Source organism: Paenibacillus sp. J31P13 (assembly GCF_056269295.1).
Genome location: NZ_JBWDNR010000002.1, coordinates 1 through 230,686, shown reverse-complemented (window position 1 = coordinate 230,686; position 230,686 = coordinate 1). Strand labels below are relative to the sequence as shown.

Genomic DNA, 230,686 nt, shown 5'->3' with positions numbered 1-230,686 from the left:
CGTTCATGGTTGTTTCATCAAACGGGAAATCACTATCCATCATTAGAATCGATGCCGCTGTTCGTTCTAATCTGTCATCATGCAGCGTTGCAATAAATCGGCTGGCATCGGGATCATAGCCCTGTGCATAATAAGCGTATAAATAAGCAGCAAGCGCTGCGTGATCCTCTACATTAAACGCATCACCGAGTCGTTCATGAACCGCTTGCGCAACTTCACTGTCGCGCATCATTACGTTCAACAGCCTGCGTTCTGCATAGGTATATGCAGGTCTAAGCGTTGGTGGTCCAGACGAACGGGGCTTTTCATTCCTACCATTATTCCACGAATTGTCGTTATTATCCCCTTGAGGCTTCTTTTTTTGCAGCTCTACCCGCAACTGATGGCAGTCCTGTTTCAAGGAATCAAGCGAGATTTCGAACTCTCGGGACAATTCTTTTAAGTAGACTTCGCGTTCTGTTGAAGAATCAACCTCAGCAACAATTTGTACGGCTTCCAGCAGATAATTCTTTCTGCCTTCTTCTTTTAGCAGTATATGGTTTTTCCTTGAATATATAAGCTTAAATTTTGTAACTGATACAGGCTGATCCATCGTTTCCCGTAAAAAGGCTTCAGGTCCATATTCGCTAATATAATCATCGGGATCTTTTCCCTTGGGAAGCATAGCTACTGCTACTTTCAGCCCCGCTCCTTCTAGCATCGGAATGGATTTGAAAGCCGCAGCTTGTCCGGCATCATCCCCATCATAGCAAATGATGACCTCCTCAGCTTGCCGCCTAAGAATACCGCAATGTTCATCCGTCAATGCTGTTCCCATCGTTGCTACACCGTTTTTAACGCCTGCGCTCCATGATTTGATGACGTCCATGTAGCCTTCAAACAATACAACTTGCTTGCTCTTGCGGATAGCTGGCCGCGCATAATGCAAGTTATAAAGTGTTCTGCTTTTCGTAAATAACATGGTTTCTGATGTGTTCAAGTATTTCGGCTGTCCTTCGCCTATAATGCGACCCGCAAACGCGGTAGCTTTGCCGTCTCTATCCCATATCGGAAACATGATGCGATTACGAAACCGATCCACATACCCGCTCCCGTCCGATTTTGCCGAAAGTAATCCGCCTTTTTCCATTAACTCCAAATCAAAGCCTCGATTCGTTAAAAATCGAGCTAGCAAATCCCACTCTTCAGGAGCATATCCGAGCATAAAATGATCGATCAGCTTATCGCTCATACCGCGCTCACGCAAATATTGCTTCGCTGCTTGCCCCTGCTTCGTATTGCTAAGCACATGATGATAAAGCTTAACCGTCAATTCATGCGCTTCGATAATTTTGGTTCGGTCTGCATTCTCAGGAGTTGATCGGTTCCCATCAGGCGATGCCCAAGTAATGGGAATGCTCGCATCCTCGGCAAGTACTCGTACGGCTTCCGGAAAAGAATAGCCTTCCATTTCCTCAACAAACCGTATAACATTGCCGCCTTTACCGCAGCCATAGCAATGGTAAATTTGGAGTTCCGGCGTAACTGTGAACGAGGGTGTCTTCTCCGAGTGGAACGGACATAGCCCCTTCATATATTTGCCGTGCTTCGTGAGATGAACATATTTCCCGACCGTCTCTACGATGTCATGATGCTTGCGAACGGCATCAATAACCTCTTCAGGTATTTTATTACCGCTTGTCATCGTTCATCACCTTCATCCTAGTAACACGTAAATAATATTCGCTATACGTCATGGTTCTCCTGCTCAATTCGCAAAACTTTTGTCAACTTTTGTTGAAAACGATCACGATCCTCGTTGTTCATCGCTTTTGGACCCCTCGTTTTGCCTCCACTTCGGCGTCTCTTGGCAAGCTCATGTCTTCGTTCCATCAAATAATCGATGTTCTCATCCGAGTACTGCTCTCCCCTAGGGGACAATACGATTGCTCCTTTGCCTATTGCAATGCATGCAAGTCCAAAATCCTGCGTAACGACAATATCCCCTCGTACAATATGGTTTACGATATACAAATCAACGGATTGATTGCTGCGATCCACCTGTACGATATCAACACCCTCTTGCGGTTCAAGTCTATGGTCATGAGAAGCTACCATCAGTACTTTTACCGAAAAACGTCTCGCCGTCTCGCCTATCTCTGTTTTCACCGGGCATGCATCTGCATCGACAACAATGGTTGGTTGCTTTAACCGAATAATAATCACCGCTCGAATTCAATTTCTAATCCTGTACTATTATATACGGCAAAACAATAAAAAATCCTGCATTATGCCCTTAAGGTAATCGCACATATTCCATAATTAAGCTAGCTGTTTCTTCCACAGCTCGATGAGACACATCAATGACAACACATCCCAGCTGCTTCATAATGGTATCGGCATAAACAAGCTCTTTCTCTATACGATCCGGCGTAGCATAAGATGCATTATTAGGCAAGCCCAATGCTTTTAATCTTTCCTTACGGATTGTATTTAAGTACGGCATGCCGATCGTTAGTCCAATTATGTTCCGCTTTGGAATTTTAAACAATTCTGCCGGCGGCTTAAGCTCTGGAACTAACGGTACATTCGCAACTTTGAATTTTTGATGCGCAAGGTACATAGATAATGGTGTTTTTGAAGTACGCGATACGCCGACCAGCACGATATCCGCTTTCGTTACGCCTGAAGTATCCCTTGCATCATCATATTTAACCGCAAATTCAACGGCTTCAACCTTTCGGAAGTAATCCGCATCCAAAACGTGATTTAGACCAGGCTCTTCACGAGATTTCCGTCCTGTGCGCATTTCCAACGTTTCTATAAAAGAACCTAAGAGATCAATCGCGACAACGCCGGAGGTTTCAGCTAGCTTCTTCATACTGTCACGTAAATGCGGGATAACCAGTGTATACAAGACAATAGCATCTGCTCCCTTAGCTTGCAGCGCAATGCGCTGCAAGCTTGCTTCGTCCGTTACAAAGGGTGCTCTGCGAATTTCAGCATTAATGGGATGAAACTGTGCTATTGCTGCGCGTACAACAAGTTCTCCCGTATCCCCCGCAGCATCTGAAACGACATAAACGATTACTTCTGGATTGGTATTAGGCATGCTTCATCATCCTTCTGACGTTTAATTTGTAAGAAGAGGGGCGAACATACTCATTTTGTAAATTACCATACAAGTTTCGAGAAATCCGCTACGACAGCAAGATCCTCAGCTATAGATGCTAGTGTAGAAAGTCGGTTTGCTCTTACTGCCTCATCTGGCGCCATAACCATCACATTCTCAAAATACGCATGAATATACGGTTTCAATGACGAAATGGTTTCCACAGCCTTAGCCATATCCCCGCTTTCGACTGCTGCTGTAAACGTTGGATGCAGCTGCACCCATTGCTCATAAAGATCTCTTTCCACTTGCTCAGCGAACAGGGAAGGATCAACCAAAGTCGAAGCAGCTTTGGATCCTAGATTGCTTACACGGTTGAACTGCTCCACAGTGAGCTTGAATTCAGCGCGGTCAGCACCTGCTGCAAGCGCTTGAACGACGGAAGCCCGTTCAATTGTAGAACGCAGATCAGCAAAACCCGATACCATTACTGCATCAACGACGTCATAACGAACGCCTTGCTCAGAAAGCACATTTTTCACTCGAAGCGCGAAGAAATCAGACAAATCATTGCGAATATCTTCAGCATTCCGCTTCAATCCGCGGCTCTCATGAACGGATAACGCAGCATCATACAGATCATTCAGCGAAAGCTTCAAGCCGTGCGCCAAAATAATTTGGACAATTCCTGCTGCTTGTCTGCGCAATGCATATGGATCCTGTGAACCCGTTGGGATGATTCCGATAGAAAAACAGCCAACGATTGTATCTATTTTATCCGCCAAGCTAACGATAGCACCCGTAATTTCGGATGGAGCAAGGTCACCGGCAAAACGCGGTTGATAATGCTCATTAATGGCTTTCGCCACCGACTTCCGCTCTCCTGCTTTGTTTGCATAATCTTCACCCATGATGCCTTGCAGCTCAGGGAATTCATAAACCATTTGCGAGACGAGATCAAATTTGCAAATATCAGCGGAACGACTGATATCTTGCGCCGTTTGCTCGTCAAGAACCAAATGTTTGCTTAACAAATCTGCCGTTGCTCTAATCCGTCTAACCTTATCACCAACGGACCCAAGCTCTTCGTGATAAACGATATTTTCAAGCTTGGATAACGCATGATCAATCGTCAGCTTATGATCTTCCGCATAGAAGAATTTCGCATCTGAAAGTCTAGCACGAAGTACTTTCTCATTGCCTTTTGCAACAAGCTCAATGGATTTTTTATCTCCGTTACGTACGGTAACAAAGAAAGGCTGTAGCTGGCCTTCACCGTTAAATACAGGGAAATAACGCTGATGCTCACGCATGGAAGTAATAAGCACCTCTTGCGGTATATTAAGGAATTCCGGATCAAAGCCGCCAAATAAAACACTCGGGTACTCAACCAAGAAAAGAACCTCTTCAAGAAGATCTTCTTTAATTGCAATTTCCCAGCCTTTTTCCTTAGCTAGACCATCTATTCCATTCACAATAAGCTGCTCCCGCTCGCTTACATCAACAATGACATTCTGTTCGCGAAGGCGCTCAACGTATTGCTTCGGTTCAAGAATCGTTGCTTCATTGCCGAGAAAACGATGTCCACGAGATACATTGCCTGTTTTCACATCTGTGATCTCGAAAGGAATAACATCCTGACCAAACAACGCTACGAGCCAACGAATAGGTCTTACGAAACGAAGCTCATAACTGCCCCAACGCATGTTTTTCGGAAACGACATGGAAGTAATTAAAGTAAGCAAGCCTTCTGGAAGTACGGCAGCAGTATCAGCGCCAATGCTGCTTTTATTCGCATAGACATACTCTACGCCAGCAAGTTCTTGGAAATAAAGCTCTTCAGGGGCAACGCCTTGACTGCGTGCAAAACCTAGTGCAGCTTTGCTCCAGTTTCCTTCAGCATCCTGTGCAATTTTGCGTGAAGGACCTTTTGCTTCCTCATTCATGTCGGATTGCTTCTCTTCTACATCATTAATTAACACCGCGATACGTCTAGGTGTCGCATATACGTGAACGTCGCCATGCCCAATACGTGAATCAGACAGCCATTTTACAGTTTTATCCTTTAGTTGGTTCATTGCGCCGCGCACGAAGCGAGCTGGCACTTCCTCTAGACCGATCTCAAGCAATAAATCTCTAGTCATGCTGCTCCACTCCTTTCTTCAATAACGGGAATCCAAGGCGTTCTCTTTCCTCGTAATACGTCGATGCGCAAGCACGAGCCAAGTTTCTCACTCTTGTAATATAGCCGGTTCTTTCCGTTACGCTAATTGCACCGCGCGCATCCAGCAAGTTAAAAGTATGTGAGCATTTCAAAACGTAATCGTAAGCCGGGAATACAAGATGATGCTCCATCGTTTTATTCGCTTCTTCTTCATACATATTGAACAATTGAAACAGCATCGCTGTATCCGAAGTCTCGAATGTATATTTGGAATGTTCGAATTCTGGCTGTTTAAAGACGTCGCCATAGCTTACGCCCTCAACCCATTCTAGATCGAACACATTTTCTTTTTGTTGAATGTAAGAAGCAAGCCGCTCCATACCGTATGTGATTTCGACAGCAACAGGATTAGCATCAATACCGCCAACCTGTTGGAAATACGTAAATTGCGTAATTTCCATTCCATCCAGCCATACTTCCCAGCCTAGTCCCCATGCGCCGAGCGTCGGAGACTCCCAGTTATCCTCTACAAAGCGGATATCATGCTCATTCGCATCGATACCTAACTGCTTAAGGCTTTCCAGGTAAAGCTCTTGAATGTTGTCAGGAGATGGTTTCAAAATAACTTGGAACTGATGATGCTGATACAAGCGGTTTGGGTTTTCACCATAACGACCGTCTGCTGGACGACGGGAAGGCTCAACATAAGCTACATTCCAAGGCTCTGGTCCAATTGAACGCAGGAATGTCATTGGGTTCATTGTACCTGCACCCTTCTCCACATCATAAGGCTGGACGAGAATACATCCTTGTTCCGCCCAGAAGTGCTGCAGTGTCAAAATCATTTTTTGAAAATTCATAACAGACCCACTCCTTCTTCCTCTGTTTGATATCCGATTTCGGACAATTTTCCGATCAGCAAAGGCGTTGACATGCAAAAAACTCCCGTCTCTACGCCTGCTTCCAGACGTAGGGACGAGAGTTATAATCCCGCGGTTCCACCCTACTTGGTTCACTCCTTACGAGTAAACCCTCTTAGTTCGATACGACTCCGGAGTGCCCTTTCATCATGGCTGTCGGTCCAGGCTTCCACTTCTCCCGGCTCGCTAATACCGTCAACTCACATGATTACTTTCTCCATCACTGCCCAATATTCATAATATCCTATTGTATCCTTGTTTATAATCATTGTCAACTTGGAGACAGGACAAAAAAAGATTATACCATTGCATTAGTGACTGTGAATTTCTTCCAATGTTTTCTTCTTGTTCGCCTCTTTGCCGATAATATCCTTCATACCTGCATTTCCCATAAACAAAACGCAAACTAACGCAAGTCCTGCAGGCACAATAGACCAAAGAAACGTAACAGATACAGATTCGGATAGCGCTGTAACAACTTTATCCATTACTTCTGGCGGGATTTCAGCACGCTTCTCGGGTGAGAGCAGCTCACGCGCATTTTCAGTCATAAGGCCGCCGCCTTCACTGCCAGCAAAAGCTTCATTCATTCCACTTGTGAAATGATTTCTTTGAATGATACCAAAAATCGTAATACCTACCGTCATGCCCAGCGAGCGAATAAAGGACATAGTCGACGTAGCGCTGCCCCGCTGCCTTGCATCAAAGCCATGAATCGAAGACATTCCAAGAACAGAGAAGGAGAAACCGATTCCGAAGCCTGTAAAGAACATATAGACGGACAGCATAAATCTTGTCGTATCCGGAGTAATCGTTGACAACAGCACGATGCCTGTAATAAAGATAATCGCAGATACCGTCATTATGCTTCGATATGACATTTTGTTAGCTAATATCCCGCCTACTTGTGCAGCAATAACGGAACCAAGCGTCATTGGCAGCAAGGTTAACCCCGCATTAATTGCCGTTCCGCCAAATACCCCTTGCACAAACATCGGAATATAGAGTGCTGCGGTAATAAACGCTGCACCATAAAATAATCCGGCACCTGTACTTGATGCAAACAGACGTTGTTTAAACATTTTGAATGAAATAATCGGTTCTTCTGCTTTCGTCTCGACGAACAGGAAAACGATCAGTAACACAGCAAATAAAGAGAATAATCCAATGATTTGCGTTGAATCCCATGGGTACTCCGCACCCCCAAGCTCAAGCGCAAACATGAGACAAACTATCGACCCTACAAGAGTAGCAGCGCCAAGCCAGTCGATTTTCTGCTTGGAATGAGATAAAGATTCTTTGTAAAAAATAACGATAAAAGCCAGAGCAATAAGTCCAAAAGGAATATTGATGTAAAAAATCCAACGCCAGTTAATGTATTCCGTTATGTATGCTCCGGCAAGCGGACCAAACAAGCTGGAAGTACCGAATACGGCTCCGAAGAGGCCACCCATTTTCCCGCGTTTTTCCGCTGGAAAGATATCAAATACGATGGCAAAAGCAATCGGCATCATAGCACCGCCGCCAATCCCTTGTATTGCGCGGTATATCGTAAGCTGCGTGATGGATTCAGCAGTACCGCAAAGGATAGAGCCAATTAGAAATAATGAAATGCCTAGTATGAAAAATCTCTTTCTTCCATACATATCAGACAATTTTCCGAATATCGGCATACCAGCCATTTCAGTGACAAGATATGCAGACGTTACCCAGACATATTTGTCCAAGCCGCCAAGGTCGGACACAATGGTAGCCATTGCAGTTGAAACGATTGTGTTATCAATCGCTGCAACCAAGATGCCAAGCAATAACCCGACTACAACGAACCCCAGTCTATTTTGCTGCGCAGACATAATGTTAAATCCCTCCAGTTTGCTATACTTCCTCAATAACATTCTATAGCATAAAGCAATAATGTGATTGCTGTAATCCTTCAAAAGAAGGAGCTATATATCCGCCTTAAGGATGAGGGAATTACAATATTTACAAGAGCTTTTCCAGCTGATCCAAAAAGTTGCGAGACTTCAGCTGCAATCCCAAATGTGTATCCATGAGTCTGCGCATGCATAGCTTAAGCTCCTCTTTCGTTTCTGGTTTCACCTGTATGCTCCCTAATCTCCTCATATCCGTTCTTCGAAAGATTTTAAGCAGCTTATATGCCCCATCTCCGAGCAAAATAGCGCTTGGATCTCTGCCAGCACAATTCGTGCATAGAATGCCTCCAGCATGAGGTGACAGCCTAAATGGCCCCACTCTATTTGCACAGCTAACACATTCATCAAGCTCAGGCGCATAACCCGATAAATCCAGAATCCTCATTTCATACAAATGGATGACGATTTGAGCATCCTTACCTTCATTCAACGCAGTAAAGCATGCTTTGAGCTGCTCGAAATGGAAGCTTGTCGATTCATCATCTTGAAGTGAGCGGTCAGTAAGCTCCGCTGCGTAGGAAGCATAAGCTGCTAAATCCAATTTCTCACGCAAAATATGGTGAGATTCAATAATCTCACCATAATTAAGCGTACCGAGTCCGCTGCTGCGAAAATAGACAAACTCTCCATATGTAAACGGCTGGGCAAGTGATGAATGCTTGCTTTTAATTTTTTTAGCGCCTCGAATGAGTACACCGGCCTTGCCGTTTGTTTTTGTAAGAAGGGTCACAATTTTATTGCCTTCCCCATAGTCCATACTGCGAATTACAATTCCTTCGACACGATGTAGCATACAGATAACTCTCCCCTAAAAGCAGAAACGGAGCCGGCCGTCCCATGGCGGCGCAGCATCCGTTTGCAATAAAACGACTATTCGTTTATTAGAACCGTTTCTTGCTCTATTCCGATACGTTAGATAGATAGTTAGCTCGTTAGATCTTCCAATCCAACCGCAGCAAGCTCCTCGGTTGCATCTTCTAGCGTATCACTTTGTCCTTCTGCTCCAACTTGATTCATTTCCTTGTAAAGCATGAAAGATTCGACATCCCCGGTCATCGTAAAATACTTCCACGAAAAATCTCGCATTCGTATTCATCCCTTTCGCTCCCTGAAATGCTGCTCCAGACGCTAATAGGATGCGATAAACGGGTATATACTATCCTTAACAATTTCCGTCAATTATGCTTAATCATGTCTATATCCAAGATCCTTCAGCACGCGCTCTTGGTTGCGCCAGTCTTTCTTCACTTTAACCCATAGTTCTAGGAAGATGCGTGAGCCAAGCAATGCTTCAATATCTTTGCGCGCTTGCTTGCCAACCTCTTTAAGCAGGTCGCCTTTTTTCCCAATAATAATCCCCTTCTGGGAATCACGCTCTACAAAAATAACAGCGCCAATATAGACAACTCCGTTTTCCTTCACTCGCATATCCTCAATCGTAACGGCGATAGAATGTGGAATTTCCTCACGAGTCATATGCAAAATTTTCTCGCGAATAAGCTCCGAGCACACAAATTGCTCCGGGTGATCCGTAATTTGATCTGCTGGATAATATTGCGGACCTTCCGGCAAATAACGGGAAAGTTGATCCATCAACGTCTCTACATTATTTCCTTTAAGTGCGGAGATCGGAATAATCTCTGCAAAATCATGCAGCTCATTGTATTGTGTAATCATAGGCAGAAGCTGTTCCGGTTCCACCTTGTCAATTTTGTTCATAACAAGGAAAACAGGTGTTTTCACTTTTTTGAGTTGCTCAATAATAAATCGGTCTCCACCGCCAAGCCCCTCAGAAGCATCAATCAGAAACAACGCTGCTTCAACCTCGCGAAGCGCGCTTTCCGCCGTTTGCATCATGTAATTGCCAAGCTTTGATTGCGGCTTATGAATACCTGGTGTATCTAGAAATACGATTTGCAGTTCATCCGTTGTGTATACGCCATGAATTTTGTTCCGTGTCGTTTGCGGTTTATCTGACATAATCGCAATCTTCTGACCGATCAAATGGTTCATGAGTGTTGATTTGCCGACATTCGGTCTGCCAATAATGGCTACGAAGCCGGAACGGAATTTTTTGCTGTCTCGATCATTTGTTGTTGTACGACTCATATGTTTATTTAACGCTCCCTATTATCTAATGATGCCGGTGTAAAGGCTCCCGGCAATATGCCTGATACGGTTGAAATGGTCCACTGTCCATTTAAGTTGCCCATAATGACTGGCATATCGGGAGCACATAATTCCACTAAAACTTGACGACAAACACCGCAAGGCGTAATTGGTCCCTCGGTATCGCCAATAACTGCTATCGCTTGAAACTGACCTGGCCTCTTGCCATCAGCAATCGCCCGAAATAGAGCGGTGCGTTCCGCGCAATTGGTTGGGCCATAAGCCGCATTTTCTACGTTGCAGCCAAAATGGACATGTCCTTCATCATCAAGCAAAGCCGCGCCAACTTGAAAATTTGAATAAGGGACATAAGCCTTCTTCATCGCTTCCTGCGCATCATTCAGCAGTTTCGTATATGTGTCCGATAAACCTTCATAGTGCATATCTTTTCCTCCATATTGTCTTAGTCTACACCACATTGGATTTAAAACAAACGCCAAAGAGGCGGGCCGATTATGAGCAGACCAATAATTGCTGCAATTATAGCAGCAATTAATACTGCGCCAGCAGCCGCATCTTTGGCAATTTTGGCGATTGGATGAAACTCAGGGCTGGCAAGATCAACGACTTGCTCAAGGGCTGTATTGAGCATCTCAGCGCTCATAACAACTGCCATTGTAAGAAGGATAATTGACCATTCCAGCGGAGTAAGCGATACAACGTACCCTAGAATACAAACTGCAATTGCTGCAAAAACATGAAAACGCATATGGTTTTGTGTGCGTAGAGCAAACAGGATGCCCGACCAAGCAAATCCAAAACTGCGAATAAAAGCTTTCATTAACGGGTCAAACCAGCTTGCTGCAAAATAGCTTCCTGCTTAGCCGTCATTTCGGCTTCAGCAGCATCATCCTCATGATCATAACCGATTAAATGCAAAAATCCATGTACGAACAGGAAGCCCATCTCGCGTTCCAATGAGTGTCCATATTCTTCACTTTGCGCTTTAGCCGTTTCAACGGAAATAATAATATCACCCAGCATGCCAGAGATAGGATCTGACTCATCCTCGCTCTCAACCTCAAAAATGATATCAAGCTCTTCCGTACCGTCCTCTTGCATGGCAAATGAAAGCACATCTGTTGGCCGGTCAATACCGCGATAGTCTAGATTTAACTGATGAATGTCTTTGTCATTCGTAAAAGTGAGTGAAACTTCACCTTCCGTAATGCCTTCTGCCTCCGCAGCTAAACCTAGCAGCTGTTCCAGCTTAGCAATCCAAGCATCTGGAATTTCCAGAACCTCTTGTTCGTTGCTCCAATCTAAACGTAAGCTCATCATTAACGCTCCTTTGTTTTCACATCATCCGGATATTCAATTCTAGAATGGAATATTCCGATTACACTTTCCTTAAGGGAATGTGCAATTCTATCAAGTTCCTTCATCGTCAAATCGCATTCATTGAATTGATTGTCATCGAGCCTGCTTTTGATGATTTTGTGAATCATCGCTTCAACCTGCTCTACTGTAGGATTATGCAAACTGCGAACAGCCGCCTCCACACAGTCAGATATACCGACAACAGCAGCCTCCTTCGACTGTGCCTTCGGTCCAGGATAACGGAAATCATCCTCTGTGAATGTAGGCTTCAAGCCTTGTTCCTCAACCTGCTTGATTGCTTTGTAGTAAAAAAACTTCAGTGAAGTCGTTCCGTGATGCTGCTCAGCGATATCGCGGATCGGCTTCGGAATATTATGCCCCTTGAGCATGTCCACACCATCTCTGGCATGTGCGACAATGATCGATTTACTTAGCTTTGGATCAATCGAATCATGAGGGTTTTCAATATTTGTTTGATTTTCAATAAAATAATTTGGCCGCTTTGTTTTACCTATATCATGATAAAACGATCCGACACGGCAAAGCAGACCATCCGCACCAATTGCCTCAGCAGCCGCTTCTGACAAATTACCGACCATCACGCTGTGATGATAAGTACCTGGCGTTTCAGTGAGCAGCTTGCGCAGCAGGGGATGATTCGGATTAGAGAGCTCAACGAGCTTAAGCGCAGATAGAATTCCGAATGTAATTTCAAAAAACGGCATTAAGCCAATGACCAGCACTGCGGTTACGAGCCCGCTGCCAAATGCAAATGCAACGGAATAAATAAATGAAACGCGCTCGAGCTGCTCTGACAGCAACAAAATAGTAATAACCGATAAGGAGCCAAACAAGCTGACCATAATGCCAGCCTTCAAAATCGTCGATCTTTGGCTAGCGCGATGAATCGAGAAGATTGCTGCGAAAGAAACGACGATGATGACGAAGCCATATTGAAAGTCAAAAAGCTGATGCTGTCCGGTATTTAATATAATACTGCCCATAATCGCAAATAAAATCGAGCTGATCATAGCCAAATGCATATCTAGCAGCAGTGTTATTAGCATCGTTCCTAAAGCGGCAGGCGCTAAATAACCGGCATAAGGAGCAGCGTCCGTCTGCGTCAATGAAATAATCTGAATCGTTATAATGTTGATTAGAAAAATCAACCATAACATAAGCAATGATGCGTTGTTGTATTTGGGCTTTACGCCATTGATACTGCCCGATTGATGCAAATAAGCATAGAGCACTACAATAAACATGACCGATAAAAATAGCAAGCCCAGCTGCGGCCAGTAATTTTTCTTATCCTGGAGCAGTGATGAATCAACAAGCAGCTTGTACAAATCAGGTGTTATGGTTTGACCGCGCTTGACAATAAGATCGCCTTCTTTAATGACAACAGCTGGCGTATTTTGCTTCGCCAGCACCTTTGCCTCCTCAGTAGCCGCCTTGTCCATAAACTTATTTGGCATAATGGCGAATCTAGCCAGCTCCTGCACTATTTCTCTGCTCGCACGACTAGTGAGGGTGCTTGCGTTAACGAGCTCAGCAACCTGTGTTCGCGCTGTTTCCGCCTCACGAAGCTGCTCAATAGTCAGTTTACGCACAATATCCCGAGCTACACCGCGCATCTCAGATAGTGTATCAGAAGTCATATTAGGCATTTTGTAAAAGGTCTCTTCTGGAATCGTATACTGCTGTTCCTTCGCAATAATCGACATTTCTTCCAGCAATGTATCCGAATAGGTTCCCTTGCCTTGGTATGCTTTAATAATACTATCTATGTAAGCAGAATACCGTCCCGGTATTTCGTTACGATAAATATCAATTTTATTCTGAAGCGTAACCTGATCATCTAAATTCAATTGCTCGATGCGTGCAAATATTTGATCAATCAACAATTCGGTGTGGAGAGGAACAATGGAATACATGACATCAATTTTGTTAGCAGCTTCCTCTTCCGCTTGACGCGTTGACTTCTCATCCTTTATTAAGAAGGGCGCCTTAATATCCTTCTCACTAACTGTGCCCTCGTGAATATCATAGGTTTCTGGAACGAGATGAGGAGACAAGCTGAAGTAGAATAACAGCACAAACATAAACATCAGCACCCAGCGAACGGCTGCACTCTGCTTCCAACCCGTCATTTTAGACGGTCGCAAGTTCCCTTCCTTACCGGTCTGGTTTTGGTTCATGCAGCAGACATTCCTCTCTAGGCTTTGTTTTCAGCATCCCAGTTATAAGCCACAATAATTTTTTGAACAAGTGAATGACGAACGACATCCTGCTCAGAGAAAAAGATTATTCCAATTTCCTCTATATCCCTTAAAATGCGCTGTGCTTCGATCAACCCAGAGTTCTTGCCCCTTGGCAAATCAATTTGCGTAACGTCACCCGTTATAACCATCTTTGAACCGAAGCCAAGACGCGTCAAAAACATTTTCATTTGCTCTGGCGTCGTATTCTGTGCTTCATCTAAAATAATGAATGCATCGTCAAGGGTTCGTCCACGCATATAAGCAAGCGGCGCAATTTCGATCATCCCGCGCTCCATCGCTTTTACCGTTTGTTCTGGACCCAAAACATCATGCAAGGCATCATACAAAGGACGTAAATATGGATCTACCTTCTCCTGCAAATCACCTGGCAGAAAACCGAGGTTTTCTCCAGCTTCTACTGCGGGCCTAGTTAGTACAATTCGCTTGACCTTGCCTTCCTTCAACGCAGCGACAGCGAGAACGACTGCTAGATACGTTTTTCCCGTACCTGCTGGACCTATTCCAAATACGATATCAAGCTTACGGATCGTCTTCACATAATGGCGCTGCCCAATCGTTTTCACACGAATCGGCTTACCTCTAAAGGTTGTTGTTATTTGTTTCGTAAACAAGTCTAGCAGCTCTTCTGCCTGCATGGAACGCGCCAGCTCAAAAGCATATGCAACATCCCTCTCCGAAGGCGTATAGCCCCCGCGTACGAGCTGCAACAGCACATTATAAAGCTGTTCTAATGATTCTACTTCATCTACGGGACCAGAAATAACAATCTCAGCTTCCCTTGATGTAACCGATCCTTCAATTTGCGACTGTATTAAGCGCAAATAATTGTCCTGCGGTCCGAATACTGCCAGACCTTCTGCTGCATTGCCAAGCGTTATTTTTACTACTTTCGTTTCAATTTGCAACAATCCTCAATCTCCCTGCATCTGGACTAGTGGCATTTCCTTAACGATAGATTGCTCGACTACAAATAGAACTTTCATATAAACTTTACCATTGTCCGCCTTTTCATGCAAAACAATTTCATCACGAATGACTGCATCGCTTCCTGCTTTAAGAATAACATCCGCCTTTGCCTGAAGGATGCCAATGCTCTTCGCTTCCTCAGCTGTAAGCGTACGTTGCTCCAACTGCATTTCCATAACCGTTTCTTTCATTCTGCCGATCGGAAGCGACCAATTCCGCCATGCCGCTTTCTCTTCATGTTGAATGGTTTCCGAATTTTCAAATGGATTATCTCCATAACCGCTCACTTGAAGCGCTCTTGATCCTAATACCATGAACCATTTTGTTTTCTTCTCCCCTGTATATACCTTTACCTGCTGTTCCATTGGAGAAGCGATATCAAAAACATACCATACGAGTCCTCTTACTTTCCCTTTTGCAACAATTGTGCGTGAATTTTCATCTCCGCCAATCGTACCTGAAATTAAGGTCTGACCCTTCTTGACCTTCGTATTCTTCTTAACAACTGGCCTGCCCGCATCAGCAATAATCTCCGTAACGACAGCATCCTCCGACGCTACCAAATGACGAGGATTTTCAAGCGCGACACCTTCGGGAACGGTCGATTCAACCACCTGAATAATAACCTTTGTCCCCTTCTTCTCTACGCCAACCCAGGTTGAGCCTGGAAGCTTCCGAACGAGTCGCTTAGACATCACATCGGTATCGGCAAGCTTGAAGGACCACTGCATTGGGAACAGACCCTCTTCTTTGGCTGCTAACCGTATTTGATCCTCCGTTAGCTTAACATTGCCTTGAACATCGATCGTCCAAACTAAGGATGACAGCATAAATATGAGAGCGAAAAATAAAACAATCCCACCAGCAAACAGCTTTCTGCGCTCTGCCTTTACCAGCCAAAAAGGCAAGCCTTTACGCTTGATAACATGAACGCGACAGCCTGTCTCTTTTAAATACGCACGAAGTCGAAAAAAGTCGCTTACCGACAATTCAAATTGAAGCAAGCCTCCGCTTGTCCATCGAATGGAAGACAGCTGGAGCCCTCCAGCAAGCGCTCGGTTGACAAGTTGCTCAGGTTGTCCGCCGCGAATATGAACAGTCACCATACCCTTTAACCAGTTTGCTCCTTTGTTGCTCATTTCTGTTCCCCTCCCACTAATCAGTTCACTTGCCGCACCTTACACAACGTCTATTTCAGGGTATCAACTCAATGTTAGTGATTTGACCCTCAATAAATACTTCTTCCGTCCATATGGTGCGAATAACCAGCGAGCTGCCCGTTACTTCGAGCTGTCCCTTACTTAGAGCAAGTCTTAGACGCTCGCTAGAGAAATGAACAACACCCCGGTGATTTTCAATATATAACTGACGATCACCTATCATCGTCAAACGCGGTAAATCATACACAACGTCATGCGGCATATCCAATAGCTCGGCTGTCACTTTACGAAATTTTCTTTTTATACGACGCATGGACGTGAGTGCCTCCTTCAGGTTTTCATAGAAACCTCTTTTCATAAGCTTTATCTTTAAATTTACGCAGCAATGCGAAAATAAGGCAGATTTATTGTACTGTTCCAAAATATGCGGGTAGCTCTTTAAATATGAGATTAAACTGAATGATGATAAGCCATAGCTAGTGAAAAACAATAAAAAAACCGCCGAAGCATATGCTTCGGCGGTTCTATTTTTATTTTCGATAAGGTTTTTTTGCACGCGGCGGACCTAATATTTCAGCCCATAACACAGCTTTCCGAATATCATCCCCTTGCAGGGCAGTTGCAAGGGCGCTCCGCTTCTTTGAGACGCCCTCTAATGGATTCTCCGCCTTCGGCCTGCTAACAGATGCTCTTTGCATGGAACGATCCTGAGCAGCTGCCTGAGGCTCTGGGGAAGCATATTCTCTAACTGCTTGAGACAACTGGGGACTAGATTGTTGATGCTCCTCTTTGGGTGCGGACTGATAGACCTGCTGTCCATCCCATCGTTCCGGCAATGTCTGATCCTCTGTATGGCTTGACTGCGGCACTCCCTCACGTGGATTGCTTCCTCCACCAAAGCTTGGCATTTGTCCCGGTTTCTTCTTCGAGCCTGCCTTACCGAACAAAGAAGCCAAAGCTCCGAAGACAATAACCAGAATAAATATATTATTCATCAAAAAATCAATAATTTTCGTCATACTGCATTCACCTCCAAGGCGCGGATACGCCTAACGTATTCAGCCAAATGACTGATTGCATTAGCGACCGTCTTTGTGATCAGACGAACTATCCGGCTTGCTAATGGAGCTGCGCATATCCGTATCTGCTTCAATATTTTTCAAGTTCAAATAATCCATTACACCTAGCTTGCCATTGCGAAGCGCTTCTGCCATCGCAAGCGGAACTTGTGATTGCGATTCAACAACCCGTGCTTCCATTTCTACAACCTTCGCTTTCATCTCCTGCTCATGAGCAACGGCCATCGCACGACGTTCTTCCGCTTTCGCTTGAGCAATTTTCTTATCAGCTTCCGCTTGCTCTGTTTGCAAATGCGCACCGATGTTTTTACCTACATCAACGTCCGCGATATCAATCGATAGGATTTCAAATGCAGTTCCTGCATCAAGGCCTTTGCCAAGCACCGTACGAGAAATCATATCTGGGTTCTCAAGGACATCCTTGTGTGAGCCAGCCGAACCGACCGTCGTAACGATACCTTCACCAACACGAGCAATAATCGTTTCTTCACCAGCACCACCGACTAGACGCTCGATGTTAGCACGAACGGTTACACGTGCTTTTACTTTTACTTCGATACCGTCTTTGGCAACTGCCGCAACGATAGGTGTTTCAATAACACGAGGATTTACGCTCATTTGAACTGCCTGGAGAACATCACGGCCAGCCAAGTCGATTGCAGCCGCACGTTCAAATATAAGCGGAATGTTAGCACGCTGAGCAGCGATTAGTGCATTAACGACACGGTCAACATTACCGCCAGCCAAGAAATGGCTCTCAAGCTGATTAATGTTCAAACCAAGACCAGCTTTTGTCGCTTTAATGAGCGGATTAACAATACGGCTAGGAACGACTCGACGCAAACGCATCGCGACAAGCGTTATAATCCCTACTCTAACACCCGATGCATATGCGGAAATCCACAGCATGATCGGAAAAAAGCTAAGAAATACGGACAAAACGATAATGACCAATACGGCTAAGATTAAGATAGATACTATTGGATCCATTAGACAAACCTCCATGTTTTTAGTGTCTGAGCTATTTTACTACTTCTTTCACGACGACCCAAGTTCCTTCTGCTTTAACAACGATTACTGTTCGTTTTGTATCAACGAACTCACCAGAAGTAACAACATCTATGCGGTTTTCTCCGATTTGGATAGTTCCAGCTGGTCTAAGCGGTGTAATCGTGACACCTTCAAGCCCTATCAGTGAAACCTTCACATCTGCTGATAGATAGCCTTCCTCTGTCGTCAGTTTGTCACGCAGAATAAACTTGTTCCAAACTCCTTTTGTTTTGTTCATTCTTGCGAATAACACAATGATTACAATGGCTACTACAAGGGCAACCATGATTGAAATAAAAGCAGTCATTGGATCGGAAGCAGCGATAACTACAGCTGTTATTAAGGACCCGCCTCCTAGGATACCCAGTATACCGAAGCTAGGAACGAACACCTCAATTATCAGCAACGATAAACCGACCACAAACAGAACGACTGACTCCATTCCAGCAAATCCTGCCACATAGTGCCCAAAGAAATATAGACCAAAGGATAAGATACCCACAATACCAGGAGCACCAAAACCTGGAACAATCATTTCAATGACAACACCCGCGATGCCCAAAATGAGAAGTATGGTCATCACTACCGGATTAACAAGCCATCTTGCCACATTTTCAGCAAGCGACGGAGCTACATCTACTTGTGTACGTCCGTCAAGACCGAGCCATTTCACAACTTCATCAACAGAGTTTGCCGTATGCTCGGAATAACCTAACTTTTCTGCTTCACTCGCTGATAGTGTCAGGATCTCGCCCTTTTGCTTGTCTCTGCCAATCTTATCCTTCAAATCCAATACCACGTTCGTATCGACCATAGCTGCTGCAATCTGATCATCACGACCGTTTAAACTAGCCGATTCCATCATTTTCTTGACCCAGAAAGATATCGTCTTTGGATTCTCAATTAAATCACCAGATCCATTTACGACAGCTGCAGCTCCTATCGCACTCCCTGGCTGCATGACAATGTTATCGGCATTAAGCGCAATGTATGTGCCTGCAGAAACGGCTTTTCCTTCCACAAAAGCAGTTGTTGGTATTTTGTTTTCTACCAGCATCTCGCCAATTTCTTCTGCATTGACGACCTTGCCGCCAAACGTATTGACAACCAAAATAATATGTTCGGCTTCAGCAGCCTCTGCCTCTTTAAAAGCTCTTTCCAAAAATGATTGCAGTCCCGACTCTACAGATTGTTTAACCGGTATGACATACACGGCAGGACCCATATCCGTTGCTGCTTTAGCAGGTTCGACAGGTCCGCCGAATACGCCTGCAAGCGTAACCAGCATTAATGCTATGAGCAGTAATAACGGAGTGGCAGACATTTTTCTTCGCCATCGGTTCATGTGCAAGAGCCTCCTCCTTTTTTTATGTATTGTTCCTATTACGTTCAATTATTAAAAATGTTTCATAATTGTTCACATTATTATAACAAACTTCATAATATGAACAAAAAAACACCCCCACATAGGGGGTGTTTTGTGAGTCCGAATGTTTAGTTAGTTTAGAAGTTGCTGAACGAACTGATTTACTAGTTTACCGTCAGCGCGTCCCTTCGTTTTAGGCAAAAGGGCACTCATAACTTTTCCCATATCGGCTTTAGAAGAAGCACCGAGTTCATGGATGGTCTGCGTTACTATCTCTTGAATCTCTTCTTCAGTCAGCTGTTCGGGGAGGTATTGACTAATAATTTCAATTTCGACCTCAAGACCTGCTACTAAATCATCACGGCCGGCTTTTTTAAATTCTTGGAGGGAATCTTTACGTTGTTTGACTTCACGACTCAATATGTCAACCACTTCGTTGTCGTCCAAAGGACGCTTGAGATCGATTTCCAAGTTTTTCACTGACGCGCGCATCATACGAATAACGGATAGTTTAAACTTGTCCTGATTCTTCATGGCTTGCTTCATATCGTCGATCAATCTTTCGCTCAGGTTCATTATGGAAGGATCCTCCTAAAACTTTCTCTTGCGCGCAGCCTCAGACTTCTTCTTGCGCTTTACACTTGGCTTTTCATAATGCTTGCGTTTTTTCACCTCAGCTAGAACACCATCTTTAGCGATGGAACGTTTAAAGCGGCGAAGCGCAGCATCAATAGTTTCGTTTTTGCGAACTTTAGTTTCAGACACCAGTTTTCCCTCCCTCCGAAACAGACCGTCCAGAGCTAATACACGGTTTATCAAATTTCATTATAAGTCAAACTAATTCCCAGTGTCAACTTTGGATCTCTCCTAATAACGGAGAAAGTTTTGTCCCGCCCAATAAATGGAGATGCAGATGATAAACAACTTGACCACCGTCAGCATTTACATTGTTTACTAGGCGATATCCCGACTCTGCAATGCCTTGCTCCTTGGCAATTTGCCGAGCTACAGCGAACATTTCCGCGATAAGCGGCCCATCTTCATCCGTGACTTCATTCATCGTTGGGATATACTTTTTCGGTATGATCAATATATGTACAGGCGCAGCTGGTTGAATATCGTGGAAAGCAAGAATTCTGTCATTCTCAAAAACTTTTTTTGAGGGCAAGCTTCCGTCAATGATTTTAGAAAAAATAGTGTCCATAAGGTTCACCCCCTTATTCTAACTCGTTCCTCTATCATAACGAAAAAATGGAGGCAAGTCCAATTCACAAACGCCGGAAAATGGGGTATGCCCCTTTTAATGCCGACGTTTACACCTTTTCAAAAAAACGGAAGCAGAGAGATTCCCACCAAAGCTGCAATCGGGATTACCTGACGAATAAAACGTCCGCGAGGATAGTTCGGGTAGCGATAAATCGGATAACCCAGGGGCGGATAGGGAGGAAACGACCGATTATCCCATTCATTTGAACCGCAAGGTACCGCTAGATATAGCCCCTCATCATCCATATACTCTATAAAACCATCACAGCACCAGCCATCATGAGTATGGGCCAATACATAACGACTCATGTTCGCTTGACACCAATCTTTGAGCCCCTGCAGATCTGCTAATTTATGCTCCGTTCCGTGTTCCATCGACTCAACCTCCTGTTAATTCATCTTATGCGAAGTTAGGCGTTTGGCTACTGAAACACGAATGGACTAACGATGTAGAATGAAACAAAGTATGAAAACTATTTCTGAACGGATTCAGATTGCGTACTCATCTCTTGTTGTACTCTCTCAACTAATTGCGTCCAATCCAGGCCGCTCGACAAGCGGATGAGAGCGACTCGGTTATCACCTATATTGGAGTTGAAGCTGCTCATAATATTAGAAAAAGATTCAAGAGATTTTTTTAATTCCAGCAAATAAGATTTATCCCCATCATTTAAAGAACCATCATAGTTCCCTATCGTTTGCAGCGCTGCTCCAACCTCTTCTACATAAGCTTTAGCCTTTGCGGCTCCCTCATTTGAATGACCGTTAATTTCCTCAGCCATTAGAGAGAGCTCTGCGAACGCTTGACCCTTTTGCGCTGTTCCGCCTGTAAGGAACTTCTCCTCAAGACGCTGCTCCCCGCTGCTGCTTGCAAGCAAAGCATCCAAATGTGGAATCAGTTGTTCAAAATATGCCTTCGATTCCGCTACAGCTGCAAAAATCTTTTTGCCTGTCTCATATTTCTTATCCTGCTTATCCTGCAAATAATGCGAGTATAAGAAGACGTTACCGATTAAGCTAAACACGAGTAAGATAAGTGTTATGGGCAGCCCGATTGATCGTTTGCCCGCTTGTTGCTTCTCCAACTTCCCAACCTCCTTCTATGTCTGTCTGGCTCTTCGAAGCTGTACGGATTGCGCGCCATCAAAAAAGAAAACATGGCACTCGTTAACTTTTCGTCCAATTACAGATTCAATAGCCTCAGCATAAAGCTCTAGCTGAAAGCGATGACGCTCTGCTGTTTCTTCCCATTGCTTCATATGGATGCGATCTGTTTTGTAGTCAAGAAGCACAACGCCCTCTATATCTTCAAATAAACAGTCAATCACACCTTGAATAAGAATTGGCTCTCCTGCAAGCGATTCATCCGCTCCCGGATAAACACGGCTAGCTGGAAACATACAACTGAACGGAACTTCTCTTCGCACCCAAGAGGATCGCAATAAGCGTCTTCCAAGCTCGCTTTCAAAAAATTGCGCTACAGCCGGAATATTGATGGCCTCAGACTGTTTTCTCGTTAGCATCCGTTTCTCAATCATGCTCTCAAGCGTTTGCTGCAAATGGAGCATATCTGTCGGCTCGGATAATGACACATGCTGCATAAGCAAGTGATTGACCGAACCCTTCTCAGCAGCGGTCAACGAGACCTCTTCCATAAATGCTGGCCGTCTCAACTTAAATGTCGAGCCTCCAGCTGTAAATGAGGTCTGTTCTGCGTTATTGCCTTTATGCTCCTTTGGCTGATCCTCCATATAGAAAGTATCCTCTGGCGCCTCGACATGCAGTCTTTTCATTTCCGTTACAGATGTTTTTGCAGCAAGACTAGCAGCAGCTAGATGCGGATACTGCCACTCCAGCCTCGCACGCAAGCCCTCATCTGCTTCTGTATCCTCGATCAGAGATAGGGAGGTTACCGCCTGCAAACGATCTTCCATGTCGGCACCTAACAAATTTTCCTCTTCAATCGAAGCAGCTGCTTCTGTACCGTATAAGGAGGCTGACACGATTCCAGCATTCCACTGAGGTGCATTCTCGTCCATTTCCGCCTTCTGCTCGGCAAGCTGCCTAGCTGCCAACGGTCCAAGCCAATCTATAAACGATCGAGCTGCTGCCACACGAAAATCAGGCATCCGTCCATTTGCATCAACGGAAGACAACCATTTCTTTAGCTTTGCTTCAGCATCCGAGACCGTTGCAACGAGAAACATCTTTTCTTTAGGACGAGTAAGAGCCACGTACAAAATACGCATTTCTTCAGCCAGCATTTCCATTCTCATCGCGCGACGGATTGCCAGATAGGGCAGCGTAGGATAGCTTACCCGAAGAGTTGGATCCACAAAGCGCGGTCCAAAACCAAGCTGCTTATGCTTTAAGAAGGCACTGCGGATATCCTGTTGGTTGAACAATTTACCCATTCCTGCAACAAATACGACTGGAAACTCTAGCCCTTTGCTTTTGTGAATGGACATTATTCTGACTACATCTTCTTGCTCACCCAGTGCTCTTGCTGTTCCTAAGTCACCGCCGCTGTCTCGCATACGCTCGATAAATCTGAGAAAACGGAATAATCCACGGAATGATGTGGCTTCATATTGCCTTGCCCGGTCATGCAGAGCGCGCAAGTTAGCTTGCCGCTGCGTACCGCCAGCCAGGCCGCCGACAAAATCGTAATAGCCTGTCTCCCGATAAATCTCCCAAAGCAAATTAGCGAGCGAACCTTGCCTTGCTTCCTCTCGCCAACGATCGAGACTATCTAAGAAGAGCGACAGCTTACGTCGCGACTCCTCTTCCAAATATAAATCACCTGCGGCATGAAGCACCGCATCGTAATAAGTTGCTTTGGCAGATAAAATTCGAATTCTCGCCAATTCCTCAGCATTAAGTCCAAACAAAGGCGATCTTAAAGCTGCAGCAAGCGGAATATCCTGATAAGGATTATCGATGACGCGAAGCAAAGAAAGAATCGTCTCAACCTCAGTCGCATCAAAATAACCGCTGCTAAGCTCCGCGTAAGCTGGAATGCCGTTCAACTGCAGCTCTTCTATGATGAAAGGAGCCCATTGCTGTGTCGCGCGCAGCAAAATAACAACATCACGCCACTGCAGAGGGCGTTCCTCGCCTTTTTTGCCGTCATAGACCTGATAGCCCGTATCGATCATCAATCGCAGCTGCTGCGCAATCCAACGAGCTTCAAGCTGCGCTGTTTTCAGCTCCGAGATCGACTCCGCTTCAACGCCTCCATTATCAGTACCCTCAGTCTCATCCGATTGCTCTGAACTTTCTATTCCTTCTTCATCACTCTCGTCATCATCCGCCTTGTTTAGAACAGCGAATTGCACTTTAAATTGATCCCATTCTCTCGGCTGGGGATAGCTTGCGCCGCACACAAGCTCAGCTCGCTCGTCATAGTCCATTTCAGCTACATTCTCACGCATGATCGCACGGAAGACCGCATTGACCCCGTCAACGACCTCTGAGCGGCTGCGGAAATTGCGGGCAAGATCAATGCGCAGACCTTTTGAAGCATCCTTCTCGTTAGCAATGTTCTTATCATATCGAGAAACATAAGATTTATATTTTTGCAAAAAGAGCTTCGGCTCAGCTAAACGGAATCCGTATATACTTTGCTTCACGTCACCGACCATGAATCGATTTCCTCTGCCCGGTCTAGCAATCAGTGAAACGATTGCTTCCTGAACCATATTGGTATCCTGATATTCATCGAGCAGAATTTCATCGAATTGCTGCTGATATTCCACCGCTGCAATGGAAGGCATAAGATTGTCTGATGTAGATAACGGATCTCTCAATATGCGCAAGCAATAATGCTCTAAATCCCCGAAATCCAGCAAACCCTTCGCTCTTTTTGCCCCTTCATAATTTTGACCGAATTCAATAACGAGCTCTGCCAGCGCGCGCATAAGCGGGGCAAGCTCCTTCAGCTCGTCCAAAAACTGCTCCGCGCTGCGGCCAAACAGCTCATCAACTAACGTAGTTATAAGCTTTTTAGCGCCATCCCGCAATTCCTTGGCTTGCTCCTGAAGCGACTTATCATACTCATCGCCTCTCATTGCTTTCAGTTTCCCGAACGCTACTTCCTGAAACGGTCCCATCCATTGCTCCCAAGGCATGCTATGAATCATATCGGTAAGATCATTGATAAGTGATAAATCATCCTCAAAGGTTGCCGCGTAGGGTGCTGGCCCTGCTGGCTGACGTGTAAGCTCCAGCGCTTGATGCAGAAGCGATGCCGCTCCCTCAAGTGCAAGGCCAATATCCCCTTTCAGGCTAATGACCCACTCGCTGGCTTGCAGCTCCTCAGCGTCAGCAACGTTAAAGGCTTCAGCAGTTTGCCGCAGCCATTTCTCCGGCCAAGGATGACTTTGAGAAAAATCATACAATTGCTGTACGAGTCGATAAAGGGGCTCATCACCGCGCTCACCGCCATATCGGTCCGCTAATCGCAGAAATGCGCCTTCATCGCCCGCTCCTTCATATTTTTGTTCAAACAACTGATTCAGCACATCAAGTCTCATGAGCTCGCTTTCTGTCTCATTCGCAATTCGAAAGCCGGGATCCAATCCGATAATCGGATAATACCGTCTAATCACATCAAGGCAGAAGGAGTGAAGAGTTGTTATCGAAGCACGATTCATTAGTGCGAGCTGACGTCGCAAATGCTCAGAGTCTGGCTGGCGTTCCAGCTCCTTCTCAAGCGCAACTCGTATTCGATCCTTCATCTCCGCAGCCGCAGCCTTCGTGAAGGTAGCAACAAGCAATCGATCCACATCGGTATTCGCTGAGATTTTACGAATGATACGCTCAACAAGAACCGCTGTCTTACCTGATCCTGCGGCTGCCGCAACGAGAATGTCAGAGCCGCTGGAGACAACAGCATCCCACTGATCATCTGTCCAGATGCTATTCTCTGGTTTCGGCATATCCTTTGCCGTTTGCATCATCCGTTACTCCCCCTCTAGCTGTTGCCATATGTCTTCTTTTGCAGGCTTGGTCAGCTTCCTATATTCATTGCCCTCAAATAACGTATCGAATTGGCAGACCGCTTTGTAATCGCAATATTGGCATGGTGTTTTCGTTCCGGCACGGTAAGGCTCGATGCTCACTTCCCCTGCTTGTATGGCACTGCCTATCATCCCCATTTTATTTCTCACATAATGCCGAAGGACACCCCACTGCGCATCCGTTACGACGGAGGAGCTGCTATAAAAGCTTCCATCACGCTTCAACGCTACAGGAAGTAGCTCAGAATAGCCGGAATCCAGCTCATCATCCATCAGTCTCACCGTCTCTGCATCAGCAGTAACGAGACCTCGCATTTTGAACCGTTTCAGCAATTTCCCATTGACCTCCGACGGACTAATCCCGTTCGAGAGTGCAAGCAGCGGGTTATGAACATGGAAATACAATACACCCGATGGTGTCGCAGGTTGACCAAGCCAACCAGAAGCATGCGTAACGAGAACATCCAAATACGTCAGCATCTGAAGAGAGAGTCCATAAGCAACCTCCTCCAATCGAAGCTGGGTTGCACTTGATTTGTAATCAAGCACCCTCAGAAGCAAGCCGCCTTCTGTTTCTGCTGCATCCACTCGGTCAATCCTTCCGATAATCTCCATTTCCCCACCATTATCAAGAGGAATCCGAAGCGCTGGCAGTGTGCCGTCAGGCCCAAAATCCACCTCAGTGCCTACAGGGTGAAATTGTGCTCTTCTGGCATGCTCTCCCAGCATAATAGCTGCTTGTCCTACAATTTCCTTCAGCTTGCGTGCAATATATTGAAACCGGCTGCTGCTAAGCAAAATTTGCGATTGCAGTTTCGGTGCAAGCTCGTCCACCGTTTTGGCTGCTGCAGCCTTTAATTCGGATTCCGACGCCGTCCCCCAGCGCTGCCCGTATCCATTCGCCAATTTGCTAAGCGCAGCATGAAACAACTGGCCAACATCCGGAGCATCAAGACGGTACATCTTGCGCTCACGAAGCTTTAAGCCGTGTATCGCAAAATGCTGAAAAGGACAAGAAACAAAACGTTCCATACGAGATACGCTGACCTGAAGGCGTGTACCATACAATTCTCTTGCCGTCTCTTTGGTCAGAACGTATTCCTGATTAACATAAGTTAAGGAGCCAGTCAGAAGCTGGAGCTTGTGCTGCCATTCCGGCCGAACTGCAAACCAGTTGTACATATCCCACCAAAATGGAGCTATCTCTGCGCCTTGACGCCATTTCCGTATTGCGGCTATCAAATAAGACAAGGTTCTCTGCGGCTGCGATACGAACATTTTTTGTTCCGATACCCTCATACTCGGAGATGGCTCCGCAGCAATGCTGTGTATAGGAATGCCCGGAAACAGCTGGCGTACATGACGAACAATCTCAGATGGAAGCAAGCTTTTCCCCTCTTCATCTGCTTGTGCCCAGCTCAGCCACAAATGGCGGCTTGGCGTCGTCAACGCGTTATAAATCATAAAACGTTCATCCAGCAAGCGTCGGCGCACGCTAGGTGCCATTGCTAATCCATCCTCAGCAAGCTGTTCTCGCTCAGGCTCCGTAAGAATACCGTCTTCCTTCACACGCATAGGCATTACACCATCATTTGCACCAAGAACATAACAAACCTTCACATTGCCCGAACGCGTACGATCCATGCTTCCAATAAGCACTTGATCGAGCGCAGGCGGATAGGAGGCAAGCTTCAAGCTATCGAGCCCTGCTTCAACCATACCCGCGAATAATTCTGGCGATACTTCTTCCTTGCCGGCAAGCTCCACCAATTGATCGAGAAGCTGCATAACACTGTCCCAAAGCTGGCGATGATTTCTTGCTCGCTGTGTTCTGCCAGCCTCATGGTCTCGCATACTCCACAGTTCCAATCGATCCGCTGCATCTGACTGATCCAGCAAACGATACAGAGCCTCACACATAGCTTGAACATTTGCGGCGCGCTTCAATGCTTCACCGAAGCTTTGAAGCTTAGGCACCACAGCATCTCTTGCCGCCATGACAATATCGAACTCTCTCTGTGCCTTGTCGCTAATCTTCGTTTCCATTTCCGTATCATCATCAAGCGATACAGGAACTAGTGGATGCCACGGTCGCTTATCCAGCCACTTCCAGCCATCAATTCCTGCTGCAAGTGCGAAATTCTCAAGCATATCAAACCATTCCCTCGGTAGACTCTCATCAAGCGGGAATAGCATCTCTGTTTTCACACAGCGAAACACCGCATCATACCGCCAACCAAACAATACCGTTTCCATCGCAGAACGAATAAATTCAACGAGCGGATGATGAACCGCTTTCTCCTTCTGATCGACAAAGAATGGAATACCGTAATCTGCGAATACGAGAGCAATGTAATCTGTATATCCTTCCGCATTGCGAACCATAACGGCTACATCGCGCCAACGAAGATTTTGGGACTGCGCACGGTGAATAATATCGCGAGCAACGGCCTCAACCTCTGCTCGCCGATTAACGGCGGCATGCAGCGATATCCCGCAGCGGTCATGATCACGATTCTGTATAGATCCATCATTTAGCAGCAATGGAACACGCTCACCATAGTGCTTCTCCAAATGGGCAAGCATGGGACTCTGTTGAAAGCGGATAGATGGCTGATCCTCCAGTATCAACGGGGATAGAACCTCCACATCATGCGCAGTCGCCAGCTCCATCAGCTTGTTATAGGTTTCGGCCGTTGGATGAAATAAATCCAACTCATGCGGCAATTCCCCTGTCTCGTAAACACGATTCAAAGTAAGGCATACCGTAATCTGAGCCGATGATTTCATTAATGCACCAAGCGCCTCATATTCCGTTGGCGTAAAGCCGTAAAACCCATCTACCCAAATTTGAGAGCCTGCCATCGTGTCAGCATGAGCGAAGCCCTCTTGCAAATAACGCAAATAATCCTCGGCGTCCACATATAAGCCCGCGAGTTCCTGTTCCATTCCACTATAAATGAGCTGCAGATCATGCAGCTTGCGCTTTAATAATGAAGACTGGTCGGAATTCTCCGCTGCCGCTATTCCTTTATCCTGCAGCAGCGAAGCATCCACACCGTATCTTTTCCATTCTGTTATAAGTTCAGCTAATCTATCAATAAACCCAGGCTGCTCAGCACCGCTTTGGAAAAGCTCTAGCTGCCCGCCTAACCGATGAACGATTTTGTAAAGCAGCATATGCTTACCTGTGTCACCAATAGGAATAAGGGCTGTTCCGCCCGTCTCCTGCATCACCCGGAAAGCAAGTCTTCGAAAACTAAGCGCCTGCGCCCGGATAGTGCCATTTAAGTCTCCGTTTTGAAGGAGCGCATATTCCGTTTGGAATGTAGCTTGCTCCGGAACGAGCATAATAAGCGGCGGCCCATCTGGTTCCTTCCGGAGTTGTTCTCTAATTTCATTCAAGCAATAAGACGTTTTACCAGTTCCTGAGCGGCCAATGACAAAGCGAAGCGACATCTGCAACTCTCCCGTCCCTGCGATATAATCGTTACTTGCTTCTCACTTCAAAAATCGCAAATTTCAAATAGTGTCCTTCATTTACGCCAAGCAGCTGCGGGTGATCTTTTCCAGCCGCGCGCCACTCCACTAAACGAAGCATCTTGCCGGCATCCATTGCTGCATCTTGAATAGTCTCCAAAAATAAATCAGGCTTCATATGATAAGAACAGCTTGCCGTGACCAAATATCCGCCCTCGTTCACAAGCTTCAGTCCTTGTAAATTGATATCCTTATAACCGCGAATGGCACCGGGTACTGCGCCTTTCGTTTTTGCAAATGCAGGGGGATCAAGAATAACGACATCCCAAGTGCGTCCCGCAGAGCTCTCCATCTTCTTGGAAGTATCTACACCGCCTTGACCGCGCTGTTTACGCTCATCCAGCCCTTTCACTTGAGCACGTAAAAACTCGAATGCATCAGCAACTACAAACTCAACGCGATCGGTAAAGCCATTTCGCTCTACATTGCGTTTTGCCGTTTCAATCGCATGCTCCGATACGTCAAGGCAAGTTACTCTCTTCGCACCATGCTTGCAGGCATTCAGTGTGAAACTGCCGGTATGAGCAAAGCATTCCAGAACGGAAGCGCCATCCCAGTAAGGGAAAGTAACGATTTTACCATTAGAATTGACAGGAACATGCGTAGCGTCCGCTGCAAACGCTCCAGCAGGGATATCGGTTCCCACTTTATCCGTGTTTACCAATCGAATTCCGCTGCGCTCTCCCCAACCAGTCATCAGTGGTGCAATCGCAGCCCGATTTTCACGTTGATCAAAGAAATAGCCTGTTTTCTGACCTTCAACGATATCGACCTCTAGCTTCAGGCCGTTCTCCTCGATTTCGATAATGGTAGGACAGTCACCGTAAAGAACACCAGTGCGTTCCTCCAAGCCCTCCAGCAAACGCACGCCTACATCACTGCGTTCGTATATCCCTTTTGGCCCAAATACTTCAATCAATGCTCCGATTAAATCATCGCGTCTCTTATCCATACCAAGCGTTAGCAATTGCAATACGAGCACATCTTTGAAACGGTCGACGACAAGGCCTGGCAGGAAGTCAGCTTCACCATACACCAGCCTGCAATCCTGATCCGCTACAAACCGGCCGCGATGCTCCTTGCATTGACGAAGGCGGTCAAGGAAGAAATCCTTATCCATCTCTTCAATAGGCTGATAAGACACAATACGCACCGTAATTTGAGATTTTGGATTCCAATAACCCGTTGCCAAATATCGACCTTGATGATTAACGACATCTACCAGATCACCTGGTGCCGCTTCTCCCTCTAAACGATCGATCTCTGTAGCGTAAACCCAAGGATGACCTTGCTCCACCCTTTTCTTTCTTGCTTTTTGAAGAAATATTTTTGAATTGCTCATGCTTCTCTTCCCCTCATTGAATAGCTTGTCATGCTTGTCTAATTACAAGCATATATATATTGAATTAACGTACCTCTTAAAAAAGAAGAAGGAGACCGTTTCATGATACATTCGATTATCATTCCTATGCTGCTTGGTTTTGCTGTGTTTATGTGCGGAATGAAGCTGATGGAGCTATCTCTGCACCGTCTTGCCGGTCCATATTTGACCGGTATATTGGAGCGATCCACTGCGACACCCATGCATGGACTAGCTATAGGCACAGTGACGACCGCTTTTCTTCAAAGCAGCACGGCTGTAACCGTCATTGCCATTGGGATGGTTAACGCAGGTCTACTTACTTTCCCGCGAACATTAGGCATTATTTTGGGTACAAATATAGGAACTTGTATAACAACCGAGCTAATCGGTCTAAATTTAAATAAGCTGGCTGTTCCTCTATTGCTCTTTTCCATCCTCATATGGCTGTTCACTGCGTTGGTGGGAGAATTGCGCGTTATTCCTACTTTACGAACAATCAGCTGGCTAGATCCGCTTCGCTCGACTGCCGTGGTGCTATGCGGCTTCGCATTGCTTCTGACAGGAATGACGATCATGCAGGGAGTCGGCCCCGCTGTGCAGGAAAGCGAGATGTTCAGATGGTTTCTTGCAAAAGCGAATGACAGCCTTTGGTGGGGACTAGCAGCAGGTGCTGTTCTTACAGCAGCTGTACATAGCAGTGCAGCTGTCATTGGCATCATTATGGGATTTGTATCCATTGGCGCAATGCCGATTGAATTAGCTATTGCTGTCGTTCTAGGCGCTAACATTGGCACCTGCGCAACCGCTTTACTAGCTTCTATTGGCGGTACAAAGGCTGGTCAATACGTTGCCATCTCACATGTCGTGCTTAACGCTGGCGGCGCGCTGCTCTTTATGCCCTTCATCTCGGAACTAAATGTCGTTTCCGAATGGATATCCTCTTCTGCTGCCGGACAAATCGCACATACACAAACCATTTTCAATGTCCTCAGTTCATTGATTGCGCTGCCGTTCTGTTATTTAAAAGTATTTCGCAGACTTGATACAGCAATTTAACCTTAGTCCATTTTCACGCCTAGCTGCTGAAGTGCTCCTGCCAAAATACGATGATTATTCTCATAACCAGATTGCTTTTGCAACTTCCATGCTTCATGCGGCTCAAACCAATCCACACCGCGAATCTCTTCGACCTGAGCTTGCAGGGAGCCGCCGATTGCCTCTACCAAGTAGTAATGAACTTCTTTATCTACTTTACCGAGCTTGTTATGCTCATATTGATATTTAATTTGGTCGATCGGTGAAATAATAACGCCTTCAAGACCCGTTTCCTCTACAATTTCTCGCAAAGCCGTTTGCTCAATCGTTTCTCCGGCTTCCATCTTCCCTTTCGGCAGCGAAACTTTTCCATAGCGATCCTGAATAAGCTGAATTTGCAGCTTTCCTTCGATCCGACGATAGACGACGCCTCCAGCTGAAATTTCCTTCATGTTAGGCTCCCTCCTTGCCACATTTAATGATTAGTATATGCAACAAAGGATTCCTCCATCTTTTCCATAACAGGAATTGATAAGCAAAGGAATCCTCCGCATTCGTTATGCTAGATAGCTTTTGTAGCCTGTACAACCTGCTCATCAAGCACGCGAACAAGCTTTGCACGACATTCGTTGACGCCGGCTTCCGTAATTTTGACTCTGCATAATTTTCCAATCAATGCTTCTGTTCCGTCAAAAACGACTTGAATATAGTTGTCGGTATACCCCATAACAAGACCTGTCCCTGGAGCACCTTTATAATCACGCTCAGGAATGACATCCAGCACTTGTCCAACAAATTTCTCCGCGTATGCAAGCTGCATTTTCTCAGACAAGTCAATTAGTTTATGGACCCGCTCGTTTTTAACTTCTTCGTCTACCTGCTCATCCATCCGAGCTGCCGGTGTTCCTGTCCGTTTCGAATAAGGGAACACATGCATTTCTGCAAACTTCAGATCCTCCATAAAGCGGAAGCCGTTCTCAAACATTTCTTCCGTTTCTCCTGGGAAGCCAACAATAACATCCGTCGTAATGGCAACACCAGGCATAGCTTCATGCAATCTCTTAATTTTTGCTGCGAACTCTGCTGTCGTATATTTACGACGCATCCGTTTCAAAACAGAATCCTCGCCTGCTTGCAATGGGATATGAAGATGACGACACATTTTACTCGAACGATTCAGCACGTCGATCATCGCATCATCGATTTGACTTGCTTCGATGGAGCTAATCCGAATCCGCTCAAGTCCTTCTATTTTGTCCAAATCCCACAATAAGCTTGTCAGATTATAGTTTTCCATGTCGTCGCCATAGCCGCCAGTATGAATACCGGTCAATACGACTTCCTTATAGCCGGAAGCGACCAATTGCTTGGCTTGCTCCAATACACTTTCCGCTGCACGACTGCGGGAAAGCCCGCGAGACCAAGGAATAATACAGAATGTACAGAAGTTGTTGCAGCCCTCTTGAATTTTCAAGAAAGCGCGAGTCCGTTCTGAGAAATCAGGGACATCAAGCTCTTCAAAATCACGCGTTTTCATAATGTTGCGCACGGCGTTAACCGGTTTGCGATCCTCTTGAATCTGATTGACAAAAGTCATAATTTTCTCACGATCCTGCGTGCCGATTACAAGATCGACACCTTCGATCGCCATAATCTCAGCAGGGGATGTTTGCGCATAACAACCTGTAACTGCAATGACAGCATCCGGATTGCGGCGCACAGCGCGTCTAATAATTTGACGGCTTTTTTTGTCTCCTGTATTGGTTACCGTACATGTGTTAATTAAGTAAATATCGGCAGTCGATTCGAAATCAACCTGCTCGTACCCTTCGTTTTTGAACAACTGCCAAATCGCTTCCGTATCATAGAAGTTTACTTTGCAGCCTAGTGTATAAAATGCGACCGTTGGCATAGTGGTCACGCTCCTCCCATTTCACCTGATTCATATAGTAAGCAGGTTAATCCTACAATTCCCGCTGTTTCCGTTCGTAATATTCGTTTTCCTAAACCGACCAATACAGCGCCGGCAGCTTCCGCGTCAGACGCTTCACGCTCGGTAAAGCCGCCCTCTGATCCTACGATAAGCAAGATTTTTGGCGAAGTTACATGACCTGTATGTTCACGCCATTCGCTTACAGCAGTGCGAATGCCCCTGCCGTGAGCTGCGTGGCCCTCACGCTCATAGCAAAACAGAACCAAATCATATGCACTTGCTGCTTTCATAAGCTCACGCCAGCTATGCAGAGACTGTATCATTGGGATACGATTGCGATGAGCCTGCTCTGCCGCTTCCTTTGCGATTTTGCTCCAGCGGTCTATACGCTTTGCTTCCTTCTTGCCATCATATTGTACAATCATTCGTTCGGATTGAAATGGGATAAACGCGTAAGCGCCAATCTCCGTTCCTTTCTGAATAACGAGTTCCATCTTATCGCCTTTTGGCAAGCTCTGTGCAATGGTAACAGACCATTTCGACTCGCTATCCATCGGCAACATTTCAACAATATCTGCTGTTATACAAGCAGCTTCCGCTTCTCGAACAGCTACAAGCGCTGTTCGTTCTCCGCCGTCACTGACAATAAATTTATCACCTGGCTTCGTACGCATTACCCGGAGCGCATGATGCGCATCCTCGCCCAACAAGCGGATGTCGGAGTCGCCAAACTGCTCCGCCGCTATAAAGTATCGTTGCATTGTCGTTATTCAACCACCCTTAAACAAATTCCATCCTTCATATTACCACGTTTCAAGTCGAAAAATCTATGAAAAACGATTGCCAGCAATCCTTTAATCCATTGAAAAGTGTCCTTAAAAGCTCATAAAAACGCAAGTTTTTGCTTACGTGAAGAGTTTATAAGCCGTCAATAATGTATTATTCGTCAAGACACCAATCAATGAAAACAAAGGATCTAACGTCACTTCACGCAGTGGCGGAATAAATACAATTAACAAAAATATAATCATTCCCCATTGTACATTCTGATCCATTTTGTACCGGATCTTAAGCGGCATGAGGTTCGAAATAATACGATATCCGTCAAGCGGCGGCAAAGGAATGAGATTAAATAAGAACAAAAGGAAGTTATACATAATAAAATAAGAGAAAAATCTTTGTAAGGCAGCCGTTACTCCAATTGATCCTGCTTCCAGCAATCCTGAAATATCCAGTCCCACATAAATGAACACGCCGATGATACCAAGCAACAGGTTGCTTAAGGGACCAACAGCAGTGACAATAATGCCCATTAACCTTGGGTTTTTAAATTTACTCTGATTGACAGGCACAGGTTTTGCCCACCCAAAGCCTGCTATTAGAATAAGCAGCATACCGAGAATATCTAGATGTACTCGAGGATTAAGCGTCACACGGCCTAAATTATAGGCCGTATCATCTCCAAATTTATGAGCGCTGTAAGCATGAGCAAACTCATGAACAGTGAATGAAATAACTAAAGCTAATACAATAAATGGCAAATCCTCTAAAGGAAACCTCAAAAAGTTTTCCATTAACCCACCTTCGGCTTCCTCGCTACGAATGCAATCCATTCCTCATCGCGGCGTTTTTCGATTATTTCGAACCCTGACTGGATTAAACCTTCTTCGACTTGTGTTTCTTTGTTTTTGTAAACGCCAGAAGCGATATAAATACCATTCGGTTTCAGTGCTGCATAGACATCATCAACGAACATCAAAATAACTTCTGCCAATATATTTGCCACTACAAGATCAACTGGAACCGTTACCTTAAGCGCAGCTGTTCCCGCGTCTCCATCATTAGCTGAAGTCTCTTCATTAATGACGCCTAGAAGGTCGCTCAGTCTAACTTCTACCTGCTCGGAGAGGCCGTTAAGCGCTACATTTTCAGTCGCGCTCGATACGGCTACCGGATCTAAATCCAGTGCAAGCACGCTCTTCACACCTAAGAGACAAGCACCAATCGCTAAAATACCTGAGCCTGTACCAACATCAATCATTTCTTCCCCGCCTGTTACGACGGACTCCAGCGTCTGTAAGCACAATGAAGTTGTCGGGTGCGTGCCTGTTCCGAAGGCCATGCCTGGATCAAGCTCAATGATTTTCTCTTCTGGAGCAGCTTCGTATTCTTCCCAAGTTGGCTTAATCGTTAATGTATCCGATACGCGTATTGGTTTAAAATACTGCTTCCAAGCTGTCGCCCAATCATCGTCATCAACAAGCGCAGCGGAATACTCAACCTGACCTGGGTCAATATCAAATTCCCGTAGTTGTTCAATTCGCGGCTTCAATGCTGCGATCATTTCATCTGCATTCATATCATCTGAAAAATATCCCTTTATAACAGCGATGCCTTCCGGTATATCATTAAAAGCAATTTCATACCACTCGCCATAAGGGTTATCCCGTTTTCTATTCGTCGTGCCTGACTCTTCAATGGATACGCCGCCAGCTCCTAATTCATGCAAAAAATTAGAAATCATCTCTTGAGCTTCTTCGGTAGTCGTAATCGTTAATTCATTCCATTTCATATGTATGATCCTCCAATGACTAGCTTAAACCGCTGTCACCGTCTTCTGACGGAAATTTTAAAAAACCTAACATCTATTGTACACCAGACTAGCACCTTTACACAAAAAAAAGGAGTCTGCAAGCTATAATACCTGCAGACTCCTTTTATTAGTTTACCGTTGTGCTTGTATTGCCACCAATTTGACGGATCAAATGCAAGGCTCGATCTGCAACAGCTTCATCTACAGTAGCTGTCAGCAAGCCGCTTTCCAGCAGACCGCTCACTTCAAAGGCGCGCAGTGCCTGCAGCTTATGCCAAGCCTCTTGAGCTGCTCCTTCACCATCAAACATAGCTTGTATTTCAATCTGACTCATAACTGATCCTCCTAAATAGCAAAGCAAACGTCCTTCAATCGAAATGATTATTCCTGTTCGTTGCGTTGATCTGCAGCTGCAGCACGCTCTGCGGCCACTTGATCCGCTTCGTCTGCAAGCTCTTCAGAAAACTCTACATCTTCATTAACCCCTACAGGCAATTCAGCGAAATTCGTTTTTTCTAAATTAACTTTATTAGATTTGTTAGGCATATTATTCCCCTCCAGTTGTGTTTTAAAGCATGGTTTACGTACTGGAATAGAATGTGTTGCTCTACCGAGTTCTATACATGGCTTCTAAAAACAAACAAAAAAAAAAGACGTGCCGGGTTATTCACCGCGGAACGCCTTTTTCATTTTATCAAATATAGATTCATGATGTTCTGCTTCATTTGTCACATTGCCTCTAGAGCCGCCGAACTGACGAAGCAGATCCTTCTGTTCATCCGTTAAGCCTGTTGGCGTAACAATGGTTACTTTCACATGCTGGTCGCCTTGACCATAACCGCGCAGCTTCGGAACACCTTTGCCTTTAATTCTAAAATAAGTGCCTGTTTGAGTTCCTGCCGGCACCTTCAACTTAATTTTCTCAGTCAATGTTGGGATTTCAATCTCATCGCCAAGCGCCGCCTGTACAAAAGTAAGCGGAACCTCACAATAAATATCATCGCCTTCACGTTCAAAGAACTCATGGGATTTCACACGGATAACAATATAGAGATCGCCCGCAGGTCCTCCGCGAAGTCCGCCTTCACCTTCGCCTGACATCCGAATTTGTGCGCCATCATCCACGCCCGCAGGGATTCGAACCGTAATTTTACGTTGACGCTTCACTTTTCCAGCGCCATGACAGGTTCCGCATTTATCCTTAATGACACGTCCGGTACCGCTGCAGTTCGTACAAGCACGACGGTTAACCATACGGCCAAATGGCGTATTTTGAACTACCTCTTGTTGACCGCTGCCTTTACATACCGAACAGGTCTCTGGCTTAGTTCCCGGTTTAGCGCCGTCACCATGACAAGTGTCGCATGTTTCTGTACGAGGAATTGTAATTTCGGTTTCCTTGCCAAATACAGCTTCCTTAAACTCAACGGTCATCGTGTATTGCAAATCATTGCCGCGTTGCGGTGCGTTAGGATCGCGACGACCGCCTCCGCCACCACCAAAGAACATATCAAAAATATCGCCAAACCCGCCGCCAAAGTCTTGACCGCCGCCTCCGCCCATGCCTTGGTTAGGATCAACATGTCCGAACCGGTCATAAGTAGAGCGCTTGCCGTCATCACTAAGGACGTCATAGGCTTCTTTTACTTCTTTGAATTTCTTCTCCGCGTCGTCAGCCTTGTTGACGTCGGGATGATATTGGCGAGCTAGCTGACGGTAAGATTTCTTAATCTCGTCCGCCGACGCTTCCTTGCCAACACCTAGTATTTCATAATAATCACGTTTGTTTGCCACCTGTTCTCACCTCCGCTATATCATATCATATGATTTCAAGTGCATTCGCGCGCAAAAGGAGGTCAAAGCCAGGTAGCGCCTGTCTTTGACCTCTCGCTCGCTACACTTTATTTATTATCGTCAACCACTTCGTAATCAGCATCGACTACATTGTCTTTACCTTTTGCATTAGCAGCGTCTTGCTCAGCGCCGCCTTCTGCTCCTTGAGCCGCTTGCTCATAAAGCTTAACAGAAAGCTGTTGAACGATTTCTGTAAGCTCTTCAGCAGCTGCATTAATTTGCTCTAGATCGTCAGTTGCAAGAGCTGCAACCACTTTTTCTTTCGCAGCAGTTGCTTTTTCGATTTCAGAAGCGTCTACTTTATCGCCAAGATCCTTGATCGTTTTGTCAACGGAGTAAACCAGTTGGTCTGCACTGTTTTTCGCTTCAACAAGATCACGACGTTTGCGATCTTCCTCAGCGTTCAACTCAGCATCTTTCATCATTTGTTCAACTTCTTCATCGCTTAGGCCGCTTGAAGATGTGATTGTGATTTTTTGGCTCTTGCCTGTTCCTTTATCAAGGGCAGATACGTTAACGATACCATTGGCATCGATATCGAAAGTAACCTCGATTTGCGGTACGCCGCGCGGTGCAAGAGGAATATCGTTCAAAGTAAAGCGACCAAGTGTTTTGTTGCCTGCCGCCATGGAACGCTCACCTTGAAGGACGTGAATTTCAACGCCTGGTTGATTGTCCGCATAAGTGGAGTACACTTGCGATTTACTTGTAGGAATCGTTGTATTGCGGTCGATCATTTTTGTAAATACGCCGCCTGCTGTTTCAATACCAAGGGACAATGGAGTTACGTCAAGCAATACAACGTCTTTAACTTCGCCAGTCAATACGCCTGCTTGAACCGCTGCTCCAAGAGCTACAACCTCATCCGGGTTAACGCCTTTATGCGGATCTTTACCGATCAATTTTTTAACTGCTTCTTGAACGGCTGGAATACGAGTCGATCCACCAACTAGAACAACTTTATCAATATCATTAGGAGTCATTCCTGCGTCGCTAAGCGCTTGACGTGTCGGTTTAAGCGTGCGCTCAACCAGTTCAGCAGAAAGTTCTTCAAATTTCGCACGAGTAAGGCTAAGCTCCAAATGCTGAGGAACGCCGTCAACCATAGTGATAAACGGAAGTGAAATAGCAGAAGTTAATGTACCAGAAAGTTCTTTTTTCGCTTTCTCAGCAGCATCCTTCAAACGTTGAACAGCAGATTTATCTTTGGATAGATCAATGCCTTGCTCTTTCTTGAACTCAGCAACAAGGTGGTCGATTACGACTTGGTCAAAATCATCGCCGCCCAATTTGTTGTCGCCGCTTGTTGCTTTAACTTCGAAGAAGCCATCGCCTAGCTCAAGAATGGAAACGTCAAATGTACCGCCACCAAGGTCATAAACAAGGATCGTTTGATCTTCTGTTTTTTCTAGGCCGTATGCAAGTGCAGCAGCAGTCGGCTCATTGACGATACGAAGTACTTCTAGACCAGCAATTTTACCAGCATCTTTAGTTGCTTGACGCTGACTGTCATTGAAGTAAGCAGGAACAGTGATAACCGCTTGTGTTACCGTTTGACCTAAGTATGCTTCAGCATCGGATTTCAATTTTTGCAAAATGATTGCAGAAATTTCTTCCGGTGTATAATCTTTATCGTCAATTTTTTCTTTGTGGCTTGAACCAATATGACGTTTAATGGAGCTGATCGTACGATCAGGGTTTGTGATCGCTTGACGTTTTGCCGTTTCACCAACAACACGCTCTCCGTCTTTCTTAAAACCTACTACTGAAGGCGTTGTACGGTTGCCCTCTGGGTTTGGAATGACTACGGCTTCGCCGCCTTCCATTACTGCTACGCAAGAGTTTGTTGTACCAAGGTCAATACCAATTACTTTACTCATCGCTTAGTTCCTCCTAATATTTTATCGGTTTGTTTGCTTTTTTCATCTTGTTCATAAAATGATGACAGTAAGACTAGCTGCTCACTTTAACCATTGCGGGACGCAGAACTCTATCTTTCAAGATATAGCCCTTTTGTACTTCCTCGACAATAATGCCTTCATCATGCTCATCGGATTCCACTTGCATAATCGCTTGGTGGAATTCAGGATTAAACGGCTCGCCAACGACGTTCATCGCCTTCAAACCTTCTGATTCCAATGTTGATTCCAATTGACGGAAAATCATATCAACGCCTTTTGCAAGCGAATCGAAATCACCGTTAACGGATGCTGCAGCTACAGCTCTCTCAAAATTATCTACCACCGGAAGCAGTTGGTTAATCAATTTCATTGACGCATACTGTCCGAGTTCTTCTTTTTCTTTCATCGTACGGCGACGGAAGTTATCAAAATCCGCTTGTGCACGCAAGTAACGCTGATTATTTTCTTCAGCAAGTTTCTCAAGCTCCGTATAACGCGAATCTTGCTCAATAACCTCTTCCACTGATTCTTCCGTAGCCTGCTCTGATTGCTGGGCAGAAACTACTTCTTCAGCAGCCTCAGTCGCATCATTATGTTGCTCCTTCGTACTCATGCAATCACCTCCTCAACATACTATTTATACCAGCGTCCCAAGAGAACTGCCATGTCCTTGGACATTAAATCCAATAGACTAATGACTTTACCGTACTCCATCCTTGTCGGACCCAAAATACCAATCGTTCCAAGCGATTGTCCATCAACAGCATAAGTTGCTGTTATTAGGCTGCAATCACTTATTGCTTTGTTGTTATTTTCTGTTCCGATACGTACTTGTATACCCGATGACAGTCCGGTAAACATTTTCATTATAGCGGGTGTTTCATCAAGTAAATCCAAAATTGTTTTTACTTTGTCTACATCTTTAAATTCAGGCTGCGTTAACATATTTGTTGCGCCGCCTAGGTAAATGCGTTGTTCATCCTCATTTTGCAATGCATGATCAAGTACATCAAGCAGCTGCTCATAATGATCAACATGTCGTTCAAGCTCTTGCCCAACCTCAGCGTAAAGCTTCGATCGCAGACGAACTAACGGAACGCCAACCAGCTTTGCATTCAAAATATTAACGACCTTTTCCATATCATCCATTTTGACATCCGGCGGGATGGAAATCGTTCGATTCTCAACATGTCCGGTATTGGTCACTATAATAGCGACTGCCGTTGTTTGATCAAGCGGCACGAGGCCAAAATGTTTAAGTGATGTGCTTAACGTTTCAGGTCCAAGCAAAATGGACGTGTAATTCGTTAAGTTGGAAAGAATCATAGCCGTTTGCTGAATGACTTGTTCCATGTGGTTCATCTTGTCCGTAACGAACGAGCGAACCGTATCAATGTCGTTCTTATCCACTTCGTTAAGCTTTACTAAATGGTCAACATAATAACGGTAACCCTTCGTCGATGGGATACGTCCTGCTGATGTATGAGGCTGTTCAAGAAAGCCAAGCTCCTCTAAGTCAGCCATTTCATTACGAATGGTAGCTGGACTAAAGCCTACATCGCCGCGCTTCGAAATACTTCGTGAACCGACCGGTTCAGCCGAGCGAATATAATCATCCACTATTGCGTGCAATATCATCCGTTGTCGTTCCGTTAGCATTCGAATTCCCCCTACTAGGATTGTATATACCGATCATTACGTTTGCCTTCGTTAGCACTCAACAGGATCGAGTGCTAATCATTAATACAAAAATACCAAACCAGCTTGTCGATTGTCAAGTCGGTTTGGCATTTTTACTATACCTATTTCATAATTGAGGCGGAGTTTTCGACAGTTGCCACAATTTTTTCATACTTTTATCTTAGCAAACAGCTAATTTAGTCCAACATTTTCAATACGGCAATTTCATCACAAGCAAGCTGCTTAGGACAATTGACGCAATCCTTCCATACCTTTTCAGGAAAAATTTCTTTGTCTACTACCTTAAAACCATTTTTCTCGAAAAAGGATACCGCATAGGTCAATGCCATTATTTTCGGAATCTTCTGCTCGCGAGCTTGCTCAATAAGAGCGTCAACAAGCTTGCTTCCGATTCCTAGTCCTTTATAGCCTTCAGTCATTCCGAGCGATCTAATCTCAACTAGTTCCGAACCCAGCCTTGTTAAGGAGCCGCATCCGACTACCTCATCCCCGATTTCAGCTACGACAAAGGAGTCTATCATATATTGGAGAGCTTCGCGAGTGCGAGGCAGCATAATACCCTTTTCGGCATATCCTTTGATTAATTGAAACAACATCTCCACGTCTTGAGATGTTGCTTTCCTACATTTAACCTCAACTGCCTGCATATGCGTTTTCGCCTCCACTCGAGCTTGTTGTCATTTGGTATGTATAAATATACAACAAACCGAATAGTTTCTCAATAGTATATTTGCCGCTTTATTTAAGAAAAGCACCAAATACTTCATTACCGAGGAGAACACCCTTGTCAGTGAGCCGATAGATGAGATCATTTTCAGTCTTTTGAGCTTCCAACAACCCATCGTTAAGCAATTTATTGATCACATCACCAAATTTACCTTCCAGCGTTTCTCCTGGGAATTGTTCAGAGAATCGTGAAGCAGGCACGCCATCCAGCAGACGAAGTCCAACCATCATCAAATCCTCCATTGCCTCATCCTTGGATACCTCGAACGTCTCTAGTCGAGGGAGCTTTTCATCAGCAGCTTGGATATAAGGTGTAATGCCCTTCAAATTAACGTGACGCTGACGATTGACGTAACCATGCGCGCCAGCACCTAAGCCGTAATAAGGCTCATTGCGCCAATAAGTAGAATTATGGCGACTTTCAAAGCCTGGCTTCGCAAAGTTGCTAATCTCATAGTGGGCATAGCCGTTTTCCTTCAACATATCCATCAAGAGAATAAACATATTGAATTCCTCTTCTTCTGGAGGCAGCGGCAGCTCATTGCGTTCATACAGCTTATGGAACAGTGTATTCTCTTCTACCTTCAAGCTGTAAATCGAGTAATGAGGCAACCCTAGTTTCATTGCGCGATTGACGCTGTCAGCCAAAAGCTCTACCGTTTGACCAGGTAAACCAAACATCAAATCAATAGACAAATTAGTAAAACCAACAGCGCGTGCGTTCTCTATACTTCTATAGACGTCATCTACATTGTGAATGCGTCCGATTCTCTCGAGCAGACCATTATCAAAGGATTGTACGCCAAAGCTGATTCGATTTACACCGCCTGCTTTCATTGCTGCAAGCTTATCTATATCGACCGTTCCCGGGTTAGCTTCCATTGTAAATTCTACATTAGGCGCAAGGGGGAAATATTTTTGAACAGACGTTAAGAATCGTTCCATCTGCGGCGGTGTCAGAACGGTAGGTGTTCCTCCGCCAACAAACACGGTATCTATTTGCTGAGGCGGCCATTCCTGAACCGTCCGCTGCATTTCCAGCTCAAGGGCATCCAAATATTGATCAACAGGCTGTCCCTTTAAGACATAGGAGGTGAAGTCACAATAATGGCACTTATTTGTGCAAAACGGAATGTGTATATATAAAGCGCGCGGTGATTGCGTAACATTCATTCTTGTCTTCCTCCTTAAATAGAAAAAAGGGAGAGCAGCGCCCTCCCTCATCCTCGTACGGTTTAATCTTCGCCGATTTTGAGCACCGCCATGAACGCTTCCTGCGGTACCTCTACACTACCTACTTGCTTCATACGTTTCTTACCTTCTTTTTGCTTCTCAAGCAGCTTCCGCTTCCGGCTGATATCGCCCCCGTAGCACTTAGCAAGAACGTTTTTACGCATTGCTTTTACCGTTTCACGGGAAATGACCTTGTTGCCGATTGATGCTTGAATCGGCACCTCAAACATTTGACGCGGAATAAGCTCTTTCAGCTTCTCACAAATGACCTTGCCGCGTTGATAAGCACGTTCACGATGAACGATGACGGACAATGCATCCACCTGCTCATTGTTGAGCATGATGTCCATTTTGACCAAATTAGATCTGCGATAGCCGCTTACCTCATAGTCGAAGGAAGCATAGCCCTTTGTGCTTGATTTCAATTGATCAAAGAAATCGTAAACGATTTCTGATAGTGGCACTTGATACGTAATCGTTACGCGATTCGTGTCTAGATATTCCATATTCACAAATTCGCCGCGTTTGCCTTGACATAGCTCCATAATCGTTCCTACATATTCATTAGGAACAATAATTGCCGCTTTAACAAATGGCTCCTCAACATAATCAAGCTTACCAGCCTCTGGATAGTTTGACGGGTTGTCGATCTCTATCGTTTCACCATCGGTTAGTGTAACTTTATAAATAACACTTGGCGCTGTTGTAATAAGCGGAATATTAAATTCTCGCTCTATACGCTCTTGAATGATTTCCATATGGAGCAGGCCTAGAAATCCGCAGCGGAAGCCAAAGCCGAGCGCTGTTGAAGATTCCGGCTCATATTTAAGGGAAGCATCATTCAATTCCAGCTTCTCAAGCGCTTCGCGCAAATCATTATAATCCTGTGTTTCAATTGGGTACAATCCACAATAAACCATCGGATTTATTTGACGATAGCCTGGAAGACGCTCTGGAGCCGGTCTCTTCGCTTCGGTAACCGTATCACCGACACGCGTATCCTTAACATTCTTAATACCTGCAACGATGAAACCTACATCGCCGACCGCAAGCTCCTTAACGATTGACATTCTCGGCATAAAGGCTCCAACCTCAATAACCTCGAATTCGGCCCCCGTTGCCATGAAGCGTATTTTCTTCCCAGCAGAGATACTGCCGTCCACGACTCGAACATAAACGATAACGCCTTTGTATGGGTCATAGTGAGAATCGAAAATAAGCGCTTTAAGCGGCTGATCCGGATCACCTGTTGGCGAAGGCATTTTGGAAACCACTTGCTCCAAAATTTCTTTTATCCCGATGCCGGCTTTAGCCGAAGCGAGCACAGCATCACTTGCATCAAGTCCAATAACATCTTCGATTTCCTGCTTCACCCGTTCAGGCTCAGCACTCGGCAAATCAATTTTATTAATAACCGGTACGATTTCAAGATTGTTATCCAGTGCCAAGTATACGTTAGCTAGCGTCTGTGCTTCGATACCTTGAGCAGCATCCACAACGAGCAGCGCGCCTTCACATGCCGCTAGGCTGCGTGACACCTCGTATGTAAAATCGACATGTCCAGGTGTATCAATAAGATTCAGTATATACTCCACGCCATCATCTGCTTGATAAGCTAAACGAACCGCTTGCAGCTTGATGGTAATGCCACGTTCGCGCTCCAAATCCATTTTATCAAGCACCTGCTCTTGCATCTCGCGAGATGTCAAAGCGCCGGTATACTCAAGGATTCGGTCAGCTAGCGTAGACTTTCCATGGTCAATATGCGCGATAATGGAAAAATTCCTAATTCTCTTTTGCCGGTCACGTACGTCAGTCATGCCTAACCCCCACAATTTCCAATAATGCTAATCATTCCTCCTATTATATCAGTTAAGGGGTTGACCAGCAATGTCCTTTATCACTTGATCAAACCGTCGAACAGGGAAACGACCAATCGGATACCCTCACTCGACATATTTTGGAGCAATCCAGAGGTTGAATCAGCGATTCGATTGACAGTAGGCTGCTCAGCTTCAAGCGCAATACCGGGCAAGCGATCATTGACATCAGTAGATCCTTCATCACCAGTCATTGTCATCTGCTTCAGTTCAGCCAGCTCTCTTTCCAGCTTTGCAATTTTTTGCTGCTGCTCTTTAAGATGTTCCTTGACCGTATTAGCTGCCGGCTTAGTACTTACCTCCTCTACATAGGGATCAGGATCGTCTAATGGCCCGTAAACCCGTTCAATGCCAGACGAGGACATCTCAATGCCATACATGACGACAATAGCCAGCACGCCTCCTAGAACCATCCACTTAAATGGGTTTCGTCTCATTCCGATACCATCTCCTTTTTCTAAAAATAACTTTGCTTATTTGCTAGTCTTTCCTTTGGATGCTGACACCTTCTCATCTGCCCAATAAATATCAGAGATAACCTCTGCAAGGACATCTGCTGTACGGTATGATTCCGCTAGCGTATTGTCCACTCCGCCTACTTCAACAAGAACGCTGTCCGCAGCAAGAGATTGATTATATTCCGCATTACCTGATGCCGCTGTTTTGCCCCATATTCCGCGTGAGATGCCCGGGTACTTTTTCTCAAGAGCATTATGAATCTTTGTTGCGAACGCTTCATTCTCTTCCCAGTTCGGATTTTTGTGACCGATAATAAAATAAACCTGCGCATAGCTTTTCCCATCAATATCAACAGTCGTATACTTTCGTTTTTGTGAATCACGATGCAGATCAAAGAAAAACTTTAAATCCTTGTTGCTCGCTATTGCCTCTTTCACAGTCTTCTTTGAATATTTATAGGATAACTCCCAACCATAATCTTTAATCGCAGTGGGATAGTCCGTATTGGAATGCTGCGTACCGATCCCCTTTTCTTCCAGCTTTTGCGCCAAGCGTTTGCCAACAAGCGTTATATTTTTTGTCTTGGAGTTCGGATCCTTGGTCTTATCAGTAAGCTCGGGGTACCAAGATTCTCTGTTATGCGAATGATAAATGAAAGCAACTTTGGCACCATTCGTTGTTGGTTTGTCAGTCGTACCTAGGTTGCCTGTGTTGCCGCCATTTCCTTCTCCATTATTTCCTGGCTCCGTAGGCTCATCAGATGGCGGTACATTTGGCGTGGCTTCATCCGTCTGCTCTGTACCCAAATCCGTATGCAGCCCCTCTAATGGATCATAAGGAATAGGTGCGTTGTCCTCCGGTCCTACCGCTATATCTGTCCCAATGCCCTGGCGAATGAGGAAAGCATCGTTGAGACTCATGCCAGGCAGCTCGCCAGCCAACAAGCTTTTAGGATCGTTTGGGTTAATATCGGTTAATGCTCGCATAAGCAAAGCACTTATTTGTTTGGTATTAAAAGAGTCCGTTTCTATACTGCTTTGAAAGGAAGGCATCTCCATTTCTAGCATATCCCCAAAAAAACCATTGGATACCGCAGCTGCGAATCCTTTCATTGAATTAATTGGCGAGGCTGTCGTTTGTTGTTGAGCCATTCCCGCAACACCTAGCAATACGAAAAATACCATGGAGCAAAAGGATAAAAGAGCAAACGTCTTGCCTGTAACTAGCAATTTTCTCAAACGCTCGCTTTCTCTTCCTAAATCCAAAAGTAAAATCCTTCGTTTCATCGGTTATACCTCCGCTTCTCTGTGCCTGTGGCTGAGTTACTATTAAATTATGAGAGTAAGAGAAATGATAGAACCGATCATACTGAAAGATTCCAATTTAATAGATTTCATAGAAAAGAGAGAGTTGATATTTTACTGAAAAATACAGAAAAAACCATCTCCTTTTTTATAAAGAGACGGTTCTTTCTGGAATCATTAATGGGTATAAGCAGCAACATTGCTTGAATCAACAGCGTCATGAAGCGATGCATTAAGCCCGCTGGCAATGATATTGGCAATGTCCTCGATAAACTCATCGATTTCCTTCGGTGTCACAAGTAAATCATGACCTAGAGGGCTCAGCACTTCCTTGACAAGCTGAAGACGTTCGTTTTCTTCCATCCCGCTGATTAATCCAAGTATTTGATTCGTATTTCCACTTTGCTTGTTAAAATGACTGCTCATCATCTCTAGCGTATTATTGACAATTGTCGAGGCATACACAACCGTCGGCACCCCGATAGCTATGACTGGAATGCCTAATATTTCTTTTGTCAGTCCTTTTCGTTTGTTGCCAATACCTGAACCAGGATGAATACCCGTGTCAGCAATTTGAATCGTCGTATTAACCCGCTCCACCGCTCTTGATGCGAGTGCATCAATCGCGATAACCAAATCAGGCTTCGTTTTCTCCACGATTCCATGAACAATTTCACTGGATTCAATGCCTGTTATGCCAAGCACTCCGGGGGCAACCGCACTCACTGGGCGATAACCAGGGGCAACCTGATCGGGCATAAGCTCAAAATAATGGCGTGTTACCATCACATTTTCTACGACGATGGGACCAAGCGCATCGGGTGTCACATTCCAGTTTCCTAAGCCTACGATAAGCACCCGTGCCGTTTTGTTAATGGATAGTCGTTCTAGAAAAGCTTCAAAATGCTTTGCAAACTGTGTGGCAACACGGTCCTGTAATCCCGTATCTCCATTTCGCAAACCCGGTACTTCAATCGTGACGTATCGGCCTTGCATTTTCCCTATTGCCTGAGAGCCTTGCTCATTTTGAACGTGGAGCTGAGTGATTGTAATTCCGTCATCCTCACTTGTCTCCGATTGTATGCCAGGAATAGGGCCGCCTCTAGGTGCCTCAGCCATTTCTTTAGCTTCAAGCGCCAAATCGGTTCTAACATTGTATTTCTGTAAATCAAGATCCTTCTGCACTGGTTATTCTCCCTTCACAGATGTTCTGACGTTATTGTTTGCATACCGCACTATTTCATACTCATGGATTTATAAATGCACTAAACGAATGGTCAGGGAATCTACCTCCTCACGCTATTGCTTTTTGGGGATGAGCATGATAATATATTTTAAGTTGTGTTATCTAGATATTTTAGAAATATGGACCGTTGTAAACAGTTTAGGAGGTGAATTCCATGCCAAACATTAAATCCGCGATTAAACGCGTTAAAACAAACGAAAAGCGTCGTGCTTTGAATGCTTCACAAAAATCCGCACTTCGTTCGGCCGTAAAATCTGCTGACCAAGCTATCTCTGGCACTGATGTAGAAGCTGCTAAAGCAGCTCTTGTCGCTGCAACGAAATCTTTGGATAAAGCAGCAACTAAAGGCCTGATTCATAAAAATGCGGCTTCCCGCAAAAAATCTCGTCTTGCTAAAAAGCTAAACGCCCTTTCGGCACAAGCTTAATAAGCATAGAAAAAGGCTTCACTGCTCCTAACCGGGCAGTGAAGCCTTTTTTTATTCCCATTTATACATAAAAAAAACCTTGGCAAAGGAGCAGGCGCTAGGCGCCTTTCTCCAAACCAAGGGAAAGCAAATACAACTCTAATCCAAGAGACTTCTCAATTGCTCCTGTTTTCATTTGGTAATCCAGCTCTGCGAGTGATGCCAGCAGACTCCCCAGTCTTGCGACTCCAAACTTCCGACTCTTCTCTGCTGCAAGTTTCACGGCATATGGATGCAGCCCAAGCTGTCCCGCCATCTGCTGAGGTGAATATTGATGCTGCTCCAACTCCTTAATTTGCAGCATAATACGAAGCTGCCTTGCGATTAATGCTGCTATCTTAATGGGCTCCTCACGTCGAATAAGCAGTTCCCTATACAGTCGAATCGCCTTGTCGATTCGAAGCTCGGCAATTGCATCGACTAGCGCGAAGACATCCTCCTCAACAGTTGCAGACGTAAGCATAGCCGTTGTCTCAGCATCAATGGTACCACCATCACCTGCGTGAAGGCATAGCTTGTCCACCTCTTGAGCCAGCTGCTGCATATTTGCTCCTGTACGTGAGATCAGCAGCTCAACAGCATCACTGGTCAACGTTCGGTTCTGCTCAGCAGCGCGTTTGATCATCCATTGCTTAAGCTGAGCTGTATCAAGCTCCGGAAATGCAACCAATGCATTTCTTTCCTTAAGCGCTTTGACAATTTTACGACGCTCATCAAGCTTTTCCGCATGAACAGCGAAAACGATAATAGATGACTCTGACGGATACTCCATATATTTCAACAGCTTCTCCGGATGATGCTCAATCTTTCCGCCTTCCTTGCCTCCAGCTGCAAAAACAGATGCATCACGCACTAAAATAAGCTTTCGCTCCACAAAGAAAGGCAAGGTTTCTGCCTCCAACACCGCTTCGTCCATTGAAGTCTCCGCTGTATCAAATTTAACCATTCCAAGCTCGCGCTCATCGGCTGTAAACATTGCTTCGCTTAGCATATTAATGAAATGCTGAAGCCGGTAACGGTCTTTACCGTACAACACATAAATAGGTTGAAATTTCCCACCCTTTATTTCCTTTAGAGCTTCTTTTACATCCATTCCTTCACCTCATTACTACTATTATACGGCAACAAAGGGATGAGCCGTTAGGTTCATCCCTTTGCCGAACATCTATATAAACATTCACAGGCAGGTCCATGGTACCGCCCTGTGGATGGTCATACGACGTTGAGACTTCATCGCAGACACTCTTATAGCTAAAGTATACGTCAAAGCGGATGAATGTGTGCATATTGCTGCAAATTAATATTCGGCCTTACTATCCTCGCCGCTCACCACATCAAATACATACTTCTCAATCGCGCCTTTTCCTGCCTGTACCTCATAAGATAGCTGTGCGCTGTCTTCCGACCAGACCAAGTTTGCAGTCTTTCCGTTTTTTCGATCCGTTTCAAACACTAATGTTTCATCGGAGGAACTGTAAATTTTGATGGTATAGCCTATAGCTTGAGCAAAATATTGATTGTTTGGCGAATAGACGGAAGACACGACAGACAGAGAATTATTTTTTCCTGGTACTGGTTTTTCTTCCTCTTCACTCATTGCATTTCCATTCAAGCCCATCGAATCAATTTGTTCATCTTCCTGGCTGCTATCATCTTTTTTCACTTCATTGGATATATCCACAGGTCCAGTTGCAGGTGTATCCCTCTCTAAGCTTTTTGGATTGAGTGCAGGTAATTCAGGATTTTTCAATGCATAATCATCCACGTTCATCGGAGATGTGCCGTTAGCCGCGGCATCATTCATCCCTAATGATTCTGCCATCGCTTTTGAAGTGGACTCTACCTTTCTTCCAACCTCGCTGTTGAACGCAGACATATCTGCTGTTTCATGGGCTTTATTGCTCGCGCCGAAAAATTCATTACCCGAACCTGGCGGATAGATAAGAAGGAAAAATCCTGCGACAATTCCTGCTGCGATTACACCGCCCATAACTCTCATGGAAGGAAAGCGACGATCACGCTTGACTCGGCGCGGTAAAATCTCAGAAGCCTCTTCTTCCTCTATGCTGGAGGGCGAAGGCGTTTCGGCTGCTGCTTCATATTGTCCAAATAAATCGATTCGCTCAAGCTCTGGCATAATGGCATCCACTAAGCTGTAGCTCGGCATCACTTTTGGTAAACTGGTTAATTCGGCGGATAACAGCTTTAACCGCTCGAACATTGCTGCACAGTCCGGACACTGTCTAGTATGATTCATCAAGACAACACTCTCGCTTTCATCGAGATCGTTGTCTAGCTGCCTTTGCATTAATTCCATCACCTCATGACAATTCATCCCCGGACACCACCTTTCTGATAATCATGGAGTAACGTTTGCAGCTGTTGCCTAGCTCTGAATAGATAGGATTTCACGGTGTTAAGCGGTAAATCAAGTGAATCGGCAATTTCGTTGTACGAGAAATCTTGTAAATACCGAAGGACGACAACAGCACGATGATGTTCGGGCAGCTTATCGATTGCGGAACGAATATCTTGAACAGCATAAGCGGACATCACCTCGTCCTCCACGTTTTGCTTCTCATGGAAAACCATGTCATGCTCATCTATCGAGACGGTCGGTTTATTTCTCCGAAACTTGTCAATGCAAATATTCGTTACAATACGTTGAATCCACGTCTTAAACTGAGCTTTCTCTTCGTACGAGCCTATTTTCGTATAGATGCGTATGAGCGCTTCCTGAGCCGCATCAAGTGCATCTTGTTCGTTATTTAATATATAGTAGGCTGTCCGATAAACATGCGTTTCAATCTCTCGCAATAGAGTGATTAAAGCATCGCGATCTCCCGACTGGGCGGCTCTTATAAGGCCCGGCTCCACCACGAAGGATCCCCCTCTCTTGCAACCATTCTGACGAAGTGGTTACGATAAATGTTGCAGATATTTTGATAAATGAACGTAAATATTTATAGATTATATTTAGATTGGATAATGATGGTTTTAAGAAGAGTTAAAGAAGTTCTTAAGTTTGTCTTAAGATTGATTAAAAATAGGCTTAAATATCAGCTTTACGCCTTACTAAAGGCTATGATTTCTAGCAATAATTACAATAGCTGTATGATTGTACGCGCACAGGTTCAGTTGGTTGCAGTGTTATTTTCATATAAGTAAAAAAGACTCTTCCCGAATAAAAAAATCACTTGAGCATTAATACTCACTCCACATTAAAGAATACCAAATTTCTAGCACCTCGTATATAGAGATCATTCCCTCTAGAATATGACAGCTGAGCCGAGTTCCATGACCAACCTATTGCTATTTTCATCCTATAAAACTTAAAAGAGGAACCCCACAGTGACATGAGATTCCTCTACTAAGTACAACTATGATCTATGTACGAAAATAGGGATGCTATTAACAAGTTCCCACTCATTTTGTTTTGTGAACGAATACCCCTTCCCTCGTCACCGAAAAACGAACCTCTCCGTCTTGGTCCGTCCGCCATAGTTTCGTTTTTGCGTTCGCTAGTCGAGATAAAGCATCTGGATGAGGATGTCCATAGCCATTGCTTGCGCCTACAGATACTACCGCGCTAAGCGGATGCCAATATTGCAGCCACTCCTCGCCTGTGGAAAACCGGCTTCCATGATGTGCAATTTTCATAACCGAAATGGCACTAGTGGGGAGGATGTCTCTTCGCCGTTTTTCATTTCGTACGATAGAGCCTTCCGTTGTCGCATTAATATCACCCGAGAAGAGAAAGTTTGAACCATACAACTGAACATTCATGACGATGCTGCTTTCGTTCTGCTCCTCCATGAAAACAGCTCCTTCCGTCCCTTCCCCAAGCGGCCATAACACCTCAAGCTCCGTCGCTTCATCCATCCGAACCTTCATCCCTGCTTTCACTGCATACATAGGAATCTGAAGACGTATTGCCTCTGTCAATAGATTCTTTACATCATCTGATTCTTTTACCGTCCCATTCCACCAGATGCTTCTTATCGGAATGGTCTCCATAACCGCCTGCAGACCACGAATATGATCGCTATCCAGATGGGAAATCACGAGCAGATCGATTTCCCGTACCCCTCGCTTCATTAGTAAGGGCACTAGTACCTTTCGTCCGACTTCAAAGGGATCGCTGCGTATTTTCCACTCCTCGCCTGGCTTCAGATAAGACATCGTCCCTCCCCCATCAATTAAAATATGTTTGCCTCGAGGGGTTCTAATGTGGATGGCGTCGCCTTGACCCACATCGATAAAACTAACCGAAGCCCTTCGATCTAATAGATCAGGCTTGTATGCATAAATGAGCATAAAAACGACAATCAAAATAAGTATGAACAGGATGTAACTTCTCCGCCTACTATGTTCAGTAGCTGCTAAGCCATTTCCAAAGCCAATCCCTAAGGGAACGGTCTCCTCCGCTATTGCAAGAGCCTCTGCACGCCATGCGTTTTTTTCTTCCGACCATTTGCGCAGCGTGTAGAAAATCACTCCTAGAAGACCAAGCAATGCGGCTACCCACCAGAGCGGCGGTGTTGCCCATATCGTTCGAAGCGAATCTGCCTGTGCCAGCCATTCTACACATGCAAATGTCCAATCATTTAAATAATGTGAAACATAGGCGAGCAGCTTGCCTCCCCCCTCCCAAGGAACTGCAATGATTAATGCCATTGCGCCAATAGGCAGCACTACAAAGCTGATGAATGGAACGAGTATGAAATTAGCGATCAAAGACAGCGCATGGAATTGATTGAAATAATAGATGGTAAGAGGAAAAGATACCAGCTGCGCGACGATCGTAACAGCCGCTAAATCAAGGAGTGCCTTGCCCCTTCGCCACTGAGGCATTGCGCTGCGGAGCGGTGAGACACCTAAAATTAAACCGATCGTGACGATGAAGCTTAGCTGGAAGCTGACATTTTCAAGATAAAACGGATCAACCATCAGCATCAGCACGGCTGCAGCGGCTAATAAATGCAGCCCATCCTTAAGCTTGCCCATGCGAGCGGCTAACAGCCCAAGTACCGCCATGAGACCTGCGCGAATGACGGAAGGCGAAGCGCCGGATAAAAGGACGTACATCGGAACGGCAAGCATAAGGGTCAGCAATATTCGTTCGCGGGTCATCCGCATGAAACGAAGAAGGCCGCCAAGCACATACATAAAGACTGCAACGTGTAAGCCTGATATCGCCAATATATGCGTTAAGCCTAGCCGCGAAAATTGCTGGAACTGCTCGGGATCGAGATCCTCGCTCATGCCGAGGACGAGTCCCTTCATGTACCCGGACTGAGTGGACGGGTACAGCGCATCCATCCGCGCGCCAAGCCAAGCGCGCGCGTGATCGACGCGGCCGAGCAAAGCGGCCGCGGTCCACTGTGGGCTCGGCGCCGGGGAGACGGCGTCGGTGCCCTTCACTTTGAGCAGCCAGTGGATTCTCTGGCTGCTTAGATAGCGGCGGTAATCGAAGCCGCCGCTATTGGATGCGCTGGCCGGCCGCGTTAGCTCGCCGGTCAGGCGTACAACATCGCCGCGCTGCCAAGCCGCGGCGACAAGCTGCTCCGGCTGCTGCAGGAGCCGGACATGCACAATAAATCGCTCCCGGATATCCCGCATCGCGCCCTCCCCCTCCACGCGAACGCTATTCGCCTCCACGCGAAACATAACGCGGTCGCCGTCAATCTCGACCGCTGACACAATCGTGCCCACCGCTTCGGCCGCATACGCTGCTCGCGGTCCATCCGCCTCAGCGGCGGCTAGCAGCGCCGGCAGCGCAGTCACATTGCGGGCATCCGCCCACATCCGCTCTCCTGCGGCAAGGACTACTGCCAGAAGACAAGCGGCCGCTAATTGCCATGACGCCTGCCTGCTAATTACAGCGGCAAGCGCCAGCAGCGCAGCGGCTCCACCTGCCAACCATATGCCGCTGCTGCTCAGACCTGCAGCCGCAGCGCTTCCAAAAACCCAGCAAACTGCGAACCAAATCAAAGGCCGCCTGTTCATCAACTTCCCCCGATCCCAGCGGCAACTGCTTTCGTTGCCTCATCCTATCTTTCATTCATTCATCAAAACATTCATGTCTCAAAACAAAAAAAGGAACCTCCGACCAGCATCTTGCGATGCAGTCAGAGGTTCCTCCTCCAGCTTTCTTCTATTATGAATAGGTTAAGAAGTAACAACCATATGCGCCTGAGCAGGCGGTTCGAAATGATCCAAGCAACGGAAAATGATGCCCTTTTGCGTCATTAGGTTCACAACCTTCTCGCTATCCTTGGGATAGCTGCGATGGTACACAATTTCTTGAACGCCGCTATTAGCCAGCATGTTGGCACAGGTCCAGCAGGGCTGGTCGGTTACATATACGGTAGACCCTTCGCGATCGGCGCGGTCGGTGAACAGCAGTAGATTTTGCTCCGCATGTATCGTTCGAATACAGCGTTGCTTCTTTAACGGCTGCTCCTTTCCGTCAATCAGCTTCATCTCAATCTCCTCTGAGATCATGCAGCCTGCTTCCAGACAGTCCTGCACACCCATTGGAGCACCATTATATGCAGTTCCAAGCAGTTTCTTGCCTTGGACAAGAACGGCTCCTACATGTCTGCGTGGGCAACGCGAGCGCGTTGAAACCATGTATGCGATATCCATGAAATACGTGTCCCAGTCTTTGCGAACGGCATCCGTTGTTTCTATATTCATTTCTATAACGTCCTTTCTCATCTTGCATCTGTTGTTCTAGCTGTTGTCCTTGCTAACTTACAATGTGAAAGATTAGATCGATTGGCTGGCTGCAATAGCTTGCTCAAGATCTGCCAAAATATCTTCAATACCTTCTGTACCGATAGACAAACGAATCATACCTGGAGATACGCCAGCACCCGCTTGCTGTTCAGCAGACAACTGCAAATGCGTTGTGCTTGCCGGGTGGATAATGAGGGACTTGGAATCGCCGACATTCGCCAAATGGGAGAACAGTTCAACTGAATTAATAACTTTCTTACCGGCTTCAACGCCGCCTTTGATACCGAAAGTCATGATTGCGCCTTTGCCCTTCGGCAAATATTTTTGAGCAAGCTCATAAGTAGGATGGCTAGGCAGTCCCGGATAATTAACCCATTCTACTGCATCATGACCTTCCAAAAACTCAGCAACTTTCTGTGCATTAGAGCTGTGACGTTCCATACGAAGATGAAGTGTTTCCAGACCTTGCAGGAGCAAGAAGGAGTTAAATGGCGACAATGCTGCACCCATATCACGCAACAATTGTACACGTGCTTTGATAATATAAGCAACTGGACCCACTGCATCCGTATAAACGACACCGTTGTAGCTTGGATCCGGCTCAGTCAAGCCTGGGAATTTGCCGCTTGCCTTCCAGTCGAATTTACCACCGTCGACGATTACGCCGCCAATGGAGGTACCATGACCGCCAATGAACTTCGTTGCAGAGTGTACAACGATATCTGCGCCATGTTCGATCGGACGGCAGAGGTACGGGCTTGGGAACGTATTGTCTACGATAAACGGAATGCCGTTCTCATGAGCAATCGCTGCAACAGCAGCAATATCAATTACGTCGCCCTTTGGATTGCCGATTGTTTCCGCATAAAGAGCTTTTGTATTTTCATTGATTGCAGCGCGGAAATTTTCAGGATCAGAAGGATCTACGAAACGCACCTTAATGCCAAGCTTCGCAAATGTCATGGAGAAAAGATTGTAAGTGCCTCCATATAAGCTGGTAGCCGATACAATTTCATCTCCAGCTCCTGCAATGTTGAGAATCGAATATGTAATAGCGGATTGACCAGAAGCAACTGCCAGAGCAGCTGGTGCTCCTTCTAATTCTGCTACACGCTTCTCAAAAACATCCGATGTCGGGTTCATAATTCGGGAATAAATATTACCGAACTCTTGCAGTGAAAATAAGTTCGCTGCATGGTCTGTATCTTTGAATCCGTATGATGTCGTTTGGTAGATAGGCACCGCGCGCGACAGCGTAGTCGGATCGATTTGTTGACCTCCGTGGACGGATAGTGTGTCAAGAGAGAGCTTGCGTTGTTCTGACATTTTCTCGACTCCTTTAAGAAAAGTATAATAGTAAAACTAGCATGATCTGCGAAATCTATTAAAATAGTCCGCTTCTTTCCATTCTCTCACAATTATGGACGAGCTACAATGCTATCTTCAATACCTGACAGCACTTTTTTACCAATTCCCTTGACTCGCAGCAAATCTTCAATGGAAGAGAATTTACCTTTAGCTTCTCGCTCGTTTATGATAGCTTGCGCTTTAGCTGGCCCAATTCCTTTGAGCGCAAGCAGCTCTGCTGCTGTAGCGCGATTAATATCGATTTTACCATCCATAGCTGCGGCTTCATTAGACTTCACTTCTCCAACAGCTTCAATTGTTTCTTCTATTAAAGTATTATCCTCTGTATTGGAACTAGTCTGAGACTGTGGTTCAGCATCATATAATAATGGTACGGAAGATTCCTTATTTGTTGCGATTTCATTTCCTTTTTCCTTATTAGCGGTTTTGAAGCCCCCATTATCCATTGCTGCCAAAGCCTCTTCTACCGATTCATTCAGTGGTACCCAGCTATCTCCAGCAGCCCTCTTCGGTTCAAAAAGAGAAGCAGTTAGCAGAATGACAGCTGCCAGAATACATATAACGGCCAGCAAAGCATGTTTTTGAGATATTCTATTCGACAATTTCATAAAGTGATCCCGCTCCTTCTCATCGCATCATTTACTTGGTAATAAGTGACATATAGAACATGCCGTAGTGAATATGGTAAGAGAGCATACGAAATGCATATCCGTATCTTATCTTCAATTTAATAACGCAAACCTTTTTTCATTTCTAAAAAGAAGTCGTTTTTTGCTTACGACATTGGTTTTGCAATCGCAAAGCCTATAGGAGGGTTCAGCATGAATGTCGGATTTATCGGGACGGGCACTATGGGAAGCCTGCTCATCGAAGCCTTTATTGCATCTGGTGCACTTTCACCAACTCAAATTGCTATTAGTAACCGCACTTTTGCAAAAGCGCAAGCTTTAGCCGACCGTTATTCCGGCATCCGAGCCGAATTTACGAACGCCGAAGCTGCCAAAGATTGTGATATTATTTTTCTTTGCATAAAACCTTTGGAATTCAAGCGTGCAGTTGACGATTTGAAGCCTATCATTCGTCCTAATCAAATAGTCGTTTCAATCACTAGTCCTGTACTCATCTCTCATTTAGAAGGCGAATTAAATTGTAAAATAGCAAAGGTTATTCCCAGTATTACGAATTATGTATGGAGCGGAGCCTCACTTTGCATCTACGGCAAAAAGATGCAAGAAGAGGATAAAATTCAACTTGAAGCCTTGCTCTCTCATATAAGTGAACCGCTGCAGATCAATGAAAGCTTCACGCGAATTGTATCTGATCTATCGAGCTGCGGTCCTGCTTTTATTTCCTTTTTACTGGAGCAATTTATTGAAGCTGCAGTTGAAGAAACAGGTATCGGGCGTGAAGAAGCGACTCGTGTTGCCAGTGCCATGCTGCTTGGAACCGGTTTGCTGCTTACGGAAGGCGGGCTTACGCCGGCACAGGTTCAAGCGCGTGTTGCTGTTCCGGGCGGGATCACCGCTGAGGCATTACAACTCCTCCGAAGTCAAACAAATGGTGTTTTCAATCAGCTTATTCAAACAACCCATTCCAAATTTAATGAAGACTTATCGAAGATTTCCATCGCATTTATAGGCGAAGAGGTGAACGGACAATAGCTGTTCTTCAGCTAAAGTCCGCTCACCTCTTCGGTTTGCATTTATTTAATTAGTTAATTCGCAACGATGTTGACAAGCTTGCCTTTTACAGCAATTACTTTACGGATCGTTTTACCAGCGATTAACTCTTGTACTTTCTCAAGCTCCTTCGCTAAGCTCTCCATTTCAGCTACGTCCATATCAGCTGCGATGGCAACACGGTCCGCGATTTTACCATTAACCTGTACAACAATTTCAACTTCTTGGTCCACAGTCCAAGCTTCCTCAAACGATGGGAAAGCAGCGTATGAAAGTGAATCTGTGCGACCTAGCTTTTCCCAAAGCTCTTCGGCTATATGAGGCGCAATTGGTGAAATCAATTGTACGAATTGCTCCATTGCCGCTTGTGGCAACACATCTGTTTTGTATGCCTCATTGACGAAAATCATCAACTGACTAATAACAGTATTGAAGCGCAAGCCTTCATAGTCCTCTGTAATCTTCTTGATCGAACGATGCCATGTGCGTTTGAATGCATCACTCGTATCGCCATCACTAATTTTCGCATTCAAGCTGCCATCCTCATTAACGAACAGACGCCATACACGGCTTAGGAAGCGATATGTGCCTTCTACGCCGTTAGTGTTCCAAGGCTTAGTTGCTTCCAGTGGACCCATAAACATTTCATACATCCGAAGAGTATCTGCACCAAATTCGTTGACGATGTCATCCGGATTGATGACGTTGCCGCGAGACTTGGACATCTTCTCGTTATTATTGCCAAGTATCATACCTTGGTTTACCAATTTATGGAACGGCTCTTTGGTATCTACTACACCGATATCATAAAGCACCTTATGCCAGAAGCGAGCATAGAGCAAGTGAAGAACAGCATGCTCTGCGCCACCGATATACAAATCAACCGGCAACCATTCCTTTTGTTTCTCTGGCGAGCAAAGCTCTTTGTCATTCTTCGGATCGATGAAGCGCAGATAGTACCAGCAGCTTCCTGCCCATTGCGGCATTGTATTCGTCTCGCGACGTGCCTTCATGCCTGTTTCTGGATCAATGGTGTTAACCCATTCCGTTACGTTCGCAAGAGGAGATTCGCCAGTTCCAGAAGGCGTTATCGCATCTACATCCGGTAATAGCAACGGAAGCTGATCCACAGGAACGGTCTTCATCGTGCCATCCTCCAAATGAAGAATTGGAATCGGCTCACCCCAGTAGCGTTGACGGCTGAACAACCAATCGCGCAGGCGATAAGTAATCTTTCCTTTACCTTTGCCTGAATCATCCAAGTGTTGAATCATTTTTGCAATTGCTTCTTCATTTGTCAGACCATCTAGGAATTCAGAATTGACATGCGGGCCATCGCCAGCATAGGCTTCCTTCGAAATATCCCCGCCTTGCACGACTTCTACGATAGGAAGGTCGAATTGCTTAGCAAACTCCCAGTCACGAGCATCATGACCTGGTACCGCCATAATAGCGCCTGTTCCGTAGCCAGCAAGAACGTAATCTGCTATCCAGATCGGTGTTTTCGCGCCATTTACAGGATTAATGGCGTAAGCTCCAGTGAACACACCTGATTTATCTTTGGCGAGATCTGTACGCTCCAGGTCGCTTTTCCGTGCTGCTGCTTCCTGATAAGCCACAACAGCTGCTTTTTGCTCCGCTGTAACAATTTTTGCAACAAGCTCATGCTCAGGTGCTAATACGCAGTATGTCGCACCAAATAGCGTATCTGGACGTGTTGTAAAAACAACCAGTGCTGCATCATGTCCGTCAATATCAAAGGTTACTTCCGCACCTTTAGATTTACCGATCCAATTGCGCTGCATATCCTTAATGCTCTCGGACCAATCCAGCTCTTCCAAATCCTCTAACAAACGCTCTGCGTATTCCGTAATTCTCAGAATCCACTGACGCATAGGCTTGCGAACAACCGGATGATTTCCACGTTCGCTCAGACCATTAATAACTTCCTCATTCGCAAGCACAGTACCCAGTGCTGGACACCAGTTAACGGAAACCTCAGCAGAATAAGCAAGTCCTCTATTATACAATTGAATAAAAATCCATTGTGTCCATTTGTAGTATTCCGGATCTGTCGTGCTGATCTCACGATCCCAGTCATACGAGAAGCCCAGTGATTTGATTTGTCTGCGGAAATTATCGATATTCTTGAATGTGATGTCACGCGGATGCTGCCCTGTATCCAGTGCATGCTGCTCCGCCGGCAAACCGAAAGCATCCCAACCCATTGGATGAAGCACATTGTAGCCCTTCATTCGTTTGTAACGGGATACGATATCTGTAGCTGTATAGCCTTCCGGATGTCCTACATGAAGACCTGCTCCAGATGGATATGGGAACATATCTAACGCATAAAATTTAGGTTTATCTGCGTCCTCTGTCGTTTGAAAGGTTTTGTTCTTATCCCAATATTGCTGCCATTTCGGCTCGACAACAAGCGGATTATAGCCTTGTGTTTGCTGTTCTTGACTCATCTGTAATTGTCCCCCTAAAAATAATCTCATACTGTATTAAAAACATAAAACCTCTCGCCCCTAGCGATAATCGCTAGGGACGAGAGGTTGTTCTCCCGTGGTACCACCCTAGTTAGCGTCAGGCATGCTTTGCCTATTCGCTCACTTGTCGCCTTTATCGCAGGCCAAACGGTACGATTGTATATCGATGACAAGCATCGATACATATGCCGCACAGCTCCAAGGTGAGCTTCATTTCGCTGCAGGTCCGGCTTGCACCATAAGTCACCGGCTCTCTTTGCCTCACACACGAAATTACTGTTCCTCTTCAACGCTCCATATGTATAAAACATTACTTCGATTATAAGGATCAGGGAGTTCGGTGTCAAGAGAACCGTATGTTCACGCTTGTACTCTGTACCAATATTCATATTGCTGGACATAGCCTATTTTATCGTAAAGTCGATTAGCTGGGGCATTATCTTTTACTACTAGTAAATAGCCTTGCTTCGCACCATTGTTCTTCCCCCAATGCAAAATATGCGATATGAGCTGTGTCCCAAAGCCAAGGTTCCGTTTCTCTGGATCCGTAACGATATCATATAAGCCGATCCAGCCATCCTCGATGACGGCTAAGCCGCATGCAACAGGTATTCCATTTTGATGCAAAATGGCAAAGCAGCGCTGAAACGGCGACCTTTGCTCCAGCATTTTCCGGGTAACCTCTCTCTGATTATCCGAAAGCCGATTAAACATCGTAACGACATCCAACCATGTTTCTGACAATTCCTCTTCAAACCAAATGTCAGCATCTGACGGTATTTGCAATTGGTCCAGATGCATCATTTTAACAAGTGTACGATCGACTTGCTCATACCCTCGCGAAGCAAGCTCTTCGTCCAGCGTTGCCGGTTGAATGAAAGGCGTTATTTTAAAAACCGTACGATTCCCTTGTCCCTCATACCACTGTTCACATTTCAATAGCTTTTCCTCAAGCTCTAAGGTGTTTCCATAAATTGCCTGAATAGAATTAGAACGTTTCGTATAACCCTCATTAAACCGAAGCAGCCACCCATCATAGACGAGCGTTTGCAGTGCCGGCCAACCGTTCAAGCTCATTTCCTCGATTCGAAAATGAAGACGATTCGCAATCTGCCCCTTATGATGCTGGTCATGCCAAATAAAATCCTTCAAATATTGCGCTGTTGAAAATGGATTCCCGTCTCCATCTGTATACATGGCTTCATATTGCTCATCTGTTAATCCAGCTATTGCGTCTAGTATATGTTTGCGACTTCTTACAGCTCCGCTTGTCAATTCCTCTATGGAAGTTTGCTTCCCGTATGTCTTGGCTCTCTCATTAAATTCGTCATAATCCAAATGCTTAACCGTAAGCGGTTTGCCCGTTCCTAGTTTAGCAATCGCTTCTTCATAGAAATAGTCATCCCACTGCAAAATATGTGAGACTACCTCGCGAAAGGACCACTTCCCTGGAGCAATTTTCTGATTCCAAATCTTCTCATCGTATTTGCTCAAATCGGTAACAAATGATAGCCAGTGCCCAAACTCCTCTAACAGCTGCGCTTTTTCGGTATTCATATGTAGGCACTCTCCCTTGAATATGATGGTGGAAAAAATAATTATTTCCAATATCATACAGTACAACTAGAGCTGGATCTAGATTTTTTTATGTTTATTGTTCCTGACTGTCAAAAGATGACTTTGTGTGAGCACAACATGATCTGAATAAAGAAGCTAAAGGTATTGTATAAACATGAATTGATCGATGGCGTTTATAAAGATAATCTGCTATATCGAATATCACTGGATGAATTTTCTGTATTAGACGCTTTATAGAATAACGCATTTCTTCCTTTTGGGATTAAATTTTGATTAGGTTAGATATGTTAAATAAGTGGTTGAGGAATAGGAGGAGGGAATGCGGTGGATAAGACTAGAAATATGGAGCAGACAGGTTGTATGTGATCAAAGGAGTCCAAATCGCTGCAGCTGCTCCATCTGATTCTCTTTCAGCAAGATTTCCCGCTGCATTAGGCCCAGCAGATCAAAATGAGGATACTCTGACCTTGCATGAATATAGCGGGGATTAAGCCCATGCCGAACACACCAACGTGACAATTTATCCATATCGGCACAACCAACCTTCGTTACCGTTCGCATATCTGGGAATCGAGGGTCTAGCCAATAATGCGTGAGAAAAGCAATTTCCCCGCTTGCGACTGCCTCCTTCCACTTCACCATCTCCGATCTTTTTATGCCGAATGCCATACCATCACTCCTTAAAAGATTTGTTACACAAAACTTACTCCGCAAGCATCAACTTTAATTTGTGTAACAAATCTTACTTCGTAAGCATCCGCTTAGATTTGTTACACAAAACTTACTCCGCAAGCATCAACTTTAATTTGTATAACAAATCTTACTTCGTAAGCATCCGCTTAAGATTTGTTACACAAAACTTACTCCGCAAGCATCAACTTTAATTTGTGTAACAAATCTTACTTCGTAAGCCTACCCAATAATATTTTTAACGCGACCAACTTGACCATCAGCTAATCTTACTTTTATCCCATGGGGATGCTTGGGTGAATTCGTCAAAATATCCTTTACAACACCGCGTGTAAGCTTGCCTGTTCGTTGATCCTGCTTCAATACAATATCTACCTCTAACCCTGATTTAATCGCTGACCGCTCTGTACCACTCATCTTTTATCATTCCTCTGCTGCTCTAATGTTGTTTTTTAGCATAGCATATGCAAAGTAAAGATGCACATTATAAGGACAACTGTTATACTTAACATCAAACGATGTAAACGAAATGAGGAAATGGATTAATGTCTACCGCATTTAGCGCTCTGGGTATAACACCCAAGTTAAGCGAATTGCTTCATCAAGATGGAATTATCGAACCGACACCGGTTCAAAAGCAAGCCATACCTTTGCTTCTTAATGGGCAGGATGTCATTGCACAAGCACAAACAGGTACAGGCAAAACCATTGCTTTTGCTTTGCCTATCCTGCAAAGAATTAATGTTGAGAAAGAGCAAACGCAAGCCTTGATCTTAACACCGACAAGGGAGCTTGCTATTCAAATAACGAGCGAGCTTAAAAAGCTTGTCTCAGCTGTTGGCGCTACCGTATTGGCTGCATATGGCGGACAAGACGTAGAAGCGCAAATTCGCAAGCTTCAACGCTCGCCCCATATTATCGTCGCAACACCTGGACGACTTATTGACCATATGAAACGTGAAACCGTTAACCTCGGCAAGCTGCAAATGCTTGTGCTTGATGAGGCTGATCAAATGCTTCACATGGGTTTCTTGCCAGATGTTGAAAGCATTATCACGCAAACGCCAAGAGCGCGTCAAACGATGCTGTTCTCTGCAACAATGCCTGATGCTATCCGTAAATTAGCAGGAGAATATATGAAAACACCTGCTGATATTCGCGTGCGCAGCACAAACGTAACGCTTGATAGCATTACTCAAATTGTGTATGAGACGACAGATAGAAGCAAGCAGCAATTGCTTGTTCAATTGCTGGAGCGTCATCAGCCTTACCTCGCTGTTATTTTTTGCCGGACAAAGGTTCGCGCTAAAAAATTGAACAAAGAGCTGCAGGAGCTTGGCATTCAATCCGATGAGCTTCACGGTGATTTAACGCAGGCAAAGCGCGAGCAGGTCATGAAGCGTTTTAGAGACGCTCGTCTTCAAGTTCTAATTGCAACAGATGTAGCCGCACGCGGTCTCGATGTCGAAGGTGTTACTCATGTATACAACTACGATGTACCGCAGGATGGTGAGCTTTATATCCACCGTATCGGAAGAACGGGTCGCGCTGGTCAAGAAGGCGCAGCTATTACACTAGCTACTCCTTATGATAAAAACCATCTCCTTCTCATTGAGCAAAGCATAAATGCAAGACTGGTACGTCGTTCTATCGATAGTGAAGGCGTGGAAACTTCCGTGCGCTCTCAGCCAGGTGAACGAGTTGAAAGACCTCGCGGCGCTTCGGGCAGAAGCAGCAGCGCTCGCAGCGGCAGTGGTAAACCACAGTCAGGCGGCGGTCGTCGTGGGGCTCGTGAACAAAACAGTCAGCAGGATCGCAAGCCAGGAGGCCGTAGAGGCCAACGTGAAACCGTTCGTCCCGCTACAGGCAGAAGAAGCGAGCGTACGACTGAATCGGCTGGACAATCCACTGAAAACAGAGGCGAAACCACGGGCTGGAATGCACGTCGAGGTGAACGCTTCGACAACAACAGTGCTGGCAGCGGCGAGCGCTCTGGCAATCGAAGCGGCGGAGGCCGCAGTGGAGATCGTTCTAATAACCGCAGCAGTTCAGGACGCGGCGGAGAACGATCTGATAATCGCGGTAGTGAACGTTCAGCTGGACGAGCTAGTTTCGGCAGTCCACGTGGTGACGAGCATGTTGCAGGACGCGGAACAGCTTCTGTTGACAGTCCTTGGACTGCAGCACGTGGCAAAGCCGATATTGCAGGAAGAGTTGATCCCCGTGGTGCTGTTCGCGGCAAAGCCCAATCTGGCGGACGCGGCGGACAACGCGGCAATTCATCAGCTGGCGGTCGCAATCAATCACAATCCGGTGGACGCAGCTTCGGCGGCAGCTCCTCAAGCAAGCCTCGCGGCGGCGGACGCAGCCGCTAAACCAAACATTCAAAGGCACACGCTCTCTCGCGTGTGCCTTTTTTTATGCATGATACTCTTCGTTCATCTCCCGTCTCCCATAATCGCCAAGCCAACTAGCAATAATCCCGCCCATTTTTGAATAACCAAGACAAATGTCCATCCGCTCCCGGGCTAATTGCATACTATACGGTATACTGAACTATGGGATAACGCACAATTATCGATTCTCCCGAGCTCGGAATTCCATCATATAAGGAGGAATTAGCATGTCCGGTGTACATGGAGGTTTTTCGTCGGTAGGCGTAATTTTGGTCTTGTTCATTCTTCTGGTCATTATCTCCAGATCAGTTTTGGTCTAAAGATATACGTATAGCCAGAATAAAAAAACCGCCGGAGAAGTAACCTCCGGCGGTTTTCATGATTATACCCTATACCCAAGCATACTCGCGAATCGCATGTGCAACGCCGTCTTCACTGTTGGAACGGGCTACCGCTTTTGCTGCTTGTTTCACAGCATCCGGCGAATTGCCCATGGCAATGCCCATTCCTGCGAATTGAAGCATAGAAATATCATTATAATAATTCCCGATTGCTAGAATACGGCTCGGATCAATTTCACGAATGAGAGCCAGCTGCTGCAAAGCCTTTCCTTTGTTCGCCTCTGCATGGTTTACATCAATAAAGAAATCACCGCTGCGAATCGACTTTAGAAGCGGAGGCCAGCCCTCCCACTCTGCTTGTACATCATCCATCTTTTCTTTGCTGCCAAAAACCGTAAATTTAACCAAGCCCTGCGGCAGCCCTTGCTGGAAATCCCAAATTTCAGGTTTAGCATGAAAGCGATTATACATAGCCTCTGCCTCAGGAGTTACACTCTCCACCATCATATCAAATGCTGTATTCAAATCGAAATGAATACCGTGCTCCCGACAGTAATTTATAAAGGTCAACAGCTGGTCTGGAACCATATCAAACTGATGAACCACCGATTTGTCATCTGCATTAACGGTTGCTGCACCATTATGTGTAATGACGGTTCCTCCTAGTCCAAGCTCCTCTAATATTGGAATCGCGCCTGATGGGCCCCGTCCTGTACATAAGACAATTTGTGCGCCGTAGTCGGCAGCCTCTCGTACAGTATCCCGAATTTCCTTCGTCAGTACATGATCATCCGTCAATAAAGTACCATCGACATCCAAAGCAATCAAGTCATATTTTAAACTCATACTCTCACTCCTGTCTCCATTTCTGTATCTATATCTATTTTCTATTCTACACTGCAGCAGTAAGAAACTAGTTAAAAAAAAGGATTAGCCACGCTTATGCATACGAAGACTTTCTATTTCATCTTCCGTAAGCTCTCTGTATGAGCCTTCCGGTAAAGCTTCATCCAGTTTTAGCGGTCCCATTGTTACCCTTTTCAAGTATACGACCTTTTTATCGACTGCTTCAAACATCCTTTTCACCTGGTGAAATTTACCTTCCATAATCGTGAGCGAGATTGAAGAAAATATCTCATTCTCCCGCTGCTCTCTGTTCAATATCTGCAGTTCAGCTGGCATCGTGATATAGCCGTCTTCAAGCGTCACGCCTGCAGTAAACAGTTGCTTATCTTCTTCTCCTACATCACCTTGTACGATCGCTTCATACGTTTTGGCAACATGCTTTTTAGGAGAAAGCAGCTCATGAGCAAGCTGTCCATCATTCGTTAGCAGCAGTAATCCAACTGTATCTTTGTCTAGCCGCCCCACAGGGAAGGGCTCCCTTAGTCTGTCTTCCGCTTCCAACAAATCGATAACCGTACGCTCGCGACTATCCTCTGTTGCAGAGATGACGCCTTGCGGCTTATTCAACATGAAATAGACAACATCTCGATATTGGACTGGAATGCCGTCAAAAGCGACTCCACCCTGATCCGAATCTACGATGATTCCACTATCTTTAATCACTTTACCTTCTACCGTAACTCTGCCAAGCTTAACCGCTCTCTTGATCTCGCTGCGTGTGCCAAGTCCCATATGGGCCAGCAGCTTATCCACCCTTATTCGTTTGCCCATTTTACATCCATCTCCATCCTGCTGGCAATTCATTTTTGATCATGCCTTGCGAGTATTTCCCCCATCCGATTGGAAACCCATCCGCGCATACAAGAACATAACCTTTATGAGGCACACCGTTTCTGGTCAAAATTTCTTCTTCCTCAGCAAAAATTGTTTCTCCTTTTAAAAAACGAAGCGTTTGCGGATCATCGGATGACCAATTGACGGAGCGAACAGCTTCCTCCCGAGTTAATCCCATTGCCAGCGGATGCGAGGGCTCAATTCGTCCCCTTTTTGCCTCACCAACATACCAGCCTGCTCTTACAACACGCAAGCCGTCAAGAGGAGGCAGTTCTGCAGGTTGAATATAGATCCGTGAGCCATAGGCCACTACACGTCCAAACCAATCCATTTCTTCAACTGCAAATTGCTTGGACTGCTCTCTCCATAAATCGATTGGATTAGCTTCCTCTTCTACAGTGCGAGCAGCAGCCATTCGTTCTGCAGCTTCTCTCTTGCTGGAAATACGCTCCACGCCTGCGTTTTGCCATTCTTTTTTTGTTTGACGCTTCGCTTCACGCCGCTGGTCACGATGATCTGGTTGCTTGTCAGCATGCTTCCCAGCATTTCGCGATTCACGTTTCGAGCCTCCGCCTGTCATTGCGATCGAAGCCTTGCTTGACGCCGCAGTACTGCTGCTTACACGCAAGACTTCAGTCTCGGAACGGCCTTCCCCAGCTTGCTGGTCACGTTCACCATCGCGTCGCAGCACAGCTACATAATGTCCTTCTCCTTCAATGTGATGAGGCCAGAGCCTAGCTGTTCCTTCTATGCTCTGAAGCCGGTCACTCGCAAGCTGTCCATTATCTCTAACTAAGTCCGCTCTACCCGCCTGCCAACCATAATTATGCGGAATCGCCTGAATATGAAAATCTTGATTATCCGCCAAAAATGCAGCGATTTGTTCCTCGTTCTCCTCAGGTGAGAAGGTGCATGTTGAATAGACCAGTATACCGCCAGGCGCAAGCATGCTAGCAGAATGACGCAATATATCACGCTGCATAACGGAACAGCGTTCAACGGAATGCTTCTCCCATTCTGCGATCATAGATTCATCCTTGCGGAACATCCCTTCTCCAGAGCATGGCGCATCGACAAGTATACGATCGAAAAATTGTGCGAAAACAGGAGCAAGCCTTACCGGCTCCTCATTCAAGACCACCGCGTTGCGCACACCTGCAAGCTCTATATTTTTTGCCAATGCCTTAGTTCGCTCTTTGGCGTTATCATTTGTAACCAGCAGACCTCTCCCTTGCAGTTTTCCTGCTATTTGAGTGGATTTACCGCCAGGCGCAGCGCATAAGTCAAGGACACGATGACCCGGCTGGATATCCATAAGTTCAACGGGCGTCATAGCACTTGGCTCCTGAATATAATAAAGACCGGCATGGTAATGTGGATGTTTCCCCGGTCTCTCGCCCTCTTTGTAATACAGCCCATCCTGAGACCATGCAATAGGACGCACATTAGGGCTCATTTCAGAAAGCTGCTTCCAAGCTTCAACGGTTAGCTTTAAGCGATTGATTCTAAGTCCATAAACGCGCGGAGCATCATAGGATGACATAAAATTGTCATATTCATCTCCAAGCAGTTTTTCCATTTTTTCCGTGAAAAGTCGTGGTAAATTGCCGATCATACCGCTTCCTCCTGCCAATTATTATCACTCTAGCTGCTCTTACATACTCATGCTACTTTGTTATATAATATATTAAAGTAAGGACATGCCGTCTTACTTGCGGTATGCCAACTAAAAACTTGTTTCGGAGGTAGCCAAATTTTATGAAAAAGAAAAAGAAAACCAAAATGATTTACGTATACATCTCAATCGTTGTTATTCTCTTTGGATTTATTTTTGTTCTAAACAATAGCGGTAAGGTTAATGCGTTGTATGACAAGCCTGTCTCTCAATTAAACCCGGAAACAAGAAAGCTTCTCGATAATCCTAACTATCAGAATATCATATTACCAGCTGATTTGGACAAGAAGGTTGCTGACAAAGAAGATTTCTTCGTTTATTTATTTGCATCTGACTGCACGCATTGCCAGTATACAACACCGAAATTAATGCCGCTTGTTGATGAGCTTGGCATCGATCTGCCGCAATTCAATTTAAGAGAATTCCCTACTTATTTCAATAAATACAATGTTGAGTATACACCAACACTCGCTTACTTCGAAAATGGTGTTGAGATTGATCGCATTGAAGGCGGTCTCGCTGAAGAGGGAACCGAAGGCTATTCCATTGATGATTTTAAAGCCTTTTTCAACAAACACACGGGAGCTGAAACCAAGTGATGGAGCGTGAGCGTCTAGCTGCAGAGAAAGCTGCCGAAGAACGAACAAGCTCTCGTATTCGCGGCTTTGTATATGCAATGCTTCTTGCATTTGCATTCATTACTCTACTTACAGCATGTGGGCTCTCCAACGATGATAAAGAAGGAGCTCAGCATATGCATGGCTCTGAAACATGGGAGGCTACCGCTTCCTATGATGCGATGCCGACCTTTCTTTCCGATTATACGCCTCACACAACCGAGCTTTACAAGGAGGTCCATGATCACATGGATCTCATGAGCGGCATTAACTGCTATTGCGGCTGTATGGATGGATCAGCAGTCGAGACGCCGCATGACTCGCTGCTGCGCTGTTATGTAGCTGAGCATCCCGCAGACAAAGAGAGTGTCACCTGGACAAATCATAGTACGAGCTGCGGCATTTGCAAGAAAGAGATGGAGGAAGTCATTTCTTTAAACAAGCAAGGCAAGTCGCCTGATGAAATACGTGAAATCATAGACACAAAGTTTAAACCTAAAAAATCCAGCAGCTAGTACGGTTAATAGCTGCTCATGCTACAAATTAAGAGGGTGTCCCGGCAGTGTATCTTACGCTGCCGGGACACCCTCTTCTATTTTTTATTAGCTTGATTGACTATAAATCAATTCTGATTGTTTTTCTTCGCTTTTCCGATAGCAGCTTGAATATCAAGCGACAATTGATTCAGTCCATAATAATCTTCTTTCTCGAAAAGCTCGTTGAATTTCATTTGAAATTGAGCTGCTTCACGAACCCGAAGAAAATAGTAGAGATCCTGAATCCCTTTCAGCGCATTGGAAACGACATTGGATTGTTCTTCGAATTCCGTCTGCGCATCTAGAATTTCTTTGCGGATGCTTGTCATTTCTGTATCAAGCTGAGAAGCTGCTTCTGCCGCTTTTTTCAAGCGTTCACGCACATCCTCAGGCAAGCTCTCTTTAAATTTATAATTTAGAGAATGCTCAATCGTAGCCCAGAAGTTCATAGCTAACGTGCGAATTTGTATTTCGGCGAGGACAATTTTGTAACCCAGCGCAGTCTGAACGGGATACTCTACAATCATATGATAGCTGCGATAGCCGCTGTCCTTGAAGTTTGTAATGTAATCCTTCTCGTATACAAGTGTCAGATCCCTGCGGCTTCGAATCAAGCCTGCAACACGGTGAATATCATCAACAAACTGACACATTATGCGAATACCCGCAATATCCTCAATTCCTGTTTCTAACTGATCAGACGGAACGTTTAGTCGTTTAGCCTTCTCTAAAATGCTTGATATTCGCTTCACCCGGCCGGTGACAAATTCAATCGGCGCATAGGCTTCCCTTATTTTCAATTCTACTCTCATCGTCTTAAATTTCACTTTAAGCTCTTCAACCGCTTGTTCATATGGCTGCAAAAAAAGATTCCAGTCTCTACCGTCCATCCGGCCTCCTCCTGTTCTTAACGATGATCTGCCCCTACTGCTTCTGCAATATTGCGGTAACCATCCCTATGTAAGCATTCCTTCAGACCGTTCGTCAGCTCTCGAAGTACGCCAGGCCCTTTATAAATAAGCGCTGTATAAATCTCAATTAATGATGCTCCCGCGCGGATTTTATCGTATGCATCCTGAGCCGTAAAGATACCGCCTGAGCCGATAATGGGCAGCTGTCCATCCGTCTGGCGATAAATAGCCCGAATGACCTCAGTAGAGCGATGAAGAAGCGGCTTACCGCTCATTCCCCCCGCTTCCTTAGCATTCTCATGAGAGAGGCCTTCCCGCGATAAGGTCGTATTTGTAGCAATAATACCTGAAACGCCGCTTTCCATAATCGCTGCTACTGTAAGCTCTAGCTGCTCATTCGTCATATCCGGAGCTATTTTTACGAGAACAGGCTTCGCTTTCTCGGCTTTTTTGGATGCTTGAGCATTTATTTCATTTTTCACAGCGCTTAGCAGTTTTTTAAGCTCATCACCATGCTGCAGATCACGTAAATCAGGTGTGTTAGGAGAGCTAATATTGACGACAAAGAAATCACCGTATGTATACAAATCCTGAATACATTTCTGATAGTCTTCATGCGCCAATTCATTAGGCGTCAATTTATTCTTGCCGATATTCACAGCGATCGGAATCCGGCTGTCTTTGCGCTTCGCTAAACGTTCCGCCATTGCCCCCGTGCCGTCATTATTAAAGCCCATTCGATTAATGAGCGCTTCATCAGAAGGGAGACGAAACAATCTCGGCTGGTCATTTCCTAGCTGCCCCTTCGGCGTTACGGTGCCTACTTCTGCAAATCCGAAGCCAATATTACGGAAGCCGTCCGCTACCTTGCCGTTTTTATCCAATCCTGCCGCGAGTCCAATTGGATGAGAGAAATGAAGACCAAATAGATCAGTTGCAAGCTCCGGCGACTCCGCTACGCCATACATTGCATGCATGATACCATTCATTCCAGGAACCTTGCTCCCTGTCTCCAAACCATCTAAAACAAGATGATGCGCTTTTTCAGGATCCATCCGAAAAAAAATAGGCTTTAAAATTGAAGAATAAAGCAACTTACCCACTCCGTTCTGAAATCTATGTTCTATACTGTCATTTTAACTTTTTTGAAACAAAAAGAAAAGAGCTTGCACAGGAGGTGCAAGCATCCATTATATTGCGGCTTGTCTAGAAAACGATTACAATGAAGTCATATTATCTATTACTATGAAACAGAGAGGTTGATTGTCAATGGGTTCAGCAAAAAGAAAACCGGCAACGATGAAAGTAAAACCAAAGGAAGAAGTTAATAAAAAAGCATTGATCTGGGTTGGTGCCATCGTTGGGATCGTTGTTATCGCAGTCGCTGTTCTTCTAGTTGTCTCCTAATAATTAATGAATGTTTATGATAACCATTTATAAATCTTTGCGGGATTGGTTTCATTCTGCCGCGGAATCAGCTCGAAGCGTTCTGCTGATTGCAGTGTTTTGGATGGAAGCGTCCCGTTTTTTATTTTCACAACAGTACCCATAGGCACCATATCATAAAGCTCCTCTACATCCGCTTTGCTCATACGAACACATCCAAGTGATTCATCCTTGCCAATGCTGTTTGGTTCGTCGGTACCATGAATGGCGTACAGCGTATTTGAAAGCGTCATGCCTCTGCTGCCAAATATTCCATCATCTCTCCCATTAGGGTTTTTCACCTTCTCGCTAATGTAGAAGCTTCCCTCTGGCGTTTCGTCCCCTCCAAGCCCCACTTTATAGCTGCGAACGATTATATCACCTTGAATGACAGCGAGACTATGTGTGGCTTTATCCACAACAATCTCCAGGGGCTGATTCCATTGCTTGTCCAGTATTCCGTTCGTACCTACAATTAGAGATGTTGTCTGTGCTTTGGAGGTTTCATTCGAATCGACTCCCTTATCAATAATCACGCTATCAGAACCCGCCTTTACACTTTCAGGCGCTCCCTTCTTCTTCAGCTTAGACAAGATGTCATAAAACATGGTCCTCATCCCATCCCTCTCCCCTGCCAACACATTATTAGGGTAAGGACGAATGAGATCATCCAGCTTCTCCGGCCATTTTTTATATTTGCGTTCATAATGATGAATCGCACTAGCTAGCGTCCAATGCGTCTCCTGCTGATTTCTCCATTTTTCGTATAATTCCGTTATGACCGATGAGTCTGATGGCTCACAGGAGCATGTCTCTCGATCAAGCATGCTAACTTGCAGCTTATTTCTTGGGTTGCCTTTATTCACACTCATCAAAAATCTGGTTTTTCCCGTCCACTTGCGCCAACCTGTTTCTTCCTCCAGCCGCGCCGTAATTGTCGTTTGCGGCAGCTGATCTCCAGCTGTCAGCATACTGCTCCAAGCGTTTCCTATAGGATTAAGCTCTTTCTTTTTAACATAGACCACACCCACAGAAGGAACAACGTCCTCAACTGCTGGTAATGGCTGTGCCGCTTCCTCTTTCTGAATGGCGGAGTTAGCTGGTATTAGCAATGCAAGGAAGAGCAGCAAAAAACCCAATAATGCGGCTCGTCGAGCCAGCTTTTTCTTTTTTTGCTTTCTGTCCCACTCCTTAAGCAATTGAAGCTGATTTTCCGAAAGCGGATGACTCTCATGCTCAAATGCATCATATACATCACCTGCTTGAATAAAGCAATAATTGGCTTTCCCTTCTTTGCCTGCAAGTAAATATTGCTTCCCCAGCAAATACCACCCCATCCCGTTCTCAGGATGCTGCTTTACAAATTGCTTTAAATAGAACATATCCTCAGGAGAGTCCATGCCTCATCCTCCCAACATTAGGTATAATCACTATATCGGCAGGAAGAGTTTATCTTTGTAATCAACTCCATTAATCTTATTAATCAAACAAAAAAAAAGCTCCTATCCACTGTCTCATCAGTGAATAGGAGCTTTGTCATAATTGCTATAAAAAATTAATAGTTAAATGGCACGTCAGCAATTTTAATGGAATCAGTAGGACAGCCGTCAGCTGCATCCTGCAAGTCATCATATAGATCTTCTGGAATTTCAGTATTTCCTGTATTTCCGTCTGCTTTATAAATAACTTCTGCTATGCCCTCATCGTCATAATCATAAATATCAGGTGCAGTAGCTCCGCAAGCTCCACAAGCGATGCACGTATCTTTTTCAACCCAAGTAAACTTACCCATGGAAATTCCCTCCTATAATAAATGTACCGTATAATCTCTTTCTCTACAGTCAAGCTTCACTCATCAATATATAACAAACTATCGTCCTTTTGCAAGGATGTACCACGAATTCGTTTATTCCTAATCAAGGTAGATGGGTCGTCACCCAGCATGCCTGCTGTTAATACTGCATCCTCGCCAAATTTATCCCTGAGCTTATCCATCGCCTTCGTCAAAGCTTCCTTGCGCGGCTGCTGCTCGTAGCTGAATAAGTCCAATTGCAGCGCTGAATCCTCAAGAAGAGTTAGATTTTGCAGCGTTACGCCAAGCAGTCGAATGCCCTCTCCGTTCCTCCAATGCTTGTCGTAAAGCTTACAAGCCTCCCTATAGATATCTTCAGTTGTTTGGGTCGCCGCGTCCATTGTATGAGATCGGGTGATCGTCGACATATCCGGTTTTCTGATCGTTATTTGCACCGTTGTGGCAACCAACTTTTGTCTTCGAAGCCGCCTTGCCGTTTGATCGGATAAATTAAGGAGTACTCGGTAAACATCCTCGCGAGCTGAAATGTCATTAGGCAGTGTTGTCGTATGCCCAATTGATTTGCTTTGCTCCCGATTGGGATTAACTTCCCCGTGATCAATACCGTGAGCAGCAGATTTCATCCAAGAGCCGACAACGCCAAAATGCTTGTTCAGCATCCTTTCATCTGTCGCTGCCAATTGACCAATCGTTCGGATATTCAACTTCTCCAGCTTATCCGCGGTTTTCTTCCCAATACCGAATAGCGTATCGCAAGATTTATCCCACAGAACATGCTTCACATCACGAATCCGAAGCACAGTAAGCCCATTTGGCTTCTTCATATCGGATGCCATCTTGGCGAGCAGCTTATTCGGCGCTAATCCGATGGAGCATGGCAATGACCATTCCGTTTGAATGCGACGCTGCAGTGTTTCTGCTATTTCAAGCGGTGATCCAAACATTTTCGAGCCTGTAATGTCCATATAGCACTCATCAATTGAAACTGCCTCTACAAGCGGAGTGAATTGCTTCGCCACAGACATAAAGCCATGAGAGTATTTGCGGTATAAATTAAAGTCAGGCTTTATCAAAATTAGGTCTGGGCAAAGCTTAAGCGCTTGCCGAACCGTCATCCCTGTCTTAATTCCTTTTTGTCTTGCTGGATAAGAGCATGTAACAAGGATGCCCTTACGCTGTTCTACACTGCCCGACACCGCAGTCGGCCTCCCCTTATACTTCTCAGGTTCCTCAGCTTCATGCACGGAGCAGTAGAAGGCATTCATATCCAAATGGATAATGACTCGGCCTTTGGCCGGATAATGCTCGTTGACATTCGACATCATTGTTGCTGCACCGCCTATTCCAGAACAATAAGCTTATTAATGGTCAATCACCATCAGCATACAATTCCAGTAGGGTCAAGTCAACGAACAGATATAATTACAGGACAAAAATTACAGCAACCACTCTACTTTCATTACAACAAGTGTTATAATATTAAATTATGATTTGAAAAGGCTATGAGTGAAGGAGGCGTCTCCATTATGACAAATAATATTTCAATCTTTGACACGACGCTGCGTGATGGTACACAAGGCGAAGGGATCAGCCTGTCAGCAGATGACAAATTGAAAATTGCCCAGAAGCTCGACACGTTGGGCGTTCACTATATTGAAGGCGGCAATCCGGGAAGCAATAGCAAGGATATTGAATTTTTCCAAAGGATAAAAGCATTCAATTTGAACGCGAAAATTACTGCTTTCGGAAGCACTCGGCGCAAAAACAGCTTAGCTGAGCAGGACGCGAGTCTCGTTCGCATTGCTGAATCAGGTGTTCCTGCGGCTACGCTCGTAGGAAAATCATGGGACTTCCATGTACATACCGCACTTCAAACGACTTTAGAAGAAAACTTATCCATGATTTATGATTCCGTTGCATTCCTGAAGCAAAACGGGATGGAAGCTTTGTTCGACGCTGAGCATTTCTTCGACGGCTACAAAAACAATCCCGAATACGCTCTTTCTGTCTTGAAGAAAGCACAAGACGCTGGTGCTAATTGGCTCGTGCTTTGCGATACGAATGGCGGCACGCTGCCAGGTGAAATTCATGATATTGTAACTCGCGTCAAGCAGGAACTAACCACTCCTATCGGTATTCACACTCATAATGATTGTGAGCTTGCTGTTGCTAATGCGTTAGCTGCTATTAATGCAGGGGCGCGTCAAGTGCAAGGAACGATCAATGGCTACGGAGAACGCTGCGGTAACGCTAATCTTTGTTCCATCATTCCTAATCTACAGCTCAAAATGAATTATGATGTATTGCCGGAAGAAAAACTTCGCAGCTTAACAGGTACCGCGCGCTACGTAAGCGAAATTGCCAATGTCCATATGCCGGTTGGCAATGCATATGTTGGTAACGCCGCTTTCGCGCATAAAGGCGGAATTCACGTCTCGGCTATTATGAAGGATTCTAAGACATACGAGCATATACAGCCAGAGCTTGTTGGCAATAAGCAGCGTATTCTTGTTTCTGAGCTGGCTGGACAAAGTAATATCATTTCCAAGGCGAAGGAATTGGGACTTGATGTTACAACGAACAATGAGAAAACAAAGTCCATAATGGATCAAATCAAAGAGCTGGAGCATCAAGGCTATCAATTCGAAGGCGCTGACGCCTCGCTAGAGTTGCTCCTTCGTGAAGCATTTGGCGATGAATCGGAAGAAGCTTTCCGAGTTGAATCCTTCAAAATGCATGTTGAGAAAAAGAACGGCCAGATGATATCAGAGGCCATCGTAAAAATAAACGTCGGCGGACAACAGGTGTATACCGTTTCCGAAGGCAATGGACCCGTTAACGCGCTCGATAACGCGCTGCGCAAGTCACTGGTGCAGTTCTATCCGAAGATCGAACAAATCCATCTATCAGATTATAAAGTCCGTGTAATCGACGAGAATGGCGCCACAGCAGGCAAGGTGCGCGTCCTCATCGAATCAACGAGCCTTGATAGTACATGGAGTACGGTTGGCGTTTCAAGCAACGTTATTGAAGCAAGCTGGGAAGCGTTGGTAGATAGTATTCGTTACGCACTTCTGGGCATGGACAAAATCGATAACGGACATGTAGATTCTGCTGATCGAATCGGACTTGTAAATCTGTAACCAAACAAAAAAGGACCGTTCTCACATGGCTTACATGCGAGGACGGTCCTTTTTGGGTTCATTTTCAATATCATCCACCTGCTACATCCATTTTGCTAATAAACGTTCCCACTCTTCATAAGTAATAACGCCATTAATCCGTTCCCTAATAACACCTTCGCTGTCAATGAGAAACGTCGTTGGAAAGGTATCGACTTTGTACTGCTTCGTAACATCGCCTACTCTATCCATTAATATTGGAAAAGTAAATTCATACTCAGCCACAAATTCACGCGCTGAGCGTTCCTTATCATATTTCGTTGCATTCACACCATACATCTGAATCTTATCTCCGTAAGCTTCACTCAGACGCTGCAAATCAGGCGCCTCCAGCTCACAAGGTCCGCACCAGGATGCCCAGAAGTTAACAAAGGTCAGCTTCTCTTGCTTCCCGCCCACTTGATAGGAACCCTCATTCATCCCTGGCAATTTAAACACGGTTGCTTCAAAACCAGCCTTTGGTTTAAAACCTTCGGCAGGAGCCGCGATTGTTGCTGCATCCGGATCATTTTTCATATATTGGAACACAGCTAAACCGGCAAACAAAAATGCAATGGTGAAAAGTGTAACTATGCGTTTCATGGGGTACCTTCCTTCTCGAGCATTTTCTTCCTTAATTCTCAAGCTTTATCGTATCATGCGTCGTATACAAGCTCAATACGCAGGACACATTAGCCATAAAAACGTCACCTAATATCATTATTCTTGGTCAATAAAGCCGCTTCCATACTTTGATTTAAGATTGTTGAACTTATTTGGCGAAGGTCCGTTATAATTAGGATTAGTATTTTATACAAGCAGGGAGACGTTTCAATGGAAGATCATGAAATCAAAGGCATCATAACGAAAGAGGCATATGAGCAGCTTATTAAACTTAGCGAGGAAGCATTACCGAATGAAGTTTGCGGCATCGTAGCCAGCAGTGCAATCTTTGAACAAATGGATATAACAAAAGACGCCAAGCAAACACCGGTTATAGATACGGTAATACCTATTGCAAATAACCATATAAATCCGACTCACTCTTTTTCCTTTGACCCCGTAGAATGGACGGCTGTTTATTATGAAATGCAAAAAAACCGACAATCACTTGTCGGTCTGTTCCACTCCCATCCACGGTCTGCAGCCATCCCGTCATCTAGTGACATAGAAGGCTTCTTACCAGCTTCCCAGCTATCTTATTGGATTATCTCATTAGAAAACGCTGATACGCCTCATATACAGCCCTACCGCCTCACACAAGGCGCGTTCATTTCTATGCCCTTAGTGTTTGCTTAAGTAAGCATATAAATCGCCTAGGGTAAAGATATTGCGCTCCAATATCCGTACCAAGTAATTTTGCCAAAGCTTGGCCGTCATAATAGAATCTTGAAGAGCATGATGCCTTTCTGTAATTGGAATACAGCAGCTCTCCAGCAAGTCATCCAAATTATAGCTATCCCGTTTTGGCTCCAGCCACTTTGCCACCATCATCGTATCAAGTACACGATGATTTAAATTAACCTTCGAAGTACGCCATAGAGCGGCATTAAGAAATTGCTTATCGTGACCAGATGCATGCGCGATAAGCAATCGCCTTCCCACAAACTCCATGAAGTCATGCAGTACCTGCATTAGATCCGGCGCATCTTGAACCATGTCGTTCGTTATCCCAGTTAATTCAACGATGGCTCTTGGAATCCTGCGCTTTGGGTTAACGAGACTGTAAAAGCTTTTACTCTCATCAAGCTCCCCGCCGCGGATTAGAACAGCCCCAAAAGATATAATTTCGTCTCCATTCATCGGATAAAAGCCCGTCGTCTCCAGATCAAACACGACAATCTCAAGTTCATTTAGCGGGGTATCCAGCATGGATTGCTTACGCTGCTCTTTGTTGACATTTCGAATAAACGCCATTTGCTGCGCATTGGGCGAGCCTAGCATAGAAGCGATGGCGGGTGTAAATCCTCCCATTTTGTAAAGATTCCACATTCGACCAACGCCATTTTGTTCCTTCATACATATACCACCGCCTTACGTCAGCCTGCCCATCGTTTGCTTGAATACTGCTTTTTGCAGCTTCTTGCCTAGACGCAGACTATTCTTAAGTTCATCGGTCATTTCCTTCGTCAGCTTTTCACTCGACAGCTTTCCGTTGCCTACATAATAACCTTGTTCGATCGACTCCGTTGTCATTAAACGTAGTCTTATAAATAATCTAAAGGCTTGTAAATAAATAGCTCCATCACTTTCAGTAAGCTTACCAGCCTCGATTAGTTTATTGATTCTATCCAAAGTTGACGTCTCACGAATGCCAAATTGGATAGATAATAGTCTAATCGAATTGACCATTGGAATATAAGCGCCATATTTGATATCTAGACTGCCCGCATCAAGGCCATACTGCTCCTTCAATAATTGACCGAAGATGCCTAGCAGCATTTTGTGACGCATCGTATTTTCAAGCATTCTCTTTAAAATAATAGGATGATTCAGCATATCCGTAAAGAATAAGTCCTTCAGCGCATCATGCAATCGAGCTTCTCCATACACATAACGGCAATCCGCAATGATGAGCAAATAGCGAACGGCTTCCCATGCCGGCTCCTCAAACCATTCATCAAGGCGCTGGCTCCATTCTGATAAGGAAAGACACCATTCTGGATTGCTGCTCAGTACATTCCCTTCACAAGGAGGATAGCCAGCCTTCTGTAATGACACAACAATAAGTGAGGACAGCTCTCTGAAATATAGTTTTACTTTCTCTGAATCAGTCACAGGATTCTCGTAGATCACTCCGCTGTCTTGATCGCTGGTTAATGTCTGCTCCTTACGCCCTCCGCTGCCGAACAATAAATATGCGTAAGGCACGGGGGGAGAACCCTTCCCCACCCGTGCCATTTCCGCTTCTGCGAGGATAATCGAACGCCTTATAATCGCGTCGTGCACCTCATTCAATTCTTCGTTAAATTGTTCGACCGGTCGCGTAGGGAGATGAGTTTTCAACTGATCCTGTACTTGATCCCGCAAGCTTCGCAGCATATCAGCATGATCAGCTGAGCCAATCTGCTTCAGCAGTTGCAAGCGCATCGGATCACTCATGCCACGCCTCTCCCCTCGATCAGCAAATCATGATTGCTCCTGTTATCCTTGAATGTTTGAGCTAGGTTTTTTCATTTGCTCAGGATAACCATAAGCGCCATGCTCACTTAGGTCAAGACCTACAATTTCTTGCTCTTCTGTCACTCGGAAGCCCATGATGAGTTTCATTACACCTAGCACTAGGAATGATGCCGCTAGTACGAATGCACCTACAACGACTACCGATTCAAATTGTACCCAGAGTTGTTTCCAGCTGCCTGTGTCGATCAAACCGCCTGTACCTACTCCTACTTTATCAGCTAGCAATTGCGTTGCAAAGATACCATTTGCTAGTGTACCCCAAATACCAGCAGCGCCGTGAACGGACAATGCATAGATGGGATCATCAACTTTGATTTTTTCGAAGAATTTTACACTGAAGAATACGAGAACACCGGCTACAAGGCCGATTACTACTGCTGCCCAAGGATCAACGAATGCGCATGAAGCTGTGATTGCTACAAGACCTGCAAGCGTACCATTAAGCATTGCTGTAATATCCGCTTTACCTGTAACTGCCCAAGAAATGAGAAGCGCTGCAACGCCGCCTGCGCCTGCTCCAAGCATCGTGTTAAAAGCTACAAATCCGAAGAATCCATCGCCGATTGCAACTGTACTACCTGCATTAAATCCGAACCAACCTACCCATAATAGCAATACGGAAAGAGCTGTGAAAACTTGGTTATGTCCTAAAATTTCATTTGCTGAACCATCTTTGTTAAATTTACCGATACGCGGTTTAAGTAATACTGTTGCTGCAAATGCTGCAAGCGCGCCTGTTAAGTGAACAACCGTGGAACCTGCAAAGTCTTGTGCTCCATCTGCAGCAAGCCAGCCGCCGCCCCAAATCCAGTGAGCAACCGTTGGGTAAATAATAGCTACAAAGAATAACGTGAATACGATGTATGAGGAAAGCTTAGCTCTTTCTGCGAAACCGCCCCAAGCGATGGAAAGGGATACAGCAGCAAATGCTAATTGGAATAAGAAGAATACTGTGCTAGGAAAGCTATCACCTTCAACTGCACTAATGGATGGATTGAAGAAGAAATCACCCCAACCAATTACTGCATTAATGGAACTATCACCGCCGAATGCAATGCCGTAACCAAATGCCCAATAAATAAGTGCTGCTAAACCAGTAGTGAAAATTGTTTTACCTGCAACATGACCGGCGTTTTTCATTCGAGTAGATCCTGCTTCGAGTAATATGAAACCACCTTGCATGAGTAGGACAAGTATAAAAGATAGCATAACCCAAAGTGAGTTGAGACCCATGTTTAGTGTTGCAGCTGAAGGATCTTCAGCGAACGCCGCTACTGGGAAGAGCAAAGTGAAAATCCCTAAAGCTAACATCGTTTTCTTAATCATTACGACCACTCCCTAAGTGTTATGTTTCCTTACATGCTAGGAAAGACTTAATGTCATTATAGTCAGAAGTGCTCATTTTGACAATACGTTTTTAACTATTTTCTAAAAAAAATCTAACATTCGGCATGTAATCTGACACGAACGTTAAGAATTTAGTGAAATCAACCCTCAAAACCACTTGTAACGGTAGCTATTCTTCGCATTTTCAATCTTTCGGGACATAAAACGGTCTCTAGTTACATAGTCATGTAACACGTTTGACTGTATGGTTACTTTCCTATTATCATAGGTACATAGAAACAAAAGAATTAACCAGAGGATGGTGCTCGTAAAATCTCCTTCTATAGAAGATAATGAACGAGGAAAGAATGGAGGGACTAATTATGTACCGTATCGGGGAGTTATCCAAGCTTGCAAAGATCAGCGCAAGAACCATTGATTATTACACTTCAATAGGTTTAATCAAGCCCGCTGAACGCTCAGCCAAAAACTATCGCATTTACGATGATGAAACTTTGCAGCGTCTTGAACGTATTGAAGAGATGAAAAAAGATAAATATACGTTGGATGAGATCAAAGCTTCTCTTCATAGCTGGAGCAAAATCACACCAGAAGAGCAGGTTTCACGCAAGTTGAATGATTTACAGGTTCACTTGACTCAGTTAGAGCGAGAGGTCAAAGAACTAGAACCTGTAATCAATAAGCTGAAACCGCGTCAAGCCAATCACTTGTACACACGCTTGATGCCTCAAACAGCAGCATGCATTGAAGCAATCATGCTCCTTATCAATAAAAGCTCTCTTATGTAACGATCTCATTACAAGAATATAATGGAGGAATTACTATGATATTTATTTACATTCTCATCGTTTTGGCTTTCATCTTAACGATTTGGGCACAATTCCGAGTCAAAGGCACGTTTAAGAAATGGACCAAAGTACAGGCGAACAGCGGACTTACCGGTTACGAGGCAGCTCGTCGCATGCTTGACTCCAACGGACTGCAGCATATTCCAATCGAACCTGTTGCCGGCACCTTAACAGACCATTATGACCCTATCCATAGTGTTGTACGCTTGTCAGAGCCGGTATAATACGAAAATTCAATTTCAGCTATATCCGTTGCCTGTCATGAGGTTGGTCATGCTATCCAGCACGCAGAGCACTACCCAATGCTCGTGCTTCGTCATCGCATCTTCCCATTGGTCAACTTTGCATCAGGCGTTGCACCGTTTCTATTCATTGCCGGTATTCTATTCTCGTATTTAAACTTAATCGGCCTTGGTATTATCTTCTTCTCGGTGGCAGTAGCGTTTCAGGTCATTACGCTTCCAGTTGAGTTTAATGCCAGCAACCGAGCTCGAGATATTATGGTCTCAGAAGGCTTCATTACGAATAATGAAGAGCGCGGCGTAGCAAAGGTTCTAAATGCCGCAGCACTAACTTATGTCGCTGCTGCCCTACTCTCCTTGCTAGAACTAATCAGGTACATTATGATCTTTGTCGGCGGAAGCAGAAACGAATAGCAAGTTAAGTCGCTAACAAAAAAAACAGGAGCTGCTCCACTTGGTCTTCATACGGCCAAGTGAAAGCAGCTCCTATTTATTTTAAGCTATTTGGTTCGATCCTTAAAAAAGTTAATTAAGAAACCATGAAAAACCTTCGCTACCAACGGCAGTTTTTCATTATTACGTCTAATAAGACCAATTGTACGCGTAACTTGCGGTTCGGTAACCCTAACCTTAGTCGGTTGCAGCGGTCCTGTATAGTGCAGAGCCATCTCCGGGAGCAGACTTACACCCATACCCGCCGCAACTAATCCACGAATGGTATCTGTCTCTTGTCCCTCAAAACCGATTTTCGGAGTAAATCCTGCCTCCTGACAGGCATCCCATACAATTGGCCGCAACGAGTAGCCTTCACTGAATAAGACGAAGGTCTCTTCAGCCAACTCACGCAGTTCGATTGAATCTTGATCAGACAAAGGATGACCTGGCGGCAAGATCGCATACAGCTCTTCCGAGAGCAGCACTTCACCGCAAACAAATTCATGCCCCTTAGGAAAAGGAGAGATAAACGCTAGATCTATATCCCCTTTGCTCAGGTCACGAATAAGGGAAGGATACATACCCTGTTTAAACCGGAATCGTACATTAGGATGCAGCTTCCGAAAAGCTGCTACGACCTGCGGAATTAATGAAGTACCTAAACTATGCGGAAATCCAAGTCTGATTTCACCCTTCTCAGGATCTAAAAATTCATGGATTTCGACAACTGCACGATCCAAATCAGCCAGAATGACTTCAGCGCGCTTTAAGAACAATTGGCCAACTGGAGTCAGCTGCAGATTCCGACCCTTTTGAACAAACAATTTCACATTTAGTTCTTCCTCAAGCTGGTGAATCTGCCGACTTACAGCTGATTGCGCAACATGCAATTCCTCTGCTGCTTGAGTCACATGCTCTTTTCTAGCCACTTGCACAAAATACTGAAGCTGACGAAGTTCCATACCGGTTATATTCTCTCCCGTGTACACATATTGTAAGTTTCTTTACTAGTGTCGCTGTTTCCACGCTTTTGCACGATCAAACAATTTATATAATAGAAAACCAGCTATAGCCCCTCCTGCATGAGCCCAAAGATCAACTCTCGGCACAAGCACGGAATAAATTACACCAAATATCAAAATGGTATAAACCGTTTTTCGTGATCCATCATCTAGCTGCGCTTTCCTGAATAAAGAAATGAATAAAAAAGCACCATAGATACCGTAAATCGCTCCCGAGGCACCAACCCCAACATGCCCTTGCGTGCTGCCATCTATACTATGCACAAAAGCACTCAATCCATTTCCGGCAATTCCGCATAGGAAATAAAATCCAACATAACGTAACGACCCTAACAGCCTCTCTAATGGCGGTGCAAAAACGAGTAGAGCAAACATATTATAAAGCAGATGCTCAAGCCCAGAATGCATGAAAATGGACGTTACATAACGCCATGGCTGCAACATACCATACGGATCAGCAGTCGGATGGGTTACAAATGCCCCAAAATCGATTGCATGGTATGCATTATTCGCATCCCCAGTCCAAGCAACAATAATAAAATAAGCAATATTCAAAGCAATAACAGCAGACGTAACCGGATAAAGCTTTAAGTAAGAACGAAAACTCTCATAACGTAAAAAAATCATCCATTCATCAACCCCTTTTCTCTCCAACAATTGGACAATGTCGTTTCAATACGATTATAATAAAACTGGTATTGAGCATTCCATAATGAGGAGGAAATTACACATGACACAAGAACGTACTGGTGCTGCCACATTCAAAGGCAACCCGATCACATTAGTTGGACCAGAATTAAAGATTGGTGACCAAGCTCCTGATTTCACATTGAACAAGTCGCTTGTAGAAACGGTATCCCTTAAAGACTACTCCGGTAAAGTTAAATTAATCAGTGTAGTACCTTCTATCGACACAGGTGTATGCGATGCGCAAACACGTCGTTTCAACGAAGCTGCCGGATCACTTGGCGACAATGTTGTTATTCTAACCGTAAGCGTTGACCTTCCATTCGCACAAGCTCGCTGGTGCGGTGCTGCAGGTATCGACAAAGTTGTATTGCTCTCTGACTATAAAGCACATAGCTTTGGTGATTCATACGGTGTATACATCAAAGAGTTAGGCCTTAATCAACGTTCAATCTTCGTACTTGATGCTAACGACAAGGTACAATATGTGGAGTATTTGCCTGAAATGACAGAGCACCCGAACTACGAGTCAGCAATCAATGCGGCAAAAGCGCTTATTTAATTGTTAGGTTAAACATCGTAGACTGCAAACAAAGCGAGTGAAGGACAATCCTTCCTCGCTTTGTTTATGTTTACTTTATGATACTTTAAAAGCAGCAAGCTTCTTATCAAGTGTACGATACAAATCCAAAATGACTCTGTAATTAGACCCTAGATCCCCTAAAGAACCGCGAGATGCGGAATAAATATCAACCGCCGATTGCATGGGATTCACACCAATGACGGAAATTGTAATGTCCATCGTTCTTCCAAATGCCGTACGTTTCTCAAGTACAATCTCACCAACCGACTGAACCTCATGCAGCACCTTATAACCTTGCATCTTCTTAAGAGTCGAGATTACTTCTTCCCAAGCCTTATCTTTCGACAACTTATAGAAATGAGATTTGAGCATTGGATCCTTAGCTTTGTCACCAGTCTGTTCATGACTGCGCAGTAGCCCGATCAAGGTCCGCTTCAACAACAACAATCTCCCCCTCCGGCATCTATGTACATTACTCTCTATGATACCATGATTTGTCCTATGAAAAAAGAGCTATCACCGGATTTCACCAGCAAACGCTCTTTGATTTTAAAAATGGTACCCGCCTATGCCGTCCGACTCACATGTTTCTGAACCCGCTTACGCAGGTGGGTGACCGCAGAATCGTTTTTGAGATCCCCTTTCGGGGGCATGTCAGCCACGTTTCGATTTAGGTCTCCCGTGAAACAGCCATTGGTTCAAAACAGCGTAAAGCCGTAACGAGCATCGCAGGAGGTATTGCTATTATAGACCTAACAAAAGCAAAAGTAAATGTTAAGAGATGGCTATTTGCTGGAGCCGTTAGAATCGTCCTTCACTAGGTCAATTCGATCAAGCTCAGCAGCCGTCTCTGCATCTTCTTCCTCCGCTAACCTTGCCTTCTCAGCTTGATCCTGAAGCTTCTGATAGATCAGATAAAAGTTCCAGAATGAAAGGTAAGCGATGATGCTGCCCATGAAAAATGGAATGAGAAACGTAAATTTAGTACTGAAATAAATGACTGCCCCACTCATGATCGCGGTTGAGAACGAACGGAATGGCTTACCAATCGTAATGAGCACTGCATTTTTCAGCAATTGAAACGTTTTCATATGGTAATGAACCAGCATCGAGAAAAAATTAAACAGCGATACGATAAGCAACAAGAGGAACGCGATGAAAATATAAGATAGCAGATTCAGTTGTTCACGATAAACGATAAAGTCAACAACCATAATGACAAGCAGTAATGTATAGATAATACCGCCTAGCATACTTTGCTTATAGTTTTCCTTGTAACCGCGAAAATATGTTTTAAACAACGCGACATCGGTTTCTCCCATTACCCATTTACGTGCAACAGCAAACATAGCTGCTGTAGCAGGAAATAGTGTAAATGGCGCAACAACTGCCATTGCAATCAGCATGGAATATACTTGACTGACATCGGTCGAAAGGAGTATTCCCCACGCGAAGAAAAGAAATGGAATTGAACAGATTAACCATAAAATATTAATAGCCGATAATCGCATAATCCACTCAGATATTCGGTAAAACCCACCCATCAGCCCTCTTGGTTCCATCGGTTCTGCCTCCAGAAAAGTAAGATATATGTACCTCTTCAGGCTTGTACTGTTTATCTACTTAGTATTATTAGTATATCTGTGTCGTAATAATAGAAGTGAAAAACGAAACACCATAACAATAAAAAACCGAGAAAAGTACGGATGCCCGCAAGGCATCACGGACTTCCTCGGTTTTTTTATCATTAATTAGTTGTTTACGTAGCCGTCAGAGCTGCTTTTTGGACGACGATTTTCAGGACGTCCTTCGCTGCTTCTTTTGCTTCCGTAACCACCAGTGCTGTTGCTTCCGTAGCCACCACGTGAGCTGCTGCTGCTGCTCGAGCTGCTGCTTCCGCTGCTGCGTCTGTCATCGCGTCCGCGATAACCTCCGCCGCCGCTTCCGCCAGTGCTGCTGCGATTGCCGCCGTATGAAGATGAGCCGCCGCTGCGGTTAAATGGACGTCCGCTTGAACGAATGTCAGGCTTACGTTTTTTAGCGCGAAGCGGATCTTCTGGTGTCAATTCGATTTCAACGTTTTTCTTCTCGCCAGTTAGCAATTTGATTGCTGCGGAAAGCAAGTGAACGGAATCGTATTGCTCAAGCAATTGAATGGAGATAGCTTTGTATTCCGAGAACTCATCATTTTGAACAACTTCGAGCAAACGCTCTGCTGTTACGCGTTGTTTGCCTTCGATAGCCTCAGCAATGCTTGGAAGCGGTTTGCGATTCATCTTTTGGCGAGTGATTTTCTCGATGAAGTGCAGGTGATCCGTTTCACGTGGAGTTACGAATGACCAAGCTGTACCTTCTTTACCTGCGCGGCCAGTACGACCGATACGGTGAACATAGCTCTCAGGATCTTGCGGAAGGTCAAAGTTGATTACGTGCGTTACGCCCGAAACATCTAGTCCACGTGCAGCAACGTCAGTTGCTACTAGAACATCAATGCTGCCGTCACGGAATTTACGCATTACGCTGTCACGTTGGTTCTGTGACAAGTCACCATGCAAACCGTCAGCTGTGTAACCGCGTTTTTGAAGGGCTTCACTAAGCTCATCAACCCGGCGTTTTGTACGACCGAAGATGATAGCTAGCTCTGGCGATTCCATATCAAGCAATCTGCTTAGCGCTTCGAACTTTTGACGCTCGTGCACTTCGATGTAAGATTGCTCGATTAGCGGAGCTGTAATTTGTTTTGGAATAACCGAAACATGCTCTGGATTTTTCAGAAATTGCTGTGCAAGCTTCTGAATGTTAGCCGGCATTGTAGCGGAGAACAGCATAGTGTGGCGCTCGTCCGGTACTTGTTTCAAAATGGATTGGATATCCTCCATGAAGCCCATGTCAAGCATTTCATCTGCTTCATCCAAAATAACGGTTTGTACATCTTCAAGACGAATAGTCTTGCGGTTAATGTGGTCGAGCAAACGACCTGGTGTACCGATAATAATTTGTGGTTTCTTCTTCAATGCGCGAATTTGACGGCCAATTTCTTGTCCACCGTAAATTGGCAATGAGCGAAGACCTTTGTATCGAGTTAACTTCCCGATCTCGTCAGCCACTTGAATAGCGAGTTCACGGGTTGGCGTCATTATTAATGCGACAATGCGTTCCTCGCTTGTCGGAATTTTGTTAATGAGCGGAATTCCGAATGCCGCTGTCTTTCCTGTACCCGTTTGTGCTTGGCCAATAAGATCTCTGCCTGCCATAGCAATGGGGATCGCTTTGTCTTGAATCGGGGTAGATTCCTCGAATCCAAGTTCGGTAATTGCTTGTAACACTTTTGGTTCCAAGCCAAATTCAGCAAATGTTTTCAAACTTTTCTCAAACTCCTTTTATCTGCAGCCTACTTAAGAATATCTAAATCATTATAGCACAGAAACATTCATGAATACCAGCAAAGCTATTATAGCCATACTAAGTGGGTTAAATTACAGAAAAAATTACCTTGAATGTTTAGGAGCGATTATTTTGAGCACGCATGCCATGCGTTATCTGTTAACGGTACCGATTATGACCGCAGGTTCCTTTCTAATAGCTCTTGGATTCAATCTATTTCTTATCCCTCATCAGCTGTTAAGCGGCGGATTATCAGGGGTTTCTATGATGATTGGTTATATTACAGGTGGAAATATCGCCTGGCTTTATTTTATTTTAAACTTCCCCGTATTGATTTGGGGTTGGTTTATTCTAGGACGCCGATTCATTTATTGGAGCTTGTTTACTGTTGTTGTATCAACAGTCCTCCTACAGGTTATTCCAGTGATGAAAATTGTAGATGACATTATGCTAGGCGCAGTCTTTGGGGGAGTTATTATTGGTTTCGGTGCAGGTTTGACCTTGCGATATGGCGGTTCATCCGGCGGCTTTGATATCATCGCTTCTATTGTAACGAGAAGACATGATTTACCGATAGGCATGATTATTTTCTTATTAAATGGTGCTGTCATCGCTGTTTTGGTTTTATTTACGAAAAATTGGGATTTGGCACTGTATTCTCTGATATCCATCTTTTCTGCCGGCAAAGTAGTAGATCTCATCCATGTGCGGCATATTAAGCTTACAGCATTTATCGTAACAACCAAGACGGAAGAACTGCTTGCCAAGCTGCTCAGTCACCCGCGCGGCATTACGATAATAAAAACACGCGGCGCTTTTTCATCCACCGATCGCGATATGCTTATGACTGTTCGTACTAAATACGAAATCTCAGATCTGAACAAAACCATTACCGCCATTGATCCAAAAGCTTTCATTAATATTGTCGAAACAGTCGGTGTGATCGGTGACTTCTCCAAGCCAAAGGAATAAGTCATCTACGCATATATGGATTTTACGCAGTATCCCTATGTTTTTTAAAATGATCCTGATATACTATTTGTATCCCGTAGCTTTGGTTTCTTGCCATATGATTTCCCCTGAACATTAGATATGAAAGGGTGATGCTCAATGGATATGGAAACGGTCAAATTGTCTCGAATTGTAGAGAAGCTTGCCCCTGAGCTTAGTCCCTTTCTCACTGAACGCGAATTGGACATCAGCATTGTATTGCGTGACGGACTCGCCTTACTAGAGCCTGCTGACGCAATGGAGATTGTGCAGCACAGTATTTGCAATCAGCAGAGAGATGCTTTGTTACAATGACAATGCGGGACACACCGATTATTTATGCGCCAGTCGAGATCAAATCGACTGGCTTTTTGTTTTTTATTTTAAAAAAAGAGGTGACCACAGCATCTAACTGTTTTATAATCTGAAAAGACATAGCAAACAGGGAGAGAGCATATGGATATTATCTTTTCAGCCTTACTGCTGCTTTACGGCTTGCTTACTGGTGAAGGTGAAAGCAGTTCGGCTGCCAAGCAGCTTACCGCTGCTTACATTAATTCGGCCGCCGGTCATACCATAATAAAAACGGATTCGGACCTTGTCTGGGGTGCTGACAATGGACAAACGGCCGTGTCCGATGTAAAAAAAGATCCGCAGCCTGACACTCCTGCGATTAAAGGCATTTATGTGACAGCACACAGCGCTGGCGGTGCGAGAATGGAATCTTTATTAAAGCTTTTAGATGACACCTCACTTAATAGCATGGTCATTGATATTAAAGACGATAACGGGTACATAACTTATCCATCGAAGACACCTGAATTACTAGAGCTGGGAGCCACCAAAAAATTCATACCCGATATCTCTGAGCTAATGAGTACACTTAAGACACATAGCATTTATCCCATCGCTCGAATAGTTGTTTTTAAGGACACCGTGCTTGCACGCAAAAAGCCAGAGCTTTCATTCCTTCATCAGGATGGCACCATATGGAAAAACGGACGTGGTGAAAGCTTCGTCAATCCTTACCGAAAAGAAGTATGGGATTACAATGTCGCTGTAGCAAAAGAAGCTGCAAAGGTTGGTTTTAAAGAGATTCAATTTGATTACGTAAGATTTCCAGAAGGCTTTGAGAACAAAGCTGCCTCATTGACCTTTAACAAATCGGATCAAAGCCGCGTAGATACCGTTACTGGATTTGTTAAATATGCACGCGAGCAGCTTGAGCCGCTTGGTGTGAGGGTTTCAGTCGATATTTTCGGATACGCAGCTTCTGTACCCACTGCTGAAGGGATCGGACAGGATTTCGTCAAAATATCAAATGATTCTCATGTCATATCACCTATGATCTACCCAAGTCATTACAGTACTGGCTGGTTTAAACAGAAGGATCCCGATAAGAGCCCGTATGAAACGATTAAAGGTGCAATGATCGATACCCATAAGAAGCTTGACGGCACCGGTGAGCTTAAGCCGATTATTCGTCCATGGATTCAGGATTTTACAGCGAGCTGGCTTGGCAAGGGGCATTATGTGAAATATGGCAAGGCTGAGGTCGAGGCTCAAATTAAGGCATTAAAAGAAAATGGCATCAATGAGTTTCTATTATGGAACGCAGGGAATAAATATACACCAAATGTGAACTATGATTAAAAGTTATAAAAAAAGGTCAATCGACGGTAGCGGCGATTGACCTTTTTTATGCTTATTATATTAAAATTATTGAATTATTGAGACAAACGAAGCGCAAGGTCATACATATTCATATCAAATGCTTTCTTCGTATTCACAACGATTTCAATATCAGTCGTTACCAATTCACCTTGAATGACGCCGCATGCTTTACCGGAATCGCCTTCCATAAGCTTTCTTACAGCAAAATCACCAAGACGGCTTGCCAAAATACGGTCAATTGCTGTCGGCGTACCTCCACGCTGAATATGACCTAGCACCGTCACGCGAGGCTCTATGCCGCTGTTAGCCGTAATTTGCTTCGCAACATCTTCCCCTTTGCCCGCACCCTCAGCAACAACGATAATACTGTGACGCTTGCCTTTGGCAAAATTCGTTTTCATACGCTCGGCAACTTCAGTAAGCTCGAAAGGAACCTCTGGCACTAGAATCGTTTCTGCGCCGCTTGCAAGACCCGCATGAAGAGCAATATCGCCGCAATGACGTCCCATAACCTCTACGATTGAAGAACGCTCATGCGAAGACATAGTATCACGAATTTTGTTAATAGCATCTACTACAATGCTAACCGCTGTATCGAAACCGATTGTAATATCCGTAAATGGAATATCATTATCGATTGTTCCAGGAAGAGTCATTGTCTTGATTCCGAGCTTGCTCAGCTTATTCGCACCTTGATAAGAGCCGTCGCCGCCAATAACAACAAGACCATCGATGCCTCTGGAGCGAAGCACTTCCGCACCACGTTGTTGGCCTTCTAACGTTGTAAATTCTTTGCATCTTGCTGTTTGCAAAATCGTACCGCCGCGCTGAATAATATCGCCTACGCTCCGCAGATCCATTTGACGCAAATCATCGTTAAGAAGACCTTGAAAACCGCGTTGTACACCATACACATCTAATCCATAAAATAAAGCGCTTCTTACAACAGCCCGAACGGCTGCGTTCATTCCTTGCGAATCTCCTCCGCTTGTCATTACTGCAATTGATTTGACTGCAGACATGGTCATTCCTCCACATTGTTTAATTTATAGTTAAGCTTGTTGTTTCCGAATCCAGATACTGTTTATGAGAAAAAACAGGCGCGTCAGCGGGCTGTTCTTCATAAGCTTTCTCGAAACATCTCGTACCTCCGCCTGGTGACGGACCTTCGGGTCTGACAAATAGAGAGCTAACAGCCCTTCAATAATCAAACGATGGAATCGCGAAGCAGGCAACTGCTTCACATCTTCCCGCGCCCGGTTCACAATGGTGTCCAAGCGCTCAACAAGCAGACTGTCATTAGCGTAATAATTGCAAAAGTTCAAATCTCCACCAGCACGATCCTCTTCTTGATCAATTAAATAATCAAGCAAAATATGTAAACCGCAAACATGCGGAAAATAAATATTTTTGATCGCCTCTGCATCAACGCTGGAGAGGTTCTCCTCGCTCGCTGCCAGAAATAGCATAAACACACCTAGTGTTGAGCCGGTAGCAGCAGCAAACTCATTCCATTGCAGAGCAGGATAAGCTTCCCGATGAAGCTCCCACCAAGTTAACAGCAGCGGCTCACGCAAATCTTTGTGAACATGCTTGTACACTTGTAAATCACCATATAAGCCTATCAGTTCCAATACATAAGGCTTTACCGATTCATAAGAAGAGAGCTTTGCCGTTTGAAGCTGACATATCCGAACAAGATGATGCAAGTAACCCCCATCGTCCTTCTCTGCACGCAATGCATAATAATCCTGAAGCTCCGCTTCGGGATTGACGGCATCCAGCATAGACTGATGCAATAAACGAAAGTCATCGGGATTCAGCGAGGTGCTTCGATCGCATAAATTATCCAAATAATCACTAATGGTCTGAAGCGCTACAATAAGTGGAATGAGTACATGCTTCTGCTCTAAATTAGCAGTTGCATATACGCTTCCGCCTTGACAATGAAATTTTTTGTTATCCATACTATCTAGCGCTTGTGTTCTTAGCTCAGCATCAGGTATTTCCAGTGCTAAGCGTCGAAGCTGATCCAGCTCTCGCTCGACCTCGGGAAGGACATATTTATATACACGATGCATGAGCTTTAGCGGGCCTTGAGGCACACGCTTGCCTGATAAGGTCGTTAATCTCACGACTCGCCCTCCTCAAAACATGTTCATGAATGTTGGCGCAATTCCAACTGCTGATCCATGCGGTACCAAATGTGTAAATCATTAATTGTACTCGCATATTCGGCAATATCATAGTTTAATATACAGGATTGCTCAAAGCTATCCTCTTCAAACAGCTGAGCTTGCTTTATATTAATAAGCACCTCTAACTCCATGATGCGGTCTGGAATTGTCCCGCGTATAAGCTCCCATTCTTCCACGATCGCAAGCTGCTCGGACGACTCATACTGCTCCCATTCCATTTCCAATACTGGAAGATGGATCCGAAGCCGCTCATTCCAATCAAAACGATAGAATCCCATACTAACCCTCCACCTCTAAATGTACCATTTCAGCACACAATAATCCAGCTTGAAATCGCATTGGAGTAGATTCTAATCCATGCTATACTGTTAAACGTGTGTTTACTGAGAGAGATGGAGTGACCTTTCAATTATGGATATTTCAGATTCCCAATCAATAGAACGCTCTGCATCAGCGCGAAAAGAGACACGTGCACTGCGGATTTACAGCTTCTCCGCTTACTCTACTGCTGCAATGGTTGTCTCCTTTATACCGCTTTATTTTCTTGATAGGGGCTTCTCTGAACAACAAATCGGCATCATCTATTCAACAGGGCCTTTTATTTCAATTTTTGCCAACCTCATTCTTGGACTGGCAAGCGATAAATTCAGAACGATAAAAAAACTGCTCATGCTGCTGTTATTCGGTCAACTCGTCATGATCTCATTGCTCATCCCAACTGAAAGCTTTGCTCTAGTATGTCTCGTCATGATGGGCTTTTATTTTTTTCAAACACCAATCAATCCTTTAAGTGACAGCTTGCTGTTATTATCTACCCCCTATACCGGAACACCTTATGCACTTATTCGTATTTTCGGCTCGCTAGGCTTTGCAATAACGGCATATACCTTTGGACTTATACTTAAGCATATCGGCTCACAGTGGACGCTTCCGCTTGCGCTTTGCACGATAGCCATAACGCTATGCCTAACTACTCGCATCAGAGATTATCAAGGCAGCGCGCGTAAAATTGATTTTTCCGGCTTCTTTAAGCTTCTTCGCCAGCGGGATGTTCTCATTTTCTTTATCATCATACTTACCATTTCCATCCCTCACCGGATGTACGAAGGGTTCCTTGCTGTGACCATGCGACATATGGGGGCAAGTGATTCTCTTGTTGGGCTTGCGTGGCTCGTATCCGCTTTGAGTGAGATTCCGATCTTGTTCCTTCTAGGCAAATACGGACATAAATTCAAAGAGCTGCCGCTCCTTATGATTGCTTCCGTTATGTATGCAATCAGACTTTGGCTGTTAAGCTTCATTCAAGACCCAATCTGGGTTATTGCCACCCAAGCGATGCATAGCATTTCATTCGGCATCTACTTCTCTACTGCACTTCGTTACCTGTCACAGCTCATTCCCCCACAATATCGCGCGTCTGGACAAGCCGTTTATGCTGTCATCTGGACAGGCGTTGCGGGCGTCATCAGCGGCTTGTTTGGCGGGTATATCTATGAGCATTTTGGAAGAGCGGCCTTCTTCAATATGGGTGCAATATTCGCATTAGTAGCTGCGGCAGGCTTCCTCTCCAGACATTTGCTAAGCCGTAACGATAGATAAGTAGGCAAAAACAACAAATAGAGCTGCTTCGAGGACGTGTCTGATACAGATACACGTTCGAGGCAGCCCTATTTTATGAATAGATTCAGGAACTACTCATTAATTTCGAAATTAGAATATACATCCTGAACATCATCGTTATCTTCAAAAGCATCCATCATTTTAAGCAGCTTTTCCGCATTCTCGCCTTCTACCTTAACGATATTTTGCGGCAACCAACGCACGCTTGCATTGACGAAAGTAAATCCTTCTTGCTCTAATGCGTTTTTAACTTGTTCAAACTCATGAGGGTGCGTCAATATTTCAAAGCTGTCTTCGTTCACAACGACATCTTCAGCTCCAGCTTCCAATGCAATCATAAGCATGGAGTCTTCATCAGTCTCATGGGCTTCGCGATCAACAACAAGCAGTCCCTTGTGATCGAACATATAGCCTACACAGCCGCTCTCTCCCATGTTTCCGCCGCGTTTGTTGAAAGCAGAACGAACATCAGCAGCTGTACGGTTGCGATTATCCGTCAAGCATTTAACCATAATAGCTACACCGCCGGGGCCATAGCCTTCGTACATGATATCGTCATACTCAACGCCTTCTCCAGCGCCAGCTGCTTTTTTAATAGCCCGCTCAATGTTGTCATTAGGCATTTGCTCCGCTTTTGCATTCGCAATTGCAGTCTTCAAACCGAAGTTTGCATCGGGGTTAGGTCCACCCCTGCGCGCTTGAACGTAAATATCACGTCCCAGCTTTACGAACTTGTTATTTTTAGCCTGATCGGCCTTACCTTTACGGTCTTTGAACAATTTAAATTTCATTATGCTCGCTCCCCTGACAAAGTTTCCATGCAATAGTTTATCACCGCAAGCAGGACATGGTCAATAAAATCAAGGGTTGCTCGCCGCTTCATTTGGGAGTATTCATAACAGAAAGAGGGCCTCCCATAGCGGGAAGCCCTCCATTCCATCATTCACATATGGTCCTATAGTTTATTGACGTTAGCCGCTTGAGCTCCGCGGTTACCCTCAGTAATGTCGAATTCGACCGCTTGACCCTCATCCAATGATTTAAAACCTTCGCCTTCAATTGCTGAGAAATGAACAAATACGTCTTCTCCGCCTTCTGTTTGGATAAAGCCGTAGCCTTTCTCCGCGTTAAACCATTTAACTGTTCCTTTCAATTGAACAACCTCCTAAATATGTCCGCCGTTTTGAAACGACGAGTAGCATCATTATATCGATGTCAAAATAAAAAAGCAATTAAAGTGAAATCTGTAAAAAATGATCAGATCCAGGGATGAACGGCAGCTTAGAAGCGGTTAATTGTGGAACTCCACCATTTGCTATGATCGTCTCCATTAACTCTTCAAGCTGCGGATACGGCTCCCAACTAAGTGATATAAGTGGGTAAATGAGAATCTTTCCACCTGGCTTACAAATACGCATCAGTTCTAAAACTGAATTTATATGAAATTCATAGCCGAATTGATTGGCATATAAGAACATAAAATGACTGCATAGCACAAGAGAAAATTCATTATCTTGGAAGGGAAGCTCCGGTAATCGCCCATCTATATATGGGCTAGTCCCTGCTTTCATGCTTGCAGATACATGGTTTGAAAATCGTTTGAGGGATTCCTGACGGCCTGACATATGATTATCTAAAGACCCATAATAACTCCAATCAAATCGCTCCTTAAGCGATTCTAATTTGGCAGTCGACGAAATGATTTCCTCAGCAGCATGGGGCACCCATTCCTCAACCTCTAATCCGTATCGCGGATCAATGGCTAAGGCAACATATCCCCTGTCATTCGCTTCTGCCGTAAAAGAGGAACCTCCAGCCGCTACATCAAGAATCATGCCGCGTGTAAGATCCGCTTCCTGCAGATCGAACATAGCAACATATTCCTCATAGCTTCTACATGTCATAGCGACACCAATCTGTTCATAAATCTGTTTACTCATTCCTACACTCTCCTCGTCTCAGCTCATTCAATCTCATCTCATCTAGGCTCGTTCCATCTGCTTATTACGCTTCGTATTGATTACAGCCTCCATAATGGCTATGATGATAAGGATACCATAATAATTAAATTTGCAAAAGGTGGAAAAAATTCTATGTTTAAGAAACACCAAATTTACAAGACCGACAAATATAATATGTTGACGGTTGAAGTTCAAGGCAAGACACTTATCGCTAGAGAGATCTCCGATCAATGGGGTGAGGATACTCATACGTTCATTAGCCGCCCTGAAATGATGCATTGGGCTAAGAACCGCTTTCGTGAATCCGAATTTGTTGGACGCGAAGAAGAATTAGAAGCGATCATGAGCGCTTTAAAGGAAGTTTAATTGTTATCGAGCAGGACAATTCTGCCTGCTCGACGAACATATCTTTACGTATTATTTTTTAGGAGGCTTTTCCAAAGGATGGATACTACCGCTACTGTTGTTTTTATTATTGCAGCCTTCGCAATGGGAGCACTCGTTATTTTCAAAAAAGATAGCATGCCGCCAAACTTGCGCCGCGGTCTTGCGATGGCTTCCATCTTGCTTATTGCTTTTGCCTTTTTTCTTATCGTTTATTCGTTTTTTACAATGGGCACCGCCTAGCGTTCCAATCCTTGCATATTCCATATGATCTCTGGACATAGTAACCAAAAACTGTGTCTTGAGGTGATAAACGGATGAAATGGCTAGCCTTGCTGCTTGTATTAAGCCTAGTGCCGGGATCTGCCTCATCCATAGATGAGGCAGCCAATAACCCGCATGCTACACCAACCTTATCCATACCAAGGAGGAATTCGATGAGTAACCTACCAAAGCGTTCAGAATCCGCACTGGAGAGCCGCTGGAATCTTGAGGATCTATTCAAAAACCAAGCCGCATGGGACAAGGAATTTCAGGAAGCAAAGGCATTAATAAAAAAAGTTGCTGCGTTTCAAGGCAAGCTTGGAGATGTAAAACAGCTTAAAGCTTGTTTCGAGCTTGAGGATGAGCTTTCCTTGCACGTGGAACGACTGTATGTATATGCAAACATGAAGCATCACGAGGACACAGCAGAGCCTTCCTTCCAATCGCTATCAGATAAATCCAAAAAGATTAGTGTAGAAACAGGTGAAGCACTATCCTTCATTACACCTGAAGTTCTCAGCCTATCAGATGAAGCATTAGATGCAATCATAGCTGATGAATCGGTCGCAAAATACCGCCATACGCTAGAAGAAATGCGCCGTCAGAAGGCACATATTCTATCTAAAAATGAAGAAGCACTGCTGGCTCAAGTCGGCAATATCAGCTCGGCCCCTGGCACGATCTTCAGCATGCTCAACAATGCCGATCTTAAATTCCCAAAAATCAAAAACGAAGACGGCGAGGAAGTCGAGCTTACTCACGGCCGTTACATACAATTTCTTGAGAGTAAAAATCGCGATGTTCGCCGTGAAGCCTTCAAAGCGATGTACGATACGTACGGCAAGCTGAAAAACACGCTTGCAACAACATTCAATGCAAATGTAACAAAAAATATTTTTTATGCCAAAGCTCGTAAGTTTGATACAGCTCTGGATATGTCCCTATACAGCGATAACATCCCTCAGGAAGTGTATACGAACCTGATTGATACCATCCATAAGAACATTCCGCTCATGCACAGATACATGGCGCTTCGCAAAAAGATGCTTGGTCTTGATGAGCTTCATATGTATGATTTATTCGCTCCGCTTATTGACGAGTTCAAAATGGACATTACGTATGAGGAAGCGAAAAAAACAGTCAATGAAAGTCTCAAGCCGCTGGGTGAGGACTATTTAAAAGTACTTAACGAGGGCTTTAACAACGGCTGGATTGATGTGTATGAGAATGAAGGCAAACGCAGCGGCGCTTACAGCTGGGGAGCTTACGGCACACATCCTTATGTGCTGCTGAACCATAATGACAATTTGAACAGCATGTTCACTTTGACCCATGAAATGGGCCACGCGCTCCATTCCTATTATTCGGATACGAATCAGCCTTATCGTGATGCCCAATATACGATTTTCCTAGCTGAGGTCGCTTCAACGTTGAACGAGGCGCTTTTGATGGATTACATGCTTGATAAAACAAAAGATCCGAAGGAAAAAATGTATTTGCTCACGTATTACGCTGATCAGTTCCGTACAACGGTATTCCGTCAGACGATGTTCGCAGAGTTTGAGAAAATCGTACATGAGCGCGCCGAGCAAGGAGATTCACTGACTCCGCAGGAGCTTAGCAAAATCTACTATGATCTGAACGTCTTGTACTTCGGAGATGGTATGGTTATCGACAAAGACATCGAAATGGAGTGGGCTCGCATTCCCCATTTCTACAACAGCTTCTATGTTTACAAATACGCAACTGGATTCTCGGCAGCTACAAGCTTCTCCAAGCAAATATTGGAGGAAGGCCAGCCTGCAGTTGATCGCTATCTCGGCTTCCTGAAGAGCGGCGGCAGCGACTTCTCCATTAACATTTTGAAGAAAGCCGGCGTTGATATGTCCTCACCTGAGCCAATCGAGCAAGCGATGAGCGTGTTCGAAGATCTGATTGGTCAAATGGAGCAATTAACGAAGTAAATGGCGTAATGTGAGGCAATTATGCAGAGCGGAGCTTTTGCGAAATGCATGCGTTGCGAAGTAAAAAGCGACTGCTAAATGCTATGCAATTGCGTAGTGTGAAACGATTAGGTTAGGACCGTCAAGGAAACTTGGCGGTCTTTTTTTTATGCGCTATTATAGCAGATCCGACCACCAAGCTTTTTCTTCATAAACGTAAAGCCCATCATGCTCGCCTATTATGTTCATTTCTTCCTTCTCATCGGCAGGTAGTCGATTGACATACCAAGCAGATTCGACGCAGTATTTCTTTCCAGTAAGACTTGAAAGAAAAGCGCTGTATTCGTCTCCTCCTTCTGTTTCCTTCAGCAGTTCTTCCGGAATACCGGTAACTGCCACTACTGCGAGTAAAGCTCGTTTTCCTATCATGAAGAGATTCTCCTTTGAATGTGTTTCTTGGTTGTTTGGGTGTAGATACGTGAATGAATATTAGTCTAATGCTGTGTAAATGTAAGTTTACTTGCATATCCATAGGAGGCGGTTAGTACAATACCGCCCCTATGACGAGGGCAAGCGCGCCGCCGAGAAGCGACGACAGGAGATTCACCCTGTCGTTGTTCAACCAGGCGTAGCCGCGTATATGCTCCGCCGCGCTGCCGCAATGCGCGGCGCGCTCGGTATCGCTGCCGCATACCCGGCAGCGATACATGGCCTGGCCGGTTGCGCCGAGCAAAGAGTCGGCGAAGGCACCGACCAGGCCGGCGGCAGCCGCTGCGGCGATGTATGCCGCCGCTGCGGCTCCGCCGCCAGGCGTACCCGCAGCAGCATCAGCATGCTGCGGGGCCGCCAGCAGCAGCGCGGCAACGGCACCGATGAACGCGGCGCCTGTCAGCGCTGCTGCACTGCCGAGCGGCGTGACTCCGCCGCTCGTGCCTGCACTCACCCGCCTGCCGCTCGTAACCATTCGCGGCGCGGTCTTGCTGAGGGCACCGATCTCGGTGGCCCAAGTGTCTGCGTTAACAGATGCCATGACACCGATGTATGCGAACAGCCAGCCCTCATGGGGCCACAGTGCATGGGCGGCGCACAACACTAAACCCACACCGCCATTTGCCCAGACTTGACCGGCATCACGCCGTCCGGTCTTCTCATACTTGGCTTCGGCTGCAGCCTTAGCCCGATGCTTGCGCTTCCACTTCGACAACAATGTAGAAGATACAAAAAAAGCAATCAGCAAACCGAACCAAACAGGCTCACCGAGCGTCACGAAGCCTGTCCCCATAATTACCGCAGACAAAGCCCCTGACAGGGACAAAGACCGAACACGATAAGCTGCCCAAGCAATAAGGCCGCTGCCGAGTAAACCGGCAAGCAGCCTTATCCACCATTCCTCAAAAATTCCCACCATACAACGAGCAACCTCCTGCATGTGAAACATTTTCAATTTAATCTTATTTTGATTAAGCATCTGCCTAATTACTAGTACCTATTCGCAACAACCTCTTAACAGCATTATGCGCGTTGAAGCATTGCCTCATGCCAGCGGTCAGGATAATTTGTACATATCATAATTTCATTGTCCAGCGCGGCGACCTTGCGAATCGTCTTCGTATCATTGATCGTCCATGCCATGATTTGTATGCCAGCTTCCTTCAGCATCGCTATTCGATCCTTATTTAGTCTCGCATATCCGATAGATAGAAAGGTTGAGCCGAGCTCATTAAGCTCTTTGGGAAGAGAATTGCGCCAACTATCTATAATAAGGCCTGTTTGAATTTCATTGGAGAGCTTTCTCATCCGATGCAGTGTGCCTTCATGGAAGGAAGTAATAACGACCTCGCCTACTGCGTCGTAAGCTTGCAAAAGCTCGAATACCTTCTCTTCAATCATCGGGTATCGAATGCCATCATTCTTCAGCTCGATATTTAGCTTGCAATGACCAATCGATTCCCTCAAAACCTGTTCAAGCGTTGGGATCGTTTCTCCCTGATATTTTTGCGAGAACCAATTGCCTGCATCAAGCGCAGTAAGCTCTGCTGCTGTCTTATCTTTTACGTTGCCTTTGCCATTTGTCGTTCTACGCAGTGTGTAATCATGAATGACGACAGGAACGTTATCCTTTGACAGCTGAACATCAAGTTCAATCCATTTTATATCACGATCAGCAATCGCTAATCGAAATGCCGCCATCGTATTCTCAGGAGCTTGGCTTGACCAGCCACGATGTGCTGCGCATTCATTTCTCATTTCCGTATTCCTCCTCTCAGAAGGCCTCCGTTACTCCGGAATAAACTTGCCTTCATCATTTAGCTTCACGCCAAAAGAAATGGACGTCAAGCGAGCTAGGAGCGCCTTCGCCTTATCACCTTCCAATGGCGTTGGCTGGGCATTAACCGTAAACATAGGATGAAAAGTCATTTCACAATCACCGCTTTTTGTGCAGACTGCGTCAAGCACACCGGTCTCTCCCGCTGTTTCCTTTGGATTCGCGCTAAAAATAAAGTTTCCTAAACTGTATGCAATGTATTTGCCTTTATATACATCAAACCCTTGAAGGACATGCGGATGGCTGCCTATGACCAAATCTGCCCCAGCATCAATATACTGTCTTCCAAAATCCTTTTGATACTGAACCGGTTGATCGACACGCTCTTTGCCCCAGTGGACCATAACAACGACGATATCCGCATCCTTTTTTGCATTCTCAATAGCGGCAACCGCGCGGCGAGTATCATAGGTCTCTGCAACGCCAGCTACATTCTTATCCGCTTTCCATTCTACTTTCGGCACTACTTTGCTTAGTCCGATATAGGCAACCTTAATACCTCGAACCTCTTTAATTACGGGAGCAAAAGCTTCCGTATCGTTATTACCGGCTCCCATATGTGAAATACCCGTATCATCCAAATATTTCATCGTGTCCAACAAGCCTTCTACACCTTGATCAAGTGTATGATTGTTAGCCAAGCTCACAACATCGAAGCCTGCATCTCGCATCGCTGGCAGCATATCTGGCGAGCCTTTGAACACATAATCCTTGCCCTCTGCCGGAACTCCGCGATTCGTAACAGGCATTTCCAAATTACCAGCCGTAATGTCCGAATCGCTTAGATATAACAATGATTTTTGATATAAAAAATCAAAACCTTCACGCTGCATCACTGCATTAACATATTCACCGACCAGCAAATCGCCAACAAAGGAGAGCGTAATTTTATCATCCTCATCAGCTTCAACAACAGGCTGCTCATTAGATGTTTCCTCATCCTTTGGCGGAACAGCTTCATTGCTGCCCTCAACCTCATTGTCGCCGCTTAAATTCTCATCAGTTCCTGTTTGCTCATCCTTCGGATTAGGTGGAGAGCTTGGCTGTACTGCCTCTGTTTGCTCCTTCTTGTCCAGTCCGCTGCGATCTAGCAAATCTTGAAATCTATCAGAATTGGTTGCGAAAAACCATATACCCACTACTATTATAATAACCCCAAGCAGCGTAAAATTAACCACAACAAGCCGTTTAGCCCTTTGTTTACGCTTTAGATTGTCCCTCTGACGGGACTCGGACCGCGATACCTGCATGGAAGATGGCTCCTCTTTAATAGAATAAAGACTCTCCCATTATAGCAATTTTTAACTCACTTGGGGTGAAAGTTGTGAAGCTTTATTTTAAAATAGCCGCTGCTGCTTCCTTGCCTTGTCGAATACAATCGGGCAGACCCACACCATCAAACGCTGCTCCTGTAATCCATACACCCGGAAGCTCCTGCTCTAGTCTTGCACGAAGGCGTTTGACATTCTCTAAATGACCGACAGGATATTGCGGCATAGAGCGGTATAATCTTGTTATCTCTGTGAAAATTGGTTCGGCTTTGATGCCCATCGATTCCTCTATATCTCTGCGAACCACTTTAATAAGCTCGGCGTCTGGAAGCTTAACGCTCTCCTCCGCACCCGATCGTCCAACATAGCATCGAAGCAGTACCTTATCATCAGGGCTTGTGTGAAGCCATTTCGTTGATGTCCACGTGCATGCTGTAATATGCATGCCTTCTGAATGCGGCACAAGAAAACCAGAGCCATCGAATTGGAGTCCAAAAGTGGCTTTATCAAATGCCAATACAACATTGGCTACAGATACGTAGTTAATGGCTCTTAGCTCCTGACATTTGGTTAGCGGCTCAAGCAAATCAGCTGCATTATATGCAGGTGCTGTCATCACGATGCGATCAGCCTGCAGCCGTTCGCCGTCCTCCAGAACCACTTCATAACGACCCGTTGACTCCTCGTTTGAATTCGTCTTCTGAATTTCCGTTACCTTCGTGCCAAGACGTCTTTGCACACCGCTTAAAGCTTCATCAAGCGCATTTACAATGGTAGAAAGTCCACCCTTGAATGTTAGGAAGGTGCCTCCCTTAGCTGCGGCTGGAAGCGGCGCAGAAGCACTGGCCTTGCGATTGTGCTGCATACCGCGAATAAGGCTGCCATGTTTGCGTTCCGATGCTGCAAATTGGGGGAATGTTGCTTGCAGACTTAGTTTTTTCAAATCACCCGCATAGATACCAGCAAGGAGCGGTTCCGCAATACGCCGCATCACTTGATTGCCTACACGGCGCTCAAGGAATCCGCCAAGCGATTCATCCCCAACTTCTTTGCGAGCCGGCAATACCAAATCCATTGCTGCGCGCAGCTTTCCACCCCATGACAGTAAGCCTGTCTTCATAAAAGGTCCTAGTTCAGTTGGTACACCCAGCACTAAGCCTGGAGGCATCGGGTGCAGCTTCCGTTCATGCATAATGTATGTCTTTTTTGCTTCCGGATTCGTGCTTGTCAGCTCATTCTCCAGCCCAAGCTCCTTAGCCAAATCCATAATGGCGAGTTTGCGCGCCAAAAAAGAATCCGGCCCTTTCTCGATGACAAATCCGTCACGCTGCAGCGTATTTATTTTTCCGCCCAAGGCAGGAGCACCATCTACGATAGTGATTTCAATCTCCTTGCCTAAACGCTCCGCTTCCCGCTGCAAATAAAAAGCGGAGCTCAGTCCGCTGATCCCTCCGCCAATAATGACAATTCGATCAGGGTTTCCGATTCTCCGCATCTCATTCATCCTTCTTTCCTTAGCTGTTCAAAGCCTCAATAACCGACTCAGCCAATGTTTCCATATATAATGGATCACGATTAAGCATCGCAATTCTGTCTATTGTAATATCAAGCTCTTTCGATGCCGCTTGTGCTTCTATATCCAGATCATATAACACTTCTAAATGATCGGATACAAAGCCAACCGGTGCAACGAGAATGGCTTTTACACCTTCTTCAGCTAGAACAGGAAGCGTTTCAAGAATATCCGGTCCAAGCCATGGATCTCTTGTGCGACCTGCGCTTTGCCATGTAAACTGCCAATCCTTCACGTTAGCGGCCTTGGCAACTGCTTCAGATGTTTCAAGGAGCTGTTGCTCGTAAGGATCGCCAACTTCACGGATTTTCACCGGCAAACTATGTGCGCTGAAGAGTACTTTCACGTTCTCTTCTCCGCCAGTCGTTTCTACTAGTCTGCGCAAGCCGTCCTCTACTCGTTCAGTAAGCGCCTTAAGCAACTTCGGATGCAGGTGATATTGCTTCACGAATTCCATTTCAATCCCAAGCTCTGATGCTTTCTCTTGTGCACGCTTAATATAGCTCCCAACACTCATCGTTGAAAAATGCGGGGCCAACACGATACCGACAGCTTTCTTAATGCCGTCCTTCGCCATCAGCTCCACACCATCTTCAATGTAGGGCTTTGCATGCTTTAAACCTTGATAGCAAGTAAATTTTCCAGGAGCAAGCTGCTCCAGCTTATCCTGCAAGCCTGCAACTTGTCCGTTCGTATTTTCTCTTAATGGAAACACTCCGCCAACGATAGCCTCATAACGTCCTTTAAGCTCTGCAAGCAGTTCAGGAGTTGGAGCGTTGCCGCGGCGAATATGCGTGTAGTAAGCTTCCACATCATCCATTGATTGGGGTGTTCCATAGGACATTACAAGTACGCCGATTTGCTCTGCTTTATGCTCAGACATGACTTGCCTCCTTCTTGATTTTCGCCGCAATGGCTGTCTCGGAATAGGAATGAACAAACGCTGTAAGCTGAGCCAGCTTCTCTAACGATGCTTCAGGGAATAAGCCATGTCCAAGATTGAAAATAAAGCCAGATTCTTGAATGCCGCTATCAATAATTTCTTTGGCATAGGATTCGATTACGCTAATCGGAGCAGTAAGAATGGTAGGATCTAGATTCCCTTGTACGGCAAAGCCATTATCCAGTCTACGTCTGCCCTCAGCAATAGATACGCGCCAATCCAGTCCAATTACATTTGCTTTCACATCATGCAGTTCTGGCAGCAATTCACCTGAACTCACACCCGGGAAATAAATTTTTGGCTGCTGCAAATCCGATAGTTCTGTAAAAATCCGCTCAATCGTCGGAAGTACAAACTTTCGGAAATCAGCTGGAGCGAGTGCACCAACCCAGCTGTCAAACAGCTGAAAGGCTTTTCCGCCCGCTTCTATGTGCGCACGTACATATGTAATGACCATATCGCCTAGCTTACGCATAAGCTCATGCCACATCTCAGGTTCGCTATACATCATTTCTTTTGTCCGCAAGTAATTTTTCGAAGGTCTTCCTTCTATTAAATAGCTTGCAATCGTAAATGGGGCTCCTGCAAAGGTAATAAGAGGAACCTCAAGCTCACGATCCAAAATACGAATCGTTTCTAGAACATGTCCCAAATCTCCCTCAACATCGATCGGCTTTAGACGTTCAATGTCCGCTGCTGAGCGTATAGGGTTCGCAATTACGGGACCAATGTTGGCTACAATATCGAAATCAATACCGATTGATGCAACTGGATTCATAATGTCTGAATACAGGATTGCTGCATCAACGCCGAGCTTATTAACAGGCATCATCGTTACCTCTGCTGCCAGCTCTGGCTGCTTGCATATTTCAAGTAGTGAATATTTTTCTTTTATTTTACGATAATCAGGATCATAACGTCCTGCCTGCCGCATGTACCATACAGGTACCCGATCTACTTCTTCCTTCTGGCATGCCCGTATGAAACGGTCGTTATAAGACATTCCCGTTCCCCATTTCTATGTATTTTGCTATGCTTTCATTATGCCCTTTTTCCTCTGCCCTAACAACCTGCGCTAATGTATTTCCTATGACAATAGTATGACAAAAGCGTGCCTGTTGCATGAAAGATGTGTGAATTTCGGCTAAAAAAAGATAACTTCTTCATTAGAGTCGCAATGAACTCCATGAAAAAAGTTATCTATTTCGATGCTGCTTAGCGTATTTTTGCATTACTTGAACGTTTCGGCATACTGCGGAAGAATATAAGATTCAATTTTCATATGCAAAGAAAGTAGGGGCTTGTCCTTGCTCATAGCTGGAAATTCCTGAAATAAGTTAGGATAGTCCTTATTTATTGCCTCGCTAGTAAGCTCCGTCATCGTCCACGTTTTCAAAGCATACAGTCGCTCGTATTTATGTAAATTATCAATGTAGAGCAATAAGTTTTCCAAATGACCTACAACCTGTACCTCAAAATTAGTCTTCACCGTTTCGGCAGTTGTGTCACTGCCTTGAGCAGCTTCCTGCTCACTGCCAGATGCCTGCTTCACATAAGCTAGAGGCGCTTGCGAATAGTAAGAAATATCGGATAAAAAAATAAGATTATCCGAATCCAATCTACTCACTGGCACACGCACTAGCAATTTTTCTATTTGCTCATCCGAAATTTTTTCATTGGTATACTGGCTTTGAACATTTTCCAGAGAAATGTTTTTTTCGGTCAGCGTATCTCTCGCCTGCTTCAACGTATCATGCTGGGGCAATAAATAGATAAATAGGACCGCTGCATTTATTACGATCAAACCTGCGATAGCTGCAATAAAGATCAATTGAAATCGACTAAGTGACTGTTTCCATACATTGAGGTCTTTCAGCTTCAATTCCATCATTACTGAGCTCCTTTTTCTTGGGATAGCTCAATGTCCAGCAATAGCTTATATACTTCTTTTCTAACCTTTTTTATCTCAATTTCGTCGTCATTCGTGGAAGGTACCGATTCAGAAGTCTCTTGATCATCTACCTTTTTGTAATAGGAGGTCACCTTAACCTCTTTTAGCTCGTCAGCATTCTCCAACTTCTTCAAATAAGTAATAATTTCGGTTGCTTCCTTAAAATCCAATTCCATTTTTAACTTCGTTTCTTCCTGAGCATCAATACTGACAATTTTGGTCGTTTTAGGCAAATAACCAATGATGACTTTCAAATACGGCTTCCACTCCTGACGGGAATTTTGAAGCTGATCAATCATTTGTTCCGCTTGCTTATACCCTTCCACCTTGATCTTTAGATCACCATTAGCTGTAATCTCCCTGATCTGTTGATCCAGTCTTATAACTTCCTGCTCCGCTTCCTTCGCCTTAGCAGACCAAGACATGTAATAAAACATTTGCGCGCCAAGCAATAATATGGTTATTACTAGCATCAGAGGCATAAGCTTAGGGTTTTGAGAGCTGGTATTTTTCTTAGGAGGCAATAAATTAATAGATTTCATTACTCCTTCCCCCTTAATGCCAAACCAAGCGGTACCGCATAAGTTGGAACATGCCAGCCTGCATCGACATTTTCAACGCTCAACAAATCCCAATGATAGGTTATCACTTGTGGATTCAAGCTTTCATCCATCAATGCCGCCAGCTTATCCAACTGTGGAATATCACCTGAGAGCAGAATGGACTGGAAGGACTTATCGCCTTTATTTAATGTGTAATAATAGAAATTCATTAACCGTTCAAGCTCACCAATCAAATCCTGCGCAGCGTTTTGGAAGGTCTGTTCAGGACTCGAAAAATTATCCAGCCATTCATTTTTTTCTGAACGGTCCTCGTTGACCCAAGATTTAAAGGAAACCTCGACATTTCGGGTTATTTTAAAGCTGCCTTCCTCCACTATCGTTATTTCGCTATTTAGCTCATTAACATTCACGATCAAATTGATACCGTCAGACACGAGAGGGCTCCACTCGATCAATCGCAGCAAAGAGAATGGCTTTATTTCAATGCTGCATGGTACGAGCTTTAACGCCTCAAAAATATCAACATAGTCCTGTAAAATGTTCATCGGCGCAGCGACAACGAGCACATCACATAGATTATCCTCTTGTTCTGGTCCAACTGCTGCAACTCTCGGCTGCTTCGGCAGCTTAATAAAGTCATAGTAAGGGTTATCAAAAGCAAGACTTAAATTATTTTTCATCTCAAATTGCACAAGCTTTTTGAGCTCCAGATGTACGAGATCTGGAAGCTTAAAGCTCCTTACCATTACCGTCTGGCTTGGAATAGCGAAGTGTACATATTTTGAATTGAATTTATTGCTTTCGAGAAGTGCTTTTATGAGTTCTTGCAGTTTATCCTTATCTTTAATTTTGCCATCCTCAACAATATCTTGAGGCAAGGGCGCTGAGCCATAGTTCAATACACGAACGCCTAATTTCCCTTTTTGTTGTACCTCACAGATCTTTACAGAACTGTCGGTAATCTCAATGCCCAGCGTCTGATGGCTGCTCGATAGTTTACGCAGTATGGATTGTCTCACTGGAATCCCCCTTAAGGCTGTGCATGGTGTCCCGTTTATTTGATACAAATACGTTCTTGATTGGTACCGTTAACTAAACCTGTTACATAGTGACCCTTAGCATACTCATCATTAAATTTTGTTGTTCCTCCAACATAAAAGCCCTTCATTTGATTGTTCGTCCAGGTTTTATTCATATCCTGAAGTGTCGCGTCTTTAAATACCAAAAGCATATTGCCGATATCAAGACTACCTTTGAGCGTCCAATCATTAAACTTCAAATTCGACTTCGTTATCAGATTCTCTCCTATCTTTATAACAGTTCCCTCTTTTACTGTGTTTTGGAATCCAATATCCCCTTTAGCAACGAGTGAGCCACCTACACTAAAGGTTTTCTCGAGTGTGCTCCCAACAATAAAATTGCCTTCTGTGACCAGATTGCCTAGCACATTAAAATCATAAACTGTATTTTTCAAGGAAAAATCCCCCTTAACGAGAATAGAACCCTGAACTAGGAAATCTTTATTTATGGTACTGTGGAAAGTAAGACTTTTATTTACAATGACGTCTTCTCCCACTTGAAATCCGTATACGGTATTCCAGAAATCAAGCTGTCCATTCACCTTTAAGGTGCCGCCAACTGAAAACAACCCACGAACTCCGTCGACATGCTCAGCAACAGGATTATAAAAGAGCATATTGCCTTGAACGGCAACACTTTTTTTTATGTCAAAGCTAGTTACGCCGTTTGTTGCAATAATATTTCCTTTAACGACTATTCCTCCGTTGACCTGCCATATCGATATAGGGTAGTTGATATATATATTTCCATTTACAATCAGATCGCCTTTGACAACCAGTTTCTTAAGTGTATTGCTAAACGTTAAATTTCCTCCGACAATCAAATCACCTTCAACGACTATCGTATCAATTGTCCCGCCGCTGCCGAGGGTTACATTGCCTTTAACAAGTACATTTTTATTGAAGCTTATACTCTTCGCGTTTTTTACCTCTCTAACAATCAAATTGCCGCCCACGCGAACATCGCCCTTAAACAGCATCTGTGCGTTGACGATATCCTTGAATTCAAGATCACCCGTTGCAACAAGAGAATTGCCACTCAGATCAGCCTCTATGACCGTATCCTTTGTTATTTCGGTAGTAGGAGATCCGCTAATATTAACTTTTCCGGGATGGTTTATCGCTGCACCTGATTCCCATTTGGATAATTCACTAGTTGTTGTAACGTTACTGTCAAGATCAGCAACCTGCTGGAATCGGTTATCAGTGAAGACATTTTGGAAAGCATCCCTTATTGCAGATGAAGCATGATTTAAATAGTAATCCGCTGTACTGCCAAACCAGCCTTGAAACTGCGTATCATCAAATGCATTCAAGAAATGCTCTGGCGGCAAAGGCTCTCCCGTTGCAGGGGAATAGTAGCAGGCAGCAAATAATTTATTATTTTCCTTTGCTGTCGTATTTTTGAGCAGCACCTTTTGACCTACTGTCGGGACTGGCGGTGTCGTTGTTGGTACCGGTGTTGGAGATGGTGTTGGCGTTGATACTGGCCCTGGTGTGGATGGGGGTATATATAGCGTCTCCAAATTGTATCTCACTTTGCTTGTCCTAACCTGATTGCCAATCCCCGCATCAGATTCGAAGGTGACTGCAATAGGTTTATTAGCACTGTTCGTTACTAACTTTACATCTACATCAAGCTGAGGCATATTGTTAACTTGTAAAATCAACCCATTGATGACCTCAGCTGTATTGCGAGATTCATCTTCTTTTTTCATATCCTCGTACAGTCTAGCAAAAATAGTCATGCCCGAATGAGCTTCTGTGAATGATTTTTCAGCATTCGCATTTGTTTTGGCTTGCAGAAGACCAATATTTGTACTCATGGCTAATGGGACTAAAACGAAGGAAATCATAATAATGAATCCAAAAACGAGCATCAAGGTGCCGCCTTTTTCTGATCCAAAACATTTAATCATTGCCATTTCCTCCCTTGTCATATTATTCTATGAATAAATCAATGCGACTATTTTCCTATAAAGGGGTGCCATATGCGAAATCAAAAGGGATTAACATTGGTCGAGGTTATGGGCTCAATTGTTTTGCTGGGTATCGCAGTTCTTGTTATTACATACGTCCTGCAGCAATCGACCATAGATACGAAATCCAATGAAAAGACGGATCAATCGGTTGTCATTACGAGAAATCTCATGGAGGAAATAAAGAGCAAGCTGAAGTCAAATCAAGCGGAAACAACCGTTCAAGGACAAGCTGTTTCTCTTGCAAACTTGCGGAATCTATCATCTGTTACTATCTACTACCCTAGCAATACTGACCGCCGTTATGAGCTTAAAGCCCAAGCTTATGATGCATCACTAGGTACCATACCTGTAGCAACAGCCACTCCTTATAATTTGGATAATGTCTTCAGGCGAATAATCGTTATCTGTAAAGATTTAACGACATCTAAGCAATTTGAACTAGAAGCTTATGTAGAATACAAATAGTTAGAGACGAGGTGAGAAGATGTACCGATTCGCAAAAAATGAAAAAGGTCTTACGCTCGTAGAAGTAACGGGAGTGCTCGTACTAACAGTCGTTATATTGGGATTTTTGATTTATTTGCTAAATTACTCGAGTACAAGCCTTAAGCAAGTATCAGCGCGTGAAACGACACTTCAGGAATCACGTGAAATTATGAGTCAGGTTGTCAAAATGGTTCGCAAGGGCTATATTCCATCCCCTTTAACAAGCAGCTCCAGCAATTTGCGTCTCATAAACGGTGAAGAAACAGTAGATTATATCTACGACAGCTCAGCCAAATCACTGACCGTAACCACCACGCCAACGGGAACAACACGGCCCACTTCCACCTTCACACTCTCTAACCATGTTGAAAGTATTTTGTTCGTAGCACTTGATGGCCGGATTGAAGTTAAGCTGGAAATGAATCTGCCGAACAAACAAACACAAGAAACATCGACGATCGTCTACACGACCCAACGTAATAATTAAAAAGATAATAAAGATAAGTACCATTGAATGAGGCCGTTCCCCCAGTAATAAGCCGCTAACGCTCCTAAGGCTATATAGGGGCCGAACGGTATCGTTTTGCCCTTTGCATGTACCCCAGTCACCATCATTGCGATTCCCCCGATTAATCCAAATAAACTGGCGAGAAACAGACTGAGCAAGGTGAGTTTAATACCTAAAATCAAGCCAATGAATACATAAAGCTTGATATCTCCTCCACCCATAGTCTCCTTCTTTAGTACCAAACTGCCGATCAAACCAATGACCAGCAATGCACCGCTGCCTGCTAGCGCGGCAATAACGTAATTTAACATCGGAAGCGGATGCACAAGTATACGGATTAATAATGCCCCGAACACACCAACGAGCACCACTTTATTTGGAATAATCATATCGGTCAGGTCTGTTTGTACGATGATGGTGAGGATAGAAATAAAAAATAATAGAGCGAGAAGTTCGAGTTGCCAGCCTAAGTAATAGGCTGAATAGGCGAATAAAAGTGCAGTTATGAAATCACCTGCTAGATAACGCCAAACAATTGATTGGCTTCTAGTTGAGGGTTTAAACTTCGAGATTAGAATATTTAACAACGGAAGGACTGCATAGGGCTTAGGCTTCTCTTTAGCATAAAGGTCGTAAGTAGGTGGATAAGTCGATAGCAGACGATTATCCCAACGTATGGCGACAGCGTTGAATAGACCACTAAGAAGCAGCCCAAATAAAGCGAATGCAATTATGCCTGCCACTGTCATATCATCCCGTCCTTGCTAGAGAAATTTATAGAAAGGCAACCCTGGTGGGGTTGCCTTTCTATAATATAATTACCACAATTATGTTTAAGTTGTTTTTTCAATAGTAACTTTCCAAACATCACCTGTCTTTACTGCTTTTATTGTTCTTACCCCGCCTTTATTAAATTTTGGAGCTACATCAAGGTATCCAGAAGTCACCAAATCTGTAATAGCAAGATCAGATCCTTTTGATGTAGTATCTCCTTCATTATCAATTAAGTAACGAAGTGCAGCCTCTTGAATCATTTGCTCACTTGCCGTGTCTGCTTTAGTTTTAGACTTATCAATTGTATTCCCAATAGCCGGAATAGCAATAGCCGCAATAATCCCCACAATAACTAGAACTGCAAGCAACTCGATAAGTGTTAGACCTTTTTGATTCCGTTTCAATGCCATTAACATAAACATTCTCCTCTCAATTTTGAAAAAATATTTGTAAACCATAAAACCAAATTCAGCAATACGATAAAGCTGCTCTGAGCAAGGGGTACATCTATGCTCAGAGGGTTTTCTCCTATACTTTCATCTGCCTGCTTGCTTCAAATCTCAAACTCTACTAATCCTGCATTACGGCTTACAAATAGCTTTGCATCATTTTAAAGGTCGGCATCATAACAGCCATTACGATGACGCCTACGACACCTGTCAGCAACACAATCATGAGCGGCTCCAAAAGCGCTTTTAAACGATCTGCCATTTGATCCACATCTGCCTCATAGAAATCCGCGACCTTGTCCAACATGCTCTCAGTGGCGCCTGAACGTTCCCCGATGGCAAGCATCTGCACGACCATTGGCGGGAATAGCTTGGATTGCTTGAGCGGTTCGGACATCGTTTCCCCACTTAACACTTTTTCTCGTATATCAGAGATCACCTTGCCAATCGCTTCATTGCCTACTACATTGGAAACGATGGTCAAGCCCTGCATAAGTGGGATTGCTGCTGCAATAAGGGAACTGAATGTCCGTGAAAAGCGAGCAATTGCTTGCTTATGCCACAAGGTTCCAAATACCGGTATCTTTAGCAAAAGATAATCCACTCGCTGTCTCCCTACTTGCGTCCGACGAGCTAGTTTCCATAATAGAGAAGGCACGAACAACAATGCGATGACTACATACCAGTAGCTTTGTGTGAATTCGCTCACTGCCATAACGATTCGAGTTGGGAGCGGCAGCTCGATGCCCATTCCTTCAAAGCTAAGCGCATACTGAGGGATAACGAATATCATCATAAAAATAACAACAACTACCATCATGACGAGCATAACGGTTGGATACACCATTGCTGATTTTACCTTTTCCCTCGTATTGCGTTCCTTTTCGAAAAAGACCGCAAGACGCTCAAGCATCAAATCCAGATTACCTGCCGCTTCACCGGCTTGAACCATGCTTACGAAGACTGGCGTGAACACCGTCGGATAGGCAGAAACTGAGTCAGAAAACTGCTTGCCCGCTCTCATCTCTTCAGCGATCGCAATCAACAGCTTGGATAACGTTTTGCTAGCTGTCTGCTCGCTTAATATTTGAATCGACTCCACCAAGCTGACACCAGCACGATACATCGTCGCCAGCTGTCTGCAAAAAACCGTAAACTGATCCATTTTGACTCGCGGACCGCCGAAAGAGATGTCTTTGTATAACGTTGTCTCATTGGTATTTAATATTTCAGTAACCCATAAGCCCTTATCGCTCAGTGTCTCACGAGCTCTCTGCATATTATTGGCTTCTAAAATCCCTATGGACTTCTTTCCGCTAGATGTAACCGCCTTGTAACGAAATTTCGGCATCGTACCACCTCCCTAACACTGACATGGCTTACCTTAAAGTTCACCGTAGCCGAAAAGCATTTCTCGCGCGTCTTCTACCGTAACCATCCCTTGCTGAACTAGATCACGCAAAGCAAATTCCATCGTCTGCATCCCTTGAGCGCGGCCTGTCTGCATGACCGAACGTATCTGATAAACCTTTTCTGTACGAATCAGATTGGCAACAGCAGGAGAATTTACTAGCACCTCGAACGAAGCTGTTCTTCCTTTGCCGCTTGCTTTCGGCAGCAATCGCTGCGCAATGACACCGATTAATACAGCTGCAAGCTGGATTCGAATCTGTGCTTGCATCGCAGGCGGGAATACATCAATGATTCGGTCAATCGTTTGCGGTGCATCTGCTGTATGCAAAGTTCCGAATACGAGATGTCCCGTTTCTGCGGCGCTGATTGCCGTACTAATCGTCTCCAAATCTCGCATTTCTCCTACCAGCACAATATCCGGGTCCTGCCGAAGCGCTGCCCTCAATCCATTCGAGAACGAAGGTGTATCCAGTCCAATCTCACGTTGATTAACCATTGATTTCTTATGATCATAAATAAACTCGATAGGGTCTTCCAGCGTAATAATATGAGCATTTTCTGTTTGATTCAAATGCTCGATAATCGATGCTAGTGTCGTTGATTTACCGCTGCCGGTAGGTCCTGTGACTAGAAGGAGCCCATGCGGTTTTTTGGCAAAATCCGTCGCGATTCGCGGCAAGCGCAGCTCTTCCATCGACGGTATTCGGCTTGGTACGATTCGTATAGCGAGACCAATGCTTCCCCGCTGCTTATAGGCATTTATTCGAAATCTTGCAAGACCAGCAATGCCGTAAGAAAAGTCAACGTCACCATTTAGCTGCAGCGTCTCAAATCTCTCATCTGTCATCAGTTGTTTTGCCAGCTCCATTGTGTCAATCGGCTTCAGCAGGGTATCATTAACGGGCACTAATTCTCCATGAATACGAAAAATGACAGGTGAATTAACGGTTATATGAATATCTGATGCTAGTTTTGAATGAGCCAAATAAAGCAATTCCTCCGCTTGCATGATAAAGCACCCTTCCTGTCAACCTTCTGCCTCTTACTCTCCCTGTCCAAGTACACGGAACACCTCAGTTACTGTTGTATCTCCCTTAACCGCCTTGCTGAGTCCATCAACTAAAATAGGAATCATGCCCATCTTAAGCGCGTACTCATAATATTCATTGTCAGAACGCTTCGAAATGATCATGGATCGAAGCTCATTATCTACAAGCAGTACCTCATGAATCGCCAATCGTCCCTTGTAGCCTGTTCGACCGCATTCCCCGCATCCAGCACCTTTGAATAATTGTTCCGTATGTATACCATGACTGGATATCAGTTCTAACTCGTTTTCTGTTGGAATATAAGGCTGTTTGCAGTGCTTGCAGATTCGTCTAACAAGACGCTGCGCAACGATACAATTCACCGCAGACGAAATGAGAAACGGCTCTACGCCCATATCAATTAATCGCGTGATGGAATTTACAGCATTATTCGTATGAAGTGTGCTTAGAACAAGATGACCTGTCATAGCAGCTCGCACCGATATTTCGGCCGTCTCCGTATCACGAATTTCTCCGAGCATCACGATGTTCGGATCTTGTCGCAAAATAGCCCTCAAGCCTCTCGCAAACGTTAGTCCAGTAAGCGGGTTAACTTGAACTTGGTTTACCCCTTCAAGCTGAAACTCAACGGGATCCTCCACAGTAATAATGTTCACGTCTTCTCGGTTAAGATGTGCAAGTGCAGAATAGAGTGTCGTTGATTTACCACTGCCTGTTGGGCCCGTAATGAGCACAACCCCATTAGCCATTTCGATGCTTTTGCGAAACGTGATTTCATTTCGCTCTGATAAAGCTAACTTCGAAATATCCGCAAGAGAATTGCCAAGGTCCAAAACGCGGATTACTACCTTCTCACCATGAATGGTTGGCAAAGTTGATACACGGATGTCTACCTTACGGTAATCAATGTCGAGCTCAACCCGTCCATCCTGTGGAAGTCTTCGTTCAGCAACATTTAAATTGGCCATAATCTTGATTCGAGCTACAATAATGCCGTGCATATTTGGAGGAAGCGTTCTTTCCGTTCGCATGACGCCATCCACACGATACCGAATGCGGAAGCTGTCGGCCTGCGGATCCAAATGAATATCGCTCGCGCCTAGTTGAACGGCTTGTACAATAACTTGGTTTACGGTTTTGACGACAGGCGAATCCTCATTCTGAATAGCATGTTCCTCGTCGATGTCCTTCATTTGCAGATTCTGGCTAATTTGCTCAATCGTATCTTGTAATCCGTAAAAGCGGCTTATCGAACGAACAAGCTCGTCCTTTGAAGCAATGACGGGTTCTACTCTTAATCCGGTTGCGATTTGAATTTCGTCTATAGCGAAGTAATCCATGGGGTCAGCCATGGCTAATACCAGCTTATTGCCGTCCATTCGAAGCGGCAAAACACAATGCTGATCAGCCAGCTTTTGAGAGATGAGTTGAATGATTTTCGGGTCAATTTTCTGACGATATATTTGTACATGTGGAATACCGATCTGAAATTCCAATGCCTCAATAAATTGTTGCTGTGTGATATAGCCTTTGGAGACCAACACATCGCCGAGCCTCATCTTTAATTCCCGTTGCTGCTCTAACGCTAGTTGCAGTTGCTCCAGGGTAATTACACCAGACTCTACCAGCAAATCACCTATACGCTTGCGAGCACCTGACATAATTTGTCACCAACCATCAATAGATTTGCTTTTGGTACTAGAATAATTAGTGAATCTATGAAACTTGCTTTAATTAAAGCAATTATTGGAAGTTGTGTCAATGACTTTTGAACTAATTTTTATATTTTGGAATAAGTATATGTAACTATATATCGGTTCATTTGTCCCTATTTTCAAAAACCATCCTCTAATCTAACTATTTTTGAAAAAAAGGCTTTGTCGTTCTGTTTAAAAAACTTGTCGTTTGTTGTATTTCCTCCTAATCACTTCTCCTTGAATACGGGTCTGCAAGAAATGAAAAGGAATAATGTGCTATACTTTGGCTATGGAACAGTGGAAAAAAAATCTGATTGTATTGTGGTTCGGACAGTTTCTTGTTATGGCTGGAATGACAATGATCATTCCATTCTTGTCACTTTATTTGCAGTTTGATTTAGGATTAAGCGATCCGCATGAGATCGGACTTTGGGCGGGCTTTATTTTTGCCGGAAACTTCATTACCTCATTTATATTCCAACCCATTTGGGGTAAACTGGCAGACCGTTACGGTCGGAAAATGATGCTGCTGCGCTCAGGCTTCGGTATGTCGATTGTTATGGTCCTCATGGGCTTCGCTACTAATCCTTGGCATTTGCTGCTGCTTCGTATGCTGAATGGTACGATTTCCGGCTTCAATCCCGCCTCTATCGCACTAATTTCAGCAACAACGCCTAAGAATCGTATAGGGTTCGCAATGGGAACCGTACAGTCCGGCGGTATTGCCGGAACAATTCTTGGTCCGCTTATTGGGGGGCTGCTTGCCGATACGATCGGTTTTAGGCCGATCTTCTATTTGACTGGAGGCTTCTTATTTGCTGCTTCCATGCTTGCCTTATTTGTCGTTAAGGAACCGTTCGATCGTATGAAAGCCGCTGCTAGGGAGCATGTTTCTGTCATCTCTGGCTTTCGCCAGTTGAGTCATATTCCTCAGCTGCTCGCTCTATTTACGGTCACATTCCTCATCCAATTCGCGATGATGAGTCCGATGACGCAAATTCCGCTGTTTGTACAGCAATTGCATGGCACCACCGCCAATCTGGCTTTTTTCGCTGGATTCGTAGGATCAGTAACCGGTCTCTCCAACCTTGTCGCCTCACCTTTGCTCGGCAGGTTAAGTGATCGAGTCGGGGCAGAACGAGTACTTGGCGTCTCGTTAATTGGCGCTTCGCTCGCTTTCATCCCGCAGGCTCTTGCCACCACTGTCTGGCAGCTGCTCATCGCGCGCTTTTTTCTTGGCATCTTTCTCGGCGGTCTTATTCCGGCGGTCAACGCATTGATCCGTCAATACACGCCCGATGGCATGGAAAGCCGCGCATACAGCTTCAATACCAGCACGCTTAGCCTTGGCAACATGATCGGCCCGATTACCGGCGGTGCATTATCCGGCTGGATCGGTCTTCAAGGACTGTTCGTCCTATCTGCCGTTATGCTCTTCGCCAACGCCATATGGGTATGGCAAACGCTGCTGCGAAAGCGGCCAAACAAACAAAAAGGACGTACGGGAGAATAAACTTCTCCCGCATGTCCTTTTCTTTTTTAGTTACCTCTTTTGGTACCTATTCTGCTAACCGTTCCGCTATATCTTCTGTTATCTCTCTGCTATATCTTCTGTTATCTCACTTGTTATCTCATCTGTTATCTCTTTAAATACCTCTTCCAATGTCTCTCCTGTTGCTTTTCAGTTACCATATCCAATATCTATTCTGATTCTTTCAGTTACCTCTTCCGATGTTTCTTCTGTTATCCGCTCTACTGTATTTTCTGCTATCTCTTCAAATCACTCTCCGGAAATTTCTTCTGTTGTCTCTTCTATTGCTTTTCAGTTACCTCACCCGATGTTTCTTCTGTTATCCGTTCTACTGTATCTTCTATTGCACCTTCTTTAGCCTCTTGTGCTGTCTCTTGTGCTGTCTTTTATGTTGTCTCTTGTGTTGTCTCTTGTGTCGTCTTTTGTGTTGTCTTTTGTGTTGTCTTCTGTGTTGTCTCTTGTGTTGTCTTTTGTGTTGTCTTTTGTGTTGTCTTTTGTGTTGTCTTTTGTGTTGTCTCTTGTGTTGTCTTTTGTGTTGTCTTTTGTGTTGTCTTTTGTGTTGTCTCTTGTGTTGTCTCTTGTGTTGCTTTTCAGTTACCACTTCCGCTGTTTCTTCAGTATCCGTTCTACTGTATCTTCTATTGCATCTTCTTTTGCCTCTTTTTTTCTTTTCGATTTATTGATTATCAATTTAATGTTATTTAATTTATTGTGAGAACACGGGTTAGTTTCAATAAATAATACTATTCAGAAGAATGATGAGTTTTGATTTAAGATAAGATCAACATTTGAAACTAAATGCCCTTTCCATCACTCTAAAACTAGAGTGACTAGTGGATAATTTCAAAAAATGAAGCTAAGATCTACATTAGTTAATAATCTGAAGAGTTAATTTCAATTTATGAAACTAACTCTTCAAGAGCACAAAAAACAGATTGCTTAAACAACCGATCTATGTTATTTTATTTCCAATTAACAGAAAACTCGGACGCAAAGCATGCGCCACTCAATGCAGGAACTCTTCCTGCTTGAGCGGCGCTTTTTTCATTTTCAACAACTTGGAGGGATATTATTTGAATGAAATATTATTTAAAGATTCTTATACACGTTGGCTATCCGGACACATTGGAAGACGCAAGGGAGAAGCGCATCGAAGACTAAAAGAGGGACATGGTCATGCCGAACAAATGATGCTCCGACATATTTGGTGGCCATCCTTCGGACACTTTCAGCATTTGCATCCAGAATACGAAATACAGGACTTTAACGAGGGATATCGTTATTTGGATTTTGCATATATTCGTTCACATGTAAAAATCGCAATTGAAGTTGATGGGTATGGTACGCATTTGCGAAATATTTCGCGCAAACAATTTTGTGACCAGTGGATTCGTCAAATGCATTTGACAAATGATAATTGGATTGTAATCCGTATAGGATATGATGACATTGAGCAACGTCCTCGACTATGGCAACAACTCCTCCAACAGATGATGGGGAGATTATTTGGTAATACCGGTTCGTTTGACGATTTGCACGTCTATGAACGTGAAATAATGCGTCTAGCCTCACGATTGGAACGCCCGTTTAAGCTCGCTGATATCAAAACAAGTTTGAATTGCTGTCACAATACAGCAAGACAGCATATTCGTAACCTTGAGAAAAATGAATGGATTAAGTCTGTAAAAGGAGGGGCTGTTCGCACTCACTCTTGGGGCTTAGAAGCATCAAAGCGTTCCTTTATCCATTAGGCAGCTCTGGAGCACGAAAGTGTATTTTTTAATTTCATATTCTGATACTAACTTACAAAACAAGCAGCTTAAATCAACTTTAATTTCAATAAATGAAATTAACAAAAGAAACTAACCCATTATTTAGCCAATACGATGCTCATTATTTCAATTTTTGAAACTAAGCTCTTAAATGATGGCAAATCCACCTTATTAGCTTCAAAATATAATACTAAAGCTGTTTAACATCAAATATGATTGAATTTTAATAATAGGTTACTTTCAATGGTTACTTGCAATAATCAAAATCCAGCATATTTCATGTATTAGTTACCTAAAAACCGCGAGTTACCTGTAGTCCGATGAGTTCATCTAGTTTCTATATAAGTTTCTGTAGTCAACCGAGATCATCTAGTTTCTAGGATCATTAAGTTACTTTTACTCTGCTTATAGCTCCAGTATCATGGCTAGTGATTGGTTGGAGTTTATTAGTTTAGCTTGTTGAGTAAGATGCTTTCAGCGGACTACAGTTACTTTTACCCTGCTTATATAGCCCCAATGTCATCGCTAGTGATTGAATGAAGATTATAAGATTAGCTTGTGGAGTAACTTATTTCGAAACAATATATTTTCAGCGGACTGCAGGTAGCTGTTTGTTAAATAAAAAAAGTTCATGGCAATCAATCTTAATCAAACCTCACCCTATTCAACGCAAAAAAAAAGCCGCTCCTCAACAATCAACTACCCTGTTGACTGATTGTTTAGAAGCGGCTTTCAGACTGTCATTTTATTTAACGATTGCGATGGCAAGTCCATCATAGCCCGGCAGCACCGTGCTCATCAGGCGATCATCCGAAGCGATTGTTTCATTAAAGGAACGCACGGCGCGAACGGACGGACCAGCCTTCGCTGGATCTGTCGTTCTCCCCCGCAGCAAAATATTATCGCCTACAATAATTGCTCCTGGCTCAGCAAGCTCGATTGCATGCTCCAAATAAACGGGATAACCTTCCTTATCAGCATCGATGAAGAAAAAGTCGAATTTACGTCCCGTCTCCTTGAGCTCCGCCATGCTTTGCCTTGCATCTCCAACCATATACTCTACCTTGTCACCAAGTCCAGCAGCATCCATATGAACCTGTGCTAGATCCGCATACTTCTGCAGCAGCTCAAGTGAAAGCAAGCTTCCACCAGCTTTTAAGCCGCGTGCCAAGCATATTCCGCTATATCCGCCAAGCGCCCCGATTTCCATTATCTGCTTTGCGCCAGTCATCGTCACGAGCATTGTAAGAAGTCTGCCATAGCCGTCAGCTACCGAAATATCAGGCATCCCATTGGCTGCTATTCCCTCTTTTGTATGCTCAAGATCGGTATCTTTTCCATAAAGTGAATCCACATATTGTTCATCCGTCAACATTTTTCTACTCTCTCCAATTATACAGTTTGTAAAAACAACCTAGTTTGTCCTATACTTGATTGTATGTTTTTGTTCGTAAGGATACAAGTTACTGATTCCAATACGGCGTTTCTAAGTCGTAAAGTATAAATGAAAAGAGAGTGTAACATGGAAAAATTACAGCTAATCGCAACTGCTCCTATGGGGCTTGAGGCGGTTGTCGCACGTGAGCTGAAAGATTTGGGCTATTCGGATTTGCAGGTAGAGAACGGTCGTGTAAATTTTACAGGCGGTCCTATCGATATTTGCCGGACCAACCTCTGGCTGCGCACAGCGGGTAGAGTTCTTATCAAAATGGGAGAATTCCCAGCTACTACATTTGAAGAGTTATTTGAAGGCACGAAGGCGCTGGACTGGCCGACATGGATTCCGAACGACGGAGAGTTCCCTGTTAATGGCCGCTCGCAAAAATCACAACTAACCAGCGTCCCTGCTTGTCAAAGCATCGTGAAGAAAGCTGTTGTTGATAAAATGACCCAGCGCTACGGCACAGAATGGTTTCCAGAGAACGGCGGACGGTACGTTATCGAAGTAACGCTAATGAATGACCGCGCTATGCTAACACTGGATACAACAGGCGATGGCTTGCATAAACGCGGATATCGCAAAGTAGCAACGGAAGCGCCAATTCGTGAAACGATGGCAGCCGCACTTATTCAGCTTAGCCGCTGGCGTCCGGAAAGACCGCTCTATGATCCATTTTGCGGATCAGGAACGATATTAATTGAAGCAGCGATGATTGCATGGAATATTGCACCAGGACTTCGCCGAAGCTTTAATAGTGAGGGCTGGCCGCTTATTCCAAATGAACTGTGGGATGAAGCGCGTGACGAGGCTTTCGATCTTGTGAAGGATGATATTCCCTTACAAATCGCAGGCTCGGATATTGATCCCGGCGCTATCGAAATTGCAGAAGCAGCTATCAAAAAAGCCGGCTTCGGCAAAGACATTAAGCTGTCGGTTCAACCTGTTGCAAAAGTAAAGCTACAAGGTGATTACGGCGTCATTATTACGAATCCCCCTTATGGTGAACGTCTTGGGGATGACGTACAAGCGGAAGCTGCACTGCGTCAATTCGGATTAACCGCACTTCACTATCCAACATGGTCTTACTTTGCGATCAGTCCGACAACAACGATTGAAACCTATTTTGGCAAACCAGCAGATAAGAAACGCAAACTATTTAATGGACGTATTGAATGTAATTACTTCCAATTTTTCGGCCCGCTTCCTCCACGTGGGGATCGGAGCTAAGTAAGAAAGAAGGACCTTTTTATTATGCTATCCCATCCAAATACACGGATACGGCGCATTATGAGTACGATTTTGTTATGGTTGGAGCGTTACAAGGCAATTGATTTGGTTTTGTTCATCCTTGTGATGCTCCTCAAGCTATATCTATTTTCCAAGTTTCTGAATGTACTTAACATGCCTATGAACGCTATCGACGCTATGATAGAAGTGGGCTCGCTATTGCTCATTAGCTTTTGGACAATTTGGCTGCCTGCGCGAGGTCGGATTATTTCTCTGATCGTTTTAAATGTGATCGTATCTTTTGTGCTCTATGCCGATCTCATTTATTTTCGGTACTTTCAGGATTTAATTTCTGTACCCGTGCTTCTTCAGATCAGTCAAGTCGAATCATTAGGCGGAAGTATCGAGACGCTGCTCCATCTTAAAGACATTGTCTTCTTTATTGATTGGCTTCTTATTATTCCGTTTGCATTCTATGTCATTTGGCGTGGACGCGGTGATTTAAGAGATGCTAACTCCTATCGGAGACGTACTGCCTTTTGGAAAAAAGCAACTGCTCGAATCATTTTAAGTGTCGTTATATTCTCCGTTGGGTCAACGCTCGTATTCGCAAATGTGAATCATGCTAATCGTACTTGGGCGTTAGGTGTTTTTGTCGGCAACTGGTGGAATGTATCCATCTATAATGTTACAGGAGCGCTTGGGTTTCATGGTTATGACGTTTATCGTTATGCGAAGCAGCACTGGCTTGATGCCGAGACTGTTACCGCTGAGCAAAAGTCAGATGCCAAAGAATGGATGAATGAACGAGGCGACAAAAGAAAAGCGCTGGAGCAGGATGCCCTGTTCGGTGCCTATAAGGGAAGCAACGTTCTCATGATTCAGCTTGAAGCTTTCCAAAGCTTTGTTATTCATCAATCTATTGGCGGACAGGAAATAACGCCGAATTTTAATAAGCTTACGAAGGAAAGCGCGTATTTCAGCTCATTTTCTCATCAAACCGCCCAAGGAAGAACATCCGATGCTGATTTTGCAGCCAGCTGCTCCATGCAGCCTGTTGCGAATGGCTCCGTCTTCGTCCAATATGCGCCTAATGAATTCGATTGCATGTCGAATACGCTGAAAAAAAATGATTATTCCACATCTGTCTTCCACGCCTATGAGGGCGGCTTTTGGAATCGAAATATTATGTATAAAAATATGGAATTTGATAACTTTTACAGCTTGAAGCATTTTACGATGGATGAAAAAATCGGCTGGGCAGTTAGCGACAAATCCTTTTTCCGACAGTCGCTGGATGTGATCTCTGAGCAGAAGCAGCCCTTCTACTCTTTCTTGATTACGCTATCCAGTCATCATCCTTATACAATGCCGGAAAGCGAGCAGACCCTTAATGTCGGTGAGCTAGATGGTACGCTTATGGGCGATTACCTGCAAGCTATACATTATGTTGACGCTGCTCTTGGTGAGCTAGTTGACCGAATGAAAGCCGAAGGATTATGGGATAACACCATCCTAGTCGCTTATGGCGATCACGATAATTCGATCAAGGATTGGTCGTTGTTCGAGACGTTTTTTGACAAGCCATTAAATGAACTCGAGCGAGCTCTTATTTTGAAGCAAGTGCCTTTACTCGTTCATCTTCCAAAAGATGAGCATGCGGGAACCTATACTAATGTTGGCGGACAGCTCGATGTTACACCAACCGTCATGCATTTGCTGGGCATTTCCACAGCCGATCAGTATTTGCTTGGCATGCCGCTGCTAACCGAACAGAAACAAGAGGGCAAGATGGTCGTGCTTAGGAACGGCGCCTGGACAGACGGCACCGTCTACTACATGCCTTCCAGTGACGGCATTGCCGAAAACGGGAAGTGCTGGAATATTGCAGCGAATGAGCTCGGCGATATGAATGCCTGCATGGGTGCGGTCGAAGATGCACGCACCGAGCTTAATATGTCTGATCAAATCGTGATGAATGATTTGATCGCTGTCTTTAGAGAGCAGGAGGCAACGGAAGCTCGCGTCGATGCAACAGAAAACGATAAGTTCGCAGCAATTAGCGGTGAGTAACTGCTTATAGTACTGCCGTGATGAAATGTGAAATACAACCTCAACTCATGAGACTGCCTGTTTATAGGCAGTCTTTTTTCCCATAGGAGCAACAACTTGGGTCGACAGGGGTCAACTGCCATTTCTGAACGCTGGGGCATTAAAAAGGGATGCACCCCCAATCACAGGGGTGCATCCCTTGCATTAACTATTTCCCGTGCTGTGCTAACCAATCAAGCACTTCATCAATGTTCTTAACGGGAACGATATTTAGGTCAGGAGCCCCGCTTCTAGCCGCTTGTTCTAATTCAGCCGGTACGAAAAACACATCGGCATCTGTTCGACTTATTGCATAAGCCTTCTGCTTAATGCCCCCAATGAGCCCAATAGAACCATCTTCTTCAATGGTTCCAGTACCAGCTACCTTCACGCCATGTGTAACTCCGCCTGGTGTCAGCTGGTCTATGTAAGCAAGCGTAAGCATAGCTCCATGTGAAGGACCGCCTATATGAGCCATATAGTAGCTATAAGCGATGCTGCGTGGTATATCCATATGAACATCCGTTTGAATGGAGATGCCGAATATAGCGCGTTCTGGCGCGTCTGATGACGCCGCCGTCTTGATCTCGATCTCCTTCTCAGCACCGCTGCGACTTAAAGTGAGGTTGACCACCTGACCCGGCTTAACCGATTGGTCCATGTAGGCCATCATATCGCCGATCGAACGAATCGTATGTCCATCCATCTTCTCAATAAGATCTCCAGCCTCAAGCTTCTTATCTGCTGGACTATCTTTCACAATAGCCACTACCCTCACGCCGTTAGGCGTTATACCTTCCCCAATTCCAGCCTTCTGCATGGCTAAGGCGGCAGCAACACTATTAGCGTCTGTTTTCATTTGAACGACCTGAGTATAGGTCTCAGTAAGCGGAGGCTGATTCTCCGGTATCTTCTCGAAGGAGTAAAGCGCATGAGGAAACAGCTTGGCATACAGCCAATCAGCCGTTACCGCCGGTCGATCAAATACAAGCACACCGTTTACCATTCCTCCGCTTTGACCTCCCTCAACATGTGCGTAACGATTCAAATTCATCGTCATCCCGGGATACAGCACCTGATAGCCAGTGGGACACAGAAAAACCAATAACAATATGACAGATACAGCCAAAAGGGACCCGCTTTTCCACGGTAAACGACTAAGTCGTCTTCCTCCTCTGGCGGTATGCATTAAACCTCCATCCGCTCTTATTTGTATGCGGACTAGGATTTCACTAAGGAGCATATCAACGAATAAAAGCGGAATCGCTGCCACGCAAATAATCAGCAGAAGCATAAGCTTCTGTGGTGCAAACAGTATCAACCCTGCTCCAATCAGCCCTAGTACGACTATAAGCAATCGAATAAACTGCAGCAGCACATGCATGAACCCTCGCTTGCCCCAATGTATAATGATACCAACTACAGCACCGACAGCGAAGCTTAACGGAACAAGTGCTACGCCGTAAAATAAACGATCAATCATTTCTATCCATTGCATACCACCCGCGGTACGCAGCGGAGCCGGCAGCCAAATGAGTTCCGCCGCAATCAAGCAAATCAAAGAGATAGCTAGTCCAGTTATATAGTATCGTGCAGGCTTCAACATCTGTTCTTCCTCCTAGGCATGGTTACGGTGTTGCAGCATCAGGTGCGGGACAAAAGAAAGACCCCACGATCAAATCGCTGGGCCTTTATTTCATTTGTAAATATTGTCCTTGCTCCGTTTCAATGCCCCTATCTCTCAGCTCGCCTCTTTCAATATCGTGAATCCGTTCCAGCCATTGCGATGGAAGTTGATTCATGCGGCGAGCGCGATCCAGTAGCCCAGCATATTGTCCACAATTATCATAGCCGCCTAGCTTACGAACGACTTCAATATATTCGACGACAAGCGCTCTTGCATCCGATGTATGGTAGCCGTAATCCGCAACAAGCGCTTCAACAATTCCACGCTCATATAAGCTTAGCCTGATCCCTGTTTTTACTTTCATGATATATCCACCTGCTTCCTGAATAGATATGGTAGCCAACAAGCTTTACATGTGATTCCCATTGTTCTGAGCAGAAAACAACCTGATTCCCAAGACGAAGAGAATCCAGCTTCCGACCTTTGCGCGATACGGTGATCTGTTCATAAAACCATTGCTCATCTTTATTTAATTGTACCCCTTTATGTACGATTTTTCCAGTGTCATTGTCCGCCATCGGACCTATGATGATATCTGGATGCGCCTTACAAGGATCATTTCCTTTCGTGGCCGCCTTGCGATGGGCATATATAAATGCCGCCCATGCTGGTGAATCCGATAGAAACAGCAAGGGCTCCACATGCTCGGGAACAGATGTCATCTCAATGACAAGAACACAAGGACGACCTCCGTCCCAAGACTCCTTCGCTGCCTTATGTGACCATTTCCGCGCCTGTGCAATAGATATCGTCGTATAAAAGCCCTCGCCAAAATCTTTGCCTGGCCGCCAATATGGTGAGTTCAGCAGCTTTTGCTCAAATGATCCCACGGTGTCGCTAGTTGTGCCATGATAAAGCAGCTGCGGCGTCGTAATATCCAAACAATCTCTCCCTCTTTTCTTAAACGAAAACCCAACGAGCAGTTTAGTCGTTGGGTCTAGTTGTGATTTATCGTATGGAAGTAGTCAATTCGATCATTTTTTTACAAAAGGAAGAGCCTTCTCAATCGCTTCTTCTTCAGTTGCCGCTTTTATATAACGGCCGTTAACGAAAACGAAGGCATAGCGGGCACATGGCCCGCAATAGGATTTACACCCAACCTTTATTTCTGCACCAGGCACTAGCGTTTGCAGCCTGGAGACAGTCGTCTTCATTTTCATATGCTTGCATTTATCACATACTCTTATATCATTTGCCATCATTCATCGTCCTATTCCAGCATGCTAGTCAAGAAGCTTAGTGATCGCCGTGGTTACCTTTTGTTGGATTTGTTACAGCGAAACCTTCTTCAGGCACATAAAAATAATCAATGCGGACACCGTCTAGAAGCTCATTGTCCTTCTCCAAAATCACGTCGATGCCTTTGTCCGTTTTTACAACAACGTCCTTGTCAGTAGGCTCGTCCACTCCCATTCCATAATGAGCGTGATCGCCATGGGAATGAGTAATATAGACACGTAATAATTTACCTTTATTTTCCTCTTTGTCCAGCTCTACTTGGATCATTTTTGCAGCATTTTTTGAAATTTTGCAATTCATCGTTTTCCAGCTCCTCTTAATTGTATGCCAAAGGCTACTATCATGATTTTATAATTATATTATACTTGCTCTCCATTCTACGGGCAAACCACTGAGCGAGCAGCATCGTAACCCCAATATCATCAATAGGGAGAAACGGGATTGGCAGCACATCTGGCAAAACCCAATAGAGTATTACAGGCACTAAAAAAAGCAGCTTATCAAACAGTGAAATCTTCTTCGATCTAAGAAGTTGAAAAATACGGGTAAATGTCCCTCGCCAGTGGCGCAGCGATAACCATTTTCGCATCAGATATCCCACCTTTGCTGACCTTTACCCCTTATTATATCACAAGCGTACATCATTTACTTGCCCTATACAAACGGTAGTAAACAAACCTTCCCGTTAGAGACGAAGCGCCTCAAGAAGCAATGGCTGAAGCTCAACATATATGCGATCAAACTGGCTCATTGGCAGCGGATTTTCACCATAGCCCGCTTCAACAGTGAATCCAGGTTTGCGAAACTGCTGAATAAACCAATCTTTGTAACCAGCATCACTGCCTGTCAGCTTCACCGGTTGATAGCCGCTTACCTGCCCCAGCTTCCAAGCCATTTGTTCCGCTTCTACCGGCTCATAATTTCGATAATTCCAATAGATCTCTCTGCCTTGCGTATGCAAGGCTACAACGGCATCGAAAGGGATTCTTTCCGTAAAGCGTGCCATTGCGAGCGCTTCCGGTTCGCTAAGCGGATATGGACCTGGATAATCGCGAGGACCTGGTCCAGCAATTCCGCGGCGCTTGCACTCCTCTTCCCAATGTGCCGGGAATTGATCATTCAAATCAACGCCTCTAATATTTCCTTTCCATCCGCTGAACTGTTCGGAGCCGCCATTCCATTCCAGCAATTGTCGATACCAAGGATGCGATGGCTGCGCTCCGTATTGTGCAAGCTCAACACCATCTGGATTGACCATTGGAACCGCCCAAAGCGTCACTTCTCTGCAAAGCCCTTCGACCTGTTGGCCGCAAATGGGTTCGCCGCTGCTAAAGGCTGCCGACAAATCCCCAACAAAGCGCATGAGCAAGGCAGAGGTAATCCACTCGTTAGCGTGGAAGGCTCCATTCATATGAATCAGACGTGGACCGGTACCGCAGCGCAACGCGATCAGCGGCTTTTCCATAACGCTTTGTCCTATCACATGGGCCGATAGAAATGAATATCTTCCACCCAGCTGCCTTACGCCTTCCACCAAATCAAGGTAGCCGTATGTTTGTAAAGGATACATGAAACATCGCCCCCAGCTTTTCACATTTATTGTTATCATGGTATGCGGATTGGACTATGTCCTATGAGGCTAACGGGGAATAACAAAAAAAAGCCGCGCCATTATGGCGCAGCTTCCATTCGGTGTGGACTATCTTCAAAAAATACTTGGCACCTGCCATACAACAGGCGTTAGCTCGATTTGCTCACCCAACCATTGCTGAGCAATAGACTTAAACATTTCAGGCTCACCGCTGCAAAAGAATTGATGAACGGGTACAAATTCTTCACGCGCAAGCTTTCCTTCCAGCTGTAAAATCCCACTTATTTCACGTGCGGTCTCATCTGCTGAGCTGATTAAACTTACCCCGGATCCCATAACCTCTGATATCGTTTCCGCAAGAAACGGATAATGTGTACAGCCTAGTATGAGTGTATCGATGGGATAGCTTCTTAAGTGCCCGATCGATTCCCACACCGTCTTATAGGTTTGCTCCGAACGAAAGTTTCCCTTTTCCACTAGCGGTACGAAATTTGGGCAAGCCTCGCTTACCACTTGAACATGAGGAGTCAGCTTTCTTAGCGCTTCCTCGTATGCTCTGCTCTTTATCGTTCCTTCTGTGCCTATAACGCCGACACATCCTGTGACCGTTCGTCCTATCGCTGCTCTCGCTCCAGGATTAATGACCCCTGCAACTGGCACAGATACTCTGGAGCGTATATCATCAAGCGCCACTGCAGTAGCCGTATTACATGCTATAACAATCATTTTCGGTTGATACTGAATTAAGTAATCTACAATTTCTCTCGTGAATTTCATAACCTCATCGGAGGATCGCGGACCGTAAGGTGTTCTTGCCGTATCTCCGAAATAAATAACTTTTTCACGCGGTAGTTGGCGCATAATTTCCTTGGCAACCGTTAGGCCGCCTACGCCAGAATCTAGTATCGCAATCGGTTGCTGCACAAACACACCGCTTTCCTAAACAAAGTGTAATATACGAAGACAGAATAGCATATGAATACAGCCAAAAAAACGTACCTACATCTTAACGCAAATGGGTACAAGGTTAAAAGATCTTTTTTCCGCTCGCCATGCTGTACGGCCTGAATGTGAATATTCTCTATCCTCATCTGTTTAATTCGCCTAAGAACGGGTAAATATCTATTACCGATGAATGCAATCTGAATAGCGGCTCGCCGCTTAAATCGAAGATGCAAAATCATTGCTGTAGACTACGCTTATTATTCATACATAAAAAGGAGTGGGGCCAAATGTTCAAAGAATCCATCTATCATTCATCCGATCAAAAATGGGCATATGCTTATGATCGCGACAGCTTTCATCTAAGGCTCCGTACAAAGAAAAACGATGTGGAAGAGGCTTTTGCCGTTACCGGCGACAAATACGATTGGGATCATTATCAGATTGATGCCAAAATGGAGAAAATTGCGGCAGACAACTTATTCGATTATTGGGAAGCTGTTATCCGTCCGGAACAGAAACGATTTTCTTACGCATTCCGTGTTCGAAGCGGCGACGAAACCTTGTGGGTCATCGAAGACGGCATTTTTGAAGAACAGCCTCATCCAGCCGGCGGATATTTTGAAGTGCCGTATATTCATGAGATTGATCTATTTGAGGCACCTGAATGGGCAAAAAATGCTATCTTCTATCAGATCATGCCCGATCGCTTCGCCAATGGTGATCCAAGCAATGATCCAGAGTCGGTCCAGCCTTGGGGCGAGCAGCCAAGCGGTGAATCTCATTTCGGCGGAGATTTGCAGGGTATCCTCGATCACATCGATCATTTATCCGATTTGGGTGTGAATGCAATCTACATGACACCGCTTTTCACGGCTCCTTCTAACCATAAATATGATACGGTCGACTATAAGCAAATTGATCCTCAATTTGGAGATATTGAACTCCTTAAGAAGGTTGTCAAAGCTTGCCATGACCGTGAAATACGCGTCGTACTAGATGCTGTATTTAATCATACGAGCGAGCAATTCCCACCGTTCCAGGATGTGCTGAAAAACGGCGAGAATTCTAAATACAAGGATTGGTTCCATCTGAACGGATTTCCCGTTGAAGTGAAGGACGGGGTTGCCAATTACGCTACCTTCGGCTTTTTCGGGAACATGCCTAAGCTGAACACCGCTAACTCTGAGGTCAAGAAATATTTGCTTGATATCGCCGTTTATTGGATCAAGGAAGCCGACATAGACGGATGGCGTCTCGATGTAGCCAATGAAGTCGACCATCACTTCTGGAGGGATTTCCGCACTGTTGTTAAAGCCGAGAAGTCTGATGCTTTTATTATCGGTGAAGTATGGGGCAATTCCCTTAACTGGCTGCAGGGAGATCAGTTCGATTCTTCGATGAATTATCCGTTTACGAATCAAGTTTTCCAATTCTTCTCTTCATCCGAGGGGAAGGGCTCTGATTTTGCTGATGAGATTAATAAATTGCTTATGAGGTATCCTCAGCAAGCAAATGAGGCATTATTTAATCTACTGTCCAGTCATGATACTCCGCGAGCGTTAACGAGAATGGGCGGCAATAAGCAGCGTTTGAAGCAAGCAGTCGTCTTCATGTTCACGTCCATGGGCGTACCTTGTATCTATTACGGTGATGAGATAGGGATGGATGGTGATAACGATCCTGACTGCCGGAAATGCATGGAATGGGATCAGGATAAACAGGATCGAGAACTCCTTGATTTCTATAAAATACTTATCTCGCTCCGCAAGGAGCATGTTGCCCTTCGGGATGGTCGATTCCGCTTCCTGCATGGCGATAATGAAAAGGGTACGATTATTTTCGAACGCTTAAATGGAGCGCAGCATTTTACAGTGTGGATGAACAACACGGAGGAAACGCTCACCCTCTCGCATCCAATGAAAGCAGAAGGTTGGCATGACGCTATAACTGGCGAAGAAGTAAGCACATCAGAGGATCAGCTGCTTATTGAGCTGGAGCCACTGGGTTTCCGTATTTTATGCAGAGATATCTAGTAATAAGCAAAGGGCTCCTTCTCCATTTCATAATGGAGGAGGAGCCCTTTTATCTATTTCAAAGCTGACTATACAACTCTTCATACTGCTTAGCCGATTGTCCCCAGCTATAATCGCCTTTAAGCGCCTTCTGAACCAAACGCTCCCGATGAAGGGGGTCTGACCATATACGCAGAGCACGGCGTATCGTGTACAGCATGTCATCACTATTATACGAAGCAAAGGAAAAGCCATTTCCTTCGCCTGCCATTTCATTGTAGCTTTGTACCGTGTCCTTCAGCCCGCCAACCTCTCGCACGATTGGCAAGCTGCCATAACGCAGAGCTAGCAGCTGACTAATTCCGCAAGGCTCGAACAATGAAGGCATTAGAAACAAATCGGAAGCTGCATAAATTCGGCGTGCGAGACCATCATCGAAACCGATCCAACTAATCAGTTTACCGTGGTTGCGCCCCTCTGCTTCCCGAAATGCATGTTCCATCTCTTCGTCTCCCGATCCAAGCAGCACAACCTGTACATTTTCACTCTGAAGCAGCTCATCTATTTTATCAAGCACCAAATGAAGCCCTTTCTGCTCGACTAGTCTGCCAACTAGACCGATTAATGGGATCTCAGAACTCACTTGAAGACCCAATTCCTCTTGCAGAGCGAGCTTGTTCTCCTCTTTTTTCTCTAAGCTAGTTCTAAACGGAACGGCAAGCTGATGATCCTTACTCGGATCATAGGAGCTTGCATCTATGCCATTCACGATGCCGATAAGCCGATCACCCTTACTGCGAAGCACTCCATCCATCGCATAGCCGAACTGAGGCGTACAAATCTCTCCGGCATAGGAAGGACTTACTGTAGTCACACGATCCGCTAGTTGAATGCCTGCCTTCATGAAGCTGACTTGACCATAGAACTCCACAGCATCTGGTGTAAACAACCACTCCGGCAATCCGAATAAATCACCCAAGGACTCATAGGGATAATTGCCTTGGTACTGCAAGTTATGTATGGTATACACGGTCCTGATCGCTCCATAGGCAGCATCATTCCAATAGTGATGTTTCAGCAGCGCTGGAATCATGCCTGTATGCCAATCATGACAATGAATAACGTCCGGATAGAAGTCGATAACCGGTAAGGCTTCTAATACTGCACGGCAAAAGAAAGCAAACCTTTCGCCATCATCCCCAAAGCCGTAAGCAGAACCTCTTTTAAAATATTGCTCATTATCGAGAAAATAATAGGTAATGCCGTAAAGCTTTAACTCCTTTACCCCACAATAAGCATTTCTCCAGCCTACAGGTACGCTAATTTCTGCAATAAGTGTCATCTTATTCTTGTAACGCTGCGGAATTGCTGAGTAATCTGGCATCATTACACGCACATCCAAGCCTCGATCGCATAATGCACCGGGCAATGAACCCATTACATCAGCCAATCCTCCTGTTTTTAGGAACGGGGCACATTCTGCAGCAGAAAATAATACTTTCATGTCTTCCACCCCTTATTTTTTCTTGATCCGAGTTTTTTTCTCACGCTTCAAAATAACGACAGACAGGGGCGGCAGCGGCAGTTCAATACTGTTGCGCTTTCCATGCCATAGCTTGCGCTCAGACTGGATGATTCTTCCCTCTTTCAGTTGCTCCGCTTCATATCCATTTCCTCCGAAGGATGAATCATCACTATTAAGCAGCACCCCATAACCGCCCTCGCTTGGCACACCGATTCGATATGCCGCATGCGCTTTTTCATGGAAATTACATAAGACAATAAGCGCTTCAGCATTTATTTTCGATTTCCGGCGATAAGCTACAACACTCTGATTCGTATCTGCGTGGTCCACCCACTCAAAACCGATATGCTCATGATCCTGCTGCCATAATGATTTCTCTGCAAGGTAGAGGTGATTAAGCTTCTTGGTGTACTTCTGCATGTCATGATGCTTCTCATAGCCAAGCACCATCCAATCAAGCTCGCCTTCATCCTTCCACTCGTCAAATTGACCGAACTCGCCGCCCATAAACAGCAGTTTTTTTCCTGGGTGTGTCATCATGTAACCATAAAGCAGCCTTAAGCCAGCAAATTTCTGCTCATAGGTCCCCGGCATTTTATTGAGAAGCGATTTCTTTCCGTGCACGACCTCATCATGGGACAGCGGCAGCAGATGATTCTCTTGGAAGGCGTACCAAATAGGGAAAGTAAGCAGATTATGATGATGCTTCCGCTCGTGAAACGGTCGTTCCATATAGGCAAGCGTATCATTCATCCAGCCCATATTCCATTTATAGTTAAATCCAAGACCTTTGCTTTCCACAGAGGCAGTGACACCGGGAAAAGCATGTGATTCCTCGGCCATCATGAGCGCATTCGGGTAATGCTGAAATACGATTTTATTCAAGTCCCTTAAGAAGCCCATCGCCTCCAGGTTCTCTCTTCCCCCGTATATATTTGGGCGCCATGCTCCAGCTGGTTTATCAAAATCATGATAGAGCATGCTCGAAACTGCATCGACTCTTAAACCGTCAATATGATATTTTTCCATCCAAAAAATAGCATTGGAAATAAGAAAGCTTCGTACTTCAGGCTTGCTATAGTCAAATGCCAGTGTGCCCCATAACGGCTTCTCAGCGATAAGAGGATCCTCGTGCTCAAATACAGCAGAGCCATCAAACCGCCTTAAACCGTGCGCATCCTTGGCAAAATGACCAGGCACCCAATCCAATATGACCCCAATACCCCTCTGATGGCAACGATCAACGAACAGCATAAATTGCTCAGGTGCGCCATAACGGCTTGTTACTGCATAATAACCGGTCGCCTGATAGCCCCAAGACCGATCATAGGGATGCTCGGTTATGGGCAGCAATTCAATGTGCGTGTAACCCATATCACACACATAATCAATTAGCTCCTCTGATAATTGCTCATAGGTAGCAAACTCGCCATCCGGCTTCTTTTTCCAAGTACCTAGATGTACTTCATAGATATTAATCGGACGATTATAGGGCAGGCGTCTTTTACGAATCCAATCCCCATCATTCCAGCTATAGCCATCAATTGACTTTACAACTGAGGCAGTATGCGGACGAACTTCAGAATAGAATGCATACGGATCGGCTTTCAGCAGCTTTTCCCCATTTTGCGAAATGATTTCATATTTATATAAGTCGCCTTCATGAAGATCAGCTATAAATCCTGACCATATGCCCTTTTGATCTATTTTATGTAAAGGATGATTTTCTCCATTCCATCCATTCCTATCTAAGGCAATTCGCACCTCCAACGCTTCAGGAGCCCATACGGTAAATCGAACGCCTTTCATTTCTCCATTTCTTTCTATATGTGAACCCATAACACGATAGCTATGCGGTCCGATGCCATTTATAAATTGCAACATATCCTCTGATTTTAGTACATCCAATGCCAATGTAATCCCCCGCTTCAAGCTTTTGTATTTTTGGAATGCAAATAAGGCTCAAAGTGTCTATTAACCAAAAAATAGAGTTTTGACACATCGGTTTCAAACGTCTTTCTAAGGGTTAATGAACATATACAAAGAAAATGACACTATAATCCGCAAAGACGGATAGGAGGCCTATAAATTGAAAAACACAACTAATGAATGTATCGCAATGTTGCTCGCCGGAGGAGAAGGCCGACGCTTATCGCCGTTAACTGGCCAAATCGCTAAGCCCGTTGTCCCTTTTGGTGATCGCTTTCGGATGATTGATTTTCCATTAAATAACTGTGTACATTCTAACATAAATAAAATTGGCGTACTCACACAATATTGCGCGGACAGCGTTCATAATTACATAAATGAGGATCAATCATCGCTGCTTACATCGAGTGCCTCATGCGAGATTACGATGCTTCCCTCCTCTAACAAATGCAAGGATGGCTATGCGGGAACAGCAGATGCTATTTATCAAAATATAGATTATATTGATCAACATGCGCCCGAGCATGTGCTCATTTTATCCGGCGATCATATTTATCAAATGGACTACCGTCCTATGCTGGAATTTCATAAGTCGAGCGGTGCTCCTGCGACAATTGCCGTTAAGAAAGTGGCATGGCGTGAAGCAAGCCGATTCGGCATTTTGAATACAGATGATCAATATAGAATAAAATCCTTTGTGGAGAAGCCCGCGAAGCCGCAAAGTAATTTAGCATCTATGGGTATTTATTTATTCCGCTGGAGTGAGCTAAAAAAACATCTTATCGAAGATGCAGCGAACCCGCAATCCACTCATGATTTCGGCAAAGATATTATTCCAGCTTTTCTTGCGGCTCAAGCTAATATGGTTGCCTATCCTTATGAAGGGTATTGGCGCGATGTCGGTACAATCGATAGCTTATGGGAAGCGAACATGGATTTGCTAGACGGTGAGCTGAAGCTGACTAACTACGGTAAAAAAGCGGAACGCCCCATTGGAAACAGACCTGCTCTCGGGAAGTCTAGAGCCAGATTGAAAAATGAAATTATTGATTCTATTCTTCATCCAGCGTGCACAGTAGAAGCGCAAGTGGAGCGCTCCATTGTCTGCTCAGACGTTACAATCGGTATGAACAGTGAAATTCATGAGAGTATTATTATGCCTGGAGCTAGAATCGGCAGAAATGTAAATATTCATCGTGCCATAATCGGAGAAGGGGCAATCATAGAGGATGGGGCAGTCATTGGCAAACTGAATGATGAAATTTGTGTAGTAGGACATGGCGAAGTCATTAGAACAAAATCTAGAGCAATATTAGATTATAATATGGAGCCGCTTGGCACTTTTACAAATACCGTAACGGATCGTGAACACAGCAATATTATTTATTAATTTAAATGTCCAAAAAATAGGAAGGCTTCGTGTTTGAGCTATGTTTTGCTCAATTCACGAAGCCTTCTATTTCTTGCTCATTTGTATGTTTAAATGATAATAGATGTATCTTCCTTGGATGCCGCAGCTTCAGTCTCTTCCGCATCAACCGTACTAACTGCCGTCGCTTCCAATTCATTTTCTTCAGCGGCAACTGCAATAAGAGCGGTTGAATCCGAAATTCCTGCCGTTGTTTCTGATCCTTTGTTTCTGTTTCTTACATTGATTACAACTTGCTTTGTTCTATCAGCGATTTGAATCGCTTGCCCGCTGATTTGTTTGGCAATTCGTCCTGTCGTATCGCCAACCTGACTGGCAACCTTCACAGTCTGATCACTAACCTTTTGAGCGCCAACAGAAATATCCCCGCGAAGCTCTTTACCACTCTTCGGCGCAAGCAAAAGCGCTGCAACCGAGCCGATGACACCTCCAGCTAGAGTTCCCAGTAAAAAACCTTTCGTATCATTACGTTTTGACATTGTAATTGCTCCCTTCGTTCTTTGCGTGCCCTTCGTCTCATACCTTTGATTTGAATTACGATTCGTTAGCGGTCTGTGCATCTTCGGCAGACGATGTTGCCTTTCGGCTAGTTTGCCACAGCTGCCAAGCAGCCATTCCTAGCTCCGCCCATTCAAGCGCTTCACCAACTTGCCGCTTGGTCTCATGCCGCTTTGCATGAAGCTCTGCTGACTCTGATAACACAGATGTTACTTGTTCAACTGCTGATGTCGTATGTGCAATTGCCCCTCCGACCTGACCAGCTGCCTGGAATAATCTACTTGCGGCTTCCAACTGACGATGTGCCGCACGTACCGCTTCCTCTGTCGGCTGAATAAGTCCGCTAAGCTCCGCTGCAAGCTTTTGCAAATCGCGCTGCATGACATCTGCTGAAGCTTGCACATGCCCCAGCTTGACAATCGCTGAACGCAATGCAAACAATATGCCAACTACTAGAACTACAAACGCTCCTGTTGCAATTGCCGCGCTCCACGTCATGACCATATCCGCTTCCCTCCTCATCCATCATTGGTAAGGCAATACCTATGCTCAACTAGACGAATGCCCACTTGCTTAATGACAGTATAAGCAGCATGGGCTCGTCTTGACACAATGGAATGGAAAACGAAACTATTTTGAAATTTCCCGACTTTAACAAATACAAAAAAAGCCGTCTCAGCAAATCTGGATAGATTTACTGAGACGACTCTTTATAAGAGTTGGTCTTTTATTCAACCGATGCGATATGATAACTGCATTTGCCTCCGCCCTTTGACAGACACTCCGTCCGTTCAATAGGTACTTCCAGCAAATCCCTAAAAAGGTTCAGCTCACATTGACATGCCTGCTGATACTTACCTGCAACCTGCGTTATTGGACAATTATATTCATTCAGCAAGAAGCTGCCGTCGCTTTGCGCTTCAACATCAACCATATAACCGCCAGCATTCTGTATAACAGCCAGTTCGGCTACCTTCTCTTCCAGGCTCTTACCGATCATTCGCGGTGCATAGCGCTCAAGCAGCTTCGTCTTGCGTCCTTCAAACATACGATCAATAAGCGCTGCAGTGTCAGGGTCATCAGCCAGCTCATCGAGTAAATCCAATGCAAGCAAGTGATAGTTTTTTGGAAACAAATCATCCGCTTGAACAGTCAGCTCATAAGCATGGAGAGGTCGGCCCATCGCTTGTCTGACAGATACGATACTGACACTTCCTTCTTTCTCCAAAGCATACATATGTCTGCGAATGGCCATTTCCGTTAACTGCAGCTCGCTGGACAAATCGCCAGCACTCAATCTGCCGTTCGTCTTAAGCAGCATTAATATACGCTCACGCGTCGTCCCGTCTCCTCGAGACTCTGAGGCAATAGCATCTGTTTGCATTGTTCCGCTTCGCTTCAACCCTTCACCCCCCTACAGGCTTGATAGCGTCATTGTAACGTATTTTGTTGTTTTCGTAAATTAACAAACTTTCCCGAATGAATTACAGCTCACGATCCAAGTAGCCCTCAACTTCTTGCTTAAATAAAGGCAAGAGCGTCGAAAGTTTATCGGTAAGCGGATGGAGTTCTCTTCGGTTCCATGTAAAATAATCTTGAACAAGCGGCTTTCTAAGCTTGACTAGCTCCGTAAGCACAGGAAGCATGTCCGCTGAAAAGGCGCCTGCCTCACATGAAATTTCAATAATATCCTCGTAGCTGCTCGCATCTCGCAAAATAAAGCCGTCAATTAGATAACTGCCAACATCGGTTACTGTCTCAATGGACAAATGGAGTGCTCTTTCCTGAGCAAGACCTTCCAACACACTGCCATTCCAATCCGCTGCAAGCGTATGCAGCACCGATGCAATCTCAACAATAGACTCTAACCTTACAGCAATTTGTTCACGATTCACAAAATACATAAATCAGTCGCCCACTTTCAGCCTTGCTTCTTTTTTTTTGCTTTTAATTTCAACCAAGCTACCATGATAACACTGCTAAAAATGATAACAAGTAAATAAGTCAATAATTCGTATACATCTCTCATTTTGTTACCTCTTAGCTTTCAAAGTCAACGCAAACAGAAGCTTCACGCACTTGAGACATATGCTCGATTACTTTTTTATGAACAGGATGTACCTGATAAATATCCAATGCTTCCATGGATTCGAATTTTGTTATAAGTGCAATATCATATGAACGCTCCGAATGTAGAACATCGATGCCGACCTCGATCGATTTCAACACTTCGATTTTACCTTCCATATCCTTTAGGACCTGGGCAGTTTGCGCAACACTCTCTGGACTTCCATCCTTCAATTTAAAAAAAACGATATGAGTAATCATTCGTATTTCCTCCTCTGATTTCATCGCATGAGTTTCTTCCTTTTGTCACATAATACCCTAAGCAGTTGCATTACGGCAATCTTTAACGTAAAGGGGTCTGGAACGTTATGCGCTATCCTGTCACTATTGTAGCTACACTAATCGGAGTTGCAATCAGCTTATTTAATTACACGGGCTATGACCCGCACAATTTCGTGTTTTTTATGCTTAGCATTCCTGCGTGGATTGTCGATTTGTTTGTTGATGTACATGAGGTAAGCGTGCTTTTTATGTATGTGCTTACCATTATTAGCTGGGGCTTGCTCGGATTTATTGCCGATGTGCTTATTGCACGCGATCGCGAACGTGATTATAAACGCGGCGCAATCAAATAATCTCAACAAAAAGGAGCCTCTCGGCTCCTTTCGCTTTTCTCATCCGTCTTATGCGGCTTCAACAATCAACTTAGATTCCATTGTTGTATGTCCTTGACCACATGGGATGGAACAATAAATTCTATACTCCCCAGGCTCAGTGAACTCCAAATCCGTTTCCGGATGATCGTTGTCCAATACGACATTCAACTCGTCAATATGAGCGCCATGAATACCTAGTTTGTTTTCAAGCTTCATTTTTACTTTGTCACCGACTTTAACGGTGTACACTTCCTCATTAAACTTAAAAGAACTCGATGAAGCAACTAGCTTGACTAATACAGTTCCTTCTGGCAACGAGGCTGACTCGTCAACTGGCTTAGCCGGCAAGGCGAATGCGAGCAAATATACGCCCAACAACGACGCCGCAGTAAATAAAGTAAACATAATCCACTTGTGCATAGCTACATACTCCCCCTTGCGATTATAATGTCTACCTCTTATATTACATAACATCGTCCGAAGTTCTCAACCTTAAACTACAGAAACAGGAAAATTTTTTTTCTTTTTTTGACAAAACCATGAACAATTTCGTAATTAGCTGGACAAATACACTTTTAACACTCGCTCCGACTCCGCTTTAACAAATCCCCACAGCATAAAAAAACGATGATGGTAGCCTCGGCAAACATATCCGGCATCCAATCCATCCGCTTCTCGCTTCTCTTCATATACTTTAATGCCAGTCTCCCGAAATCTCCTTCTTATCGCAGCAAGATCGAGCAGCACTCGATCCTGTATCCCGCGCAGCATCGATTCATAAAAACGAGGAAGCTTGGTAGCTGAAGTACCGATCACACGAATATCATGATCCAAAATACGCATAACGATACCTAACAGCACATATCGCTTCACCAGCTCAAGCTCGTCCTCGGTCTGGATCGGAGGATGCGAGGGTGTTCTCACAGCACCGCGAGCCCCTTCCACTTTTTCGATCATTCCCATCCCTCCAAACAAGAACACCTGTTCCTATTATAGCGAGGATTCATTATTTTATGCAAGTGGAATTGCCATTTGTCAAAAGTTACTTTTTATCTTTGAGCACTTCGATTATTTTGCGCAGCCGCTCCGGCAACGGTAAACCGATTCGTCCATAGTTTTCCGTAATTGAAATCAATTCATTCGCAATGTAAAAATAAATAGCGGCACCCATTGTCATGTTTTCAACTTCTAAGAGTATATCAATGCGATGCGCAAGCAATATAACAAGCAGGGTCAAGCCCTTCCGCGCCAAGCCCCATGAGCCGAACACGCTATTCAGTCCTTTTTTTTCTTTAATGGATGCTGCTACTCCCGTAAAATAATCAATACCCATCGCAACAATTAAAAAGGTTAGAGGCTCTTCCCAACTGCCAAAAGCGAATGTAATAGAAGCTCCAACAATCCCGCATAACGAACACAACCATACTAGTTGCATAATCCATCACATCACTTTCTTATAGAATTACATTACTATATGCTAGAGATTTTAGGTTGTCCCTTAGCGGCAATGGAATTGAACCTCATTCTATAAAAAAGACTCCTATCAGCATGATAGGAGTCTAGCGGCAGAAGCCTAACATTCTTCTGCATATATGAATACTTTTAAATCACGCGACCGAATCAGGTTCATTCGAAAACTGACTATTGTATAGATCAGCATAGAATCCGCCAGCGGCCAGCAATTCATCATGGCTGCCCTTTTCAATGACATCGCCATGATTCATAACGAGAATCGTATCCGCATCCTTGATCGTAGATAGTCTATGAGCGATGACGAAGCTTGTTCGTCCTTCCATTAATTTGCCCATCGCTTTCTGAATCTGAGCTTCGGTACGAGTATCAACACTGCTCGTCGCCTCATCAAGAATAAGAATTGCGGGATCTGCAAGTATAGCTCTCGCAATGGTCAGCAGCTGTTTTTGTCCCTGTGAAATGTTCGATGCTTCCTCATTCAGTACGGTATCATAGCCATCTGGCAATGTTCGTATAAAATGATCGGCATGTGCAGCTTGCGCTGCTTCAATAATTTCCGCTTCGCTTGCCCCTTCACGACCATAAGCGATATTATCTCTTATTGTGCCATTGAAGAGCCATGTATCCTGCAGCACCATACCAAACAGTTTACGCAAATCGCTTCTGCGCAGCTCCGTAATGTTCACCCCGTCAATCGTAATACTGCCTTCTCCAATTTCATAGAAGCGCATTAACAAATTAACTAAAGTGGTTTTGCCTGCACCAGTCGGACCCACGATGGCAACCATTTGACCTTGCTGTACATCAATATTCATATCCGTAATAAGAGTTGTATCCTCTTTATAGCCGAACCTTACATGCTGGAATCGAACATTGCCCTTTGGAGATGCTATGACAGCTGCATCCTTTCCACTCCGCTCCTCAGCTTCTTCCTTCTCATCCAGCAGCTCAAACACTCGTTCCGCCGAGGCAATCGTGGATTGAATAATGTTTGCGATATTGGCTGTCTGCGTCAATGGCTGTGAAAATTGCCGCGCATATTGTATGAACGCTTGAATATCTCCGATCTTTATCGCTTGACGAGTGACGAGAATTCCGCCGACGACGCTAATCAATACATAGCCGATATTGCCTATGAATCCCATTAAGGGCATCATAATACCGGTTATGAACTGGGCTTTACGTCCGGAATGATAGAGACGATCGTTAATTTCGTCAAATGCAGCAACTGATTTCCCTTCATGACCAAATGCTTTCACGATTTTATGGCCTGTGTACATTTCTTCTACATGACCGTTTAATTTCCCAAGCTCAGCTTGCTGTGACTTAAAATATCCCTGTGACCGTGAGGCAACAGCTTTAATAACAAAGAAGCTAAGTGGAAGCGTTACGAGCAAAATAACAGTCAATAGCGGACTGATCGTCAGCATCATGATAATCACGCCAAGCAAGGTAACAATTGAAGTAATCAGCTGTGTTAAGCTTTGCTGCAGCGTATTGCTGATATTATCTACATCGTTAACGGTTCTGCTTAATATTTCTCCGTGCGCACGCGAATCGAAGAAGGAAAGCGGCAGCTTTGCAAGCTTATTATTCACTTCATTGCGAAGCTCATAAACCGTTTTTTGCGCTACGCCCGCCATTACGAACTGCTGTACATAAGAAAATAGCGAACTGAGAACATACAAGCCTATCAAAATCAGTACAATTCGCAAAATAGCATCAAAATGAACTCCATCGCCAACGATGCCTTCATATATTTCAGTCGTAGCATTCCCCATCAGTTTCGGACTAACAATGGAGAAGACCGTACTTAGTACCGCCATAAGAACAACGAAAATCAGCTTTGTCCTATGCGGCTTTAAGTAAGCCAGCAAGCGGCGAAGCGTCCCCTTAAAATCCTTTGCTTTCTGCACCGGCCTCCCAAGAGCCCCCATCGGTCCACCGCCCGGAGGACCAAAGCCGCCAGGTCTAGGTCCCATTCCTTGCGGTTTTTTGCCTTGTGAATGCTGGCTCACGCGATCTCCTCCTCTGACAGCTGTGACGACACAATTTCGCGATAAACACTGCAGGACTGCAGGAGCTCGCTGTGTGTGCCAATACCCGCAACCTCTCCTTCATCCAAAACAATGATTTTATCGGCATGCAGTACTGTACTAACCCTTTGCGCCACGATAATGACAGCGGATTGCTTCGTTTCTTCCTTTAATGCCTCACGCAATAATGCATCAGTCTTCAAATCCAGTGCAGAGAAGCTGTCATCAAAGATATAAATATCTGCCTGCCTCACAAGTGCACGCGCGATAGAGAGCCGTTGCTTCTGCCCGCCGGATATATTTGTTCCACCCTGGGCAATTACCGAATCATAGCCGTCCGGCATCTCAGCAATAAATGATGCTGCTTGTGCGACACTAGCCGCATGACTAACCTCTTCGTCGGAGGCGTCTTCTTTGCCATACCGAATATTATCGCTAATACTGCCCGTAAACAGTACCGCTTGCTGAGGAACATAACCAATCTTTTTCCTGAGGTTTTGTTGCGATAAGTCCCTCACATCAGAGCCGTTAATAAGTATACTCCCTGATTGAATGTCATAAAATCTTGGAATCAGATTAACGAGTGTTGATTTCCCCGAGCCTGTACCGCCTATAATAGCTGTCGTTTCACCACTTCTTGCCGTAAATGAAATTGCTGAAAGTGCTGGCTTTCCTGCACCTGGATAACTAAACGTTACATCTTCAAATACAACTGAAGCACTCTCATCTCTTAGCTCGCCAGCACCGGCATTATCCTGAATATCAGGCTTCATCTCCAGAACCTCATTAATACGAACAGCGGAAACGGATGCCCGAGGCACCATAATGAACATCATCGCTACCATAATCAATGAAAACAAAATCTGCATCGCATATTGAAGAAAAGCCATAAGATCTCCAATTTCCATGTCATTATTGCTAATCCGAATACTGCCGAACCATAAAATGGCGACACTCGATAGATTCAAAATAAGCATCATGATGGGCATCATAAATGCCATAACCTTGTTGACACGTATTGCAGTATCGGTCAAATCCTTATTCGTTGCTTCGAATCGGCGCTGTTCAAAGCCCGTTCGATTAAAAGAACGAATAACACGAATACCAGTCAAACCCTCTCGAAGCACCAAATTAAGCTTGTCTATTTTGATTTGCATTGCTTTGAACAACACGACGCCTTTGGACCCGATAAAGATAATGGTCAAGGCTAAAACAGGAATAACCGCTACGAATATAAGCGATAGCTTTGCATCCTTGGAGACAGCCATAATAATGCCGCCAATACACATCATAGGCGCCATAACCATCATTCGCAGCATCATAATAAGCACCTGCTGCACTTGTGTCACGTCATTAGTGGTTCGTGTAATAAGCGAGGCTGTGCCGATTTTATCAAATTCATGCAAGGAAAAATGCTCAACATGGTTGAAAAGCTTGCTCCGAATCCGTTTGCCAAATCCTGAGGCAATAGCAGAGGAGTAATAGCTGGCTGCAATCGAGAAGATCACACCCGCAGCAGTTATAAGCAGCATCAGTCCGCCTAGCTTCACGATATAGCTCGTATCGCCTTTTATAATACCGATGTTCACAATATCAGCCATCAGCGTTGGCAAATAAAGCTCAGATAACGATTGCAAAAATACGAGCAGGAATACGAAGGCGATCATAATCCAATACGTTTTTAAATCGCGAAATAATTTTAACAGGTGATATCATCTCCGCTCATCATTCATGCTTGCTCTCTTATTTTATCATAGTAAAATCTAGGAATTCAAAAGCAGCTAACCTACCATAATCCCCTTCATTTTCTCCCTATAAATGCAAAAGGAACCATCGCTATAATTCGCGTGATTCCTTCGGTGTTTCTTATTCAATTTTGCTTGCTTCTCCTGTAGAGTCGGCATCCGTTTTATGATGGGATTAATACCCTGCCAGCTGCCCCTTAGCAATTCAGGCGCGATTTTTCCTTGCTTGGTCATCTTCATTCTTTCTTTCTTAGCCTTGCTTATGGACATGATTGTTTCCTCCTGCTATTTGGTTTGGTCTGGCAAAACTCGCTTCGAGACGCGAGCGCTTTTCTGTTCCTATTATATGCCGAAATTATCTTTTCTGAAAGTCATTTTCTTTATGAAAAAATCGCCTTTGCTGCCTTGATTTAAAACACTGTACTAGCTGAATGAATATGTTGTTGTTCATACTGGCTTCGAAGCAATGAATATACAAAAAGGTCAGTAAATTTTCCCTTCTCGCATTCATACTCCCTCCGCTTCCCTTCATGGTTAAAACCAAGCTTAGACAACAACCGAATAGATGCTTCATTTGCAGGATCAACCTGAGCTTCAATTCGATTAATGCCCAGCCTGTCAAATCCAAATGCTAAAATCGGTGAAGCCGCTTCTGTCATGATGCCTTTTCCCCAGAAACAAGGAGCTAGATCATAGCCTATATCCACTCGGCTATTAGCCTCCAAATAGTTCATATAGCCGCAGCTTCCAATCATTTTACCGGAAAGCTTCTCCTCTATAACCCATCGTAAACCCATTCGCTGCCTAAAAATCTCCGAATGCCAATTCATTTCCTCCAACGCATCATCCTGTGTAATAAAGCGATCTAAAGGCGTATACTTTACGACCTCTTCACTCGCATATAGCTCAAAAATATCCTGAAGATCCCGCTCCTCGATATTACGCAAAATTAATCGTTTGGTCTCCATGCAAGGGAACGTTTGAAACGAATATGCTGACTTCATGCTTGTCACCTCCTTCAATCTATAAAGCTAATGAACCCCCATCGTTATATACACATACAATCGTGATTTTTATCAGAAAACAATCCCTTTCTAGTTTACCAGTATTTCGGAGCTGAGTATAACCATTACAATGCGCATATTCAAAATATACCCTCATAAACTTGTAAAATGAGTATCAGCCTTTCATTAACAAATACCTATTTCACTTTTGGCGGGAGGAATTATGATCGATGTCTAATCCAATCCTAAATCCTTTGGAGGAAGCTCGCTTCTTCACTCTAACGGACCCTAAGACGGATACACTGCTTTACCCATTACCTCCGAGTTGGTGGAGTCGACCGTATGAATATGAATGGTGCCGATCCCTCGTTTCACCCCAAGATGTCGTATTGGACGCAGCTTGCGGAATCTCACATCCATTGAAATTTTATTTGGGCGGCGTTTGTGCCGAGACCCATGCTTGTGACTTTGACACGCGAATCACTTCTTGGGATTTGATTCAGCACGAGATCATAGCTGATATCGGTGCAGATGCGCTTCAGACCATTGTTGACCATCAGGGTTGGTCAAAGGTTCGCTATGCGTATGCCAGCATTACCGACCTTCCGTATGAGGATAACAAATTTGATATCATTTTCTGTATTTCTGTATTAGAGCACTTAAAACATGTTGATCAGGACTTATGTCTAAAAGAGTTCGCAAGAACCGTAAAGCCCGGCGGAAAAATTGCACTTACCTTTGATTATCCAACCGTGGATTTAGAGCAGCTCAAACGTAGCGTTGAATCTGCTGAATTAGCTTTTGCAAATGATTTTGAAAATACGCTAGTGCCTGATGCCATTCACAGTGATATGTGGGGACCATTGTACTGCTTTCGGACGCTATTAACAAAGCCTGAAGTATCGCTTTAAGAAAGAAACTGAGCCTTAATCACGTGGTTTTTCCTATATAAAAAAGGGACAGCTGCATGATGAGCTGTCCCTTTTAACTAGGCTATTAAATTATGAAATTAAGATGCCTCATTATGCAAATATCTGAAGAAAGGCTTGTCCACCCAAAATTGTGTTGGCGTAACAATTACGTTAGGATCGATTGCTTTGAAGCCCGCCACTACTGCAGCAGAATTCTCATTCAGGGAGAAAGGATTGACTGTATAAGGGCTGTCTTTATCTGTAATATAGTTATTCGTAATAATTTCATAGTTATCTAATGCGGTATTGGAATAATACAGCGGCTGCCACCATGAACTGGCAATCAAACCTGTTTGATCTTCCGCATCTTTCTTTGCATACTTTGAAATTACATGATCAAATGCTGCTTTATCTTGTGGAGTCGCGAATTCAAACTCCAGATCATATTCCTTAGCATATTTAATATAATTGCCATTCGCAATTTGGATCACATTCGGACCTGGAGCGCCCCATTCAGCCAAATAAATAAATGCAGATGTTTTCGGCTCGAATTGTACCTTTGCATTAAGACCTTCACTGCGAAGCAAGCCGATCAGCTGAATAGCATGCTTGAAATCATCATGTCCATAAATCAGTGACAAGGAATCAATAAAGTTTGCATCAAAACGGGAGTCCTTCACGTTGTATCCTGTAATTAGATCCTGCTCCAAAGCGGTATTCACAACTTTTTTGAGGTTAGGAGCATCAATAATATCAGAAGTCTCGTATGCGTTGCTCAGCTTTGTATAAATATCATTATCGTTCACGTAACCGATATACTTCTTGTAAAGACCTTTTGTAACAAGCACTTTCCCTAGCAGTGTGTGGATAAGTTCGTCGCTTGCTGGGCTCTTTGGCTTGAAATTAGTGTACAGAGCAGTCGGCAACAAACCAGTATCTACTGCTGCGGCAACTTCTTGCGCACCTTTTGTGCCAAGCGCGCTGCTTTTTACGTTTAGCTTAGAAAGTACTTTATCTACTTTCGCTGTAGGATATGTATAGGCTAGCTCTTTCAGATCAGCTGCTCGCACAGCAATTGCAACAGCAACTGAAGTCGTAAGCACTTGCTCACCTTGTATAGCTGGACCTGTCAGAATGCCCTTCTCATACAATGCTGCAGCTGCATCATACAATGCATCGCCTTTCTTTACATCTGAGAAATCCACCGCTTCTCCAGAAGGTTTATAGTCAAGCACATCAGCTACCGCTTGAATGAATTGACCTTTTGTTACTGTACCTGAGAGCGTAACGTCAAACTTTTCTTTCAAAAATTGCTTATATTGCGCGGCTCCGTCCTCCTGCGAGGTATTCGCAGCAGTTGTTAGCGCATTCGTTACCGAAGCTGTAGATGCAACAGCAGGTGTTGACGCTGAAGCTGTCGTGCCGGCAAATACCAATGAGAAAGCTAAGAGAAATGTTGTTAGCAGTTTTGCATATGAAGCTTGTGATTTAATCATGAACATTACCTCCGTATGGTTTCCATAATTCCGATGTGTTTAATCGGATTATTTAATATTTTCCATAGTATAGCAATCTCAATCCTAGCGTGTCAATCATAATTATTTTCATAGCTTAGTAGATTCCAGCTAAACACGCAAAAAAGCCCCTCGCTAGCTTATTAAAGGGGCATTATTTGTTGTTTGGTTTTGTTCTTTGCTCTTGTTCTTTGCTCTCTTTACTTTTCACTTTACACTTTTGATTGTCATGTGCTTTTTGCTCGAAAAAACCTAAAACACCATCTCCCTGACCTATCCGCAGCTAGCTAGTATTTTTTTTTGAAACTAACCTAGTTCGATGCAGTGAAAAACATTGATTAGTTTCAGTAATTTAAATTAAATCGAAGTTCAAGAGGATTTCTCTAATCTAAATCCCTTTTAGTTTCAAAAGCTGAAACTATCGCGTATAAGACAAAGTAGAAAAACCCAGTAACATCAAATACTGAAACTATCTTGAAGATCGGAATACATCAGAATACATATTTCATACAACCTATTCAAATCAGCCTCATTTAAACCAAACCAAATCACTTTAAAACTAAATAAAACTCTCCCGATTCACTTAACTCACCAGACCATCCAAACTTTACAGACTCACCCAACTATCCATACTATCCAAACTTTTAGGTGCTCCCAAATCTCCAAACCATATGGACTTATCAGTCTCACTCAACTATCCATACCAGTTAAACTATACAGACTCGCCCAACTATCCTTACTATCCAAACTTTTAGGTGCTCCCAAATCTCCAAACCACGTGGACTTTCAGTCTTACTCAACTACTCATACCATTCAAACTTTACAGACTCACCTTACTATCCAGACTATCCAAATTTTACAGACTCAACCTACTATCCAAACTATCCAGTCTTTCAGGTACTCCCAAATCTCCAAACCACATGGACTTTTTAGTCTCACTCAGCTATCCATACTATTTAAACTTTACAGACTCGCCCAACAATCTAGACTACCCAAACTTTCATGTACTCCCAAATCTCTAAACCACATGGAATTTTCACTCTCACCTAACTCTCCAGATCATCCAAACCTCCCAGACTCTCCAGAGCCTCTTAAGTCAGAGTCTCCCACTTTGCCCACATTTCTTGCGGATTCAGCTCATATATATCGTTTTCCCTAAACATAATCTGGTGCATAATAAACTCTCTGCGTAAGGTAGCGAAATCATCATGGAAGCCTTTGATAAACGTATTGATTTCCTTTTCCGTATATTTCTGTCCCTTCGACAAGTGTGAGGCGATATGCTGAAGCGCAATTAGTTTTTTCTTATGCTGGGCAGGGATATGCTTGAGCTTCCCATCTCCTGTAAAAAAGTTTCTGATGACAGAAGCCTGCAAACGCTCGTGATTCTCATCCATGTTTTCTATTTCTCCTTCTGCGGCGGCATTCCGATAAATAAGCTGTTCGGCAGCGCTCGCGTTGTTTTTAATAAAATAGTGATTCAACGAAAAATAAATAGTGTTCTTTTCCCTGCGCTCATTGATTAAGCTTGCTTCCCTAAGTTTGGTCGCATGATGGGTAATTGTGGCTGGCGTAACAGCCAGCTTCTCAGCCAAAGCTTGACCATTCAGCTCACCGCCTGCCAACATGATCAGCATTTTGATTCTTGTCGCATCCGCCAATGCTTTGTGGTAAGCCACAACCTTTTCTAATTGCATCGAAACAACTCCTACTGGATCTTTGATTTACCGATGATCATTTTAAATGGATGAGTATTATTTTGATTTTACGACCATCAACAATTTTAACACTCATCTAATTAGATGCTTGATTAATTAGATATTAATCGAAGAAGTGTCAACTGTCAAACCTATTTATTTTGAACAAAAAAAAGCTCAAACAGTATTCCTGCTTGAGCTTTCCGAGAACTCCTTATCCTGTCTAACCCACACTTCCGAACAGCCCTTCTTGACCATAATCTATTTACTGATTCTCAGCATCCACGATGCTTTTTCCCCTTAATCCCTATACTGATTCTCATCATCCACAATGCCATCCTTTAATCCATATACTGATTCTCATCATCCGCAATGCCATTTCCCATTAATCCGTATACTGATTCTCATCATCCGCGATGCTTTGAATGTCTTCTGAGCTTATGCTTATGTACGTGTAACCCTCTGCCTGCTGCTTCTTCAACGCTTTTTCTTTAAAAAACTTCGGACTGCCCTCACCCGCATCTTCATCGTATACAAGCAGAATACCATCAGTCTTGCGAAATAAAAGTTCGTCCCGCGCCGTAAACTGCCATATGCCGTCATAAGGCTGATTGCTGACTGAGGCGTAATAATCGACACCCTTTAGCACCTCCGCATAAAATTCCTTCTTATCGTCCTTCCATTTTTCATCAGGATTCGCATACGCCGAAATAATAGAGAGCCTTAGCTGCGGATAGATTTCTTTTAAGGCAATCACAACCTCGCACGCCCATAAATCAACGCCATATTGCCCTGGGGTTATGACCCACTCCAGTCCATCCTCAATAAGTGGAACCAGCTTTCCAGCCAAAGCCTTCTTAATATAAATGATGCCCTCATGCTTCTGGTTAAAAATATTAAGCTCATGCGCACGGTAGCCGGTAACGAGTAAATTTTTCATTTATTCAACGCCTTTTCGGATAATTATGGTTTACATCTCTCCAGTGTATGCTATAGTATAAAAAATACAAAATTGAATATTGATCTATTTATTTCACTAGGGGAGCCAAACGGCTGAGACGAAGCGATTGCTTCGGACCCTTGGAACCTGATCTGGATTATACCAGCGGAGGGAAGTGGAGCAGAGGCTTTCAATCTTATACATACGCGCTGCGTTGTTTAATTTGGGACCCGCTCGTTTCCTTTTGGAAATGGGTGGGTCTTTATTTGTTTAGGGGTGTTGTCTATTTCTTCTATGGTTTCGCTTCACCAAGTAAGCTTTTCCTTCCCTTCAGCTTCTAAGTCGCCTCTCTTCAGCGACATTTCTTTGGAAGTACAGAAGGGAGAATTCGTCTCTATTATCGGAGCAAGCGGCTCGGGAAAAAGCACCCTGTTCAAGATGATAGCAGGTCTACTTGAGCCAATCAGCGGACAAATCCAGCTTTACGGAAAACCTACCGCGAAGCGGTTAGGGAAAGTAGCTTACATGCCGCAAAAGGATTTGCTGCTCCCTTGGAGGACTATTCTCGGCAATTGCTCCCTCCCACTGGAGCTAGCCAAGCAAAAGGGCAGCTCTCTTGCCGGCATTGCGCAAATACGTGAACAGCTAGAGCGCTTTGGTCTAGGCGATTATGCGGATGCTTACCCCGATGAACTGTCCGGCGGCATGAAGCAGCGTGCCGCTTTCCTGCGCACAATCGTAACGGGTCAAGAGCTCCTCCTCCTTGATGAACCATTCGGGGCGCTTGATGCTATGACCAAACGTGACATGCAGAGATGGCTGCTATCGCTTTGGGGTGAACTCAATAAAACCGTCCTCTTCATTACACATGATCTTGAAGAGGCTATTCTACTGAGTGATCGTATATATGTTCTTCCGAGTGACAGCAAACAGGCTTTACAGGAAATCAAGGTCAACCTGCCGAGGCCGAGACATTACGAAATGAATTTTGAGGCTGAATTGATCATGCTTCGGCAAGATTTGGAGAGAAGACTGCATGCGCAAACTGCCCTTTAGAAAATGGCTTGACGACTATGGTCTCTTCCTTCTTCTGTTTCTGTTCATCCTGATTTCTTGGGAAGGAATCGTGCGCCTAGGCTGGGTACCTGCCTTTATCATTCCCGCTCCCTCTGCTGCTGCTAATGCATTAATCCAGGATAGCCATCTATTACTGGGCAAACATTTAGTTGCTACATTGCGAGAAGTTGCGCTTGGCTTCCTGCTGTCTGTTAGCGTAGGCGTTGCTCTTGCTGTTGCCATGCATTCCTTCCGCACGCTCGAAAAAGCACTTTATCCCTTCATTGTCATCAGTCAAACCGTTCCGCTTATCGCCTTGTCGCCCATCTTCATCATGTGGTTTGGTTATACCATATGGAGCAAGGTCGCCGTTGTATTCCTGACTGCTTTCTTCCCAATTGTCGTCAGCACCTATGACGGGCTTCGCAAAACGGATAAGGAGTACAGCGAGCTGCTGCAGACGATGGGAGCGACGAACTGGGACATTTTTCGCAAAATAAAAATCCCGATGTGTCTGCCTTCTTTCTTCTCCGGCCTTAAGCTGTCCATCGTTTATTGCGTCGTTGGTGCGGCGATTGGCGAATGGCTGGGTGGTAATGAGGGGCTCGGGTATTACACTCGGCGCATGTCGAGTAATTTAAACACCGACTCCATGTTCGCAGCAGTCCTTGTATTGTCACTGCTAGGCATTCTTTTATTTGCAGCTATTATGCTTTTGGAGAACATTACATTGAAGAAAAGAGGAACAAAGAAATGATAGAAATAATTGTACATAAACATTTAAAATCCAAACGGGTGCTGTCCCTTATACTCGTCTGCATTATAGCGATCGTGATGAGCGGCTGCGGCGGCACGAACAATAGCGCCAATCAAGAACCGACAGCTTCTCCCGCTCCTGATACCGAGCAGCCGCTCCAAAAAGTTAGCATCATGCTGGATTGGTATCCCAACGCCGTTCATTCCTTCTTGTACGCGGCTCAGAAGAATGAATATTTTAAAAAGCAAGGCTTGGAAGTAGATATTCAGATGCCAGCTGATACGAATGATGCTTTGAAGCTTGTGGCTGCCGGCAAAGTCGATCTAGCACTAAGCTACCAGCCACAGGTATTAATGGCACGTGGAGAAGACATACCGGTTAAATCCATTGCAGCAATCGTTCGCCATCCGCTTAACCATTTGATGGTACCAGAAGGCGGCAGCGTTAAATCTCCTAAAGATCTGGTCGGCAAAAAAGTAGGCTTCTCATCCATCCCTCTATACGAAGCGATGATGCGTACAATGACAGCGCATGACGGCGGCGACTCCCAAAAGGTCGAGATGATTGATGTAGGCTTCTCCTTCATTCCTGCCATTTCAACCAATAAAGTAGATGCCATTATCGGCGGCTTTATCAATCATGAGCAATTGCTGCTTGCCAAGGAAGGACATCCGATGACGGCAATCAATCCTACCGACTTTGGTGTACCCGATTATTATGAGCTGGTACTCGTTGCTAGTGATCAAGGCTTGAAGGATAAACAGGACTTGTTCAAAAAGTTCATGGCTGCTGTTATCGAGGGTCAGCATTTCGTAGAGCAAAATTCAGAACAAGCGCTTGCGATATTGTTCCAGCATGAGGATCAAACCTCGCCGCTTGATCAAGAAATCGAAACGAAAAGCTTAGATATTCTCATCCCGCTGATGGATGCTGGGGATCAAGATTTCGGCTTTCAGGATGCTCTATCCTGGGACAAAGTGAGGGTATGGTTAGTCGATAATGAGCTGCTGCCCCCTAAAATTAAAGCTGAGGATGCATTTTTCAATCTGTAATTTTCACTCATTATGATGCGATAGAGGAGAGAATTCGATGAAGGTATACAAAGTTTTAACGATAGCCGGATCGGACAGCGGTGGCGGTGCAGGTATTCAAGCAGATTTGAAAACCTTTCAGGAATTAGGGGCATACGGTATGACCGTTATTACAGCCGTTACTGCACAAAACACGCTCGGCGTACAGGGTGTGTATCCGATGGACAGCTCTGCTATTAGCAAGCAGCTTGATTCCATTGGAGAGGATCTGACGCCGGATGCTGTAAAAACAGGAATGCTGTTTAGCAGCGAGATCATTCGTATTACAGCCGACAAATTCAAGCAATATAACTGGCGCAACCTTGTCATCGATCCGGTCATGGTCGCCAAAGGCGGCTCCTCTCTGCTCCAGCAGGAAGCCATTCAGTCGCTGGTTGAGCATTTAGTTCCGCTTGCGCTCGTCACAACGCCCAACATTCCTGAGGCAGAGCTGCTAACGAGAATGGCTATCCGCAGCATGAGCGATCGAGAAGAAGCAGCTAGACGCTTGATCGGGATGGGCTCACGTTACGTCGTTATAAAAGGCGGCCATGATACTGAAAGTGATCGAATTATTGATCTTGTATACGATGGAGACAGCTTCGTCTATATGGAGAGTAATCGAATTGATACTCGTCATACACATGGAACGGGCTGTACCTATTCCGCTGCGGTTGCTGCTGAACTGGCAATGGGCAAAACCGTTGCCGAAGCTGTTCAAACTGCCAAAAGCTTTATCCAAGCTGCCATAGAGGACCAGCTTGGATTAGGCTGCGGTCACGGACCCACAAACCACTTTGCTTATGGTCGAAGACTGCGGGGGCTATGCCCTATCACGAGCCAGTGAAGTGGGTTCATTCGAGAGCTGGGAGCTTCTCCAATATTTCTTTGATACGCTCTTATGTATGAGGGACTGCTGTACTTATTGACTACTTGGTTGCAACAGCTCATCCACCCGATTCATCTCAGGATGAGCAGGAGCAGTCGCTTCATCCTGATCCTCAGAAGTCTCCTCTAGGAATCGGTCCAAACATCATATTCAATGCTTGCTTCTTCAGCTAGCACTTTGTTCATCTTCGTTTGTTCTAGGGATAAAAAAAAGCCGCAGCTATGCTGCGGCTTCAAAGGAATATCTATTTTTGTCCTCTACTGCTTTATCCTCCCACTTGCTGTTCTTTATTCGCTTTTCGATTCGGAATGCGGTCAAAGATACGCGCACTATGCTTGGATAAAAATTTAATAGTTGGCTGATCAACATATCGATTCATGAGATGAGCCAACCCAAATATAACGATTAGTGAAACGAGTACGGTTATTATTAAATTGAGTCCATATGATAAATAAGGGGAAAACTTCAAGAACATAAAGCTGGAAAGCGTACAAATAACAGTGAAATGAACCAGATAGAGCGAGAATGAGATTTTACCTAAAAACGCGAACGGCTTGCTCGCAAAAAGTGCCTGCATCAAGCTGGAATTGAGTACAGCCGTCATAATGAAGAAAGCTCCTATTACGTGGTAGAAAATAAAAAATGAAAACGTTGGCTGGTTCCATACGAGTGGTTCATAAATCGTACCAACCCAGTTCACATACGGAAATGAGCCTACATACAATCCGACAACCATCAGTATCACATTAATCCACGGTCGCTTAATGAATTCTAATCGGTTCTTTTCACTGCTGTTGTGCAAATCGCTCAGCAGCAAGCCTAGAATGAAAGCCAAATAATACGAATCCAAATAATAATACATGAGTATGGGGTAAATGATAAACCGAATTTTGAATTTTCCCAGCAGCAGCAGGAATGCGAAAATTAAAAATGAACCAAAAAGCTCATATGTCATCGTCCACAACACCGGATTGAACTTAGAACCATACGTAAAAAAATTATGGTACAAGCCTTCTTTCAGCAGAGTCCACACGCTAGGCATAAAGGCGTAAGGGTCTTGCATGGACGATTTTGTTACTGCGCTAACTTCCCCAAACCAGCCCACGCCTACTAAAATGACTAGATAAGCTAGCAAAACTGAAGCAAATGCAGGAACGGCTAGTCGAAAATACCTTCTAGCCGCGCTCGAATATATGATTGCATTATCCTTGCTTCGAAAAAAACGATAGCTGAGAACATAGCCGCTTAAAACAAAAAATAGACAAACGGAAAAATTACCGTTAAATAGTAGATTGAATGGCGTTTGTGAAGCCGGTAATTCAAAAGAAAAATGAGAGATTTCTCCATTCCCTTCAAACACCGACGGCAAAAAAACTTGGAAAAAGTGAGCGAGTACAACGATAAATGCAGCCGCACCCCGTAATCCGTCTAAAAATATTAATTTTGATTTCATAACCATCCACCTATTCTATTAACCGACAATACCTGAACGCTCAATACTCTTCATAAAGTATCTTTGTACTTCCAGGTACATGATCACAATCGGTAAAATAACCAGCATACAGGCAGCCATAATTGTCGATTGATCAATATTGGAGGTTACTGTTCCACCTGTCGATTTGTTCATCGACTCCCCGAGCAGCGGCAGCATCATCGGCAGCGTAAATTTATCACGATCTACGAGCATTATAACAGGTTCGAAAAAATCATTCCAATGCCAGACCGTAGAAAGAATCGATACAACAAGCAATGGAGGTGTAACAACCGGAAGAACGATCCGGAAGAAGGTCTTGAATGCGCCACAGCCATCAACCCGAGCAGCATCCTCAAGCTCGACCGGCAGGCCGCGGAAAAATTGCCGGAATATAAAAATGAATAATGCCCCGCGCAATCCATGAGCAAAGAAACTAGGAACGATCATTGGAAGATACGTATTGATCCAGCCAAAAGCCTTATACTCTATGAACATTGGAATAATGATCGTTTGCGGTGGCACGATCATCGTAAACATGGCTAATCCAAACAATATTTCCCGGCCAGGAAATTTGAATCTAGCAAATCCATAACCGACAAAAGCACAGGAAGCAACTTGGCCGATTACAGATAAGATCGTGAGCAATGCTGTGTTTTTAAAGTATTGCAGGAAGTTAAGAAGTGAGTATGCCTCATAATACCCTCTAAAGTTGAAATTTTTTGGAACCCAGTGAACAGTGGGATCAACGAGATCGGTAACCGATTTGAAGGATGTTGTGATCATGAACAGAAATGGATATAAGAAAACAAATGATAATCCAATTAGAAATAAATAAATAAATAATCGGTAGAAACGAAAACCTAGTCCCTTTAATTTAAGAAGTACGGGGTTTGTATTTTTAACTGCCAACGCCTTAGGAACCGATTGCATACTTCTACCTCCCGTGCCTGCAGAGCAGGCTTATTCGTGAGTACATGCCAATCACATACCGGTATAGACTATTTTTTTGCGAGTTAGTGCAAAGATCAACACAATCAATATGAAGACGAACAAAAAGTAGATCCAGCCGAGCGCTGACGCATAACCCATTTCAATATTTGTAAATGCAGCATGCATAATATACTGCATGACCTGATTCCGGACATCTGTAAAGGAATCAACGAGCGTGAAAATTGCATTAAGCAGCAGAACTGGTGTCATAAGCGGGAAAGTAATTTTCCAGAACATCTCCCATGGAGTAGCTCCATCACACTTCGCTGACTCGTAAAGGGATTCGGAAATGCCTTGGAGACCAGCTAAAAACAGTAGAATCTGGATGCCTGTTTTCCAAAAAATAAGCGTCAATCGGCCCAAAATATCTCCGAGTGTTTCTACTATGTTTCCAGGCAAATATTGTGCGATAATCCCCGGGAGCTGAAGACCATTCGTTACCCCGGCATTAACGACAGTAGGATCAGCAGCTACCGTTTGCAGTGCGCCTACGCCTTGTCCAAGGAGCTGTTCCATAACAAAACCTGAACCGATGACGACGGGCAGGAAGAAAGCGCTGCGGAAAAACACCCTTCCGACTACCTCATGGTTGAGCAGGATGGCCATGAACAAAGCGAATACCAAAATTAAAGGTATTTCCATAAAGGCATCCTGAATGGCTTGATAGAAAAGCGGGATAAAGTTGATGTCTTTTAAAACAGCTCTTGAATAGTTTTCCCCTCCGGTATACTCCATCTCCATGCCTGATACGCTCAACATTTTGCGAAAGCTCATATAGAGCGACATGATCAAAGGATAGACGAGGAAAGCTAGAAATCCGATGAACCACGGAGAGATAAAGATATAACCGCTAATTACCTTTCTCTTCTCGAGTCCGAACTTCATGTATGATCCCCTCCTCCTATTTATTGACGATATAGTCTAGCGGTTGAACGAAAATCGTGTTTTCTGAATATGGAATCGAATTATAGTTCACGATTACTTTCGTTCCATCCTCATAGGTCGTTTCATAGACGCCTTGGCTGAGAATGCGATGTCCGGTCATCTGCAGCGGCCAGGTATGCCCGAGACTCTCGTTAATCTCCTTATATTGCTGAATTAATTGGGGAGACCATTGCTCAAAGGTAGAACTGAACAGTTCATCACTGTACCAGGTATAACGAAATTCCTCAGGTTTTGCATGGGTCAGCTCGTAATATGGCATGCTCCCGTATTCCAGCCATTTCAAAAATTGCTGACGGCCGTTATAATGGCTGTTGATCGGAATGTCGCCACTGTAGGGAATGTAGCCGTGAACGACCATCTGGAAAAATGGAACGGATTCATCCGAGTATACGAACCCGGTATCGTTCAACGGGATATCCGACAACCGATCTGCTTCGGCCAAAACATATAAATTTCCGCCATGTACGGCAGCTTTTCCGTTTTGTTCCCGCGATTTCTTAAGGATGTCTATCCATTTTTGTACAGTGCCTTCTCGGGTTAAAGGATGGTACTCATTATAATCCGCAAGCGCGATCTGACCTATTTCTTCAAAATCGATACCGGATGCACGATAGCTAGCTAGCGTACTGCCCTGTTTCCCATTGAACTTGGCTCTTGCTCTCTCTGCATTTAACAAATACCAGGAGCCATAATAATTTTGCAGAGCCAGCTTACTCGGTGATTTCATCACATCAAGATTTTTTCGTAACCCAAGATTACGATCGAAGGCGTCCACGATATTAAAATTCAAATACAAATCGATTTGATTATCCTTCGCATACTTCGTCAATTCGGTCAATTTCTTATTTCCGCCTAACGTACTGGAAACGCGGTAATGATCCGGAAAATCTCCCTCCCCATCCTTCATCCAGCCTCTAAGACTGATATTCAGGCTATCGACACCAGCAGTCTTTAGGTCCTGCAAAAATTGCTTCGTCTGATCAAAGGTGGTGATCTTGAGAAATTGCTTTCGAAGAACACTGTCTTCTTTGATCCCGGAGAACAAATCGATAGCTGCGGGTATTTCCTTCTGATTATCTGGGATTCGTTTTTGAAGCTTTCCGGTCTCAATCAAATAAGAGCGATAAACCTGGGCCATTTCCGAATAATTCGCACGGTCCGTCTCTAGAAAGACATAACGAAGCCGGTGATCGACAGGCATCATTTTTTGTTCTACACGCTGAGAGAATTCACCGCGCCTTATAGCAGCTTCATAGAAGCGGCGATAGAAAAACTCACCCGATACCCGATTCAAGTTCACCGTGTAACCGCTTGGATAGTAGTTAACTTTCGACTCGAATTCTCCCTCCGTGACATAGGCGACGAAACCATTTCCATTTTTTACAGACCCATAAACGGGAAGATAAGCATTTTCGGTAGGCTGTCCCGAAGATTTGAGAACATCCTCCGAGCCGTACACGATTTGTGAATATTTATCTTTATACTGTGGATGAGTCTCCTTGAAATAGGAGATCGCACCGCTGCCGTCGGGAAAGAAGATGTAGCCCTTATCCTGATCGGTACCCGAACCAAGGTTGGGAAGAATTTCAAGAGAAACCAGCAAATTAGATGTTGTTTCTTGGATGCTTGCTGCTGGAATATACACATCCAAATGGTCCTTTTCAATCGTATACTCAATCTCAAAGCTGATCCCGATTGTTTCGAAATCATAATGCACCCGAATGCCTTTATTGATTTGTTCTTTCGTTATTTTCGGTGGAAGCGTGATTGAATTCGTTACCAAAGAATCGTGAACCGGTCTAGAGTAATCTGCGTAAGTCATATTAAGCGGTGCCCTAACGCTGTTTTTGAGAAGCTGACTGCCTCCGAGAGCTTCATCCGTAATGCTTGCAGCAGACATCCAGGTGACATCATTCCTCTTGTCATTTACCGCAATGGAGGAAGTGACAGGCTCGAAATATAGAATAAGATCATTATTTTCCGAAACCTTCTCATAGCTTGCCAAACTGTTTAATTTGTCGATGATCTCTTTAGGTACAGGCACAGGCTCTGCAGCCTTTCCTGACCCGAGCACATTTCGTGGAATCTCGTAATTTTCCAATTGATAGATAGCAAATACGCATAATCCTAACACTAGGACCCAGGATGTGATCCGCAACGATCGTCGAAGCATCTGTTCGCCTCCTCCCTTAGAACCATCTAATATATAACTCAAGGAATAGTTCTTTTACGAAATCGAATACGTGATCAATCAAAACATAAAATAATACCCCTACAAGCAATAATCCCAATGAGGTTAGCAGCGAAATAACGATGACAGTAATGGTCTTTCCGACTGTATAGTCATTCATGACACTGATGAGAATAAAGGCAATTACAATTATCCAACCATACATGATTACAGAGATCATGTTATAAATCCCTAATTCGTCTCTTGTTAGAACGTTGCTCAACAGCGTTTGGGCCACTGTTCCGATAATATACGGAATCATCGCATACGAGCATGCTGCTAAGATCTGCTTCAACTTCGATTCGCCATCCATTATCGATGTAATCATCCATAACGAAATTACGAATATGAGAAAGGGTATGAGCAGCTGCGAGACTTCCAAATATAGATTAGCGAATTCGGGACGTGTCAAATTAAAGTGAAAGCTCGTAAAAAAGATCTGGAAAAACCTTGCCGCCAAAATGCCTAGAATGAGCAAAATAGATGGGATATACTTAGGTGCCGACTGAATACGCATGAATGCTTCCTGTGGAGCAAAAATCGTGAGCACCGCGTTATCTATGGCAGAACGAGAGCCTTCCGGTAATACAAGCACTCTTCGGCTGTAGCTCATTAATTTGACAACCGAATAGTATAACGCCATACCGATCGCACAAATGATCAGCACAATCCATCCAAATTGCGACCTCAGCAGCTCATGCCGGTACTCTCTAAAGGCATTAGAGTAATTCCCCATGTCTTCCCCTAAGCGAAACTCAGCCATAGCTTCTTTCCATTGTTCCTGTTTATACAGCGCTTTACCTATTCCCCGATGTGCCAGAACATAATTAGAATCGATTTCAACGACCTGTCTCCAAGGCACGAGTGCTTCTTCATACCGTCCATTGCTATACAGCTTGCTGCCGTTATGCACGAGTGTCGTGAATAGATTTGCCTTAAATACCTGTACCTGGCCTCTTGCCTGATCCAGAACATACAATAATCCTTCGGAGTCGTTCGCAACACTGACCGGTTCTTGGAAATATCCTGTCATGTCGCCGTTTCCACCGAATACGAGCAGATTGTTGCCCTCTTGGTCAAATTGATATACTTTACGATGATTGGAGTCTACTGTCGTAATGATTCCGTTTTTATCTACGGCTACATCTACAATGTTTGGCGAGGTAGTTACTCCACCTCTAAACCTGAGCTCACCATAAGATTTATCTACGGGATAAGTATTAATTCCTAATAAATTAAATCTTTTAACCTGATCAATAGATGTATTTTCGATCGCTGTGTATAGATAGCCTTCCTTAAGATCGATGGTCACGTTGCGATGATTGGGCGGAACTACTTTACCTAAAGCTTCCCGCTGCTCCTTTGTCGCAAACTTTCGTAAAATATAATCCTTTAGGTTAAATTTCAGCTTATTGGGAGCAATATAGCCTTGAAAATTGTTATTCCCATCGATGACCATTAGGCCGTGGTAATCATTCCCGCTTTGGACATACATATTGCCGCTGTGGTCAATTACAAGCTTCATAGGCATGTAAGGGAAATCTGGATCAATCAAATCCGATTCGGGTGCGACGAACTCCTCAATCATGACTCCGTCCGGAGAGAGATGGAGAATTCGATTATTTCCTGTATCGGCGATATAAATATCACCGTCTTCTTCTACGAATATCCCGCTAGGGTCCATGAGATTCAGCTTATCTTCCTTCGTGCCATAAACCTTCAGCACGATTCCAAATTTATCCATCTTGATGATCCGATTGTTACCCGTATCCGCAATATATACAAAGTCCTGTGAATCGATAAATAGGTCCTTCGGATTTTTGAACATGCCATGTTCATAATCTCCATTTAATGCGCGTTCTACGGAATAGCCAAGTGGAATGGAGATGTTATATCCATCCGGTGCAATGACATAGCCATCCGCTGGAACGGCAAATGCCGAAAGAGTTCCAATAAACATAGAAGCAATCAACATACATATGACGACCAACCCATGGCGCAAACTTCTCACCTTCTGTACCCCCCTTGTTTCTACGATTTGATGCCGGAGTGAGCCATCGTGTCCATGACCTGACGCTGCAGAATAATAAATAAAATGATGCTTGGCATAACAGTAACGAAAGCTCCTGCAGCCGCTGCACCCATCCTGCCGACAGTGCCATTGGACACGCCTAACATGGCTAGCGGGAGAGTTTTCATCGCTTCGCTTGTTGTATAGATAAGAGGGGTGGAAAAATCGTTCCAGTTGCCGATAAAGGAGAAAATGACGACTGTCATCCAAGCTGGCTTCACAAACGGCATCACGATTTTCCAGAACATAATCCATTCGTTGGCACCGTCTACTTTGGCGGCTTCTAACGTTTGATCAGGAATTTGATCCATAAACTGCTTAACGAGGAAAAAATTAAATGGAACAGCTAATTTGGGCAAAGTTAAGGCCCAGTAAGTGTTCAGAATTCCCATGTTGGATATAACGAAGTATGTTGGAATGGCTGTCACCTGCGGTGGAAACATGAGCGCGGATATGATGACCGCAAAGATAAAAGCCGTGCCAGGGAGCTTATACTTTGAAATGATAAACGCTCCCATAGAACTTATGACGACGCTGAAAAATACGATGGCGACGGTCGTTAACACACTGTTAAATAAATAGCGTGAGAAAGGAACGAGCGAAGAATCCGTAGCCATCAGCAAATCATTGAAATTTTTAAACGTTGGCTTCATGACTAAAAACCGCGGAGGATATAAAAACAATTCATCCAGCGGCTTAAACGCTGTGGAAATGACAAAGATGATAGGCGCGGATGTGAAAATGACTAGCAGAATCATTACGACATATAATGAAATTTTTTTGAATGTGATCCCTTTAAGCCACTTCCTATAAAACAAATAAGCTGTACGGCTCACTGGCTTGAAGACCATTTTGGCTGCAGTAATCATTCCAATCTCCTCCTTCCTTACTCATCTTTTGAAGAGAACATTCTCATGCTGATGCGACCAAGCGTAAAGGTCAGCAGAAACAGGACGACAGAAATGGCCGATGCATAGCCTAGTTCAAATCGGATAAAGGCGTAGTCGTACAAATGTGAGACGATGGTATGAGCTGCATAGTTCGGACTCGGCATGCCCGTTAAGACAACTGCAATATCAAAAACAGCAAATGAAGCTACAATAGACATGACCGCTCCGAACAAAAGCTGCGGTTTCATCATCGGCAGAGTGATCATCCACATTTCTTGAAATTTGTTGCGAATGCCGTCAATCGAACCCGCTTCATATAAATCTTGAGGTACATTGCGTAGGCCCGCCAGAAATACTAGAAATCCAGAACCCATACTCATCCAAAGCGAGACGAACATGACGACATATAACATATAGTCTGGATTAGCGAGCCAAATGATCGGGGTATCAATAATGCCGGAATCGATAAAAAACTTGTTAATTAATCCATAGCGATCACCCGAGAAAATATAAGTCCATACAACGCTTAGGGCGATCGAACTCGTAATGGAGGGAGCATAAAATGCGAGAGCAAAAGCATTGCTGAATCTCAGGTTACTTATAATCCAAGCAAAAAAGAATGATAGCAAGTAGCTTAAAGGTCCTGTTACGATTGCAAAGGAAAAGGTATTCTTAAGAGAAAGAAGAAAGATGTCGTCTTCTAGAAAGAGAATCTTGTAATTCGCCAAGCCGATCCATCTAGGCGGCTGGAGCATATTATAATAAGTAAAGCTGAGTACAAAGGAGGATAGGACCGGAATAATATAAAAGACAATAAATAAAAGGATAAATGGCGCGAGCATCAAATATTTGATTTTATTCGCTTTCAAATGTGCAAGCCAGGTCATTTTTTTCATTTTATAAGCTGGGGGATGGTTGGTTGCCACCATCGTTTGTCCTGCCACCCGAATCCATCCTTTCTATCCAAACCGAATTTGTTGAATTTATTCCTTTGAGGTGGTAATTCCGAATTCTTCCTGCTTGGCTTTCAGTTCCTTATTTATATCCTTAACGGCTTGTTCAATCGATTCTCTCGGATTTGTGCCAGAGAGAACGACACGGTTCCAGGCATTCGTAATATGCCGAGTTGTGAAATATCCTCCAGGTACAACTGGACGTTCACGATACCATTTCCACTGTTCTTGGAAAGCTTCCAAATCTTCTTTCGGCCATGGCAAATCCTTGAAGGCCTCTGTATTAGCGGTGTTCCAGCGCGCTTCAACGCCAATGAGGGATTCGAGTTCCTGACCAAAACGAAGCTGAACCTCTTTACTCATCCACCATTTCAAAAATTCCCAAGCTTCCTGTTGATGTTCTGACTGTTTAAAGATGACCGATCCATATACGGCTCCACCTGCAGTACGATCGATAGTGCCGTCTTCCTTAATCGTTCCCGGTGAAGGTGCAATCCCCCATCTTCCAGTGAGCTCTGGTGCGGCAACCGAAAACTGCACATATGACGTGTAGTTGGCAATTCCTATCGGCATTTCGCCAGAGCGCATCCTGTTGAAGAAATTCGCCTCAATGGGCAGCTGATAATTCGTGTAAATATCCGTCCATTCTTTAAATGCCGTATATGCTTCAGGAGTATCTAATCCCGTGCGATTTAAGCTGTCGTTATAGAAGCTTCCTCCCTGCTGATAAAGAAAAGGATCTAGCGATGCCGGAATCCAGGCATTCATGCCGTTCCGCTGCAGAATTGGAAGTATTTTGTATAAATCCTCCCACGTATTAGGAATACCTAATTTTAGCTGCGACAATATGTCTTTACGATAAAACACAAGATTGAAATCCTGTGTTTCAGGCAGTGCGTAATCTCCGCCGTTGTATTTGAAGGGAATCAATGATCCTTGTAGAAACTCCTTAACGGTTTTTTCATAATCATCGAATTGATTCAAATTAATAACCGCATCGCGAATTGCAAATTCGACAGGCAGCGTCGCCTCAAGGTTCGTGGCCACGTCAGGCGCCCTGCCGGAGCTTGCGGCAAGCAGCAGCGTATTCGCTGAACCAGATGCCATCTGTCCAGCAGGAACTGTATTGATATTGACTCGTATTCCTGAGGTCGGCGTAAAATCTTCATCGACCAAATCCTTAATTAATTCAGCCCATTCACGTCCATTGCCGATCCACACATCAATGACCACACCTTCCCCGTCATTAAACGTATCCCCTACGCTGTCATAATCTTTCGTAAATGATCTAAAAAAGTTTTGTGTCATCGAGCCTAGCCGTTTAAAAAATGATGATTTTGCCTTCATCCATTTTTTATCCGGCGAAGCGATTGCGAGATAATCCAGAACAAGCGGAGACTCCTTCAGACTGAGCAGCCAATTTCCTAGCTGTCCTTGTGTATTCGTAATATCATCCAATTGTTTAGGAATGTCATCTGGATTATTCGCCATTTTCTGATATTGCTCTCGAATAGCCTTGAGACTCTGGACTACCGCAGGATTACTTCTAGACAATTGCGCGAGCAAATCGATTTGATAGCTAATGCTGTCCGCTATCGATTCCAGATCTTCGATTAAATTTGGCACTCGCCGTTCCAGCTCATAGCGAAAGTTCATATCAGGTTTAGTACCTGTCACCATAATGATTTTCCGGTTCAGCTCGGAGATGGTGAAGATCGTATCAGATAGAGATTGCAGAACGTCCCGGTAAGGTCCGAGCTGAGCAGTGATGCGCATCGTATGCGTTCCTTTGGACAAATAAAACAAGAAATCTCCATCTTCATTGCCGAGGCTTGTCATTCTCCAGTCCTTTGAGTAAGGAAAGGCATACTCCTCCAGTTCTTTAAATGGAACTTTCCCATCGAGCTCAATCTTACGGTAGGACGGCAGGCCGTCTCCCCACCATTGACCATTTTTTAATCCGATTTTGTAAAGCCCATCTTCAGGAACATCAATCGTCCAGGTCAAGTATTGACCACCCTTACGCCAGCGAAAATCCCCAATAACATTTAGCCGTTGATTTCCGTTAGCAGGCGGTTCAACATTCGGATCAGAGTTTGACTCCCTGCGAAGCGTCGGCTCCGTTTTATACCAGACCTTTTCCGCTTGGATCTTGACCATTTGGTCTGCTGTTTCCTTATATCCGTTTTGTTCGTTCTGTTGTTTCACCTCGTTATATGTAGGTACGGATTCCGGTGAAACAAGCGATATTTGGGATATTGCGATTGGTTCTTTTATGGTGTCAAACCGCAGCGTATGTTTTCCTTGTTTCATATAGAAACGGAATGGCTCCGCGTATTTTCCTTCGTTATCCGTTAACCTGACAGTCTCCCAGCGGGGGACCTCAACTTGTTTGGGCCTAATGTCATCTCCCTGACTATTTATTTTAGGTTCTGCCTGATCGGCCCACATCCGGTAAAAGGTTAACCTCTGTGCTTCATTAAAAGAAAACTCGTTATCTATCTTAAGACTTCGATCAATCGAAGAACGTTTTCCTTCGATAGGATAATAGGTAAGCTCAATGTTATAAAATCCATCTTCCGGCGCTTCAACCGACCACTCGATCCAATCGATTTCATCCTGCCAGACAACAGCCTGATCAAGCGTGTCGCCGATTCCCGTTTGTACAACAGGCTTTGCATTCGTTTCAGATCCATAACCGATAAAGGCAGCAGCTTGGATATCCACACGAGTATCTTGCACATCCTTGGCCCCGGATTTCCCCTGCTCATTCAATACCACAGAATAGGTCGGCAGCTGGGATTCGCTGTATGTAGAAAAATCAATAGGCTTCAGGTTAAGAGCATTCTTATATTTTTCAGCTAGTTTATCCGCCGCATTCCCTATCTCCACCGGGTATACCGCAAAGCTAAGTATCAGTAGACTGAGAAGGAATGCTTTCAGATTGAACGTCTTCGACATTCGTTTTATATGATTTCGCAAGTTTCTTCCGCCCCCCCGTAGCATTTACATCACATGAAACTCCTGTCCATGATAGACGGGCAGGAGTTTCATGTTTAACTGCGAGCCTGCTTACTTCTTGAATTTTGGAAGCTCTGCGGACATTCTGTCAGCAATTTGCTTGGCACCCTGCTCCGCCGAAATATTGCCTAAGAGAACCTCATTAAAGGCAACACCGATCTCGTTTGTGTATACTCCCATGTAAGGTGAAGCTGGAAAGCTCGATAACAGAGGGTTCTTTGAATTTTCCAGGAACTCTTTGAATCCTGGTACGTTGTCAAACAATGGTGAGTCAATTGCATCGATAACAGGTGTTAGATTACCAAGGCCGGCATCAAATTCGGCAATATTTTCTGCCTGCATGAACCACTTGATAAATTGCCATGCCTCATCCGGATGCTTGGCACCTTTGGGAATATAAAGCGTGCTGGTATCAACGGAAGCTGCGCCTTTCATTTCCGGATTATTCTCATCATACGGTAGTGGCGCGATGCCATAATTCAAATTAGGGGCAAATTTTTCAATGAATGAACCGGTCCATTCGCCTCCGATCATCATTGCATATTTACCCGTAAAGAATGGATCATCCGCCGTCAACCAACCGCCGAGAGTCGATGTAAACTGATTGATTTTCTCACTGCCGCCTGCTTTCTTCCACAGTGCTGCACTTTGCTTCATAGCTTGTATAAACCCTGGGTCCTGCGGGGTTATCTCATTGCTTGTTTCGTCTACGAACTTGCCTCCATAAATATATGAATAGTCATAGATTGGAAGCTGCGGTGAAATTGCAAGTGATTTAATTGCGCCGTCTGCTTCGATTTTACTAAGGGTATCAAAGTATTCGAACAGCTGCTGTACCGTCTCTGGCGCCTTATCATACCCGGCTTGTGCGAGCAGGTCCTTGTTATAAAACAACATGCTGAAATGCATCGCCAATGGAAGCGCATACGTTTTACCGTTGTACTGCTGCTGCTTGATAGCACCAGGTACGAAATAGCTGTCGGATATGCCGCTCTCTTCCATATATTTGTCTAATGGCGTGTTCGCTCCATTTTCACCGTTCGGCACAGTTGCATTACCGAAGTTGGACGCTACATCAGGCGGATCACCAGCTGTAATAGCGGTAAGCTGCTTGGAATAATCGCCTTCTACTGTTCCTTTAACGACGATTTGGTCTTGACTGTCGTTAAATTTCTTAATCATTTTCTCCATTAGTTCGCCTTCAACGCCACCCCAACCGTACCAAAAACTGATTTCGACTTTTCCTTTTGATGCGGCTGTTTCGGCAGGTTTGTTCGAGCTCTCATTCGTAGTCGGTGTTTCTTTCACGTTGTTATTCTTGGATGAGCAGGCTGAAACCACAGCAACTAGTAATACCATAATGGCTACAAGCGATATGAACGATTTCTTTTCCATGTACGACCCTCCAAAATAAATAATAGTGGACAGAAACGTGAAGAACTTATACTTATTTACCGAATTCTTTCAGCCACATCACCACCTTTTTGGAAGGATTTAAGCATGGCGTATATATAATCTTCAGAAGTTTGCTTTTCGCTCCTCCCGAACTAGATTCAAAGATTGGTCGAATTTCCCTTTAATAAAAAGATAGAAGTCATCATAAACCTTTCTTCCTTGGTCTCCTGCATCATGATATAACTCATAAAGAGCTTGCACGTCTTGATAGAAAGCAAGTACGGAATGATTCATGTAACCAAATTCAATTCCCCCTTTTAAATATTGATATAGTGCTCGCCTATGCCACTGGCTGGAGATTACCTTTGTATCGAATTCGATCTGAATACCTTGATTCGTTTTATAGGCCAATTCAGCGCAATCCTGTATTCGCTCTGCGGTACTTTGCTCCTGAATGTAATGGTTAGGCTGCACAATCGTAAAGTCGAATCCGAACTTAGCTCCGTCTCCTTTATGCTTGGCGCCCCACCAAGGCAACCATCCTAATTTCAAATTTCGTTTATGTAAATAATGTAGAGTAAATTGAATGTTTTCGATTTCTCCAGGCTCATCAGGTTCAACATCTTCCTGCATCCAATAAAAGCCGATAAATTCGAGATTTGAGAATTTAGCCTCATGGAACTTGGAAAGATACAAATCGACGTACCATTGGATAGCTTTGTTGCGATTTTCCAACGATTCCAAGCTTTCAATAATCCCTTTGCCCGACAGATCACCAAACTGTTTGCAGCGTCTTTCCGGAAAGGGAATCATGGTCATCACTTTAATTTTTTTGTTTGGAACGCCAAGCTTAGCTCCCATTTCTGCTGCGGCTTCGTTCAGGGCTAACAATTGACGATCTTCTTCAAATAACCGATCGATCGTCCATTTCCAGTCACTCATCTTAGCCGGTTCGGAATCCTGCTCCCAGTCATAATATCTATGAAAGCTTCCTGTTCCTGGTGATTTTAACGCTAAAAATAAAAAGGTGTCGAATAGATCATCCTGTGGCTCTCCTGCCTTATTTAAATAGGCTACATAAGGTAGAAACTTTTCCTTGCTCCAGTCTCCATATAATTGCTTATCTTCTCCTCTTTTATCGTAATGGCCGTAATAGACAAGCATTATGTGCTCTGCACCAGCTGTCTTCTCACTGCCTGGAGGAAGATATCCTTGTATTCGCAGTTCAGTTGTCATTTACCTTTTTGCTCCTTTTAATTATAATCAACTACTTTTCATAGCATATTTTTTATAATAAGACGGAGACAAACCGGTATGTTTTTTAAATATTCTTGAAAAATAAGTCAGATCGTTAAATCCTACTTTGAAACAAACCTCTGTTATGGTAAGGTCTGCTTGAAGCAGAAGCTCTGTTGATTTTTTTATGCGCAAATCCAGCAAATAATCGGTTAATGTCTTACCCGTGAAATATTTAAATAAATCACAAAAATATGTTTTGGAAAGCATCGTAATCTTACACATATGATCCAATCGAATTTCCTCGTTATAATAATCATGGATATAGTCAACCGCCACATTAATAAGCGGACGGTACTTGTCTAACTTATCCCCCATATCCTTAACGGTATCTTTTCTGAATTCTCTAATAATTAAGGATAATAATTTAAGCAGATTCCCTTTCAATATTAATTCGTAATAGCTTCTCCGTTCCGAATACTCTTCCAGCATTTCCGTAAGAATATGACTTATTTGTTGGTCAATGGTGCCTGTTAGGGTGATTTTCGGGGTTACCTTGTCTTCAGTGGTCAAGAACTGTTCCAAATACGCATAGTCGAAAAAATCTTTATCTAGAGGCATCTGTCCATAACGGTCATTTATAAAGTCGGGAAGAAATTCACATCCGATGATTTCGACCTCTCCGAAATTCCACTCGACCCGATGAACAGCATAGGGGGGGATCACGAACAAATTGCCGGCCACCATCATATATTGCTGGTTATTTATGCAATGCTTGAACTGCCCTTTTTTTACATACCAAATTTGGATGTAGTCATGTGCATGCTCCTCTTGAATGCCTTGATAGTTCTCATTGATTTTATAAAGCTTGCATGGGATGCCTGCACTCATCTCCAATTCGGAATGAAAGAAAGTGATATTATTGGATATCAAGCCATTAGCCATTCGTCCTAGCTGCATATGTTCGACCACCCCGCCCTTTGGCTTTTCACTCTAACGCTTATTCATCATTCGAAACACTACCCGACGCTTGGCAGGTTCAGCCACTTCGCTGGGGTCTCAGCTGCTTGAAGTCCATATTCTATTATTGTAATGACTGCTATCGTTTCCTCTGCAGGAACGGCAGGCTTTCCAGACTCAAAGAAAGAGACTAAATGACGAATAAATAAAGCAAAAAAATCAGATTCCGGCTTAATGATTCGGCATTGGTTCGTATTATAGTTAACAGCCATCATAAAAGGGCATCCATCTCCAAAATGATTAATCGTCGCTTGCTTTCCTGCTCCGAAATCAATTAGCAAGGCAGAAGACGCAGCGCTGCCGATCGACATCACTCTTTGCGGATGGCTTCCCATCAGGGATACAATGGGTTCGATTTGATGAATGGAATAGTTCTCAAACTGTCCTGGCCCCCAACTGCTGATCGTCTCAATCCCTTCCTTAGCCGCTTTCACATATTCATCAGCATAACGTAGTGCGGAAGTAGAGAATAACGGTGTCTCATGCTGGTTCGCCAGCTCAAAAAGACGAATCGCTGCTGCTCGATCAGGTGCAAAAGTCTTATCGATATAAGTAGGTTTACCGGATTGTAATGGAAGCTTTGAAAGCTCTTCATGAAATTCCGGATTGTCTGGAGATAGAACAATTAAATAATCGCTCAACTGAACAACTTCCTCTATGGAAGAAAGAAGTTGAATCCCCCTACGATTGCACCATTCTTGATTGGATACCCCTTTCTCCTTGTCGACCATCCCATATGCATATGCAACCTTCATTTCTCCACCCGTAGCCTCGGAAATCCACTCCGGGTATTCATTTGCATGAAATTCATCTAAATAATAGTCAATAAATCCTATTTTTTTCATCTGCATCACCTCCATGATCGAATTAGAAAGATAGCTCTCTCCCTGATTCAGATGAGTCATAAATGGCCTGAAGAATTTGTGAAGTAATAATGACGGTATCGATATGGGAAGAAAGCTTCTCACCCGTTTGAACCGATTTTATAAACTGATCAATCTCATTTTGAAAATGATCACCCATATTAAGCTTTGGCTTCGTTTCTAATAATGCGCCATGCTGTGCGCTCCATAAAGTAAAATCGCCACCGTAATTTAAACGGATTCCACCTTTGTCACCTAGAAAATCAATATACATCTCATCGACACCAATATTTTGAGCCCAAGCGCCATTAAGCGTGATTGTTGGTCCTTCAGTTCGGATCATTCCGGTTACAAAATCGTCTACATCATACGTTCCAGAATAATCAGGCGGACCAGCCCACATATTTAAGTAAGAGTAGTCTTTCATGTCCTTACCTAGCTTGCAATAAGCTGTACCGGAAACCGTCTTCGGCTTAGGATCACCCGTACAGTACATGACGATATCGAGGAAATGAACACCCCAATCGATCAATACTCCGCCACCCGCAATGGACTTCGTTGTAAATGCGCCTCCTAAGCCTGGAATCGAGCGTTGGGAGCGGAAACTTACATATACATGATAAATCTCGCCAAGGCTTCCATCCTCGATCATTTTCTTCATCACATTCACACCCGTGTTAAAACGATTCACGACTCCAATATTAAGGATTTTACCCGTTTCATGCTGAACTCTTTGCATCTCTAAAGCTTCCGCATAGGTACGAGCCGCCGGCTTTTCGCATAAAACGTTCTTACCTGCCTGAAGGCATTCCATCGCAATTGAAGCATGAGAATCATTGGGCGTACAGATTGAAACGGCTTCAATCTCGGGATCATTTAAGATTTCTTGATAGCTTTCAACTGCTGTTCCACAGCCGTATACGGCAACAGCTTTCTCTGCTTTTTCCTTAACGATATCGACAAAGTATTTTATTTCTACATGCGGATTTGCTATATACGCTGGAATATGTGCATTATTGGCGATTGTACCACAACCAATAATGGCGACTTTTGTTGTACTCAAAAATATCACTCCTCTTTAGTTTAGTGGCGAAAGTCTGAATATTTCGACATTGATTAAACTCTCGCTTCATTATACTTTGATAGCTGAATCAATGTATTTAATTTTCGAACAATCAATTTGAACAATCATCCAATAATCGAATGAATGAATTCGCTATAGGTAACGTTGCCATCAACACCGATTTCGATTGGTATGCCTGAAGTTAACTGGAATTCTGCGTAAAGAAACGAGGATAAATCATAAAGCAGAACAGCATCGCATTATCCGCAAAAAAGATGGCAAAGTAAGAGGTTAAGGTTAAGAAGCGCAAAAAACAGGAACTCCAGCCTATGTGGCAGCGAACCTGTTTAAGCGCGATTTTAAATCCGAGAAACCATTGCAGAAGTTAGTGACGAATAATATTACTTACTTGCCCTTTGGGCATGAAATTCTTCATTATTTTTAATAGACCAAGTCTTCACGAATAGGAAGCCCATTCTTTTCACAGAAGTCCCTATAGCGCTTATAAATGCTAAACACATCATCTTGTCCGATGATCTCATCCTCTTCATCAAAAAATTGAAGTGCGCCGCCTAGTATAAACAAGGTTATCACTTCCTCTTCACCGATTGATTCAAGGGTATGAATATCCCCAGGCGGTTCAAAAATGAAGGATCCCGGCTTGGCCACCCAGCTCCGTTCCTTGTACTTCCACTGGCCTTGGAGGTTATAGCCAATCACACTCCCTCCTGTATGCCGGTGACGGCCGACTTCGGTATTTCCTTTTAGCTTAAAGAGGTATGTCCAATTGCCTGTCGTTAAATCAAAACGCAGCGGTTTAAATTGACAGGTCTCATCATCGTAAGGAATCCAAGGGATATCATCCGCTTGAATTAATCTTTCAGGCAGCTGAAAGCTTTCCGTAAATTGAATCATTGATTCCTGAATATTCATAAATCCCCCTTCTGATGCTCTAGATTTTAGTTCCAAATATCAACAATAGGAGTACCCGTTTCGATACGCAGCTTGCTCTCTGCTAGGTAATCTTTTGCCCATTGATTAAGCTCCGTAAGATCTGAACTGCGATGCATGCCCGTATATACAATGATTTCTCTTAATTGAAGAAATAAAGGGATATGTTTTAACCATTTCTCTTCAATCTCATTATGCTGTCTGTAGCCTATTAGAAAATGCTCCATGAAACGTTCCGCCTGCGAGCGTCTCAATTCCCTGCCATCTTCTCCCCCATATACATAGACCAAGTAATATAACGGAATCGCTATATCCTCAACAAACCAACTATATTGGGCTTCATCGAAATCAAAGAGCGTTAATCCACCATCATGGACCAAATAATTGCCTACTCCGATATCTGCATGAATGAGACCGTAATGATTAGGATTTTGCATGAGCGTATTCTCCAGACGCTTCATTAAATGTACACAGCTTTCATGAACGAGCTTCTGCTCCAAGGGCACAAACTGCCTAACATGCTGAAGGTAGTAGTTTTCATTCCAATGCCCTCTCCGAATGCTATCGTTTAGAGGATTATACGTTTTCGCTAATGCATGCATTTTTCCCATTACTTCTCCTAGCTCTTGATACAAAGAGGGAGCATTCAAACACTCCGGGTAGTCTACTTTTCTGCCTTCTGCTTTAACAAATGAGGTGACGGTAAAATACATATCCTCCAGCCTAATCGGTTCCGTATAATTGCCTTGAAGGGATTGAATCGGTTCCGATACAGAAATACCGTTATTCGATAAATATAGAATCCAATCGAGCTCACCCTTTATTCCGTCCTGACTTCGATGAGAGCTAGGTGTAAATCTCAAAATATAGGCGACTCCGTCCTTCTCATATTCATAAATAAAGTTTTGCCAAGCACCGATATACGTTAAATGCTCCAACGTCACACCGAATCTATATGCACCTGTTTCTATTATTTCATCATTCATTAGAACTAAAATTTCTTTTTCCATTTATGCCAATCCCTTCATATAAGTTTTATGTTCACTTATTGAAGAGCTGCTCTTTTCCGACAAACACTAAAGCAATGACATCCATTGATCGTCACTTCGAATCGCCCCTCTCAAAAAATAACATTTGGCAGTATATTCTAGATCAAAGCGTAGATTTCCTTTTTGTATATGAATTGTGGCCAAGCAATAATGACGATAAGCCGACCTACTCTCCCTTGCCTGATGAGGATACAGTTTATTTCCAAATGATTGCTTCAATAGATAGACCTAAACAAAAAGGACACCGCCCTTAGCCGGGCAACGTCCTCTCGTCCTATTAATCTTCCCTGTATGATTTCTGTTTAAACCATATCCTATTAGCACTATCGGTTATCGATCTTCTCCGGATACATATCATGATTCATGAGGCGATGCTCTGCCATCTGCTCATATTTTGTTCCCGGCTGACCCCAGTTGCAATAAGGATCAATGGAAATACCGCCGCGAGGCGTGAACTTGCCCCAGACCTCAATATATCTTGGCTCCATGAGAGCGATGAGATCATTCATGATAATGTTCATGCAGTCCTCATGAAAATCACCATGATTGCGGAAGCTGAATAAATAAAGTTTGAGTGCTTTGCTCTCTACCATTTTTTGATCAGGAATATAGGATATATAGATGGTAGCAAAATCAGGCTGACCTGTCATTGGACAAAGACTCGTAAATTCAGGGCAATTAAATTTCACGAAATAATCGCGATTAGGATGCTTGTTATCAAATGCCTCCAAAATTTCTGGTGAATAGTTGAACAAATATTGCGTTCCTTGATTGCCTAGCAGCGTCACACCATTTAATTCTTCCTTGCTTCTTCCTTCCATGTTCCCATCCGCCCTTCTTAATCGATTAGTTGTATTAGTTGTATTAATTGTGCTGGTTATACGCCTTTCTTATTGCCCCATACCCATGTATGAAGCTGAGGCAGTACATGTACCCGCTTCAAATCACGATCGGGCATAACCCGTTCAATCAACCATTCATAACGCTCCGCCAAATAAGGAAGCATATGACTCTGCTCAGTCTCCTGAAGTTGATCATTACCCGCTTGTAAGTAGAAGGGAACATCCGGATAACGCATATGGACAAAGGTAGCGTATTCTAAGTCCAACTCATCAAACACAACCGTCTTTAAGGAAAAAGTAGATTCATGTTTAGTCAGTTTCGATACAATATCATCCAGTTTTGCCCAATCCGTATTCATCCCTGAGCTTGGAGGCTTAGGAGATAAAGTTAATTCGTCAATTTTCCAAAACCAATCCTGCCAACGGCTTCCCTGCGTTTCTAGTGCAACGCTCATTTCTTGAGCGTGTAGCTGGTCAATCAGCTCACCAAGGTGAGGGAGCAAGGCTGGATTCCCTCCAGAAATGGTGACATGCGAAAACGTGTCGCCGCCCGTCTCATACAACTTCTCTATAATTTCACCCGCCGTCATCATGCGGATATCCTCTTTGCCGCTTCCATCCCAAGTAAATGCCGAATCACACCAGGAGCAGCTGTAATCACAGCCTGCCGTACGAATGAACATCGTTTTCTGGCCAATTACCATGCCTTCACCTTGTACGGTTGGTCCGAAAACTTCCATGACAGGAAACCGTTTATTAGAGCTCATGGGATCCCGCCTTCCGTTTCGGCCTATATATGCAGTAGCTAGTCGGTGTCTCACGCAAATACACCTGCACGCATTGTGCTTTGTTCGAAGTCTCATCCAAATACGTTTGGACGATTTCGCAAATCGTACGCGCCACTACCTCCGTTGTCGGAAATTCATTGGAGCGCTCATCACTAAAGCTCTCTTTATCATTATTAAGCACCGAATGATCAAATCGATCATGGATTAGCCTCTTAATGATAGCGAAATTCACAAGGAAGCCAGCTGAATCAAGTGTATCACCCGCAACCGTTACATTTGCAAAATACGTATGTCCATGAAGCTCACGGCACTTTCCTGCTTCCACGGCAGGTACATAATGCGCTGCTGCAAAGTGAAAATCTTTGTTCAGCTCGTATACGTAACTATGATTAGCTGCCGGATAAATTTGCTGCAGCATTATGATCTAGCTCCTTGTATACGGTTTTTTAAATACGTATCCAAACCATTTTGGCGCAGCTCACATGCCGGACAATGTCCACAGCCATCTGCAATGATGCCATTGTAGCAGGTCAATGTCCGCTCTCTCACAAATTCGAAAGCACCCAACTGCTCGGCAAGCTCCCATGTTTCCGCCTTGTTCAACCACATGAGCGGCGTATCAATAACAAACGGATAATCCATGGACAGATTCAGTGTGACATTCAATGATTTCACAAACACATCACGGCAATCCGGATAGCCGCTGAAATCCGTCTCGCAGACTCCCGTTACGATATGCTTCGCGCCAATCCCTTTGGCAAGCACAGCTGCAAAAGTAAGAAACAGCAGATTGCGCCCATCCACGAAAGTAGTTGGGAGCTCGCCTTCCTTATGCTCAATCGCAATATCATCTCTTGTAAGCGCGTTTGGAGCGAGTTGATTCAACAGGGACATATCAAGAATGTGATGCTTGATATTCAATTCCTTGGCAATGTCAGCCGCGCAATCCAGCTCCAGCTTATGCCGTTGTCCATAGTTGAACGTTATAGCCTCTACTTCTGAGAATCTCTCCATTGCCCAAAATAAACAAGTTGTGCTGTCTTGCCCGCCGCTGAATACAACGACTGCTTTTTCTTTTTTCATTCCCAATCTCCCTCTCTGTTTGGAGAAGAAAGAGATCGCTGAATTCCTTCCTATGGAGCTTAAAAAACCAAAGAAACGGCGCGAAGGGATCAGTCTCCCTTCGCGCCGAACGCAAAAACGACGATACCTCCTGACGGGGCAATCGTTTCGCATAGTTTTTTATAGAGGGAGTTCGCGAACCTCTCCCGGCTCTTAAGCATCCTAATGATGCTGTACCGGAATTTCTTCTTTAGTTGTCATTCTCCTGTACTATAGCATAGAGGCTTTAGAATGATACAGACATTTTTAGTAAAATAAAATCCGTTCATGAACGTCTAGCTCAAGCAGCAAATCGCTTCCAGCTCTTTGAGCGTCTGAAGCATATGCTTAAGCAAATCAGGAATATCATCCATTTGCTCTTCGCTAATTTTACGGTTAAATGCTACCTCTATCGTATTGGAATAGACGGCTGTTTCCTCACCGAATGTATAGCTTATCGTTTGGAGAGGTCGTACTTCCGGCTCCCAAATCTTTTTCAATAATTTCTCAATGCTCTCGCATTGCGATTGCACATCACTCAGCATCACGTAGAAACGCAAGCGCAGCGTGCAAGCTGGTGACTGTCCTTCCAGCTCTAAAATTTCTGCTGCCAATTCCTTTAACGAAGCTGTAAGCTGTATTTCTGCTGAGACTTCCTTATGGCCTGCTAGAGTGAACTGCAGCGCAAACTCTCGCGACATGACAGCCATTTCGAGTCGATCAAGCCGATTAATAACATCAATCTTCCTATCTAAGGTATCCAGATCATAAAGCTGATTCTCAAAAGCTACCTTCAGATTTTCAAACACAGTTGGATCAAACATACATTGCCCTCACTTCATTTTCGTTGACTTTCTCCTTCATTAAACCCCATGGACATCGAATAAGCAATAGAAACGGCAATCCGCTTCTATTGCTCTCCATGAATTTATTTGTTGCATGTTCAATAGATGACACTGCACTTTGTAAATAGGAATGACTAGACCCCTTTTAAATACAGATTCAACGGCGATAAACCAAGTTCATGCACACCTTCCGCAACGAGCCCAGCCATTTGGATGGCACCCTGCTCTTGGAAATGAGTATCATCCTTCGCTCCCTCAGGGAAATGAATGAACTCACCAGGATAAGCCCACATGAACAATGACTTTGATGGCTCATCACCCAGTTGCTCATAAAGAATCTTACTCTTCGCCGCCAAATCAATCAGCGGAACATCCATTTCCTTCGCGAGTTCGATCATCCCCAGCAAATAGTCGCCATGCGTATCCGTTATTCGACCCTCACTATCAAACTTGCGGCGATGCATCGGCGTAATGAGTACCGGTCTTGCACCGCGGGCAAGAGATTCCTTCACATAAATAGAGAGCATCTCTTTAAACGAACCGAAAGGCTCTGTTGCCCGCTCAACGTCTGGCTTCTCATCATTATGTCCAAATTGAATCCATAGGTAGTCATTAGGCTTAATCTGCTCCAAGATAGCAGCAAGCCGTCCTTCATCTATAAAGCTCCTTGAGCTTCTGCCCGAAACCGCATGATTATCAATAGCTACATCTGTTTTAAAATAGAGCGGCAGCATCTGCCCCCAGCCAGCATAAGGAAAGGTATCTTGATCCGTAACGGTCGAATCTCCCGCCAAATAGATCGTTGTCGCTTGCTTCGCTTCTTCAATTTGAAGTGCATTGATGCGAGGAGCAACCCCCGAGAAGGAAAGCTTCAATCGCCCATTCGTAACCTTAACCGTGAAGCTGTGAACGGCGTATTGTCCAGCTGAGGTGACCGCTTTGTGCAAAACAATGCGGCCTACGCCATATTTTAAAGTGGTAGAGGTCGGTGCGATGGCATCACCAATAATAGCTGTAATCGTATAGCAGCCATTAGGCAAATCAACTGTAAAATCCGCTTCCAGCGGAATGCAGAAAGCGCCTCTCAGTCGGTCCGATTCATCACGATTGCGTGAGCTGATTCGCTCATTCTGTGTGAAGCCATAGCCCAGCTGATCACTATAGATCGTACTCGGCAAAACTTGAATATAGGAGGAATTCGGTGCGTCTCCGATTCCAAAATCAAATTTAAATGATACAGTCATTAGATTACCCCCATACTATTTCCATCCTATTATCAGCATAGCAAATACAAGAAGGATAGGAAGTCAAATAAACGGGTTTTTTGTTTAAAATACAGACTAGCTTCGCTAGGATGATCAAAGAGCAACAGGCTTCATATTCGTCTATCGGCGAAGTAAGAAGACTGAATGAATAAGCGCTGCTCGTCTAAAAATGTCAAAGTTTGCGTTAACGGCGGAATTCCGTATACTAATAGATAGGAATAATAGAGAAGCTACTTACAAATCGAGGTGACAGAGTGGAAGAATTAAAGCTAGCTTACAAGACAATGGGACTGCCCGAGAACGCAGCCAAAGAAGAAGTAGAAAAGCGATATACGACGCTCATGAGGAAAGAACGCGCAAGAGCGCAGCAGCAGCGGCATGAAGGTCAGGATGAGGACGATAGCTCCTTTGCGATCATCACCCAAGCATATCGGCTGATTTTGGAGTATGATGCAAAAAAGCAAGCGGATGCCTTTAACGAACAAGAATACGGAAAATACAAAAAAATGGCTGGGCAAGCTCAGAAAATGGACCATTTTTGGCGCTATTACAAATTCCACACAATAGGCGCTATTGCTGCAGTTGCACTCATTATTTACGGTATTATTAGCTTCGTCAACTATCGCGAAGAGCAGGAACGACTTGCCAACCTGCCCCCTGCCGATTTGACAATATCGTTTATGGGCAATTATATGCTAAAAGAAGACGCTCCCAAGAAAGAGCCAATTGAAACCGCATTATTGACAGCGTTTCCGGAATGGCAAAGATTTATCACATCAGTGACCATGGTCCCTTCTGATGAAGCACAGCAATTCGCTTATTTACAGAAGGCTGTCCTTGTATTAGCAACAGAGCACCCCGATGTGTATATTATGGATCGCAATATATTTAACTGGATCGGAAACCAAGGGGTATTGCTGAATCTCGACACCTACGCTGAAGGCGATCTTAAGCCTCTTCTGAAGGACGGCATAAGCATGAAGCTGAAAACCGACGAGGATCCGAAAGAGCATGTATACGGCTTTGATTTAACCAATAGCGCGCTAGTGAATGATCTTCCACTATACAAAACGGATATGATCGTCTGTATTCGCGCAGATAGCAAAAATCTCGATAAAGCACAAGAGTTTATTAAAAAGTATTTAGCTACAATCGAATAGCATAATCATTTAAAAAAAGGTCCTTGTCGGTTGTCATTCTCATGACTTCACGACTTGGACCCTTCTTTTTGTTATACGATTTGTGACTACTCCTATTTTTGGGCAACAATTTCTGCGTTCATTCCATCAATCAACTGGATAACAGACATTTCACCCAGATCTCCCTCACCGCGTTTCCTTACTGAAACTTTATTGGCGCTCATTTCTTTCTCGCCAAGTACAAGCATGTAAGGTGCTTTTTCCAGCTGCGCTTCACGGATTTTATAGCCCAGTTTTTCATTGCGCACATCTACTTCGACTCGAATGCCGGCATCTTCAAGCGATTTTTTCACTTGCAGCGCATAGTCGATATACTTTTCAGAAACAGGCAATAGCTTTGCTTGAACCGGCGATATCCATAATGGAAACGCTCCGGAGAAATGCTCCGTTAATATCCCGATGAATCGGTCAATGGAGCCATATACAGCGCGGTGGATTACGACTGGTCTGTGCTTTTGATTATCTTCTCCGATGTACGAAAGATCAAATTTCTCCGGCATTTGGAAGTCCAGTTGGATCGTCCCGCATTGCCAGCTTCTCTTCAGCGCATCTAAAATATGAAAATCAATTTTCGGTCCATAAAAGGCGCCATCGCCTTCATTCACGCGATATTGGATGCCGCGATTCTCCAGTACATTTTGCAGGGATTGCTCTGCTTGATCCCATAATTCCTGTGAGCCCATCGAATCTTCTGGCCTTGTCGACAGCTCAATCTTATATTGAAAGCCGAATACCCCGTAAATATGGTCAATCAGTGCAATAACCCGGCTTATCTCCTCCTCGATCTGATCCGGTCGAACGAATAAATGTGCATCATCCTGACAGAATGTACGAACGCGCATCATCCCATTGAGCGAGCCGGATGACTCATGACGGTGCACCTGACCAAACTCAGAAATTCGTATTGGCAACTCTCGATAGGAATGCAGACTGTTTTTGAAAATGAGCATATGTCCCGGACAATTCATTGGTTTCAAGGCGAATTTAGTCTCATCCACATTCGTGAAATACATATTGTCCTTGTAGTGATCCCAGTGTCCCGATTGCTCCCAAAGCCTTTGATTCATCATCAGCGGTGTCCGTACTTCACTGTAATCCCGCTTCCTTTGCAGATCACGTGCAAAGTCCTCAAGCTCCGTGCGGAGTGTCATCCCTTTTGGAAGATAGAATGGCATGCCCGGCGCTTCCTCCGAAAACATAAACAATTGAAGCTCTTTACCCAGCTTGCGATGATCACGTTTTTTGGCTTCCTCCAACAAATGCAGATGCTCCTCCAGTTCGGACTTTTTCGGAAAGGAAGTTCCATAAATGCGCTGCAGCATCTTATTGTTAGAGTCTCCCCGCCAATACGCTCCGGCTACATTTAAGAGCTTGAATGCTTTAATGCGGCCAGTGGAAGGAAGATGCGGCCCTCTGCATAGATCGGAAAATTCTCCTTGATCATACATCGTAATAATGGAATCCTGCGGTAAGTCACAGATGAGCTCAAGCTTTAAATATTCACCAAGCTCACTGAAAATGGAGATCGCCTCTTCACGTCCAACGACGCGCCGGTTAATCGGCAGATTCTCTTGGACCACTTTTCCCATTTCTTTTTCAATAGCGGCAAGATCCTCAGTAGAAAGCGGTTTTTCAATATCGATATCATAGTAAAAGCCATCTTCAATTACGGGACCGATCGCAAGCTTGACTGCCCCTTCGCCATATAAGCGTTTGATAGCCTGTGCCATAACATGTGCAGTCGTATGTCTATATATTTCCAGCCCTTCCGCGCTGTCTAATGTAATAATCTCGATTTGACAGTCCTGCTCAATCATGTGGCTTAAATCAACGGTTTTGCCGTTCACTCTTCCTGCTAGCGCATTTTTTCTCAAACCACTGCTAATCGATTGAGCCACTTGTTCAATTGTGGTGCCCCTCTCATACCCCTTAATAGTTCCGTCCGACAAAGTTACATTGATTTCCATGATTCAGCCTCCATTTCGAATAATTTGATTAGATTTGCGGTTGCGCCTCACCTGATCACAGAAGTTAGGCGCAGTAGAGCTATTTTTGAACGCAAAAAAACGCATTTCATCCCAGAAAGGGACGAGTGCGTTCAGCTCGTGGTTCCACCCTAATTCGACCTACAAGTAGTCATTGCTTGGCAATCGCCATAGCATGCCTAAAATAGGTCCTTATTAGTATCCGATATCGGGGATAAGACGGTGCCGAATACTGCCGCTCCAATGTAGATAACGGGTTCAACGCCACGGCTGCAAAGGGGTAATTTCACAACGGATTTCGGAAGAAGCTTTCAGCAAGCGCTTCTCTCTCTGGACCGTTCCAATTGGAAATCATGTCTTTGGTCAATGCCTTATTTAGATTACTGTGCTTATATTACATATGTGAATAAGGAAAAGTCAAGTGGAATTTTCAAAATATATTTTTCAACCTTCTCCCAAATGCTTCCTTACGATACGCTCAATATTTTGTAAATGCTGCTTCATTCGCTCGGCTGCAAGCTCGGAATTACCCTGCACAATCGCTTGAAATATCGCGGAGTGCTCCAAGTACAGCCGCTCCGCAACAGCGGTGCTCGCATATAACTCGACCCGTCTAATATCATGAATCGCTGTTTCGATATGATTCATAATGGATTCGAATAAGCGCACCATAATAGAGTTATGGGTCGATCTGGCAAGCGTTAGATGAAATTGGATATCTAATCTCTCGCCTTCTGTTTCATCACCGACACACCGCTCCATCTCGTCAATTAAGCCTCGAAGAATACTTAGATCCTCTTCCGTTCTCTTATCTGCAGCAATAGCAGCGCTTGATACCTCAAGCGATTCACGAGCCTCTAACAGCTCCAGCAGCGTTTCACGATTAACACGCAGAGATTGCAATTCCGGCAGCTCCACCTCTAGCGGGATACTGCGAATAACACGACAGCCGCCGCCTTGACGAATTTCGATCATTCCCATAGCCTTCAATGCGCTTAGCGCCTCTCGGGTCGTAGATCGTCCGACACCAAATTGCTCGGACATTTCCTTCGTTGATGGCAGCTTATCTCCCACCTTCAGCTTTCCGTCTACAATCAGACGTTTGATCTGCTCCGTAATTTCCTCATAATGATTCCGTTTGGACAGCTTCACCACATCTAGCGGCGGCATAGCGGTTCACCTCCCGTAAATAATAGTTAGCCGACCAACAGCGCATAAACAATACCTGGGCCATGAACGCCTATTGTCAGATCATTCTCAATATCGGAGGAACGGCTAGGTCCAGTTATAAAATGAATCCCAGCAGGCAAAGCTTCTCTTCCTGCTTCATCGAACGTGGTGAGCACCTCTCCCAGCTTCGTTGTCAACCGATCGATGGGGATGATAATGATCAATACGGTTGGAAGCAGGCTTACAGAACGCCCTTTATTCTCTGCTGACAATACCGTCACAGAACCTGTATAGGCTACCGCATGATCTGCCATTACGATTCCGAAATCTGCCTCCGCTGCACGCGCTCTCCAGTATTGCTCGGAATCAGTGTTCCATACCGAAACCTTGGCATCGCTAAGCGATCCTTCCAAATCCAAAGCATCCAGCTCCGGCTGATTTTGACGCACAACATATTTGGCACTCATCTCTTCCGCTTTCCCGACGATAAAGGATTTCGCTTCCTCCATCGTTTGCAAGCGAGCTACATGACCGCCTACCGATAGAAAGTTATCGGTAAACCCTTTTATACGCTCTTCCTCGGTCCATTGAAACTCCTTCCAGAAATCAGGAGCGCCGCGGTACGGATGCTGCGGCTTCTCCATCATTCTCGGATGTCTAAGCTTCGCTGCAATGTCATTCATAAAAAGCTCCTGCTTAGCGCGTGATTCCGACTCCAGCTTCTCTAGCCACTGTTGATGCGTATCAGCCATGACCGTGTCCTCCCTTGCCATGTTTCTCTTCCAGCTCACGCTTCTTCACAATCTCTTCCATCCGATTTTGCATCGAAGGGTCCATTCCCTTAAGCCCTTGCTTTAGCTCTTGATCCAGTGTAGCCCAGCGATCACGGAAAGATTCCTTCGGCAGGCTAGGCGTTACACGATAGGTGTTCCAGCCCTTCAGCGGCCCAAGCTTCGTCTTGATGACCCCGCTTCGGACAACAAGCTTTTGTCCAAGCTTGCCAAGACGAAGGACGCCTCCAAGGCGCGAGGAGTTGCCCATAATGGTGGCAAAGCCTTGCATACCAATGGATTCGATTTTACTGCCATTACCGCTCTCGACCTTGCGACGGCGCAAATAAACAAGCATGTCATGCAGTGGTATTTTGACCGGACAAGCTTCATAACAAGCACCGCATAGGCTGGAAGCATTGGCAACATCATCCCATTCCGCGATGTTTTTGTTTAGTGACGGCGTTAGTACTGCTCCAATTGGTCCGCTGTACGTACTTCCGTATGCATGACCGCCAATATGGCGATATACTGGGCAAGCGTTAAGACATGCTCCGCATCGAATGCAATTCAGCAGCTCTTGAAACTCAGGATCACCTAGCTGAAGCGAACGACCATTGTCGATAATGATAATATGCATTTCATCAGGTCCATCCGCATCCTTCTCCCTGCGCGGACCGGTAATTCCGGACATATACATCGTCAGCTTCTGCCCTGTCGCTGAGCGCGGCAGCAGCGTAGCCATTACTTCAAGATCCTCCCACGATGGGATGATCCGCTCCATACCCATCAGAGTAATCTGTGTTTTCGGTACCGTCGTAACCATACGGGCATTGCCTTCATTTTCGAATAATACCATCGATCCTGTCTCCGCAATGGCAAAGTTGCAGCCGGTCATGCCAATTTCTGCCTCCAGAAACTTCTCACGCAGCTTTTTGCGGACAAAACCAGCAAGCGCGGTCGTATCAGGCGGGAGTGTATAGCCAGCTTCCTTAGACAGCAAGTCGGCAATTTGATATCGGTTTTTGTGAATGGCTGGAATAACAATATGAGACGGCATTTCGCCAGCTAATTGAATGATATATTCACCAAGATCCGTTTCCACCGCTTCTACGCCGATTGATTCAAGCGCATGATTAAGATGGAGCTCCTCAGATACCATAGACTTTGATTTAACGACAGACTTCGCACCCGCATGCTCTGCAATATCCAAAGTCAGCTTTACAGCTTCCTCAGCTGTATTTGCAAAATGGACATGCACGCCGTTTGCCCGCGCATTATTCACGAATAAGTTCAAATAATAATCGAGATGAGCGATCGTATGCAGACGAATTTGTCTGCCGCGCTCACGCCACTCCTCCCAGTTTCCGTGCTCTTCCGTTGCTTTTTTCTTGCCGTTGCGCAGACGCTCCGTTGTAAAACGAACCGCTTTACGCAAAAACTCGTCATTCAGAGCAAGATCTGCTCTTGCTTTGACAGTCGCTCCTTTTTTTGAACCTGTTGCCATCGTTATTTCACCCCTTCGTATAACAGTTCTGCCAAATGCATAACCCGAACGGGCTCATTTCGGTAGCGCAGATTTCCAGCAATATTAAGCAGGCATGCCATGTCGAGTCCAACTAGAACTTCCGCTTCCGACTCTAGAACGTGATCAACCTTCTCCGATACCATTGCACCAGATATATCAGCCATCTTCACCGCGAAGGTACCGCCAAAGCCGCAGCAATCCTCTGCAAATGGCAGCGGTACAAGCTCCAGCCCCTTCACATTCCCAAGCAATGCAATCGGCTCATCCTTTACACCTAAAATTCGGCTGCCGTGGCAGGATGGGTGGTACGTAACCTTATGTGGAAAAGTAGCTCCAACATCGGTCACACCAAGCACCTGTACGAGAAATTGCGTGAACTCATATGATTTGCTCTGAAGCTTAATGGCTCGCTTGAGCATAACAGGATCATCTTGAAACAGCTTCGGATAGTGATGAATCATACCTGTACAGGAACCAGACGGTGAAATAACGAAGTCACAATCCTCAAACGCATCCAAAATTGTTTTAGCGGAATCTCTTGCTTCCTGCCAATAGCCGCTGTTAAAAGCAGGCTGACCGCAGCAGGTTTGCACAGTTGGAAATTGCAGCGTAACGCCGTATTGAGCCAGCAAGCGTACCATTGCTTCTCCGACACGAGGGAACAGCGCATCACTCAAACAAGTAATAAATAATGAAACCTTCATTCCCGCACCCCTCTCAAAATGACTATACATAAGGATTAATTTTATCAGGTTGTCAGACAAGTTAAACAAAAAAAGCTCTTGTTACATTCCTATGCTATGAGAGAAGCGCTGGGCTCAAGTAGAAGCACAGCGCCATTCCCTTTCTATACTGTAGTTACTGCAATTTGTTTCTCTTTCAGATCGGAAAGCAGCTCTGCTGACAAGCGTCTGTCTGTAATAATGGCATGAACATCACGTATTTCTGCAACATGCGTGAATGCTTGAATCCCAAATTTACTGGAGTCAGCAAGTAGAATAACTTGATCTGACATGCCCACCATTTTGTGCTTGATGCGTGCTTGCAGCTCATTTGACTCACTTATGCCGCGATCAAGATGAACGCCCTTGCATGAGAGAAACGCTTTGTCTACATGATACGCATCCAGCGAACGCTCTGCTAACGGCCCGACATAGGACAATGAGCGAGAAGCAAGTATACCGCCGGTTGAGATGACCTCAATCTTCTCTTTGCTGCTGAGCTCCATTGCTACTTTAATGGAATTCGTCAGTACGGTCAGCGGAATATCCGGCATGCTTGCTGCCATATACCAAGCTGTCGTGCTCGCATCAAGCAGGATGCGATCCTTCGGTTGAATAAGCTTGATCGCTTCCGCAGCAATCCGCTTCTTCTCCTCGGCATGGGTAATCTCACGCTCGAAATAAGGAATTTCCGGCTGCTGATCCTTTACGCTAACCGCACCGCCATGGGAGCGGCGCAAGCGTCCAGCTTGTTCCAAGCGGTCGAGGTCGCGTCGAATCGTTTCCTCGGTTACTTGACATAGCTCGCTTAGCTCCGTTACACGGATACTGCCTCTCTCATTGACTAGCTGTACAATTTTATCGTATCGTTCCGCAACCAGCATAACTTACCTCTTCCTAACCTATATTTGTATTCGCTATTTAAGCGATTTCTGTTTTCTCTTTGAATAAGCTGTAGGCCGTTTCCCAATCCTCTGCCTTCTTGGGTTCGTATACTTCCACCGGAAAAGACTTGCGTATGACTTGGCGGGCCTCCCATATATCAGCAAGCTTACCCCCTGCAATCCACTGTACGGCCATATTACCGATGGCGCTTCCTTCAACAGGTCCTGCCCATACCGGCTTGCCGATTGCATTCGCAGTCCACTGACAAAGCAGTGTATTCTGAATACCTCCGCCAACCATATGCAGTCCATTAAAGGATTGACCAGATAGTTGCTCTGTAAGCTCAAGCACATAACGATATTTTAAAGCGAGGCTCTCCAGTATGCAACGTACGACCGAGCCTGCATCCTGCCCCATGCTCTGCCCCGTGCGCTCACCGTATTCGGCAATCCGTGCAGGCATATCACCGGGATGAAGGAATAATGGATGATCAGGATCAATAAATGCTGCGAAGGGCTTTGCCTCTCCAGCCAGCTTAACTAATTCGGGAAACGTATAGGATATTCCTGCTCGCTCCCACGAACGTCTGCATTCCTGCAAGATCCATAATCCCATAATGTTTTTCAACAATCGATAAGTACCGTAAGCGCCGCCCTCATTTGTAAAGTTCAGCTCTTGAGCCAGCTCATTAATGATTGGCTCACCGACCTCAGTCCCCATAAGTGACCAAGTGCCGCAGCTTAGGTAAGCGAATGAGCGATCAAGCGCCGGTACCGCTGCTACAGCCGAACCTGTATCATGCTCGGCAACCGCATAGACGGGCACAGATTCAATATCCAGCTCCTTGCATATGGAAGAACGCAGCTGGCCAACTTTTGCCCCCGGCTGAACGACCTCGCAGAACAATTCAGGAGAAATGCCGATCGCTTCAATAAGCTTCTCATCCCAGCCCTCAGTAACAGGATTGTACAGCTGCGTCGTCGTCGCATTGGAAAACTCATTAAACATTTCCCCAGTCAGGAAATAACGAAGCAAATCCGGAATCATGAGAAAATGTTTCGCATCCCGCAATAACGGCGAGTTAGCCCGCTTCATTGCAGCAAGCTGATAAATGGTATTAAACGACAGGAATTGAATACCTGTCTGTTTAAAAATAGAAGCCGCCGACAGCTCCTCCATGACCGATTCCATAACGCCATCCGTATGATGATCACGATAATGATAAGGATTGCCGAGCAGCTCTCCATTGCTTCCAATTAGTCCGAAATCAACCGCCCATGAATCAATAGCGATACTCTCTAATTGAATACCGCGATGCTTTGCCTTCAGCAAACCTTGCTTAAGCTCATGAAGCAGCCGCAAAATATCCCATTGAAGCCGGTCACCAACCGCTACCGGATCATTCGAGAAACGGTGCAGCTCCTCAACCTCAATCTTTCCTTCATTCAGTCGGCCGAGCAGCGCTCTTCCGCTGCTCGCTCCAAGATCAAATGCGAGGATGGTCACCAGCTGGCACCGCCCTTGCCTCTCACCAATATGTCTTTGCCATAACTGCTGTTCAAGTAAGCTTTCATAGGATCAAGCGGCAAGCCCTGTTCTTCACGAATAGCGTGCAACAGCGGTGTCACATCGAATTCGAAAGCGCGACGAACGGCATCCTCAGCTCCAAGCACATCATTGCGCCCAGCCGCTTCTTCCACTTCCTCATGGTTAATGAGTAGCGCCTTCGCGTATTGTGTTTGCACATTCAATACCGAACGCAGCATAGCAGGGATTTTTTGCTCGATATTATGGGATTGATCAATCATATACGTAATATTTTCAACATTTTGACGAATAGCGGCATCCGTGTCGCCTGCTGCATTCAAAATTTGATAGAAAATTAGGAATAGCTCATATGGATTAACAGAACCGACAATGAGATCATCGTCAGCATATTTGCGGCTGTTGAAGTGGAAGCCGCCTAGACGTTTCTCATCAATCAGATAAGCGACAATATGCTCAATGTTAGCACCTGGCAGATGATGGCCTGTATCAACAAGTACTTCCGCCTGAGGTCCAAGCTTCTGAGCCAAATTATAAGCCATTCCCCAGTCTGCTAGATCCGTATGGTAGAATGCAGGCTCAAAGCATTTGTATTCAATAAGCATCCGCATATCTGGTGTCATCGCACGATACATTTCAGCTAGAGCTTCATTCATCCATGCTTTACGCTTCCGAATATGCCCTTGTCCCGGGTAGTTTGTGCCGTCAGCAAACCACAGGCTAAATTCTTTCGAGCCTGTTTCTTTCGCAATATCAACACACTCTAGCAAATGGTTAGTCGCTTTGCGGCGAATAGCAGCATCTGCATTGGTCACACTTCCAAGCATATAATCCTCATCTTGGAACAAGTTAGGATTAACAGCACCAATCGTTAGTCCAAGACTTTCAGCATGCGATTTGAGCTTGCTGTAATCCTCAACCTTATCCCAAGGAATATGAATAGCTACCGAAGGCGCAATACCTGTCAGGCTGTGTACTTGTGCTGCATCATCGAATTTCTCGAACGGATTGCGAGGAACGCCCTCTTTCTGGAACACTTTAAATCGCGTGCCTGAGTCACCGTAACCCCATGAAGGCGTTTCGATTTTGAGCGCTTTCAGTTTAGCTTTCACATCTTCTAGATTAATGCCCCTTGCCTTCTGCTGCTCCTCAAATAACTCATAAGCGCGGTCTGTCATGAATGTACACCCTTTCATAAATAGATATTCATTATTTAATTGGAAAAGCCATCGTTGACATAAGCGTATTTTCCGCTTGTGTCGAATCGAGTCTGCTGTATTGGACAATAATTGGAATATGGCTTTGCACCTCGATGGCGTAAGGAACGCCAATCGGAATTGGCGCCCCTTCCTTCATCAAAGAGCTGGTACGAATATGCTTGGTACGTCTGCCCGGTACGGCAACGAGAATATTTTCCATAGGATCGCGATCTTCAAAATAAATCGTGAAATGAATAAGTGCTTCTTCAGAGGAGCAATTCAGCACACATACCGATTCATGGCTGGTAAGTGCTCCTGTGCTATCCGGAGGAATAAAGCCGTCCGGTATGAACCAATTCTTCTCTCCTCTAGCTTGAAACATCTCGTATCCTCCTTAGCGCGTGAACGCTGCCGGCACACCGCCGTCGATAGTAAGCATGCAGCCAGTCGTTTTGTCTGATTTGGATGATGCGAAAAATGCAATGCCTTCCGCAATATCACGCGGGTAGATGTTGACGAGCAAAGTCGTACGTTTACGGTAATGCTCTTCCAGTTGATCCGGCTCAATTCCGTAAGCTGCTGCACGCTCATTACGCCAGCTTCCGTTCCAAATCGCAGATCCTTGAAGAATAGCATCTGGCAGGATCGTATTGACACGAATGCCGAATTCGCCTCCTTCTGCTGCGATACAACGTGCCAAATGAGCTTCAAGTGCTTTAACAGAGCTATAAGCAGAAGCGCTTTTGCCTGCGTACACGGAGTTTTTCGAACCGATAAACACCATGTTGCCGCCAATGCTTTGCTGCTTCATCATTTTGAATGCTTCACGGGCAACTAGGAAGTAGCCTGTTCCAAGTACATTCATGTTCAGGTTCCATTCTTTGAGCGTTGTTTCATCGAATGGACTAGACGTTGCAAGACCTGCATTATTGACGATAATGTCAACACCGCCATATGTCAAAGCCGTTTTCGCATAGGCTTCAATGATCTGCTCCTCAGATGTTACATCCATTTTCACTGCTATTGCACGGGATTCACCGAATTGAGCATTGATTTCGTCCGCAACTTTTTGCGCACCTTCAAGGTTAAGATCAGCTAGCACGACATGTGCGCCTTCCGATACTAAACGACGTGCCGTTTCGCTGCCGATACCGCCTGCTCCGCCAGTAATGAAGGCAATTTTGCGGGAAAACTCGGTTTCAGCCGGTGCAAGAGACAATTTGTAAAGCTCGAGCGGCCAGTACTCAACGTTGTATGACTCATTTTCGCTTAGCGATACAAAATCTCCAAGTGCAGTTGCTCCGCGCATAACTGCGATTGCACGGTGATAAAGCGCACCGCTCACTCCTGCCATAGCCCAGCTCTTGCCTGTGTTGATCATCCCGATACCTGGGATAAGGATAACGCGCGGCGCTGCTTCAAACATAACGTCGCCTTCGTTTTTGTTGCGGTCAAAGTATGCTTTATATTGTTCTTTGTAAGCAGCGATTCCTGCTGTTAATTTCTGTTTCAAACCTTCAATATCCTCTGCATTAGGTGTCCAGTCAATAAATAAAGGAACAACTTTCGTATGCACGAGGTGATCCGGACAAGCCGCTCCGACTTGAGACAATTTCGGTGAATCTTGTCCACTAACGAATGCAAGCACGTCTGCTTCGTCATCAAAAGTCAAAATCATTTTCTTCGCGTCGCTTACTGCACCGCGAATAGTTGGCATCACACTTGCCGCAACGCTTCTGCGAACGTCAGCGTCAAGCACCTCATATTTTACACCGCCAAACAATGATGCTTCATCAAAACGAGATTCGATAAATGCTTCCGCTTCAGAAATGATTTTAATCGTCTGCGCGTAGCACTCCTCGGATGTTTCTCCCCAAGTTACAAGACCATGCTTCTCCATAAGCACAAGCTCAGCATTCGGGTTAGCAAGTACGCCTTCAGCAATCATTTTCGACAAGTTAAAGCCGGGACGCACATAAGGAACCCATACGAAACGGTCGCCGAAAATTTCTTTCGCCAGCGCTTTGCCGTTGTCTGCGCAGCACAAGCTAATAATAGAATCGGGATGCGTATGATCCACGTGTTTAAATGGAAGGAAAGCATGCAATAGCGTTTCGATGGAAGCGCGCGGGTGCTTGGAATCAATCATACAATTAACGAGGTAAGCAACCATTTCTTCATCCGGCATTTCAGAACGCTCGAACAGGGGACGAATGTCATCCATACGCAAGCCAGTAAAATTACCCGCTTTCATCGACGCTAGATCAGAGCCGCTGCCCTTCACGTACATAACTTCTACGTCACGACCGCGGAAGTCCTTCACGACTGTTTTGCTGGAAGTGTTACCGCCGCCAAAATTACATACGCGACGATCCGCGCCAATAATGTTAGAGCGATATACAAGCTCAGCTAGACCGTTTTCTAGCTGTGATGCTTTTTCGTTTTCCCATAAACTTTGTACCATGGATATACCTCCGAATAATGTATTGTTTTATGTTTGAATTGATCTTAACATATTTGTTTATTTTTGAATATATGAATTTCAAACAAAAACGGAAATATATTTGTTCTACTAAATAGAAACAAACATGAATGGGGGATCTGAAATCTTTGATAGCTTTGGAAATCTGTGATTTAGCTTTTATATCTATTAAATTTGCTAGTATCATATTTTGAAATTAATTAACTAAATTCGCAGAAATACCACGCGTTAGTTGCAAATATTGAAACTATTGGACTGATTAACTCTTACGCCAACCTCTTTCAAAGTGAATAGTTTCAACAAATGACTTTATCCACTTTAAAAAAACAAATAAATCAGATTTAGTTTCAATAAGTGAAACAAAAAAACACTCTATACTAACCCCCGTCGCTTCAGCTCTTTAATGTAAAGCCCCATATCCGAAGAACACATTGAACTTATACCCCCACTAACATAGCCTTTGTATTTAGCATTTAAGTTGCTTTACCGTAATGCTTCCTCTCATCTAGTCACAGTGAAGATGAAGACATTGGTTACTTGGTGGTAGACGGCGACTTGGCGGGTGTTTGTTTCTTTGGTTTGGTGGGTTTATTGGTGACTTTCGTGGCGAGTGGTTGCTTGAGTCCTTGACTACTGCTTTCGAGGAGCTTGGAGCTTGGTTTGCTTGGTTTGCTTGGTTTGCTTGGTTTGCTTGGTTTGCTTCGTTTGTTGGGTTTGTTGGTCGTGATGACTTTCGTGGGGAGTTGCTCCTCCGGTTGGGAGACTACTGCTTTCGTGGCGAGTGTTTGCTTGAGTCCATGACTACTACTTTCAAGGAGTATGGTTGCTTAAGTCGGTGACTGTTACTTTCATGGCAGATGATTCTTTAAGTCGGTTACATTAAATGAAACTAAATAACACTCTACACTAAACCCGCGCCGCGTCTGCTCGTTAATGTAAAACCCCGTAATCCGAACACATTGAACTTATACCCCCACTAGCATAGCCTTTATGTTTAGCATTTTAGTTACTTTAAAGTAATGCTTCCTCCCATCTAGTCACAGTGAAGGTTAAGACATTGGTTACTTGGTGGTAGACGTGGGCTTGGGCTGGTGTTTCTTTCTTTGGTTTGTTTGGTTTGGTTTGGTTTGGTTTGGTTTGGTTTGGTTTGGTTGGTTGGGTTGGTTGGGTTGGTTGGGTTGGTTGGGTTGGTTGGTTGGGTTGGTTGGGTTGGTTGGGTTGGTTGGGTTGTGGTGGTCACTTTCGTGGCAGCATGCTCCTTTAGTTGGTGACTGCTGCTTTCCTGGCGGGTCGTTCTTTGAGTCGATGGCTGCTGCTTTCGTGGCGGGTCGTTCTTTGAGTCGGTGGCTGCTGCTTTCTTGGTGGGTAGTTCTTTGAGTCGGTGACTGCTGCTTTCGTGGCGGGTCGTTCCTTGAGTCAGTGGCTGCTGCTTTCGTGGCGGGTCGTTCCTTGAGTCGGTGACTGCTGCTTTCGTGGCAGGTGAGTATTAATAGTGTCATTTACTGAAATTAATTAAGTAATGTCGATGAACTATCGCATGTTAGATGCAGATTTTGAAACTAATGAACTGATTGACATGTACAGCAAGCCATTTTAATGTGATTAGTTTCAATCGATGAATCTAATCACATTAAAAACCAACTGAAATGCGTTTAGTATCAATTAATGAAACTAAACAATACACAAACTAGAACATTTCGTGTTCTAACTTCTAACTTAGATAAACCCACTCTTTTATAGAAGACCCCTCGCTTCTATAGAATAGCCATTTTTTACTGACAACGTAATGTCACGTCGATGTCCTGATTGTAATTGCCGAAGCCTTTGCCGAACAGCGTTACGCCGCCGCAATTTTTTGCGGTTGCGCTGCAGGAGATACGAAATAGGATTTCTTTATCATAGGCGAGCATGAGGTCATCGATTGTAATATCGGACACTCCAATGCCGTCAATAAAGGAGCCTTGGCGGTTAATACGTATCATCTTCATCAGCCCATGCTGAATGTTTTTATGCCACCACTCAGGCGTATACAAGCCGCGCGTGCTGCCGAAGCTTCCTGGGTACGTCCAAGTTCCGATTCCGACACCATTTAGTGAGAAGTTAATATCAGAGGGCAAATGATCAACCGTGCAAGGTGTCTCCGAGCAGATTTCGAAGGCGATTTCAAGCGACTCCGGTTTTTCGTTATTGACCATATAATTCGGAATGCGGTACTCCACGAAGCCTGAACCAAACCATATTACTTTTGCCCCAACATGCTCTGGGTCTGCAAAATACCTCGGATCATCGCACATGCCAATCATTTGCGTATCGGATGCAAGCCCACAGGTAGGTTTTATAGAATAGGAAGAATAATGGCCTACTGGGATGGATACCGCATATCGCTTGATTTCATTCTCATCCTCCACATGTTCACTTTTAAACAGAAGCACCGCGCGTGTAAGCTGCAAATGACAAATTTTCTGCATCCCTCTTATACCTGCTACACTTTCGGAACGTACGATTCCCGCTTCCTCCAGCATATGTATATGCCTCGTTACAATTGGGGATTTTATTTCAAGTGCCGCAGAGAGACTCTTTATATTCATAGGCTCTATACGTAACAATTCGATTATTTTCACTCGCGTTTGCGAGGACAGGCATTCCAGAAACTTCATATTTCGGCTGCTAACTTCGATTTCCATTGCTGCTACCCCTTTTTAATCTTATATCTATATTTGCATTAACAAATTGAATGATTTAATCGCCAACTCATTATATAACTAAAAAGTTAACGTATCAACATTAAACCCCATCAAACTTGACATTTTCGTACGATTTCAATAGAATTATCGGCATATACATAACTTATAAGATATTTAGTTACCTTATTAGTTAACTAAAAACAGGAGGCTACTCATGAACAATTTTCAATTCAAAAATCCGACTCATATCGTTTTTGGTGAAGGAACAGCTGATCAAGTTGGGCAGCTTGCTTCGCAATATGGCAAAACCATTTTACTCGTTTACGGATCTGGCAGCATTAAAAAGACGGGATTGTATGACAAAACCATCAAGCAATTGAATGATGCAGGTCTTACCATCCACGAGCTTCCTAATATTGAACCAAATCCACGCCTATCCACTGTAAAGAAAGGGATTGAAATTTGCCGTACACAAGGCGTAGACTTCATTCTCGCTGTAGGCGGAGGTAGTGTAATCGATGCTTCTAAAGCTATTGCAGCAGGCGTTCCTTATGAAGGAGATGTTTGGGATTTCTTCACCAACAAAGCTGTAATTAAAGCTGCTCTCCCAATCGGAACAATTCTTACGCTTGCCGCTACTGGCTCTGAAATGAACGGCTCCACGGTTGTAACAAATTGGGAAGAAAACTTGAAACGCGGAAGCGGCAGCTCTCTTCTTTATCCTAAATTTTCAATTCTTGATCCAACACTTACTTATTCTGTTCCACGCAACCATACGGTTAATGGCGCCGTGGATATCATGTCCCATGTTTTTGAGCAGTATTTCAGCTTAACGAAAAACACGCCTTTGCAAGAGCGCCTATGCGAATCTATTTTGCAAACCGTCATCGAGAACGTGGAGAACGCTTTGGAAAATCCAGAGCATGCAGCGGCTCGCGCAAATCTAATGTGGTGCGGAACACTTGCACTTAACGGCGGTCTCATCAGCGCTGGAATGGCCAATGACTGGGCTTCACATGGCATCGAGCATGAAGTAAGCGCCATTTATGATATTCCTCATGGTGCAGGTCTAGCTGTTATTTTTCCAAACTGGATGACATATGTTCATGAAGAGCGCATTGATCGTTTCGTACAATATGCAGTTCGAGTGTGGGGAATTAACCCTGAAGGCAAAACAGATAAAGAATTAGCGCTTGCCGGCATCCAAGCAACAAGAGATTTCTTTACGCGTATCGGCGCTGAGTCTCGTTTGGCAGACTTTGAGATTGGCAGTGATAAGCTGGATCGGATGGCTGAGGAAGCTGTTCGGTACGGTGCAATCGGATCTTTCAAACGTTTAGAAAAAGCAGATGTGAAAGCTATTTTAGAGTTATCACTATAAATTCATTGGAGGTCTATCAAATGAATCATGCTTTTACAGAGTCAACCGTATTAAGTAATGGTGTAAAAATGCCTTGGTTAGGCTTAGGCGTGTGGAAAGTAAAGGATGACGGCGAAGCGGAAAACATCGTAACTGCCGCTATTCAAGAGGGTTATAGAAGTATTGATACGGCAGCAGCATACAAGAATGAAGCAGGTGTTGGGGCGGGAATTCGCAATAGCGGCATTCCTCGTGATGAAATCTTTATTACGACAAAAATTTGGAATGGCGACCAAGGCTATGAAAGCACGCTAAAAGCTTATGAAGACAGCAGACAAAAGCTAGGTGTTGATGTCGTTGATCTTCTACTCATACACTGGCCTGTTAAAGGCAAATATATCGAAACTTGGCGTGCATTGGAGAAGCTCTATAAAGAAGGCAGTGTTCGGGCTATCGGTGTAAGCAACTTCCAAATCCATCATCTGCAAGACATCTTTGAGTCCGGAGAAATTATTCCAATGGTTAATCAGGTGGAATATCATCCCCTTCTGACTCAACAGAAGCTGCTAAATTTCAATAAGAATAATCGTATACAGCAAGTGGCTTGGAGTCCGCTTATGCAAGGAAATCTTGATCATAGCGTCCTAGCAGACATCGGCGCGAAGTATGGTAAATCATCCGCACAGGTTGTCCTGCGTTGGGACCTCCAAAATGGCGTAGTTACCATTCCAAAAACAATTAACCCCGTTCGATTGAAGGAGAATTCAGATATTTTCGACTTCACTCTTACTCCAGAAGATATGTCTCAAATCACTGCTCTCAATCGTGATCAACGTTTTGGACCAGACCCTGACAATTTTAATTTTTAATACACTTATCTAATAAAAGGCAGTCCTTCAAGTAGAACGTTCTACTTGAGGACTGCCTTTTGCATATCTTCTTCATTTAGCATCACAGAATAAATTCAAACTACTAAATGATGGCTGAGGTTTTATTATCATAGCCTATTTAATTTCCACTCATTGCAGTCATCTAAACGGCGTTATACGCTGAAAGAAGCGTATAGCGGTTAGGTCTAATATGATGAGCTTCTTGCAGACTTCTCATCAATAGCTCCCCATCAACACCTAGTTCCTCAGTTGTTGTCGGACCGCCAACAAGCTGCAGCCAATTGCGAATCTCTCTCTCAGTAGGAAGCGCTGCTATGGCTTCACGCACATTCTCAGGGTTAGCCGTAAAAGCAAGACCGCCCTCCTCCATGGCAAGACGATGATAGAGCTTGGATATTTCCGCGCAAGCTACGCCGACCTTAGCTCCATGAAGCAGCTGTCGATTGCCTAGACGGATATATTCCATTTCCCAATAATGGGATAGATGATGCTCGGCACCTGATGCTGAATGCGACTGGCCGAATAGAAGCATAGCTAAACCCGATTCAATTAATGCTTCTATAAGAATGCGGATGCCTTCCTGATCACGCTTTGCAATCAGCTCAATATTGTCCACGCATTTTTGAAGCGCGACACGTGTAATTTCAGCAACCTCTTCCGAATAGGGCTCGCCCCCCTCTAACTGTCCAAAGCTCCAGTCAAACAGCGATGTGTATTTGCCTAACATGTCGCCAAATCCAGCAGCTACCATAGCAGAAGGAGCCTTCGCTAGAATATCTAAGTCTGCAAATATAGCATCTGGTCCAATTGCTGCAATTGTCGTCTTCTCTCCACGAAGAATGATCGGAGCTCCCTTTGAATTAAAGCCATCAACGGACGGTGCAGTAGGCACGGACACGAATGGAATTCCAGCTGTATAAGCTGCATATCTGGAAATATCATGTATCGTACCGGAGCCTGCGGCAACGACAACCTCTGCTTTTCGCAGCTGAATATCTAGCAAGAGCTGAACGATTGAGGCTTCATCCGCAATGACATCGCCTTGAAGATCAGGCTTGATAAGCGTCGTATGCGTTTTTATACCGAGAGCTGAAATAGCTTCCTCCAGTAACTTCCCTGCTATATGATAGGTAGTCGCGTCTGCCGCTATAATTACTCGATTATACTTTTGTTCCTTCAAATAGGGAGCAACCTCATTAATAGCACCCGCCTCAACAATAAGAGGATTAATTTCAATAGAACGAAGAGTCTCTTCGTCGAACCCAGCAGCCAGTTGTTTTACCTTATTGATAAGTGTTGACATAAGATACACCTCTTTCCTTATTTTCAGTTATCCTTTATTTTGCTCCTGCGATGCACAGCTTGTCAATAAACGAGAACCATTAGAGTAATCTGCTTACCCCTCGTTCATAAAATCAGCGATCAATACTTTACGCCCTAGCTTCGCGCTCTCAAGGGCAGCCAGCACCATAGCCATACTGTAAATATTATCGCTGCAATCTGTTTCAGGCTTGCGGCCTTTCTGAAGAGAATCGAACATCTCTTCAAGACAGCCATGATGACCTGTTTTAGCCATAACCGGCAGTTGAGCGTCTACTCGCTCTTGGTCACGAATAAACTTGCCCGTTTGATCGCCAGCCGCTACGTATTCTGCATAGATCTCATCATGTCCATTCCAAATGGCCGTTCCCTTCTCACCTGTCACACGCCATGATGCCTCCCAAGAGGTAGGCGCGCCTTCTGCGCACCATGAGCCGCGATAGTTGAATACAGAACCGTCCGACATTTCATAAATACAAATTGCCATTGCGTTGCCCTCATACCAAGATCCTGGTGGGTTAAATTCCTGACAGTAGACGGACACCGGATTAGCATTAATGATAAATCTTGCTTGATCAAACGTATGAATGGCCATATCCAGCAAAAGCGGGCTCTCCATCAGATCGCGAAAACCTCCAAAATGAGCGCCAAGAAAAAAATCTGCCCCAACAAAACCCGGTTTCCCAATGTTGCCCTCCGCAATAAGCTCGCGATATGCACGAATGCGAGGGTCAAAACGGCGATTTTGCATGACGGCATGTGTCTTTCCCGTCTCTTGAGCCATTCTTACAATATCCTTGCATTCATTCATCGATTCCGCAAGCGGCTTCTCGCCAAATACATGACAGCCGAGCTCTAATGCAGCTTTGCTTATGCTGTAATGACTAGCTGGAATCGTGACATCAAATACAATTGTCGCTCCAGTTTCTGCAATGGCTTCTTTAATATCCGTGAAAACCGGACAAGCAAGCTCCTTACGGAGAGCCATTGCCTCCGCAAACTCTTTTTTGATATCGACAAGACCCACGATTTCGGTATCATCCCTGCCCTTTGCATAATCTACCCATACGTTAGCCATGCCTCCGCATCCCGCGATTACTACTCGATGCTTAATTGTCATTATGAATGAACCTCGCTTTCGATTGTTTTTTATACGGGATTTGGAATAAAGTCTCCGCCACGGCAACGTTTCAAGTAGTTCAAGGCATGTACCTGACCGGTCATCTCCAGCTCGTCTTTATATACGGGATCATGCCAGCCTTCAATATCAATCGTTCCTTTGTAGCCGTTTTGTCTCAAAATCGTAATAATGTCAGACCAATTGCTGTCGCCAAAGCCTGGTGTACGATGCCACACAAAAGGTTTCGGACCGTGAACACCATGCTCCTTAACAACATCCCAAGCAATCGTTGCATCCTTGCCATGTACATGAAAAACTTTATTCGCCCATTTACGCAGCTGCGGTATGGGATCAATAAGGCTAACCATTTGATGGCACGGCTCCCACTCTAGGCCAATATTATCCTCTGGTACTGCATCGAACATTAGCTCCCAAGCTGTCGGATTATGCGCTATATTCCAATCACCAGTTGCCCATGTACCGCCCATATCACAGTTTTCAAAAGCAATGCGTACGCCGCGATCAGCCGCTCTGCGCGTCAGTTCACCGAATACCTCTTTGAATCTTGGAATCGATTCGTCAATAGGCTGCCCAGTCAAACGTCCTGTGAAACCGGATACAATATCAGCTCCAAACAAATGAGCATTGTCGATCAGACGTTCCCAGCTTCTCAACGTATCCGCATTATCTCCCTCGCCTGTTAGCGGGTTCCCAAACACACTGACTGCTGGTACGACGAAATCATGCTCATCAGCCAGTGCTCGTACTCGCTTCGATAATTCTTCTAGATCTGTGTTTCCAGTCGTCTGCCAAAAGGTCAAATTAAAGGATTCAAATCCATGTCCCACGATTTGTGGAATAACCTTATCCGCATTTCCTCCACCTACAAGTGTTCCAATTCTCAAATTATTATTCATCCTTGTATATCACTCCAATATTGGCTTATAGTAATCGTAACAACTCCATTATAACTAGGAGTTTTGGGGATTACCCTAACCAATCTTGTGCAATACTAGTCTAATCTTGTGGTGGTGAAAACGCAGATGACTTATCCAAGAGAGCTCTGGGAAAATACTCGCCTTGAGCATAAAACTTACCCCATTCAACTGTTTCAGAATCATGCCCATGCGGTAAAGCCAAATCAATGCATTCTCTATCTGCATTGGCATGAGCATTTTGAGATTATTTTCATGCGTCAAGGCAGCGGTGTATTCCACATCGACAGTAAGCCTTATGTCGTACATGCAGGTGATGTCATCATCATTCCTGGTGGCGGTTTGCATGTAGGTTACGCCCTAAGTCATGAGGAAATCTTCTTTGATTGCATTGTCCTAAATGCTTCTCTATTTAATGATTGGGTTCATGATCCGGTCCATGCGAAATTTGTTGCCCCTTATTTAGAGGGAAGGCTGCGGTTTCCCGTAAAACCGGCAGAGCAGGATGAAGGATGCGTAAGCTACTATTCTTTGCTAGATGAAGCGATAGCAGAGCTTGCCGCTAAACCGCCCGCTTATCAGCTCGTCGTAAAGTCAAAGCTGCATGCATTTTTCACGTTAATGTCTCGAACTTTTTTGGATCACCCGCATACCGGCAAGCTGACCGAGCCTTATTTCATGAATCGCGATCGCTTTAAACTGCTGATTCAAAGGATTGAATCTAATTTTTGCGAAAAAATAACGATCGAGCAAGCAGCTAAGATGGTCAGCTTAAATCCCTATCATTTCTGCAAGCTGTTCAAAAAGCTGACCGGACGCACCTTCATCGAGTACGTCAACGTTTGCCGTATGAATGAAGCAGAGCGGCTCTTACGCGAAAATAATGATACCATTACGGAAATCGCGGCGAAGGTGGGCTGCGATAACCCAAATTATTTTACTAAGCTGTACAAGCAATACAAGGGAATGACTCCCTCTCAAGCACGTCAAACGTAAATAAGTGGTATGATTAGAGAGGTGATACTTCCCCTTTGGCAACTTTTCTCATCCTATTAGCGTCTAACCTTACAACTATGAATAAAGGAGACTACTAGATGTCTAGTAATCGATTCAAATATATTTACTTAGCTCTATTAACTCTTACCTTGGCGGTTGTCGCTGTCGGCTGCGGAAATGACAACAATAATAAGGAAACGGGTGTGCAATCAACGCCTCTTACAACAACGGAGCCTACCATGACCATTGCACCAACTGATACAAATGAAACAGTTGAAACACCTTCTGTAATAGATCCAACAACTACTAACAAGCCCGAACAGGGGGAATCATCCGAAACTGCAACTGCGACTCCCAAGCCTGCTGGAGGCAAAAATACGAATGCGCCAAACGATACCGCCAAACCTATACATACTGCTGATCCTCAGACTTCAGCAACCAGCAAGCCAGTGACGAACGCAACGACGTCTCCATCGAATAAGCCCGGTGCATCGTCGAAACCTGCTCCAACACCAACAGCGAAGCCCGCTACGGCAAAACCAACCGGAACGCCTGCTATTTTGACACCAAGCTCAAATCCGACAGCTACGCCAAAGCCATCACAGTTTCCTATTGGAACGCCTAATGTTACAGACAAACCAACACCAACGCCAGCTTCCACGCCTGACCCGGTAAAACCGAATACCGATGTCACTACGGAAGCTATTTCTACTAAGATTATTTCAGACATTTCATTAGGCCCGCTTCTGACCGTAGAAGGTGAGAAAATCAAAGAAACCTTTGGCATTGATCCAGAAACACAGCTATCGGAAGGCGTCTTTCATCAGTCTTCGCTCATGATCCAAGCCGCAGAGTTTTCTGTTATTAAATTAAAATCAGATACGCATTACGAAGCAGTATCGGAAGGCTTCAAAAATCGAGCTCTTGATATTCAGAAAATCTTCAAGTCTTATCTGGATGATCAATACGAACTAGCCCAAAACTATCAAATCATTCGAAACGGTGACTACGTTCTCTTCTCCATATCTCCAGATCAGAAGAAACTAGCAGACCTCTTTCATAGCTTCTTCACTAAATAATATAAAACACTATTGGAATTCCTGAAATTTCCTTTATACTAGATAAAATTGTATATGAGGAGATGAGCAATGTGGCTATATTACAAACGGATCGTCTTATTCTTCGCCAATTAGAAGAAGGTGACGCAGATACGTTGGAGCTTCTAATCAATGACTATGACATTGCTCGCACAACGCTTCATATCCCCTATCCTTATCCAAAGGGATCTGCCATTGCCTTTATTCAACACCGTGCAGAGGTTGCAGAGCGAGGGGACGGTTACTCCTTTGCAATCATCGACAAGGAAAGCCAAGCGTTTATGGGATCAATCGGCTTAAATACGGATAGAAGCAACAATCGTTCTGAGATAGGCTATTGGCTTGCAAAATGCTATTGGAATAGAGGCTTCATCACGGAAAGCGCGAAACGTATTTTACAATATGGCTTTGAAGAGCTTCATTTGAACAAAATTCATGCGGCTGCTATGACGATGAACCCTGCATCCTCGCAAGTCATGAAAAAAATCGGCATGCAGTATGAAGGTACTTTTCGTCAGCAGTTTATCAAATGGGATCAGTACGTAGATATCGAATATTATGGTATTTTACGCCAGGATTACATGAAAACCTCATCCAATCTTGAAACAAAATAAAGAAGGGCTGCTCTAAAGGATCATCAACGATCCATTGGAGCAGCCCTTCTTTGTGCATTCTTTTACAGAAAACTAAACCTTCATCCGCTGGCGTGTGTAGATATCTACATATACAGCAAGGATCAAGATTCCGCCTTTTACGATATATTGCCAAAATGATTCTAGGTTCATCAAGCTCATACCATTATCGAGACTAGCCATGACTAGCGCACCGATGATTGCGCCGACAATCGTACCCGTACCGCCCATTAAGCTTGTACCGCCGATCACACATGCTGCGATAGCATCTAGCTCATAGTTTTGTCCGGAGCTCATTGTCGCTGCGTTCAAGCGCGCAGTAATCACAAGTGCTGCGATGGCAGCCAAAGTATTGCACAAGACGAACACAAGCAAGATGCGGCGTTTAATGTTAATACCGGATAAACGCGCTGCTTCCGCATTTCCCCCAATAGCATAAACCTGACGACCAAAAACCGTATTCCGCGATATGAACGTAAAGATCAACGCTAATACAATGACCATAACGAATGGAACCGGAATGCCCTTGTAGCTATTCATTAAATAAACGAATCCAATAACCAGAGCGCCGATTACGACTAGTCGAAGCACGCTGACAGCAAACGGCTCAACTTCAAATCCGAATTTCGCTCTTGAAGCACGTTTACGCAACACTAAATAACCAGCGACCGCTAGTGCAACTATGCCAAAGATCCAGCCGATAAGATCTCCCACATAGGATTGACCAATAGCCTTCATAGATGGAGTAAGCGGTGCGATCGTTACGCTTCCTGTTGTCCCGAACAAGATACCTCTAAAAATAAGCATCCCGCCTAAGGTGACAATAAACGCCGGTACTGCTCGATACGCAATAATCCAGCCCTGGATAAATCCGATGGCTGCACCGACCCCCAAGGTTGCAAGGATGACAGGAATCGTATTCCACTCATACCATACATTTAGAATAGCCGCTATCCCGCCTGTTAAGCCTACAAGGGAACCAACCGATAAATCGATTTGTCCTGCGACGATGACGAGTACCATCCCAATGGCCAAAATAGATGTAACTGACATTTGTAAAAATAGATTGGATATATTCGTCGGTGATAAAAAACGATCATGCAGCAGCGAAAACAAGGTCCAAATGAACAATAATGCTCCAATCATCGTGTAAGCACGAGCGTCGAATTTCAACCAATTTGGACGCTGCTTTGGTTTTGACTGATTTAATATCGTCTCTTGATTCATGCTCATAACCCTTTTCCTCCTGTTGCCGCCGTCATAATGATTTCCTGTGTTGCCATATCCGCTTGAAATTGCCCCGTACATTTGCCCTCGGCGATAACCATAATCCGATGACTCATACCCAGCAGCTCAGGAAGCTCGGAGGATACGACAATAATGGAAACACCTTGCCGAACTAAATCATTCATTATGTTATAGATCTCAAACTTGGCTCCTACATCAATGCCGCGAGTTGGCTCATCCAAAATAAGAATTTTCGGGTTCGTCATTAACCATTTTCCAAGAACGACCTTCTGTTGATTACCGCCGCTTAAGGTGCCAACGACCGTTTCCACTGAATTTGCTTTAACACGAAGGGATTGTAAATATTGATTTCCTGCCGCAATCTCCTCATTATGACGAAGAACTCCGCCAGAGGATATCGACCTTAGACTTGCAAGACTGACGTTGCATTTCACGTCCATTCCCAGTACGAGTCCATATTTTTTGCGATCCTCTGATACGAGTCCGAGACCTGCTTTAATCGCCTGTCTCGTATTTTCCAGCTTGACGGGCTTGCCATCAATCTCAACCTCTCCATAATGGCGTCCCGCATAAGAACCGAATAAGCTCATGACGAGCTCGGTGCGACCGGCCCCCATTAAACCGGCTATGCCGAGAATTTCTCCTTTACGAAGCTCAAAGGATATGTTGTCGATCACCTTCTTACCCTCTCGCTCCGGGTTCATCACTGTATAATCCTTCACCTTAAGCACGACATCGCCTGGGTTTGCTGCTATACGGGGAAAACGCTCCTTCAGCTCCCGTCCAACCATAAGGGATATGACCTTATCCTCATTCATATCCGATGTTGCGTATGTGCCAATCGTTTGACCGTCTCGCAGCACCGTAACGGTATCTGCAATCGCAAAAACCTCGTTCAGCTTATGGGAGATATAGATGCAGGTTACGCCGCGCATTTTAAACTCACGTAAAATATCAAGTAAAATGTCTACCTCTTGTTCCGTGAGCGCAGCTGTTGGTTCATCCAAAATAAGAATTTGTGCCTTCTTAGATAACGCCTTCGCAATTTCAATCTGCTGTTGCTTGCCAATTCCTAACCCGCCTATAGGCTGCTCAGGATTGACATCATGAAGTCCAACTTCCTTCAGCCAAAACTTGCTTTCGCTAAATACCCGCTCCCAGTTAATAATGCCGAACATTGCCGGCTCCTTGCCCAAAAATAAATTTTCACCTATCGATAATTCCTTAACTAATGCAAGCTCCTGATAAATGATCGCAATGCCTGCATCCTCTGCATCGTTGATCTTCCCAAAGCGCTTCTCTTCCCCATTGATAAGAATTTGTCCATCATAGGAGCCATGCGGATAAAGACCGCTGAGCACCTTCATCAAGGTAGATTTACCAGCACCATTCTCCCCGCATAAGGCGTGAACCTCGCCTTTTTTCACGGAAATGGTCACATCATTAAGCGCCTTCACGCCCGGAAATTGCTTTGTAATATTTCGCATTTCTAGAACAGCCGTCATTAGTTACTCACCTCCGCGAATGGCAAAGAGGGGAAGAGCGTCTAGAAAAACCATCGCTTCTTCCCCTCCTTTTCCAAAAAAGTTATTTCACGTTTTTGTATACGTCTTCTTTAGAATGGAAGCCATCCGCAATAACGGTTGAATCAATATTTGATTTATCTACCGCTACTGGATCAAGAAGAATGGAAGGCACATCTATTTTACCGTTGTTTACAATCTTGTCGGCGCCTACATCTTCACCTTTGGCAAGCTTCACTGCAAGATCAGCAGCTTTCTGAGCCAAATCCTTGATTGGCTTGTATACAGTCATCGTTTGCGTGCCTTCAACGATACGTTGTGCTGCAGCAAGCTCAGCGTCCTGACCGGATACCGGCAATTTACCAGCAAGCCCTTGTGCAGCGAGTGCTTGAATGACACCGCCGGCAGTACCGTCATTCGCTGCGACTACTGCGTCAATTTTATTGTCATTGGCTGTGAGTGCGTTCTCCATATTCGCCAGTGCATTAGCTGGATTCCAATCCTTTGTCCATTGGTCGAATACGACTTGAATGTCACCGCTGTCAATAAGCGGCTGCAAAATATTGAAGGCCCCTTTCTTAAATAAGTGCGCATTGTTATCTGTCTCAGAACCGCCGATGTATACAAACTTTCCTTTTGGAGCCAGCTTAATAATTGCCTCGGCTTGCATTTCGCCTACCTTTTCATTGTCGAAGGAAACATAAAGATCGAGATCGGAATTTTTGATTAAGCGGTCATAAGCAAGGACTTTAATTCCTGCTGCATGAGCCTTCTCAACAATAGCCGCTGTAGCCTCTGCATTATGGGGAACAACTACCAATACATCTACGCCTTGGCTGATCAGATTTTCAGCCTGTGAGATTTGCTTCGCATCGTCACTGTTCGCTGCCTGTACCTCAACCTTCGCGCCAAGCGCTTCAGCGGCTGCGATGAACAAATCACGGTCGCGCTGCCAACGCTCTTCTTGCAGCGTATCCAGCGACAAGCCGATTACGATTTTCTCATCACCCGATTTGACGTTATTCGTCTTGCCTGTCGCTTCTTTGTTGGTTGGCTTTGCATTCCCATTGCCATTACCGCTTGAACATGCAGCCAACACAAGCACCAAAACTAATAATAACGATACCGCCCCGCCTCTAATAAAACGTTTCCCCATTTTCTTCGCTCCCTTATATCTAGAAATGTAACCCCTTACAATGCAAATATATCATGCTGCTACTGGTTGGGAGCGAAGCCATTCCAGCACTCTTTTGCTATCGTCTGCAATTTTTTAAGGCAACAAGCTGCTCTCTTTGTTTTTGCCTAGAATCGCCCTCCGATAGTCAGTTGGTGATGCACCGCTTACTTTTTTGAAAACTTTACTGAAATAGTTCGGATCGTTATAGCCAACCTCAAACGTAATCTGCTTTAGACTTAGCCTAGGATCTCCCATCAGCTTCTTAGCCTTCTCAATTCTGCATTCGGTTAGAAAATCAATATAATTAATGCCCTCTTGCTCCTTGAACATTTTGCTCATATAAAAAGGGCTTAAGCCGATACGTTTTGCCATCCGCTCTAAGGAAATATCCTGCTCGGAATGCTCCATAATATATTGCTTCATCTGTCCTACTGCGTCTGGCTGCAAGTTGTTCTGATGAGAAATGATGCCTTCAATCAGCTTGCTGAGCAACCCTTCTGTTTCCGCACGAAGCTGCTGATAATGCTGCACCTGGAAAGAAAATAACGGCTTCTCCACCTCAAAGCCCATTTCCTGCGCGACTCGGGCAATGATCCATAATCGCTCAAGCACCCATTGACCTGACTGCGTTAATGAAGCATTATTCTGATCATGCAAATCAATTAATTCCATAACGGTCTGGCGTACGATATCCCATTGGCCGAGTCGAATATTATCAACAAATTGCTTTTCCGTTCCCTTATCCTGATAGCCTCCTGCGAATGGCCCCTGTGCTTCCATATCCTCATAGTACCGATGCTTAGCTGGCAGCCCTGTATTTGCTGTTGCGAGCAATGCCTCTTGATAGCTCAGTCTGACTTGGTCCAGCCCGGTATAGGGATGGCCAATGCCAACAAAAAAATCTCCGCCCGCATTGCGTTCTCTAAGGATCAAACATTGCTGCACGAGCAGCGCCGCTTGTGAACGATACGTTTGCCCAGCTTTACGGAACACAATGATCGGGATTTGACGACCAGACATGGCACCAACCCAACCGCTTTCGGTCTGATGCACTTTTGCTTTTATCGCGCAATACAGCGCTTCTGTTGCAGCCTCGATTGGCATAGTAACGAGCATTACAAATGCTTCACTCGTCGCTTCACCGCCAAGAAGATTCATCATGTCATCAATATGCACATCATGAACATGATCGAATAAGAGCTGCGTCACGACATCAGACTCGACGAGCGGCATAACCTTACGAAGTGTATTCACCTCGTTTATTCGTTTCTCCAGCTCACTTCTGAGCACCTCAATTTCCTCTATCACTCTGCCAACCGTCGCTACGATTTCACTCGCCTTGCTCGGTTTGAGCAAATAATCTTTAACTCCCAGCTTCAGTGCCTTTCTGGCATAATCAAATGTATCGTAGGCTGTAACCATAATAAATTTAACCGTTGGCAAAAAAATCGAGATTTGCTCGATCGCTTCTATCCCATTTAATCCCGGCATCTTGATATCCATGAGTATGAGATCGGGCAACCACTCGCCAGCCATCTCAATGGCTCTAGCGCCATTTTTGGCTTGCTCAAATTGACAAGTCGGAAATCCTTTGTGCAAAATAGCTTGCAGACCTTCTCTTTCCACCTGTTCATCATCTACGATTAGTATTTTAAGCATGAATGGCAACGCTCCTCACCATAGGTATTTTAAGGGTTATCTTCGTTCCGAAGTTAGGCGTGCTTTCAATATCAATCACATCATCTTCACCTACAAACAGCCGCAGACGCTTCACGACGTTGCTGAATCCAATCCCCGTTGAATGACCCGTTCCATCTGATACGCCGCTCTCTGTCAACATCCCTTTCACCTTTTCATGCGACATGCCAAGTCCATCATCCTTTATTTCAATCATGACTCGTTCTCCTTCCGCGTAAATGCGAAGTGAGATCGTTCCACCCTCCTCTAGCGGCTCCACAGCATGAATAACAGCATTCTCAATAATAGGCTGCAGCGTTAAGCATGGCAGCTGGAGCTGAAGGCAGCTCTCATCAACCTCTTGTTGAAATCGTAGACGATCTGTAAAGCGCGCGGTTTGAATTTCGATGTACTTCAGTGTGACTGACAGCTCTTCTTCCAGAGTTACTGCTCGGTCAAGACGCCGCAAATTATAACGCAATAATCCGGCGACATTAGCAATAAGATCACTGGTGTCCTCTGAGCCGTCCAAATAGGCTTTTTTTGAAAGTGTATTTAACGTGTTGAATAAGAAGTGGGGGTTAATTTGACTCTGCAGACTAATCAGTTGACTTTCTTTTAGGAGAAGCTTACTTTCCTGCAGTTCTCGCTCGAGCTGAGCTTTCTGCTGAATTTCAGATATGAGATGATTGATGTTAACACGCATCCGGTCGAATGTTTTGGCGAGAAATGATATTTCATCATTAGAATGAATAGCTATTTTATTATCGAACTTACCGCGAGAAAGCTCTCTAGCTGCCATAGTGAGTTCGTTGATAGGCCGCGTAATACTGTGGGAGAACCAATAGGTGTATAACAGAAGCATTAAAGTAATCAGTGAAAACAGCAACAAACCAAGCTGCTTCAACTCTGCGCTTTGTTCAATAATTTTGCGATAAAATGTATCGTACGTGCGAACCTCTTTATCGATTAACGTAATCGTTGTCTCCGCTATATACTTATCGATTCGGGTCGCTTCCTCAAATTTTTCAGTCGACTGCTCCAGCATTTTTTGCTCTAAAAACATAACGGAGAGATCCGCTGACTCCACTAGGCTATCAATCATATTAATATAGCTTGTCAGAGTAAAGGCATTGTCATGATTGCTTAGACTGACGGACTGCAGCTTCGCCAGCATCAATCTTTGTTTGCTCTCATCCAGAGTGTCCCGCTTCAGCGTTGTGGGCTTTTGCAAATAATCATTTAATGCGATGATCGTCTGATGGCTGCGATCTGTTACTTCATTCATTCGTAAATACCGCTGCAAAATATCATTGTACTGCTCCTGTGTTTTTTGGTTGTAATAGGTTAGCACGAACCAAATGGTAGCCATAATAAACAATACAATCGCCGACATCATTAAAATTTTGCGCTGAATCCTGTTCATGGGGTGTCACCTGCTCGCAGCACTCGAATATCGGTAAAATATCCATCTGGATTCAGCGGCAGCTGCTCGCCAATTAGCCATTTAACCATATGTGCGACACTCTCCTCGCCCATCGTTTCCGGGGATTGAGCTATTAAGGCATCAATCTTTTTCTGCTGCAAGAGCGAAAGCGTTGCCGGACTATCGTCGAATGAATAAATTAAAAAGTTATCTACCTGCATTCTTCTGCTTAACTCTTGAATGATCGTGCTTGCATGGTTGGCCGACACCGCAATGAAAGCATCTGCATCCGGCACCTCATTAAGCAGTTGATTTGTAGCCTTAGCCACATCCTCGCGCAGATCGCCTGCTGCCACTATTTTGGTTACAATGTCTTCATACGGATTTAATACATTCAATATCCCGGTTAGTCTAGATCTCTGGAAATATTCTTGTCGATCGGAGACCATAAGGACGACTTTGCCTGAGAACCCCATATCCGCAACTAATTGACGCGCAATCATCTCACCTGCCTCCATTTGATTCGAGCCTACATAGGTCCGTCGCAAGCTTTCGTTCATTGGCACATCATTCGCAACCGTTATAATGGGAATACCGCTGGCTGCCGCTTTCACCTTCGTCAAGCTTTTGAATTCCTCTGTATCAAGCCCTTGCACAATAATGCCATCTACCTTAGATGCAATCGCAACCTCAATATTTTTTAGAAAATCATCACGATTCGTTCCATAGGTACCCCAAACTTCCAGATTTACGCCATAGTGCTCCGCAGCAGCTCTAGCACCCTGCTCAACTTTCAGCCAGAAAGGAGTGTCCAGCTCGAATGTAATAAGGACAAGCCTGTAGCCGCCATGCAATTCTCCAGACAAGGTTGGTTCTTCAAGTGCTGAAGAAAACATCTTAGTCATAGAGGTCAGTGTAAAAAATAATATAATCAAGCAACCTGCAAACAGGCTTAAAATAATTGTTTTGCGCAAGCTGATAGCCCCCTGCAACCGAAATAACGAACATTAGTGATAACGTTTACATTTCTGATCATAATTGATAGGGAGCGCTCTGTCTATTCCTTATAAAAATAGAAATTTTTATATTATCATTTTAACAAGAGTGACAAGCCCTTTCTCTATAGCAATAGGCATATACCACAGCTGTTCTGTGAAAATAAAGTCTTAGACTAGAGTCGTTGAGTTAACAACGTTTATGAATTAAAAAATCATCAGCTTCTTAAAAATAAGTTTTAGACTGGGTCCAATAAATAAAGCAGCGACACAAGACTTGATAAATAAAGTGTTAGACTGCCGCTGTTGTTGTTCAATTATCGTTTCCCGTTAGTTTAGTCAAGGATGCTACGAAAAAACTATATATTTCGATTTTCATATTCAGATTAATGCCAATTGAATAATTTAATGAAAATAAATTTAAAATTACCATAATATTTTAACAAAAAAATTACTGAACATGTATTTCCGATTTGATATCATTTTGACTTAAAAATTTCATTAAATCATTACTCAGCTGCACAATCTCATTGTTAGCATTATTCGCATAATCCGGCAACATCATATCCCTAACCATTTTAGTTCGTAGCCATGTCATAAAGAAAAGATCCAAAAATAAGTTTGGAAATTTAAGCACCATTTTAAGCATTGGTGGATCAATTGAAACGCCTGCTTTTTGTATTGCCCTAAGATACGCTTTTAAAGTGACTGTTATTTTGCGTGCCGTCTTTCTGGTTCTGGCTGTTTTTTTGTCAATTATCTTATTCTCAGAATACAAAACGCTCAACATGGCAATGTCTGATACGGAATGTGTGATTAGATACGCTTGCATATCCTTTTTAATAACGTAGGGAAGCTTTGCTGTTTGAAATAATTTTGCGAGGTTTTCTATGCGTTCTGTCACTGCACCATTAATTTCACCAAATGCAGTTGCCACTATAATCTTAGGTAGAAATCGAGCATGCAATACTCCATCTTTAATCTGTCCGCCGAAGCCGGGAAAAGCTGGTAAAAGTCTATCCCCTACGATATCCAGCCACGAAGAAAATCCAATTGAATTACTAGTCATCGTTACTATATTTTTGCTTTGATTATCTTTTAGCGCTAACAACGCTGATTCGGATCGATTATAACGAACGGTAACGAAAATAAAATCGTATACATCGTCATTTTCGAGCGTATCAATGACATTCACTTGTATCGATCTAACTGTACCTTTTTCTTTATATTGCAGGCCATTTTCTCTTAATGATTTAAATCTATTAGAATGTGCAAACAGGCTAACATCAAACCCAGCTTCAATAAGCTTAATTGCGTACATGCTCCCGATGACACCTGCACCAAAAATTAAAATTCTATCTTGTTTTGCTGACATTAAAACCACCCCTACTTATTAACATTTCCTTTTGATTATCAGACAACATGTTGTATGATGTGATTATAAATCTTCATTATTCCTTGATCAACCATCAGTTTTTTATTATTTGTCGGATGATATTCTTATTCGCTAGTAGGAGGGAAACATGAAAAAGCAACCCCAAATAACGGAGAAAACAAGACAAAAATTTGTAGAAGTTTTTTGTGAGTTATATAGCCAAAAGCCGATTGAGAAAATTTCGGTTCAGGAAATTGCGAATAAGTCAGGATATAACCGCAGCACCTTTTATCAATACTTTACTGACATTTACGAATTGTTAGACTCTGTTGAAAATGACTTATTGAATGACATGAAAAAAGAATTGGCGAATAAAGAGCTATCGATGCATACGGTTCAAGATACGCTCTATTGTCTGGACAAAAGAGAACATCTCCTGGTTCTTAACGCCCTTTTGGGTGATTATGGAAGTGCCCGTTTTTTAAAACGCTTAAAAAAAGAAATCACTTTGGATCAATTAGCATTAATCGTTCCGCAAAACCATTCCTTAACGCCATACTTAATTGAGTTTTACCTGACAACCTCCCTTTCTTTATTTCGTCTTTGGCTCCAGCGTCAAAAGGATTTATCGTCAGAAGACTTTTTCAAGTTAGTGGAGAACCTATATTCAAGAGGGATTACGCCCTATTTTAAAGAATGAGTCTGTCATTCAAACCAAATCCATATGTTGTATAACAATAAAAAAGCGCGCATATGCTTGTTTACACAATATACTTCATAAAGACTGACCTAACCTACTCTTAAGGGTCCGCATTCTGTAAATACAGACTTCTGCAAGTTTTTCTTCAGAGAAATTGCCTCTATTTGTGATACGGTTCACCGAAATTGATCTTAAACCTCCTACCCGTTAGCTTAATGAAGCATCGTCAGTCTACAACTTTATTTGCTGAGTCTAGCACTTTATCTTTCAGTCTAGAACTTTATTTTCTCCATACAACAGCATTTTCACAAAAAAATAGACGCCCCTATAAGGAGCATCTAATGGTTAATCCCTATTTGTCAGCGATGACGCCCTTCTTCAAAATCAAGTTGGCATACAATGCGCTCTCACTAGTCGCAATAACGGCATAAGCCTTCTTCGCACGCTCATAAAACGCAAAACGCTCTACCTGCTCAAAAGGCTCCGCTAGACCTGTGCGCTCTTCAATAATAGCACGGTAAGTGTCCCAAATTGGTGTCTGTACGGTATCACCGGGAACAACACCCATAAGCGCTGCTGGTTTCGCCACGTATTGATCAAGCGGGAATAATTGCAAAATAGCGTCAAGCAGCTCAGGTACATGATGGCCATCCGCACGAATGAGACGCTGCGCGTGACTGGCCGCTGGAAAATTACCATCCGCCAAAACAATCTCATCGCTATGCCCCATCTCACTCAAAACCTTGAGCAGCTCTGGGGATATCAGCTTCGGAATACCTATCAACATAAATGTCTCTTCCCTTCGTCTCGATTCGGCAAATACTAGCTTCTAGACTAGATTCGCCTCTTCTATCCCGCTTAGCTTCTGAAATCTTTCATAAGCAGCATTCCAATCATCCGATAGCGAAGCTGTATACGTATGAATCGGGAAGGATGCCGCAACAAGGTGGCGTGCTTCTTGCAGATTAGAGCATTCCCCTAGGGCAACGAGCTGCATCAGCATGTTACCGATCGCGCTCGCTTCCACAGGTCCCGTCCACACCGGACGACCGATTGCATCGGATGTAAATTGACAGAGCAGCTCATTCTGAATACCGCCCCCAACCATATGCAGTCCAGTGAATACTTCTCCGGTCAAATCTTCCATTTGCACCAGTGCCTGACGATATCTTAGCGCCAAGCTCTCCAGCACACATCTAGCGATTTCACCAATCGACTCAGGAATGGGCTGTGAAGTTTTGCGGCAATAGGATTTAATCCGTTCTATCATTCCTGACGGCGCATAGAACGAAGAATCATCCGGATAAATAAAGCTGCGGAATGGCTCTGCTCGTTCGGCTTCCGCTACGATGTCAGGGAAAGACAAGATCTCGCCTTGTTCATCCCATTCACGCTTGCATTCCTGCAAAATCCACAATCCCATAATGTTTTTGAGCAGCTGATAAGTCTCACCGACTCCACCCTCGTTGGAGAAATCCAGCTCCATTGCTTCAGGAGTGACAAGGGGCTGATCAAGCTCCGTCCCAAGCAATGACCAAGTTCCGCAAACGAGATAAGCAAAAGCGCCATCTCCAGTCGCAGGAACCGCAGCAATAGCGGATTCTGTATCATGCGTACCGACTGCAATCGCCTCAATAGCTGGAACGTCAAGCTCCAAACATACTTCCGCTGTTAACGAACCAATTCGAGTGCCGGGATGAATCGGGTCAAGAAATATTCCATCAGGAATGCCAAGCGATTTCAAGAGTTCCGTGTTCCAAGCTTGCTCTTTTGGAAGAAACAAGCCTGTAGTCGTCGCCATCGTAAACTCGCAAACCTTTTCTCCAGTTAGGAAGTAAGCAAGCAAATCCGGTGTAAGCAACAAGGTGCGAGCTGCTGAGAGCTTGGGTGTTGCTGCTTTCTTCATTGCATAGAGTTGATTGATCGTATTAAATGACATAAACTGCAGACCGCCTTGCTCATACAGCTTATCCTTGCCGATCAGCTCGTTCAGCTCCTCAACAATACCTTCCGTTTGCGGATCACGATAATGATAAGGATTGCCAAGCAGCTCACCATTCTCATCCAACAGTCCGAAATCTACGCCCCATGTGTCGATGCCGAACGTTTGCGGCGCATATCCCTCTTGAAAGGCTTTGCGGATTGCTATCTTCAGCTCCTGCAGCAGGCGCAGGATATCCCAGTGCAAATGCGAGCCGACAGCAATCGCTCCATTCTGAAAACGGTGGATTTCCGTAACCTTCAGCTGCGGTTGTCCGCTCGCTTCATCAGGCACCAGCTCACCGATTAACGCCCTGCCGCTGCTTGCTCCCAAATCGAAAGCGAGCACAGTAGCAAGCTTCGTCATTTCCAGTTCCTCCTTAGCGTAATCAACTAGCGCCTGCTTATAGCACCAGAAGCTTACTTCATCTTTTGAAGCAGCTCGATCCGGTATGCTTCACTCTCAAGGGAGGCGATTTCTTCAAACTCTTCCTTGGTCAAAACCTTTGGCTCGCGGATTGCTTTGGCAATCAAATAGATTTTTGTACTTTCTTCCACAACCTCAGTGCGATAATAAGCCTCACGCAGGTTACGACCAGATGTGACTAGCCCGTGGTTGCCAAGCAATACAGAGCTTGCTTCATTCACTTTCTCTACATAAGCATCAGCTAGCTTATCTGTCGTTGGCAGCACATAAGGAACATATACCGTTTTACCAACTAGCGCTGCTTGGTCAGGGAACATGATCGGAAGATCCTGCTCTACCAGAGTAAAAGCAATGCAGTAAGGCGGATGCGTATGAACAATCGCGCCAATATCCGGATTAGCACGGTAAGCATATAAATGCATAAGCACCTCTGATGACGGGCGCAATCCGATATCCGTAATCTCTCCCGACTCGATATCAACCTCTACCCATTGATGAGGCTCTACTTCATCTAGCGCAAAGCCGCTTGGTGAAAGATACATTTTACCTTCGAATCTAGCACTAATGTTGCCGCCCGGGCCTACTACCAATTTATTCGTTACAGTCTTGCGGGCATACTTGCAAAGCTCATTGCGAATTTCTGTGCTGCTCATTGTAAAACCTCCGTTTTATTTATAAATAGGCCCAAAGTTTTGGCAAGCGCGGTAGTCTGCACCCTCTGAGTTAGCCGTTCCGAACAGGCCCCAAGCACGCGGACGGAATACACGCTCATCAGGTACGTTATGCATATTAACCGGAATACGTAATATCGATGCCAGTGTAATGAGATCTCCGCCAATATGACCATAGCTGATGGAACCGTGGTTCGCACCCCAATTATTCATAACTTCATAGACGGAACTAAATGCGCCTTCGCCTGTCAATGTTGGAGCGAACCAAGTCGTTGGCCATGTGGAATCCGTACGTTTATCAAGCGTATCATGCACATTCTCAGGCAGTTCAACGGAATAGCCCTCAGCAATTTGCAGGACAGGTCCGATACCTTTAACAATATTAATGCGAGACATCGTCATCGGCATACCGCCGCGTGTCAAGAAATCCGAGGAATAACCGCCGCCGCGGAAATATTCAACAGCTGCCGGACGCCAAGATGTAGCATCCAAGCATTTTTGAGCTTCAGCTTCCGAAATCTCCCAGAATGGCTTCATCACTGGTTGGCCGTCTTTCGTTTGCTCACCCGTACCGTCAAGCGTAGAAGGACCGGAGTTGATAAGATGAAGCAAGCCGTTCTCAGCAGCACCTGTCAGCTTATGTCCTGTAACACGCTCCACTGATTCTGGACTCCAGTACGTACGAACGTCGGAAAAGATTTGTGCCGTATTCGTTAGCAAATAACCAAATAGCATGGCTGCACCGTTCAAGCTGTCATTTTCCGTAGCTACGAGATAAGGCGCGCGGATTCCATTCCAATCGAAGGAAGAATTCAGCATAGCCTCCATAAAGTCGCCATTTGGAAAATGATCTGTCCACTGCCGCTGGCCTTGGAAGCCTGCTACGATCGCATTATGACCACCTGCTTCCTCACCGAAACCGAGCTCAGCAAGCTTTGGATTGCCTACCATTAGATCACGGGCAATTTGGGTCATTTTCACAACGGTTTCCCAATCCTTGTCCTTTCTCTCTCTCGATGTTTGAATGGCTTCAGGATTGTTATCCGGACCCTCTATACAGTTCTCCTTCACCCATGCAAGCGCTTTCTCGAATTCCGCAGTATCATATATATTCTCTTCCATACGACGAACGAACTCTGTCATATCGATATATTCAGTCCGCATACCTAGGTACTCTTGGAAGAAGCTGTCATTCACGATTGAACCGGCAATACCCATTGATACAGAGCCCATCGACAGATAGGATTTTCCGCGCATGTAAGCGGCTGCAAGCGCTGCCTTAGCAAAACCAATAAGCTTATCTTTTACGTCGAAAGGAATCGTAGTATCTCCTGCATCCTGTACATGCTCGCCGTAAATGCCGAATGCCGGGAGTCCTTTTTGAGCATAGCCGGAAAGTACAGCCGCTAAGTATACCGCTCCTGGACGCTCCGTTCCATTAAAGCCCCATACTGCCTTCGGTATGGAAGGATCCATATCCATCGTCTCTGTACCATAACACCAGCAAGGTGTTACCGTTATCGATACCCCTACGCCGGATTTAGCAAATTTATCTGCACATGCAGCTGCTTCGGAGACACCGCCGATACAGCTATCCGCGATTACACACTCAACTGGTTCACCATTCGGGTAGCGCAAATTCTCAGATAACAGCTTCGCAGTGGCGATTGCCATATTCATTGTTTGCTCTTCTAGTGACTCGCGAACCCCTTTGCGTCTACCATCTATCGTTGGACGAATGCCGATCTTAGGAAAGCCGTTTTGGAAACGTGAGCTTGTTTCAGTCATGAATAATACCTCCATTGGTTATAATAATGTTACCGATAACATTAAAATAACAATAAAAAAGATTGCTGTCAATGACTACTTTTTTGTATGATAGATACTATGATTTGCTAATAAGGAGATAGACATATGGTAACGATTTACGATGTAGCGGCCAAAGCAAGCGTATCGGCTATGACCGTCTCCAGAGTTATCAATAACACTGGAAAAATAAGCGAAAAAACAAAAACGAAGGTAAAGCGTGTCATGGAGGAGCTTGGCTATGTTCCAAACCAGACAGCTCGAAGTCTCGTGCTGCAGCAAACAAAGCTGCTCTTCCTGCTCATAACCGATATTATGAACCCTTTCTATACAACACTGGCACGTGGTGCTGAGGATGCTGCCAAGCGCTCAGGGTATCGCCTCCTATTCGGTAATAGTGATGAGAGCCTTGAGAAGGAGTCCGATTATGTCACTACGATTTTGACCGCACGTGTAGACGGTGTACTGTTCGCACCTGCGGGAGACCCTTCCCTGCCGCACCTAGAATCTCTTCGCAAGCACAAGGTTCCTTTCGTCCTGCTTGACCGTGAAGTTCCTGGTATCGATTGCGATATTGTGTTAGGGGATAGTAAAGAAGGAGCAAGGAGTCTCGTAGAGCATCTTGTTGATCAAGGTCATAGAAGGATTGCTATGGTGAACGGCTCCTCCTCTATTTCCAGCGCGCGCTTGCGTCTGCAAGGCTATCAAGACGGCCTGAAGCTAAACGATTTGAAATATGATGATCGTTACGTATATGAAACAAGCTTTGGACCTATGAATGATTTGACGAATATGGGGCAATGGATCGACCGAATGGACCCTCCTCCCACTGCCATTGTGGCAGGCAATAACGTACTCGCCGTGGAGGCTATGAAATTGCTAAGAGAGCGTGGAATAAACGTACCTGACGATATGTCCATTGTCTGCTTCGATGATTTGGGACCTTACTCGGAAATAGAACCCTTCTTGACAGTAGCCGCTCAGCAAGCCTATCAATTTGGTTTCATGGGGATGAAAATGCTCGTCGAACGAATACAGGAAAACGAAACCGCTATGCCATGGAAAAAAATAGTTTTACCTGCTGATTTGATCGTCCGCAGATCAGTGAAGGATATGAAGCATATGTGACGGTGTAATAAAGAAGAGAACAATTGGGATTTCAAATTGTTCTCTTCTTTATTTGCATATATACATTTATGTAATGATAATATGATGCTGCTCTACTTAGGGCGCAAGTATCCTACCAGTGTACATACGATACTCGACAGAAGAGAAGGAATAACAAGAAAAATCATAAACCCCGTTTTTATCGAATAATCGATCATAGCCTCGAATGAGAATAGTATAGTGGGGCTTGATTTATAATAAATCAAATAGGGTGTTATAATGGCTAGCATCAAGCAAATAGGAACAATCAACCAATGCAATCTCAAGCTCCATTTCCTATGAATGGCAAACAGCAATTTCAGAATTAGGGCAGGAGATAGAATAGATACTGCTAATACTAGCACTACACTCATACTAAGCCTCCTCTTTTATTTTCCTCTTAGCAACGCACAACGCAATTACTATTACCGAAGCTTCATTCCTATCCTAGAACCTGCGTCAATTATCCTTCCTTGCAAAAGCGCGTCGAAATTCTGTTGGAGACTGCCCATTCCATTTGTGAAATTGCTTAGTGAAAAATAACGGATCATTATAGCCAACTGATGAAGCAATTTGAGCAATTGTCAACTCTCCTTCAAGCAGCTCCTCTGCTTTCTTCATTCGAACCTTAAAAAGATACTGCATGGGCGACAGTCCTGTTGCATCCTTAAAAAGCCTAGTAAGATGCGCTCTATGATAGCCTAAAGTCCGTGCAATCCCCTCGATAGAAAGCGGCTGCCCATATTGTAAGGAAAGCAATCGAATGGCTTGGTCAATCTGTCGATAGGAACGTGATGGCGGAACCTCCGCTTCGCTTGCCTCCGCTTGATGTAGACTTGCAAGCTCATACATAATGAGTCTCAGCCATCCTGATGCTTCCATATTGCTAAGTGCAGGGTAATCCAATCCTTGCAGACTCTTGCGTACACTTCGGAACATGCGCTGCATAGTATTCAAAGAGCAGCCATGTATAACGGGACGATCTGGCAAAATACCTATAGCCGACAAGGATGACTCTACGATATCACCCGTGAAGGCCACCCATATATATTTCCAAGGATTACTCATATCCGCTTGGTATTTGACTAATATATCTGGAAAAATAACGAAGGCATCGCCTGCCTTGCAAGAATAAGATTCTCCCAATGTTTCAAAGCTGCCTTCGCCTTCCACCACAATGTGTATGAGATAATAATCATGTACGCAGGGCCCCACGAAATGCCCCGCCACTGGCTGTGCTTTGCCACTGAACAAGACTGACATTTCGCCCTTTAACGGAGCAGCATTCACGATTACAGTAAATTGATGATGTTTATCCATCGTCATACCTCCATGAAATCAACTCCTTTTATCATACTGAAAAATGCAACATTACTCCATATATTGATTCGTTTCTTCCATATTTATTTCGAATGCATTTCCTTATACTGAAGGAGTCAAAATAAAAAACTTATTTATCAGGAGGTTAAAATCAGTATGCCTAAAATTACATTTATAGGAGCAGGAAGTACGGTATTTGCCAAAAACATTCTTGGTGATGTCATGCAAACCCCATCTCTTCAAGGTTTTGAAATCGCTCTATTTGATATAAATGCCGAGCGATTGATTGATTCCGAGAAGATGCTTCTTAACATCAAACAGACCAGTCAAAGCAAGTGTACGATAAAAGCCTACAGCGACCGCAAGGAAGCGCTGCGCGGTGCAAAATATATTATTAATGCTATTCAAGTTGGCGGCTACGATCCATGTACTATTACGGATTTTGAAATTCCAAAAAAATACGGATTAAACCAAACGATTGCCGATACAGTCGGCATTGGCGGTATTTTTCGAAATCTGCGTACGATTCCTGTTATGTTGGACTTCGCTCGTGACATTAACGAGGTATGTCCAGATGCGCTATTCCTGAACTACACCAACCCTATGGCTGTGTTGACTAACACGATGAATACGTACGGCGGAGTCAAAACGGTAGGCCTGTGTCACAGTGTTCAAGTATGTTTACCAGGACTCTTCAAAGATCTGGATCTCGACCCTACAGGTGTTAAATATAAAATCGCCGGCATTAACCATATGGCTTGGCTGCTCGAGGCAAGTAAAGACGGTGTTGATCTCTATCCTGAAATTAAGCGCCGCGCTGCGAAAAAACAGCTGGAGAAGCATCACGATATGGTTCGTTATGAGCTTATGCTGAAGTTTGGCTATTACATCACAGAATCGTCTGAGCATAATGCCGAATACCATCCATACTTTATTAAGCGCAACTATCCGGAGCTTATTGAGCGCTTCAATATTCCGTTAGATGAATATCCGCGTCGCTGTATTAATCAAATTGCAGACTGGAAGTCACTTCGCGAATCACTCGTTAACGATACGAAGCTGGAGCACTGCCGCAGTCATGAATATGCTTCATACATTCTTGAAGCAATCGAAACGAATCAGCCATTCAAAATCGGCGGCAACGTCATGAACACAGGGCTTATTACAAACCTACCAAAGGAAGCATGCGTCGAAGTTCCTTGCCTTGTGGACTCAAACGGTGTTACACCTACCTACGTCGGCGATTTGCCTCCGCAGCTGGCAGCACTGAACCGTACAAATATCAATACACAATTGCTAACGATGGAAGCAGCCATTACAGGCAAACGCGAGCATATCTATCACGCAGCATTGCTTGATCCACACACATCCGCAGAATTGTCGATGGACGACATCGTCTCTCTCTGCGACGAATTGATTGAAGCACATGGCAGCTGGCTGCCAAGCTACAAATAATAGCAAAAGCCTTACCGCACCTTAGAATAAGTGCGGTAAGGCCTTTTTAATTGTTATTACGCATATTTAGCCCAGCGGCTGTCACCTGGCATTGGACATGCTCGATCTCTATACTTGGCGGCTATGCGAACGAAGCATCCGCATATCGCGCAGGTTGTGCCCGCTTGAAACTTTGGACAAGCGCTGCACACCTCCAAACGTTGCTCATACACCTCATCAGGCACACAAATGTCTGATTGAAACATCGGCGCTGCCAAAATACGATCGATTTGTTCATCCGTTACACGGTACTCGTCACGGCAGCCCTTGCATCTTCCATTGCTGCTCATATGCACACACCTTATTCCGAGATGAGCTCAAGAACGGTAACCGACATTGGAGATAGCTTCGCGCTAATGATTGTACCTGCTACCGTAAAGGCTTGGTATGCCGTCGGAGCAACTGCATCCGGCTGTTCGAACGTATTATGAGCATCCTTGATTGAAGCTGTAAGCTCCGTTCCTGTCACTTTCAGAACCTGACCCGCAAGCCCTCGAAGATCAATTTCAACGTCAGCGCCAGACTGGTTGTCCAGATTACATAGGCTTACATGAATTCGGCCTTCTTCATCCTTGGAAGCAGAGACAGATACCTGAGGAATCTTCTGATCCGCATGCGCATAGTCTTCGCTTGTAATCGATGTGCTTAGAAGCGTCGCATCTTGGTGCACTTTATACATATCAAATACATGATACGTAGGTGTCAGCACCATTTTCTCACCTTCGGTTAAAATAACCGATTGCAAGACGTTTATAACTTGCGCAAGGTTAGCCATTTGAACCCGATCACAATGATCGTGGAAAATATTTAATGTAACACCTGCTACTAAGGCGTCACGGATCGTATTTTGCTGATACAAGAACCCTGGGTTTGTGCCCGGCTCTACATCGAACCAAGTACCCCATTCATCTACAATCAGACCGACGCGTTTGTTAGGATCATAACGATCCATAATGGTGGAATGGCGTTTAATGAGCTCGTCCATCCAAAGCGCTTTCTTCATCGTCGTATACCATTCATCCTCGGAGAACCCCGTTGCTGGACCTTTGACTGTCCAGAACTCTCCTGGAATCGTATAGTAGTGAAGCGAGATGGAGTCCATCATCCAATGCGCCTCGCGCATCACAACATCCATCCACCGATAATCATCCACATTCGGGCCACACGCAATTTTATGGATTTTGTTCTCGCCATAATTACGTACATAGGTCTGATATCTTCTATACTCATCTGCATAATATTCCGGACGCATATTGCCGCCGCAGCCCCAGTTTTCGTTGCCGACGCCAAAATATTTCACATTCCAAGGTTTTTCTCTTCCATTCTGTTTGCGTAGATCCGCCATCGGGGATACGCCGTCGAACGTCATATACTCCACCCACTCTGACATTTCCTGTACAGTGCCGCTTCCTACATTTCCAGAAATATAGGGCTCACATTCTAACATTTCACATAGCATCAAAAATTCATGTGTACCGAAATGGTTATTCTCAAGTACGCCGCCCCAGTGTGTGTTAATCATTCTCTTTCTTGATTCACGCGGACCGATGCCATCCTTCCAATGATACTCATCGGCGAAGCAGCCTCCCGGCCAACGGAGTACGGGTATTTTAAGATTTTTAAGCGCCTCTACTACATCGTTGCGAATCCCGTTTGTATTCGGAATAGGGGAATCCTCACCAACCCAAATGCCCTCATAAATACACCGACCTAAATGCTCGGAGAAATGTCCATAAATATTGCGATTAATTGTGCCCGCAGCTATATCTGCGTTAATCGTAACGCGGTTTGCCATCATATACTCGCCCTCGCTTCTGTATGAATAGAATATAATAAGGTTTTTGTTGGATTAATATATTAATTAATTCTATTACTTATATATTAATCCTAAACAAATCATACGGGTAGCGGACTATTTTTGCAACTCTTAATTTCGATTTTGACCCCTATTTTTGAGAAAAAGAAAGCATTTTCTTTTTTTTCTTGGAATGATCCTTTAATCCACTAGATAGATCCTTTCACCAACGTTGACTTGTCCAATTTTTGTTACAGAAGCATACACACCAAAACGCAAATCCATTTTCTCATTTACTTTCATTAAGAGCGTTTTGTCCTTCTCATTGGTATCTGGATCAATGGTTATCATGGTGCATCGTTCACAATAAGAATCTACAGCTAACTCTATATCTCCTACTGCTAAACGCTTCCCTATCCACTGACTTTCATCTATTCCGTTCTCATCTATCGACACGACTATATTCGCTCTAAAACGTCGCATGTCCAATCTTTTTCCCCATAGTTCCTCTAACTTCCGAAGTGATGCATCTGTGATGATCAGAATACTGGCTGCATCGACAGCCAATAGCTCCTCGCTTTGCGGTTTATGAGTACGCATGGCTATTTTCTTTTTCCATTTCGCCTGAATCTCCTCTAATAAATCTACATCCCAATTCCATACACGTCCATCGGGAGAGGTAATAGCTACTTTCGGAAACTCATCTTGTGAACCCTCTCCAATAAATTTCGTCTTATAACCAATCATACTAGGGATGTGTCTAGCCGTAACATACTGGTTCCAGCCTTCTTTTGTTTCATCAATAAAAGCATGACTGCGATCTCCATATAAGCCATAGGATTCAACTTTTGCATGCTCCAAACGCTCACCAGCAAATGATTTTACCGGGTATCTATAAATCTCGCTTATGTATCCAATTGGTGTTGCTGTCATAGAAGCTCCCTCTTTCTTTGTACTAATATGTAATATTATATTCGAATGGAATTATGAACCACAATCTAAATATAACAAGCTTTCTACCTCCTGCCTTTTCACAAAAACATCGATTTGATGCATATAAAAAAGAAGATTAGCATTTTACGACAAATGGTCTCAAAAAATTCTCCTATCATATGACAACCTTTTCACACGTTTTCCTATAATCTATTCTTGTTGCTATGCTAATTATCGATGAAATATGCATACGAATTTTATAGAGAAAGGTGATGGAACATGCTGATTAAGAAAAAAACGGATATACCATCTATTCTAGAAAACTTTCAATCACTCGCTGAATGGGATGCTGCAGGCCAGAAATTCTACTTCGTATTTGAAGACCGCAAGCGCGGCGGCAAATGGACCTTAATGAGCTATACTGAGAATCGCTTCAGCATACACGGTCACGGAAATGATTATTTAGATGAGAGAGAAGCTTTTTTTGAAGATCTAAGCCATGTCGCCTCATTCCTATGGGACAATCGAGCTGCTTACAACGCTGCCGTCAAGCCGTTAAAGCTTATTCCTATTAACTATGAACTTGAGCAAATTATTTAATCTTCTTATTAGCCTTTCGCTAAAACTACAATAGGATTGCCTCTTTGTCATTGGTAGATGATGAAGACAGGCAGTCCTTTCTTTTTTTCATAGAGAAGGAACTCTGCTATATTAGGGACACTATTGAGCATAAGGGGCGATCGAAGATGTCAGGCGTCATTAGCAAAGCTATTCATATTCTTGATTTGCTAGTCCCTCATGGAACGGAAAAGGAAATGAGTGTAACCGAGATTAGGTGAGCTCAATATGTGGCAGGAACGTCATCCGTGGCTGGCTTACAGGACTGCCAGAGCAATTTGTATCCTTTCAATGGCATGGTGATACGTTTGATTTGCCCTCAGGTTCACGTCAGCTGGCTTATTCTGATGCATGTGCAGTACAAGCCTTCTCCCATGGAGAACGCGTTCTTGCGCTGCAATTCCATCTTGAGACATCGGTTTCCTGTATGACTTCTATGTTGGAGCATTGGTCACCCGAACTAGTTGATCGTTCCTACATTCAGCCTGCAGCTGTTATATTGGATCAAGTTCAAAGAACCGAGGTCTCTTGGCAGATGCTTCACGGCATTTTACAAAAAATCGATGAAGGCTAATACATATAAAAAAAGACCATGAGATCAATTGATCTCATGGTCTTTTTTTGTTTGATGCGCGTAGAGGGACTTGAACCCCCACGTCGTGAAACGCCAGATCCTAAGTCTGGTGCGTCTGCCAATTCCGCCATACGCGCGTAGTAAAGAAAAAATGGTGAGTCATGTAGGATTCGAACCTACGACACCCTGATTAAAAGTCAGGTGCTCTACCAACTGAGCTAATGACTCATATGATGGTGGAGGATGACGGGATCGAACCGCCGACCCTCTGCTTGTAAGGCAGATGCTCTCCCAGCTGAGCTAATCCTCCGTTAAAACAATTAAACCACTAATTGTGAAGCTTTTTCTAAGCACATTTAAAGCATTTGCACTCTGAAAACTGGATATGAAAGATAGAGGCTGCTGAAGCCTTAAAGCTATTGCTTGCTGGATGTATGGGTCACAGCAAACCATTTTTAGGATAAGCCCTCGACCGATTAGTATTCGTCAGCTCCACACATTGCTGTGCTTCCACCCCGAACCTATCAACCTCGTC

214 protein-coding genes, 3 tRNA genes, 1 other RNA gene, 1 pseudogene, 2 riboswitches and 1 other annotated feature (1 of these 222 cut by a window edge) are annotated in these 230,686 nt (G+C 44.4%); of the genes and pseudogenes, 44 read left to right on the top strand and 175 right to left on the bottom strand.

Features of this window, described 5'->3' with window-relative positions; all coding sequences use genetic code 11:
* The 27 genes from dnaG to AC0YOD_RS06995 form a co-directional block, all read right to left on the bottom strand.
* Positions 1 to 1,684 carry the 5' portion of a DNA primase gene (gene dnaG, locus AC0YOD_RS07125; RefSeq protein ID WP_475798580.1) on the bottom strand. 170 nt of this gene lie to the left of the window's left edge, so the window shows 1,684 of its 1,854 coding nt (coding positions 1-1,684); it begins with the start codon at positions 1,682 to 1,684; its stop codon lies off the left edge, out of view.
* Positions 1,685 to 1,725: 41 nt separating this feature from the next.
* On the bottom strand, positions 1,726 to 2,196 hold the full coding sequence (locus AC0YOD_RS07120; protein ID WP_475799318.1) for a YaiI/YqxD family protein: 471 nt from the start codon (positions 2,194 to 2,196) through the stop codon (positions 1,726 to 1,728).
* Between the two features lie 79 nt (positions 2,197 to 2,275).
* Complete coding sequence (locus AC0YOD_RS07115) at positions 2,276 to 3,091, bottom strand: pyruvate, water dikinase regulatory protein (protein WP_475798579.1); 816 nt, start codon at positions 3,089 to 3,091, stop codon at positions 2,276 to 2,278.
* A gap of 62 nt (positions 3,092 to 3,153) precedes the next feature.
* Complete coding sequence (gene glyS / locus AC0YOD_RS07110; protein ID WP_475798578.1) at positions 3,154 to 5,235, bottom strand: glycine--tRNA ligase subunit beta; 2,082 nt, start codon at positions 5,233 to 5,235, stop codon at positions 3,154 to 3,156.
* On the bottom strand, positions 5,228 to 6,115 hold the full coding sequence (glyQ, locus tag AC0YOD_RS07105) for a glycine--tRNA ligase subunit alpha (RefSeq protein ID WP_475798577.1): 888 nt from the start codon (positions 6,113 to 6,115) through the stop codon (positions 5,228 to 5,230). Before glyQ ends, glyS begins: the two co-directional genes overlap by 8 nt.
* 371 nt (positions 6,116 to 6,486) lie before the next feature.
* Positions 6,487 to 8,028, bottom strand: coding sequence for an MDR family MFS transporter (locus AC0YOD_RS07100; RefSeq protein WP_475798576.1), 1,542 nt, complete (start codon positions 8,026 to 8,028; stop codon positions 6,487 to 6,489).
* A 130-nt stretch (positions 8,029 to 8,158) separates the two neighbouring features.
* Positions 8,159 to 8,902, bottom strand: coding sequence for a DNA repair protein RecO (gene recO, locus AC0YOD_RS07095; protein WP_475798575.1), 744 nt, complete (start codon positions 8,900 to 8,902; stop codon positions 8,159 to 8,161).
* A 131-nt stretch (positions 8,903 to 9,033) separates the two neighbouring features.
* Positions 9,034 to 9,195, bottom strand: coding sequence for a YqzL family protein (locus AC0YOD_RS07090; RefSeq protein WP_475798574.1), 162 nt, complete (start codon positions 9,193 to 9,195; stop codon positions 9,034 to 9,036).
* 99 nt (positions 9,196 to 9,294) lie between these two features.
* Positions 9,295 to 10,218, bottom strand: coding sequence for a GTPase Era (gene era, locus AC0YOD_RS07085; RefSeq protein ID WP_475798573.1), 924 nt, complete (start codon positions 10,216 to 10,218; stop codon positions 9,295 to 9,297).
* A gap of 8 nt (positions 10,219 to 10,226) precedes the next feature.
* The gene (gene cdd, locus AC0YOD_RS07080; protein ID WP_475798572.1) at positions 10,227 to 10,661 is read right to left on the bottom strand and encodes a cytidine deaminase; all 435 of its coding nucleotides are present in this window, start codon (positions 10,659 to 10,661) and stop codon (positions 10,227 to 10,229) included.
* 41 nt (positions 10,662 to 10,702) lie between these two features.
* Positions 10,703 to 11,059 (bottom strand): diacylglycerol kinase family protein, encoded by a 357-nt coding sequence (locus AC0YOD_RS07075; protein WP_475798571.1) that lies wholly within the window; start codon positions 11,057 to 11,059, stop codon positions 10,703 to 10,705.
* Positions 11,059 to 11,556: an rRNA maturation RNase YbeY gene (gene ybeY / locus AC0YOD_RS07070; protein ID WP_475798570.1), complete on the bottom strand. Its 498-nt coding sequence runs from the start codon at positions 11,554 to 11,556 to the stop codon at positions 11,059 to 11,061. Before ybeY ends, AC0YOD_RS07075 begins: the two co-directional genes overlap by 1 nt.
* Before the next feature lie 2 nt (positions 11,557 to 11,558).
* Positions 11,559 to 13,799, bottom strand: coding sequence for an HD family phosphohydrolase (locus AC0YOD_RS07065; RefSeq protein ID WP_475798569.1), 2,241 nt, complete (start codon positions 13,797 to 13,799; stop codon positions 11,559 to 11,561).
* Positions 13,800 to 13,816: 17 nt separating this feature from the next.
* A complete protein-coding gene (locus AC0YOD_RS07060; protein WP_475799317.1) occupies positions 13,817 to 14,788 on the bottom strand; it encodes a PhoH family protein in 972 nt (323 codons plus the stop codon).
* Between the two features lie 6 nt (positions 14,789 to 14,794).
* Positions 14,795 to 15,988, bottom strand: a complete 1,194-nt coding sequence (gene yqfD, locus AC0YOD_RS07055) for a sporulation protein YqfD (protein ID WP_475798568.1) — start codon at positions 15,986 to 15,988, stop codon at positions 14,795 to 14,797.
* A gap of 55 nt (positions 15,989 to 16,043) precedes the next feature.
* Entirely contained in the window at positions 16,044 to 16,322 is a 279-nt protein-coding gene (gene yqfC, locus AC0YOD_RS07050) for a sporulation protein YqfC (RefSeq protein ID WP_475798567.1), read from the bottom strand.
* Between the two features lie 217 nt (positions 16,323 to 16,539).
* A complete protein-coding gene (locus tag AC0YOD_RS07045; RefSeq protein ID WP_475798566.1) occupies positions 16,540 to 17,028 on the bottom strand; it encodes a hypothetical protein in 489 nt (162 codons plus the stop codon).
* A gap of 60 nt (positions 17,029 to 17,088) precedes the next feature.
* Positions 17,089 to 18,078, bottom strand: coding sequence for a flotillin-like protein FloA (floA, locus tag AC0YOD_RS07040; protein ID WP_475798565.1), 990 nt, complete (start codon positions 18,076 to 18,078; stop codon positions 17,089 to 17,091).
* Between the two features lie 31 nt (positions 18,079 to 18,109).
* Positions 18,110 to 19,483 carry an NfeD family protein gene (locus AC0YOD_RS07035; protein WP_475798564.1) on the bottom strand — a complete coding sequence of 458 codons (1,374 nt, stop codon included), beginning with the start codon at positions 19,481 to 19,483 and terminating at the stop codon, positions 18,110 to 18,112.
* Positions 19,484 to 19,636: 153 nt separating this feature from the next.
* Entirely contained in the window at positions 19,637 to 20,080 is a 444-nt protein-coding gene (locus AC0YOD_RS07030) for a GatB/YqeY domain-containing protein (RefSeq protein ID WP_475798563.1), read from the bottom strand.
* A gap of 15 nt (positions 20,081 to 20,095) precedes the next feature.
* Positions 20,096 to 20,269, bottom strand: a complete 174-nt coding sequence (rpsU, locus tag AC0YOD_RS07025) for a 30S ribosomal protein S21 (protein ID WP_005547957.1) — start codon at positions 20,267 to 20,269, stop codon at positions 20,096 to 20,098.
* 85 nt (positions 20,270 to 20,354) lie between these two features.
* A complete protein-coding gene (locus AC0YOD_RS07020) occupies positions 20,355 to 20,708 on the bottom strand; it encodes a histidine triad nucleotide-binding protein (RefSeq protein WP_475798562.1) in 354 nt (117 codons plus the stop codon).
* Between the two features lie 119 nt (positions 20,709 to 20,827).
* Entirely contained in the window at positions 20,828 to 21,145 is a 318-nt protein-coding gene (locus AC0YOD_RS07015) for a hypothetical protein (RefSeq protein WP_475798561.1), read from the bottom strand.
* 98 nt (positions 21,146 to 21,243) lie between these two features.
* Positions 21,244 to 21,855, bottom strand: a complete 612-nt coding sequence (locus AC0YOD_RS07010; RefSeq protein WP_475798560.1) for a hypothetical protein — start codon at positions 21,853 to 21,855, stop codon at positions 21,244 to 21,246.
* A gap of 15 nt (positions 21,856 to 21,870) precedes the next feature.
* Positions 21,871 to 25,731 (bottom strand): helicase-exonuclease AddAB subunit AddA, encoded by a 3,861-nt coding sequence (gene addA / locus AC0YOD_RS07005; protein ID WP_475798559.1) that lies wholly within the window; start codon positions 25,729 to 25,731, stop codon positions 21,871 to 21,873.
* A gap of 3 nt (positions 25,732 to 25,734) precedes the next feature.
* Positions 25,735 to 29,250 carry a helicase-exonuclease AddAB subunit AddB gene (addB, locus tag AC0YOD_RS07000; protein ID WP_475798558.1) on the bottom strand — a complete coding sequence of 1,172 codons (3,516 nt, stop codon included), beginning with the start codon at positions 29,248 to 29,250 and terminating at the stop codon, positions 25,735 to 25,737.
* A gap of 31 nt (positions 29,251 to 29,281) precedes the next feature.
* The gene (locus tag AC0YOD_RS06995; RefSeq protein WP_475798557.1) at positions 29,282 to 30,673 is read right to left on the bottom strand and encodes a class I SAM-dependent rRNA methyltransferase; all 1,392 of its coding nucleotides are present in this window, start codon (positions 30,671 to 30,673) and stop codon (positions 29,282 to 29,284) included.
* Positions 30,674 to 30,775: 102 nt separating this feature from the next.
* On the opposite strand from AC0YOD_RS06995, the gene AC0YOD_RS06990 reads away from it, so the two are divergent.
* On the top strand, positions 30,776 to 31,750 hold the full coding sequence (locus tag AC0YOD_RS06990; RefSeq protein WP_475798556.1) for a Na/Pi cotransporter family protein: 975 nt from the start codon (positions 30,776 to 30,778) through the stop codon (positions 31,748 to 31,750).
* A 2-nt stretch (positions 31,751 to 31,752) separates the two neighbouring features.
* Here the strand turns inward: AC0YOD_RS06990 and AC0YOD_RS06985 are convergent, their stop codons facing one another.
* The 17 genes from AC0YOD_RS06985 to gpr all read right to left on the bottom strand — a co-directional run bounded on the left by AC0YOD_RS06985 (position 31,753) and on the right by gpr (position 48,432).
* A complete protein-coding gene (locus AC0YOD_RS06985) occupies positions 31,753 to 32,181 on the bottom strand; it encodes an NUDIX hydrolase (RefSeq protein ID WP_475798555.1) in 429 nt (142 codons plus the stop codon).
* A 110-nt stretch (positions 32,182 to 32,291) separates the two neighbouring features.
* Positions 32,292 to 33,641 (bottom strand): tRNA (N(6)-L-threonylcarbamoyladenosine(37)-C(2))-methylthiotransferase MtaB, encoded by a 1,350-nt coding sequence (gene mtaB, locus AC0YOD_RS06980; protein ID WP_475798554.1) that lies wholly within the window; start codon positions 33,639 to 33,641, stop codon positions 32,292 to 32,294.
* A gap of 5 nt (positions 33,642 to 33,646) precedes the next feature.
* Positions 33,647 to 34,423 (bottom strand): RsmE family RNA methyltransferase, encoded by a 777-nt coding sequence (locus AC0YOD_RS06975; protein ID WP_475798553.1) that lies wholly within the window; start codon positions 34,421 to 34,423, stop codon positions 33,647 to 33,649.
* 144 nt (positions 34,424 to 34,567) lie between these two features.
* Positions 34,568 to 35,236 (bottom strand): site-2 protease family protein, encoded by a 669-nt coding sequence (locus AC0YOD_RS06970; protein ID WP_475798552.1) that lies wholly within the window; start codon positions 35,234 to 35,236, stop codon positions 34,568 to 34,570.
* On the bottom strand, positions 35,236 to 36,234 hold the full coding sequence (gene prmA / locus AC0YOD_RS06965) for a 50S ribosomal protein L11 methyltransferase (protein WP_475798551.1): 999 nt from the start codon (positions 36,232 to 36,234) through the stop codon (positions 35,236 to 35,238). Before prmA ends, AC0YOD_RS06970 begins: the two co-directional genes overlap by 1 nt.
* A 148-nt stretch (positions 36,235 to 36,382) precedes the next feature.
* The gene (locus AC0YOD_RS06960; RefSeq protein WP_475798550.1) at positions 36,383 to 36,589 is read right to left on the bottom strand and encodes a hypothetical protein; all 207 of its coding nucleotides are present in this window, start codon (positions 36,587 to 36,589) and stop codon (positions 36,383 to 36,385) included.
* 47 nt (positions 36,590 to 36,636) lie between these two features.
* A complete protein-coding gene (locus tag AC0YOD_RS06955; RefSeq protein WP_475798549.1) occupies positions 36,637 to 36,801 on the bottom strand; it encodes a YfhD family protein in 165 nt (54 codons plus the stop codon).
* Between the two features lie 117 nt (positions 36,802 to 36,918).
* The gene (dnaJ, locus tag AC0YOD_RS06950) at positions 36,919 to 38,049 is read right to left on the bottom strand and encodes a molecular chaperone DnaJ (protein WP_475798548.1); all 1,131 of its coding nucleotides are present in this window, start codon (positions 38,047 to 38,049) and stop codon (positions 36,919 to 36,921) included.
* A gap of 107 nt (positions 38,050 to 38,156) precedes the next feature.
* Positions 38,157 to 39,989 (bottom strand): molecular chaperone DnaK, encoded by a 1,833-nt coding sequence (dnaK, locus tag AC0YOD_RS06945; protein WP_475798547.1) that lies wholly within the window; start codon positions 39,987 to 39,989, stop codon positions 38,157 to 38,159.
* 73 nt (positions 39,990 to 40,062) lie between these two features.
* A complete protein-coding gene (grpE, locus tag AC0YOD_RS06940; RefSeq protein ID WP_475798546.1) occupies positions 40,063 to 40,623 on the bottom strand; it encodes a nucleotide exchange factor GrpE in 561 nt (186 codons plus the stop codon).
* A 20-nt stretch (positions 40,624 to 40,643) separates the two neighbouring features.
* Positions 40,644 to 41,669, bottom strand: coding sequence for a heat-inducible transcriptional repressor HrcA (gene hrcA / locus AC0YOD_RS06935; RefSeq protein WP_475798545.1), 1,026 nt, complete (start codon positions 41,667 to 41,669; stop codon positions 40,644 to 40,646).
* A gap of 218 nt (positions 41,670 to 41,887) precedes the next feature.
* Positions 41,888 to 42,358: an N-acetyltransferase gene (locus AC0YOD_RS06930; protein ID WP_475798544.1), complete on the bottom strand. Its 471-nt coding sequence runs from the start codon at positions 42,356 to 42,358 to the stop codon at positions 41,888 to 41,890.
* Between the two features lie 91 nt (positions 42,359 to 42,449).
* The gene (hemW, locus tag AC0YOD_RS06925; protein ID WP_475798543.1) at positions 42,450 to 43,610 is read right to left on the bottom strand and encodes a radical SAM family heme chaperone HemW; all 1,161 of its coding nucleotides are present in this window, start codon (positions 43,608 to 43,610) and stop codon (positions 42,450 to 42,452) included.
* 62 nt (positions 43,611 to 43,672) lie between these two features.
* Positions 43,673 to 45,490, bottom strand: coding sequence for a translation elongation factor 4 (lepA, locus tag AC0YOD_RS06920; RefSeq protein WP_475798542.1), 1,818 nt, complete (start codon positions 45,488 to 45,490; stop codon positions 43,673 to 43,675).
* An 80-nt stretch (positions 45,491 to 45,570) separates the two neighbouring features.
* Positions 45,571 to 45,987, bottom strand: a complete 417-nt coding sequence (locus AC0YOD_RS06915) for a hypothetical protein (protein WP_475798541.1) — start codon at positions 45,985 to 45,987, stop codon at positions 45,571 to 45,573.
* Between the two features lie 36 nt (positions 45,988 to 46,023).
* Complete coding sequence (spoIIP, locus tag AC0YOD_RS06910) at positions 46,024 to 47,295, bottom strand: stage II sporulation protein P (RefSeq protein WP_475798540.1); 1,272 nt, start codon at positions 47,293 to 47,295, stop codon at positions 46,024 to 46,026.
* A 195-nt stretch (positions 47,296 to 47,490) separates the two neighbouring features.
* The gene (gene gpr, locus AC0YOD_RS06905) at positions 47,491 to 48,432 is read right to left on the bottom strand and encodes a GPR endopeptidase (RefSeq protein ID WP_475799316.1); all 942 of its coding nucleotides are present in this window, start codon (positions 48,430 to 48,432) and stop codon (positions 47,491 to 47,493) included.
* A gap of 281 nt (positions 48,433 to 48,713) precedes the next feature.
* Here gpr and rpsT point away from each other — a divergent pair, with 281 nt between their 5' ends.
* Complete coding sequence (gene rpsT / locus AC0YOD_RS06900; protein ID WP_475798539.1) at positions 48,714 to 48,986, top strand: 30S ribosomal protein S20; 273 nt, start codon at positions 48,714 to 48,716, stop codon at positions 48,984 to 48,986.
* 97 nt (positions 48,987 to 49,083) lie between these two features.
* On the opposite strand, the gene holA is transcribed toward rpsT, so the two are convergent.
* The 7 genes from holA to AC0YOD_RS06865 all read right to left on the bottom strand — a co-directional run bounded on the left by holA (position 49,084) and on the right by AC0YOD_RS06865 (position 57,739).
* Positions 49,084 to 50,118, bottom strand: a complete 1,035-nt coding sequence (gene holA, locus AC0YOD_RS06895; RefSeq protein ID WP_475798538.1) for a DNA polymerase III subunit delta — start codon at positions 50,116 to 50,118, stop codon at positions 49,084 to 49,086.
* A 204-nt stretch (positions 50,119 to 50,322) separates the two neighbouring features.
* The gene (locus tag AC0YOD_RS06890; RefSeq protein ID WP_475798537.1) at positions 50,323 to 51,360 is read right to left on the bottom strand and encodes an anti-sigma factor family protein; all 1,038 of its coding nucleotides are present in this window, start codon (positions 51,358 to 51,360) and stop codon (positions 50,323 to 50,325) included.
* On the bottom strand, positions 51,357 to 51,905 hold the full coding sequence (locus AC0YOD_RS06885) for an RNA polymerase sigma factor (RefSeq protein WP_475798536.1): 549 nt from the start codon (positions 51,903 to 51,905) through the stop codon (positions 51,357 to 51,359). The genes AC0YOD_RS06890 and AC0YOD_RS06885 overlap by 4 nt, the downstream gene beginning before the upstream one ends.
* Before the next feature lie 546 nt (positions 51,906 to 52,451).
* The gene (locus tag AC0YOD_RS06880) at positions 52,452 to 55,034 is read right to left on the bottom strand and encodes a DNA internalization-related competence protein ComEC/Rec2 (RefSeq protein ID WP_475798535.1); all 2,583 of its coding nucleotides are present in this window, start codon (positions 55,032 to 55,034) and stop codon (positions 52,452 to 52,454) included.
* A 162-nt stretch (positions 55,035 to 55,196) separates the two neighbouring features.
* Complete coding sequence (locus tag AC0YOD_RS06875; RefSeq protein ID WP_475798534.1) at positions 55,197 to 55,727, bottom strand: deoxycytidylate deaminase; 531 nt, start codon at positions 55,725 to 55,727, stop codon at positions 55,197 to 55,199.
* Between the two features lie 72 nt (positions 55,728 to 55,799).
* The gene (locus AC0YOD_RS06870; RefSeq protein WP_475798533.1) at positions 55,800 to 57,095 is read right to left on the bottom strand and encodes a homocysteine synthase; all 1,296 of its coding nucleotides are present in this window, start codon (positions 57,093 to 57,095) and stop codon (positions 55,800 to 55,802) included.
* Between the two features lie 92 nt (positions 57,096 to 57,187).
* Positions 57,188 to 57,739 (bottom strand): ComEA family DNA-binding protein, encoded by a 552-nt coding sequence (locus AC0YOD_RS06865; protein ID WP_475798532.1) that lies wholly within the window; start codon positions 57,737 to 57,739, stop codon positions 57,188 to 57,190.
* Between the two features lie 219 nt (positions 57,740 to 57,958).
* Between AC0YOD_RS06865 and comER the strand changes: the two genes are divergently transcribed.
* Positions 57,959 to 58,798 carry a late competence protein ComER gene (gene comER / locus AC0YOD_RS06860; RefSeq protein WP_475798531.1) on the top strand — a complete coding sequence of 280 codons (840 nt, stop codon included), beginning with the start codon at positions 57,959 to 57,961 and terminating at the stop codon, positions 58,796 to 58,798.
* A gap of 53 nt (positions 58,799 to 58,851) precedes the next feature.
* Here comER and leuS read toward each other — a convergent pair whose 3' ends face one another.
* From leuS to AC0YOD_RS06840, 4 genes are all read right to left on the bottom strand, one after another.
* Positions 58,852 to 61,290: a leucine--tRNA ligase gene (leuS, locus tag AC0YOD_RS06855; protein WP_475798530.1), complete on the bottom strand. Its 2,439-nt coding sequence runs from the start codon at positions 61,288 to 61,290 to the stop codon at positions 58,852 to 58,854.
* A gap of 72 nt (positions 61,291 to 61,362) precedes the next feature.
* Positions 61,363 to 61,610, bottom strand: a binding site (T-box leader).
* A gap of 61 nt (positions 61,611 to 61,671) precedes the next feature.
* Positions 61,672 to 62,868 (bottom strand): GNAT family N-acetyltransferase, encoded by a 1,197-nt coding sequence (locus AC0YOD_RS06850; protein ID WP_475798529.1) that lies wholly within the window; start codon positions 62,866 to 62,868, stop codon positions 61,672 to 61,674.
* A gap of 387 nt (positions 62,869 to 63,255) precedes the next feature.
* Complete coding sequence (locus tag AC0YOD_RS06845; RefSeq protein WP_475798528.1) at positions 63,256 to 63,558, bottom strand: hypothetical protein; 303 nt, start codon at positions 63,556 to 63,558, stop codon at positions 63,256 to 63,258.
* Between the two features lie 243 nt (positions 63,559 to 63,801).
* Positions 63,802 to 63,996 (bottom strand): YwbE family protein, encoded by a 195-nt coding sequence (locus AC0YOD_RS06840; protein WP_475798527.1) that lies wholly within the window; start codon positions 63,994 to 63,996, stop codon positions 63,802 to 63,804.
* A 128-nt stretch (positions 63,997 to 64,124) separates the two neighbouring features.
* Here AC0YOD_RS06840 and AC0YOD_RS06835 point away from each other — a divergent pair, with 128 nt between their 5' ends.
* Complete coding sequence (locus AC0YOD_RS06835) at positions 64,125 to 65,954, top strand: DEAD/DEAH box helicase (protein ID WP_475798526.1); 1,830 nt, start codon at positions 64,125 to 64,127, stop codon at positions 65,952 to 65,954.
* Positions 65,955 to 66,364: 410 nt separating this feature from the next.
* Here the strand turns inward: AC0YOD_RS06835 and AC0YOD_RS06830 are convergent, their stop codons facing one another.
* The 3 genes from AC0YOD_RS06830 to AC0YOD_RS06820 form a co-directional block, all read right to left on the bottom strand.
* Complete coding sequence (locus AC0YOD_RS06830; protein WP_475798525.1) at positions 66,365 to 67,162, bottom strand: Cof-type HAD-IIB family hydrolase; 798 nt, start codon at positions 67,160 to 67,162, stop codon at positions 66,365 to 66,367.
* Positions 67,163 to 67,246: 84 nt separating this feature from the next.
* Positions 67,247 to 67,993: a pseudouridine synthase gene (locus tag AC0YOD_RS06825; RefSeq protein ID WP_475798524.1), complete on the bottom strand. Its 747-nt coding sequence runs from the start codon at positions 67,991 to 67,993 to the stop codon at positions 67,247 to 67,249.
* A gap of 1 nt (position 67,994) precedes the next feature.
* Positions 67,995 to 69,671 carry an RsmB/NOP family class I SAM-dependent RNA methyltransferase gene (locus AC0YOD_RS06820; RefSeq protein ID WP_475798523.1) on the bottom strand — a complete coding sequence of 559 codons (1,677 nt, stop codon included), beginning with the start codon at positions 69,669 to 69,671 and terminating at the stop codon, positions 67,995 to 67,997.
* Positions 69,672 to 69,814: 143 nt separating this feature from the next.
* On the opposite strand from AC0YOD_RS06820, the gene AC0YOD_RS06815 reads away from it, so the two are divergent.
* Both AC0YOD_RS06815 and AC0YOD_RS06810 read left to right on the top strand, forming a co-directional pair.
* Positions 69,815 to 70,330, top strand: coding sequence for a thioredoxin family protein (locus tag AC0YOD_RS06815; RefSeq protein WP_475798522.1), 516 nt, complete (start codon positions 69,815 to 69,817; stop codon positions 70,328 to 70,330).
* On the top strand, positions 70,330 to 70,863 hold the full coding sequence (locus AC0YOD_RS06810; protein WP_475799315.1) for a PCYCGC motif-containing (lipo)protein: 534 nt from the start codon (positions 70,330 to 70,332) through the stop codon (positions 70,861 to 70,863). Before AC0YOD_RS06815 ends, AC0YOD_RS06810 begins: the two co-directional genes overlap by 1 nt.
* 107 nt (positions 70,864 to 70,970) lie before the next feature.
* Here AC0YOD_RS06810 and yjbM read toward each other — a convergent pair whose 3' ends face one another.
* Together yjbM and AC0YOD_RS06800 are read right to left on the bottom strand one after the other, a co-directional pair.
* Entirely contained in the window at positions 70,971 to 71,774 is an 804-nt protein-coding gene (yjbM, locus tag AC0YOD_RS06805; RefSeq protein WP_475798521.1) for a GTP diphosphokinase, read from the bottom strand.
* 17 nt (positions 71,775 to 71,791) lie between these two features.
* Entirely contained in the window at positions 71,792 to 72,889 is a 1,098-nt protein-coding gene (locus tag AC0YOD_RS06800; RefSeq protein ID WP_475798520.1) for a quinone-dependent dihydroorotate dehydrogenase, read from the bottom strand.
* A 175-nt stretch (positions 72,890 to 73,064) separates the two neighbouring features.
* Here AC0YOD_RS06800 and AC0YOD_RS06795 point away from each other — a divergent pair, with 175 nt between their 5' ends.
* Positions 73,065 to 73,202, top strand: a complete 138-nt coding sequence (locus AC0YOD_RS06795) for a hypothetical protein (RefSeq protein ID WP_475798519.1) — start codon at positions 73,065 to 73,067, stop codon at positions 73,200 to 73,202.
* A 14-nt stretch (positions 73,203 to 73,216) separates the two neighbouring features.
* On the opposite strand, the gene AC0YOD_RS06790 is transcribed toward AC0YOD_RS06795, so the two are convergent.
* The 3 genes from AC0YOD_RS06790 to AC0YOD_RS06780 form a co-directional block, all read right to left on the bottom strand.
* Positions 73,217 to 74,620 (bottom strand): L,D-transpeptidase, encoded by a 1,404-nt coding sequence (locus AC0YOD_RS06790; RefSeq protein ID WP_475798518.1) that lies wholly within the window; start codon positions 74,618 to 74,620, stop codon positions 73,217 to 73,219.
* 155 nt (positions 74,621 to 74,775) lie between these two features.
* Positions 74,776 to 75,012 (bottom strand): ferredoxin, encoded by a 237-nt coding sequence (locus tag AC0YOD_RS06785; protein WP_475747090.1) that lies wholly within the window; start codon positions 75,010 to 75,012, stop codon positions 74,776 to 74,778.
* A 56-nt stretch (positions 75,013 to 75,068) separates the two neighbouring features.
* Positions 75,069 to 76,355, bottom strand: coding sequence for a DNA polymerase IV (locus AC0YOD_RS06780; protein WP_475799314.1), 1,287 nt, complete (start codon positions 76,353 to 76,355; stop codon positions 75,069 to 75,071).
* Positions 76,356 to 76,559: 204 nt separating this feature from the next.
* Between AC0YOD_RS06780 and cimA the strand changes: the two genes are divergently transcribed.
* Entirely contained in the window at positions 76,560 to 78,176 is a 1,617-nt protein-coding gene (gene cimA / locus AC0YOD_RS06775) for a citramalate synthase (protein ID WP_475798517.1), read from the top strand.
* Positions 78,177 to 78,257: 81 nt separating this feature from the next.
* Here the strand turns inward: cimA and AC0YOD_RS06770 are convergent, their stop codons facing one another.
* Entirely contained in the window at positions 78,258 to 78,797 is a 540-nt protein-coding gene (locus tag AC0YOD_RS06770; protein WP_475798516.1) for a TlpA family protein disulfide reductase, read from the bottom strand.
* A 231-nt stretch (positions 78,798 to 79,028) separates the two neighbouring features.
* On the opposite strand from AC0YOD_RS06770, the gene AC0YOD_RS06765 reads away from it, so the two are divergent.
* Positions 79,029 to 79,493 (top strand): M67 family metallopeptidase, encoded by a 465-nt coding sequence (locus tag AC0YOD_RS06765; RefSeq protein WP_475798515.1) that lies wholly within the window; start codon positions 79,029 to 79,031, stop codon positions 79,491 to 79,493.
* Here the strand turns inward: AC0YOD_RS06765 and AC0YOD_RS06760 are convergent.
* Genes AC0YOD_RS06760 through AC0YOD_RS06750 form a run of 3 tightly spaced genes read right to left on the bottom strand, consistent with a single transcriptional unit; the run spans position 79,479 to position 82,703 of the window.
* Positions 79,479 to 80,213, bottom strand: a complete 735-nt coding sequence (locus AC0YOD_RS06760; RefSeq protein ID WP_475798514.1) for an exonuclease domain-containing protein — start codon at positions 80,211 to 80,213, stop codon at positions 79,479 to 79,481. The genes AC0YOD_RS06765 and AC0YOD_RS06760 overlap by 15 nt on opposite strands.
* Positions 80,214 to 80,228: 15 nt before the next feature.
* Positions 80,229 to 81,296, bottom strand: coding sequence for a DUF294 nucleotidyltransferase-like domain-containing protein (locus tag AC0YOD_RS06755; RefSeq protein WP_475798513.1), 1,068 nt, complete (start codon positions 81,294 to 81,296; stop codon positions 80,229 to 80,231).
* 42 nt (positions 81,297 to 81,338) lie between these two features.
* Positions 81,339 to 82,703 carry an ammonium transporter gene (locus tag AC0YOD_RS06750; RefSeq protein ID WP_475798512.1) on the bottom strand — a complete coding sequence of 455 codons (1,365 nt, stop codon included), beginning with the start codon at positions 82,701 to 82,703 and terminating at the stop codon, positions 81,339 to 81,341.
* A 353-nt stretch (positions 82,704 to 83,056) separates the two neighbouring features.
* Here AC0YOD_RS06750 and AC0YOD_RS06745 point away from each other — a divergent pair, with 353 nt between their 5' ends.
* Both AC0YOD_RS06745 and AC0YOD_RS06740 read left to right on the top strand, forming a co-directional pair.
* The gene (locus AC0YOD_RS06745; protein WP_475798511.1) at positions 83,057 to 83,512 is read left to right on the top strand and encodes a MerR family transcriptional regulator; all 456 of its coding nucleotides are present in this window, start codon (positions 83,057 to 83,059) and stop codon (positions 83,510 to 83,512) included.
* 35 nt (positions 83,513 to 83,547) lie between these two features.
* A pseudogene (locus AC0YOD_RS06740) lies at positions 83,548 to 84,228 on the top strand (zinc metallopeptidase).
* Between the two features lie 86 nt (positions 84,229 to 84,314).
* Here the strand turns inward: AC0YOD_RS06740 and gltC are convergent.
* Together gltC and AC0YOD_RS06730 are read right to left on the bottom strand one after the other, a co-directional pair.
* Complete coding sequence (gene gltC / locus AC0YOD_RS06735; RefSeq protein ID WP_475799313.1) at positions 84,315 to 85,211, bottom strand: glutamate biosynthesis transcriptional regulator GltC; 897 nt, start codon at positions 85,209 to 85,211, stop codon at positions 84,315 to 84,317.
* A 45-nt stretch (positions 85,212 to 85,256) separates the two neighbouring features.
* Entirely contained in the window at positions 85,257 to 85,898 is a 642-nt protein-coding gene (locus AC0YOD_RS06730; protein ID WP_475798510.1) for a rhomboid family intramembrane serine protease, read from the bottom strand.
* Between the two features lie 103 nt (positions 85,899 to 86,001).
* Here AC0YOD_RS06730 and tpx point away from each other — a divergent pair, with 103 nt between their 5' ends.
* Entirely contained in the window at positions 86,002 to 86,520 is a 519-nt protein-coding gene (tpx, locus tag AC0YOD_RS06725; protein ID WP_475798509.1) for a thiol peroxidase, read from the top strand.
* 75 nt (positions 86,521 to 86,595) lie between these two features.
* On the opposite strand, the gene AC0YOD_RS06720 is transcribed toward tpx, so the two are convergent.
* From AC0YOD_RS06720 to cshA, 4 genes are all read right to left on the bottom strand, one after another.
* Complete coding sequence (locus AC0YOD_RS06720) at positions 86,596 to 86,982, bottom strand: DUF1499 domain-containing protein (protein ID WP_475798508.1); 387 nt, start codon at positions 86,980 to 86,982, stop codon at positions 86,596 to 86,598.
* Positions 86,983 to 87,096: 114 nt separating this feature from the next.
* Positions 87,097 to 87,279: non-coding RNA, 6S RNA (gene ssrS, locus AC0YOD_RS06715), on the bottom strand.
* Positions 87,280 to 87,326: 47 nt separating this feature from the next.
* Complete coding sequence (locus AC0YOD_RS06710) at positions 87,327 to 88,103, bottom strand: YesL family protein (protein WP_475798507.1); 777 nt, start codon at positions 88,101 to 88,103, stop codon at positions 87,327 to 87,329.
* 189 nt (positions 88,104 to 88,292) lie between these two features.
* Positions 88,293 to 89,903 carry a degradosome RNA helicase CshA gene (gene cshA / locus AC0YOD_RS06705; protein ID WP_475798506.1) on the bottom strand — a complete coding sequence of 537 codons (1,611 nt, stop codon included), beginning with the start codon at positions 89,901 to 89,903 and terminating at the stop codon, positions 88,293 to 88,295.
* A 154-nt stretch (positions 89,904 to 90,057) separates the two neighbouring features.
* On the opposite strand from cshA, the gene AC0YOD_RS06700 reads away from it, so the two are divergent.
* The 3 genes from AC0YOD_RS06700 to AC0YOD_RS06690 all read left to right on the top strand — a co-directional run bounded on the left by AC0YOD_RS06700 (position 90,058) and on the right by AC0YOD_RS06690 (position 92,568).
* Positions 90,058 to 90,897, top strand: coding sequence for a YitT family protein (locus tag AC0YOD_RS06700; RefSeq protein WP_475798505.1), 840 nt, complete (start codon positions 90,058 to 90,060; stop codon positions 90,895 to 90,897).
* Between the two features lie 138 nt (positions 90,898 to 91,035).
* On the top strand, positions 91,036 to 91,230 hold the full coding sequence (locus tag AC0YOD_RS06695) for a hypothetical protein (RefSeq protein ID WP_475798504.1): 195 nt from the start codon (positions 91,036 to 91,038) through the stop codon (positions 91,228 to 91,230).
* Positions 91,231 to 91,371: 141 nt separating this feature from the next.
* On the top strand, positions 91,372 to 92,568 hold the full coding sequence (locus tag AC0YOD_RS06690) for a putative glycoside hydrolase (RefSeq protein ID WP_475798503.1): 1,197 nt from the start codon (positions 91,372 to 91,374) through the stop codon (positions 92,566 to 92,568).
* Positions 92,569 to 92,642: 74 nt separating this feature from the next.
* Here AC0YOD_RS06690 and pfkA read toward each other — a convergent pair whose 3' ends face one another.
* From pfkA to AC0YOD_RS06675, 3 genes are all read right to left on the bottom strand, one after another.
* Positions 92,643 to 93,611: a 6-phosphofructokinase gene (gene pfkA, locus AC0YOD_RS06685; protein WP_475798502.1), complete on the bottom strand. Its 969-nt coding sequence runs from the start codon at positions 93,609 to 93,611 to the stop codon at positions 92,643 to 92,645.
* A 30-nt stretch (positions 93,612 to 93,641) separates the two neighbouring features.
* Positions 93,642 to 94,670: a tetraprenyl-beta-curcumene synthase family protein gene (locus AC0YOD_RS06680; RefSeq protein ID WP_475799312.1), complete on the bottom strand. Its 1,029-nt coding sequence runs from the start codon at positions 94,668 to 94,670 to the stop codon at positions 93,642 to 93,644.
* 77 nt (positions 94,671 to 94,747) lie between these two features.
* Positions 94,748 to 95,065 carry a hypothetical protein gene (locus AC0YOD_RS06675; RefSeq protein ID WP_475798501.1) on the bottom strand — a complete coding sequence of 106 codons (318 nt, stop codon included), beginning with the start codon at positions 95,063 to 95,065 and terminating at the stop codon, positions 94,748 to 94,750.
* A gap of 133 nt (positions 95,066 to 95,198) precedes the next feature.
* Here AC0YOD_RS06675 and AC0YOD_RS06670 point away from each other — a divergent pair, with 133 nt between their 5' ends.
* A complete protein-coding gene (locus AC0YOD_RS06670) occupies positions 95,199 to 96,386 on the top strand; it encodes an MFS transporter (protein WP_475798500.1) in 1,188 nt (395 codons plus the stop codon).
* Positions 96,387 to 96,478: 92 nt separating this feature from the next.
* On the opposite strand, the gene AC0YOD_RS06665 is transcribed toward AC0YOD_RS06670, so the two are convergent.
* The 3 genes from AC0YOD_RS06665 to AC0YOD_RS06655 form a co-directional block, all read right to left on the bottom strand.
* Positions 96,479 to 97,198: a YebC/PmpR family DNA-binding transcriptional regulator gene (locus AC0YOD_RS06665; RefSeq protein WP_475798499.1), complete on the bottom strand. Its 720-nt coding sequence runs from the start codon at positions 97,196 to 97,198 to the stop codon at positions 96,479 to 96,481.
* Between the two features lie 164 nt (positions 97,199 to 97,362).
* The gene (locus AC0YOD_RS06660) at positions 97,363 to 97,560 is read right to left on the bottom strand and encodes a cold shock domain-containing protein (protein WP_475798498.1); all 198 of its coding nucleotides are present in this window, start codon (positions 97,558 to 97,560) and stop codon (positions 97,363 to 97,365) included.
* A 79-nt stretch (positions 97,561 to 97,639) separates the two neighbouring features.
* Complete coding sequence (locus AC0YOD_RS06655; protein ID WP_475798497.1) at positions 97,640 to 98,347, bottom strand: class I SAM-dependent methyltransferase; 708 nt, start codon at positions 98,345 to 98,347, stop codon at positions 97,640 to 97,642.
* A gap of 153 nt (positions 98,348 to 98,500) precedes the next feature.
* On the opposite strand from AC0YOD_RS06655, the gene AC0YOD_RS06650 reads away from it, so the two are divergent.
* The 3 genes from AC0YOD_RS06650 to pepF all read left to right on the top strand — a co-directional run bounded on the left by AC0YOD_RS06650 (position 98,501) and on the right by pepF (position 100,980).
* Complete coding sequence (locus AC0YOD_RS06650) at positions 98,501 to 98,734, top strand: hypothetical protein (protein WP_475798496.1); 234 nt, start codon at positions 98,501 to 98,503, stop codon at positions 98,732 to 98,734.
* A 78-nt stretch (positions 98,735 to 98,812) separates the two neighbouring features.
* The gene (locus tag AC0YOD_RS06645) at positions 98,813 to 98,995 is read left to right on the top strand and encodes a hypothetical protein (protein WP_475798495.1); all 183 of its coding nucleotides are present in this window, start codon (positions 98,813 to 98,815) and stop codon (positions 98,993 to 98,995) included.
* A 194-nt stretch (positions 98,996 to 99,189) separates the two neighbouring features.
* Complete coding sequence (gene pepF, locus AC0YOD_RS06640) at positions 99,190 to 100,980, top strand: oligoendopeptidase F (protein ID WP_475799311.1); 1,791 nt, start codon at positions 99,190 to 99,192, stop codon at positions 100,978 to 100,980.
* 156 nt (positions 100,981 to 101,136) lie between these two features.
* Here pepF and AC0YOD_RS06635 read toward each other — a convergent pair whose 3' ends face one another.
* The 11 genes from AC0YOD_RS06635 to AC0YOD_RS06585 all read right to left on the bottom strand — a co-directional run bounded on the left by AC0YOD_RS06635 (position 101,137) and on the right by AC0YOD_RS06585 (position 112,584).
* A complete protein-coding gene (locus AC0YOD_RS06635; protein ID WP_475798494.1) occupies positions 101,137 to 101,388 on the bottom strand; it encodes a hypothetical protein in 252 nt (83 codons plus the stop codon).
* Positions 101,389 to 101,500: 112 nt separating this feature from the next.
* A complete protein-coding gene (locus tag AC0YOD_RS06630) occupies positions 101,501 to 102,367 on the bottom strand; it encodes a DUF92 domain-containing protein (RefSeq protein ID WP_475799310.1) in 867 nt (288 codons plus the stop codon).
* Positions 102,368 to 102,471: 104 nt separating this feature from the next.
* Entirely contained in the window at positions 102,472 to 103,206 is a 735-nt protein-coding gene (locus AC0YOD_RS06625; protein ID WP_475798493.1) for a glycerophosphodiester phosphodiesterase, read from the bottom strand.
* A 30-nt stretch (positions 103,207 to 103,236) separates the two neighbouring features.
* Positions 103,237 to 104,535, bottom strand: coding sequence for a CapA family protein (locus tag AC0YOD_RS06620; protein ID WP_475798492.1), 1,299 nt, complete (start codon positions 104,533 to 104,535; stop codon positions 103,237 to 103,239).
* A gap of 82 nt (positions 104,536 to 104,617) precedes the next feature.
* A complete protein-coding gene (gene hemG, locus AC0YOD_RS06615; RefSeq protein WP_475798491.1) occupies positions 104,618 to 106,051 on the bottom strand; it encodes a protoporphyrinogen oxidase in 1,434 nt (477 codons plus the stop codon).
* Between the two features lie 19 nt (positions 106,052 to 106,070).
* Positions 106,071 to 107,012, bottom strand: a complete 942-nt coding sequence (gene hemH / locus AC0YOD_RS06610; protein WP_475798490.1) for a ferrochelatase — start codon at positions 107,010 to 107,012, stop codon at positions 106,071 to 106,073.
* On the bottom strand, positions 107,005 to 108,075 hold the full coding sequence (gene hemE / locus AC0YOD_RS06605; RefSeq protein WP_475798489.1) for a uroporphyrinogen decarboxylase: 1,071 nt from the start codon (positions 108,073 to 108,075) through the stop codon (positions 107,005 to 107,007). The genes hemH and hemE overlap by 8 nt, the downstream gene beginning before the upstream one ends.
* A 228-nt stretch (positions 108,076 to 108,303) precedes the next feature.
* Positions 108,304 to 108,960 carry a hypothetical protein gene (locus tag AC0YOD_RS06600; protein WP_475798488.1) on the bottom strand — a complete coding sequence of 219 codons (657 nt, stop codon included), beginning with the start codon at positions 108,958 to 108,960 and terminating at the stop codon, positions 108,304 to 108,306.
* A 2-nt stretch (positions 108,961 to 108,962) separates the two neighbouring features.
* The gene (locus AC0YOD_RS06595; RefSeq protein ID WP_475798487.1) at positions 108,963 to 109,565 is read right to left on the bottom strand and encodes a hypothetical protein; all 603 of its coding nucleotides are present in this window, start codon (positions 109,563 to 109,565) and stop codon (positions 108,963 to 108,965) included.
* Positions 109,565 to 110,605, bottom strand: coding sequence for a type IV pilus biogenesis protein PilM (gene pilM / locus AC0YOD_RS06590; RefSeq protein WP_475798486.1), 1,041 nt, complete (start codon positions 110,603 to 110,605; stop codon positions 109,565 to 109,567). Before pilM ends, AC0YOD_RS06595 begins: the two co-directional genes overlap by 1 nt.
* A 35-nt stretch (positions 110,606 to 110,640) precedes the next feature.
* The gene (locus AC0YOD_RS06585) at positions 110,641 to 112,584 is read right to left on the bottom strand and encodes a hypothetical protein (protein WP_475798485.1); all 1,944 of its coding nucleotides are present in this window, start codon (positions 112,582 to 112,584) and stop codon (positions 110,641 to 110,643) included.
* Positions 112,585 to 112,656: 72 nt separating this feature from the next.
* Between AC0YOD_RS06585 and AC0YOD_RS06580 the strand changes: the two genes are divergently transcribed.
* Together AC0YOD_RS06580 and AC0YOD_RS06575 are read left to right on the top strand one after the other, a co-directional pair.
* Positions 112,657 to 113,112, top strand: a complete 456-nt coding sequence (locus AC0YOD_RS06580) for a type IV pilus modification PilV family protein (protein ID WP_475798484.1) — start codon at positions 112,657 to 112,659, stop codon at positions 113,110 to 113,112.
* A gap of 19 nt (positions 113,113 to 113,131) precedes the next feature.
* Positions 113,132 to 113,620: a hypothetical protein gene (locus AC0YOD_RS06575; protein ID WP_475798483.1), complete on the top strand. Its 489-nt coding sequence runs from the start codon at positions 113,132 to 113,134 to the stop codon at positions 113,618 to 113,620.
* Here the strand turns inward: AC0YOD_RS06575 and AC0YOD_RS06570 are convergent.
* The 5 genes from AC0YOD_RS06570 to AC0YOD_RS06550 all read right to left on the bottom strand — a co-directional run bounded on the left by AC0YOD_RS06570 (position 113,617) and on the right by AC0YOD_RS06550 (position 118,987).
* Positions 113,617 to 114,384 carry a prepilin peptidase gene (locus AC0YOD_RS06570; protein WP_475798482.1) on the bottom strand — a complete coding sequence of 256 codons (768 nt, stop codon included), beginning with the start codon at positions 114,382 to 114,384 and terminating at the stop codon, positions 113,617 to 113,619. The two genes, AC0YOD_RS06575 and AC0YOD_RS06570, sit on opposite strands and share 4 nt — an antisense overlap.
* A 90-nt stretch (positions 114,385 to 114,474) precedes the next feature.
* Complete coding sequence (locus AC0YOD_RS06565) at positions 114,475 to 114,831, bottom strand: prepilin-type N-terminal cleavage/methylation domain-containing protein (RefSeq protein WP_475798481.1); 357 nt, start codon at positions 114,829 to 114,831, stop codon at positions 114,475 to 114,477.
* A gap of 172 nt (positions 114,832 to 115,003) precedes the next feature.
* Positions 115,004 to 116,215 (bottom strand): type II secretion system F family protein, encoded by a 1,212-nt coding sequence (locus AC0YOD_RS06560; protein WP_475798480.1) that lies wholly within the window; start codon positions 116,213 to 116,215, stop codon positions 115,004 to 115,006.
* A gap of 33 nt (positions 116,216 to 116,248) precedes the next feature.
* Complete coding sequence (locus tag AC0YOD_RS06555; RefSeq protein WP_475798479.1) at positions 116,249 to 117,286, bottom strand: type IV pilus twitching motility protein PilT; 1,038 nt, start codon at positions 117,284 to 117,286, stop codon at positions 116,249 to 116,251.
* Between the two features lie 33 nt (positions 117,287 to 117,319).
* Positions 117,320 to 118,987, bottom strand: a complete 1,668-nt coding sequence (locus AC0YOD_RS06550; RefSeq protein ID WP_475798478.1) for a GspE/PulE family protein — start codon at positions 118,985 to 118,987, stop codon at positions 117,320 to 117,322.
* A gap of 325 nt (positions 118,988 to 119,312) precedes the next feature.
* Here AC0YOD_RS06550 and AC0YOD_RS06545 point away from each other — a divergent pair, with 325 nt between their 5' ends.
* Together AC0YOD_RS06545 and AC0YOD_RS06540 are read left to right on the top strand one after the other, a co-directional pair.
* Positions 119,313 to 120,536 (top strand): MFS transporter, encoded by a 1,224-nt coding sequence (locus AC0YOD_RS06545; RefSeq protein WP_475798477.1) that lies wholly within the window; start codon positions 119,313 to 119,315, stop codon positions 120,534 to 120,536.
* A 1,091-nt stretch (positions 120,537 to 121,627) separates the two neighbouring features.
* Positions 121,628 to 122,305: a DNA-binding response regulator gene (locus AC0YOD_RS06540; protein WP_475798476.1), complete on the top strand. Its 678-nt coding sequence runs from the start codon at positions 121,628 to 121,630 to the stop codon at positions 122,303 to 122,305.
* 766 nt (positions 122,306 to 123,071) lie between these two features.
* Here AC0YOD_RS06540 and AC0YOD_RS06535 read toward each other — a convergent pair.
* A complete protein-coding gene (locus AC0YOD_RS06535) occupies positions 123,072 to 123,701 on the bottom strand; it encodes an O-methyltransferase (protein ID WP_475798475.1) in 630 nt (209 codons plus the stop codon).
* Between the two features lie 147 nt (positions 123,702 to 123,848).
* Between AC0YOD_RS06535 and AC0YOD_RS06530 the strand changes: the two genes are divergently transcribed.
* Together AC0YOD_RS06530 and AC0YOD_RS06525 are read left to right on the top strand one after the other, a co-directional pair.
* Complete coding sequence (locus tag AC0YOD_RS06530; protein WP_475798474.1) at positions 123,849 to 124,994, top strand: THUMP domain-containing class I SAM-dependent RNA methyltransferase; 1,146 nt, start codon at positions 123,849 to 123,851, stop codon at positions 124,992 to 124,994.
* A gap of 60 nt (positions 124,995 to 125,054) precedes the next feature.
* Positions 125,055 to 127,067, top strand: coding sequence for an LTA synthase family protein (locus AC0YOD_RS06525; RefSeq protein WP_475798473.1), 2,013 nt, complete (start codon positions 125,055 to 125,057; stop codon positions 127,065 to 127,067).
* A 187-nt stretch (positions 127,068 to 127,254) separates the two neighbouring features.
* On the opposite strand, the gene AC0YOD_RS06520 is transcribed toward AC0YOD_RS06525, so the two are convergent.
* The 8 genes from AC0YOD_RS06520 to racE form a co-directional block, all read right to left on the bottom strand.
* Positions 127,255 to 128,691, bottom strand: a complete 1,437-nt coding sequence (locus tag AC0YOD_RS06520) for a PDZ domain-containing protein (RefSeq protein WP_475798472.1) — start codon at positions 128,689 to 128,691, stop codon at positions 127,255 to 127,257.
* Positions 128,692 to 128,776: 85 nt separating this feature from the next.
* Positions 128,777 to 129,076 carry a hypothetical protein gene (locus AC0YOD_RS06515; protein WP_475798471.1) on the bottom strand — a complete coding sequence of 100 codons (300 nt, stop codon included), beginning with the start codon at positions 129,074 to 129,076 and terminating at the stop codon, positions 128,777 to 128,779.
* Positions 129,039 to 129,653, bottom strand: coding sequence for a DUF3990 domain-containing protein (locus AC0YOD_RS06510; RefSeq protein WP_475798470.1), 615 nt, complete (start codon positions 129,651 to 129,653; stop codon positions 129,039 to 129,041). The genes AC0YOD_RS06515 and AC0YOD_RS06510 overlap by 38 nt, the downstream gene beginning before the upstream one ends.
* A gap of 93 nt (positions 129,654 to 129,746) precedes the next feature.
* Complete coding sequence (locus AC0YOD_RS06505; RefSeq protein ID WP_475798469.1) at positions 129,747 to 129,971, bottom strand: YuzB family protein; 225 nt, start codon at positions 129,969 to 129,971, stop codon at positions 129,747 to 129,749.
* A gap of 37 nt (positions 129,972 to 130,008) precedes the next feature.
* Complete coding sequence (locus AC0YOD_RS06500) at positions 130,009 to 130,311, bottom strand: iron-sulfur cluster assembly accessory protein (RefSeq protein WP_475798468.1); 303 nt, start codon at positions 130,309 to 130,311, stop codon at positions 130,009 to 130,011.
* 40 nt (positions 130,312 to 130,351) lie between these two features.
* Positions 130,352 to 130,600 (bottom strand): hypothetical protein, encoded by a 249-nt coding sequence (locus tag AC0YOD_RS06495; RefSeq protein ID WP_475798467.1) that lies wholly within the window; start codon positions 130,598 to 130,600, stop codon positions 130,352 to 130,354.
* A gap of 96 nt (positions 130,601 to 130,696) precedes the next feature.
* The gene (locus AC0YOD_RS06490; protein ID WP_475798466.1) at positions 130,697 to 131,581 is read right to left on the bottom strand and encodes a M14 family metallopeptidase; all 885 of its coding nucleotides are present in this window, start codon (positions 131,579 to 131,581) and stop codon (positions 130,697 to 130,699) included.
* 135 nt (positions 131,582 to 131,716) lie between these two features.
* Complete coding sequence (gene racE / locus AC0YOD_RS06485; protein ID WP_475798465.1) at positions 131,717 to 132,526, bottom strand: glutamate racemase; 810 nt, start codon at positions 132,524 to 132,526, stop codon at positions 131,717 to 131,719.
* A 308-nt stretch (positions 132,527 to 132,834) separates the two neighbouring features.
* On the opposite strand from racE, the gene AC0YOD_RS06480 reads away from it, so the two are divergent.
* Positions 132,835 to 134,580 carry an alpha-glycosidase gene (locus AC0YOD_RS06480; protein ID WP_475798464.1) on the top strand — a complete coding sequence of 582 codons (1,746 nt, stop codon included), beginning with the start codon at positions 132,835 to 132,837 and terminating at the stop codon, positions 134,578 to 134,580.
* Positions 134,581 to 134,638: 58 nt separating this feature from the next.
* Here AC0YOD_RS06480 and glgA read toward each other — a convergent pair whose 3' ends face one another.
* Positions 134,639 to 136,063, bottom strand: coding sequence for a glycogen synthase GlgA (glgA, locus tag AC0YOD_RS06475; protein ID WP_475798463.1), 1,425 nt, complete (start codon positions 136,061 to 136,063; stop codon positions 134,639 to 134,641).
* Positions 136,064 to 136,075: 12 nt separating this feature from the next.
* On the bottom strand, positions 136,076 to 138,004 hold the full coding sequence (gene glgB / locus AC0YOD_RS06470; RefSeq protein WP_475799309.1) for a 1,4-alpha-glucan branching protein GlgB: 1,929 nt from the start codon (positions 138,002 to 138,004) through the stop codon (positions 136,076 to 136,078).
* Between the two features lie 169 nt (positions 138,005 to 138,173).
* Between glgB and AC0YOD_RS06465 the strand changes: the two genes are divergently transcribed.
* The gene (locus tag AC0YOD_RS06465) at positions 138,174 to 139,403 is read left to right on the top strand and encodes a sugar phosphate nucleotidyltransferase (RefSeq protein ID WP_475798462.1); all 1,230 of its coding nucleotides are present in this window, start codon (positions 138,174 to 138,176) and stop codon (positions 139,401 to 139,403) included.
* Positions 139,404 to 139,492: 89 nt separating this feature from the next.
* Here the strand turns inward: AC0YOD_RS06465 and AC0YOD_RS06460 are convergent, their stop codons facing one another.
* The 5 genes from AC0YOD_RS06460 to AC0YOD_RS06440 all read right to left on the bottom strand — a co-directional run bounded on the left by AC0YOD_RS06460 (position 139,493) and on the right by AC0YOD_RS06440 (position 142,268).
* Positions 139,493 to 139,921: a YtxH domain-containing protein gene (locus AC0YOD_RS06460; protein WP_475798461.1), complete on the bottom strand. Its 429-nt coding sequence runs from the start codon at positions 139,919 to 139,921 to the stop codon at positions 139,493 to 139,495.
* Positions 139,922 to 139,976: 55 nt separating this feature from the next.
* Positions 139,977 to 140,444: a DUF948 domain-containing protein gene (locus AC0YOD_RS06455; protein ID WP_475798460.1), complete on the bottom strand. Its 468-nt coding sequence runs from the start codon at positions 140,442 to 140,444 to the stop codon at positions 139,977 to 139,979.
* A 223-nt stretch (positions 140,445 to 140,667) separates the two neighbouring features.
* Positions 140,668 to 141,342, bottom strand: coding sequence for a helix-turn-helix transcriptional regulator (locus AC0YOD_RS06450; protein WP_475798459.1), 675 nt, complete (start codon positions 141,340 to 141,342; stop codon positions 140,668 to 140,670).
* An 82-nt stretch (positions 141,343 to 141,424) separates the two neighbouring features.
* Positions 141,425 to 141,844: a DUF86 domain-containing protein gene (locus AC0YOD_RS06445; RefSeq protein ID WP_475798458.1), complete on the bottom strand. Its 420-nt coding sequence runs from the start codon at positions 141,842 to 141,844 to the stop codon at positions 141,425 to 141,427.
* A gap of 136 nt (positions 141,845 to 141,980) precedes the next feature.
* Positions 141,981 to 142,268, bottom strand: coding sequence for a Dabb family protein (locus AC0YOD_RS06440; RefSeq protein ID WP_475798457.1), 288 nt, complete (start codon positions 142,266 to 142,268; stop codon positions 141,981 to 141,983).
* Positions 142,269 to 142,375: 107 nt separating this feature from the next.
* On the opposite strand from AC0YOD_RS06440, the gene AC0YOD_RS06435 reads away from it, so the two are divergent.
* On the top strand, positions 142,376 to 142,642 hold the full coding sequence (locus AC0YOD_RS06435) for a hypothetical protein (protein WP_475798456.1): 267 nt from the start codon (positions 142,376 to 142,378) through the stop codon (positions 142,640 to 142,642).
* 48 nt (positions 142,643 to 142,690) lie between these two features.
* On the opposite strand, the gene AC0YOD_RS06430 is transcribed toward AC0YOD_RS06435, so the two are convergent.
* The 7 genes from AC0YOD_RS06430 to AC0YOD_RS06400 form a co-directional block, all read right to left on the bottom strand.
* Positions 142,691 to 143,083: a cupredoxin domain-containing protein gene (locus tag AC0YOD_RS06430; RefSeq protein ID WP_475798455.1), complete on the bottom strand. Its 393-nt coding sequence runs from the start codon at positions 143,081 to 143,083 to the stop codon at positions 142,691 to 142,693.
* A gap of 135 nt (positions 143,084 to 143,218) precedes the next feature.
* Complete coding sequence (locus AC0YOD_RS06425; protein ID WP_475798454.1) at positions 143,219 to 143,620, bottom strand: YhjD family protein; 402 nt, start codon at positions 143,618 to 143,620, stop codon at positions 143,219 to 143,221.
* A gap of 85 nt (positions 143,621 to 143,705) precedes the next feature.
* Complete coding sequence (locus AC0YOD_RS06420; RefSeq protein WP_475798453.1) at positions 143,706 to 144,098, bottom strand: phage holin family protein; 393 nt, start codon at positions 144,096 to 144,098, stop codon at positions 143,706 to 143,708.
* A gap of 172 nt (positions 144,099 to 144,270) precedes the next feature.
* Positions 144,271 to 146,154: an ABC transporter ATP-binding protein gene (locus tag AC0YOD_RS06415; RefSeq protein ID WP_475798452.1), complete on the bottom strand. Its 1,884-nt coding sequence runs from the start codon at positions 146,152 to 146,154 to the stop codon at positions 144,271 to 144,273.
* Positions 146,151 to 147,878: an ABC transporter ATP-binding protein gene (locus AC0YOD_RS06410; RefSeq protein WP_475799308.1), complete on the bottom strand. Its 1,728-nt coding sequence runs from the start codon at positions 147,876 to 147,878 to the stop codon at positions 146,151 to 146,153. Before AC0YOD_RS06410 ends, AC0YOD_RS06415 begins: the two co-directional genes overlap by 4 nt.
* A gap of 75 nt (positions 147,879 to 147,953) precedes the next feature.
* The gene (locus AC0YOD_RS06405; RefSeq protein ID WP_475798451.1) at positions 147,954 to 148,187 is read right to left on the bottom strand and encodes a hypothetical protein; all 234 of its coding nucleotides are present in this window, start codon (positions 148,185 to 148,187) and stop codon (positions 147,954 to 147,956) included.
* A gap of 140 nt (positions 148,188 to 148,327) precedes the next feature.
* Positions 148,328 to 148,921, bottom strand: coding sequence for a GNAT family N-acetyltransferase (locus tag AC0YOD_RS06400; RefSeq protein WP_475798450.1), 594 nt, complete (start codon positions 148,919 to 148,921; stop codon positions 148,328 to 148,330).
* A gap of 230 nt (positions 148,922 to 149,151) precedes the next feature.
* On the opposite strand from AC0YOD_RS06400, the gene AC0YOD_RS06395 reads away from it, so the two are divergent.
* Positions 149,152 to 149,832 (top strand): class I SAM-dependent methyltransferase, encoded by a 681-nt coding sequence (locus AC0YOD_RS06395; protein ID WP_475798449.1) that lies wholly within the window; start codon positions 149,152 to 149,154, stop codon positions 149,830 to 149,832.
* Between the two features lie 98 nt (positions 149,833 to 149,930).
* Here the strand turns inward: AC0YOD_RS06395 and AC0YOD_RS06390 are convergent, their stop codons facing one another.
* From AC0YOD_RS06390 to AC0YOD_RS06380, 3 genes are all read right to left on the bottom strand, one after another.
* The gene (locus AC0YOD_RS06390) at positions 149,931 to 151,328 is read right to left on the bottom strand and encodes a hypothetical protein (RefSeq protein ID WP_475798448.1); all 1,398 of its coding nucleotides are present in this window, start codon (positions 151,326 to 151,328) and stop codon (positions 149,931 to 149,933) included.
* Between the two features lie 1,109 nt (positions 151,329 to 152,437).
* Complete coding sequence (locus AC0YOD_RS06385) at positions 152,438 to 153,043, bottom strand: DUF2087 domain-containing protein (RefSeq protein WP_475798447.1); 606 nt, start codon at positions 153,041 to 153,043, stop codon at positions 152,438 to 152,440.
* A 385-nt stretch (positions 153,044 to 153,428) separates the two neighbouring features.
* A complete protein-coding gene (locus tag AC0YOD_RS06380) occupies positions 153,429 to 153,983 on the bottom strand; it encodes an SLOG family protein (RefSeq protein ID WP_475798446.1) in 555 nt (184 codons plus the stop codon).
* Between the two features lie 88 nt (positions 153,984 to 154,071).
* Positions 154,072 to 154,174, top strand: a riboswitch (TPP riboswitch).
* Between the two features lie 88 nt (positions 154,175 to 154,262).
* Between AC0YOD_RS06380 and AC0YOD_RS06375 the strand changes: the two genes are divergently transcribed.
* The 4 genes from AC0YOD_RS06375 to thiD are packed head-to-tail and all read left to right on the top strand — an operon-like array spanning position 154,263 to position 157,713.
* Positions 154,263 to 155,039, top strand: a complete 777-nt coding sequence (locus AC0YOD_RS06375; protein WP_475798445.1) for an ABC transporter ATP-binding protein — start codon at positions 154,263 to 154,265, stop codon at positions 155,037 to 155,039.
* Complete coding sequence (locus tag AC0YOD_RS06370; protein WP_475798444.1) at positions 155,020 to 155,796, top strand: ABC transporter permease; 777 nt, start codon at positions 155,020 to 155,022, stop codon at positions 155,794 to 155,796. The genes AC0YOD_RS06375 and AC0YOD_RS06370 overlap by 20 nt, the downstream gene beginning before the upstream one ends.
* Positions 155,793 to 156,848 carry an ABC transporter substrate-binding protein gene (locus tag AC0YOD_RS06365; protein WP_475798443.1) on the top strand — a complete coding sequence of 352 codons (1,056 nt, stop codon included), beginning with the start codon at positions 155,793 to 155,795 and terminating at the stop codon, positions 156,846 to 156,848. Before AC0YOD_RS06370 ends, AC0YOD_RS06365 begins: the two co-directional genes overlap by 4 nt.
* Positions 156,849 to 156,885: 37 nt before the next feature.
* Positions 156,886 to 157,713: a bifunctional hydroxymethylpyrimidine kinase/phosphomethylpyrimidine kinase gene (gene thiD / locus AC0YOD_RS06360; protein ID WP_475798442.1), complete on the top strand. Its 828-nt coding sequence runs from the start codon at positions 156,886 to 156,888 to the stop codon at positions 157,711 to 157,713.
* A gap of 307 nt (positions 157,714 to 158,020) precedes the next feature.
* Here the strand turns inward: thiD and AC0YOD_RS06355 are convergent, their stop codons facing one another.
* The 21 genes from AC0YOD_RS06355 to AC0YOD_RS06255 form a co-directional block, all read right to left on the bottom strand.
* Positions 158,021 to 159,208: an acyltransferase family protein gene (locus tag AC0YOD_RS06355; protein WP_475798441.1), complete on the bottom strand. Its 1,188-nt coding sequence runs from the start codon at positions 159,206 to 159,208 to the stop codon at positions 158,021 to 158,023.
* 18 nt (positions 159,209 to 159,226) lie between these two features.
* On the bottom strand, positions 159,227 to 160,159 hold the full coding sequence (locus tag AC0YOD_RS06350; RefSeq protein ID WP_475798440.1) for a carbohydrate ABC transporter permease: 933 nt from the start codon (positions 160,157 to 160,159) through the stop codon (positions 159,227 to 159,229).
* Positions 160,160 to 160,210: 51 nt separating this feature from the next.
* Entirely contained in the window at positions 160,211 to 161,104 is an 894-nt protein-coding gene (locus AC0YOD_RS06345) for a carbohydrate ABC transporter permease (RefSeq protein ID WP_475798439.1), read from the bottom strand.
* Positions 161,105 to 161,120: 16 nt separating this feature from the next.
* A complete protein-coding gene (locus AC0YOD_RS06340; protein WP_475798438.1) occupies positions 161,121 to 163,337 on the bottom strand; it encodes a DUF5696 domain-containing protein in 2,217 nt (738 codons plus the stop codon).
* Between the two features lie 16 nt (positions 163,338 to 163,353).
* Positions 163,354 to 165,405: a tetratricopeptide repeat protein gene (locus tag AC0YOD_RS06335; protein WP_475798437.1), complete on the bottom strand. Its 2,052-nt coding sequence runs from the start codon at positions 165,403 to 165,405 to the stop codon at positions 163,354 to 163,356.
* 20 nt (positions 165,406 to 165,425) lie between these two features.
* Entirely contained in the window at positions 165,426 to 166,334 is a 909-nt protein-coding gene (locus tag AC0YOD_RS06330; protein ID WP_475798436.1) for a carbohydrate ABC transporter permease, read from the bottom strand.
* Positions 166,335 to 166,351: 17 nt separating this feature from the next.
* Positions 166,352 to 167,299, bottom strand: a complete 948-nt coding sequence (locus tag AC0YOD_RS06325; RefSeq protein ID WP_475798435.1) for a carbohydrate ABC transporter permease — start codon at positions 167,297 to 167,299, stop codon at positions 166,352 to 166,354.
* Positions 167,300 to 167,338: 39 nt separating this feature from the next.
* Positions 167,339 to 170,269, bottom strand: a complete 2,931-nt coding sequence (locus AC0YOD_RS06320; protein ID WP_475798434.1) for an extracellular solute-binding protein — start codon at positions 170,267 to 170,269, stop codon at positions 167,339 to 167,341.
* Between the two features lie 111 nt (positions 170,270 to 170,380).
* Positions 170,381 to 171,724: an ABC transporter substrate-binding protein gene (locus AC0YOD_RS06315; protein ID WP_475798433.1), complete on the bottom strand. Its 1,344-nt coding sequence runs from the start codon at positions 171,722 to 171,724 to the stop codon at positions 170,381 to 170,383.
* 123 nt (positions 171,725 to 171,847) lie between these two features.
* Positions 171,848 to 172,960 (bottom strand): DUF4855 domain-containing protein, encoded by a 1,113-nt coding sequence (locus AC0YOD_RS06310; RefSeq protein ID WP_475798432.1) that lies wholly within the window; start codon positions 172,958 to 172,960, stop codon positions 171,848 to 171,850.
* A gap of 27 nt (positions 172,961 to 172,987) precedes the next feature.
* Positions 172,988 to 173,920, bottom strand: coding sequence for a helix-turn-helix domain-containing protein (locus AC0YOD_RS06305; RefSeq protein WP_475798431.1), 933 nt, complete (start codon positions 173,918 to 173,920; stop codon positions 172,988 to 172,990).
* Positions 173,921 to 173,979: 59 nt separating this feature from the next.
* Positions 173,980 to 174,825, bottom strand: coding sequence for a Gfo/Idh/MocA family oxidoreductase (locus AC0YOD_RS06300; protein WP_475798430.1), 846 nt, complete (start codon positions 174,823 to 174,825; stop codon positions 173,980 to 173,982).
* 22 nt (positions 174,826 to 174,847) lie between these two features.
* Positions 174,848 to 175,906, bottom strand: a complete 1,059-nt coding sequence (locus tag AC0YOD_RS06295) for a Gfo/Idh/MocA family protein (protein WP_475798429.1) — start codon at positions 175,904 to 175,906, stop codon at positions 174,848 to 174,850.
* A gap of 441 nt (positions 175,907 to 176,347) precedes the next feature.
* A complete protein-coding gene (locus AC0YOD_RS06290; protein WP_475798428.1) occupies positions 176,348 to 176,839 on the bottom strand; it encodes a 2,4'-dihydroxyacetophenone dioxygenase family protein in 492 nt (163 codons plus the stop codon).
* A gap of 26 nt (positions 176,840 to 176,865) precedes the next feature.
* Positions 176,866 to 177,867, bottom strand: a complete 1,002-nt coding sequence (locus AC0YOD_RS06285) for a phosphotransferase enzyme family protein (RefSeq protein WP_475798427.1) — start codon at positions 177,865 to 177,867, stop codon at positions 176,866 to 176,868.
* A gap of 362 nt (positions 177,868 to 178,229) precedes the next feature.
* On the bottom strand, positions 178,230 to 178,727 hold the full coding sequence (queF, locus tag AC0YOD_RS06280) for a preQ(1) synthase (RefSeq protein ID WP_475798426.1): 498 nt from the start codon (positions 178,725 to 178,727) through the stop codon (positions 178,230 to 178,232).
* A 56-nt stretch (positions 178,728 to 178,783) separates the two neighbouring features.
* Entirely contained in the window at positions 178,784 to 179,515 is a 732-nt protein-coding gene (gene queE / locus AC0YOD_RS06275; protein WP_475798425.1) for a 7-carboxy-7-deazaguanine synthase QueE, read from the bottom strand.
* On the bottom strand, positions 179,505 to 179,954 hold the full coding sequence (locus AC0YOD_RS06270) for a 6-pyruvoyl trahydropterin synthase family protein (protein ID WP_475798424.1): 450 nt from the start codon (positions 179,952 to 179,954) through the stop codon (positions 179,505 to 179,507). Before AC0YOD_RS06270 ends, queE begins: the two co-directional genes overlap by 11 nt.
* Positions 179,954 to 180,619 (bottom strand): 7-cyano-7-deazaguanine synthase QueC, encoded by a 666-nt coding sequence (gene queC, locus AC0YOD_RS06265; RefSeq protein WP_475798423.1) that lies wholly within the window; start codon positions 180,617 to 180,619, stop codon positions 179,954 to 179,956. The genes AC0YOD_RS06270 and queC overlap by 1 nt, the downstream gene beginning before the upstream one ends.
* A 145-nt stretch (positions 180,620 to 180,764) precedes the next feature.
* Positions 180,765 to 180,808: riboswitch (PreQ1 riboswitch) on the bottom strand.
* 125 nt (positions 180,809 to 180,933) lie between these two features.
* Complete coding sequence (locus tag AC0YOD_RS06260) at positions 180,934 to 181,461, bottom strand: hypothetical protein (protein WP_475798422.1); 528 nt, start codon at positions 181,459 to 181,461, stop codon at positions 180,934 to 180,936.
* 155 nt (positions 181,462 to 181,616) lie between these two features.
* Positions 181,617 to 182,726: a rhamnogalacturonan acetylesterase gene (locus AC0YOD_RS06255; protein ID WP_475798421.1), complete on the bottom strand. Its 1,110-nt coding sequence runs from the start codon at positions 182,724 to 182,726 to the stop codon at positions 181,617 to 181,619.
* Between the two features lie 275 nt (positions 182,727 to 183,001).
* On the opposite strand from AC0YOD_RS06255, the gene AC0YOD_RS06250 reads away from it, so the two are divergent.
* Positions 183,002 to 183,907: a J domain-containing protein gene (locus AC0YOD_RS06250; RefSeq protein ID WP_475798420.1), complete on the top strand. Its 906-nt coding sequence runs from the start codon at positions 183,002 to 183,004 to the stop codon at positions 183,905 to 183,907.
* Between the two features lie 92 nt (positions 183,908 to 183,999).
* Here the strand turns inward: AC0YOD_RS06250 and thrS are convergent, their stop codons facing one another.
* The 11 genes from thrS to AC0YOD_RS06195 form a co-directional block, all read right to left on the bottom strand.
* Positions 184,000 to 185,913 (bottom strand): threonine--tRNA ligase, encoded by a 1,914-nt coding sequence (gene thrS, locus AC0YOD_RS06245; RefSeq protein ID WP_475798419.1) that lies wholly within the window; start codon positions 185,911 to 185,913, stop codon positions 184,000 to 184,002.
* Positions 185,914 to 186,375: 462 nt separating this feature from the next.
* A complete protein-coding gene (locus AC0YOD_RS06240) occupies positions 186,376 to 187,101 on the bottom strand; it encodes a FadR/GntR family transcriptional regulator (RefSeq protein ID WP_475798418.1) in 726 nt (241 codons plus the stop codon).
* A 26-nt stretch (positions 187,102 to 187,127) separates the two neighbouring features.
* A complete protein-coding gene (locus AC0YOD_RS06235) occupies positions 187,128 to 187,853 on the bottom strand; it encodes a LutC/YkgG family protein (RefSeq protein WP_475798417.1) in 726 nt (241 codons plus the stop codon).
* Positions 187,846 to 189,378, bottom strand: coding sequence for a LutB/LldF family L-lactate oxidation iron-sulfur protein (locus AC0YOD_RS06230; protein WP_475798416.1), 1,533 nt, complete (start codon positions 189,376 to 189,378; stop codon positions 187,846 to 187,848). Before AC0YOD_RS06230 ends, AC0YOD_RS06235 begins: the two co-directional genes overlap by 8 nt.
* 2 nt (positions 189,379 to 189,380) lie before the next feature.
* Complete coding sequence (locus AC0YOD_RS06225; protein WP_475798415.1) at positions 189,381 to 190,103, bottom strand: (Fe-S)-binding protein; 723 nt, start codon at positions 190,101 to 190,103, stop codon at positions 189,381 to 189,383.
* Between the two features lie 143 nt (positions 190,104 to 190,246).
* Entirely contained in the window at positions 190,247 to 191,005 is a 759-nt protein-coding gene (locus tag AC0YOD_RS06220) for a DeoR/GlpR family DNA-binding transcription regulator (RefSeq protein WP_475798414.1), read from the bottom strand.
* A 37-nt stretch (positions 191,006 to 191,042) separates the two neighbouring features.
* Positions 191,043 to 192,512, bottom strand: a complete 1,470-nt coding sequence (locus tag AC0YOD_RS06215; RefSeq protein WP_475798413.1) for a rhamnulokinase — start codon at positions 192,510 to 192,512, stop codon at positions 191,043 to 191,045.
* A complete protein-coding gene (gene rhaI / locus AC0YOD_RS06210) occupies positions 192,509 to 193,729 on the bottom strand; it encodes an L-rhamnose isomerase (RefSeq protein ID WP_475798412.1) in 1,221 nt (406 codons plus the stop codon). The genes AC0YOD_RS06215 and rhaI overlap by 4 nt, the downstream gene beginning before the upstream one ends.
* A 31-nt stretch (positions 193,730 to 193,760) precedes the next feature.
* The gene (locus AC0YOD_RS06205) at positions 193,761 to 194,132 is read right to left on the bottom strand and encodes a sensory rhodopsin transducer (protein ID WP_475798411.1); all 372 of its coding nucleotides are present in this window, start codon (positions 194,130 to 194,132) and stop codon (positions 193,761 to 193,763) included.
* A 12-nt stretch (positions 194,133 to 194,144) separates the two neighbouring features.
* Entirely contained in the window at positions 194,145 to 196,214 is a 2,070-nt protein-coding gene (locus tag AC0YOD_RS06200; RefSeq protein WP_475798410.1) for a bifunctional aldolase/short-chain dehydrogenase, read from the bottom strand.
* Positions 196,215 to 198,004: 1,790 nt separating this feature from the next.
* Entirely contained in the window at positions 198,005 to 198,889 is an 885-nt protein-coding gene (locus tag AC0YOD_RS06195; RefSeq protein WP_475799307.1) for an ArsR/SmtB family transcription factor, read from the bottom strand.
* A gap of 241 nt (positions 198,890 to 199,130) precedes the next feature.
* Between AC0YOD_RS06195 and AC0YOD_RS06190 the strand changes: the two genes are divergently transcribed.
* The gene (locus AC0YOD_RS06190) at positions 199,131 to 200,297 is read left to right on the top strand and encodes an iron-containing alcohol dehydrogenase (RefSeq protein WP_475798409.1); all 1,167 of its coding nucleotides are present in this window, start codon (positions 199,131 to 199,133) and stop codon (positions 200,295 to 200,297) included.
* Between the two features lie 20 nt (positions 200,298 to 200,317).
* Positions 200,318 to 201,145 (top strand): aldo/keto reductase, encoded by an 828-nt coding sequence (locus tag AC0YOD_RS06185; RefSeq protein WP_475798408.1) that lies wholly within the window; start codon positions 200,318 to 200,320, stop codon positions 201,143 to 201,145.
* A 163-nt stretch (positions 201,146 to 201,308) separates the two neighbouring features.
* Here AC0YOD_RS06185 and AC0YOD_RS06180 read toward each other — a convergent pair whose 3' ends face one another.
* The 3 genes from AC0YOD_RS06180 to AC0YOD_RS06170 form a co-directional block, all read right to left on the bottom strand.
* A complete protein-coding gene (locus AC0YOD_RS06180) occupies positions 201,309 to 202,469 on the bottom strand; it encodes a sn-glycerol-1-phosphate dehydrogenase (protein ID WP_475798407.1) in 1,161 nt (386 codons plus the stop codon).
* A gap of 93 nt (positions 202,470 to 202,562) precedes the next feature.
* Positions 202,563 to 203,606 (bottom strand): Gfo/Idh/MocA family protein, encoded by a 1,044-nt coding sequence (locus tag AC0YOD_RS06175; RefSeq protein ID WP_475798406.1) that lies wholly within the window; start codon positions 203,604 to 203,606, stop codon positions 202,563 to 202,565.
* Positions 203,607 to 203,635: 29 nt separating this feature from the next.
* Complete coding sequence (locus AC0YOD_RS06170; RefSeq protein WP_475798405.1) at positions 203,636 to 204,523, bottom strand: sugar phosphate isomerase/epimerase family protein; 888 nt, start codon at positions 204,521 to 204,523, stop codon at positions 203,636 to 203,638.
* A 126-nt stretch (positions 204,524 to 204,649) separates the two neighbouring features.
* Here AC0YOD_RS06170 and AC0YOD_RS06165 point away from each other — a divergent pair, with 126 nt between their 5' ends.
* From AC0YOD_RS06165 to AC0YOD_RS06155, 3 genes are all read left to right on the top strand, one after another.
* Entirely contained in the window at positions 204,650 to 205,537 is an 888-nt protein-coding gene (locus tag AC0YOD_RS06165) for a helix-turn-helix transcriptional regulator (RefSeq protein ID WP_475798404.1), read from the top strand.
* 98 nt (positions 205,538 to 205,635) lie between these two features.
* A complete protein-coding gene (locus AC0YOD_RS06160; protein WP_475798403.1) occupies positions 205,636 to 206,616 on the top strand; it encodes a DUF4358 domain-containing protein in 981 nt (326 codons plus the stop codon).
* A gap of 71 nt (positions 206,617 to 206,687) precedes the next feature.
* Complete coding sequence (locus tag AC0YOD_RS06155) at positions 206,688 to 207,248, top strand: GNAT family N-acetyltransferase (protein ID WP_475798402.1); 561 nt, start codon at positions 206,688 to 206,690, stop codon at positions 207,246 to 207,248.
* A 72-nt stretch (positions 207,249 to 207,320) separates the two neighbouring features.
* Here AC0YOD_RS06155 and AC0YOD_RS06150 read toward each other — a convergent pair whose 3' ends face one another.
* From AC0YOD_RS06150 to AC0YOD_RS06120, 7 genes are all read right to left on the bottom strand, one after another.
* Positions 207,321 to 208,493 carry a sugar ABC transporter permease gene (locus AC0YOD_RS06150; RefSeq protein ID WP_475799306.1) on the bottom strand — a complete coding sequence of 391 codons (1,173 nt, stop codon included), beginning with the start codon at positions 208,491 to 208,493 and terminating at the stop codon, positions 207,321 to 207,323.
* A gap of 2 nt (positions 208,494 to 208,495) precedes the next feature.
* On the bottom strand, positions 208,496 to 210,019 hold the full coding sequence (locus AC0YOD_RS06145) for a xylose ABC transporter ATP-binding protein (protein ID WP_475798401.1): 1,524 nt from the start codon (positions 210,017 to 210,019) through the stop codon (positions 208,496 to 208,498).
* A gap of 82 nt (positions 210,020 to 210,101) precedes the next feature.
* Positions 210,102 to 211,193 (bottom strand): D-xylose ABC transporter substrate-binding protein, encoded by a 1,092-nt coding sequence (gene xylF / locus AC0YOD_RS06140; RefSeq protein ID WP_475798400.1) that lies wholly within the window; start codon positions 211,191 to 211,193, stop codon positions 210,102 to 210,104.
* 114 nt (positions 211,194 to 211,307) lie between these two features.
* Positions 211,308 to 212,873, bottom strand: coding sequence for a response regulator (locus AC0YOD_RS06135; protein ID WP_475798399.1), 1,566 nt, complete (start codon positions 212,871 to 212,873; stop codon positions 211,308 to 211,310).
* Complete coding sequence (locus tag AC0YOD_RS06130; RefSeq protein WP_475798398.1) at positions 212,866 to 214,317, bottom strand: sensor histidine kinase; 1,452 nt, start codon at positions 214,315 to 214,317, stop codon at positions 212,866 to 212,868. The genes AC0YOD_RS06135 and AC0YOD_RS06130 overlap by 8 nt, the downstream gene beginning before the upstream one ends.
* Complete coding sequence (locus AC0YOD_RS06125; RefSeq protein WP_475798397.1) at positions 214,314 to 215,291, bottom strand: substrate-binding domain-containing protein; 978 nt, start codon at positions 215,289 to 215,291, stop codon at positions 214,314 to 214,316. The genes AC0YOD_RS06130 and AC0YOD_RS06125 overlap by 4 nt, the downstream gene beginning before the upstream one ends.
* Positions 215,292 to 215,763: 472 nt before the next feature.
* On the bottom strand, positions 215,764 to 216,687 hold the full coding sequence (locus tag AC0YOD_RS06120) for a ketopantoate reductase family protein (protein WP_475798396.1): 924 nt from the start codon (positions 216,685 to 216,687) through the stop codon (positions 215,764 to 215,766).
* A 148-nt stretch (positions 216,688 to 216,835) separates the two neighbouring features.
* Between AC0YOD_RS06120 and AC0YOD_RS06115 the strand changes: the two genes are divergently transcribed.
* On the top strand, positions 216,836 to 217,387 hold the full coding sequence (locus tag AC0YOD_RS06115; protein WP_475798395.1) for a TetR/AcrR family transcriptional regulator: 552 nt from the start codon (positions 216,836 to 216,838) through the stop codon (positions 217,385 to 217,387).
* Positions 217,388 to 217,739: 352 nt separating this feature from the next.
* Here the strand turns inward: AC0YOD_RS06115 and fucU are convergent, their stop codons facing one another.
* The 4 genes from fucU to AC0YOD_RS06095 are packed head-to-tail and all read right to left on the bottom strand — an operon-like array spanning position 217,740 to position 222,253.
* Positions 217,740 to 218,174: an L-fucose mutarotase gene (fucU, locus tag AC0YOD_RS06110; RefSeq protein WP_475798394.1), complete on the bottom strand. Its 435-nt coding sequence runs from the start codon at positions 218,172 to 218,174 to the stop codon at positions 217,740 to 217,742.
* A 42-nt stretch (positions 218,175 to 218,216) separates the two neighbouring features.
* Entirely contained in the window at positions 218,217 to 219,734 is a 1,518-nt protein-coding gene (locus tag AC0YOD_RS06105; protein ID WP_475798393.1) for a rhamnulokinase, read from the bottom strand.
* A 53-nt stretch (positions 219,735 to 219,787) separates the two neighbouring features.
* Entirely contained in the window at positions 219,788 to 220,447 is a 660-nt protein-coding gene (locus tag AC0YOD_RS06100; RefSeq protein WP_475798392.1) for a class II aldolase/adducin family protein, read from the bottom strand.
* Positions 220,448 to 220,462: 15 nt separating this feature from the next.
* The gene (locus tag AC0YOD_RS06095) at positions 220,463 to 222,253 is read right to left on the bottom strand and encodes an L-fucose isomerase (RefSeq protein ID WP_475798391.1); all 1,791 of its coding nucleotides are present in this window, start codon (positions 222,251 to 222,253) and stop codon (positions 220,463 to 220,465) included.
* A 126-nt stretch (positions 222,254 to 222,379) separates the two neighbouring features.
* Here AC0YOD_RS06095 and AC0YOD_RS06090 point away from each other — a divergent pair, with 126 nt between their 5' ends.
* Complete coding sequence (locus AC0YOD_RS06090; RefSeq protein ID WP_475798390.1) at positions 222,380 to 223,399, top strand: LacI family DNA-binding transcriptional regulator; 1,020 nt, start codon at positions 222,380 to 222,382, stop codon at positions 223,397 to 223,399.
* 92 nt (positions 223,400 to 223,491) lie between these two features.
* Here AC0YOD_RS06090 and AC0YOD_RS06085 read toward each other — a convergent pair whose 3' ends face one another.
* Together AC0YOD_RS06085 and AC0YOD_RS06080 are read right to left on the bottom strand one after the other, a co-directional pair.
* Positions 223,492 to 223,791 (bottom strand): hypothetical protein, encoded by a 300-nt coding sequence (locus AC0YOD_RS06085; protein WP_475798389.1) that lies wholly within the window; start codon positions 223,789 to 223,791, stop codon positions 223,492 to 223,494.
* Between the two features lie 85 nt (positions 223,792 to 223,876).
* Positions 223,877 to 224,737: an AraC family transcriptional regulator gene (locus AC0YOD_RS06080; RefSeq protein WP_475798388.1), complete on the bottom strand. Its 861-nt coding sequence runs from the start codon at positions 224,735 to 224,737 to the stop codon at positions 223,877 to 223,879.
* 156 nt (positions 224,738 to 224,893) lie between these two features.
* Here AC0YOD_RS06080 and melA point away from each other — a divergent pair, with 156 nt between their 5' ends.
* Positions 224,894 to 226,192 (top strand): alpha-galactosidase, encoded by a 1,299-nt coding sequence (gene melA, locus AC0YOD_RS06075; protein ID WP_475798387.1) that lies wholly within the window; start codon positions 224,894 to 224,896, stop codon positions 226,190 to 226,192.
* Positions 226,193 to 226,248: 56 nt separating this feature from the next.
* On the opposite strand, the gene AC0YOD_RS06070 is transcribed toward melA, so the two are convergent.
* The 3 genes from AC0YOD_RS06070 to AC0YOD_RS06060 all read right to left on the bottom strand — a co-directional run bounded on the left by AC0YOD_RS06070 (position 226,249) and on the right by AC0YOD_RS06060 (position 228,959).
* On the bottom strand, positions 226,249 to 226,521 hold the full coding sequence (locus AC0YOD_RS06070) for a DUF6171 family protein (RefSeq protein WP_475798386.1): 273 nt from the start codon (positions 226,519 to 226,521) through the stop codon (positions 226,249 to 226,251).
* 11 nt (positions 226,522 to 226,532) lie between these two features.
* Complete coding sequence (locus tag AC0YOD_RS06065; RefSeq protein ID WP_475799305.1) at positions 226,533 to 228,026, bottom strand: alpha-N-arabinofuranosidase; 1,494 nt, start codon at positions 228,024 to 228,026, stop codon at positions 226,533 to 226,535.
* Between the two features lie 201 nt (positions 228,027 to 228,227).
* A complete protein-coding gene (locus AC0YOD_RS06060; protein ID WP_475798385.1) occupies positions 228,228 to 228,959 on the bottom strand; it encodes an MOSC domain-containing protein in 732 nt (243 codons plus the stop codon).
* Positions 228,960 to 229,238: 279 nt separating this feature from the next.
* Between AC0YOD_RS06060 and AC0YOD_RS06055 the strand changes: the two genes are divergently transcribed.
* Both AC0YOD_RS06055 and AC0YOD_RS06050 read left to right on the top strand, forming a co-directional pair.
* The gene (locus tag AC0YOD_RS06055; RefSeq protein ID WP_475798384.1) at positions 229,239 to 229,559 is read left to right on the top strand and encodes a hypothetical protein; all 321 of its coding nucleotides are present in this window, start codon (positions 229,239 to 229,241) and stop codon (positions 229,557 to 229,559) included.
* A 235-nt stretch (positions 229,560 to 229,794) separates the two neighbouring features.
* Positions 229,795 to 230,151 (top strand): type 1 glutamine amidotransferase, encoded by a 357-nt coding sequence (locus AC0YOD_RS06050; protein ID WP_475798383.1) that lies wholly within the window; start codon positions 229,795 to 229,797, stop codon positions 230,149 to 230,151.
* Positions 230,152 to 230,206: 55 nt separating this feature from the next.
* On the opposite strand, the gene AC0YOD_RS06045 is transcribed toward AC0YOD_RS06050, so the two are convergent.
* The 3 genes from AC0YOD_RS06045 to AC0YOD_RS06035 all read right to left on the bottom strand — a co-directional run bounded on the left by AC0YOD_RS06045 (position 230,207) and on the right by AC0YOD_RS06035 (position 230,461).
* Positions 230,207 to 230,288, bottom strand: a tRNA-Leu gene (locus tag AC0YOD_RS06045).
* Between the two features lie 15 nt (positions 230,289 to 230,303).
* Positions 230,304 to 230,379 (bottom strand) — tRNA-Lys (locus AC0YOD_RS06040).
* A 6-nt stretch (positions 230,380 to 230,385) separates the two neighbouring features.
* Positions 230,386 to 230,461, bottom strand: a tRNA-Val gene (locus AC0YOD_RS06035).
* Positions 230,462 to 230,686 lie beyond the last annotated feature (225 nt).

Coding starts and splice junctions, on each gene's coding strand:
- AC0YOD_RS07115 (WP_475798579.1), bottom strand. CDS start 3,091: ATGCCTAATACCAATCCAGAAGTAATCGTTTATGTCGTTTCAGATGCT.
- glyS (WP_475798578.1), bottom strand. CDS start 5,235: ATGACTAGAGATTTATTGCTTGAGATCGGTCTAGAGGAAGTGCCAGCT.
- glyQ (WP_475798577.1), bottom strand. CDS start 6,115: ATGAATTTTCAAAAAATGATTTTGACACTGCAGCACTTCTGGGCGGAA.
- AC0YOD_RS07100 (WP_475798576.1), bottom strand. CDS start 8,028: ATGTCTGCGCAGCAAAATAGACTGGGGTTCGTTGTAGTCGGGTTATTG.
- recO (WP_475798575.1), bottom strand. CDS start 8,902: ATGCTACATCGTGTCGAAGGAATTGTAATTCGCAGTATGGACTATGGG.
- AC0YOD_RS07090 (WP_475798574.1), bottom strand. CDS start 9,195: ATGCGAGATTTTTCGTGGAAGTATTTTACGATGACCGGGGATGTCGAA.
- era (WP_475798573.1), bottom strand. CDS start 10,218: ATGAGTCGTACAACAACAAATGATCGAGACAGCAAAAAATTCCGTTCC.
- cdd (WP_475798572.1), bottom strand. CDS start 10,661: ATGCACTATGAAGGTTTATCGGACACATATACGAAACTGCTGAATGAT.
- AC0YOD_RS07075 (WP_475798571.1), bottom strand. CDS start 11,059: ATGAAAGCTTTTATTCGCAGTTTTGGATTTGCTTGGTCGGGCATCCTG.
- ybeY (WP_475798570.1), bottom strand. CDS start 11,556: ATGAGCTTACGTTTAGATTGGAGCAACGAACAAGAGGTTCTGGAAATT.
- AC0YOD_RS07065 (WP_475798569.1), bottom strand. CDS start 13,799: ATGAACCAAAACCAGACCGGTAAGGAAGGGAACTTGCGACCGTCTAAA.
- yqfD (WP_475798568.1), bottom strand. CDS start 15,988: ATGAGCAACAAAGGAGCAAACTGGTTAAAGGGTATGGTGACTGTTCAT.
- yqfC (WP_475798567.1), bottom strand. CDS start 16,322: ATGCGTCGTATAAAAAGAAAATTTCGTAAAGTGACAGCCGAGCTATTG.
- AC0YOD_RS07045 (WP_475798566.1), bottom strand. CDS start 17,028: ATGACGAAAATTATTGATTTTTTGATGAATAATATATTTATTCTGGTT.
- floA (WP_475798565.1), bottom strand. CDS start 18,078: ATGGATCCAATAGTATCTATCTTAATCTTAGCCGTATTGGTCATTATC.
- AC0YOD_RS07035 (WP_475798564.1), bottom strand. CDS start 19,483: ATGAACCGATGGCGAAGAAAAATGTCTGCCACTCCGTTATTACTGCTC.
- AC0YOD_RS07030 (WP_475798563.1), bottom strand. CDS start 20,080: ATGAACCTGAGCGAAAGATTGATCGACGATATGAAGCAAGCCATGAAG.
- AC0YOD_RS07020 (WP_475798562.1), bottom strand. CDS start 20,708: ATGGACACTATTTTTTCTAAAATCATTGACGGAAGCTTGCCCTCAAAA.
- AC0YOD_RS07015 (WP_475798561.1), bottom strand. CDS start 21,145: ATGGAACACGGAACGGAGCATAAATTAGCAGATCTGCAGGGGCTCAAA.
- addA (WP_475798559.1), bottom strand. CDS start 25,731: ATGATGCAAACGGCAAAGGATATGCCGAAACCAGAGAATAGCATCTGG.
- addB (WP_475798558.1), bottom strand. CDS start 29,250: ATGTCGCTTCGCTTTGTCATTGGCCGCTCAGGAACTGGTAAAACGTCT.
- AC0YOD_RS06995 (WP_475798557.1), bottom strand. CDS start 30,673: ATGAGCAATTCAAAAATATTTCTTCAAAAAGCAAGAAAGAAAAGGGTG.
- AC0YOD_RS06990 (WP_475798556.1), top strand. CDS start 30,776: ATGATACATTCGATTATCATTCCTATGCTGCTTGGTTTTGCTGTGTTT.
- AC0YOD_RS06985 (WP_475798555.1), bottom strand. CDS start 32,181: ATGAAGGAAATTTCAGCTGGAGGCGTCGTCTATCGTCGGATCGAAGGA.
- mtaB (WP_475798554.1), bottom strand. CDS start 33,641: ATGCCAACGGTCGCATTTTATACACTAGGCTGCAAAGTAAACTTCTAT.
- AC0YOD_RS06975 (WP_475798553.1), bottom strand. CDS start 34,423: ATGCAACGATACTTTATAGCGGCGGAGCAGTTTGGCGACTCCGACATC.
- AC0YOD_RS06970 (WP_475798552.1), bottom strand. CDS start 35,236: ATGGAAAACTTTTTGAGGTTTCCTTTAGAGGATTTGCCATTTATTGTA.
- prmA (WP_475798551.1), bottom strand. CDS start 36,234: ATGAAATGGAATGAATTAACGATTACGACTACCGAAGAAGCTCAAGAG.
- AC0YOD_RS06960 (WP_475798550.1), bottom strand. CDS start 36,589: ATGAGTCAGATTGAAATACAAGCTATGTTTGATGGTGAAGGAGCAGCT.
- AC0YOD_RS06955 (WP_475798549.1), bottom strand. CDS start 36,801: ATGCCTAACAAATCTAATAAAGTTAATTTAGAAAAAACGAATTTCGCT.
- dnaK (WP_475798547.1), bottom strand. CDS start 39,989: ATGAGTAAAGTAATTGGTATTGACCTTGGTACAACAAACTCTTGCGTA.
- grpE (WP_475798546.1), bottom strand. CDS start 40,623: ATGAGTACGAAGGAGCAACATAATGATGCGACTGAGGCTGCTGAAGAA.
- hrcA (WP_475798545.1), bottom strand. CDS start 41,669: ATGCTAACGGAACGACAACGGATGATATTGCACGCAATAGTGGATGAT.
- AC0YOD_RS06930 (WP_475798544.1), bottom strand. CDS start 42,358: ATGCAGGCAGTTGAGGTTAAATGTAGGAAAGCAACATCTCAAGACGTG.
- hemW (WP_475798543.1), bottom strand. CDS start 43,610: ATGAATGTTACGCAATCACCGCGCGCTTTATATATACACATTCCGTTT.
- lepA (WP_475798542.1), bottom strand. CDS start 45,490: ATGACTGACGTACGTGACCGGCAAAAGAGAATTAGGAATTTTTCCATT.
- AC0YOD_RS06915 (WP_475798541.1), bottom strand. CDS start 45,987: ATGAGACGAAACCCATTTAAGTGGATGGTTCTAGGAGGCGTGCTGGCT.
- spoIIP (WP_475798540.1), bottom strand. CDS start 47,295: ATGAAACGAAGGATTTTACTTTTGGATTTAGGAAGAGAAAGCGAGCGT.
- gpr (WP_475799316.1), bottom strand. CDS start 48,432: ATGGCTGAGGCACCTAGAGGCGGCCCTATTCCTGGCATACAATCGGAG.
- rpsT (WP_475798539.1), top strand. CDS start 48,714: ATGCCAAACATTAAATCCGCGATTAAACGCGTTAAAACAAACGAAAAG.
- holA (WP_475798538.1), bottom strand. CDS start 50,118: ATGGATGTAAAAGAAGCTCTAAAGGAAATAAAGGGTGGGAAATTTCAA.
- AC0YOD_RS06890 (WP_475798537.1), bottom strand. CDS start 51,360: ATGAATTGTCATGAGGTGATGGAATTAATGCAAAGGCAGCTAGACAAC.
- AC0YOD_RS06880 (WP_475798535.1), bottom strand. CDS start 55,034: ATGAACAGGCGGCCTTTGATTTGGTTCGCAGTTTGCTGGGTTTTTGGA.
- AC0YOD_RS06875 (WP_475798534.1), bottom strand. CDS start 55,727: ATGAATATAGAAACAACGGATGCCGTTCGCAAAGACTGGGACACGTAT.
- AC0YOD_RS06870 (WP_475798533.1), bottom strand. CDS start 57,095: ATGTCAGAACAACGCAAGCTCTCTCTTGACACACTATCCGTCCACGGA.
- comER (WP_475798531.1), top strand. CDS start 57,959: ATGAATGTCGGATTTATCGGGACGGGCACTATGGGAAGCCTGCTCATC.
- leuS (WP_475798530.1), bottom strand. CDS start 61,290: ATGAGTCAAGAACAGCAAACACAAGGCTATAATCCGCTTGTTGTCGAG.
- AC0YOD_RS06850 (WP_475798529.1), bottom strand. CDS start 62,868: ATGAATACCGAAAAAGCGCAGCTGTTAGAGGAGTTTGGGCACTGGCTA.
- AC0YOD_RS06845 (WP_475798528.1), bottom strand. CDS start 63,558: ATGGCATTCGGCATAAAAAGATCGGAGATGGTGAAGTGGAAGGAGGCA.
- AC0YOD_RS06840 (WP_475798527.1), bottom strand. CDS start 63,996: ATGAGTGGTACAGAGCGGTCAGCGATTAAATCAGGGTTAGAGGTAGAT.
- AC0YOD_RS06835 (WP_475798526.1), top strand. CDS start 64,125: ATGTCTACCGCATTTAGCGCTCTGGGTATAACACCCAAGTTAAGCGAA.
- AC0YOD_RS06830 (WP_475798525.1), bottom strand. CDS start 67,162: ATGAGTTTAAAATATGACTTGATTGCTTTGGATGTCGATGGTACTTTA.
- AC0YOD_RS06825 (WP_475798524.1), bottom strand. CDS start 67,993: ATGGGCAAACGAATAAGGGTGGATAAGCTGCTGGCCCATATGGGACTT.
- AC0YOD_RS06820 (WP_475798523.1), bottom strand. CDS start 69,671: ATGATCGGCAATTTACCACGACTTTTCACGGAAAAAATGGAAAAACTG.
- AC0YOD_RS06815 (WP_475798522.1), top strand. CDS start 69,815: ATGAAAAAGAAAAAGAAAACCAAAATGATTTACGTATACATCTCAATC.
- AC0YOD_RS06810 (WP_475799315.1), top strand. CDS start 70,330: ATGGAGCGTGAGCGTCTAGCTGCAGAGAAAGCTGCCGAAGAACGAACA.
- yjbM (WP_475798521.1), bottom strand. CDS start 71,774: ATGGACGGTAGAGACTGGAATCTTTTTTTGCAGCCATATGAACAAGCG.
- AC0YOD_RS06795 (WP_475798519.1), top strand. CDS start 73,065: ATGGGTTCAGCAAAAAGAAAACCGGCAACGATGAAAGTAAAACCAAAG.
- AC0YOD_RS06790 (WP_475798518.1), bottom strand. CDS start 74,620: ATGGACTCTCCTGAGGATATGTTCTATTTAAAGCAATTTGTAAAGCAG.
- AC0YOD_RS06785 (WP_475747090.1), bottom strand. CDS start 75,012: ATGGGTAAGTTTACTTGGGTTGAAAAAGATACGTGCATCGCTTGTGGA.
- AC0YOD_RS06780 (WP_475799314.1), bottom strand. CDS start 76,355: ATGTCGAATGTCAACGAGCATTATCCGGCCAAAGGCCGAGTCATTATC.
- cimA (WP_475798517.1), top strand. CDS start 76,560: ATGACAAATAATATTTCAATCTTTGACACGACGCTGCGTGATGGTACA.
- AC0YOD_RS06770 (WP_475798516.1), bottom strand. CDS start 78,797: ATGAAACGCATAGTTACACTTTTCACCATTGCATTTTTGTTTGCCGGT.
- AC0YOD_RS06765 (WP_475798515.1), top strand. CDS start 79,029: ATGGAAGATCATGAAATCAAAGGCATCATAACGAAAGAGGCATATGAG.
- AC0YOD_RS06760 (WP_475798514.1), bottom strand. CDS start 80,213: ATGAAGGAACAAAATGGCGTTGGTCGAATGTGGAATCTTTACAAAATG.
- AC0YOD_RS06755 (WP_475798513.1), bottom strand. CDS start 81,296: ATGAGTGATCCGATGCGCTTGCAACTGCTGAAGCAGATTGGCTCAGCT.
- AC0YOD_RS06750 (WP_475798512.1), bottom strand. CDS start 82,703: ATGATTAAGAAAACGATGTTAGCTTTAGGGATTTTCACTTTGCTCTTC.
- AC0YOD_RS06745 (WP_475798511.1), top strand. CDS start 83,057: ATGAACGAGGAAAGAATGGAGGGACTAATTATGTACCGTATCGGGGAG.
- gltC (WP_475799313.1), bottom strand. CDS start 85,211: ATGGAACTTCGTCAGCTTCAGTATTTTGTGCAAGTGGCTAGAAAAGAG.
- AC0YOD_RS06730 (WP_475798510.1), bottom strand. CDS start 85,898: ATGATTTTTTTACGTTATGAGAGTTTTCGTTCTTACTTAAAGCTTTAT.
- tpx (WP_475798509.1), top strand. CDS start 86,002: ATGACACAAGAACGTACTGGTGCTGCCACATTCAAAGGCAACCCGATC.
- AC0YOD_RS06710 (WP_475798507.1), bottom strand. CDS start 88,103: ATGGAACCAAGAGGGCTGATGGGTGGGTTTTACCGAATATCTGAGTGG.
- AC0YOD_RS06695 (WP_475798504.1), top strand. CDS start 91,036: ATGGATATGGAAACGGTCAAATTGTCTCGAATTGTAGAGAAGCTTGCC.
- AC0YOD_RS06690 (WP_475798503.1), top strand. CDS start 91,372: ATGGATATTATCTTTTCAGCCTTACTGCTGCTTTACGGCTTGCTTACT.
- pfkA (WP_475798502.1), bottom strand. CDS start 93,611: ATGTCTGCAGTCAAATCAATTGCAGTAATGACAAGCGGAGGAGATTCG.
- AC0YOD_RS06680 (WP_475799312.1), bottom strand. CDS start 94,670: ATGCATCGTGTATATAAATATGTCCTTCCCGAGGTCGAGCGAGAGCTG.
- AC0YOD_RS06675 (WP_475798501.1), bottom strand. CDS start 95,065: ATGGGATTCTATCGTTTTGATTGGAATGAGCGGCTTCGGATCCATCTT.
- AC0YOD_RS06670 (WP_475798500.1), top strand. CDS start 95,199: ATGGATATTTCAGATTCCCAATCAATAGAACGCTCTGCATCAGCGCGA.
- AC0YOD_RS06665 (WP_475798499.1), bottom strand. CDS start 97,198: ATGAAATTTAAATTGTTCAAAGACCGTAAAGGTAAGGCCGATCAGGCT.
- AC0YOD_RS06655 (WP_475798497.1), bottom strand. CDS start 98,347: ATGAGTAAACAGATTTATGAACAGATTGGTGTCGCTATGACATGTAGA.
- AC0YOD_RS06650 (WP_475798496.1), top strand. CDS start 98,501: ATGTTTAAGAAACACCAAATTTACAAGACCGACAAATATAATATGTTG.
- AC0YOD_RS06645 (WP_475798495.1), top strand. CDS start 98,813: ATGGATACTACCGCTACTGTTGTTTTTATTATTGCAGCCTTCGCAATG.
- pepF (WP_475799311.1), top strand. CDS start 99,190: ATGAGTAACCTACCAAAGCGTTCAGAATCCGCACTGGAGAGCCGCTGG.
- AC0YOD_RS06635 (WP_475798494.1), bottom strand. CDS start 101,388: ATGATAGGAAAACGAGCTTTACTCGCAGTAGTGGCAGTTACCGGTATT.
- AC0YOD_RS06630 (WP_475799310.1), bottom strand. CDS start 102,367: ATGGTGGGAATTTTTGAGGAATGGTGGATAAGGCTGCTTGCCGGTTTA.
- AC0YOD_RS06625 (WP_475798493.1), bottom strand. CDS start 103,206: ATGAGAAATGAATGCGCAGCACATCGTGGCTGGTCAAGCCAAGCTCCT.
- AC0YOD_RS06620 (WP_475798492.1), bottom strand. CDS start 104,535: ATGCAGGTATCGCGGTCCGAGTCCCGTCAGAGGGACAATCTAAAGCGT.
- hemG (WP_475798491.1), bottom strand. CDS start 106,051: ATGCGGAGAATCGGAAACCCTGATCGAATTGTCATTATTGGCGGAGGG.
- hemH (WP_475798490.1), bottom strand. CDS start 107,012: ATGTCTGAGCATAAAGCAGAGCAAATCGGCGTACTTGTAATGTCCTAT.
- hemE (WP_475798489.1), bottom strand. CDS start 108,075: ATGTCTTATAACGACCGTTTCATACGGGCATGCCAGAAGGAAGAAGTA.
- AC0YOD_RS06600 (WP_475798488.1), bottom strand. CDS start 108,960: ATGGAATTGAAGCTGAAAGACCTCAATGTATGGAAACAGTCACTTAGT.
- AC0YOD_RS06595 (WP_475798487.1), bottom strand. CDS start 109,565: ATGAAATCTATTAATTTATTGCCTCCTAAGAAAAATACCAGCTCTCAA.
- AC0YOD_RS06585 (WP_475798485.1), bottom strand. CDS start 112,584: ATGATTAAATGTTTTGGATCAGAAAAAGGCGGCACCTTGATGCTCGTT.
- AC0YOD_RS06580 (WP_475798484.1), top strand. CDS start 112,657: ATGCGAAATCAAAAGGGATTAACATTGGTCGAGGTTATGGGCTCAATT.
- AC0YOD_RS06575 (WP_475798483.1), top strand. CDS start 113,132: ATGTACCGATTCGCAAAAAATGAAAAAGGTCTTACGCTCGTAGAAGTA.
- AC0YOD_RS06565 (WP_475798481.1), bottom strand. CDS start 114,831: ATGTTAATGGCATTGAAACGGAATCAAAAAGGTCTAACACTTATCGAG.
- AC0YOD_RS06560 (WP_475798480.1), bottom strand. CDS start 116,215: ATGCCGAAATTTCGTTACAAGGCGGTTACATCTAGCGGAAAGAAGTCC.
- AC0YOD_RS06555 (WP_475798479.1), bottom strand. CDS start 117,286: ATGCAAGCGGAGGAATTGCTTTATTTGGCTCATTCAAAACTAGCATCA.
- AC0YOD_RS06550 (WP_475798478.1), bottom strand. CDS start 118,987: ATGTCAGGTGCTCGCAAGCGTATAGGTGATTTGCTGGTAGAGTCTGGT.
- AC0YOD_RS06545 (WP_475798477.1), top strand. CDS start 119,313: ATGGAACAGTGGAAAAAAAATCTGATTGTATTGTGGTTCGGACAGTTT.
- AC0YOD_RS06535 (WP_475798475.1), bottom strand. CDS start 123,701: ATGTTGACGGATGAACAATATGTGGATTCACTTTATGGAAAAGATACC.
- AC0YOD_RS06530 (WP_475798474.1), top strand. CDS start 123,849: ATGGAAAAATTACAGCTAATCGCAACTGCTCCTATGGGGCTTGAGGCG.
- AC0YOD_RS06525 (WP_475798473.1), top strand. CDS start 125,055: ATGAGTACGATTTTGTTATGGTTGGAGCGTTACAAGGCAATTGATTTG.
- AC0YOD_RS06520 (WP_475798472.1), bottom strand. CDS start 128,691: ATGTTGAAGCCTGCACGATACTATATAACTGGACTAGCTATCTCTTTG.
- AC0YOD_RS06515 (WP_475798471.1), bottom strand. CDS start 129,076: ATGAAAGTAAAAACAGGGATCAGGCTAAGCTTATATGAGCGTGGAATT.
- AC0YOD_RS06505 (WP_475798469.1), bottom strand. CDS start 129,971: ATGGCAAATGATATAAGAGTATGTGATAAATGCAAGCATATGAAAATG.
- AC0YOD_RS06500 (WP_475798468.1), bottom strand. CDS start 130,311: ATGAATTGCAAAATTTCAAAAAATGCTGCAAAAATGATCCAAGTAGAG.
- AC0YOD_RS06495 (WP_475798467.1), bottom strand. CDS start 130,600: ATGCGAAAATGGTTATCGCTGCGCCACTGGCGAGGGACATTTACCCGT.
- AC0YOD_RS06490 (WP_475798466.1), bottom strand. CDS start 131,581: ATGTATCCTTTACAAACATACGGCTACCTTGATTTGGTGGAAGGCGTA.
- AC0YOD_RS06480 (WP_475798464.1), top strand. CDS start 132,835: ATGTTCAAAGAATCCATCTATCATTCATCCGATCAAAAATGGGCATAT.
- glgA (WP_475798463.1), bottom strand. CDS start 136,063: ATGAAAGTATTATTTTCTGCTGCAGAATGTGCCCCGTTCCTAAAAACA.
- AC0YOD_RS06460 (WP_475798461.1), bottom strand. CDS start 139,921: ATGTCAAAACGTAATGATACGAAAGGTTTTTTACTGGGAACTCTAGCT.
- AC0YOD_RS06455 (WP_475798460.1), bottom strand. CDS start 140,444: ATGGTCATGACGTGGAGCGCGGCAATTGCAACAGGAGCGTTTGTAGTT.
- AC0YOD_RS06445 (WP_475798458.1), bottom strand. CDS start 141,844: ATGTATTTTGTGAATCGTGAACAAATTGCTGTAAGGTTAGAGTCTATT.
- AC0YOD_RS06440 (WP_475798457.1), bottom strand. CDS start 142,268: ATGATTACTCATATCGTTTTTTTTAAATTGAAGGATGGAAGTCCAGAG.
- AC0YOD_RS06435 (WP_475798456.1), top strand. CDS start 142,376: ATGCGCTATCCTGTCACTATTGTAGCTACACTAATCGGAGTTGCAATC.
- AC0YOD_RS06430 (WP_475798455.1), bottom strand. CDS start 143,083: ATGCACAAGTGGATTATGTTTACTTTATTTACTGCGGCGTCGTTGTTG.
- AC0YOD_RS06425 (WP_475798454.1), bottom strand. CDS start 143,620: ATGATCGAAAAAGTGGAAGGGGCTCGCGGTGCTGTGAGAACACCCTCG.
- AC0YOD_RS06420 (WP_475798453.1), bottom strand. CDS start 144,098: ATGCAACTAGTATGGTTGTGTTCGTTATGCGGGATTGTTGGAGCTTCT.
- AC0YOD_RS06405 (WP_475798451.1), bottom strand. CDS start 148,187: ATGTCCATAAGCAAGGCTAAGAAAGAAAGAATGAAGATGACCAAGCAA.
- AC0YOD_RS06400 (WP_475798450.1), bottom strand. CDS start 148,921: ATGAAGTCAGCATATTCGTTTCAAACGTTCCCTTGCATGGAGACCAAA.
- AC0YOD_RS06395 (WP_475798449.1), top strand. CDS start 149,152: ATGTCTAATCCAATCCTAAATCCTTTGGAGGAAGCTCGCTTCTTCACT.
- AC0YOD_RS06390 (WP_475798448.1), bottom strand. CDS start 151,328: ATGATTAAATCACAAGCTTCATATGCAAAACTGCTAACAACATTTCTC.
- AC0YOD_RS06385 (WP_475798447.1), bottom strand. CDS start 153,043: ATGCAATTAGAAAAGGTTGTGGCTTACCACAAAGCATTGGCGGATGCG.
- AC0YOD_RS06380 (WP_475798446.1), bottom strand. CDS start 153,983: ATGAAAAATTTACTCGTTACCGGCTACCGTGCGCATGAGCTTAATATT.
- AC0YOD_RS06370 (WP_475798444.1), top strand. CDS start 155,020: ATGCGCAAACTGCCCTTTAGAAAATGGCTTGACGACTATGGTCTCTTC.
- AC0YOD_RS06365 (WP_475798443.1), top strand. CDS start 155,793: ATGATAGAAATAATTGTACATAAACATTTAAAATCCAAACGGGTGCTG.
- thiD (WP_475798442.1), top strand. CDS start 156,886: ATGAAGGTATACAAAGTTTTAACGATAGCCGGATCGGACAGCGGTGGC.
- AC0YOD_RS06355 (WP_475798441.1), bottom strand. CDS start 159,208: ATGAAATCAAAATTAATATTTTTAGACGGATTACGGGGTGCGGCTGCA.
- AC0YOD_RS06350 (WP_475798440.1), bottom strand. CDS start 160,159: ATGCAATCGGTTCCTAAGGCGTTGGCAGTTAAAAATACAAACCCCGTA.
- AC0YOD_RS06345 (WP_475798439.1), bottom strand. CDS start 161,104: ATGAAGTTCGGACTCGAGAAGAGAAAGGTAATTAGCGGTTATATCTTT.
- AC0YOD_RS06340 (WP_475798438.1), bottom strand. CDS start 163,337: ATGCTTCGACGATCGTTGCGGATCACATCCTGGGTCCTAGTGTTAGGA.
- AC0YOD_RS06330 (WP_475798436.1), bottom strand. CDS start 166,334: ATGATTACTGCAGCCAAAATGGTCTTCAAGCCAGTGAGCCGTACAGCT.
- AC0YOD_RS06320 (WP_475798434.1), bottom strand. CDS start 170,269: ATGTCGAAGACGTTCAATCTGAAAGCATTCCTTCTCAGTCTACTGATA.
- AC0YOD_RS06315 (WP_475798433.1), bottom strand. CDS start 171,724: ATGGAAAAGAAATCGTTCATATCGCTTGTAGCCATTATGGTATTACTA.
- AC0YOD_RS06310 (WP_475798432.1), bottom strand. CDS start 172,960: ATGACAACTGAACTGCGAATACAAGGATATCTTCCTCCAGGCAGTGAG.
- AC0YOD_RS06305 (WP_475798431.1), bottom strand. CDS start 173,920: ATGCAGCTAGGACGAATGGCTAATGGCTTGATATCCAATAATATCACT.
- AC0YOD_RS06300 (WP_475798430.1), bottom strand. CDS start 174,825: ATGAAAAAAATAGGATTTATTGACTATTATTTAGATGAATTTCATGCA.
- AC0YOD_RS06290 (WP_475798428.1), bottom strand. CDS start 176,839: ATGAATATTCAGGAATCAATGATTCAATTTACGGAAAGCTTTCAGCTG.
- AC0YOD_RS06285 (WP_475798427.1), bottom strand. CDS start 177,867: ATGGAAAAAGAAATTTTAGTTCTAATGAATGATGAAATAATAGAAACA.
- queF (WP_475798426.1), bottom strand. CDS start 178,727: ATGGAAGGAAGAAGCAAGGAAGAATTAAATGGTGTGACGCTGCTAGGC.
- queE (WP_475798425.1), bottom strand. CDS start 179,515: ATGAGCTCTAATAAACGGTTTCCTGTCATGGAAGTTTTCGGACCAACC.
- AC0YOD_RS06270 (WP_475798424.1), bottom strand. CDS start 179,954: ATGCTGCAGCAAATTTATCCGGCAGCTAATCATAGTTACGTATACGAG.
- queC (WP_475798423.1), bottom strand. CDS start 180,619: ATGAAAAAAGAAAAAGCAGTCGTTGTATTCAGCGGCGGGCAAGACAGC.
- AC0YOD_RS06260 (WP_475798422.1), bottom strand. CDS start 181,461: ATGTTTGATCCAACTGTGTTTGAAAATCTGAAGGTAGCTTTTGAGAAT.
- AC0YOD_RS06255 (WP_475798421.1), bottom strand. CDS start 182,726: ATGACTGTATCATTTAAATTTGATTTTGGAATCGGAGACGCACCGAAT.
- thrS (WP_475798419.1), bottom strand. CDS start 185,913: ATGGAAATCAATGTAACTTTGTCGGACGGAACTATTAAGGGGTATGAG.
- AC0YOD_RS06240 (WP_475798418.1), bottom strand. CDS start 187,101: ATGCCGCCGCTAGATGTGGTGAAGCTGTCCAAACGGAATCATTATGAG.
- AC0YOD_RS06235 (WP_475798417.1), bottom strand. CDS start 187,853: ATGGCTGATACGCATCAACAGTGGCTAGAGAAGCTGGAGTCGGAATCA.
- AC0YOD_RS06230 (WP_475798416.1), bottom strand. CDS start 189,378: ATGGCAACAGGTTCAAAAAAAGGAGCGACTGTCAAAGCAAGAGCAGAT.
- AC0YOD_RS06225 (WP_475798415.1), bottom strand. CDS start 190,103: ATGAAGGTTTCATTATTTATTACTTGTTTGAGTGATGCGCTGTTCCCT.
- AC0YOD_RS06220 (WP_475798414.1), bottom strand. CDS start 191,005: ATGCTGGTTGCGGAACGATACGATAAAATTGTACAGCTAGTCAATGAG.
- rhaI (WP_475798412.1), bottom strand. CDS start 193,729: ATGACAGACCGCGCTTATGAGTTATTTGAGGAGCAGCAGAAGGCAAGG.
- AC0YOD_RS06205 (WP_475798411.1), bottom strand. CDS start 194,132: ATGTTTCAAGCTAGAGGAGAGAAGAATTGGTTCATACCGGACGGCTTT.
- AC0YOD_RS06200 (WP_475798410.1), bottom strand. CDS start 196,214: ATGGTACAAAGTTTATGGGAAAACGAAAAAGCATCACAGCTAGAAAAC.
- AC0YOD_RS06195 (WP_475799307.1), bottom strand. CDS start 198,889: ATGAAGTTTCTGGAATGCCTGTCCTCGCAAACGCGAGTGAAAATAATC.
- AC0YOD_RS06190 (WP_475798409.1), top strand. CDS start 199,131: ATGAACAATTTTCAATTCAAAAATCCGACTCATATCGTTTTTGGTGAA.
- AC0YOD_RS06185 (WP_475798408.1), top strand. CDS start 200,318: ATGAATCATGCTTTTACAGAGTCAACCGTATTAAGTAATGGTGTAAAA.
- AC0YOD_RS06180 (WP_475798407.1), bottom strand. CDS start 202,469: ATGTCAACACTTATCAATAAGGTAAAACAACTGGCTGCTGGGTTCGAC.
- AC0YOD_RS06175 (WP_475798406.1), bottom strand. CDS start 203,606: ATGACAATTAAGCATCGAGTAGTAATCGCGGGATGCGGAGGCATGGCT.
- AC0YOD_RS06170 (WP_475798405.1), bottom strand. CDS start 204,523: ATGAATAATAATTTGAGAATTGGAACACTTGTAGGTGGAGGAAATGCG.
- AC0YOD_RS06165 (WP_475798404.1), top strand. CDS start 204,650: ATGACTTATCCAAGAGAGCTCTGGGAAAATACTCGCCTTGAGCATAAA.
- AC0YOD_RS06160 (WP_475798403.1), top strand. CDS start 205,636: ATGTCTAGTAATCGATTCAAATATATTTACTTAGCTCTATTAACTCTT.
- AC0YOD_RS06150 (WP_475799306.1), bottom strand. CDS start 208,493: ATGAATCAAGAGACGATATTAAATCAGTCAAAACCAAAGCAGCGTCCA.
- AC0YOD_RS06145 (WP_475798401.1), bottom strand. CDS start 210,019: ATGACGGCTGTTCTAGAAATGCGAAATATTACAAAGCAATTTCCGGGC.
- xylF (WP_475798400.1), bottom strand. CDS start 211,193: ATGGGGAAACGTTTTATTAGAGGCGGGGCGGTATCGTTATTATTAGTT.
- AC0YOD_RS06135 (WP_475798399.1), bottom strand. CDS start 212,873: ATGCTTAAAATACTAATCGTAGATGATGAACAGGTGGAAAGAGAAGGT.
- AC0YOD_RS06130 (WP_475798398.1), bottom strand. CDS start 214,317: ATGAACAGGATTCAGCGCAAAATTTTAATGATGTCGGCGATTGTATTG.
- AC0YOD_RS06120 (WP_475798396.1), bottom strand. CDS start 216,687: ATGTCAGCAAAACAAGATAGAATTTTAATTTTTGGTGCAGGTGTCATC.
- AC0YOD_RS06115 (WP_475798395.1), top strand. CDS start 216,836: ATGAAAAAGCAACCCCAAATAACGGAGAAAACAAGACAAAAATTTGTA.
- fucU (WP_475798394.1), bottom strand. CDS start 218,174: ATGTTGATAGGTATTCCGAAGCTGATATCCCCAGAGCTGCTCAAGGTT.
- AC0YOD_RS06105 (WP_475798393.1), bottom strand. CDS start 219,734: ATGACGAAGCTTGCTACTGTGCTCGCTTTCGATTTGGGAGCAAGCAGC.
- AC0YOD_RS06100 (WP_475798392.1), bottom strand. CDS start 220,447: ATGAGCAGCACAGAAATTCGCAATGAGCTTTGCAAGTATGCCCGCAAG.
- AC0YOD_RS06095 (WP_475798391.1), bottom strand. CDS start 222,253: ATGACTGAAACAAGCTCACGTTTCCAAAACGGCTTTCCTAAGATCGGC.
- AC0YOD_RS06090 (WP_475798390.1), top strand. CDS start 222,380: ATGGTAACGATTTACGATGTAGCGGCCAAAGCAAGCGTATCGGCTATG.
- AC0YOD_RS06085 (WP_475798389.1), bottom strand. CDS start 223,791: ATGAGTGTAGTGCTAGTATTAGCAGTATCTATTCTATCTCCTGCCCTA.
- AC0YOD_RS06080 (WP_475798388.1), bottom strand. CDS start 224,737: ATGGATAAACATCATCAATTTACTGTAATCGTGAATGCTGCTCCGTTA.
- melA (WP_475798387.1), top strand. CDS start 224,894: ATGCCTAAAATTACATTTATAGGAGCAGGAAGTACGGTATTTGCCAAA.
- AC0YOD_RS06070 (WP_475798386.1), bottom strand. CDS start 226,521: ATGAGCAGCAATGGAAGATGCAAGGGCTGCCGTGACGAGTACCGTGTA.
- AC0YOD_RS06065 (WP_475799305.1), bottom strand. CDS start 228,026: ATGGCAAACCGCGTTACGATTAACGCAGATATAGCTGCGGGCACAATT.
- AC0YOD_RS06060 (WP_475798385.1), bottom strand. CDS start 228,959: ATGACAGCAACACCAATTGGATACATAAGCGAGATTTATAGATACCCG.
- AC0YOD_RS06055 (WP_475798384.1), top strand. CDS start 229,239: ATGCTGATTAAGAAAAAAACGGATATACCATCTATTCTAGAAAACTTT.